Source organism: Rossellomorea sp. GQ25 (assembly GCF_059758515.1).
In genome coordinates this window covers 400,550-631,235 of sequence record NZ_JCAXEQ010000001.1, presented here as the reverse complement: position 1 = coordinate 631,235, position 230,686 = coordinate 400,550, and the positions used below count along the sequence as shown (strand labels likewise).

At 37.8% G+C, this 230,686-nt stretch carries 235 protein-coding genes, 18 pseudogenes and 1 riboswitch (2 of these 254 cut by a window edge); of the genes and pseudogenes, 98 read left to right on the top strand and 155 right to left on the bottom strand.

The features are described from left to right. A protein-coding gene (locus tag AC6CIB_RS03465; RefSeq protein ID WP_498278028.1) for a TolB family protein crosses the window boundary here: on the bottom strand, positions 1 to 23 show its 5' end (the start). Its footprint begins 910 nt before the window's first position; only the first 23 of its 933 coding nucleotides appear in the window; the start codon lies at positions 21 to 23; its stop codon lies off the left edge, out of view. Between the two features lie 338 nt (positions 24 to 361). On the opposite strand from AC6CIB_RS03465, the gene AC6CIB_RS03460 reads away from it, so the two are divergent. The 4 genes from AC6CIB_RS03460 (at position 362) to AC6CIB_RS03445 (ending at position 2,329) form a co-directional block, all read left to right on the top strand. Further along, positions 362 to 565 (top strand): hypothetical protein, encoded by a 204-nt coding sequence (locus AC6CIB_RS03460; protein ID WP_498278026.1) that lies wholly within the window; start codon positions 362 to 364, stop codon positions 563 to 565. 18 nt (positions 566 to 583) lie between these two features. Beyond that, complete coding sequence (locus AC6CIB_RS03455; RefSeq protein ID WP_498278024.1) at positions 584 to 742, top strand: tRNA U-34 5-methylaminomethyl-2-thiouridine biosynthesis protein; 159 nt, start codon at positions 584 to 586, stop codon at positions 740 to 742. 145 nt (positions 743 to 887) lie between these two features. Then, the gene (locus AC6CIB_RS03450; protein WP_498278023.1) at positions 888 to 1,622 is read left to right on the top strand and encodes an HAD family hydrolase; all 735 of its coding nucleotides are present in this window, start codon (positions 888 to 890) and stop codon (positions 1,620 to 1,622) included. Next, entirely contained in the window at positions 1,619 to 2,329 is a 711-nt protein-coding gene (locus tag AC6CIB_RS03445; protein WP_498278022.1) for a nucleotidyltransferase domain-containing protein, read from the top strand. The genes AC6CIB_RS03450 and AC6CIB_RS03445 overlap by 4 nt, the downstream gene beginning before the upstream one ends. Positions 2,330 to 2,377: 48 nt before the next feature. Here AC6CIB_RS03445 and AC6CIB_RS03440 read toward each other — a convergent pair whose 3' ends face one another. Then, the gene (locus tag AC6CIB_RS03440; protein WP_498278020.1) at positions 2,378 to 2,764 is read right to left on the bottom strand and encodes a sporulation protein; all 387 of its coding nucleotides are present in this window, start codon (positions 2,762 to 2,764) and stop codon (positions 2,378 to 2,380) included. A 390-nt stretch (positions 2,765 to 3,154) separates the two neighbouring features. On the opposite strand from AC6CIB_RS03440, the gene AC6CIB_RS03435 reads away from it, so the two are divergent. From AC6CIB_RS03435 to AC6CIB_RS03400, 8 genes are all read left to right on the top strand, one after another. Then, the gene (locus AC6CIB_RS03435) at positions 3,155 to 5,278 is read left to right on the top strand and encodes a peptidoglycan D,D-transpeptidase FtsI family protein (protein WP_498278642.1); all 2,124 of its coding nucleotides are present in this window, start codon (positions 3,155 to 3,157) and stop codon (positions 5,276 to 5,278) included. Between the two features lie 201 nt (positions 5,279 to 5,479). After that, complete coding sequence (locus tag AC6CIB_RS03430) at positions 5,480 to 5,644, top strand: hypothetical protein (protein WP_498278019.1); 165 nt, start codon at positions 5,480 to 5,482, stop codon at positions 5,642 to 5,644. A gap of 250 nt (positions 5,645 to 5,894) precedes the next feature. Next, positions 5,895 to 6,377, top strand: coding sequence for a YjdJ family protein (locus AC6CIB_RS03425; protein ID WP_498278017.1), 483 nt, complete (start codon positions 5,895 to 5,897; stop codon positions 6,375 to 6,377). A 170-nt stretch (positions 6,378 to 6,547) separates the two neighbouring features. Further along, on the top strand, positions 6,548 to 6,958 hold the full coding sequence (locus tag AC6CIB_RS03420; RefSeq protein WP_498278016.1) for a MerR family transcriptional regulator: 411 nt from the start codon (positions 6,548 to 6,550) through the stop codon (positions 6,956 to 6,958). 42 nt (positions 6,959 to 7,000) lie between these two features. After that, positions 7,001 to 8,272, top strand: coding sequence for a hemolysin family protein (locus AC6CIB_RS03415; protein ID WP_498278014.1), 1,272 nt, complete (start codon positions 7,001 to 7,003; stop codon positions 8,270 to 8,272). A gap of 71 nt (positions 8,273 to 8,343) precedes the next feature. Next, a complete protein-coding gene (locus AC6CIB_RS03410; RefSeq protein WP_498278013.1) occupies positions 8,344 to 9,168 on the top strand; it encodes an EcsC family protein in 825 nt (274 codons plus the stop codon). Between the two features lie 138 nt (positions 9,169 to 9,306). Further along, positions 9,307 to 10,230, top strand: coding sequence for a hypothetical protein (locus AC6CIB_RS03405; RefSeq protein ID WP_498278012.1), 924 nt, complete (start codon positions 9,307 to 9,309; stop codon positions 10,228 to 10,230). After that, a complete protein-coding gene (locus tag AC6CIB_RS03400; RefSeq protein WP_498278011.1) occupies positions 10,227 to 10,940 on the top strand; it encodes a hypothetical protein in 714 nt (237 codons plus the stop codon). Before AC6CIB_RS03405 ends, AC6CIB_RS03400 begins: the two co-directional genes overlap by 4 nt. A 36-nt stretch (positions 10,941 to 10,976) precedes the next feature. Here AC6CIB_RS03400 and AC6CIB_RS03395 read toward each other — a convergent pair whose 3' ends face one another. After that, complete coding sequence (locus AC6CIB_RS03395; RefSeq protein WP_498278010.1) at positions 10,977 to 11,369, bottom strand: SET domain-containing protein; 393 nt, start codon at positions 11,367 to 11,369, stop codon at positions 10,977 to 10,979. Positions 11,370 to 11,461: 92 nt separating this feature from the next. Continuing rightward, a complete protein-coding gene (locus tag AC6CIB_RS03390; protein WP_498278009.1) occupies positions 11,462 to 12,775 on the bottom strand; it encodes a D-alanyl-D-alanine carboxypeptidase family protein in 1,314 nt (437 codons plus the stop codon). A gap of 262 nt (positions 12,776 to 13,037) precedes the next feature. On the opposite strand from AC6CIB_RS03390, the gene AC6CIB_RS03385 reads away from it, so the two are divergent. After that, positions 13,038 to 14,051 (top strand): S66 family peptidase, encoded by a 1,014-nt coding sequence (locus AC6CIB_RS03385; protein ID WP_498278008.1) that lies wholly within the window; start codon positions 13,038 to 13,040, stop codon positions 14,049 to 14,051. A 39-nt stretch (positions 14,052 to 14,090) separates the two neighbouring features. On the opposite strand, the gene AC6CIB_RS03380 is transcribed toward AC6CIB_RS03385, so the two are convergent. Further along, positions 14,091 to 14,483 carry a hypothetical protein gene (locus AC6CIB_RS03380; protein WP_498278006.1) on the bottom strand — a complete coding sequence of 131 codons (393 nt, stop codon included), beginning with the start codon at positions 14,481 to 14,483 and terminating at the stop codon, positions 14,091 to 14,093. A 189-nt stretch (positions 14,484 to 14,672) separates the two neighbouring features. On the opposite strand from AC6CIB_RS03380, the gene AC6CIB_RS03375 reads away from it, so the two are divergent. From AC6CIB_RS03375 to AC6CIB_RS03360, 4 genes are all read left to right on the top strand, one after another. Beyond that, positions 14,673 to 15,155, top strand: coding sequence for a P-loop NTPase family protein (locus AC6CIB_RS03375; protein WP_498278005.1), 483 nt, complete (start codon positions 14,673 to 14,675; stop codon positions 15,153 to 15,155). 13 nt (positions 15,156 to 15,168) lie between these two features. Further along, on the top strand, positions 15,169 to 15,708 hold the full coding sequence (locus tag AC6CIB_RS03370; RefSeq protein WP_498278004.1) for a GNAT family N-acetyltransferase: 540 nt from the start codon (positions 15,169 to 15,171) through the stop codon (positions 15,706 to 15,708). Between the two features lie 14 nt (positions 15,709 to 15,722). Next, positions 15,723 to 16,727, top strand: a complete 1,005-nt coding sequence (locus tag AC6CIB_RS03365) for a serine hydrolase domain-containing protein (protein ID WP_498278640.1) — start codon at positions 15,723 to 15,725, stop codon at positions 16,725 to 16,727. 92 nt (positions 16,728 to 16,819) lie between these two features. After that, positions 16,820 to 17,320: a CBO0543 family protein gene (locus AC6CIB_RS03360; protein WP_498278003.1), complete on the top strand. Its 501-nt coding sequence runs from the start codon at positions 16,820 to 16,822 to the stop codon at positions 17,318 to 17,320. A 53-nt stretch (positions 17,321 to 17,373) separates the two neighbouring features. Here the strand turns inward: AC6CIB_RS03360 and AC6CIB_RS03355 are convergent, their stop codons facing one another. After that, positions 17,374 to 17,877 (bottom strand): GNAT family N-acetyltransferase, encoded by a 504-nt coding sequence (locus tag AC6CIB_RS03355; RefSeq protein ID WP_498278001.1) that lies wholly within the window; start codon positions 17,875 to 17,877, stop codon positions 17,374 to 17,376. Positions 17,878 to 17,989: 112 nt separating this feature from the next. Between AC6CIB_RS03355 and AC6CIB_RS03350 the strand changes: the two genes are divergently transcribed. Together AC6CIB_RS03350 and AC6CIB_RS03345 are read left to right on the top strand one after the other, a co-directional pair. After that, positions 17,990 to 18,421 carry an HIT family protein gene (locus AC6CIB_RS03350; protein WP_498278000.1) on the top strand — a complete coding sequence of 144 codons (432 nt, stop codon included), beginning with the start codon at positions 17,990 to 17,992 and terminating at the stop codon, positions 18,419 to 18,421. 11 nt (positions 18,422 to 18,432) lie between these two features. Beyond that, positions 18,433 to 19,674, top strand: coding sequence for an aminopeptidase (locus AC6CIB_RS03345; protein ID WP_498277999.1), 1,242 nt, complete (start codon positions 18,433 to 18,435; stop codon positions 19,672 to 19,674). A 373-nt stretch (positions 19,675 to 20,047) separates the two neighbouring features. On the opposite strand, the gene AC6CIB_RS03340 is transcribed toward AC6CIB_RS03345, so the two are convergent. Next, positions 20,048 to 20,272 (bottom strand): hypothetical protein, encoded by a 225-nt coding sequence (locus AC6CIB_RS03340; RefSeq protein WP_498277998.1) that lies wholly within the window; start codon positions 20,270 to 20,272, stop codon positions 20,048 to 20,050. A gap of 465 nt (positions 20,273 to 20,737) precedes the next feature. Between AC6CIB_RS03340 and AC6CIB_RS03335 the strand changes: the two genes are divergently transcribed. The 8 genes from AC6CIB_RS03335 (at position 20,738) to AC6CIB_RS03300 (ending at position 28,545) form a co-directional block, all read left to right on the top strand. Next, on the top strand, positions 20,738 to 21,298 hold the full coding sequence (locus AC6CIB_RS03335) for a glycerol-3-phosphate responsive antiterminator (RefSeq protein ID WP_498277997.1): 561 nt from the start codon (positions 20,738 to 20,740) through the stop codon (positions 21,296 to 21,298). 164 nt (positions 21,299 to 21,462) lie between these two features. Next, positions 21,463 to 22,293 carry an MIP/aquaporin family protein gene (locus tag AC6CIB_RS03330; protein ID WP_498277996.1) on the top strand — a complete coding sequence of 277 codons (831 nt, stop codon included), beginning with the start codon at positions 21,463 to 21,465 and terminating at the stop codon, positions 22,291 to 22,293. 19 nt (positions 22,294 to 22,312) lie between these two features. Then, positions 22,313 to 23,803: a glycerol kinase GlpK gene (gene glpK, locus AC6CIB_RS03325; RefSeq protein ID WP_498277995.1), complete on the top strand. Its 1,491-nt coding sequence runs from the start codon at positions 22,313 to 22,315 to the stop codon at positions 23,801 to 23,803. 174 nt (positions 23,804 to 23,977) lie between these two features. After that, entirely contained in the window at positions 23,978 to 25,642 is a 1,665-nt protein-coding gene (locus AC6CIB_RS03320; protein WP_498277994.1) for a glycerol-3-phosphate dehydrogenase/oxidase, read from the top strand. 157 nt (positions 25,643 to 25,799) lie between these two features. Further along, a complete protein-coding gene (locus AC6CIB_RS03315) occupies positions 25,800 to 26,309 on the top strand; it encodes a hypothetical protein (protein WP_498277993.1) in 510 nt (169 codons plus the stop codon). Positions 26,310 to 26,596: 287 nt separating this feature from the next. Further along, the gene (locus AC6CIB_RS03310) at positions 26,597 to 27,466 is read left to right on the top strand and encodes an SDR family oxidoreductase (protein ID WP_498277991.1); all 870 of its coding nucleotides are present in this window, start codon (positions 26,597 to 26,599) and stop codon (positions 27,464 to 27,466) included. A 152-nt stretch (positions 27,467 to 27,618) separates the two neighbouring features. Further along, entirely contained in the window at positions 27,619 to 28,038 is a 420-nt protein-coding gene (locus tag AC6CIB_RS03305; RefSeq protein ID WP_498277990.1) for an NUDIX domain-containing protein, read from the top strand. Between the two features lie 63 nt (positions 28,039 to 28,101). After that, positions 28,102 to 28,545, top strand: a complete 444-nt coding sequence (locus AC6CIB_RS03300; protein ID WP_498277989.1) for a DUF4064 domain-containing protein — start codon at positions 28,102 to 28,104, stop codon at positions 28,543 to 28,545. 239 nt (positions 28,546 to 28,784) lie between these two features. Here the strand turns inward: AC6CIB_RS03300 and AC6CIB_RS03295 are convergent, their stop codons facing one another. Further along, positions 28,785 to 28,880, bottom strand: a complete 96-nt coding sequence (locus AC6CIB_RS03295; protein ID WP_253275457.1) for a putative holin-like toxin — start codon at positions 28,878 to 28,880, stop codon at positions 28,785 to 28,787. 327 nt (positions 28,881 to 29,207) lie between these two features. Between AC6CIB_RS03295 and AC6CIB_RS03290 the strand changes: the two genes are divergently transcribed. The 8 genes and pseudogenes from AC6CIB_RS03290 to AC6CIB_RS03255 form a co-directional block, all read left to right on the top strand. After that, positions 29,208 to 30,305: a M24 family metallopeptidase gene (locus AC6CIB_RS03290; protein WP_498277987.1), complete on the top strand. Its 1,098-nt coding sequence runs from the start codon at positions 29,208 to 29,210 to the stop codon at positions 30,303 to 30,305. 109 nt (positions 30,306 to 30,414) lie between these two features. Next, positions 30,415 to 30,852 carry a DUF6376 family protein gene (locus AC6CIB_RS03285; RefSeq protein WP_498277986.1) on the top strand — a complete coding sequence of 146 codons (438 nt, stop codon included), beginning with the start codon at positions 30,415 to 30,417 and terminating at the stop codon, positions 30,850 to 30,852. 261 nt (positions 30,853 to 31,113) lie between these two features. Beyond that, positions 31,114 to 33,276 carry a DNA topoisomerase III gene (locus AC6CIB_RS03280; protein ID WP_498277984.1) on the top strand — a complete coding sequence of 721 codons (2,163 nt, stop codon included), beginning with the start codon at positions 31,114 to 31,116 and terminating at the stop codon, positions 33,274 to 33,276. 150 nt (positions 33,277 to 33,426) lie between these two features. Then, positions 33,427 to 34,080, top strand: a complete 654-nt coding sequence (locus AC6CIB_RS03275; RefSeq protein ID WP_498277982.1) for a type 1 glutamine amidotransferase domain-containing protein — start codon at positions 33,427 to 33,429, stop codon at positions 34,078 to 34,080. A 173-nt stretch (positions 34,081 to 34,253) separates the two neighbouring features. Then, on the top strand, positions 34,254 to 34,634 hold the full coding sequence (locus AC6CIB_RS03270) for a CidA/LrgA family protein (protein ID WP_498277981.1): 381 nt from the start codon (positions 34,254 to 34,256) through the stop codon (positions 34,632 to 34,634). Beyond that, entirely contained in the window at positions 34,618 to 35,304 is a 687-nt protein-coding gene (locus AC6CIB_RS03265; RefSeq protein WP_498277980.1) for an LrgB family protein, read from the top strand. Before AC6CIB_RS03270 ends, AC6CIB_RS03265 begins: the two co-directional genes overlap by 17 nt. A 129-nt stretch (positions 35,305 to 35,433) precedes the next feature. Then, entirely contained in the window at positions 35,434 to 36,177 is a 744-nt protein-coding gene (gene map, locus AC6CIB_RS03260; RefSeq protein WP_498277978.1) for a type I methionyl aminopeptidase, read from the top strand. Positions 36,178 to 36,427: 250 nt separating this feature from the next. After that, a pseudogene (locus AC6CIB_RS03255) lies at positions 36,428 to 36,748 on the top strand (methyl-accepting chemotaxis protein); the annotation flags it as partial. A 141-nt stretch (positions 36,749 to 36,889) separates the two neighbouring features. On the opposite strand, the gene AC6CIB_RS03250 reads toward AC6CIB_RS03255, so the two are convergent. Next, positions 36,890 to 37,045 (bottom strand): DUF8096 family protein, encoded by a 156-nt coding sequence (locus tag AC6CIB_RS03250; protein WP_172655591.1) that lies wholly within the window; start codon positions 37,043 to 37,045, stop codon positions 36,890 to 36,892. Positions 37,046 to 37,471: 426 nt separating this feature from the next. Here AC6CIB_RS03250 and AC6CIB_RS03245 point away from each other — a divergent pair, with 426 nt between their 5' ends. Beyond that, positions 37,472 to 38,302: a 3D domain-containing protein gene (locus AC6CIB_RS03245; protein WP_498277977.1), complete on the top strand. Its 831-nt coding sequence runs from the start codon at positions 37,472 to 37,474 to the stop codon at positions 38,300 to 38,302. Positions 38,303 to 38,644: 342 nt separating this feature from the next. Then, positions 38,645 to 39,211, top strand: a complete 567-nt coding sequence (locus AC6CIB_RS03240; RefSeq protein ID WP_498277976.1) for a 3D domain-containing protein — start codon at positions 38,645 to 38,647, stop codon at positions 39,209 to 39,211. A gap of 45 nt (positions 39,212 to 39,256) precedes the next feature. Here the strand turns inward: AC6CIB_RS03240 and AC6CIB_RS03235 are convergent, their stop codons facing one another. Further along, on the bottom strand, positions 39,257 to 39,388 hold the full coding sequence (locus tag AC6CIB_RS03235; protein ID WP_498277974.1) for a hypothetical protein: 132 nt from the start codon (positions 39,386 to 39,388) through the stop codon (positions 39,257 to 39,259). Between the two features lie 570 nt (positions 39,389 to 39,958). On the opposite strand from AC6CIB_RS03235, the gene AC6CIB_RS03230 reads away from it, so the two are divergent. From AC6CIB_RS03230 to AC6CIB_RS03215, 4 genes are all read left to right on the top strand, one after another. Beyond that, on the top strand, positions 39,959 to 41,488 hold the full coding sequence (locus AC6CIB_RS03230) for a glycine betaine uptake BCCT transporter (RefSeq protein ID WP_498277973.1): 1,530 nt from the start codon (positions 39,959 to 39,961) through the stop codon (positions 41,486 to 41,488). 232 nt (positions 41,489 to 41,720) lie between these two features. After that, on the top strand, positions 41,721 to 41,843 hold the full coding sequence (locus AC6CIB_RS03225) for a YjcZ family sporulation protein (protein WP_498278638.1): 123 nt from the start codon (positions 41,721 to 41,723) through the stop codon (positions 41,841 to 41,843). Positions 41,844 to 42,021: 178 nt separating this feature from the next. After that, a complete protein-coding gene (locus AC6CIB_RS03220; protein ID WP_498277972.1) occupies positions 42,022 to 42,663 on the top strand; it encodes a lytic transglycosylase domain-containing protein in 642 nt (213 codons plus the stop codon). 205 nt (positions 42,664 to 42,868) lie between these two features. After that, positions 42,869 to 45,097, top strand: coding sequence for an AAA domain-containing protein (locus AC6CIB_RS03215; RefSeq protein ID WP_498277971.1), 2,229 nt, complete (start codon positions 42,869 to 42,871; stop codon positions 45,095 to 45,097). A gap of 165 nt (positions 45,098 to 45,262) precedes the next feature. Here AC6CIB_RS03215 and AC6CIB_RS03210 read toward each other — a convergent pair whose 3' ends face one another. Next, complete coding sequence (locus AC6CIB_RS03210; protein ID WP_498277970.1) at positions 45,263 to 45,655, bottom strand: Hsp20/alpha crystallin family protein; 393 nt, start codon at positions 45,653 to 45,655, stop codon at positions 45,263 to 45,265. A gap of 323 nt (positions 45,656 to 45,978) precedes the next feature. On the opposite strand from AC6CIB_RS03210, the pseudogene selA reads away from it, so the two are divergent. Beyond that, positions 45,979 to 46,811 (top strand): annotated as a pseudogene (gene selA / locus AC6CIB_RS03205) (L-seryl-tRNA(Sec) selenium transferase). 400 nt (positions 46,812 to 47,211) lie between these two features. On the opposite strand, the gene AC6CIB_RS03200 reads toward selA, so the two are convergent. Beyond that, the gene (locus AC6CIB_RS03200; RefSeq protein ID WP_113967854.1) at positions 47,212 to 47,349 is read right to left on the bottom strand and encodes a small acid-soluble spore protein P; all 138 of its coding nucleotides are present in this window, start codon (positions 47,347 to 47,349) and stop codon (positions 47,212 to 47,214) included. A gap of 117 nt (positions 47,350 to 47,466) precedes the next feature. Between AC6CIB_RS03200 and AC6CIB_RS03195 the strand changes: the two genes are divergently transcribed. Further along, positions 47,467 to 47,727, top strand: a complete 261-nt coding sequence (locus AC6CIB_RS03195; RefSeq protein ID WP_498277969.1) for a hypothetical protein — start codon at positions 47,467 to 47,469, stop codon at positions 47,725 to 47,727. Positions 47,728 to 47,896: 169 nt separating this feature from the next. On the opposite strand, the gene sspO is transcribed toward AC6CIB_RS03195, so the two are convergent. After that, complete coding sequence (gene sspO / locus AC6CIB_RS03190) at positions 47,897 to 48,046, bottom strand: small acid-soluble spore protein SspO (protein WP_113967856.1); 150 nt, start codon at positions 48,044 to 48,046, stop codon at positions 47,897 to 47,899. A gap of 326 nt (positions 48,047 to 48,372) precedes the next feature. Between sspO and acnA the strand changes: the two genes are divergently transcribed. From acnA to AC6CIB_RS03155, 7 genes are all read left to right on the top strand, one after another. Further along, positions 48,373 to 51,084 carry an aconitate hydratase AcnA gene (gene acnA, locus AC6CIB_RS03185; protein ID WP_498277968.1) on the top strand — a complete coding sequence of 904 codons (2,712 nt, stop codon included), beginning with the start codon at positions 48,373 to 48,375 and terminating at the stop codon, positions 51,082 to 51,084. 151 nt (positions 51,085 to 51,235) lie between these two features. Further along, positions 51,236 to 51,823, top strand: a complete 588-nt coding sequence (locus tag AC6CIB_RS03180) for a peroxiredoxin family protein (protein WP_498277966.1) — start codon at positions 51,236 to 51,238, stop codon at positions 51,821 to 51,823. 208 nt (positions 51,824 to 52,031) lie between these two features. After that, positions 52,032 to 52,178: an FbpB family small basic protein gene (locus tag AC6CIB_RS03175; protein ID WP_082892732.1), complete on the top strand. Its 147-nt coding sequence runs from the start codon at positions 52,032 to 52,034 to the stop codon at positions 52,176 to 52,178. A 106-nt stretch (positions 52,179 to 52,284) separates the two neighbouring features. Continuing rightward, positions 52,285 to 52,428, top strand: a complete 144-nt coding sequence (locus tag AC6CIB_RS03170; protein WP_498277965.1) for an acid-soluble spore protein N — start codon at positions 52,285 to 52,287, stop codon at positions 52,426 to 52,428. Between the two features lie 80 nt (positions 52,429 to 52,508). Then, on the top strand, positions 52,509 to 52,736 hold the full coding sequence (tlp, locus tag AC6CIB_RS03165) for a small acid-soluble spore protein Tlp (RefSeq protein WP_498277963.1): 228 nt from the start codon (positions 52,509 to 52,511) through the stop codon (positions 52,734 to 52,736). Between the two features lie 171 nt (positions 52,737 to 52,907). Continuing rightward, positions 52,908 to 53,324, top strand: coding sequence for an acyl-CoA thioesterase (locus AC6CIB_RS03160; RefSeq protein WP_498277962.1), 417 nt, complete (start codon positions 52,908 to 52,910; stop codon positions 53,322 to 53,324). Between the two features lie 67 nt (positions 53,325 to 53,391). Continuing rightward, positions 53,392 to 53,700, top strand: a complete 309-nt coding sequence (locus AC6CIB_RS03155) for a hypothetical protein (RefSeq protein WP_498277961.1) — start codon at positions 53,392 to 53,394, stop codon at positions 53,698 to 53,700. A 36-nt stretch (positions 53,701 to 53,736) separates the two neighbouring features. Here the strand turns inward: AC6CIB_RS03155 and AC6CIB_RS03150 are convergent, their stop codons facing one another. Then, on the bottom strand, positions 53,737 to 54,027 hold the full coding sequence (locus tag AC6CIB_RS03150; protein WP_498277959.1) for a HesB/YadR/YfhF family protein: 291 nt from the start codon (positions 54,025 to 54,027) through the stop codon (positions 53,737 to 53,739). Between the two features lie 128 nt (positions 54,028 to 54,155). On the opposite strand from AC6CIB_RS03150, the gene AC6CIB_RS03145 reads away from it, so the two are divergent. Beyond that, positions 54,156 to 54,416, top strand: coding sequence for a hypothetical protein (locus AC6CIB_RS03145; protein WP_498277958.1), 261 nt, complete (start codon positions 54,156 to 54,158; stop codon positions 54,414 to 54,416). 102 nt (positions 54,417 to 54,518) lie between these two features. On the opposite strand, the gene AC6CIB_RS03140 is transcribed toward AC6CIB_RS03145, so the two are convergent. Together AC6CIB_RS03140 and plsY are read right to left on the bottom strand one after the other, a co-directional pair. Then, the gene (locus AC6CIB_RS03140; protein ID WP_498277957.1) at positions 54,519 to 55,685 is read right to left on the bottom strand and encodes a CapA family protein; all 1,167 of its coding nucleotides are present in this window, start codon (positions 55,683 to 55,685) and stop codon (positions 54,519 to 54,521) included. 281 nt (positions 55,686 to 55,966) lie between these two features. Continuing rightward, the gene (gene plsY, locus AC6CIB_RS03135) at positions 55,967 to 56,548 is read right to left on the bottom strand and encodes a glycerol-3-phosphate 1-O-acyltransferase PlsY (RefSeq protein WP_482632556.1); all 582 of its coding nucleotides are present in this window, start codon (positions 56,546 to 56,548) and stop codon (positions 55,967 to 55,969) included. Between the two features lie 199 nt (positions 56,549 to 56,747). Between plsY and AC6CIB_RS03130 the strand changes: the two genes are divergently transcribed. From AC6CIB_RS03130 to AC6CIB_RS03085, 10 genes are all read left to right on the top strand, one after another. Beyond that, entirely contained in the window at positions 56,748 to 58,046 is a 1,299-nt protein-coding gene (locus tag AC6CIB_RS03130) for a purine/pyrimidine permease (RefSeq protein WP_498277956.1), read from the top strand. A gap of 175 nt (positions 58,047 to 58,221) precedes the next feature. Next, entirely contained in the window at positions 58,222 to 59,199 is a 978-nt protein-coding gene (locus AC6CIB_RS03125; protein ID WP_498277954.1) for an ABC transporter ATP-binding protein, read from the top strand. Beyond that, on the top strand, positions 59,196 to 59,852 hold the full coding sequence (locus tag AC6CIB_RS03120; protein WP_498277953.1) for an ABC transporter permease: 657 nt from the start codon (positions 59,196 to 59,198) through the stop codon (positions 59,850 to 59,852). Before AC6CIB_RS03125 ends, AC6CIB_RS03120 begins: the two co-directional genes overlap by 4 nt. A gap of 23 nt (positions 59,853 to 59,875) precedes the next feature. After that, positions 59,876 to 60,775, top strand: coding sequence for an ABC transporter substrate-binding protein (locus AC6CIB_RS03115; protein ID WP_498277952.1), 900 nt, complete (start codon positions 59,876 to 59,878; stop codon positions 60,773 to 60,775). 184 nt (positions 60,776 to 60,959) lie between these two features. Next, positions 60,960 to 61,367 (top strand): CoA-binding protein, encoded by a 408-nt coding sequence (locus AC6CIB_RS03110; RefSeq protein WP_498277950.1) that lies wholly within the window; start codon positions 60,960 to 60,962, stop codon positions 61,365 to 61,367. Between the two features lie 298 nt (positions 61,368 to 61,665). Beyond that, complete coding sequence (gene parE / locus AC6CIB_RS03105) at positions 61,666 to 63,636, top strand: DNA topoisomerase IV subunit B (protein WP_498277949.1); 1,971 nt, start codon at positions 61,666 to 61,668, stop codon at positions 63,634 to 63,636. 3 nt (positions 63,637 to 63,639) lie between these two features. Continuing rightward, a complete protein-coding gene (gene parC, locus AC6CIB_RS03100; RefSeq protein ID WP_498277948.1) occupies positions 63,640 to 66,078 on the top strand; it encodes a DNA topoisomerase IV subunit A in 2,439 nt (812 codons plus the stop codon). A gap of 256 nt (positions 66,079 to 66,334) precedes the next feature. Continuing rightward, positions 66,335 to 67,762 (top strand): alanine/glycine:cation symporter family protein, encoded by a 1,428-nt coding sequence (locus tag AC6CIB_RS03095; RefSeq protein ID WP_498277947.1) that lies wholly within the window; start codon positions 66,335 to 66,337, stop codon positions 67,760 to 67,762. Positions 67,763 to 67,909: 147 nt separating this feature from the next. Further along, the gene (locus AC6CIB_RS03090) at positions 67,910 to 68,677 is read left to right on the top strand and encodes a YybI family spore inner coat protein (RefSeq protein ID WP_498277945.1); all 768 of its coding nucleotides are present in this window, start codon (positions 67,910 to 67,912) and stop codon (positions 68,675 to 68,677) included. Between the two features lie 65 nt (positions 68,678 to 68,742). Beyond that, the gene (locus tag AC6CIB_RS03085) at positions 68,743 to 69,201 is read left to right on the top strand and encodes a staygreen family protein (protein WP_498277944.1); all 459 of its coding nucleotides are present in this window, start codon (positions 68,743 to 68,745) and stop codon (positions 69,199 to 69,201) included. A 1,145-nt stretch (positions 69,202 to 70,346) separates the two neighbouring features. Here AC6CIB_RS03085 and AC6CIB_RS03080 read toward each other — a convergent pair. Continuing rightward, positions 70,347 to 70,631, bottom strand: coding sequence for a hypothetical protein (locus tag AC6CIB_RS03080; RefSeq protein WP_205167851.1), 285 nt, complete (start codon positions 70,629 to 70,631; stop codon positions 70,347 to 70,349). Positions 70,632 to 70,898: 267 nt separating this feature from the next. Continuing rightward, positions 70,899 to 71,108, bottom strand: a complete 210-nt coding sequence (locus tag AC6CIB_RS03075; RefSeq protein ID WP_498277942.1) for a hypothetical protein — start codon at positions 71,106 to 71,108, stop codon at positions 70,899 to 70,901. 887 nt (positions 71,109 to 71,995) lie between these two features. Between AC6CIB_RS03075 and AC6CIB_RS03070 the strand changes: the two genes are divergently transcribed. After that, positions 71,996 to 72,505, top strand: coding sequence for a DinB family protein (locus AC6CIB_RS03070; RefSeq protein ID WP_498277940.1), 510 nt, complete (start codon positions 71,996 to 71,998; stop codon positions 72,503 to 72,505). Positions 72,506 to 72,635: 130 nt separating this feature from the next. Here AC6CIB_RS03070 and AC6CIB_RS03065 read toward each other — a convergent pair whose 3' ends face one another. The 24 genes and pseudogenes from AC6CIB_RS03065 to AC6CIB_RS02950 form a co-directional block, all read right to left on the bottom strand. Further along, entirely contained in the window at positions 72,636 to 73,136 is a 501-nt protein-coding gene (locus tag AC6CIB_RS03065) for a GNAT family N-acetyltransferase (RefSeq protein WP_498277939.1), read from the bottom strand. A 190-nt stretch (positions 73,137 to 73,326) separates the two neighbouring features. Then, positions 73,327 to 74,526: a DUF2812 domain-containing protein gene (locus AC6CIB_RS03060; protein ID WP_498277937.1), complete on the bottom strand. Its 1,200-nt coding sequence runs from the start codon at positions 74,524 to 74,526 to the stop codon at positions 73,327 to 73,329. After that, positions 74,519 to 74,839, bottom strand: coding sequence for a PadR family transcriptional regulator (locus tag AC6CIB_RS03055; protein ID WP_498277936.1), 321 nt, complete (start codon positions 74,837 to 74,839; stop codon positions 74,519 to 74,521). Before AC6CIB_RS03055 ends, AC6CIB_RS03060 begins: the two co-directional genes overlap by 8 nt. Positions 74,840 to 75,029: 190 nt before the next feature. Beyond that, positions 75,030 to 76,022 carry a zinc-dependent alcohol dehydrogenase family protein gene (locus AC6CIB_RS03050; RefSeq protein ID WP_498278636.1) on the bottom strand — a complete coding sequence of 331 codons (993 nt, stop codon included), beginning with the start codon at positions 76,020 to 76,022 and terminating at the stop codon, positions 75,030 to 75,032. A gap of 442 nt (positions 76,023 to 76,464) precedes the next feature. Further along, entirely contained in the window at positions 76,465 to 76,653 is a 189-nt protein-coding gene (locus AC6CIB_RS03045; RefSeq protein WP_498277934.1) for a hypothetical protein, read from the bottom strand. 11 nt (positions 76,654 to 76,664) lie between these two features. Further along, positions 76,665 to 76,820: an NUDIX domain-containing protein gene (locus tag AC6CIB_RS03040; RefSeq protein ID WP_498277933.1), complete on the bottom strand. Its 156-nt coding sequence runs from the start codon at positions 76,818 to 76,820 to the stop codon at positions 76,665 to 76,667. A gap of 280 nt (positions 76,821 to 77,100) precedes the next feature. Continuing rightward, positions 77,101 to 77,982, bottom strand: coding sequence for a PhzF family phenazine biosynthesis protein (locus AC6CIB_RS03035; RefSeq protein ID WP_498277932.1), 882 nt, complete (start codon positions 77,980 to 77,982; stop codon positions 77,101 to 77,103). 115 nt (positions 77,983 to 78,097) lie between these two features. Next, the gene (locus AC6CIB_RS03030) at positions 78,098 to 78,754 is read right to left on the bottom strand and encodes a hypothetical protein (RefSeq protein WP_498277931.1); all 657 of its coding nucleotides are present in this window, start codon (positions 78,752 to 78,754) and stop codon (positions 78,098 to 78,100) included. A 168-nt stretch (positions 78,755 to 78,922) separates the two neighbouring features. After that, a pseudogene (locus AC6CIB_RS03025) lies at positions 78,923 to 79,566 on the bottom strand (tyrosine-type recombinase/integrase); the annotation flags it as partial. A gap of 187 nt (positions 79,567 to 79,753) precedes the next feature. Further along, positions 79,754 to 80,422: a DNA alkylation repair protein gene (locus AC6CIB_RS03020; RefSeq protein WP_498277930.1), complete on the bottom strand. Its 669-nt coding sequence runs from the start codon at positions 80,420 to 80,422 to the stop codon at positions 79,754 to 79,756. A gap of 39 nt (positions 80,423 to 80,461) precedes the next feature. Further along, positions 80,462 to 81,299 (bottom strand): annotated as a pseudogene (locus AC6CIB_RS03015) (tyrosine-type recombinase/integrase). Positions 81,300 to 81,578: 279 nt separating this feature from the next. Beyond that, positions 81,579 to 81,998: a GNAT family N-acetyltransferase gene (locus tag AC6CIB_RS03010; protein ID WP_498278634.1), complete on the bottom strand. Its 420-nt coding sequence runs from the start codon at positions 81,996 to 81,998 to the stop codon at positions 81,579 to 81,581. A gap of 502 nt (positions 81,999 to 82,500) precedes the next feature. Further along, positions 82,501 to 82,659 (bottom strand): hypothetical protein, encoded by a 159-nt coding sequence (locus AC6CIB_RS03005; protein WP_498277929.1) that lies wholly within the window; start codon positions 82,657 to 82,659, stop codon positions 82,501 to 82,503. A gap of 563 nt (positions 82,660 to 83,222) precedes the next feature. Then, positions 83,223 to 83,606 (bottom strand): hypothetical protein, encoded by a 384-nt coding sequence (locus AC6CIB_RS03000; protein WP_498277927.1) that lies wholly within the window; start codon positions 83,604 to 83,606, stop codon positions 83,223 to 83,225. Positions 83,607 to 83,769: 163 nt separating this feature from the next. Further along, entirely contained in the window at positions 83,770 to 84,141 is a 372-nt protein-coding gene (locus AC6CIB_RS02995; protein ID WP_498277925.1) for a VOC family protein, read from the bottom strand. Between the two features lie 178 nt (positions 84,142 to 84,319). Continuing rightward, entirely contained in the window at positions 84,320 to 84,715 is a 396-nt protein-coding gene (locus tag AC6CIB_RS02990) for a GNAT family N-acetyltransferase (RefSeq protein ID WP_498277923.1), read from the bottom strand. 416 nt (positions 84,716 to 85,131) lie between these two features. Beyond that, entirely contained in the window at positions 85,132 to 85,401 is a 270-nt protein-coding gene (locus tag AC6CIB_RS02985; protein WP_498277922.1) for a hypothetical protein, read from the bottom strand. A gap of 319 nt (positions 85,402 to 85,720) precedes the next feature. Then, a complete protein-coding gene (locus AC6CIB_RS02980; RefSeq protein WP_498277921.1) occupies positions 85,721 to 87,088 on the bottom strand; it encodes an NAD(P)/FAD-dependent oxidoreductase in 1,368 nt (455 codons plus the stop codon). A gap of 222 nt (positions 87,089 to 87,310) precedes the next feature. Next, positions 87,311 to 88,225 (bottom strand): UDP-N-acetylmuramoyl-tripeptide--D-alanyl-D-alanine ligase, encoded by a 915-nt coding sequence (locus AC6CIB_RS02975; RefSeq protein ID WP_498278632.1) that lies wholly within the window; start codon positions 88,223 to 88,225, stop codon positions 87,311 to 87,313. Then, on the bottom strand, positions 88,182 to 88,292 hold the full coding sequence (locus AC6CIB_RS02970) for a hypothetical protein (RefSeq protein WP_498277920.1): 111 nt from the start codon (positions 88,290 to 88,292) through the stop codon (positions 88,182 to 88,184). Before AC6CIB_RS02970 ends, AC6CIB_RS02975 begins: the two co-directional genes overlap by 44 nt. Before the next feature lie 801 nt (positions 88,293 to 89,093). Then, positions 89,094 to 90,302, bottom strand: coding sequence for a cytochrome P450 (locus tag AC6CIB_RS02965; RefSeq protein ID WP_498277919.1), 1,209 nt, complete (start codon positions 90,300 to 90,302; stop codon positions 89,094 to 89,096). 143 nt (positions 90,303 to 90,445) lie between these two features. Beyond that, positions 90,446 to 91,615 (bottom strand): 8-amino-7-oxononanoate synthase, encoded by a 1,170-nt coding sequence (gene bioF / locus AC6CIB_RS02960; protein ID WP_498278630.1) that lies wholly within the window; start codon positions 91,613 to 91,615, stop codon positions 90,446 to 90,448. A 32-nt stretch (positions 91,616 to 91,647) separates the two neighbouring features. Then, complete coding sequence (bioW, locus tag AC6CIB_RS02955; RefSeq protein ID WP_498277918.1) at positions 91,648 to 92,412, bottom strand: 6-carboxyhexanoate--CoA ligase; 765 nt, start codon at positions 92,410 to 92,412, stop codon at positions 91,648 to 91,650. Between the two features lie 348 nt (positions 92,413 to 92,760). After that, positions 92,761 to 93,117, bottom strand: coding sequence for a hypothetical protein (locus AC6CIB_RS02950; RefSeq protein ID WP_498277916.1), 357 nt, complete (start codon positions 93,115 to 93,117; stop codon positions 92,761 to 92,763). Between the two features lie 368 nt (positions 93,118 to 93,485). Here AC6CIB_RS02950 and AC6CIB_RS02945 point away from each other — a divergent pair, with 368 nt between their 5' ends. Then, complete coding sequence (locus tag AC6CIB_RS02945; RefSeq protein ID WP_498277915.1) at positions 93,486 to 94,556, top strand: hypothetical protein; 1,071 nt, start codon at positions 93,486 to 93,488, stop codon at positions 94,554 to 94,556. A gap of 182 nt (positions 94,557 to 94,738) precedes the next feature. On the opposite strand, the gene AC6CIB_RS02940 is transcribed toward AC6CIB_RS02945, so the two are convergent. Continuing rightward, positions 94,739 to 95,296 carry a DEAD/DEAH box helicase family protein gene (locus AC6CIB_RS02940; protein ID WP_498277914.1) on the bottom strand — a complete coding sequence of 186 codons (558 nt, stop codon included), beginning with the start codon at positions 95,294 to 95,296 and terminating at the stop codon, positions 94,739 to 94,741. A gap of 345 nt (positions 95,297 to 95,641) precedes the next feature. After that, positions 95,642 to 96,091 carry a DUF1569 domain-containing protein gene (locus AC6CIB_RS02935; protein ID WP_498277913.1) on the bottom strand — a complete coding sequence of 150 codons (450 nt, stop codon included), beginning with the start codon at positions 96,089 to 96,091 and terminating at the stop codon, positions 95,642 to 95,644. A 478-nt stretch (positions 96,092 to 96,569) separates the two neighbouring features. Here AC6CIB_RS02935 and AC6CIB_RS02930 point away from each other — a divergent pair, with 478 nt between their 5' ends. Next, a complete protein-coding gene (locus tag AC6CIB_RS02930) occupies positions 96,570 to 96,740 on the top strand; it encodes a site-specific integrase (RefSeq protein ID WP_498277912.1) in 171 nt (56 codons plus the stop codon). Continuing rightward, entirely contained in the window at positions 96,727 to 97,500 is a 774-nt protein-coding gene (locus AC6CIB_RS02925) for a tyrosine-type recombinase/integrase (RefSeq protein WP_498277911.1), read from the top strand. The genes AC6CIB_RS02930 and AC6CIB_RS02925 overlap by 14 nt, the downstream gene beginning before the upstream one ends. Positions 97,501 to 97,634: 134 nt before the next feature. Here the strand turns inward: AC6CIB_RS02925 and AC6CIB_RS02920 are convergent, their stop codons facing one another. After that, positions 97,635 to 97,781, bottom strand: a complete 147-nt coding sequence (locus tag AC6CIB_RS02920) for a hypothetical protein (RefSeq protein WP_498277909.1) — start codon at positions 97,779 to 97,781, stop codon at positions 97,635 to 97,637. Between the two features lie 244 nt (positions 97,782 to 98,025). Between AC6CIB_RS02920 and AC6CIB_RS02915 the strand changes: the two genes are divergently transcribed. The 8 genes from AC6CIB_RS02915 (at position 98,026) to AC6CIB_RS02880 (ending at position 103,561) form a co-directional block, all read left to right on the top strand. Next, positions 98,026 to 98,532: a Na+/H+ antiporter subunit E gene (locus AC6CIB_RS02915; protein WP_498277908.1), complete on the top strand. Its 507-nt coding sequence runs from the start codon at positions 98,026 to 98,028 to the stop codon at positions 98,530 to 98,532. A gap of 75 nt (positions 98,533 to 98,607) precedes the next feature. Beyond that, positions 98,608 to 98,871 (top strand): MrpF/PhaF family protein, encoded by a 264-nt coding sequence (locus AC6CIB_RS02910; protein ID WP_498277907.1) that lies wholly within the window; start codon positions 98,608 to 98,610, stop codon positions 98,869 to 98,871. Further along, positions 98,864 to 99,199: a monovalent cation/H(+) antiporter subunit G gene (gene mnhG, locus AC6CIB_RS02905; RefSeq protein WP_498277905.1), complete on the top strand. Its 336-nt coding sequence runs from the start codon at positions 98,864 to 98,866 to the stop codon at positions 99,197 to 99,199. The genes AC6CIB_RS02910 and mnhG overlap by 8 nt, the downstream gene beginning before the upstream one ends. Before the next feature lie 14 nt (positions 99,200 to 99,213). Further along, positions 99,214 to 99,447, top strand: a complete 234-nt coding sequence (locus AC6CIB_RS02900; protein WP_498277904.1) for a Na(+)/H(+) antiporter subunit B — start codon at positions 99,214 to 99,216, stop codon at positions 99,445 to 99,447. A gap of 4 nt (positions 99,448 to 99,451) precedes the next feature. Further along, positions 99,452 to 100,174: a hydrogen gas-evolving membrane-bound hydrogenase subunit E gene (mbhE, locus tag AC6CIB_RS02895; RefSeq protein ID WP_498277903.1), complete on the top strand. Its 723-nt coding sequence runs from the start codon at positions 99,452 to 99,454 to the stop codon at positions 100,172 to 100,174. A gap of 2 nt (positions 100,175 to 100,176) precedes the next feature. Continuing rightward, complete coding sequence (locus tag AC6CIB_RS02890) at positions 100,177 to 100,512, top strand: sodium:proton antiporter (protein ID WP_226037511.1); 336 nt, start codon at positions 100,177 to 100,179, stop codon at positions 100,510 to 100,512. A gap of 23 nt (positions 100,513 to 100,535) precedes the next feature. Beyond that, positions 100,536 to 102,002 (top strand): complex I subunit 5 family protein, encoded by a 1,467-nt coding sequence (locus AC6CIB_RS02885; RefSeq protein WP_498277901.1) that lies wholly within the window; start codon positions 100,536 to 100,538, stop codon positions 102,000 to 102,002. Between the two features lie 2 nt (positions 102,003 to 102,004). Then, positions 102,005 to 103,561 (top strand): proton-conducting transporter transmembrane domain-containing protein, encoded by a 1,557-nt coding sequence (locus AC6CIB_RS02880; protein WP_498277900.1) that lies wholly within the window; start codon positions 102,005 to 102,007, stop codon positions 103,559 to 103,561. A gap of 667 nt (positions 103,562 to 104,228) precedes the next feature. On the opposite strand, the gene AC6CIB_RS02875 is transcribed toward AC6CIB_RS02880, so the two are convergent. Next, a complete protein-coding gene (locus AC6CIB_RS02875) occupies positions 104,229 to 105,323 on the bottom strand; it encodes a serine hydrolase domain-containing protein (protein WP_498277899.1) in 1,095 nt (364 codons plus the stop codon). A gap of 494 nt (positions 105,324 to 105,817) precedes the next feature. Between AC6CIB_RS02875 and AC6CIB_RS02870 the strand changes: the two genes are divergently transcribed. After that, complete coding sequence (locus tag AC6CIB_RS02870) at positions 105,818 to 108,850, top strand: efflux RND transporter permease subunit (RefSeq protein WP_498277898.1); 3,033 nt, start codon at positions 105,818 to 105,820, stop codon at positions 108,848 to 108,850. A gap of 121 nt (positions 108,851 to 108,971) precedes the next feature. On the opposite strand, the gene AC6CIB_RS02865 is transcribed toward AC6CIB_RS02870, so the two are convergent. From AC6CIB_RS02865 to AC6CIB_RS02840, 6 genes are all read right to left on the bottom strand, one after another. Continuing rightward, the gene (locus AC6CIB_RS02865) at positions 108,972 to 110,912 is read right to left on the bottom strand and encodes a S9 family peptidase (protein WP_498277896.1); all 1,941 of its coding nucleotides are present in this window, start codon (positions 110,910 to 110,912) and stop codon (positions 108,972 to 108,974) included. Positions 110,913 to 111,273: 361 nt separating this feature from the next. Then, a complete protein-coding gene (locus AC6CIB_RS02860; protein ID WP_498277894.1) occupies positions 111,274 to 111,459 on the bottom strand; it encodes a hypothetical protein in 186 nt (61 codons plus the stop codon). A 217-nt stretch (positions 111,460 to 111,676) separates the two neighbouring features. Beyond that, positions 111,677 to 112,966, bottom strand: coding sequence for an FtsX-like permease family protein (locus AC6CIB_RS02855; RefSeq protein ID WP_498277892.1), 1,290 nt, complete (start codon positions 112,964 to 112,966; stop codon positions 111,677 to 111,679). A gap of 70 nt (positions 112,967 to 113,036) precedes the next feature. Further along, a complete protein-coding gene (locus AC6CIB_RS02850) occupies positions 113,037 to 113,774 on the bottom strand; it encodes an ABC transporter permease (protein ID WP_498277891.1) in 738 nt (245 codons plus the stop codon). Between the two features lie 32 nt (positions 113,775 to 113,806). Continuing rightward, positions 113,807 to 114,538 carry an ABC transporter permease gene (locus AC6CIB_RS02845; RefSeq protein ID WP_498277889.1) on the bottom strand — a complete coding sequence of 244 codons (732 nt, stop codon included), beginning with the start codon at positions 114,536 to 114,538 and terminating at the stop codon, positions 113,807 to 113,809. Then, positions 114,539 to 115,462 carry an ABC transporter ATP-binding protein gene (locus tag AC6CIB_RS02840; protein ID WP_498277888.1) on the bottom strand — a complete coding sequence of 308 codons (924 nt, stop codon included), beginning with the start codon at positions 115,460 to 115,462 and terminating at the stop codon, positions 114,539 to 114,541. It abuts the gene before it with no gap. A 294-nt stretch (positions 115,463 to 115,756) separates the two neighbouring features. Here AC6CIB_RS02840 and AC6CIB_RS02835 point away from each other — a divergent pair, with 294 nt between their 5' ends. The 3 genes from AC6CIB_RS02835 (at position 115,757) to AC6CIB_RS02825 (ending at position 118,295) form a co-directional block, all read left to right on the top strand. After that, positions 115,757 to 116,458: a response regulator gene (locus tag AC6CIB_RS02835; RefSeq protein ID WP_498277887.1), complete on the top strand. Its 702-nt coding sequence runs from the start codon at positions 115,757 to 115,759 to the stop codon at positions 116,456 to 116,458. After that, on the top strand, positions 116,455 to 117,438 hold the full coding sequence (locus AC6CIB_RS02830; RefSeq protein WP_498277885.1) for a sensor histidine kinase: 984 nt from the start codon (positions 116,455 to 116,457) through the stop codon (positions 117,436 to 117,438). Before AC6CIB_RS02835 ends, AC6CIB_RS02830 begins: the two co-directional genes overlap by 4 nt. Positions 117,439 to 117,527: 89 nt before the next feature. Further along, complete coding sequence (locus tag AC6CIB_RS02825; RefSeq protein WP_498277883.1) at positions 117,528 to 118,295, top strand: ABC transporter ATP-binding protein; 768 nt, start codon at positions 117,528 to 117,530, stop codon at positions 118,293 to 118,295. Between the two features lie 1,178 nt (positions 118,296 to 119,473). Here the strand turns inward: AC6CIB_RS02825 and AC6CIB_RS02820 are convergent. From AC6CIB_RS02820 to vanR, 3 genes and pseudogenes are all read right to left on the bottom strand, one after another. Then, positions 119,474 to 120,278, bottom strand: a pseudogene (locus AC6CIB_RS02820) (M15 family metallopeptidase). A 109-nt stretch (positions 120,279 to 120,387) separates the two neighbouring features. Beyond that, a complete protein-coding gene (locus tag AC6CIB_RS02815) occupies positions 120,388 to 121,491 on the bottom strand; it encodes a sensor histidine kinase (RefSeq protein ID WP_498277882.1) in 1,104 nt (367 codons plus the stop codon). Then, positions 121,484 to 122,179, bottom strand: a complete 696-nt coding sequence (vanR, locus tag AC6CIB_RS02810) for a vancomycin resistance response regulator transcription factor, VanR-F/VanR-M family (RefSeq protein WP_498277880.1) — start codon at positions 122,177 to 122,179, stop codon at positions 121,484 to 121,486. Before vanR ends, AC6CIB_RS02815 begins: the two co-directional genes overlap by 8 nt. Before the next feature lie 216 nt (positions 122,180 to 122,395). On the opposite strand from vanR, the pseudogene AC6CIB_RS02805 reads away from it, so the two are divergent. Then, positions 122,396 to 122,623 (top strand): annotated as a pseudogene (locus AC6CIB_RS02805) (IS110 family transposase); the annotation flags it as partial. Between the two features lie 72 nt (positions 122,624 to 122,695). On the opposite strand, the gene AC6CIB_RS02800 reads toward AC6CIB_RS02805, so the two are convergent. Together AC6CIB_RS02800 and vanY are read right to left on the bottom strand one after the other, a co-directional pair. Then, the gene (locus AC6CIB_RS02800; RefSeq protein ID WP_498278628.1) at positions 122,696 to 123,103 is read right to left on the bottom strand and encodes a VanZ family protein; all 408 of its coding nucleotides are present in this window, start codon (positions 123,101 to 123,103) and stop codon (positions 122,696 to 122,698) included. Positions 123,104 to 123,310: 207 nt separating this feature from the next. Further along, positions 123,311 to 124,186, bottom strand: a complete 876-nt coding sequence (gene vanY / locus AC6CIB_RS02795; RefSeq protein WP_498277879.1) for a VanY-A/VanY-F/VanY-M family D-Ala-D-Ala carboxypeptidase — start codon at positions 124,184 to 124,186, stop codon at positions 123,311 to 123,313. Positions 124,187 to 124,394: 208 nt separating this feature from the next. On the opposite strand from vanY, the gene AC6CIB_RS02790 reads away from it, so the two are divergent. The 3 genes from AC6CIB_RS02790 to AC6CIB_RS02780 all read left to right on the top strand — a co-directional run bounded on the left by AC6CIB_RS02790 (position 124,395) and on the right by AC6CIB_RS02780 (position 126,770). Next, positions 124,395 to 125,093 carry a YetF domain-containing protein gene (locus AC6CIB_RS02790; RefSeq protein WP_498277877.1) on the top strand — a complete coding sequence of 233 codons (699 nt, stop codon included), beginning with the start codon at positions 124,395 to 124,397 and terminating at the stop codon, positions 125,091 to 125,093. Positions 125,094 to 125,330: 237 nt separating this feature from the next. Further along, on the top strand, positions 125,331 to 126,200 hold the full coding sequence (locus AC6CIB_RS02785; RefSeq protein WP_498277876.1) for an RNA polymerase sigma-70 factor: 870 nt from the start codon (positions 125,331 to 125,333) through the stop codon (positions 126,198 to 126,200). Positions 126,201 to 126,308: 108 nt separating this feature from the next. Beyond that, positions 126,309 to 126,770 carry a carboxymuconolactone decarboxylase family protein gene (locus AC6CIB_RS02780; RefSeq protein ID WP_498277874.1) on the top strand — a complete coding sequence of 154 codons (462 nt, stop codon included), beginning with the start codon at positions 126,309 to 126,311 and terminating at the stop codon, positions 126,768 to 126,770. A gap of 513 nt (positions 126,771 to 127,283) precedes the next feature. Here the strand turns inward: AC6CIB_RS02780 and AC6CIB_RS02775 are convergent. Together AC6CIB_RS02775 and AC6CIB_RS02770 are read right to left on the bottom strand one after the other, a co-directional pair. Beyond that, a complete protein-coding gene (locus AC6CIB_RS02775; RefSeq protein ID WP_498277873.1) occupies positions 127,284 to 127,604 on the bottom strand; it encodes a hypothetical protein in 321 nt (106 codons plus the stop codon). 309 nt (positions 127,605 to 127,913) lie between these two features. After that, on the bottom strand, positions 127,914 to 129,377 hold the full coding sequence (locus tag AC6CIB_RS02770) for an MDR family MFS transporter (protein WP_498277872.1): 1,464 nt from the start codon (positions 129,375 to 129,377) through the stop codon (positions 127,914 to 127,916). Positions 129,378 to 129,501: 124 nt separating this feature from the next. Here AC6CIB_RS02770 and AC6CIB_RS02765 point away from each other — a divergent pair, with 124 nt between their 5' ends. Next, the gene (locus AC6CIB_RS02765) at positions 129,502 to 130,368 is read left to right on the top strand and encodes a TetR/AcrR family transcriptional regulator (protein ID WP_498277871.1); all 867 of its coding nucleotides are present in this window, start codon (positions 129,502 to 129,504) and stop codon (positions 130,366 to 130,368) included. A gap of 197 nt (positions 130,369 to 130,565) precedes the next feature. Here the strand turns inward: AC6CIB_RS02765 and AC6CIB_RS02760 are convergent, their stop codons facing one another. Next, a complete protein-coding gene (locus AC6CIB_RS02760; protein ID WP_498277870.1) occupies positions 130,566 to 131,402 on the bottom strand; it encodes an HAD-IIB family hydrolase in 837 nt (278 codons plus the stop codon). Positions 131,403 to 131,747: 345 nt separating this feature from the next. Here AC6CIB_RS02760 and AC6CIB_RS02755 point away from each other — a divergent pair, with 345 nt between their 5' ends. Continuing rightward, entirely contained in the window at positions 131,748 to 132,200 is a 453-nt protein-coding gene (locus tag AC6CIB_RS02755) for a hypothetical protein (protein WP_498277869.1), read from the top strand. A 567-nt stretch (positions 132,201 to 132,767) separates the two neighbouring features. Here the strand turns inward: AC6CIB_RS02755 and AC6CIB_RS02750 are convergent. After that, a complete protein-coding gene (locus AC6CIB_RS02750) occupies positions 132,768 to 133,466 on the bottom strand; it encodes a DUF4386 domain-containing protein (protein WP_498277868.1) in 699 nt (232 codons plus the stop codon). Positions 133,467 to 134,999: 1,533 nt separating this feature from the next. On the opposite strand from AC6CIB_RS02750, the gene AC6CIB_RS02745 reads away from it, so the two are divergent. Further along, entirely contained in the window at positions 135,000 to 136,022 is a 1,023-nt protein-coding gene (locus AC6CIB_RS02745) for a DUF3231 family protein (RefSeq protein WP_498277867.1), read from the top strand. A 347-nt stretch (positions 136,023 to 136,369) separates the two neighbouring features. Here AC6CIB_RS02745 and AC6CIB_RS02740 read toward each other — a convergent pair whose 3' ends face one another. From AC6CIB_RS02740 to AC6CIB_RS02730, 3 genes are all read right to left on the bottom strand, one after another. Continuing rightward, positions 136,370 to 136,672, bottom strand: a complete 303-nt coding sequence (locus AC6CIB_RS02740; protein ID WP_498277866.1) for a serine hydrolase domain-containing protein — start codon at positions 136,670 to 136,672, stop codon at positions 136,370 to 136,372. A gap of 197 nt (positions 136,673 to 136,869) precedes the next feature. Further along, complete coding sequence (gene fosM, locus AC6CIB_RS02735) at positions 136,870 to 137,292, bottom strand: FosM family fosfomycin resistance protein (RefSeq protein WP_498277865.1); 423 nt, start codon at positions 137,290 to 137,292, stop codon at positions 136,870 to 136,872. Positions 137,293 to 137,654: 362 nt separating this feature from the next. Continuing rightward, on the bottom strand, positions 137,655 to 139,301 hold the full coding sequence (locus AC6CIB_RS02730) for a putative polysaccharide biosynthesis protein (protein ID WP_498277864.1): 1,647 nt from the start codon (positions 139,299 to 139,301) through the stop codon (positions 137,655 to 137,657). A gap of 139 nt (positions 139,302 to 139,440) precedes the next feature. Here AC6CIB_RS02730 and AC6CIB_RS02725 point away from each other — a divergent pair, with 139 nt between their 5' ends. Then, a complete protein-coding gene (locus tag AC6CIB_RS02725) occupies positions 139,441 to 139,692 on the top strand; it encodes a hypothetical protein (protein WP_498277862.1) in 252 nt (83 codons plus the stop codon). A gap of 311 nt (positions 139,693 to 140,003) precedes the next feature. Here the strand turns inward: AC6CIB_RS02725 and AC6CIB_RS02720 are convergent, their stop codons facing one another. The 6 genes from AC6CIB_RS02720 to AC6CIB_RS02695 form a co-directional block, all read right to left on the bottom strand. Beyond that, a complete protein-coding gene (locus tag AC6CIB_RS02720) occupies positions 140,004 to 140,300 on the bottom strand; it encodes a hypothetical protein (protein WP_498277860.1) in 297 nt (98 codons plus the stop codon). A 415-nt stretch (positions 140,301 to 140,715) separates the two neighbouring features. Beyond that, positions 140,716 to 141,282 (bottom strand): DUF2812 domain-containing protein, encoded by a 567-nt coding sequence (locus AC6CIB_RS02715; protein ID WP_498277858.1) that lies wholly within the window; start codon positions 141,280 to 141,282, stop codon positions 140,716 to 140,718. Continuing rightward, a complete protein-coding gene (locus AC6CIB_RS02710; protein WP_498277856.1) occupies positions 141,269 to 141,586 on the bottom strand; it encodes a PadR family transcriptional regulator in 318 nt (105 codons plus the stop codon). Before AC6CIB_RS02710 ends, AC6CIB_RS02715 begins: the two co-directional genes overlap by 14 nt. A gap of 314 nt (positions 141,587 to 141,900) precedes the next feature. After that, positions 141,901 to 142,116 carry a hypothetical protein gene (locus AC6CIB_RS02705; protein ID WP_498277854.1) on the bottom strand — a complete coding sequence of 72 codons (216 nt, stop codon included), beginning with the start codon at positions 142,114 to 142,116 and terminating at the stop codon, positions 141,901 to 141,903. 81 nt (positions 142,117 to 142,197) lie between these two features. After that, the gene (locus AC6CIB_RS02700; protein ID WP_498277852.1) at positions 142,198 to 142,377 is read right to left on the bottom strand and encodes a hypothetical protein; all 180 of its coding nucleotides are present in this window, start codon (positions 142,375 to 142,377) and stop codon (positions 142,198 to 142,200) included. A 338-nt stretch (positions 142,378 to 142,715) separates the two neighbouring features. Continuing rightward, positions 142,716 to 143,123, bottom strand: coding sequence for an Lrp/AsnC family transcriptional regulator (locus AC6CIB_RS02695; protein ID WP_498277850.1), 408 nt, complete (start codon positions 143,121 to 143,123; stop codon positions 142,716 to 142,718). Between the two features lie 132 nt (positions 143,124 to 143,255). Between AC6CIB_RS02695 and AC6CIB_RS02690 the strand changes: the two genes are divergently transcribed. After that, the gene (locus AC6CIB_RS02690) at positions 143,256 to 144,020 is read left to right on the top strand and encodes an MBL fold metallo-hydrolase (RefSeq protein WP_498277848.1); all 765 of its coding nucleotides are present in this window, start codon (positions 143,256 to 143,258) and stop codon (positions 144,018 to 144,020) included. Positions 144,021 to 144,192: 172 nt separating this feature from the next. After that, a complete protein-coding gene (locus tag AC6CIB_RS02685) occupies positions 144,193 to 145,494 on the top strand; it encodes an MFS transporter (RefSeq protein WP_498277846.1) in 1,302 nt (433 codons plus the stop codon). Between the two features lie 851 nt (positions 145,495 to 146,345). Here AC6CIB_RS02685 and AC6CIB_RS02680 read toward each other — a convergent pair. After that, a pseudogene (locus tag AC6CIB_RS02680) lies at positions 146,346 to 146,962 on the bottom strand (NUDIX hydrolase). Positions 146,963 to 147,663: 701 nt separating this feature from the next. On the opposite strand from AC6CIB_RS02680, the gene AC6CIB_RS02675 reads away from it, so the two are divergent. Together AC6CIB_RS02675 and AC6CIB_RS02670 are read left to right on the top strand one after the other, a co-directional pair. Then, positions 147,664 to 147,882, top strand: a complete 219-nt coding sequence (locus AC6CIB_RS02675; RefSeq protein WP_498277844.1) for a hypothetical protein — start codon at positions 147,664 to 147,666, stop codon at positions 147,880 to 147,882. 16 nt (positions 147,883 to 147,898) lie between these two features. Then, the gene (locus AC6CIB_RS02670) at positions 147,899 to 148,348 is read left to right on the top strand and encodes a hypothetical protein (protein ID WP_498277842.1); all 450 of its coding nucleotides are present in this window, start codon (positions 147,899 to 147,901) and stop codon (positions 148,346 to 148,348) included. A gap of 393 nt (positions 148,349 to 148,741) precedes the next feature. On the opposite strand, the pseudogene AC6CIB_RS02665 reads toward AC6CIB_RS02670, so the two are convergent. The 6 genes and pseudogenes from AC6CIB_RS02665 to AC6CIB_RS02640 all read right to left on the bottom strand — a co-directional run. After that, positions 148,742 to 149,506 (bottom strand): annotated as a pseudogene (locus tag AC6CIB_RS02665) (reverse transcriptase domain-containing protein); the annotation flags it as partial. 299 nt (positions 149,507 to 149,805) lie between these two features. Beyond that, positions 149,806 to 150,846, bottom strand: coding sequence for an ABC transporter permease (locus AC6CIB_RS02660; protein WP_498277840.1), 1,041 nt, complete (start codon positions 150,844 to 150,846; stop codon positions 149,806 to 149,808). Next, complete coding sequence (locus tag AC6CIB_RS02655; protein ID WP_498277838.1) at positions 150,847 to 151,716, bottom strand: ABC transporter permease subunit; 870 nt, start codon at positions 151,714 to 151,716, stop codon at positions 150,847 to 150,849. It lies immediately after the preceding gene. Next, a complete protein-coding gene (locus AC6CIB_RS02650) occupies positions 151,703 to 152,356 on the bottom strand; it encodes an ATP-binding cassette domain-containing protein (RefSeq protein ID WP_498278626.1) in 654 nt (217 codons plus the stop codon). Before AC6CIB_RS02650 ends, AC6CIB_RS02655 begins: the two co-directional genes overlap by 14 nt. A gap of 244 nt (positions 152,357 to 152,600) precedes the next feature. Then, on the bottom strand, positions 152,601 to 152,942 hold the full coding sequence (locus tag AC6CIB_RS02645; RefSeq protein WP_498278624.1) for a GNAT family N-acetyltransferase: 342 nt from the start codon (positions 152,940 to 152,942) through the stop codon (positions 152,601 to 152,603). A 136-nt stretch (positions 152,943 to 153,078) separates the two neighbouring features. After that, positions 153,079 to 153,270, bottom strand: coding sequence for a hypothetical protein (locus AC6CIB_RS02640; RefSeq protein ID WP_498277836.1), 192 nt, complete (start codon positions 153,268 to 153,270; stop codon positions 153,079 to 153,081). 181 nt (positions 153,271 to 153,451) lie between these two features. On the opposite strand from AC6CIB_RS02640, the gene AC6CIB_RS02635 reads away from it, so the two are divergent. Further along, positions 153,452 to 153,721: a hypothetical protein gene (locus tag AC6CIB_RS02635; RefSeq protein WP_498277834.1), complete on the top strand. Its 270-nt coding sequence runs from the start codon at positions 153,452 to 153,454 to the stop codon at positions 153,719 to 153,721. A gap of 311 nt (positions 153,722 to 154,032) precedes the next feature. On the opposite strand, the gene AC6CIB_RS02630 is transcribed toward AC6CIB_RS02635, so the two are convergent. From AC6CIB_RS02630 to AC6CIB_RS02605, 6 genes and pseudogenes are all read right to left on the bottom strand, one after another. Next, on the bottom strand, positions 154,033 to 154,299 hold the full coding sequence (locus AC6CIB_RS02630; RefSeq protein WP_498277833.1) for a hypothetical protein: 267 nt from the start codon (positions 154,297 to 154,299) through the stop codon (positions 154,033 to 154,035). Positions 154,300 to 154,454: 155 nt separating this feature from the next. Continuing rightward, positions 154,455 to 154,826 (bottom strand): SDR family NAD(P)-dependent oxidoreductase, encoded by a 372-nt coding sequence (locus tag AC6CIB_RS02625; protein WP_498277831.1) that lies wholly within the window; start codon positions 154,824 to 154,826, stop codon positions 154,455 to 154,457. Positions 154,827 to 155,317: 491 nt separating this feature from the next. Further along, the gene (locus AC6CIB_RS02620; RefSeq protein WP_498277829.1) at positions 155,318 to 156,922 is read right to left on the bottom strand and encodes an amidohydrolase; all 1,605 of its coding nucleotides are present in this window, start codon (positions 156,920 to 156,922) and stop codon (positions 155,318 to 155,320) included. A 273-nt stretch (positions 156,923 to 157,195) separates the two neighbouring features. Next, positions 157,196 to 157,351: a hypothetical protein gene (locus AC6CIB_RS02615; protein WP_498277827.1), complete on the bottom strand. Its 156-nt coding sequence runs from the start codon at positions 157,349 to 157,351 to the stop codon at positions 157,196 to 157,198. Positions 157,352 to 157,495: 144 nt separating this feature from the next. Next, on the bottom strand, positions 157,496 to 157,987 hold the full coding sequence (locus tag AC6CIB_RS02610) for an HIT family protein (protein WP_498277825.1): 492 nt from the start codon (positions 157,985 to 157,987) through the stop codon (positions 157,496 to 157,498). Between the two features lie 201 nt (positions 157,988 to 158,188). Beyond that, a pseudogene (locus tag AC6CIB_RS02605) lies at positions 158,189 to 158,293 on the bottom strand (aminoglycoside phosphotransferase); the annotation flags it as partial. A 1,464-nt stretch (positions 158,294 to 159,757) separates the two neighbouring features. On the opposite strand from AC6CIB_RS02605, the gene AC6CIB_RS02600 reads away from it, so the two are divergent. Next, positions 159,758 to 160,603 (top strand): SDR family oxidoreductase, encoded by an 846-nt coding sequence (locus tag AC6CIB_RS02600; RefSeq protein WP_498277823.1) that lies wholly within the window; start codon positions 159,758 to 159,760, stop codon positions 160,601 to 160,603. A gap of 1,068 nt (positions 160,604 to 161,671) precedes the next feature. Here the strand turns inward: AC6CIB_RS02600 and AC6CIB_RS02595 are convergent. Next, a pseudogene (locus AC6CIB_RS02595) lies at positions 161,672 to 161,818 on the bottom strand (GNAT family N-acetyltransferase); the annotation flags it as partial. Here AC6CIB_RS02595 and AC6CIB_RS02590 point away from each other — a divergent pair. Continuing rightward, positions 161,779 to 162,039 carry a SurA N-terminal domain-containing protein gene (locus tag AC6CIB_RS02590; protein WP_498277821.1) on the top strand — a complete coding sequence of 87 codons (261 nt, stop codon included), beginning with the start codon at positions 161,779 to 161,781 and terminating at the stop codon, positions 162,037 to 162,039. The pseudogene AC6CIB_RS02595 and the gene AC6CIB_RS02590 overlap by 40 nt on opposite strands. Before the next feature lie 621 nt (positions 162,040 to 162,660). On the opposite strand, the gene AC6CIB_RS02585 is transcribed toward AC6CIB_RS02590, so the two are convergent. The 28 genes and pseudogenes from AC6CIB_RS02585 to AC6CIB_RS02450 all read right to left on the bottom strand — a co-directional run bounded on the left by AC6CIB_RS02585 (position 162,661) and on the right by AC6CIB_RS02450 (position 185,413). Continuing rightward, the gene (locus AC6CIB_RS02585; protein ID WP_498277819.1) at positions 162,661 to 162,882 is read right to left on the bottom strand and encodes a hypothetical protein; all 222 of its coding nucleotides are present in this window, start codon (positions 162,880 to 162,882) and stop codon (positions 162,661 to 162,663) included. Between the two features lie 149 nt (positions 162,883 to 163,031). Next, a complete protein-coding gene (locus tag AC6CIB_RS02580) occupies positions 163,032 to 163,493 on the bottom strand; it encodes a GreA/GreB family elongation factor (protein WP_498277817.1) in 462 nt (153 codons plus the stop codon). A 33-nt stretch (positions 163,494 to 163,526) separates the two neighbouring features. Beyond that, positions 163,527 to 163,763: pseudogene (locus AC6CIB_RS02575) on the bottom strand (MFS transporter); the annotation flags it as partial. Positions 163,764 to 163,908: 145 nt separating this feature from the next. Next, the gene (locus tag AC6CIB_RS02570; protein WP_498277815.1) at positions 163,909 to 165,114 is read right to left on the bottom strand and encodes an MFS transporter; all 1,206 of its coding nucleotides are present in this window, start codon (positions 165,112 to 165,114) and stop codon (positions 163,909 to 163,911) included. 149 nt (positions 165,115 to 165,263) lie between these two features. Further along, complete coding sequence (locus tag AC6CIB_RS02565; RefSeq protein WP_498277813.1) at positions 165,264 to 165,779, bottom strand: OsmC family protein; 516 nt, start codon at positions 165,777 to 165,779, stop codon at positions 165,264 to 165,266. An 87-nt stretch (positions 165,780 to 165,866) separates the two neighbouring features. Further along, positions 165,867 to 166,595 (bottom strand): DsbA family oxidoreductase, encoded by a 729-nt coding sequence (locus AC6CIB_RS02560; RefSeq protein ID WP_498277811.1) that lies wholly within the window; start codon positions 166,593 to 166,595, stop codon positions 165,867 to 165,869. Positions 166,596 to 166,616: 21 nt separating this feature from the next. Beyond that, entirely contained in the window at positions 166,617 to 167,276 is a 660-nt protein-coding gene (locus AC6CIB_RS02555) for a carboxymuconolactone decarboxylase family protein (protein WP_498277810.1), read from the bottom strand. A gap of 143 nt (positions 167,277 to 167,419) precedes the next feature. After that, a complete protein-coding gene (locus AC6CIB_RS02550; protein ID WP_498277809.1) occupies positions 167,420 to 167,650 on the bottom strand; it encodes a DUF2553 family protein in 231 nt (76 codons plus the stop codon). 57 nt (positions 167,651 to 167,707) lie between these two features. Then, the gene (gcvH, locus tag AC6CIB_RS02545) at positions 167,708 to 168,058 is read right to left on the bottom strand and encodes a glycine cleavage system protein GcvH (RefSeq protein WP_498277807.1); all 351 of its coding nucleotides are present in this window, start codon (positions 168,056 to 168,058) and stop codon (positions 167,708 to 167,710) included. 493 nt (positions 168,059 to 168,551) lie between these two features. Beyond that, entirely contained in the window at positions 168,552 to 168,869 is a 318-nt protein-coding gene (locus AC6CIB_RS02540) for a thioredoxin family protein (protein ID WP_498277805.1), read from the bottom strand. Positions 168,870 to 169,018: 149 nt separating this feature from the next. Next, positions 169,019 to 169,153 (bottom strand): hypothetical protein, encoded by a 135-nt coding sequence (locus AC6CIB_RS02535; protein WP_498278622.1) that lies wholly within the window; start codon positions 169,151 to 169,153, stop codon positions 169,019 to 169,021. A gap of 430 nt (positions 169,154 to 169,583) precedes the next feature. After that, complete coding sequence (locus AC6CIB_RS02530) at positions 169,584 to 170,159, bottom strand: TetR/AcrR family transcriptional regulator (RefSeq protein ID WP_498277803.1); 576 nt, start codon at positions 170,157 to 170,159, stop codon at positions 169,584 to 169,586. 513 nt (positions 170,160 to 170,672) lie between these two features. Next, positions 170,673 to 171,107 carry an OsmC family protein gene (locus AC6CIB_RS02525; RefSeq protein ID WP_498277801.1) on the bottom strand — a complete coding sequence of 145 codons (435 nt, stop codon included), beginning with the start codon at positions 171,105 to 171,107 and terminating at the stop codon, positions 170,673 to 170,675. Positions 171,108 to 171,336: 229 nt separating this feature from the next. After that, a complete protein-coding gene (gene trxB / locus AC6CIB_RS02520) occupies positions 171,337 to 172,269 on the bottom strand; it encodes a thioredoxin-disulfide reductase (protein ID WP_498277800.1) in 933 nt (310 codons plus the stop codon). Between the two features lie 58 nt (positions 172,270 to 172,327). Continuing rightward, entirely contained in the window at positions 172,328 to 172,648 is a 321-nt protein-coding gene (locus AC6CIB_RS02515; RefSeq protein ID WP_498277799.1) for a thioredoxin family protein, read from the bottom strand. A gap of 87 nt (positions 172,649 to 172,735) precedes the next feature. Then, positions 172,736 to 173,058 (bottom strand): annotated as a pseudogene (gene trxA, locus AC6CIB_RS02510) (thioredoxin). 773 nt (positions 173,059 to 173,831) lie between these two features. Then, positions 173,832 to 174,503: an ArsR/SmtB family transcription factor gene (locus AC6CIB_RS02505; RefSeq protein ID WP_498277797.1), complete on the bottom strand. Its 672-nt coding sequence runs from the start codon at positions 174,501 to 174,503 to the stop codon at positions 173,832 to 173,834. 306 nt (positions 174,504 to 174,809) lie between these two features. Continuing rightward, positions 174,810 to 175,071 (bottom strand): annotated as a pseudogene (gene ytxJ / locus AC6CIB_RS02500) (bacillithiol system redox-active protein YtxJ). Positions 175,072 to 175,513: 442 nt separating this feature from the next. After that, positions 175,514 to 175,852 (bottom strand): thioredoxin family protein, encoded by a 339-nt coding sequence (locus AC6CIB_RS02495; protein ID WP_498277796.1) that lies wholly within the window; start codon positions 175,850 to 175,852, stop codon positions 175,514 to 175,516. A gap of 141 nt (positions 175,853 to 175,993) precedes the next feature. After that, positions 175,994 to 176,252, bottom strand: a pseudogene (locus AC6CIB_RS02490) (metal-sensing transcriptional repressor). 495 nt (positions 176,253 to 176,747) lie between these two features. Continuing rightward, positions 176,748 to 177,518, bottom strand: coding sequence for an SDR family NAD(P)-dependent oxidoreductase (locus AC6CIB_RS02485; protein WP_498277795.1), 771 nt, complete (start codon positions 177,516 to 177,518; stop codon positions 176,748 to 176,750). 804 nt (positions 177,519 to 178,322) lie between these two features. After that, positions 178,323 to 179,387: an NADH:flavin oxidoreductase gene (locus tag AC6CIB_RS02480; protein WP_498277794.1), complete on the bottom strand. Its 1,065-nt coding sequence runs from the start codon at positions 179,385 to 179,387 to the stop codon at positions 178,323 to 178,325. 761 nt (positions 179,388 to 180,148) lie between these two features. After that, positions 180,149 to 180,367: a hypothetical protein gene (locus AC6CIB_RS02475; RefSeq protein ID WP_498277793.1), complete on the bottom strand. Its 219-nt coding sequence runs from the start codon at positions 180,365 to 180,367 to the stop codon at positions 180,149 to 180,151. Positions 180,368 to 180,980: 613 nt separating this feature from the next. Beyond that, positions 180,981 to 181,136, bottom strand: coding sequence for a hypothetical protein (locus tag AC6CIB_RS02470; protein WP_498277792.1), 156 nt, complete (start codon positions 181,134 to 181,136; stop codon positions 180,981 to 180,983). A 154-nt stretch (positions 181,137 to 181,290) separates the two neighbouring features. Beyond that, a complete protein-coding gene (locus AC6CIB_RS02465; RefSeq protein ID WP_498277790.1) occupies positions 181,291 to 181,737 on the bottom strand; it encodes a YhfM domain-containing protein in 447 nt (148 codons plus the stop codon). Between the two features lie 483 nt (positions 181,738 to 182,220). Next, positions 182,221 to 183,507 carry an IS110 family RNA-guided transposase gene (locus AC6CIB_RS02460; protein ID WP_498277789.1) on the bottom strand — a complete coding sequence of 429 codons (1,287 nt, stop codon included), beginning with the start codon at positions 183,505 to 183,507 and terminating at the stop codon, positions 182,221 to 182,223. A 399-nt stretch (positions 183,508 to 183,906) separates the two neighbouring features. Further along, positions 183,907 to 184,468 (bottom strand): annotated as a pseudogene (locus AC6CIB_RS02455) (GNAT family N-acetyltransferase). A 252-nt stretch (positions 184,469 to 184,720) separates the two neighbouring features. Further along, positions 184,721 to 185,413, bottom strand: a pseudogene (locus AC6CIB_RS02450) (aspartate/glutamate racemase family protein). A gap of 446 nt (positions 185,414 to 185,859) precedes the next feature. Here AC6CIB_RS02450 and AC6CIB_RS02445 point away from each other — a divergent pair. Continuing rightward, a complete protein-coding gene (locus AC6CIB_RS02445) occupies positions 185,860 to 186,327 on the top strand; it encodes a DUF3291 domain-containing protein (protein WP_498277788.1) in 468 nt (155 codons plus the stop codon). Between the two features lie 452 nt (positions 186,328 to 186,779). Beyond that, a pseudogene (locus AC6CIB_RS02440) lies at positions 186,780 to 187,665 on the top strand (IS110 family RNA-guided transposase); the annotation flags it as partial. A gap of 77 nt (positions 187,666 to 187,742) precedes the next feature. On the opposite strand, the gene AC6CIB_RS02435 reads toward AC6CIB_RS02440, so the two are convergent. The 6 genes from AC6CIB_RS02435 to AC6CIB_RS02410 form a co-directional block, all read right to left on the bottom strand. Continuing rightward, positions 187,743 to 188,081 (bottom strand): hypothetical protein, encoded by a 339-nt coding sequence (locus AC6CIB_RS02435; protein ID WP_498277787.1) that lies wholly within the window; start codon positions 188,079 to 188,081, stop codon positions 187,743 to 187,745. A 136-nt stretch (positions 188,082 to 188,217) separates the two neighbouring features. Continuing rightward, on the bottom strand, positions 188,218 to 188,682 hold the full coding sequence (locus tag AC6CIB_RS02430; protein WP_498278620.1) for a GNAT family N-acetyltransferase: 465 nt from the start codon (positions 188,680 to 188,682) through the stop codon (positions 188,218 to 188,220). Between the two features lie 205 nt (positions 188,683 to 188,887). Next, a complete protein-coding gene (locus AC6CIB_RS02425; RefSeq protein ID WP_498277786.1) occupies positions 188,888 to 189,298 on the bottom strand; it encodes a hypothetical protein in 411 nt (136 codons plus the stop codon). A gap of 438 nt (positions 189,299 to 189,736) precedes the next feature. Beyond that, positions 189,737 to 190,405, bottom strand: coding sequence for a DNA alkylation repair protein (locus tag AC6CIB_RS02420; RefSeq protein WP_498277785.1), 669 nt, complete (start codon positions 190,403 to 190,405; stop codon positions 189,737 to 189,739). A 305-nt stretch (positions 190,406 to 190,710) separates the two neighbouring features. Continuing rightward, the gene (locus AC6CIB_RS02415; RefSeq protein ID WP_498277784.1) at positions 190,711 to 190,995 is read right to left on the bottom strand and encodes a hypothetical protein; all 285 of its coding nucleotides are present in this window, start codon (positions 190,993 to 190,995) and stop codon (positions 190,711 to 190,713) included. A gap of 1,307 nt (positions 190,996 to 192,302) precedes the next feature. Beyond that, entirely contained in the window at positions 192,303 to 192,959 is a 657-nt protein-coding gene (locus tag AC6CIB_RS02410) for a hypothetical protein (protein ID WP_498277782.1), read from the bottom strand. Between the two features lie 416 nt (positions 192,960 to 193,375). Between AC6CIB_RS02410 and AC6CIB_RS02405 the strand changes: the two genes are divergently transcribed. Beyond that, positions 193,376 to 193,747 carry a DUF5367 family protein gene (locus tag AC6CIB_RS02405; RefSeq protein ID WP_498277781.1) on the top strand — a complete coding sequence of 124 codons (372 nt, stop codon included), beginning with the start codon at positions 193,376 to 193,378 and terminating at the stop codon, positions 193,745 to 193,747. A gap of 403 nt (positions 193,748 to 194,150) precedes the next feature. Here the strand turns inward: AC6CIB_RS02405 and AC6CIB_RS02400 are convergent, their stop codons facing one another. Then, on the bottom strand, positions 194,151 to 194,561 hold the full coding sequence (locus AC6CIB_RS02400; RefSeq protein ID WP_498277779.1) for an Lrp/AsnC family transcriptional regulator: 411 nt from the start codon (positions 194,559 to 194,561) through the stop codon (positions 194,151 to 194,153). 131 nt (positions 194,562 to 194,692) lie between these two features. Here AC6CIB_RS02400 and AC6CIB_RS02395 point away from each other — a divergent pair, with 131 nt between their 5' ends. Continuing rightward, entirely contained in the window at positions 194,693 to 195,451 is a 759-nt protein-coding gene (locus AC6CIB_RS02395) for an MBL fold metallo-hydrolase (protein ID WP_498277778.1), read from the top strand. On the opposite strand, the pseudogene AC6CIB_RS02390 reads toward AC6CIB_RS02395, so the two are convergent. Continuing rightward, positions 195,446 to 195,691: pseudogene (locus tag AC6CIB_RS02390) on the bottom strand (GNAT family N-acetyltransferase); the annotation flags it as partial. The gene AC6CIB_RS02395 and the pseudogene AC6CIB_RS02390 overlap by 6 nt on opposite strands. Before the next feature lie 461 nt (positions 195,692 to 196,152). Between AC6CIB_RS02390 and AC6CIB_RS02385 the strand changes: the two are divergent. Further along, the gene (locus AC6CIB_RS02385; protein ID WP_498277777.1) at positions 196,153 to 198,318 is read left to right on the top strand and encodes a YhgE/Pip family protein; all 2,166 of its coding nucleotides are present in this window, start codon (positions 196,153 to 196,155) and stop codon (positions 198,316 to 198,318) included. Positions 198,319 to 198,536: 218 nt separating this feature from the next. Here AC6CIB_RS02385 and AC6CIB_RS02380 read toward each other — a convergent pair whose 3' ends face one another. The 15 genes from AC6CIB_RS02380 to AC6CIB_RS02310 form a co-directional block, all read right to left on the bottom strand. Continuing rightward, on the bottom strand, positions 198,537 to 199,931 hold the full coding sequence (locus AC6CIB_RS02380; RefSeq protein WP_498277776.1) for an MATE family efflux transporter: 1,395 nt from the start codon (positions 199,929 to 199,931) through the stop codon (positions 198,537 to 198,539). Positions 199,932 to 200,114: 183 nt separating this feature from the next. Next, a complete protein-coding gene (locus AC6CIB_RS02375) occupies positions 200,115 to 200,876 on the bottom strand; it encodes an ABC transporter ATP-binding protein (RefSeq protein WP_498277775.1) in 762 nt (253 codons plus the stop codon). Then, positions 200,873 to 201,673, bottom strand: a complete 801-nt coding sequence (locus AC6CIB_RS02370; RefSeq protein ID WP_498277773.1) for an ABC transporter ATP-binding protein — start codon at positions 201,671 to 201,673, stop codon at positions 200,873 to 200,875. Before AC6CIB_RS02370 ends, AC6CIB_RS02375 begins: the two co-directional genes overlap by 4 nt. Further along, a complete protein-coding gene (gene nikC, locus AC6CIB_RS02365; RefSeq protein ID WP_498277771.1) occupies positions 201,673 to 202,518 on the bottom strand; it encodes a nickel transporter permease in 846 nt (281 codons plus the stop codon). Before nikC ends, AC6CIB_RS02370 begins: the two co-directional genes overlap by 1 nt. After that, complete coding sequence (nikB, locus tag AC6CIB_RS02360) at positions 202,518 to 203,462, bottom strand: nickel ABC transporter permease (protein ID WP_498277770.1); 945 nt, start codon at positions 203,460 to 203,462, stop codon at positions 202,518 to 202,520. Before nikB ends, nikC begins: the two co-directional genes overlap by 1 nt. Then, on the bottom strand, positions 203,463 to 205,022 hold the full coding sequence (gene nikA / locus AC6CIB_RS02355; RefSeq protein ID WP_498277768.1) for a nickel ABC transporter substrate-binding protein: 1,560 nt from the start codon (positions 205,020 to 205,022) through the stop codon (positions 203,463 to 203,465). It lies immediately after the preceding gene. Positions 205,023 to 205,386: 364 nt separating this feature from the next. Further along, positions 205,387 to 206,499, bottom strand: coding sequence for an o-succinylbenzoate synthase (gene menC / locus AC6CIB_RS02350; RefSeq protein ID WP_498277766.1), 1,113 nt, complete (start codon positions 206,497 to 206,499; stop codon positions 205,387 to 205,389). Further along, positions 206,474 to 207,310, bottom strand: coding sequence for a GNAT family N-acetyltransferase (locus AC6CIB_RS02345; RefSeq protein WP_498277765.1), 837 nt, complete (start codon positions 207,308 to 207,310; stop codon positions 206,474 to 206,476). Before AC6CIB_RS02345 ends, menC begins: the two co-directional genes overlap by 26 nt. 16 nt (positions 207,311 to 207,326) lie before the next feature. Beyond that, positions 207,327 to 208,445, bottom strand: coding sequence for an amidohydrolase (locus AC6CIB_RS02340; RefSeq protein ID WP_498277763.1), 1,119 nt, complete (start codon positions 208,443 to 208,445; stop codon positions 207,327 to 207,329). 17 nt (positions 208,446 to 208,462) lie between these two features. Continuing rightward, positions 208,463 to 209,842 carry a YjiH family protein gene (locus tag AC6CIB_RS02335; RefSeq protein ID WP_498277761.1) on the bottom strand — a complete coding sequence of 460 codons (1,380 nt, stop codon included), beginning with the start codon at positions 209,840 to 209,842 and terminating at the stop codon, positions 208,463 to 208,465. A 15-nt stretch (positions 209,843 to 209,857) separates the two neighbouring features. Then, positions 209,858 to 210,715 carry a MurR/RpiR family transcriptional regulator gene (locus AC6CIB_RS02330; RefSeq protein ID WP_498277760.1) on the bottom strand — a complete coding sequence of 286 codons (858 nt, stop codon included), beginning with the start codon at positions 210,713 to 210,715 and terminating at the stop codon, positions 209,858 to 209,860. Between the two features lie 242 nt (positions 210,716 to 210,957). Beyond that, complete coding sequence (locus AC6CIB_RS02325; protein ID WP_498278618.1) at positions 210,958 to 211,347, bottom strand: cell wall hydrolase; 390 nt, start codon at positions 211,345 to 211,347, stop codon at positions 210,958 to 210,960. Between the two features lie 169 nt (positions 211,348 to 211,516). Then, positions 211,517 to 213,079: a fatty acid--CoA ligase gene (locus tag AC6CIB_RS02320; protein ID WP_498277758.1), complete on the bottom strand. Its 1,563-nt coding sequence runs from the start codon at positions 213,077 to 213,079 to the stop codon at positions 211,517 to 211,519. A 176-nt stretch (positions 213,080 to 213,255) separates the two neighbouring features. After that, the gene (locus AC6CIB_RS02315) at positions 213,256 to 214,560 is read right to left on the bottom strand and encodes a nucleobase:cation symporter-2 family protein (RefSeq protein ID WP_498277757.1); all 1,305 of its coding nucleotides are present in this window, start codon (positions 214,558 to 214,560) and stop codon (positions 213,256 to 213,258) included. Continuing rightward, entirely contained in the window at positions 214,560 to 215,147 is a 588-nt protein-coding gene (locus AC6CIB_RS02310; protein ID WP_498277755.1) for a xanthine phosphoribosyltransferase, read from the bottom strand. Before AC6CIB_RS02310 ends, AC6CIB_RS02315 begins: the two co-directional genes overlap by 1 nt. Before the next feature lie 122 nt (positions 215,148 to 215,269). Then, positions 215,270 to 215,371, bottom strand: a riboswitch (purine riboswitch). A gap of 238 nt (positions 215,372 to 215,609) precedes the next feature. Here AC6CIB_RS02310 and AC6CIB_RS02305 point away from each other — a divergent pair. Then, positions 215,610 to 215,807 (top strand): hypothetical protein, encoded by a 198-nt coding sequence (locus AC6CIB_RS02305; RefSeq protein WP_498277754.1) that lies wholly within the window; start codon positions 215,610 to 215,612, stop codon positions 215,805 to 215,807. Between the two features lie 18 nt (positions 215,808 to 215,825). On the opposite strand, the gene AC6CIB_RS02300 is transcribed toward AC6CIB_RS02305, so the two are convergent. The 20 genes from AC6CIB_RS02300 to AC6CIB_RS02205 form a co-directional block, all read right to left on the bottom strand. Next, positions 215,826 to 216,668, bottom strand: coding sequence for an N-acetylmuramoyl-L-alanine amidase family protein (locus AC6CIB_RS02300; protein ID WP_498277752.1), 843 nt, complete (start codon positions 216,666 to 216,668; stop codon positions 215,826 to 215,828). Next, positions 216,668 to 216,859, bottom strand: a complete 192-nt coding sequence (locus AC6CIB_RS02295; protein WP_498277751.1) for a hypothetical protein — start codon at positions 216,857 to 216,859, stop codon at positions 216,668 to 216,670. The genes AC6CIB_RS02300 and AC6CIB_RS02295 overlap by 1 nt, the downstream gene beginning before the upstream one ends. A 17-nt stretch (positions 216,860 to 216,876) precedes the next feature. Continuing rightward, positions 216,877 to 217,161, bottom strand: a complete 285-nt coding sequence (locus AC6CIB_RS02290) for a hemolysin XhlA family protein (protein ID WP_498277749.1) — start codon at positions 217,159 to 217,161, stop codon at positions 216,877 to 216,879. 5 nt (positions 217,162 to 217,166) lie between these two features. Beyond that, complete coding sequence (locus tag AC6CIB_RS02285; RefSeq protein WP_498277748.1) at positions 217,167 to 217,349, bottom strand: hypothetical protein; 183 nt, start codon at positions 217,347 to 217,349, stop codon at positions 217,167 to 217,169. A gap of 5 nt (positions 217,350 to 217,354) precedes the next feature. Next, positions 217,355 to 219,208, bottom strand: a complete 1,854-nt coding sequence (locus AC6CIB_RS02280; protein ID WP_498277747.1) for a phage tail protein — start codon at positions 219,206 to 219,208, stop codon at positions 217,355 to 217,357. Positions 219,209 to 219,306: 98 nt separating this feature from the next. Then, entirely contained in the window at positions 219,307 to 220,941 is a 1,635-nt protein-coding gene (locus tag AC6CIB_RS02275) for a hypothetical protein (protein WP_498277746.1), read from the bottom strand. Positions 220,942 to 220,976: 35 nt separating this feature from the next. Further along, complete coding sequence (locus AC6CIB_RS02270; protein WP_498277745.1) at positions 220,977 to 221,816, bottom strand: phage tail family protein; 840 nt, start codon at positions 221,814 to 221,816, stop codon at positions 220,977 to 220,979. Next, entirely contained in the window at positions 221,816 to 224,602 is a 2,787-nt protein-coding gene (locus AC6CIB_RS02265; RefSeq protein ID WP_498277744.1) for a phage tail tape measure protein, read from the bottom strand. Before AC6CIB_RS02265 ends, AC6CIB_RS02270 begins: the two co-directional genes overlap by 1 nt. A 21-nt stretch (positions 224,603 to 224,623) precedes the next feature. Continuing rightward, positions 224,624 to 224,896, bottom strand: a complete 273-nt coding sequence (locus AC6CIB_RS02260) for a hypothetical protein (RefSeq protein WP_498277743.1) — start codon at positions 224,894 to 224,896, stop codon at positions 224,624 to 224,626. A 44-nt stretch (positions 224,897 to 224,940) separates the two neighbouring features. After that, positions 224,941 to 225,327: a hypothetical protein gene (locus tag AC6CIB_RS02255; protein ID WP_498277742.1), complete on the bottom strand. Its 387-nt coding sequence runs from the start codon at positions 225,325 to 225,327 to the stop codon at positions 224,941 to 224,943. A 62-nt stretch (positions 225,328 to 225,389) separates the two neighbouring features. Further along, on the bottom strand, positions 225,390 to 225,923 hold the full coding sequence (locus AC6CIB_RS02250; RefSeq protein WP_498277741.1) for a hypothetical protein: 534 nt from the start codon (positions 225,921 to 225,923) through the stop codon (positions 225,390 to 225,392). A gap of 44 nt (positions 225,924 to 225,967) precedes the next feature. Beyond that, complete coding sequence (locus tag AC6CIB_RS02245) at positions 225,968 to 226,297, bottom strand: minor capsid protein (protein WP_498278616.1); 330 nt, start codon at positions 226,295 to 226,297, stop codon at positions 225,968 to 225,970. A gap of 40 nt (positions 226,298 to 226,337) precedes the next feature. Next, a complete protein-coding gene (locus AC6CIB_RS02240) occupies positions 226,338 to 226,763 on the bottom strand; it encodes a hypothetical protein (protein ID WP_498277740.1) in 426 nt (141 codons plus the stop codon). Continuing rightward, on the bottom strand, positions 226,760 to 227,095 hold the full coding sequence (locus AC6CIB_RS02235) for a hypothetical protein (RefSeq protein WP_498277739.1): 336 nt from the start codon (positions 227,093 to 227,095) through the stop codon (positions 226,760 to 226,762). The genes AC6CIB_RS02240 and AC6CIB_RS02235 overlap by 4 nt, the downstream gene beginning before the upstream one ends. After that, positions 227,095 to 227,484 carry a hypothetical protein gene (locus AC6CIB_RS02230; RefSeq protein WP_498277738.1) on the bottom strand — a complete coding sequence of 130 codons (390 nt, stop codon included), beginning with the start codon at positions 227,482 to 227,484 and terminating at the stop codon, positions 227,095 to 227,097. Before AC6CIB_RS02230 ends, AC6CIB_RS02235 begins: the two co-directional genes overlap by 1 nt. 17 nt (positions 227,485 to 227,501) lie before the next feature. Next, positions 227,502 to 227,684: a hypothetical protein gene (locus AC6CIB_RS02225; RefSeq protein WP_498277737.1), complete on the bottom strand. Its 183-nt coding sequence runs from the start codon at positions 227,682 to 227,684 to the stop codon at positions 227,502 to 227,504. Positions 227,685 to 227,742: 58 nt separating this feature from the next. Then, the gene (locus tag AC6CIB_RS02220; RefSeq protein ID WP_498277736.1) at positions 227,743 to 228,639 is read right to left on the bottom strand and encodes a major capsid protein; all 897 of its coding nucleotides are present in this window, start codon (positions 228,637 to 228,639) and stop codon (positions 227,743 to 227,745) included. 64 nt (positions 228,640 to 228,703) lie between these two features. Next, positions 228,704 to 229,282, bottom strand: coding sequence for a hypothetical protein (locus AC6CIB_RS02215; protein WP_498277735.1), 579 nt, complete (start codon positions 229,280 to 229,282; stop codon positions 228,704 to 228,706). 75 nt (positions 229,283 to 229,357) lie between these two features. Next, a complete protein-coding gene (locus AC6CIB_RS02210; protein WP_498277734.1) occupies positions 229,358 to 230,173 on the bottom strand; it encodes a phage minor capsid protein in 816 nt (271 codons plus the stop codon). Continuing rightward, a protein-coding gene (locus AC6CIB_RS02205) for a phage portal protein (RefSeq protein WP_498277733.1) crosses the window boundary here: on the bottom strand, positions 230,173 to 230,686 show its end. Its footprint extends 974 nt past the window's final position; the window shows 514 of its 1,488 coding nt (coding positions 975-1,488); the start codon falls outside the window, past its right edge; the stop codon is at positions 230,173 to 230,175. The genes AC6CIB_RS02210 and AC6CIB_RS02205 overlap by 1 nt, the downstream gene beginning before the upstream one ends.

Below are 230,686 nucleotides of genomic sequence, written 5' to 3'. Positions count from 1 at the left end.
ATGATTCGACGCACTGTAATCACACCGCCTGTTCCTTTTTTACCTTATCATGCACGAACAACCGGGTCTCTATGAACCTCCCCTGATCAAAGAAGAGGCACCCCTTTAAAAAATCATTTACATCTTACTACCATTTGGAATATTTGCTGGGAATGAGCCCTTTACTCTAATCGAAGACACAAATGACCTGAACATTACATTCGTCAATGAAACGGATTCAGAATAAACGGGCTATATCTAACTTATAATCATATACAGGACGATGTGGAGGGCCTATCTATTCCTCCTATCTCAACTTTGAAAATCACACATTTGAGCTAGTAGTAAAGGTAAAAAAATTAGTACTTAAGGAGATGACAAGATGAGCTGGTTAAATTGGAATGATTTATTAGCACCTTCCAACCCGTACGCTGCAGTGTTATTTGGAATAATCCTCACCCTCGTGGTTGCATGTAGTATCTGGTATGAAACCAAACAAAAACGAATATTGTTCATTGCCATCGTAACAGGTGGTTTGACAACCGTAATTGGAGTGGGACTGCTTACAATGATTGGATTCTATTAGAGAGGAAGGCGCATACATATGAAATCACTTTTTTTCGTAATTGTCGGTGCACTTTTAGGATGGGGGATCACCGGCTTTTTCACCAATGGATTTGAAACGGATTACCTATTCATTCTTGTTATCGGTATTGTAATTGGTTACAGCGCATCGGGCGCAGAAAGGAAAAAGAAGAATTAACAGAATCCGTTTAAGGGAAGTGAATATTTCGTCAGGGGATGGAACGGAATGGGATTGATTATTTATGGATTAGGAATTGTATTCTTGTTTACTTATGATGTATGGATTTCCTCTTAACAAAACTTAAAAAAGGGAGTTTACTAATATGAAGCATCTAACTCTCGAACACTATGATTTACTATTATTTGATTTGAATGATACTTTGTTCGGTCACTCGGAAGCTTATGAAAGAGGAGTAGGGGACACACTTCAGCAATTTCCTGAACTGCAGGAAATGGATCCAAATGTATTTTATAAAACTTTTTTGAAGCATAATCATCTACTATGGGCCAGGTTTTCTTCCAAGGATTTGAATTTCCTTGAATTCTCGATGAAAAGACTAGAGAACACCCTTAAGGAATTCAACATTTTTGTAGAGGAGGTTGTGTCCCTCGCCATCGTAAAAGCCTTCCAATGCTCTTACCTCAATCGCATCCATCCTCTTCATGAATTGAATGAATTTTTAATGGAATTAAGCAGCAGTGTTGGAGTCGGGATTGTTACGAACGGTACCGTAAATAACGCTTACGAAAAGGTTCATCGACTTGGACTATCCACTATCTTTCCAGAAAGCTCTGTCATAATCTCAGAGAAGGTCGGCTTCTCGAAACCTGATACAAAAATTTTCCAACACACCCTGGATGTTTTTGAGAGTAGTCCGGATCGCACACTTTTTATTGGAGAAAATTATTTCACCGATATAGTAGGGGCGAAATCTTTAGGCATAGATACAGTATGGACCAACAAATTTGGTTATGAAAGTCCCCAAGAACGGCCGGATTATACGTTAAAGTGTCTTTTAGATTTGAAAGAATTAATAATGATAGGGGGATATAAATGAAAAGACTGCCTGCAATGGAAGCAGCCAAGAAATTTGTATTAGAAACCTTTCCAACATGTCAAGCAGCACTTCTCTCAGGCAGCGTTGTTAGGGGAGAGGAAACCAGTACATCCGATTTAGATATTGTCATCATTGACGGAACCCTTTCTTCAGAATACCGGGAATCTATTCACTCATATGGATGGCCGATTGAAGCCTTCGTCCACAATAGTGAAACCATTCGGGACTATTTCCAAAAAGACTGCCAAAGAGCCCGACCTTCATTGCCAAGAATGGTCTCAGAAGGAATCCCTATCGTCGATCACCCCATCATTCCCCACCTCAAAGAAGAAGCAAATAAACTTTTGAGGGACGGACCTCCAAAATGGAATAGTCATACGATTGATATGAAGAGATATTTTATTACTGATGCATTGGATGATTTTATTGGATCAAAGGAAAGAGGAGAAAGCATCTTTATCGCGGGCTCCATAGGGGAATCTCTTCATGAGTTTGCACTCAGAACCCAAGGTCATTGGATTGGTGCCTCGAAATGGATTATACGTGCATTGAAGGAATATGATGAAAGCTTTGCAGAAGAATTTGTGGAAGCTTTCGACCAGTTTTATCAAAAAGGGAACAAACAACCCATTGTAAGGTTGGTAGACTCTGTAATGGAACCACACGGAGGAAGATTATTCGAAGGATTTTCTTTAGGAAAGAAATAAAATATTAGAAGCCCTTCAAAGAGAGAAGGGCTTCATTTCAAGCTTTCATTATACTAATATCTGAAACTCATCATGATCGACACTGTTTACGCCATCGTCAAAGACCAGTCGAGTGACAAACTTATAAGAAACATTGTCACTACTCGGTGGGAATGAATCGGAAAGTCTGCACGAAAAGTGAATGGTGCGTTGTTCGTTTGCTTTCATCGTAGATGAGCTTAATATGGTATTGTGATGAAGAACAGATGAGCGGTCACTATTCTGATCGTACTGTAAAAGGTCGGTCTCGATCCTTTTCAATTTCTGCTCCACTCGTCCGCCTGTGAGTTCATATTCCCCTTTGATCACGTCTCCCGGGCGAAACTCTTTCTGATTCAATACCAAATCAATCTTCGTTGCACCAATACCGAACCTGCACATCAGTTTACTAAACATAACAGCATTCAACCTCTCATTCATCTAGTTACCAATTCTACGCAATAAGGAGAGCTTTGGTTTCATTATTCTGCGCCTTTTCTACGACTATATTCTAAAAGAAAAGCATCCTCTTTGTCTACAACCCTTCTTCGACATATTTCGCGAACTTTTATAAGTATTCTGGTATTTTCCAATGTTCGAACCCCACACATTTTTCTCCAGATAATGTATCATACCCCAGACGAGTATACTATTTGGAATTTGTTCCATAAAGAGGTAGAAATATAGTCTGAATTTCTATAAAATAGGACTAGAACATTATCATATATTGGTAAAATACTAGCTTATGAAGGGGTCATTCAATTGAAGGAAAAGAAGAAAAAGAAAAAAACCCATGTGCCTTTGAGAATGAATTTACTGTTTATTTCGGTCTTTTTTCTATTTTCACTTCTGATTCTTCGTCTTGGGATTGTACAAATCGTGCAGGGGAACCATTATGAAGCGGAAGTGGCGAGAACGGAAAATGTGAAATCACATAATGGAACACCTCCAAGAGGGAAAGTCTATGATCGATATCGAAATGTTATCGTGGACAACGTACCTTTAAACGCAATCACCTACACCAGAACGCAAACGACGAAGCCCGAGGATATGCTGAAAGTAGCAGGACAATTGGCTGAGTTAATCGAAATGAAAACAGACAAAATAACAGATCGAGATCGAAAAGATTTCTGGTTATTGAGTCATCCTGAAAAAGCAGAGAAACTGGTGTCAGAGGATGAATTGAAGAAACTCGAAGATGATGAAGATCTTACAAAAGATGATGTGAACAAAAAGGTTTATGAAATGCAGCTCGAAAGGATCACCGAAAAGAACATCGAATCTTTTAATAAACAAGAAGAGGAAGTCTTGGCGATTTTCCGCGAATTTAACACAGGTTACGCCCTTACTCCTCAAATCATCAAAAACAATGATGTTTCCTTGGAAGAAATGGCCAGAGTCAGTGAACGCCTGTCAGAATTGCCTGGTGTGAACGTTACCACGGACTGGGAGAGAAAGTATGTGAATGACAGTACGTTAAGAACGATTCTAGGCAGAGTTTCTTCATCCCAACAGGGGCTGCCTAGTGAACTTGTCAATGAATACAAAGCTCAAGGATATGCACTGAACGACCGTGTGGGAACTAGTTATTTCGAATCACAGTATGAAAACGTCCTAAAAGGTCAAAAGGAAGAAATCGAATACATTACGAAAAATGGAAGCGTCCTCGATACACAACTCGTCAGCAAAGGTCACAGTGGGAAGGATGTCGTATTGACCATCGACCTTCAGCTTCAAAAAGAAATTGAAAAGATCGTCGAAGAAGAGTTGAGCAAACAGGCATCCCAATATTGGGAATCTCCATTCCTGGATCGTGCTTTTGTTGTCATGATGGATCCACATACAGGTGAAATCCTTTCCATGGTCGGAAAGAAATATGGGAAGAATGCAGATGGAAAGACGGAGATGCAGGATTATGCTTTAGGAACATTCACTTCTGAATATGGAGTGGGGTCTGCCGTTAAGGGGGCTACTGTGTTGACGGGGTATATGACTGGAGTCTTGAATGTAGGGGATGCACTTTATGATGAGCCAATACGGGTAAAGGGTTCTCCAGTTAAAAGATCATGGTTTAATTACTCCAAGTACTTCACTGATATTCAAGCACTTGAGATTTCATCCAATGGTTATATGTTTAAAACTGCAATTAAAATCGCTGATGCAACATACCGACCTAATCAACCAATGGATATCGATATAAATGCATTCGATACTATGAGACATTACTATAGTCAGTTTGGTCTTGGTGTAAAAACGGGAATCGATCTCCCTGGAGAAGTTGAGGGATTAAAGGGAACAGAGAAAATCCCTGGAAAACTTATGGATTTGGCCATCGGTCAATATGATTTATACACACCGATGCAGCTGGTCCAATATGCTTCAACAATTGCCAATGGAGGCTATAGGATGCAACCTCATATCATGAAGCAAATTCGCGAACCCAGCCAGGAAAGAGGAAAAGTAGGCCCTCTTTTATATGAAAACCAATCTAAAGTTTTAAACAGGATTGATGCAACTGAAAGAGAAATAGAGCAGGTCCAAAGAGGATTTTATCAAGTCACACATGGAAGTAACGGGACTGCCAATAACTTTAGAAGCGCACCTTATGATGCAGCAGCAAAATCAGGAACCGCAGAAGCTTTCTATTATAGCCCGGAAGAAAAAAGACAATATGAAACATTCAACACCACCCTAATCGGCTATGCCCCATATAACAACCCGGAAGTAGCCTTTTCAGTCGTGTTACCTTATTCACACCAGAACAAAGATCCATACGTAAACAAAACCATCGCCAAACGTGCCATGGACAAATACTTCGAGCTGAAGAAGCAATACGAAAAGGACGGATATTTCGACTCCTCCACTGAAGAAGAAGTCCGGAATGCTGACCAACTTGAAGAAACAGAAGAACAAGAATCAGAAGAGGAATAATCATAAACGCAATCCTTTGTACCGAAGGGTTGCGTTTATGATTTAAGATCTCTTGTACTTACTTTTGATTATTAAGCTAAGTCGGTTGGAGTGAACCGCCTAGTATTTTTCTCGATTCCCAAATTTGAGTAAAGATGAAACTATCCATTTTTCAAACGCACATATATATAAAGACAACCTCATTTAATGGGAGTGAAGCGTATGTTATGGTGGATCATCGGTATTGCCGTGGGATTCGGAGTACTAAATGGGCTTGTAAGAAGAAAGTTTTCAAAGAATTCCTTTGAAGCAGGAAATCAAAACCAAAGACAGATCCAGGAAGAAGAACGTGTAAAAGCCGGTAGCTGGTTCACAGGTGGCCAGTAAGAAGAAAATGTCAGGGGTGGAGCCTCCTGGCGTTTTTTTTTGAAAACAACTACTCAGCTAATCGAAGGAAAAGACAATTTTCTGTTTCTCACTATGGTAAAATAAGTTAAATGGTTACCAAAATTCATAAGAGAGGGACGGACCTCTATTTAACATGAGATTCAAGGTCGGGACACATTGAATACAGGATTCCTCAGTTGAATTTAGAAAAAATTTGAGGTCCGTCCCTCTAGAAAGAAAGGAGTAAATCATGTCAATTAAGTATTGGTCTCAAATAGGTGTTTGTTTGTTGGTTTTTGGGTTCACGGCATTGTTTTCCTGGTATGAAGGGAGTGCGCTTTTGGATAATCCCTGGGAATGGAAGTATTCAACTCCGTTCAGTGGGATGATTCACGGAAGCGACTTAACGCAGGAGCGGATAGTGAATCTTGATTTCTTTGTGTACGCTGCCAAGTTTTCCCCACTGTTCCCAAGCATGATGATTATGAGTGCCAGTTATCTTTTGGTTCTCCTTGGATACAGGTTACTTAAACATCGTGGTTTTCCATTATTTTTAACTCTGTTTGGAATGGTGTATCTATTGATGAGTGCTTTTATCGCATCATCTCCCACAACTGGTGGGAACATTCTTTTTTGGCTATTTGTCTTAATAGGACTCTTATTGATCATTCTCGCCTTTCTTTTTAACTTTTCTCCATCTCTACGAATGAAGGGGCAATCCAACCAAGCATGATAAAAGGGGAGAGAAAATAATGAAATGTGTGATAAAGATCAGTAAGTATAGATAGATGAAAATTCAATAATAATTCACTCTTTATACCATTTTACATAAAACCATAACGTTTAACTGTACGGTTTACCTTAAATAAAGTATACTACTCTAGAGGTGATGTCCTTGGGAAGTTGTATCGAATAGGAGAACTATCGAAGCAAAGTCAAGTGTCCAAAAGGACGATTGATTATTATACAAAAATAGGATTACTAGTTTGCGATCGATCACATAATAATTATCGTTATTATCACGAAGAGGCGTTAGCTGACTTAAAGATGATCGAACAGTGTCAGCAGATGAACATGACGTTACATGATATTAAAGATCGATTAACGGTTATGAAATCCGTGGACGTAGATCCTTTTATTTTAGAGAAACAAGTCGATCATATTCGAAATGAAATGGATCATTTGCATAACGAATTACATGAGGTTTTACAAGCTATGGAAACGCTCGGGGATGACGAACGCAAACAAATGATAAAGCAAGTATCCCCACAGGCTTTGGCCTTATTCCAAACATTAATGGTTTTTTCTGGTTAATCCAGCATAATAGATAAACAACTACAGGAGAGTGACTTTTTTTTGGACGATATACCACTGAATTCATTAGTATTATTAGGAGCATTAATTCTTTTATCTGCCTTCTTTTCATCGGCGGAAACGGCTTACTCAAGCGTGAATAAGATCAGACTTAAGAACTTTGTAAGTGAAGGAAGAAGAGGGAGCATTAAAGCCCATTATATCGCTGAGAACTTTGATAAAGCACTGTCCACGATATTAGTTGGAAACAACATCGTGAACATCGCCGCAGCCAGTATTTCAGCAAAGCTTGCGACAGATATTTTCGGAGGAAACACAGGGCTTATCATCAGTACTTTTGTCATGACATTATTAATTCTGATTTTCGGGGAAATCCTGCCTAAATCATTGGCAAAAGAAAATGCTGAAACCTATTCCTTGACCATATCAGGCGTTCTCTTTTTCTTAATTAAAGTTCTTACACCGATCAACTTCTTTTTTATCAAATTAAAAGAGTTGGTATCGAAGTTCTTCTCGAAAAATCACGAGATGCCGTCTGTCACAGAGGAAGAATTAAAAGTGATGCTTGATATTAGTGAAGAAGAAGGAGTCATTGATAAAGAAGAAAGAGAATTGATTCACCGCTCCATGGACTTTGATGATATCCTTGCAACCGAGGTCCTGACACCCCGGATCGATGTCAAGGCTGTTGAGGTGAACCAACCGATTGAAGAAATTAAGGAAATGTTCTTTGAAGAGCGATTTTCACGTATTCCGGTTTACGAGGATTATATTGATAATGTAATCGGAATTCTTTCAGAGAAAGAGTTCTTTACTCATTTGATCAAATTCGGTGAAGTAAACATCCGGGAATTGATTCGTGAACCAATGTTTATATTTGAATCTGTCAAAATCTCTACTCTTCTTACTAAGCTTCAAAAGAACAATGTGCATATGGCCATTGTAGTGGATGAGTTTGGTGGAACAACCGGAATCATCACCCTTGAAGATATCTTGGAAGAAATTGTAGGGGAAATCTGGGATGAACAAGATGAAAAAACACATTCCATGAGAAAAATCAGCGATAAAGAATATACCTTCGATTCGCAATATCAATTGGATGAATTTACAGAGTTACTAGATGTACCAGAGCCCGAAAGTTCTTATCATACACTTGGCGGATGGGTCGTTGAAAGCTTTGAAGATCTTCCATCAGAAGGTGACAGCTTCGACTATGAAAACTTAAAAGTGAGCGTAGAAGAAGTGGATAATCGTCGTGTACGTACGATTAAAGTTGAAATACTCGAAGAAAATACCGAAGATATTGTTCAGTAAGTATGAAATAACAGGCTCTTCATTGCCTGTTATTTTTTTGGTTTATTATTGATTGAGGAGGCTGCTGTTATATGCACGATTCAGAAACAAGGGAAGCTCTTTTACGGGAACTTGAAGTTGTAAATAAATGGGCAGATGATCAAAAAGGGTTATGGTTTTGGGAGAAGCTCGGCCGTATTCCCTTTATGATTCTAGACCGGATCACTCCTCAAATGGTGCATAACAAGATTGGACAAGCACTGGATGAAATAGGGAGCTATATACAAAAGGGTGGAAGCTACCTTACAAGTGAGAGAGAAGTCGTTAAGCGATTTACTAAGAGAACAGACAATCCTCATTTAACTGTAGAGGAAATCGCAAAGCTGCCCCTTTCAGATATGGATGAAGTAAGTGAAGGGATAGTGGGTATGAGAAAGAAGGTTGCGATGACCCAGGGGGCGACTACCGGAATCGGTGGCTTCCTGACTCTAAGTATTGATATACCGTTCATCCTCGGCATATCACTTAAGACTCTTCAGGAAATCGCAATAAGTTACGGGTACGACCCAAATGATCAGCAGGAGCGTATTTTCATTATAAAATGTCTACAGTTCGTTTCTTCAGATATTGTCGGGAAGCAAGCGATCCTTCAAGAACTATCGGACTTCAACAAAAAGGATATGGAGAAAAGAGAACAAACCCTTTCCCAGCTTCAAGGTTGGAGAGAAGTGATGATCAGCTTCCGTGACAACTTTGGCTGGAAAAAACTATTCCAAATGATTCCCATCGCAGGAATCCTGTTCGGCTCCTTCATCAATAAATCCATGATCTCAGACATAGGAGAAACCGGCCGTATGCTCTATCGTAAAAGACGAATCCTGGAGAAGCTGGAAGAGGGACGGACCTCTGAAATTTAAATGTTCTGGGGAAAAGGCTATATATCAATCTTTTTTAATGATGAATGCAGATCAGAGGTCCGTCCCTCTGATCTTTTTTTGAATGTCATTCTATTGGAAATTTATGCTAAGATAAAAGAAAAACTTGGGGATGCTTATATGGTGATGAATATAAATGGTTATACGATAGATGAAGAGACTTTGAGAAATTGGGGGAAAAGGCTGTTTCCTGTCGTGGAGTGGTTTTATTTTGCTGATGATTATGATTCGCTTCCTATGGAGTCAATGGATTCACTTGATTATTCCCAGGTGCCTATAGACCTCCGAACCTCTTATGCTACTTGGGGAATTAGTAAAAAGGCTCGATTCTATTCCAAAATGCCTCCTGAATTATTTTTATCTTTGGAAAAAGAAACACAAGGTGAAATTGTGAGACAGCAATGGGAACTTGGAAGAGGACTCCTTTTCACCAAAGAAGATCTATGTGAATTACTTCAAGTCTCTACACTGGACATACCCGCTACAACATTAGATACAGGAGAAGACATCATCCTTTTACATCGGATCTTCTGGGGTTCTCTTTCAGAAAAATCACAATTTACGTTTCTATTAAACTACGGAGCCCTATGGGTAGATGAACAATCCATCTGGAAAGGGTTGTCTGCAGAAAGGAAACAACACATATCCAATCAGGCTCCCTATCTTCAATCATTGATCGATACCTTTTCATTCAAGAATGGTCCCAACTGTTTAGCTGCAGTCGCTACGGCTGTCACAAAAAACCAAGCTTATAAGGATCAATGGATGCAGGGAGAAGAGTTTCTTTCGATCCTTGAACGAACCGAGTATACTCCAGTTGATACACCTGACTATAGGCAAGGTGATGTATTCGTTTGGTTCAATCAACACAAACAACCCATTCATGCAGCCTATGTACTGACAGGAAACTATATCTTTAATAAGCACGGACAAACAATGTTTAATCCGTGGCAAATTTTAAAGATAGGAGATGTATTAGCATCATGGAGGCAAGCTGACAGCAGCCTCGTTATCTTTAGACGTTTATATAGGAGGTTCCAATGAAAAATAATAAGTGGTTATTTTATCTTGTCTTGCTTTTCCTTGTGATCCTCAGTTTTTATTTCTACCAGAAGTTGACTGACCGGACCTATGAAGGAATGACGATCATTCCTGAAGAACATGATGACATCCCTTTATATAAAGGCTTGGAACCGACAATGAGTGAATATAAGATGAAAGGCGATCACTGGGTGGATATTTATGATTTTTATCTTGATGAGCTTCCAAAATTGGGGTGGGAGGTAAGTGAATTAGGTTCAGCACTTGATGATCAGGATGCTGAAAATGATTGGGGCGGCTTTTATTCTACTTGGAGAAAAGAAGGATTTGATGGACAGTTATCTATCTCATCCCATTTTAATCAAGTGGAGGACTATACAGAAGTCACGTTTGACACCCATCCTATTTATCATTCATCTGTTTGGATAGAGGAGATTCCCAAAAACGCTTGCGTTTATGTTGATTCTGGTAATGAACCGTGCCAAAAGATTAATGATAAAGAAATCATTCAGTCCTTAGTTGATTTTATTAATGATGGCATTGATTGGGATGACCAATCAACCGAATCGCGGTCCAATCAAAAAATCTATAAGTTTGATGATGTAAAAGTTGAAGTCCTTTACGAAGAAGACAAAGAAATCTATTTGAAATCAGATAAAGGGACAAAGCTAATGAAACAAGAACCTGAATTCCTGAAAATCATTGGTCAGTAAAACAAAAGGGACCTCCAATTGGAAGCCCTTTTCATGTTATACCTCTTCGTTCTTATCCTTATTAAACCAAAGCGGTTCATCATTATCCACTTCGCCATTATAATTAATCAGCAATTCTTCGCCAGCTTGAATGTCTTTGTAGGCATAAAAGTCGAAGGTATGGTTATCAAAATTTATTTCGTAAATTGTATTAGGTGTATACGAATGATTAAACAACATTCCATAACCTAATAGAAGTGCTGTATGATTGATTCCGTATTCAAATACATAATCCGCGAGGAATGTTTTCTCGATATGTTCATGTTCCTCATTGGGGTAGGGGATGACTGGTGCTTCATGAACCAGCTCTCCTTTGGCTATATCTCTTTTTGCAAAAACGCCGCGATTAAGATCACCGTCACTTAGAGATGAAATTTTCACTTCGATCATTATGCCACCTTCTTTCTAAATCCTTTAACTTAGTAAGCTTGACACGAACTGGATAGAAAAGCAACATCAAATCTTTATTGTAGCCAGCTCAATTAAAACAAATTCCCAAAAAACCCTTGAATGCTTCGTGCACTTCGTACTAGCCAACTAGCCTTCTCTACAGACTCTGCCGCATAAATATCTACTTTATAGGAAGGTTGTTTTTTATCAAAAATATACTCGTTCTTTTCCGGGGTTTTGATCATTATTTCTCCAATTTTTTCACCCTTTTCAATTGGAGCTTGCAGAGTCCCATCGTCGTTAAGCTTATTTTCATCTAATTTGACTGAAGCTTTCACTTTATCTTTCTCTTCTTTTGTTACTCGAATAGATAGAGGCTTGTCTATCTTGATAGCAACCGATTGTTCTTTACCGTCTGGAACGTCTAACGTGTGTTCCTTTCTCTTATCAATATCATTCAAATTATATTTAACCGTCTCAAACTCATCAAACCCATAATCAAGAAGTTCTGTCGTTTGAATAAAACGTTCTGCACTACTGGGCTGACCATAATCATCTTTGGCATCTAAAATGACTGAAATATATCGGACTCCATCCCGCTCTGCTGTCCCGGTAAAAGTGGAACCGGCGAAGGGAGTGGTACCTGTCTTTAATCCATCTGCACCTTTGTAATAATATGATTTCTCTTTTAAAAGGCCATTTGTGTTTTTCATGACCAGTTCTTCATCTGTACCCGGTCTGAAAACTTTGGAAGAGAGACCCGATGTCTCTAATACTTCCGGAAAATCATGAATGAGGTAATATGCTAAAGTAGCCATATCTTCAGCTGAGACCATGTTTTCATCATTCACGTCGGTTCCTTTTGGAAACATGCCGAGCATGTCATAGTTACTTAGACCGGAAGAATTAACAAATTGATAATTTTCAAAGCCAAGTTCCTTCGCCTTTGCATTCATCTGTTTTACAAATTCCCCCTCGGAACCTGCTACCACTTCCGAAAGAGCAATCGCTGCACCATTACCTGATTTGATCACCATGGCGTCATACAGTTCTCTTACCGAATACTCTTTCTCCGCTCGTAATGGGACATTACTCAGTCCGGGAGCGTTCGCTAACTGATAGACTTTGTCGCTTACTTTATACGTTTGATCCCATTTAATCTTTCCTTCTTCAATGGCTTCTAACACAAGGTATTCTGTCATCATTTTCGTCATACTTGCGATTCCGAGGAGCTGATCTTCATGTTCCTTATACACAATCTTTCCTGTATCTGCTTCCACTAAAATCGCAGCATCTGCATTTATATCTAATTTTGTTTTCCCATGCGCCGTTTGCTGAAAAGGCGTCATAGCCATAAAGGATATCATCAAAACCGACAGGCTCTGCTTCATAACATTCTTCTTCAAACCAATACCTCCAAAACCTAGTTTTACACAACCAAATTATTTTACCACACAAACCACATAAGCGCCCCCAAACCCCAAAACCTTTTCAAATCGTTCATATTATTGTCAAAATGAGGGACGGACCTTACTATTTTGAGAATCCTTATTTTATTGGGGGATGTGATAGGGTGAGGTCCGTCCCTTTTTTCACAACTGGAAAATAATCCTTGCTCCAAACCTTCCAATCTGGTAAAATCATCTAAACCGTTTGGAGGGAAAGACTATGATTACCTACCCACTACTAAAAAAAGACTCAACCATAGGTGTAACCGCTCCTTCATCAGGAGTTCCTCAAGAACTGCATGATATGTTCAAGCAATCCATCATTAAGATGGAGAGTAAAGGATACCCCGTAAAATGCGGAGAAACTGTATGGACGCAGTATAAAGCAAAGTCTTCTTCTGCCCAAAAGAGAGCCACAGAATTGAACCAAATGTTGCAGGACGAAAAAATCTCCCTTATCATCCCACCATGGGGCGGCCAACTACTCATAGAAATCCTGGAACTCATTGACTATGAAAATATCAAAGCGAAATGGCTGCTGGGTTATTCCGACACGAGTGTGCTATTACTGGCACTAACATTAAAAACCGGAATCGCCACTGCGCATGGAACCAATCTCGTTGATTTAAGGGGGGAGTACTCCGATCCAACGACGGAACAATGGGAAACCGTTCTCTCAACGATAGAAGGATCGTCTGTTACTCAGTATTCATCCCAACACTATCAAAAAGAATGGAATCACGACCAGCCTTCTCCAACAGTCTTTCACTTAACTGAGCCAACTATTTGGAGAACTGCAGGAAGTCAAGATGTAAAGGTCAATGGCCGTCTACTCGGTGGCTGCATAGATGTAATCAGGCACTTAATCGGAACGCCATATGGAAATATAGCAGATTTTAGAGAGAAGCATATAAAGAATGAACCCATCCTCTGGTATTTTGAAAACTGTGAATTAACGACAGCAGATCTCCGTCGTTCACTTGTACAGATGAAATTTGCTGGATGGTTCGACCATTCTTCTGGAATTCTTTTTGGCAGAAGTGCTGCCAACACGCCTGTTGGTAATTATACGATTGAAGATGTCTATCAAGAGCTATCAGACGAGCTACAGATTCCAATCGTGTATGATATTGACTGTGGGCATCAGCCTCCTCAAATTACTTTTATTAATGGCGCAAATGGAGAGGTAGAAGTCTCAGGTGGAAAAGGAAAAGTCATTCAAACATTCAAATAATCAATAAAAAAACGTCCCATTCCAGGACGTTTTTTCTGCCTACTTCTTCAAAACATTATATCGCTTTTCATTCATCATCCACATGATGTATCCCCATAGCCATCCACCCGCTACACAACATACGATCAAAAGGGGAAGATAGTTTCTGATCACTACATACAGAATCACTGAAAATACCAATCCAGTAATCAGCGCCCCATATACAACCGAAAAGAACCATCTCCCTTTTTCTCTAATCGTTTCCCACCGTCTCCAGTATTCACCATCCGGCTCCCTGCTGTTGATAAAGAAAACACAGGCATTCATAAAAAAGATAAGACTGATGCCCAAATACATGTAGGATTCCGGATCTAACCAAAACACTAGAAAATTAATCACAGAAGTGAAGGAGAACATGATATATATAAGTTTATTTTGTTTTATTTTTTCCATTTCAGCGCCCCCAATCTTCTGTATTATATCAAACACCTTTCAATAACGACCAACAAATCCCAATATAATAAAGGAAATTCCCTACAGCTTCTAGAAGACTAATGAGGACCTGAATTATGGTAAAGGAGTTATTGTAATGATCGCCATTGTCTTGAAAATTCTAGAAAATGACATTTCCGGATCAAGTTCATGGTAACGCCTAAAAGAATTCACATCATAGGCTCAGTCGCAAGCGGGAAATCCACACTCGCACGCCAGCTTTCAAGCGAAAGAGGGATACCCTATTGTGAACTCGATAACGTGATGTGGAGAAGACACCCCGATGGAGATATAAGAAATACGGAAGCCCAACGAAGAGATATACTTACATCCATACTAAATCGGGAATCACGGATCATCGAAGGCGTGCATTATCAGGAATGGATGTACAAATGTCTTGAAGAGGCAGAGCTTATCATCTTTCTTGAAACTCCAAAATGGAAGCGGAACTACCGGATACTAAAACGCTACATAGAAGAGAAATATGGATTCAAAAAAGGGAACTACAAGCAAACTTTAACGATGCTAAGAAAAATGTATGGATGGAATCGCCACTACGAAGAGAAAGAAAAGCCAATCGTCATGCGAATTCTCGAACCATATCAAGGTAAAGTTAACATTCAAAAAGGATAAAGGAGCAACCAACATGTTTACCTATAAACTAAACGAAGAAATAGAATTAAGACTTCTCGATATACAAGATGCTGAACGAATCCATGAACTGACTGATCAGTCCAGATCCTATCTACGTGAGTGGCTACCATGGGTGGATTACTCAAAATCGGTTGATGATTCAAAGGAATTTATTAAGGGCACACGCTTAGGCTTCGCAAATAATAAGAGCTTAACTACTGGCATCATGTATCAAAATGAAATAGTAGGAGTAGCAGGATTCAACGAACTTGATTGGTCAAATAAAGTGGCCATCATCGGCTATTGGTTAGGTGAAGGCTACCAAGGAAAAGGGATTATGACCACAGTTGCAAAGGGACTAACGAAATACGCATTTGAATACTATAAAATGAATAAAGTCGAAATAACCGCTGCAGAATTCAACCACCGCAGCCGAGCAATCCCCGAGCGTCTTGGTTTCAAGGAAGAAGGGAAGCTGAGGCAAAGAGAACGGATTAACGATCATTTCGTGGATCATATTGTATATGGGATGCTTGCAGACGAGTGGAAGTAGACTTGAAAAAGACCATGCCAGGACCACTAAAGGAATTGATTTCCTGGGTTGAAGACATTAAACATAATAACGGGAGTTCTGCTGGGGCCCTTTATATCATGAAAGATGACCAAGTCGTGTTGGAGCATTATAGTGGCAAGCACACCCACCATATAAACGCTTCACCAACCACTGAAAAGTCTCAATTTAATGTAGCTTCTGCCAGAAAAAGTTATTTAGGACTCGCTGTTGCTTATGCTTTGCACGATAAATTTATCTCGAGCCTTGATGATCCGATCACTCAGTATTTTCCTGAGTTTGATAAAGATCTGTACAAAGGTACAACGATCCGTCATCTTGTAACTCATTCCCACGGACTCGATTCCGACGAAAATGGATACATCTTTCGGGAATTCAAGCCCGGTAGCAGCTGGGCATACCGTAACGCGGGTGTGGACATTATAACCGAATTAATTCACCGACTGTATGGAAAAGGGTTCCCGAAGCTTTTAAATGAGAGGGTTTTTACTCCTTTGGGGTTTAGTGAAACGGGATGGAGAACGGAACCGGATGAAAATCTTGTGCCCGTCATCGACCACATTGATAAACCGGCGCTACCTGGACTGGGGACAGCTTCAGATGGAACGGAGAAGAATTTATTTGTATCTCCTAGGGAATTTGCTCTCTGGGGGCAGCTACATGTTCAGAAAGGCATGATGAATGGAAGACAAATCGTTCCCTCTAAAGTGATTGAAACTGCCATCTCCATTCAAAATGATTCGTATTCTGATTCCGCATTACCTGGTAACGGTCTGTTTTGGTACGTTCAAGACGTTCCACGGGATAAAAGTGAATTGGGGGAGAGGGTACCTTCGGGATCTTATCAAATAATAGGTGTCACTGGTCCAACGCTTCTCGTCATGCCTGCCTTTAACGTGGTGGTGGCAAAAATGTATAACAAGCGATACAACTATGGGGGAGACCAATACCTTTATTATTTACGGGAGTTCAGTAACAAAGTGGTAGATCTATTTTCCTGAAGAATGGTGCACCTCAATAGACCGAGGAATGAATTACCAAATATTTGGAAACACTAATGTCTATATTATGAGTCGGGCTATGGGGGGATCCCATGTTTCATGTTGTAGTCATTGTAGTCATTATTCTCAGTTCCTTGAAATGGGGTTCTTGGTATAGATGGAGAGAATTTCTTCCCACTATCTATTATTTTAGTTTTTTCAATATGTTTTATCAGTATATCAGCTACACCATGAAGGCAGTTTGGGAATTAGATGGATTCTTCCTCAATATGTTTGTGACGGATACTCTTTACACGATGATCGCTTATCCTTGCCTTGTGGTTCTATTTTTAAGCCACTACCCAGAAGAAATCAGAATGAAAATCTTCTATTATTTTAAGTACATAGGTGTTGCCACACTGATTGAATGGGCAGCGTGGAGAATGGATGCCATTGAATATTTTGAAGGCTGGAACCTTTGGTGGACCCTACTGTTTTATTTTATTATGTTTCCCATGCTGCGCCTTCACTTCAAAAACCCGGTTCGGGCATTGCTGGTTTCAGTCTTTGTCATTGCGTTTTTACTTATTAGCTTTGATTATCATGTACTATAAAAAACGGTGAATCCACATCTTGGGACTCACCGTTTTGCAATATGAAAAGGGTATTATAAGAACAAAACCATCAATTCTTCATCGAAATATTCATCGTTATATTTCAATGCCCGCTTTTCTGTCCCGTATGGCTTGAATCCACAAGAGTGATAGAGGCCCTTCGCTGTTTCATTGGTTGTGACAACTGTAATCATGACTTGTTCAATACCATCCTCCTCTTTTGCTTGAGTGATGGCAGCTAATAGCAGCCCTCTTGCGAACCCTTTCCCTCGATGGGCAGGGGAAACATACATGGCAAAAATAGAAGCTTTATGCTTCATTTTTAAAGCTCCTTCACGTACAAGGGTCACCGATCCGACTAATTTCCCTTCAGCAAAGCAACCAAACGTGTAGCTGCCCTTTTGTAAAAGTCTCTCTGCTGTCATTTGAATTGGATTGATACGGGCAATCGCTTCTTCATAGCTGCTTCCGAAGCTTGAAGGACTTTGCTTCAACATTTCCAAACGAAGCTGCCAATAAGCTTCGGCATGCTTTTCATTGAGTAATTGAATTTCCACTATTTTCCGACCTTCTTTCCATTACATGATATGATGGGAGGAGCCTTTATTTTAGCTATTCAATTAATTTTCGACATTAATGGGGGAAATCCTTTAAATTGGAGGTATATGAATGGAAAATTGTCTCGGCTGCCGCCTTGCAAATGAAAAAGAGAGAGTATATATCATATACGAAAATGAACACGTGGCCTGCTTTTTGGACCATGTCCCGCACCACCCTGGACATACCCTGATTCTCCCAAAACGACACAAAGTGGAAGTAACGGAATTCAATGAAGAAGAAGGACTCTCTATAATGAAGGCTTCACAACTAGTTGCACAAGCCATTCAGGCACTATATGACCCCAACGGTATGACCATCTGTCAGAATGGAGGCATCTACAACGAGTTAACTCATTATCATATGCATGTTATTCCGCGGAATGAGGAACCGGAACGATTCGGAGATTTATTCTATGGTGAGGCCGTTGTTGAAACGCACAGTGAATCCCTGGAAGAGACCCAGAAAAAAATGAAAACCTACATAAGTAGACTACTAGAATAGGAGTAAACAATATGACGATCTATAAAGGTTTCGATGAAAAGTTAAAACAATACGCAGAACTCGCCATTAAAGTGGGAGTAAATGTACAGCATGATCAGCCCCTGTGGATTTCTGCACCACTCGGAACTGAAAAATTCGTACGCATTGTTGTAAAAGAAGCATATCTTGCTGGTGCAAGAAACGTGCATGTTCAATGGTATGACGAAGAAATCATGAGAACACATTATGAACTGGCCCCGGATGACACTTTCTACGAATTCCCAAGCTGGCTGGCTGCTGCGCATGAATGGGTTGTGGACAATAAAGGAGCCTTTCTTCAAATAGAAGCTAATGATCCGGACCTGTTGAAAGGAATCGATCCAGACCGAATCCTTAATTTTGAAAAAGCAAGTGGAGATGCCCTGGACCGTTTCTATGAAGCAATTGAAAAGGACCAGATCAGCTGGTCTATCGTAGCCATCCCTTCACAAAGATGGGCAGACAAGGTGTTTCCTGACTTACCAGAGAAAGAAAGAATCCCAAGCCTTTGGGACCGTATCTTCACATCTGTTCGTATCAATCATGAAGATCCAGTCCTCGCTTGGCAAACACATATCGAAACCCTAACCAACAAAGCAAGTGAACTCAATCACTTAAAGCTCAAATCCTTGCATTATCAATCGGAAGGGACGGACCTTACCGTTGAACTCCATGAAGATCACATATGGCTGACAGGGGCAAGCAGAACACCACAAGGAACCCATTTCATTGCCAATATGCCGACAGAAGAAGTTTATACTGTCCCTGTAAAAACCGGAGTCAATGGTACGGTTTCAAGTACCAAGCCACTTGCTTACAATGGTAACGTGATTGACGATTTCACCCTTACTTTTGAAGAGGGGGAAATTAAGAAAGTCACAGCAAGAGAAGGGGAGGAAATCCTGAAAAAATTGATCCTGACAGACGAAGGAGCAGCCTATCTTGGAGAGGTGGCCCTTGTCCCGCATCAGTCACCGATCTCTGATTCTGGTGTACTATTCTTTAACACCTTATTTGATGAAAATGCATCCAATCATTTAGCGATCGGTTCCTCTTACCCAACTTGTATAAAGGATGGAGACATTTTATCCGATGAAGAACGGGAAGAAAAAGGACTCAATGAAAGTGTGGTTCATGAAGATTTTATGATTGGTTCAGAAGTTATGAATATAGATGGAGTGTGCCGTGATGGAAGAAAGATCGCTATTTTCCGTAATGGGAACTGGGCAATCTGATTTAATAATTTCAGTCTTGGTCAGTTAAACTCCTGATTATATGGGGGGGTCATGTAAAAAATGAGTCATATTCCGGACGTCACCTGTGGTCAGCTCAATATCTAACTGGTATGAAGGATAATTCAAGATGAGTTAACTGAGAACCAGCTCGTTTTATTAGAAAATCCCGCTTTTTATCCATTTTACCCTGCCGAAATCTAGAATAATCCTACTATAAAAGGAGAGATTCCATGATTTATGAAATGACTGTACATGTCCGTGTAACTGATATGCAAAAAGGGCAAAAATGGTATGAAACCCTATTAAATCGCACTCCAGATTTCATCCCCCACGATGGGTTTGCAGAGTGGGAGCTCATTCCTGGCTGTTGGCTCTAGGTAGCAGAAGGTACTCCTTCCGTTAATTTCGGACCCATCTGACTGGGGGTTGAAGTAATAGAGAACGGGACAGGCTGAAATCCCTTCTCGCCACCAAACACTTTGACATCCATGAAAGAGAAGAAGTCCCTGTGAAGTGGGCAACCTTTCAGGATCCATAGGGTAATGGAATCGGCTTGTTCCAGTATCACAGTCAATCTGAAATGCACAATCGTATCCAATCCATCTTAGGAAAAGAGAGACAAGGTTATGCCGACTTCACTGGAAGAGCGATAAGAAGAAGGACCCTTTATGTCAGTGATGGGTTCTTCTTTTGCATCATACTTAATCCACAATGTTCATCTCAAGCTCATGTTTTTTACATATACTTGAGGAAGCAAGACTTTTTTTAGGTCGAACTCCTCAGGATCCAAGTCTTTTTCAACTTTATTCGGAAGATCCGGGTTCGCCAAGGTACTGGTTCCCAAGATAATGAATTCAGCTTGCTCCTGTTGCAAAAGACCTTTGCCTTAGAGAATCCGCAAGCTGATCGTTCAAAATCACCGGTAGATGACTGAACGTAGTACCTCGAAATGTAATATTGTGGTAAAATCATTGGAACTCTCATGAAAACATACAGTTATTTATGATATAATTTCTCCTTGTGAAAAAGGTCCATTAAAAAATAGTAAGGGAGGGAAAAGAAGGTGAGTTTTGAAGGTCAAAAGATATTGCCTGCCATCCGGTCCATGAAGGACTTTGATAAAATGCTCGAAACCTCTTTTCAGTATGGTGTGTTTCTCGATCACCATGTTGGAATGCTGAAGAGTGTCTTTGATTATGCACGAAAAGAAAATCGAAAAATGTTTCTGCATTTAGACTTAATCCACGGACTATCCAGTGATGAATACGCGACAGAATATGTTTGTCAGGAAATTAAGCCTTATGGCATCATTTCAACAAAAGGGAATGTGATTAAGAAAGCAAGGCAAAAAGGTATTTTTTCCACTCAAAGGATGTTTGTGATCGATTCAAGTGCTATGAATCGCAGCATTGAACTTATACATAAAACAGATCCTGACTTCATTGAAGTCCTTCCTGGAGTCATCCCTAAAATCATTACGGAAATAAGAGAAAAAACGGGGAAACCTATTTTTGCAGGAGGACTTATCGATACCGTTGAAGAGGTGGAAGCCGCTCTTGAGGCTGGTGCTACGGCCATCACTACGTCAGATCGTGTGCTATGGAAGCATTTTGACCAGAAATAAAATCCGAAAAATGTATTGACAACGCTTTCATAGTGGAGTAACATAATCCACAAGTTAATACGTTGTGAAAGAGATGAAGAGACTCACGTGAACTGCCTATTTCCAGGGGGCATTCCGTGAGTCTTTTTATTTTATTAAAAAATTTATGAAATGAGGGAAAAAGCATGACTGCATTTTTAGGAGAAGTGGTTGGAACAGCCTTACTCATCATTTTTGGTGCAGGGGTTTGTGCCAATGTAAACCTTAAGGAATCATTTGCTTATAACGCTGGTTGGATTGTGATCACATTTGGTTGGGGTCTAGGTGTTGCCATGAGTGTATACGCCGTTGGACAGTTTAGTGGAGCCCATTTAAACCCTGCTGTTACACTTGGCCTGGCGTTTAATGGAGACTTCCCGTGGAGTGAGGTTCCTCAGTATATCATCGCTCAAATGATCGGAGCGATGTTAGGGGCAACGATCACCTATTTACACTTTCTACCCCACTGGCATGCAACGAAAGATCCCGGGGTGAAATTGGGGGTATTTGCTACAGGACCTGCCATCCCTCACTATTTTTCAAATTTATTAAGTGAAATCATTGGAACTTTTGTCTTAGTAGTAGGATTATTATCTATAGGAGCGAATACATTTACAGATGGACTGAATCCATTTATCGTTGGTTTCTTAATCATTGCTATCGGAATATCTCTCGGTGGAACAACAGGTTATGCCATCAATCCTGCCCGTGATTTAGGACCGCGCATTGCTCACTTCCTGCTGCCGATTCCAGGAAAAGGGCCATCCAACTGGGGGTATTCCTGGGTTCCTGTAGTTGGACCTGTTTTGGGAGGCTCATTTGGAGGCGTATTTTATAAAGCGATATTCATTGGACAAGTCACAACAAGCTTTTGGGTAGTCCTACTTGTTACATCGGCAGTACTTGGGCTTGCTTATGCCAGTGACAGAAAGATCAGCTTAGCTCAAAAAGTGAATCAGCTATCAACCGATAATTAATTTTTGGAGGGAGAACCAAATGGAGAAATACATTTTATCATTAGATCAGGGAACGACAAGTTCAAGAGCGATACTATTCAATAAAAAAGGAGAAATCGCCCACACTGCACAAAAAGAATTTACTCAGCATTTTCCAAAGCCGGGTTGGGTTGAACATAGTGCGAACGAAATTTGGGGATCGATTTTAGCTGTAATTGCAAGCGTTTTATCTGAATCCAGTATCAAACCTGATCAGATTGAAGGGATTGGGATTACCAATCAACGTGAAACAACAGTGGTTTGGGATAAAGAAACCGGCGATCCAGTTTACAACGCCATCGTGTGGCAGTCACGTCAAACAGCCGGGGTATGTGAAGAACTAAAATCACAAGGACATAACGATAAGTTTCGTGACAAAACCGGATTATTGATCGATGCCTATTTCTCTGGTACCAAGGTTAAATGGATTCTTGACAATGTAGAAGGGGTGAGAGAAAAAGCGGAGAATGGTAAGCTCTTATTCGGGACGATCGACACATGGCTGATCTGGAAAATGTCTGGTGGAAAAGCCCACGTAACGGATTATTCCAATGCCTCCCGTACTCTCATGTATAACATATATGACTTAAAATGGGATCAGGAGCTACTTGACATATTAGGCGTTCCTGAGAGCATGCTTCCAGAGGTCCGTCCCTCATCGGAAATTTATGCGAAAACGGTACCTTACCATTTCTTCGGGAAAGAGATTCCGATTGCTGGTGCAGCAGGGGATCAGCAGGCGGCATTGTTTGGACAGGCTTGTTATGAAGAGGGTATGGCAAAGAACACGTATGGAACAGGTTGCTTTATGCTGATGAATACAGGTGAAAAAGCCGTAAAGTCTAATAATGGTTTACTGACAACCTTGGCATGGGGAATCGATGGAAAAGTGGAATATGCTTTGGAAGGAAGTATTTTCGTAGCTGGTTCTGCCATTCAGTGGCTTCGAGATGGCCTTCGTATGCTTAAGGACGCGAAGGACAGTCAGGCGTATGCAGAAAAGGTAGACACTACAGACGGCGTTTATGTTGTTCCTGCCTTTGTAGGATTAGGAACTCCTTATTGGGACAGTGATGTTCGCGGAGCAGTGTTCGGTTTAACAAGAGGAACTTCTAAGGAGCATTTTGTAAGAGCCACCCTGGAATCCCTTGCTTACCAAACAAAAGATGTGCTGACAGCGATGGAAGCCGACTCAGGAATCTCCCTTAAGAAACTGAGAGTCGATGGCGGTGCGGTTAAAAATGACTTTTTAATGCAATTTCAAAGCGATATTTTATCTGTTCCTGTTGAGAGACCGGTTGTAAATGAAACAACGGCATTAGGTGCCGCTTATTTAGCAGGTTTAGCCGTAGGATTCTGGGATAACCGGGATGAAATATCGAAGCAGTGGAATAAAGACAAGCAGTTTGAACCCCAAATGCCTGTTGAAACTCAAGGAGAACTATATAACGGGTGGAAAAAAGCTGTTAAAGCAGCTATGGCTTTTAAATAAAAGAAACATATGTTATACTGATAACAAGTTAATAAATTCGGCTAGAGACCACGAGAGACCAAACCTGCATTATGGAACCATTCACCATAATGTTCGTTTTGGGCTCTTTTTTTATGGATAAACAAGAAGAGCGAGAGTTTAAACTATTTATAGATAACTTAGGAGGATCCAACTATGACATTTTCAAGTACTGCAAGAAGCGAAGTAAAACAAACATTAGTCTCCAACCACTTTGACATGATTGTGATTGGAGGGGGAATTACCGGAGCAGGGATTGCCCTTGATGCTTCGAAACGTGGAATGAAAGTGGCATTAGTCGAGATGCAGGATTTCGCGGCCGGGACTTCCAGTCGTTCTACAAAGCTCGTTCATGGCGGCTTACGTTACTTGAAGCAATTCGAAGTGAAAATGGTCGCGGAAGTAGGAAAAGAACGTGAAATCGTTTATGAGAATGGACCTCATGTTACGACTCCTGAATGGATGCTGCTTCCCCTTCATAAAGGGGGCACATTCGGTAAATTCAGCACGTCGATTGGATTAAAGGTGTATGACTATCTTGCTGGAGTAAAGAGAAGTGAACGACGCTCCATGCTTTCAGTTTCTGAAACATTGAAGAAGGAACCTCTGGTGAAAAAAGATGGCCTTAAAGGCGGCGGTTACTACGTTGAATATCGGACTGATGATGCCCGTTTAACGATAGAAGTCATGAAAGAAGCAGTTGCACATGGTGCCACTGTCATAAACTATATGAAATCCCAACGATTCCTCTATGATAATAAGAAAGTAGTCGGAATTGAAGCTGAGGACTTAGTGACGGGGGATACGGTTGAAATCCGCGGTTCAAAATTTGTCAATGCAGCCGGTCCATGGGTCGATGATGTTCGAGGAAAAGATTACAGTACGAATAACAAACAGCTTCGGTTAACGAAGGGAGTTCATCTTGTCATTGATCAAAGCAAATTTCCTCTCCAGCAGGCGGTTTATTTTGATACTCCTGATAAAAGAATGGTATTTGCTATTCCCAGGGACGGCAAGGCCTATGTCGGGACTACAGACACATTTTTTGATCAGGAAAAATCATCCCCTCATATGACTTCTGAAGACAGGGACTACATTTTGAACGCCATTCATTTTATGTTTCCCGATGTATCTGTAGGAAAAGAGGACGTGGAATCGAGCTGGGCTGGTGTTCGTCCATTAATTTTTGAAAAAGGGAAGGACCCTTCTGAAATTTCCCGTAAAGATGAAATTTGGGAAGCAGAAAGTGGACTCATCACCATTGCCGGCGGAAAGCTTACTGGTTACCGTAAAATGGGGGAAACAGTGGTTGATCTTGTATCAAAACGATTAAAAGAAGAGAACAAGAAGAAGTTCCCCGCTTCTTCCACGAAGCAGATGCCGATCTCTGGAGGTCATGTAGGCGGATCAAAAAACTTCCAAGCGTATGTTGATCAAAAAGCAAATGAGGCACATCAATTTGGATTAACAGAAGAAGAGGGAAGGAAGCTTGCAGGTATGTACGGATCAAACGTGGATCAGCTCTATAAGCTTGCTCATGCTTATAGTGGAACAAGTGATGAAAGGTCCGTCCCTCCTTATTTATATGCGCAACTGATTTATGCGATTCAGGAGGAGATGGCCGCGACGCCGGTTGATTTCTTTATTAGACGGACTGGTGCTTTATTCTTCGATCGTGAGTGGGTGGAGAAATGGAAGGAATCTGTGATAGAGATAATGGCGAAGCTTATGAAATGGAATCGAGAGCAGGAACAGAAATATAGAGCGGAGTTAAATATAGAGCTTAAGAGTGCAGTATTGCCAGTGGATTTGCAGTCGTAAGCAGGAAAGCGGCAGAATGAACTTCTGCCGTTTTCTTTGTTTACACTGGGAATTCCTGTAGGGCTCATGGTAAAATTGGGATAAAGATGTCAACTTGGGGGGGATGCTGGTTGGAAGAAAAAAGAATACTAGGTGAAGGTTCCTCCTATCACTGTCAGTGTCTTCTCTAATTGCCTTTGCCGTCACACTGTATATTGAAAAAGGAGACTCTATCACAAGAAAAGGTGCATTCAGGCAGCACTTTGAACAGCTAGAATATAAGGACACTTATCATAATATAAAAGTTGTTTCAGAAAAAGAAGCCGGGGAGCAACACCTCCTTCTCTTTACCTATATGAATAAGGATGGAGAAAAGCAAATCGGACTGGCCCTTTATAGAAAAATGAATGTCCTTCCCCTTTATGAGCTATACCACTTTAATGATTCTCCTCAATTATCTGTCGGAACAGAATTTCTCCATACTAATCGGTTTATCGTTTACGGTAACCGCGACGATATTGGTGCGGACTACTTTACATACCGGGAAAATATCCAGTTTAAACGAATAAGACTTGAAGAGAATGATTATTTCATTCACATAGAACCTTACGCGGGTATGCTCCATGTTCCTCAAGTGAACTTTTATTCTATTGATGGAAAAATAGTGGGTTCGACGCAGGCAAAATAATTATCCATAAATATGCTTACAATTATATAAATATATGAATAGTTGATGAAATTGACCATAGATGACTATTCATTTCCCGAGAGAACTGTTCACTCCCTCTAAGAGAAGTTGAAGCAGAAATAAGGTTGCTGTAGATTAAGTATAGAAATTGACACGACTTCCTCGTTAAAAAGGGTGGCTTCAATGGGATGAAGCCACCCTTTTTTTGCATTTTTTGATAAAAAACTCAGTGGATAAAAGCCATTATTGCTATACTGATAGAAAGAAAAAATGGGGAGGAAGATGGAATGAATCATAAAATAGCCGTGGTGACAGGTGCTAATAGCGGGTTTGGTTTTCTCTCAACGCTGGAGCTGGCACAACTTGGATATAAAGTAATCGCCTCCATGAGAGACCCCCATAAAGGAAGGGCATTGCTTCAACGGGCTGAAGAACTAAAGGTGGGGGATTTAGTGAAGATTCATCCATTGGATGTAACGTCGGAAGTATCCATCAAGGAATTCTCTACCTCTCTTAATGATTTGGGCAGGGTGCACATCCTCCTGAATAATGCAGGGTTTGCCGGTGCAGGATTTGCAGAAGAAGTTACAATCGATGAGTTTCGTGAACAATTTGAAACGAATGTTTTTGGTGTCATGAGAATGACTCAAATTGTTCTCCCTTATATGAGAAAGCAAAGAGAAGGGAAAATCATCAATATGAGTAGCATCAGCGGCAGATTCGGCTTTCCTGGACTCAGTCCTTATGTATCTTCCAAGCATGCATTAGAGGGATACACCGAAAGTCTGAGATTGGAGCTTAAGCCCTTTGGCATATCCGTACACCTTATCGAACCCGGTTCTTATCAAACGAATATCTGGACATCAGGAAAGAAAGTCACTCCACTTTCGATGCAAAAAAACTCTCCTTACTTTTGCTACATGGAAGCCATCAACTCTGAAATTCAAGCAGGTGCAGATACACTTGGAGATCCAAGGGAGGTTGCCTTAATCGTACGTAAAATAGCACTTAACAAGAAAAATACTTTTAGAATTCCCATAGGCAAAGGAGTGCGATTAACCCTATTACTCAAAACCATCCTCCCATGGAGCATAATGGAAAACATCATCCTAAAGAAACTAGAAATGAAAAAGACCAAAGAGGGACGTACCTTATAGCAAGCCTGAATAATGTCTGAATATAAAGAATTTTATTATGTAGAAGGAGAATATTGTCAAAAGGGAGAATAGCTAAAGGAGACATTTCCATAAACTCATTCATTAAATAATTGAATGAGTTTGACTGCTTCCACACGAAATGAGGTGATTGATTGAATGAATGGATTGGTGCATCTGCTCTTTGCATGCATGAAGCTCGTTTATTGATGGTATTACAAGGGAAAGAAGAAGAAGAGAAACATTGGTCGGTTCCTTCAGGGGGGATGGAGTCGGGCGAATCCCTTCAGGAATGCTGTAAACGTGAAGTTTGGGAAGAAACAGGCTATGATATTGAAGTAGGAAAACATTTGTATACAAAGTGGGGGAATGAAGGAAGTATTTCTATAAGTAGTCATTACTATGAAGTCCGGCTCCTGGGAGGAGAGGCAACCATACAGGACCCTGATCAATTAATACATAAAATCAAATGGATTTCACTTCAAGAGTTAAAGAACCTGCCCCTGGGATTTCCAGAAGATCTTTCCATCCTGGAAGCCTATATGAGTAAGAAGCTAAACACACTATCCATTTAGGGGAATAGTATCGTTTTAGCACAATATATTTATAAAGTATTTATCTATAAAGGAGAGAGTAGAATGGTGAAACGAACAGGAGAAGTAGTGATGGGAGTAATCGGAATTATTTTATCCGCATTATTTTCCATAATCGGAATCGTACTTAATATGGGGATGAGTAATCCTGAGGTCATGTCCCAACTCGAAGAAGGTATGGAGAGTGATCCAAATATACAAAATGCGGACATGACTGCAGGAGATATAAGCTCCATTATTAACGCTGCTGAATCAACTGGATCTTACCTTGTTATATTAGGAATCATTGCGTCCATACTGGGGATTATTGCTGTACTAACCATTGTAAAAAATAAAAAACCGGTATTGTCCGGAATCATGTTTATCATCGCTGCCCTAGTCATCGGACTTGGCACGATAGGATTTGGTTTCGTACCAGGCCTTCTGTTCCTGATCGCAGGAATCATGGCACTTGTTCGCAAGCCTAAGAAAACAGACCCTGTGTATTAAAAAAGCATTTAGAGGATTTCTTCTCTAAGCTATATTTTTTCGTAAAGTTTTGCTTGTACTCGTCTTGCTTTCCGACTGGATTTATACTATCTTAAAAGGAGAGCATAATGATAAAACAAGAGACACTGGCGGCAACCAATGTCTCTTGCTACACAGCAAACTGCAAGGAAAGCAGTGGCCCAATAGAGAAAGGAACATAACTCTACCCTTCAAAGTTTAGGCGCTTCATGAGGGTGGGGTTATTTCTTTTTGTCATTTGAAATAACTACGGCAATGATGGAGACAATTAAAGAGCCAAAGGTAATCATTAGCGTTAACGCCTCATACGTTGTCACTATAAGCACCACCTCCTTCTATAAGGAAGTGGCCACTCCCACCCTACATTCACTGTATACTCCAAATTATATCACAAACACCCCTCATCCTTTATAGGAAAGAGGTAGGAAAAGCTCACCCCTGCCAAAAAAACACCAGCCATGAATGTAACTTTTACCACTTACCCTTACAAACCCCATAATGAACAAAAGAATTCCCCTACTTTTCAATTGTACACAAATCCTGATCAAACGGGATTATTTCAATCTTTCTCAAAAGTATGTTAGCATAGATATGCTCATATTAATCGATTACATAACATCACGAAATTCGAGGAGGAACTCACGATGAAACAACGTATAGAAATGCTGAAAAATTGGTTAAAAGAAGAAAATATCGATGCCGCATTTATCAATTCAACTGAAAATGTATTTTACCTAACGAATTTCCACACGGATCCACATGAGCGATTGATGGGACTGTTTGTATTTCCAGATGCCGAACCATTTGTGGTCGTACCTGGGATGGAAGCACGTCAAGTGAAGGATGCCGGCTGGAGTAACGAAGTGATCGGCTACTCTGATCACGAAAATCCATGGGAGTTCATTCAACAAGCCATTCAAAGACGAGGAGTTGATGGTCACAAGGTGGCTTTCGAAAATGAAGTGGTATCGTATGGCCGCAGTCAGGCATTTTTAAACATCTTCAACTCACCGAATATAGTGAATGTTGAAGACAAATTAAATGAGATGCGTGTAGTGAAGGATGAGGGGGAAATCGCCATCATGCGTCGTGCAGCAGAAATGGCAGACTTCGGAGTTGAAGTAGGTGTTAGTGCACTCCAAGAAGGCATTACGGAGATGGAAGTTCTTGCGAAGATCGAGTATGAGTTAAAGAAAAAAGGCATTCGTGAAATGTCTTTCTCTACGATGGTGCTCTTTGGTGAAAAAGCTGGAGATCCACACGGAAACCCCGGTGACCGGAAGCTAAAGGCAGGAGATTTTGTCTTGTTTGATCTAGGTGTTGTCCTTGAAGGATATACTTCTGACATCACCCGTACATTCGCTTATAAATCGGTTTCAGACAAGCAAAAAGAAATCTACACTACGGTTTTAAAAGCAGAACTGGCTTCTCTGGAAGCAAGTAAGCCCGGAAACCGTATTGGTGATCTGGATCAAATCGCACGGGATATCATTACAGAAGCAGGGTATGGAGACTATTTCCCACACCGGATTGGTCACGGCCTTGGGATCAACGTACATGAATTCCCATCAATGAGCCATTTAAATAATGGGATATTAAAAGAAGGAATGACCTACACCATTGAGCCTGGAATCTATGTTCCGGAAATAGGCGGTGTTAGAATTGAAGATGATGTACTTATTACAAAGGATGGTTACGAAACCTTGACCAAATTCCCTAAAGAACTGCAAATTATTGAATAAGACACAGAGAAGGCTGACGAATGGTGTTAGCCTTCTTTTTATGAAATGAAACCATTACGAAGTTCATTCGTATGTATAATGAGAGAAAGCTAGGAAAGGATGAAATTCAGTGAAAAAATTAATCATATTAATCAGCTTTTTTATGCTGGCAGGCTGTGGAATCCTCGAGGAAGCAAACAACAGTTTGACCTATGTTGAGGAAATGACCGATTACCTAAATGAAGCAGAACAATTTGCAAACGATTTTCCTGGATTAGTGGAAAATGCTGCGGCAGATCCATCCACCATACCGGCTCTTGAAACAAGATTAAAAGACATGAAAACAGAAATACAAGAAATCAATGATCTGACCCCGCCTCAACTGGCAGAAAACATCCACCAAAAAGTGGAAGGATATAATGAACAAGCGCTGGAAGGGATTGATCGTGCCTTAGTCGAAATCAATAAGGGAGAAGTCCAAATTTCAGAGTTACAAAACCTTGAGATCGTAAACACCTTCAATCAGCTACAAGAGATTAAAGGTAATTTAGAAAATTTAGGACAATAAGGTAATGGTGTTACAGATTTGACTTCTTATCTGTAACACCATTACGCTATAACATTACCTACCCCACGATCACTCTTGTTACAGTCACGTCCCCCCTTGGTACCGCAAAAAAAATCAACCCTATTCTAACAAGTAGATTTAGATTAAACTAGTTTCAAATATGACCGATAAAAAACAAGTATGATTTCTCCACATACATAGAACAAGAGTTCTAAAAAAATGCTATAATGAAGGAATCATAAAGATGGACAGGAGAATGTTATGAAAGTTGTTATTGCCGAAAAACCCGATCAAGGAGCAACCCTCGCTAAACCTTTTCCTCATCGAAAACGCCAAGGATACATTGAAATACAATCTAATGATGTGTTCCCTAAAGGGGCATATATCACCTGGGCTGTAGGTCATCTCTTTCAGCTTCAAGCCCCGGAAAAATATGAAAGCAGATGGAAGAAATGGACGTTGGAAGACCTTCCCATCATTCCTCAACGATTTCAATATGAGCTTCAACGGGCAAAAGCGAAACAATTCGCAGTCATCAAAGAACTTCTAAAGAAAAGTGAAGTCACAGAAATCATCCATGCAGGGGATGCGGGACGGGAAGGTGAGTTAATCATCCGGAATATTATTTCAATGTCCCGCGTGCAGAAGCCCATGAAAAGATTATGGATATCATCGCTGACAGAGAAAGCCATCATTCAAGGGTTCACCAGTTTAAGAGAAGAAACGGAAATGCGCAGCCTCTATTATGAAGCCTACTCCCGTGCTTGTGCGGACTGGCTTGTGGGAATGAATGCATCAAGAGCGTATAGCATTCTACTTAAGCAGCAAGGCATGTCGGATGTTTTTTCTGCAGGAAGGGTACAAACGCCGACTCTTGCTTTGATTGTGAAAAGAGATGAAGAAATAGAGCAATTTAAAAGCGAACCCTTCTGGGAAGTGAAAGCAGCCTTTCAAATGGGGGACCACACGTACGAAGGGATTTGGCAAAAGGATGGAGAGTCTCGAATTCAAACACAGGAGCTGGCAGAGAAGATTGCTTCGTTCTGCCAAGGGAAGCCTGCAAGCGTTCTAGAGATGAAAATAGAAAGAAAAGAATTTGCTCCTCCATTACTTTTCAATCTATCAGCTCTTCAGGCAACGATTAACAAAATGTATAAATTTTCACCTAAAAAAACACTGGATGTCCTGCAAAAGCTATATCAGAAGGGCATTGTATCTTACCCAAGGTCAGATTCACAATATGTAACGAAAGGGGAAGCTGAAACCTTCCCGGAAATATTGTCTAAGCTTCAGGAATACAGCCCTTACAATAGCTGGATCCCCACTCCTTATGAGAGCCTGCTGAATAACAAGCGTTTTGTAAATGAAGCGAAGGTTTCTGATCACTACGCGATTATTCCAACTGAACAAGTAACCGATCCTCAATCGTTATCAGGTGACGAAAGGAAAATATATGATGTTGTGGTTAAACGCTTTATCGCTGCACACCACGATAAAGCTGTGATCCATTACTCTACCATCACTACCGTCGTGGACGAACGGGCCGAATTCATTTCTAAAGGAAAGCAAATTCTTCAAGAAGGATGGAGACAGGTTCTGATGCAGAATGAAAAGGATGACGAACCGCTCCTGCCACCTGTTAAGGAAAGCGACAAAGGTACTGTCAAGAGTGTCTATACGAAAGAAGGAAAAACCCAGCCACCTAAGCGTTACACAGAAGGTCAACTGATTACCTTAATGAAAACAGCAGGTAAATACATAGATAATGATGAGCTCGAGAAAGTGTTAAAGCAAACAGAAGGTCTGGGTACCGAGGCAACACGCGCTGGAATCATAACCATGCTTAAAGATCGGAACTACATTGATATCCAAAAGAACATTGTCTATCCAACCGATAAAGCAAAAGTTTTGATTCGGGCAATTGGTGAAAATGTGTTGGCGTCAGCTGAAATGACGGCAAAATGGGAGCAGCGACTACAGGAAATAGGAAAAGGGCAAGCCTCCGCACCCGAGTTTATGGAGCAAGTGAAGAAATTAAGCGATAAACTTGTTCAAAACGCTCTTCAAGAGGCAAACAGATGGAATTTCGAAGATCTTGATACTGCTTCCATCCAACGGTCCAAAGGGAGTAAAGGTAAAAGAACAACGAAAATCAGCGTCGGCACATGTTTGAAATGTGGCGGGAAAGTGGTTGACAAAGGAAAGTTCTACGGATGCTCCAATTATCAAAAAACAAAATGCAGCTTCACCATTTCTAAGACCATTCTCTCGAAGCGTATAACACAAGCAATCGTGAAAAAAGTGCTCGCGGATGGAAAATCCGAACGCATCGACGGTTTCAAAAAAGGAGAGAAGGAGTTTTCAGCTTACCTTAGTTGGGATCCTGTTCAAAAGAAAATTCAATTCCAATTCGATATACACTAACCCATCGAAACGACTCTCATTAAGGGAGTCGTTTTTTTCTGCTTAAAACCTTGTAAAAGAAAAATAATTATCATACGGAAGTTTAATTTCATGAGAAGAGGATAAAACAAAAGGGTAGGAAATCAGCTATATAAAAATGGAGGGTACACATTGAAAAAGATATTAATGGTCTTAACGAATGAAAGCAAAATTGATGATGAACACGAAACAGGTCTTTGGTTATCTGAGTTCGCTGAACCATATGAAGAATTTAAGAATCAGGGATTCGGTGTAGATGTGGCTAGCTTAAAAGGGGGCCGAATTCCTTTAGATCCTAACAGCCTTGATGATGAACAGGTGGAAAAGTGGAAGGGTGTCACCAAAGAATTGGATCAAACGATGGTCCTTTCGCAATTGAACGTTAATGAATATTCAGGGATTTTCTTACCGGGCGGACACGGAACGATGTTTGATCTCCCTGACAGTCCGGAACTTCAACAAGCACTGGCTCACTTTGCTGACAACAACAAAGCCATTGGATCTGTATGCCACGGTCCTGCAGGATTCGTTGGAACGAAACTGTCAAATGGAAAATGGCTGGTTGAAGGAAAAAGCATGACAGGATTCACCAACGAAGAAGAACAGCAAACGGGCCTCGATTCATTAATGCCTTTCTTATTAGAAACAAAATTAAGAGAGCAAGGAGCTCAATTTGAAAAATCTGAAGCATGGAGTGACCATGTCATCACCGATGGGAAATTCGTGACTGGGCAGAATCCACAATCCAGTCAGTCAACCGCAGAAGCGTTCGTTAAATTAATATAAAAACGAAAGGATTATTGAAAGGGATCTTCTTTAAGAAGCCAATCCCTTCTATTCTTTCTAAAAGAGCATGGGGTAAGAACACCTCATGCTCTTTTTTTGAGTTCAACACTACTCTCAATCGACCTGCCATTTGTGATAAACTCGTGAGAAGAATATAAAGCGAGGAGAAAATTATGCAGGTTGTTCGGACCATCATTCAAATTGCCATTCTATGCTTATTTTATGAAATTGGAAAGTGGTGTACAGACTTCTTTCATTTACCCATTCCCGGAAGCGTTATCGGGATGCTATTTTTGTTTCTACTATTATTAACGGGTGTAGTGAAAGAAAGATTATTAGTGGACGGTACAGGATTCTTTCTAAGACATTTTTCCTTCTTCTTTCTTCCCTTGTCTGTTAGCGCGATGGTTCTGGGGCCATATTTTCTAGATTTCGGCTGGAAACTTATTGTCATTCTGGTTATTAGCGGGATAACCGGATTTGTAGCAACTTCCTTATCAGCAGAGAGTTTAATAAGATGGAAGGAGAAACGAAACCATGATCCATCTCATTAGTTCACTGATGGCATTAGGCATTACAGTATTGTATTTTATCTTTGGCGTAAAGATTCACCGACTTTGGCCAACCCCCGTAACGATACCTATATTTATTAGTACGATTGCTGTCATTGTCACATTATTGATCATCGATATTCCTTATGAACAGTATGCAGACTTTACTTCTTTCATAACGTATTTACTTGGACCTGCTACTGTTGCCCTTGCGTATCCCCTTTATCAGCACCGAAAGTTATTAGTACAGCATGTACAGCCTATACTTTTCGGTATCCTGTTCGGAAGTGGAATGTCTATGCTTATTACTTATTTCTTCAGTATGTGGTTGGGGATCCCATCTGAATGGAACCGCTCCTTGCTTATTAAAACCATTACAACCCCCGTAGCAGTTGATATAGGGAAGGTGATTGAGGCGAATATAGAAGTCATTCCCACGGTCGTCATTGTGACGGGTATGTTCGGAGCTATGATCATACCGTCTATTTTAAAGTGGTTGCATGTAAAGCACCCCATCGCAAAAGGACTTCCATTCGGAGTGATTTCCCATGGAGTAGGTACGGCACAGGCTATTAAAGAGGGCGAAAGGGAAGGGGCAGTAAGTGGTGCCGCCATGGCATTAACCGCCACGATCATGTCCTTCGTCATCCCTATTCTTTTTCTTTTAATTTGATATAGTAATTGAAGGGAGCGAATCCCATAATAATTAACCACCATACTAGACAACAGCTTTCCCTTTAAAAACAGAGTGTGTTTCGGTATAGTAAGGGAAGGTAAAATTTCAAAAGAGAAGGAAGATAATATGATTGTCAAAACTGATGAAGAATTAAAAGCGTTAAAAGAAATCGGTCGCATTGTGGCTATGATCCGTGATGAATTACGCTCTCAGACAAAGTCTGGAATAACGACTAAAGAGCTTGACGATATTGCTGGAAGCCTGTTTGAAGAAAACGGAGCCATTTCAGGCCCTAAAGGAGAATATGATTTTCCTGGTTTCACATGTATTAGTGTGAATGAAGAAGTGGCTCACGGGATACCCGGTGACCGTGTTATAAAGGAGGGAGACCTTGTCAATATTGACGTATCCGGTTCAAAAGATGGCTACTATGCCGATACAGGAATCTCATTTGTTGTTGGGGAGGGAGACCCAAAGCTTACAGATTTATGTGAAGCGGCATTAAAATCATTCCAAGCAGGACTCCAGAAAGCAAGAGCAGGATCTAAACAAAACGGTATCGGCAAAGCGGTTAATAATGAAGCGCGAAAAAATGGTTATACGGTGATTATGAACTTAACCGGCCACGGTGTAGGAAGGTCTCTTCATGAGAAACCCGATCACATCTTAAATTATTTCGATCCATGGGATAATGCACTGTTAAAAGAAGGAATGGTCATCGCATTTGAACCATTCATCTCTACCAAAGCACAAAACGTAATCGAAAAAGGCGACGGCTGGACCTACATCACACCCGACAACAGCTTCGTTGCCCAAATCGAACACACCATCATCATAACCAAAGACGAACCAATTATTTTAACACAATAAAGCAGTGAGGGACGGACCTTGATTCCTAGGAGTAGCTCCTAGGATCAAAGGTCCGTCCCTCTTTTTGTATATGTTTTGTACAACTACAGTTGAATACGATACATATGAGGAAATGAGAGGGGGATTAGTGGAAACTGGATTTTTGTGCATTGTTCACTTATAGAACCAACAGGACCATGCTTCATTGAATTATGTAAATTTTACAAGCAAAATGATTGTCATAGAAAAAAAGTTGGGGTTTCCATGTGGAAGAGTAGCTGAGCAGACAAATCTTCTTGCCCTAAATGCCCCAATTGAAGCAGCACGAGCCGGTAATGAAGGCAGGGAATTTGCAGTCGTTGCGTCTGAGGTGCGAAAGCTTGCCGAAGACTCAAAGGAACTGAGCCACTCCATTCATCAGCTCGTGAATGAAAGCAACAAGCAAATCGGAGTTGTCTCAAACCGGGTTCGTAACATGACTGACTTAACGGAGAACTCCCGCAAAGAAATAGGGAATGTACAGAACGGCATTATGACCGTTCGAATTTTAAATGGGAAACTATATGGGTATGTTCAAACGAAATCAATCTGAATAAATCATATTGTGGAAGCCATCAAGCAAATTAATCATACAACAGATGAATTGGTTCAATTTGCTTCTACGATCATTCAAAAAATGAATAAATAGAAAAAAGGGAAACCGATTTTCGATACCGGTTTCCCATTTTTTCTATTAAACGATTTTCGTTTTACCACACTCTTGACACTTTCGATAAAACTTTCCATCTAATACACGTGATTTAAAAATATTGTTCCCACACTCGCAACGACCACTGTGTTCGTCGGGATCATCTTTATAAAGTACGATATTTTCTTCCTGATTTTCCAATCCTTGTCATCCTCCAGTTCAATCATTACTTCTTATAGTATAGTGGGAATCTTCTAGCTTGTTAAGATTAAACTTGCTTCTTTTTCAAGACTAAATCTTGTTTAATTAAAAAATATAAGGAGCATTTACTAATTATTCACCTACCCAAAAGACAACATGACCTCTAAATTCAGCCTCAAAATAGAATAGAACTCTTTAACTGTTTTATCCATAAATACCCTTTACAACTATTATTTTCATCTAAAATTACCATAGTATCCCTCTACATGATAGTTTATACAGGAAATCGCTTTCTATTACAGTCGTGAAATATTCTTGACGCACGATATTAAAGTTCCTGTTATTGAATTGAGATTTTACTATGTTAGTATTTTCCCTGTTAGCAAAAATAAATAAACCGCTAGCTACATAAGGAGGAATTTTTCTATGAAACTTAAAAAATCGATTATTTCTGTGGCTGCATTTACTACACTTGCAGTGTCTGGTGGAGCTAGCGCTTCAGCACAAGACATCGAAGTTAAAAAAGGTGACACTTTATGGGGAATTGCCCAGGAATACGGTACATCCGTTGATAAACTCATGAAATGGAACAATTTAAATTCACACTTAATCTATCCTGACCAAGAACTCACGGTATCATCCAAAGAGTACTATACAGTTAAAAAAGGTGACACACTTTGGGGAATTTCTTCACAATATGGAGTTTCCGTCGACAGTTTAATAGGCTGGAACGCTCTTGAAAGTGACCTGATTGTGCCTGGACAAGAATTAGTCCTCAATTTAGAAGATAAAAAAGCACCTTCAGCTACTGCAAATACTTCTGAGCAAGCAGCAACTCCTGCTCAAGAAGAAGAAACAGCAGAAGTAGCTCCAGAAGCTGAAGCGCCTGCAGCTGAACCAGCTGCGGCACAACCTGCTGAAGAAGAAACGGCAGCACAACCCGCTGAAGAAGAGGAAGCTGTAAAAGAAATCACAGTAGAAGCTACCGCTTACACAGCAAATTGTGAAGGGTGCTCAGGTACGACAGCAACAGGTGTAAATTTATTAGATAATCCTGATGCAAAAGTAATTGCAGTAGATCCGGATGTAATTCCACTGGGATCAAAAGTATATGTTGAAGGATACGGCTATGCCACTGCTGAAGATACAGGTGGGGCGATTAAAGGAAATCGAATCGACGTATTCATCCCATCAAAAGACCAAGCAGTTGATTGGGGCCGAAAATCAGTTAACGTAAAAATTCTTGAAAGTAAATAATAGATCGGAACCACTGAGAATTCATTCTCAGTGGTTTTTTTCTTTAATACATTTTAATAGCTTATCTCTTAAACACAAGATGCAAATAAGAATAAATATCTTAATAGTCTCTTCATTACCAATTTACTATCAATTCATCTCCGCTTTTCAACTAACATTTCCCTTCAAATGAAAGAGTTAGAAACACTTCCAGCTGAATCGACAGAAAACAATAAATATTACACGCTTGTCATCTAATTGTTATCGGTTTATAAACACTTTGTTATGTATCTGAGGTAAGTCTATGTTACTATTTCAACTGTTGGTTTCATAGACCAAACACAAAAGGAGGAATTTCACAAGATGAAAAAAGTATTATTTTCCATTTTTTCCTTCACAGTTTTTCTAACAATCGGACTTACTTCTGCGTCTGCAAATTCAGACGATACTGCAATGAATGATTATCATAATATAGAAAAAGGCGATATTCTTTGGGAGATTGCAAATCGATATCATGTTTCGATAGATGAGGTTGGCACACGCCAACAACTTTTAGAAGATGGTTACACTGTGAATAACGTACAAGAAGAACAAGCTGTTAAATCCGCTGATACGGAAACTTCCGAAGACAACGTTGTAAGAGAGGTTAACGTAACCGCTACTGCGTATACAGCTTATTGTGAGGGCTGTATCGGCATTACCAAGACGGGGGTGGACTTAATCGAGAACCCTGATGCCAGAGTCATTGCCGTCGATCCAAGTGTCATTCCACTGGGATCTAAGGTGTATGTAGAAGGATACGGTTTTGCCCGTGCCGAAGATACAGGTGGAGCCATTAAAGGAAAACGCATCGACATTTATATGGAAAAAGAAAAAGATGCCCTTAAATATGGTGTACAAGATGTCAAAGTGAAAATTATTAAAGAGTAACAACTAGTCAGGACGCCGACTTAGGCGTCCTTCTTGTATCAAAAATTATTTCCCTTGAACATCAGAACCTTCTTTAGCAGAAGGAGCAACGGATTTCATCTCAATTTTCTCACCCATTTGTTGTTGAGCTAATTTTTCAGCTGTTTCATGTTGCGATTTGTTTTGTTTATTTTTCATGACTCAACCTCCTTCCATACATTCTTTTATTAATATTCACCGATACATGAAAATTACTACAAGAACTTCATCAAGAATTCCCAGTTAAAACTTCAAGTGAATTTAGAGGAGACCTTTAATTATATCTATCAAAATGCCTTTTCTTCTTATATAAAATATAAACATATTTGCCTTACCGGATTTATAAAGCGTATTCATTTCCAGTTTCTCAAGCCGGAAGATTCCTATTTGGACGTTCATGTCAAAAAAAGAATTGGAATGAAAACGTAAAAATGACAAACAATATAAAAAATATAATGGTTTTTACTTGCAAAGTTAAACTTTTTTCTGATAGGGTAACAAATGTTGGTTTTAAGAGAGTGTCGGGAGGGAATAGGTAAAAAGTATTTATTCCTTTACAATCCTCAGAATGCACATTTTCCCATCTGCATTAACTAAGACTCTTTTAAATATGGAGAATTATGTTGCTGGTGTACATACTAAGAGAATCGCATGGAATCCCAGCTGTCAGTGTCTGCATAAATAAAAAAGAGCACAATAAAAGAAAACGAAATTGGAAAGGAGAATTTTATGAAGAGGATATCAAATGTTTTCTGGATTACCATTGCATTAGTTGCAGCTTCTGTTGCCTATGGTGTCATCGCGCCAAAGTCATTCGAAAATGTAACAGCTGATATGCAATCCTTTATTACCTCAACATTCGGTTGGTATTATCTTATTTTAGTCACAGTGATTGTTATTTTCTGCGTGTTCTTGATCTTTAGTCCAATAGGAACGATAAGATTAGGAAAGCCAGACGAGAAACCTGAATACACGAAAGGAACATGGTTCGCCATGTTGTTTAGTGCAGGGATGGGAATCGGTTTAGTATTCTGGGGGGCAGCCGAGCCGCTGTCACACTATTTGACACCACCACTTGCTGAAGGTGGAACGGATCAGGCGATCAAAGAATCATTGCGCTATACATTCTTCCACTGGGGAATACATGCGTGGGCGATCTATGCGATTGTCGCTTTAGCACTTGCTTATTATAAATTCCGTAAAGATGAGCCCGGCTTAATCTCAGCTACATTGAAACCGATCTTTGGAGATAAAGTAAACGGTCCACTGGGAACGATCATTGATGTACTTGCTGTATTCGCAACTGTTGTCGGTGTTGCAACAACACTTGGATTCGGTGCAGCCCAAATTAACGGAGGACTTTCATATCTACTGGGAGTTCCAAATAATTTCACCGTTCAGTTCATTATCATTGCGGTTGTAACCGTCTTATTTATGATATCTGCATGGTCTGGATTAAGTAAGGGAATTAAATATCTATCTAATACGAATATGGTACTGGCAATTGGACTATTCGTGTTGATGTTCTTTATCGGACCTACATTACTCATCCTGAATATGTTCACTGATACAATCGGTGCTTATATTCAAAACATTGCTGCCATGAGTTTCCGGATTGCGCCATTAAATGAAGAGCATCGTGGGTGGATCAATGGCTGGACGATTTTCTATTGGGCATGGTGGATTTCCTGGTCTCCATTTGTCGGAATCTTCATCGCACGAGTATCACGAGGCAGAACCATTCGTGAATTCTTAATCGGTGTACTACTGCTGCCTGCTTTAGTCAGTTTCATTTGGTTCGCTACTTTTGGTACATCTGCCATTGAAGTTCAACAAGCAGGAACAGATATATCAGGTCTAAATACAGAAGAGGTGTTATTTGCTGTATTTAACGGTTTTGAATGGTCAACGATCCTTTCCGTCATTGCCATCACATTAATCGGAACCTTCTTTATTACGTCTGCCGACTCAGCTACATTCGTTCTGGGAATGCAAACAACCTATGGATCATTAACTCCACCTAACTATGTGAAGTTAACTTGGGGACTTGCTCAGTCTACTGTTGCATTAATCCTGCTCTATAGTGGAGGATTACAGGCATTACAAAATGCATTAATTGTCGCAGCGTTGCCATTCTCGGTCATTATGGCCCTGATGATGGTGTCTCTGTATAAATCACTGAATCAAGAGAAAAAAGAGCTTGGATTATACATCAAACCTAAGCCAAGAAAAACAAAAGAACCTAAAGAGCATATGTAAGAATCTTTGTGCGCCTGGAATTTTCCAGGCGCTTTTTTTACATATCGAGCACTTCCTATCTAGACATTTTACTCATTTTCCGCTTCTCCATGATAAGCAAAACCCACTGTTTATAGGCAATCTGCTCCAGGTGCATTTCATAGTCAAAAAATGAAATGCTGATTTTAATTAACCTACAATTTGTCCACTACATACATTAATATCGTAGTAAGATAACTGGAGGTGACTGATGATGTATGGATATGGATACCCTGGATATGGATATGGCGGCGGTGGTGGCTACGCTGGTGGCTTTGCGTTAATCGTAGTTTTATTCATCCTATTAATTATCGTTGGAGCAGCTTTTGTTTGTTAAAAATAAATGAATAATGGTTAGATGACCTCAACCAAAGTCAATGATTTCTCTACCAACATTCGGTGAAGAAAGAATCGACTACAGGGGTCATCTTTTTTTATACATAATGATTGTCACAGAGTGGTTCTCGTATTAAAATACAAGAGGAATCAATATTTTTGTAAAGGATCGAGCCTCGATGACTAAAAAATTTGCCCCAAAAAAGCGTCCAAGTAAGAAAAAACGATCCTCACCATTTACGATCGTCCTTATACCCATCATCGTCTTAGCTATTTATTATGCCGTAAATAATGGAGAATCCACTTATAACCTGTCCTCAGTTGGTATAGAAGAGGTACCCCCCGAATATATTCCCATTTATAAAGCAGCTGAAGAGGAATACGGGGTACCATGGTATTTACTGGCTGCCCATCACCGAGTCGAAACAAAATTTTCCACCATGAAGACTCTTGTGTCTCCCGTGGGAGCTGAGGGACACATGCAATTCATGCCATGTACATTTGTCGGCTGGTCACACCCGAGTTGCTCAGGCTTAGGGAAGGGGAATATCCCACAAAACCAAAAAACAGACCCTGACGTCATTGAAAAGTATGGAGGATATGGGGTAGATGCAAACGGAGATGGAATAGCCGATCCATTTCAAATTGAGGATGCAGTGTTTAGTGCTGCAAACTATTTGGAACGAAATGGAGCAGCTGATGGAAAAATCAAAGAAGCCGTATTTGCCTACAATCATAGCGACAAATATGTAGAAGATGTCTTGTACTATGTAGACCGATTTGTAGAAAAGGAAGAAGAGGAGTCAGGCAAGGCTATGTGATTTCTTAATAGTTTGGAGAAGAGCCGGAATTTTATATCGGTTCTTTTTTATTTTTTTGAACAGGTTAGCAAAAGGGGGCTCATACTCCCATAAGCAACTCTACTCCCACAAAGAATCTCCCAATAACCCAATAATCATATACACTCACATGATAAATTGTTATGATAAGGTTCGTGAATTTTTTCGTATGGCAAAGGTGATTCAGATGAAAATAACAGAAATGATAGAAGAGTGGCAAATCGCTCTGGATATGGAAATTCTCCAACTAAAAAAACGGGAGACATCTGGAGTTTTGATAGAAGAAGGCAGATGTATCCGAAAAGAAGAAAATGCCTATATATATTGGTTCATCCTTAGTTACCCTGCGTCGTTACCAGAAGGAGGAGGTGTAGTATATAAGAGAAAGCAGTCAAGAATCACAGGGGTGGTGATTAGTTCAGAGGATCGGGAGTGCATGATTGAGTTCGATCAGTTCATTGGAGACACCATTTCTTATGGTCAAATATTGCATGAACCGTGGGAAATATTAGAGAAGTTAATAGAAAGATTAGACGAAGCAAAAGAGCTCCATGGAAAAACACAGCGTATTCAGCATGCGATGAATCCAATGAAAGAAACAAGGCATCCGAAGACTACGTTTAAAAATCCTTTACACGAAGCATATGTGCGCAGTAAGTATAATCCTGTTACGTATCTATGGGGACCACCTGGAACAGGAAAAACCTATACGCTTGCCAGAGTAGCTGCTTATCATTATTCAGAAGGAAAAAAAGTATTGCTTCTTTCCCATAGTAATGCTGCAGTTGATGTCTTAATAGAAGAGATGCATCACTTTCTCAGCAGCCACGATCGGTGGAAAGCAGGGGAAGTCATCCGCTATGGTACCAACCGGAAAGCGTATAATGAAAATGTTACAGATTTAAGCGTGCTTCAATTATTAGAACAACTTGACCCTACTCTTGCAGAGGAAAAAGGAAAGGTCGAGACCTACCGAAGAAGGCTAAAAAATAAACTGGCTAAAACGTATTCAAGTTATGATTCAGAACGGTTGTCTCAACTAGAGGTTCATTATCAAAAAATCAAAGAAAAGTTTAAACGAAGAGAAGGTGAACTAGTCACTGACGCAAAGGTCATCGGTACGACTCTCTCTAAAGCTGCGATTGATTGTATTCTTTATGAAGAAGAATTTGACCTTGTTATTGTGGATGAGGCGAGTATGGCCTATATACCTCAGGTAGCATTTGCTGCATCTCTTGGAAAAAAAATCATTATTTGCGGGGATTTCAAACAGCTCCCGCCTATTTCTACGTCCTTTCACCCAATGGTAACCAAGTGGCTGAAGGAAGACATCTTTCATTCGGCTCAGGTTGCACATGCAGTTGATAAGGGTAAGGACCACCCCCAGTTATTATTACTTCCAGAACAGCGGCGAATGCATCCAAGCATTTCGGCATTTACCAATCACTATATCTACCAATCGAAGGTAGGCGATCACCATTCAGTAGGATTGATGAGAGCGGGGATTACGAATAAAATGCCTTTCCCTTCTCATGGAGCGGTGTTATTTTCACTCAAAGAAGGGACGGAATGGGCAGAAACGCAAAAAGGCTCACGTTGGAATGTCCTATCAAGCTTAGTGACGATCCACCTTACTCTGGAAGCGATCGAGGATGGTATTCAATCTATCGGGATTGTGACCCCCTACCGTGTGCAAGCGAAATGGTATAACCTTTTACTGGACGAATTGGTAAAGACCACACATCCTCAAACGAATTTATATGCCGCTACGGTTCATGGCTTTCAAGGTTCGGAAAATGACATGATCCTATTTGATCTCGTGGATGGAGTTTCCCATGGGAAACCGGGGGCACTACTTACACGGAAAGGAAGCGATAGGCTACTGAATGTAGCGATTACACGAGCGAGGGGGAAGTTCGTTCTTATTGGAAACGATCAATTTATTCAGGAGAAGACCCATTCTTCCCAACCTGTTCATCAATTCATACGTCATCTTCAACAAGAAGGGCATAAGGAAACAAGTTCATCACTCACCTCTTACTCGACTAAGAAAATGAAGTGGATCGATGTGAGTGATCAGAATAGACTGGTGAAAGATCTTAAGGCAGCTAAGCAAAAAATCGTTGTGAACGTGGGACTTATAACAGATATTCCTCAAGAGATATTGGGTATATTACACACCGTATCCACCAGTGAGAAAAACGTCATAATTCAATGTAAAGACGGCAGCGCTTCGCAACCGGGAATCAGCATCAAAATGAAAAAAGCAACAACGGAAATTCCATTCATCGCGTTAGATGAAAAAGTCATCTGGTTCAATTCTTTTTCAAAAGAAAGAAACCGATTCCCTTACCATGTTAGGATTTTTTCAAAGAGAATCACTGGCCAATTCTTCAAAATGACTGTAGAAAAATAAGCGGTGTTCCTTTTGAAAGTTAGTAGCTTGAAATCTACTTCTCTCAAAAGGAGTTACCGCTGAATCCCTATAAACATGGTTAAAGGTCTGAGTTTTCACTTCAGAAAACATGGTTAAAGGTCTGAGTTTTCACTTCAGACCTTTTCATCTATTTAGAGAGGGTGATTACTCATTAGATAACCCCTGGACTCGGATGACGAAGGAAGTGGGGATGGGACATTCTTTTTTAGGGACATTGATTTCGATGGTATGATGCTCGATTGAATAAGTGATTGCCCGTTGCTTTAAACAAAAGGGAAAACGAATGGTTCGATTTCTCACCTTTATTTCGTCCTTCATCTGTATAGATACTACCAATTGAGTGTCATTTTTCTTAATGATTAATTCCTCTGGATGAATATTTTCTGTTTCAATTTCTACAATGAACGCTTCTGTTGTATCCAGAAAGTCGACTCTAAATTCTTGTTCATCCAATTGAACCGTAGCAGGATCCAATAGCCAATCCTTCATATTCTTCTCCCAGTTCTCTAAATAGAAATCCTCCCTTTCCTTGCTCATTTACACCTGACCCCCAACTTATTCTTTTACACATTGTATTCTTTCTAATTTAAATGGTGAGGGTGTTATAATCAGTATAAAGAATAAAGGAGGGTCATAATGAAACAACTCGTCAGACACATCCCACCCATCCACCAACTACACAAGCCAATCAATTCTATACTCTCCTCAACAAGCATCACCTCACAAAAGAAAGAGGGACGGATCTATTAAAAAAGGTGGTTACACGCTGTCGGAGATCCCTGCTCAATGAACAATGGCAAGGACCTCACCCATTATCAGACGACTTTGTTAACGAAGTGTTTGCACAAGCAGACACCTTGATGCAAGAATCGTATTCCCTTTCTCTTCGCAAGGTCATTAATGCAACCGGAACCATCCTGCATACGAATTTAGGACGTGCCCGATTGGGACAGGAAGCCATTGAACATGTCAAAAAGACAGCAGGTTACTACAGTAATTTAGAATACGATATTGAAGGGGGAAACAGAGGTTCGAGGCATACCCACGCTGAAAAATTCATCTGTGAGTTAACTGGAGCGGAAGCAGCCATGGTTGTGAACAACAATGCAGCGGCTGTTTACCTTATTCTCACGGCCCTTGCAAAACATAAAGAGGTGATTGTTTCCAGAGAGGAGCTCGTGGAAATCGGAGGATCATTTCGGGTTTCTTCCATCATGGAAGAAAGCGGTGCTCTGCTCTCTGGTGTTTGAACAACAAACAATACACACTTAAGGGATTATGAAGAAACACTACGGGAAGAAACAGCCATGATCATGAAGGTCCATCAAAGTAATTTTGTGATAAAAGGATTTACATCATCCGTTTCCACCATGAGCTAGTTCAGTTATCCCATCGACATCACCAAATACTATATTATGAAGATTTAGGGAGTGGGGCTCTTTACGACTTCGCACAACTAGGTATCGGAAATGAACCTTTAGTAAGGACAGTCATTGAAAAAGGGGGCGACCTCGTTTCTTTTAGTGGAGATAAATTATTATGGCCCCAGGCCGGTATCATTGCAGGAAAGAAACAATGGATTGATCAGCTTAAAAAGCATCAGCTAGCCCGGGTACTGCGTGTAGACAAGATGACATTGACAGCTTTAGAGATGACACTTATGCATTACATAAAAGGGGGAGGAGCAGGATAAAAATCCGACCATTGCATCCATTACCCAGAAAAAAAGAAGAGATTTTCCAACAATCTACACATTTCGTAGAAGAGGGAAATCCCCTGAAACCGGATTACATGTTTGAAATAATTAAAGGAAAAAGCCAGTTGGTGGAGGAACGATGCCGGACGTCGAATTAGATACTTATCTTGTTTCAGTTACTCATGACGTACTGTCTGCCCAGGAACTTCATGATAAACTCAGAAAGGAAACCCTTCCATCATAACAAGAATTCAAGAAGGGACCGTTCTCTTTGATTTACGGACTGTCTCCTCCCTTGAGCAAATGGACATTATCCATGAGTTAAAAAATCTGCATTAAACGATAAAAGGGAGTGAGGATTGTGTTCTAACCATTCCTGCACTCCCTTATTTTTTGCTTACATATCGTGATGGCTATGTTGTTTTTGTCGAGTGTGATTACGATTCTTCACCTTATGTGATCCACTTAAAGGCTCCGGTTGTCCAGACTGCTTCGGAGCATTTTTACGCATATCTTTGCTATCATTTTTGTTCATAAAGCATCCCTCCTGTTCTTAGAATGCTTTGTTGGAAAACAGTTTATTCATGGGTATAATTTTCAGCCGATTTGACCATACTAAAAAAGCTAATTTCAGAATAAGGAGAGATCATCCATGCCTTACCATAAAAACAAACAACAAGCGTACCAAGCTGCAGAGCAAAGTGTTACTGAAATACAGAATACAATTAATGAACTAGTTTTAGATGGAGCCAGTTACGGTTCACAACTGGCTCACTTGAAGAATGAAGTGAACGAAGCGTATCAACAAATTGAAAATGCACTTGAAGTGGCATCTGAGACACAAAGAGCACAGCTCCAACAATTCAAATCAGACCTTTCTTCGATCGTCAGTGAAGTAAATGGGCATTCGTAAGAAATAAGAAGGAATAAAACCCGTTCTGCTAAACACTCGCAGAGCGGGTTTTATTTCTGAACAAACAGGGTAGGGGAAAAGAGATGAAGATATTTACATAAATGAAGGTGATTAAACCAAACCGAGTATATGTTCATAAGTTTCGTCTGTTCAATCACCGATCATTTAATTACTGATTGGTTTTGCGTTTTTTATTAAACTGACGTTGAGCTTCAGTTAATGGTTCATTTGAATATTCTTCATTGTAACCGGCACCTTTTCCTTGTGCCTTCGCTGCATTCATCCCGTTAATTACATGGTTTGCTTTACGTTTAGCCATTGTAGAACACCTCCATATGGATAGAATGCCACCATCATCAATCCTTTATAAGAGGGAAAGGCTAGCAGATTTATTTTTTTACGATAATAATTTCATGCAACTGACACGTTTTTACATGGGGAAAAATGTTGTTATACCAATATTTTTCTAGAAACCTAAAGGAGTTTATTATTTTAGATAAGAAAAACTTATCAAAAACAATAACTTTATTGTTATTTACTTATGTAATCGCTTGTATTAAGATGTAAATGTGAGAAAAGTTCGTTAGTTTTTAGAACGAAAACTTTTCGACTTATTGTGTGATGTAGTTTAGAGGGGGAATCGAAATGGCAAAGAACGATGTATTTAATGCACGATCTTCTTTCGAACTAGAAGGAAAACGTTATCATTACTATCGTTTAAAAGCGCTTGAAGAAGCAGGAGTAACAAAAATTAACCGCTTACCTTACAGTGTAAAGGTATTGTTGGAGTCTGTACTTCGTCAGTTTGACGGACGTGTGATCAACAAAGACCACGTTGAAAATTTAGCAAACTGGGGCTCAACTGAAGTCAAAGATGCGGAAGTTCCATTCAAACCTTCCCGTGTCATCCTTCAAGATTTTACTGGAGTACCCGCAGTAGTTGACTTAGCATCTTTACGTAAAGCAATGGCTGATATTGGTGGAGATCCACAAAAGATCAATCCTGAAATTCCAGTTGATCTTGTAATTGATCATTCAGTACAAGTAGATAAATATGGTACAGTTGGGGCTTTACAAGCGAATATGGATCTTGAATTCGAACGGAACGCTGAGCGTTATCAGTTCCTTAGCTGGGCTCAAAAAGCATTTGAAAACTATCGTGCTGTACCACCAGCAACGGGTATCGTACACCAAGTTAACTTAGAGTATTTAGCGAATGTCGTTCACGCTGTTGAAACAACAGATGGCGATTTTGAAACATATCCAGATACACTAGTTGGTACTGACTCTCATACCACTATGATCAACGGTATCGGCGTATTAGGTTGGGGTGTAGGTGGAATCGAAGCTGAAGCAGGGATGCTTGGTCAACCTTCATACTTCCCAATCCCAGAAGTTATCGGGGTAAAACTGACAGGTGAACTTCCTAATGGAGCAACAGCTACTGACTTAGCTCTTAAAGTTACACAAGTATTACGTCAAAAAGGTGTAGTAGGGAAATTTGTTGAGTACTTTGGAACAGGGGTAGCAACATTACCACTTGCCGACCGTGCAACAATTGCCAATATGGCTCCCGAATATGGTGCTACTTGTGGTTTCTTCCCAGTTGATTCAGAGTCTTTAGACTACCTTCGTTTAACTGGTCGTGACGAAGACCATATCAAAATGGTAGAGGAATATCTAAAGAAAAATGATATGTTCTTCACACCTGAGAAGGAAGAACCAACCTATACAGATGTAGTAGAAATTGACCTTTCTGCAGTGGAACCTAACCTTTCTGGACCTAAACGGCCACAGGATTTAATTCCGCTTACTGATATGAAAGAATCTTTCAATAAGTCAATTACAGCTAAAGAAGGCGTTCAAGGCTTTGGTTTAGATGCGTCTGAAATTAATAAAACGGCAAAGTATACAACGGAAGATGGTAAAGATGTAGTTATGCCTACCGGAGCGATTGGTATCGCTGCCATTACATCTTGTACAAATACATCTAACCCATATGTTATGCTAGGTGCTGGTTTAGTAGCGAAAAAAGCAGTAGAGCTTGGAATGAACGTTCCTGATTACGTAAAAACTTCTCTAGCGCCAGGATCAAAAGTTGTAACTGGTTACCTTAGAGATTCAGGCTTACTATCTTACCTTGAAGATATCGGCTTTAACCTTGTAGGGTATGGTTGTACGACTTGTATCGGTAACTCTGGTCCATTACGTCCGGAAATTGAGAAGGCTGTATCAGATGCTGACTTACTCTTAACATCTGTACTTTCAGGAAATCGTAATTTCGAAGGTCGTATTCATCCATTAGTGAAAGCAAACTATCTTGCTTCACCACCACTAGTTGTTGCTTATGCATTAGCTGGTACAGTAGACATTGATCTTCAAAAAGATTCTCTAGGTAAAGATAAAGATGGAAATGATGTATTCTTCAGAGACATCTGGCCTTCTCAAGATGAAGTCAAAGATGCTGTGAAATCTACTGTTACTCCAGAGTTATTCCGTAGAGAATACGAGCATGTTTTCTCTGAAAACGAGCGCTGGAACCAAATCAAAACAAGTAATGAGCCACTTTATAGCTTTGATGATCAATCAACATATATCCAAAATCCATCTTTCTTCACTGGATTAGCAACTACTCCAGAAGATATCCAAGGATTAAATGGACTGCGTGTTGTTGGTAAATTTGGGGACTCTGTAACAACTGACCACATTTCTCCTGCAGGTGCTATCGGTAAGGATACGCCAGCTGGTAAATACCTACGTGCTAACAATGTTGAGCCACGTGATTTCAATTCATACGGTTCTCGTCGTGGTAACCATGAAGTGATGATGCGTGGAACGTTTGCGAATATTCGTATTCGTAACCAAATCGCTCCAGGAACAGAAGGTGGATTCACAACTTACTGGCCTGAAAACAAAGTAATGCCGATGTACGATGCTTGTATGAAATATCAAGAAAATGGTACTGGATTAGTTGTAATAGCTGGAAAAGATTACGGTATGGGATCTTCTCGTGACTGGGCAGCTAAAGGTACAAACCTTCTTGGTATCAAAACGGTCATTGCAGAAAGCTATGAGCGTATTCACCGTTCAAACCTTGTAATGATGGGAGTGCTTCCACTTCAATTCAAAAAAGGTGACAGCGCAGAATCTCTAGGCTTAACAGGTAGAGAAACGATTTCTGTCAATGTTACAAACGATGTTAAACCTCGTGATATCTTAATGGTTACTGCTGTAGCTGAAGATGGTACAAAAACAGAGTTCGAAGTACTAGCTCGATTTGATTCAGATGTAGAAGTAGACTACTACCGCCACGGTGGAATTCTACAAATGGTTCTACGTAATAAATTAAAAGCATAATGCATGCTAAAAGCCTCGGGTCTTCCCGAGGCTTTTTTTACTTCCCTTTAACAACCGTTAAGCTAAAGGTCACTTGAAATTCCATGACTAAATTGAGACAAGCTAACATAAGATGAAAGTAATATCATTCCTGTGAGAGGAGCACACTCCTTTGAAATCTATTTTTGGCATTTTGCTTGTAGCTTTATTAGTCTTCACGTTCTATATGGAGAATAAGTCAGAGCCCACTTCGTTTTCTGAAAGCACGTTCGGGCAAGCTGAGGAGTATGATCAATTAATCGATATAGAAGAAGGAGAGGTTTCGGAAAATACTCCTGTAGAGAACTATCCTGGACCGAATGTTGGGGACAAGGTCATCGACTTTAAATTGGATACTTTATCCGGAAAATCCGTCACTTTATCTGAATTGAAGGGAAAGAAAGTGGTTCTCAATTTCTGGGCTACTTGGTGTCCACCGTGTAAAGAAGAAATGCCGATCATGCAGGAGTTCTATACGAAATACGGTAAGGACGTTGAAATATTGGCAATCAATATCGATCCCCAATACAACGTAAAAGAATACCAAAAAGCAATGGGACTCACATTCCCTATCCTTTTAGACAAAGACGACAAAATCAACAACGCATACGACATCCTAACGGTCCCAACCACCTATATCATCAACGAACAAGGAATCATCACCCACAAACAAATCGGCGCCATCACCAGCCTTGAATCCTTCACCGCGCTAATCAAGTGAGGGACGGACCTTCAACCGTATTAATACACTGATAACTTATCGCTGACGAGGGACGCACCTCTACAATTCAGAGCTTTCGATATTCAATCGTCCATATCCGATAAGCCTTCCAGAAAAACAACTCTACTATTGTGACCTTTGTTTAAAATATCTGACATTTGGATATACTACTTATAACAAACCACAATGGAGAGTGAGGGGGATTGGATTGCGCAGACCAAGAAAAAAATCATTTGCAGATCTTGTGAAAGAAAACAAAAAGCAGCTTCTTCTAGATCAGGATGCCATTGATGCCATTGAAGAACGAATCGATGCCAGACTGGAAATAAAGCGCCCAATGGGCAAAGCCGAGTAAGGAATTACGAGGCTTATTTTTTTTGCTTCAGGTATTAATACTGCCAATTATTACGCCTTTTTTTCCGTCTCTTTTTGGTAAACATACTAGTAAGGAGGGGAAGTTTATGAGTAATCCTAAAGGTAGTCGAAAGCACTTTGTACCTAACCATCTTGGTACACAACCAAGATCTGCAGGCGGCAACAAAGGTAAACAAATGCAAGATAAATCAGGTAAGCATGCGCAAGTCATCCAAACAAAGGGTGAATAACTCTTACCCATGTGACAAAAAATGAAAAGGGACCGGCCTTAAGGTCCGTCCCTCAACACAAATAGCAGGAGGAATGCAGGATGGCATGGGATAAACCGAATCCGGATGATCGTAGTGATAATGTAGAGAAGCTTCAAGGCATGGTTCAGCATACGATTGAGAATATGGAGAAGGCTGAGGAGTCGATGGCTTTCACAGACAGTGAAGAGCAGCTTCAGTCTATTAAAGAAAAGAATGAACGTCGCCGAGAAAGTCTTCAAGCTTTCCGAAACGAAATTAAAGACGAAGCTCATCAAACAGAACAATAAAAGGAATCATCTGCAACCCGAACTGAGAAGGCTCTTAAGAGAACTTGGCTGTTCGGGTTCTTTCATCAATAAAAGGTTAGCAGCCTTCACTCCTAAGCCTAATTGTTCAATGCCTTCTCCATCTATGTTAAAATGAGGAAGGATACTGATTAGATGAAGAGGGTGTAGAGGATGCATATTGCTGAAAAAACCATTGAGGTACGATACGCAGAAACCGATCAAATGGGTGTTGTGTATCATGCGAATTATCTTGTATGGATGGAATTAGGAAGAACGCAGCTTATTGAAGATCTCGGCTTTAAGTACGCTGATATTGAAAAAAAAGGGATTCTATCTCCAGTGATTGATCTGAATGTCAGCTATAAATCACCGGTTCGTTACGGGGAAAAAGCGTTTATAAAAACGTGGGTTGAAGAATATGATGGGCTCCGCATTACATATGCTTATGAAATTTATAATGGGCAAAACCAGCTGGCCATCACGGGACATTCGAAACATGTTTGCGTCAAGCAAGAAAACTTCCGTCCGATTTCGATTCGAAAGATGTTCCCACATTGGCACGAAGCATACGAGAAGGTCAAGAAGTAATGTCTACATAATTGAAAGACCCTCTTGAAAACTACTTTACGGAAGCATGATAGAAAGGAAAATCTCCATGGCATTCGGGTTAACCAAACATGAATTACATGCATGGAAGCAGCGGGTGAAGCGTGGGGAAATTGCATTTCTCACTCATTATTGGCTTGATGCCCGATTTCCCCATGCACGATCTGTCACGAAAGTGGGCTGTTGTGATCTGGATACATTAACACAGTGGGGAGATAAGTACGGGTTGAAAAAAGAATGGATTCATGAAAGGGAAGACGGTTTTCCCCATTTCGATCTACTAGGAGATATTCAATATAACATTCTTCTAAAAGAGGGACTCCACGACCATATCTCACGTTTTATAAACCGAAAATAAAATGGCTGGCGAATGCCAGCCGCTTTCCATGCTACCTTACTTTTTGTACTCATATGAAGGTTCTTGAAGCTTATCGTCAAACTCGACGTACAAATCATGACCATCAAAAAACCATAAATCTCTTTCTTCAATAAAAAATTCCCGGTTCTCGATTTCAATTCGTTCGCCGAGATCAACCGGTTCGTCTTTGTTCACTCCTAATGAAAAACTATCATGCAGAGGACTGGAACCTCCATAGCGTACATAAAAACGAACTTGTTCGCCTTCTTCTACAAGCATTTCGTTCTTAAACCACGTAAGAGCTTCTTTTGAAATATGTATCTTCATTGATGAGACTCCTTTCTCTACAGGTATTCCTCCAGAGTGTTTCATGTTTCTTTACAAAGAAGGTTTCATTTCATATTATATACATAGAAAAGAAGAACATCTACTAATACGCATAAAGGATGAGATGGATGAATACACAAGCATTATTATACTACATAGGTGCATTTATATTTACCGGATTAAGTGTATTGACGTTCCTGCAATTACACGATGCGAAATATCAGATAGAAGCCGGCACCTTTATTATCATTGCTGCCCTCATTTATTATGGGATGGTCACTCTATTCTTTAAGGGAAGCCGCAAAACTTTCTTGATGGCCAATGCCTTATTGGCTGTATTAGCCCTTGGAGGCATATTCTTTAATTCATTGCTATTTGGTGGCCATTAAAAAAACGAGCTTTCCGTTGTGGAAGCTCGTTTTTTTATGGCTTACAAAATTCAGGTTAATAGATAGGCAGATGGCTTTAGGAATGTCACCTTCCGCTTTTTATTATTCAGGCAGGCCATTCACCATATGTGAAACCATTTCTTCTTCTGAATAAGCAATCAACCCATTCTTCTTAGCAAACCCAAGAGGGTAGATTCGGTAGTTATTGTAATGATTTTCCGAAACAAAGGTCGGCTGAAATTCAATGGAAGGGTACGTAATCTTGGAATTTCCTGGTTTCATCGTTTTTTCTACTTGAACCGTAACCATTCCTCCAATATCTTTGAAATCATCTTTCTGTCCTGAAAGAAAATTCCCTAATGAATAGATGACTACGGCATCACGGCCATCACTCGTTTTGTATGTTTGGATTGGCTGCAGGACGTGTGGGTGATGCCCAAAAATGATATCAACACCATTTTCTGTTAACACATTTGCCAGTCTTTCCTGTTCCTCAGTAGGGAAGCGTTGATACTCATTCCCCCAATGCAAACTCAATACGACTAAATCAATGTTCATACTTTTAACTTTCTTGACTTCTTGTATCATGTTTTGCTCGTCAATTAGATTGACTAAGTAGTCTTTCCCCTTTGGAACAGGGATTCCATTTGTTCCATATGTGTATGAAAGCAGGGCAAACTTGATACCATTTACATTGAAAGTACGAATTCGTTCCTTGTCTTCCTGACTTTTAAATGCACCCACATATGGCATGGATATCTTCTCATAATAGTCGATTGCACTTAGAAGACCTTTTTCACCTTGATCCAATGAATGATTATTGGCAGTCGTGACAGCATCCACCCCCACGTCCTGTAAGGATTTCACAATTTCTTTCGGACTATTGAAGAGCGGGTAACTGGAAACGCCCAGTTCCACACCAGCCGGGGTTGATTCCTGATTGGCTATCAGAAAATCAGGGGCAGCCAGCATGTCCTTGATCGGTGAGAACATAGGGGTGAAGTTATACCCATTTTCATCTTTTGCATCATTATATACTGTATCGTGGAGAAGAATATCCCCGATGGCGGCAAGTGTTGCATTGGACTTTATCGATTTCCCCGAAGCTCTAACTTCTTTCGTCGTATGGAGCAAAGAGTAGAGGTTCTCATTCTGATCTCCTTCAGCAGAGGTGTTCCAGTCTGCGTATTGCTTATTTACAAGAAACCCGATCCCTAAGAGTAAAGGAACACAAAGGAATACTCCTGTCATTAATCGCTTTTTATTCATATTCATCATCCTTTATATATACACTACCTCTATTTTACAAAATAATAAGGGAAAGCGGGACATATTTATGAAAATATTGAGGTGAATTATCGTTTTTTTGTGAATTTTGAACTATTTTGTATCATCATGATCCTATTTGCCTTTTTATATCCATCATCTTTCTCAAACGAATGAAAGGCTATACCTTTTTGATTTATCTAAAACCAAAAAAAAAGCCACCTCTACAGCCAGAAACTCTCCAATAGAATAAGGGAGAGCCTGTCGCTTAGGTCGCTTTTTTACTACAGCCACTTGATTTTAGGTTCCGTTTTATTTTTGATTCGGACAATATTCGCACGATGTCTGTAAACAACGAAAATGGTCAGGATACCTACGACAATAATAAGTGGAATATCTCCTGTGAAGATCGAGTACGTAAAGGCGAGCACCGCTGCTATCATAGAAGAGAGTGATACATACTTGGTTGCATACAAGCAAATAAAAAAGACTGCCAGTAAAATTAAAAATAAGATGTAATTATAGCCTAGAAGAACACCTGCAGAGGTAGCTACTGCTTTTCCTCCTTTAAAGTTTGCAAATACGGGATACATATGACCAATCACAGCAAATACGCCAGCCAATAACATATGTACATCACTTTCAAATAGCAATGGTAAGAGAGTTGCTACCGTTCCTTTTAAGATATCCATTATGGTGACAATCATCCCGGCCTTCACACCCAAGGTTCTGAACGTATTGGTTCCGCCAAGGTTACCACTTCCATGCTCGCGGATGTCTTTTCCGTAGAACGTCTTCCCAATCAGTAATCCTGAAGGGATGGAGCCTAATAAATAAGCTAATACAAGTATAAGGGCAAAAATCATCATCACTGCTCCTTTTAAAATAACTAATCCGTTCTTATTTTAACATGTTTTCCATAGGATGGGGAGAAAATAAGCGAAAAAATTAGTACCTGTTCATAAAAGTAGATAATATCTTTTATTCCTCATAAATCTGATTCACATGGAGAGAAGTATGTTAAAATGGACACACTTTACATAGTTGAAATGAAGGTGTACACATATGCAATTAGTTTTTTCAGCGCTTCAATGGGTGGCCTTTATGGTCGCAGGCTCAATCGCCGCTCCAATTGCCATAGCTGACCTGTTTCAATTGTCTCCAGCAGATACGGCAGGGTTTATTCAGCGGACCATCTTTGTGTTAGGAGCCGCCAGTCTTATTCAAGCAGTAGTTGGTCATAAACTTCCCATTAATGAAGGACCCGCCGGACTGTGGTGGGGGGTTTTCGCCATCTATGCAGGTTTTTCAGGAACCCTGTACAGCAGTCATGAAGAAGTGCTGACCGTTTTACAAGGGGGGATGATTGTTAGTGGTGTGATTTTCTTTATTTTGTCTGCTACAGGACTACTAAAGAAGTTATCAACTTTATTTACACCAACGATTACATTTATTTACTTAATGCTATTGATTCTCCAATTAAGCGGATCTTTTATCAAAGGAATGTTCGGGATACAGTATGAAGGACAATCTATACAGCCGTTTGTCTTATTAGGAAGTATCATAACCATCCTTTTGGCATTATACTTTTCAGGTCATAAACGAAAGTGGATTCAACAATACTCCATTATTCTTGCCCTCCTCTCGGGCTGGCTAGTCTTCATACTCATGGGATTGGGTAAAAGCGCGACTGTTTCTGACAGCTGGTTTTCATTACCGGATGTGTTAGTCTTTGGAGCACCTGTATTTGATACGGGTGTCATTGTGACATCCATTTTCATTACATTCTTGTTAACGACCAATATGATTGCTTCCATTCGAGTGATGGAAGAGGTTATGAAGGCAAAGGGACAGCCCACATATGAAAGATTTACGAAGAGCGGCTTTGCTTCGGGATTAAATCAGTTGTTCGGTGGAGTATTCTCAGCCATTGGATCTGTACCCATTTCCGGGTCTGCCGGGTTTGTTGCCGCTACAGCGATGTACTCCATTATTCCCTTTATCCTTGGAAGTGCGATCATTATGATCATCAGTCTGATCCCAAAAGTGATGAATCTATTCGCAAGTCTTCCAGCTCCAGTTGGCTATGCCGTTACCACGGTCATCTTCATCAAAATGGTCGGGCTTGCTCTCGGAGAGTACAGAAAAGAAGAGAACGTCGAAAGAATCCATTTTGTCGCCGGCATCTCTCTCATTGTAGGGGTAGGAGCCATGTTTGTGCCCCCATCCGCTTTTAAAGACATGCCTGTAGTGGTTGCCTCCATATTGAACAATGGATTGATACTTGGAACCATCACAGGAATCATCGTAGAACAATATATTCTGTTAAAAAACAAACAACACCCTGAAACCAGTAAACTATAGTTTGCTGGTTTTTTATTGTCTTGTACAGGCAAGAGTCTCTTGTATGAGGAATCCACATTATTCATAAACTAAGGCCACAAAGGCAATTTCTTGGACAACATGTTTACCTTTTGTATAATGAGGGTATCCCTTCTATGTTTAGAAAAATTTCTCAGTCCATAAAGCAGGTGTAAAAATGATTGAATTTAAGAATGTCACGAAAGTCTACGAAGATGGTACAGAAGCCATAAAGGGTATCAACCTGACGATTCCAAAAGGAAAGCTTGTTGCCTTAATCGGGCCAAGCGGATGTGGGAAAACGACCACGATGAAAATGATCAATAAGCTAATTCCACCCTCCAGTGGAACGATTCTGATTAATGGTAAAGATACTTCAGAAACCGATGAAGTGGAGCTCAGGCGTAATATCGGCTATGTCATACAGCGTATAGGATTGCTTCCACACATGACAATTGAAGAGAACATCAGCCTGATTCCACGTTTGAAAGGATGGAAGAAGGAACAATATGAAGGCCGTGTAGATGAGCTTCTAAATCTTGTCGGGCTTGATCCTAAAGTGTATCGTAAACGATACCCACTTGAGCTTAGCGGAGGACAACAACAACGGGTGGGCGTCATTCGTGCCCTGGCAGCTGAACCGCCTATCATTCTGATGGATGAACCCTTCAGTGCCCTTGACCCGATCAGCCGGGAGCAGCTTCAGGATGAATTGAAAAACATACAAAATACGATACATAAAACGATTGTGTTTGTCACACATGATATTGATGAAGCATTAAAAATCGCTGATGAGATTGCGGTAATGCGTGATGGAAAAATTGAACAAATCGCTACACCATCAGAGCTCCTGTCCCAACCAGCAAATGAATTCGTTCGGGCATTTATCGGGGAGGACCGCCTGAACGCTCCACAAACTCAGATGCAAGTAATCGATATGATGGAAGACAACTCAAATTACATGCTCTATGTAGAAGCGGAATATACTTTAATACCTTATGACGCAACGGTCCAGGAAGCGGCAAGAGTACTTCTTGAGAATGGAAAACCCTATCTCATGGTGACTAAAGGCGGCAAAATGATAGGAAGCGTCACAGCCAGCGGGATTCTTCGTGCAGTAGCCTCAGAAGGAAAAAAGGAGGCACGGTCGGTATGAATGCATTTTCACTTGTGTTTATCAACACCATTTCAAATCGCTCGGATGCCATCTTAAACGGACTATTTGAACATCTGTACTTATCATTTGTATCGATTTTCATAGCGATAGCCATCTCTTTACCGCTGGGTATATACATATCACGAAAAAAGCAAACAGCTGAATTTTTCATCGGAATTACAGCCATTTTCCAAACCATCCCCAGCTTAGCTCTATTTGGTTTTCTCATCCCTCTATTAGGGACTGGTAGTGTCACAGCGATTATTGCCCTGACCGTGTATGCACTTTTACCGATTTTAAGGAACACGTACACGGGGATCATCGGGGTTGATGAGGGAGTCATAGAAGCGGGCAGAGGGATGGGGATGACTAACTCACAGCTTCTGTTTAAAGTGGAGCTTCCTCTCGCCCTGCCGTTCATTATGGCGGGTATCAGAACCGCTACTGTCTTAACGGTGGGAGTCGCGACGCTTGCAACCTTTGTAGGAGCGGGTGGACTAGGTGACCTCATTTATCGGGGACTATCCACTTGGAATAATTCTTTAGTTCTTGCAGGGGCCATTCCTGCTGCCTTACTTGCACTTTCTTTCGACTTTTTATTAAAACTTCTTGAAAGAATGACAACACCTAAAGGTTTAAAAGCACGGAAATAAACCACATTCAAAGGAGAGTAAGAATGAAAAAGAAATTAAAACCATTTATTTTATTAATAGTCCTATCCTTCACCATCGCAGGTTGCGGAAATGGAGGGGGGAAAGACACTATTACAGTTTCAGGTAAGATGTGGACTGAGCAGTTTATTTTAACGCAAATGATGGCTGAACTTCTCAAAGAGAAAACAGACCTGGATGTTAAAGTGGAAGAAGGACTAGGAGAAGTATCGATTTTGACACCTGCTCTTGAAAAAGGCGATATCGACGTATATATCGAGTACACAGGAACCGGACTCGAAGCGGTGCTAAAAAAGCAAGCGAAGGAAGGGGCTTCAGCTGAAGAAATTCTATCTCAAGTCCGTAAAGGATACGAGGAAAAGTTCAATGTGACATGGTTAAAGCCACTGGGATTCGAAAACACGTATACCCTTGCTTATACTCAAGATCAGGACTTTGATGCCAAAACATTCTCTGACCTTGTTCCCCTATCGAAAGATTTAAGCTTTGGAGCGCCGCATCAATTCTATGAGCGTGAAGGTGATGGGTACGATGCATTTGCCGAAGCATACGGTTACAAATTCAAAGCGAAAGAAAGCTTTGACCCGAACATTATGTATGAAGCAGTGAAGAACGGAGATGTAGATATTATTCCGGCCTTTACAACTGATGGAAGAATACAACGTTACAATCTGAAAACGACTACGGATGACAAAGGATTCTTCCCACCATATGATGCTGCTCCTATCATCCGACAAGAAGTTCTGAAAGAGCATCCTGAAGTAAAAGAAGTCCTGAATGAATTAGCTGGACAAATCTCTGAGGAAGAGATGAGTGAGATGAATGCCAAGGTGGACATGGATAAACAAGATCCTAAAGATGTAGCGCGTGAATTTCTGCTATCCAAGGGATTAATTGAAGAGTAAAATGTTAAGAAGTGTCAGAAGGGATAGAGGAATAACAACACGTTCTTTTGACATCTCATTCTGTTTAGATATATTTATAAAATTTTGAAAAATTAAAGGGAAATATGGTATAAAAGAAGAATAGGACTTTAGGAACAGCTAAAGAATGAATGGATAAGGAACGATGAAGGAGTTGTAATCATCTATGGAAAACCCATCCCGAAAAGAAATTGGAAACATCCTTAAACAATCAAAACGCATTGCCGTGATTGGATTAAGTGACAATCCTGCACGAACATCTTATATGGTCTCAAAAGCGATGCAGGATCAAGGTTATGAGATTATTCCTGTAAATCCAACTATTGACGCTGCATTGGGCGTTAAAGCGGTATCTTCTCTGAAGGAGATTGAAGGACCGATTGACATCGTCAATGTATTTCGCCGCTCAGAATTTTTGCCACAGATCGCGCAAGAATTTAATGAAATTGATTCTAACGTGTTTTGGGCGCAACAAGGTGTAATGAATGAAGAGGCTTATCGCTTTTTGAAAGAACGTGGGTATACAGTCATTATGGATCGCTGTATTAAGGTTGAACATGCTTTAACCAAATAATTCTCACTCGTAACAAGCGGCTCTTACCGCTTGTTTTTTTTCGGATGGACTTTTCTTCTTTCACTACTAAAAAATCCGGTCCATACAAAAAGAAAACAGTCCGATATCAGAGTTGTTCTAGGAAATTACATTTGCGAAAATCAAATAAAACGCTACAATATAGCATAGTGGTTTACCTCAGTAATGATCAAAATAGGTAAACGAACAAACGTTCTTGTGTTATAGTTAACATATACATAACCAATACTACCGTACAAGTACTATTTACGGTTAGAGAAGTTTTGAAAGGGGAATGTTCGTGGCCAACCAGAATAAGACCATGGATTACAATGATGATGCCATTCAAGTATTAGAAGGTTTAGAAGCCGTTCGTAAGAGACCTGGAATGTATATAGGCTCTACAGATTCAAGAGGATTGCATCATTTAGTATACGAAATTGTCGATAACTCGGTGGATGAAGCATTAGCAGGCTTCGGAAATGAGATTATTGTTACGATACATAAGGATAATAGCATCTCTGTCCAGGATAAAGGACGAGGGATGCCTACTGGAATGCATAAGCTTGGCAAGCCCACTCCTGAAGTCATCTTGACTGTGCTGCATGCAGGAGGGAAATTCGGACAAGGCGGGTACAAGACCAGTGGCGGATTGCATGGTGTAGGTGCCTCAGTCGTAAACGCCCTATCTGAATGGCTTGTTGTGACGATTGAAAGAGATGGAACGAAGTATGAACAGCGTTTCATAAAAGGTGGAAAACCGGAAACCACCCTTGAGAAAATCGGAAAAACGAAAAAAGCCGGAACTTGTATCCATTTCAAACCTGATCCGGAGATTTTCAGTAATACCACCTATAATTATGAAACGCTATGTGAGCGTCTAAGGGAATCTGCATTCCTTCTTAAAGGATTAAAAATTGAAATCATTGATAAGCGTCATGATCAGAAGGAAATCTTTCACTTTGAGAGCGGGATCCAAGCCTTTGTTCAATACTTAAACGAAGAAAAAGATGTGCTTCATAACGTAGCTTTCTTCGAAGGAGAAAATCATACCATCGAAGTGGAGTTTGCCTTTCAATTTAATGACGGGTTCTCTGAAAACATTCTGTCATTCGTGAACAATGTTCGTACAAAAGACGGAGGTACCCACGAAGCCGGAGCAAAGACAGCCATGACTCGTGTCTTTAATGAGTACGCCCGTAAAGTTGGGATTCTAAAAGATCGGGACAAAAATCTTGAAGGGACCGACATTCGTGAAGGGCTCGCAAGCATCGTATCTGTGCGTATACCGGAACATCTCCTTCAATTTGAGGGGCAGACGAAAGGAAAGCTTGGTACGAGTGAAGCACGTTCAGCTGTAGATGCAGTTGTTTCGGAACACCTTCTATATTTCTTAGAAGAAAATCCCGATACAAGTTCCCTTCTTATTAAGAAATCCATTAAAGCCGCCCAAGCCCGGGAAGCGGCACGTAAGGCAAGGGAAGATGCGCGTAACGGAAAGAAACGAAAGCGATCTGAAACCGTTCTATCTGGTAAATTAACACCTGCTCAATCGAGAAATCCTCAGCGCAACGAGCTCTATCTGGTGGAGGGTGATTCTGCGGGAGGTTCAGCGAAACAAGGTCGTGACCGTAAATTCCAAGCGATTCTTCCACTTCGAGGGAAAGTCATCAATACGGAAAAAGCCAAGCTTCAGGATATCTTCAAAAACGAAGAAATCAATACAATCATACATGCGATCGGTGGGGGAGTCGGTCCGGAATTCAACGTCGACGACATCAATTATGACAAAATTGTCATCATGACCGATGCCGATACAGATGGAGCCCATATCCAGGTTCTGTTGTTAACCTTCTTCTATCGCTACATGAAACCATTATTAGAAGCAGGGAAAGTTTATATTGCCCTTCCTCCTCTCTATAAAGTAAGTAAAGGTGCAGGAAAGAAACAGAAGCTTGAATACGCATGGACGGATGAAGAGCTTCAAGGAGCCATTTCTAAAGTTGGGAAAGGCTATATGATCCAGCGCTATAAAGGTCTTGGAGAAATGAACGCCGATCAGCTGTGGGAAACGACGATGGATCCTGCAACCCGGGCACTGATCCGTGTCCGTATCGATGATGCTGCCCGAGCAGAACGTCGAGTGACGACTCTTATGGGAGATAAAGTAGAGCCGCGCCGTAAATGGATTGAAAGCAATGTAGCCTTTGGGCTGGAAGAAGACGGAAGCATTCTGGAAAATGAAAACATTACGGTCGCAGAGGAGGGGTAATACATGACAACTGTAGAAAGATATCAAGACTTACCTCTGGAAGAGGTGCTTGGCGACCGATTTGGACGTTATAGTAAATACATCATCCAAGAGCGTGCATTACCTGATGCACGTGACGGGTTAAAGCCTGTACAAAGACGTATTCTTTACGCCATGTACGTGGATGGTAACACCCAGGAAAAAGGGTTCCGTAAATCAGCAAAAACCGTTGGTAATGTTATCGGTAATTATCATCCCCATGGTGACACATCTGTCTATGATGCTATGGTGCGTATGAGTCAAACGTGGAAAGTGCGAAAATATTTAGTCGAAATGCACGGAAATAACGGAAGCATCGACGGAGATCCGCCTGCTGCCATGCGTTATACAGAGGCTCGGTTATCTGCAATCTCCATGGAGCTCTTGCGTGATATCGATAAAAAAACCGTGGACTTTGTTCCAAACTTTGATGATACATCAAGTGAACCGACAGTTCTGCCGTCACGTTTCCCTAACTTATTAGTCAACGGATCCACTGGTATTTCAGCAGGATATGCAACTGACATTCCACCCCATCATCTTGATGAAGTCATTGATGCAGCAATCATGAGGATGGAAAAGCCTCAAAGCACGGTGGATGATTTAATGACGGTCTTAAAAGGACCTGATTTTCCAACCGGTGGCATCATTCAAGGGGTAGACGGCATCAAAAAAGCCTACGAAACCGGAAAAGGAAAAGTGGTTGTTCGTGGAAAAGCTGATATTGAAAACATTCGTGGAAGCAAGCAGCAGATCGTCATAACGGAAATTCCTTATGAAGTAAACAAAGCGAATCTCGTCAAGAAAATGGATGAATTCCGTGTAGATCGCAAAGTGGAAGGAATTGCTGAAGTTCGTGATGAAACAGACCGCGATGGAATGCGCATTGTCATTGAGTTAAAGAAAGATGCAGATGCTACAGGCGTCCTAAACTATCTCTACAAGAATAGTGACCTTCAAATCGCCTATAACTTTAATATGGTAGCGATTCATAACCGACGTCCCAAACTTATGGGGCTGCGAGATTTATTGGATGCTTATATTCAACATCAAAAAGAAGTAGTGACAAATCGTACCAAACATGATTTAAATAAAGCGAAGGATCGCCAGCATATTGTCGAAGGCTTAATGAAAGCTTTGTCAATCTTAGATCAAGTGATTGCAACAATTCGCGCTTCCAAAGACAAACGTGATGCGAAGGATAATTTAATCCAGCAATTTCAATTTACTGAAGCACAGTCAGAAGCAATCGTCAGCCTACAGCTATACCGCTTAACGAATACAGACATTACCGCACTACAGGCAGAAGCAGAGGAATTAGCGAAAACGATTGCTGAGTTAACTGCTATTCTGGATAGTGAAAGCAAGCTTTACAGTGTAATTAAAAAAGAATTAAAAGGCATCAAAAAGCAGTTCTCTGATGCTCGCCGCACTAAAATTGAGGATGAGATTGAAGAAATTAAAATCAACCTGGAAGTAATGATTGCCAGTGAGGATGTCATGGTTACCGTTACCCGTGATGGTTACATGAAACGAACAAGTCTACGTTCCTATTCTGCTTCAAACGGGCAGGATCTCGCCATGAAAGAAACAGACAGGCTCCTTGGTCAGTATGAGATGAATACGACGGATGTACTTTTAGTGTTTACAAACAAAGGAAATTACATCTATTGCCCTGTACATGAACTCCCGGATATTCGCTGGAAAGACCTTGGTCAGCACGTGGGGAACATCGTGCCGATTGATCGCGATGAACAGGTTCTAAATGCGATACCGATTAGAGAATTTGATCCAGCCCATTATGTATTATTTGTAACGAAGAATGGAATGATCAAGAGATCCGAACTTCCCCAGTACAAAGCACAGCGCTACTCCCGTCCTCTTGTAGGGATCAATTTAAAAGGAGACGATAAGCTGGTCGATGTACACTTAACCGATGGTTCCTATGACATTTTCATCGCTACACACTTAAGCTATGGTCTTTGGTTTTCCGAGGAAGATGTGAACATCGTCGGACCACGGGCGGCTGGTGTAAAAGGGATTAATCTTAAAGATGAAGATTATGTTGTGTCTGGTAAAATTATCAAAGACCCAGTGAAGGATTACATTTTCTTAGCAACCCAGCGAGGGGCAGTAAAGAAAATGAAATTATCCGAATTCGAAAAGACATCCCGTGCCAAACGTGGAGTCATCATGCTGCGGGAATTGAAATCAAACCCACATCGTGTGGTAAGAATAGAAGTGGCTAAAGATACAGATAAGGTAGGTCTGATCACAAAAAAGGGAAAAACAGAAGAAGTGCTCCTTTCAGATCTTAGACCAAATGACCGTTATTCAAATGGATCATTTGTGATTGATGAAGGGGTTAGCGGATCTGTTTGTGAAACGTGGGCAGAATCACTACTACCCGAAACAAAAGAATAACAACTCAGAGAAATGACCAGAAATATTTCTGGTCGTTTTTCATTTAAGGAAATCGAATATCATATGTATATTCATTCAAAATTGTTGTACAATACCCGTAAAAAATTGTACAACAATTAATATTATTTCAAAAATATGAATTTATCAGTTGAATAGGCATTTATTTTTTGATAGATTAAGAAAGTGTCTAAATGGGTAAACACACATAGATTCATACATTATTTGTCATAAATACAAACATCTAGGGGGAACAATTATGGAGTTATTCACAAGTATAGTAGGCACCTTGAATGATTTTATGTGGTCATACATACTGATTGTGGCGCTTATCGGTCTCGGTTTATACTTCTCATTACGAACAAAATTCGCACAATTCCGTTACTTAGGAGAAATGGGAAGATTATTAACAGATAAAACCACGATTTCAGCAGAAGGAAAACGAGGCATTTCTTCCTTCCAAGCTTTCACGATCAGTACCGCATCCCGTGTCGGTACAGGTAACCTGGCTGGGGTTGCAACAGCAATTGCCGGGGGTGGACCAGGGGCTGTATTCTGGATGTGGCTGATTGCCCTTCTAGGAGGAGCGACCAGCTTCGTGGAGAGTACACTTGCACAAATCTACAAAGTGAAAGATGGAAAAGACGGCTACCGTGGTGGTCCCGCTTACTATATGGAAAAGGGATTGAATGCCCGTTGGATGGGAATCCTGTTTGCCGTTATCATTACATTCTGTTTCGGCCTTGTGTTCAACTCGGTACAATCCAATACGATTTCTCTTGCAATGGAAGAAGCGTATTCATTTGATCGTTTGACTGTAGGAATCATTCTAGCGGTTCTGACCGCACTTGTTATTTTCGGTGGGGTAAAACGAATCGCCAGTGTAACTCAAATTGTCGTTCCGATCATGGCGGTTCTATATCTGATTCTGGCATTATTTATTCTAGTCACCAATATTACCATGCTGCCAAATATGTTTGTGATCATTTTTGAAAATGCATTTGGTATTCGTGAAGTAGCAAGTGGCGGAGTAGGGGCAGCCATCATGATGGGAATCAAACGTGGTTTATTCTCGAATGAAGCCGGTATGGGTAGTGCGCCGAACGCAGCGGCATCTGCGGGTGTCACTCACCCCGTAAAACAAGGACTTATTCAAACTCTTGGTGTGTTCACTGATACTCTGCTTATCTGTACTGCAACAGCCTTCATGATCATCCTGTCTGACCAATACACCACAGGAATCGATGGCATTCAGCTGACGCAGGCAGCCTTAAGTTTCCATGTAGGGGAATGGGCAGATATATTTGTCGCTGTCGCTATATTCTTATTCGCCTTCAGTTCGATTATCGGAAACTACTACTACGGGGAAACCAATATCGAGTTTATCAAATACAGCCCGATCACTCTATTCATCTACCGAATGGCCGTTCTTGGAATGGTGATTTTCGGAGCGGTTGTCAAACTGGATATTGTGTGGAGCCTGGCAGATTTATTTATGGGTCTAATGGCGATCATCAACTTAATCGCCATCACGCTATTAGCTAAAATCGCGATATCTGCACTAAAAGATTACCGGGAACAAAAAAGACAAGGTAAAGATCCTGTTTTCTACTCCAACTCTATTAAAGGGCTAAAAGGAATTGAGAGCTGGGAAGCGAAACCTGAAACCACAACAGAACAAAAATAATATGAAAGGACCAACCTTTATCAGGGGTTGGTCCTTTTTGACTGCTTTATGCTAAGAAAGATGAGAAAAGAAACGAGAATCTTCACATAGATTTCCCTACTTTGGTGAAAATAAAAGTGAATAATTTTCTATCGAGGAGAGAGAATCATGAGAAAAGAATTACTATTTGCTTTCGGCGCTTTCTTTGTTATGTCCCTCCATGCCATTGCAGGAAACTTTTCCAGTGAACCTTTGGATAAGCAGCCTGTGAATGAAATGACTGTTAATGTGTATAAAAAAGATGTAACCGGCGATGGTAAAAAGGATACGATTACGCTTAAGGCGGTTCCATTTTCTCCTGATGCCCTGTTTCTGAAACAAATTTGGGCGGATATAAAAACGTCTGAAAGTAGTGAGATTCGAATTGATTATGAAGGTGGCTATGAGCCGAAAATCCAATTCGTTGATTTAAATCATGATGGAATAAAGGATATGCTGTACTCATCAGCTACAGGGGGAAGTGGTGGACTCTATAATGTAGCGCTCCATACGTTAGCAGATAATAAACTGGTCGATATTGGATTACCTGAGCCCTTAACGATTCAAGCTCAGTTTGAAGATGACTACCAAGCTTCAATTTCATTTGTAGATACGAATCAATCCTACACAGTCGATTTACGTGACAGAAAAGAAGACTATGATCGATTGGGGATATACATGGACGGAACCTTAAATGAACCTATGGAATTAATGGTTTTACCTTATGCATTTTTTGAGCCGACGAAAATCATTGCGAAACCTGGTAAGGGATTAAAAGGTTATCAGCAAATAAGCGGTGCCTATAAGGCAGATGGCATCGGAACGGCCACGTCTTATTGGTATTATGAAAAGGATAAATGGAACCTGATTAAGATAAAGTGGAAAACAAATAAGTAGCGGAACCGTTTCTAGGCTTTTATCATACTCTGTTGTAAGCCCATTTTTGTAAAGGAGGCTTACACATGAGTGAATTCAAGCCTGAAAAGCTAGCTGTCACGTATTTACCACCAGCTTCAATCTTCAATCCAATTGATAACCGAAAATACACATTAACTCATTCTGATGCGACGGGTGAACTATTTTTGAGCGTTGGTTGTCACTTTGATTTGGAGAAGATCAATCCATCCATGAGGGACGAAGTGTTAGGAGAATGGAGAAGAGACCTTGGTCAATACACTCTTGCAGGAACCGTGTATGTGAGTGGGGGAGAATATGATCAACAGCTTTCTAACGTACGGTTTATGATTTTCAAAAGGGAGCTGCCATTGGCATTAGCAGCAATGGTGAACGGTGATAAAGGATTCTACACGTACTATCCATGGCTCCTGGATGCACCCATCATCATCTGCTTTGAATCTGTATTCCCGGAATTTCAGCAAACGCTTTATTTCGGGACACCAAGACAATATTTATTGAAATAGTGCTCAAGCATAAAGAGGTCCGATCTGATCTCTTTATGCCTTTTCTTTGTGTAGCTTCACTGTAGTCATTTATAAAGAAGAGAGGCAGAGATATTACAAGTGATGTATGGTTAGATCGGGTTCACAAAGTTGGGTTGAATAATTTAGTAAAGTAGAAAAAAAATCGTAGACAAAAAAACTTACCAGAATAATATTATGTAAACTAATAAGCAAGTATGAACGCAGCAGCTAACAAATGGAATGATATGATACATATAAAAATTAAAGAACTAAAACAGAGTAAAATCAACTAAATAAATTATCAGATAATAAGGATGGGAAATTCGTAAAAATCTACAAATCACATTTGATATCTGGATACCAAAATTAAGATGGATGACCAGACGAATAAATCATGAGCAAATTAAATTTCAGGAACTTGATTAATAAATCAAAATAAATGAATAGTATTAACCAAATTTAAGTGTTGATGTATATGATCTCATTTTTTTCTTTCGTCTCATTGTTAACAGTATACTTTTGATACGAGACTGAAATCAGTTATTTTATTTATGTGCCGATAATAAATATTATGTAAACTATAAACAAACCTTGAGTAAACGATAACTTTTACCTCTACTTCTCATGACGAGCGACACAAAAATACTAACAAATGTGACACAAATGTAAGGAATCTTCCTCTATTGTTTAATTTTAGATTTCTATTCGAAAGATTAAATTAATTGATTATAATAATGAAAATTTCTTTTATCATTTTATCCTTAGCTAGCTGTGATACAAATCTAGAGATAAAATGACGCAAAAATACTGATTATACTTGTAGTTGCTCTTCAATAACATATACTTTTTGTCTCTCGTCATCACATGACATGAACAACTTAGATGTGACTCACACAACTTACCTGTGACTAAATTAAAGAAGTAAATTAAAATGGCTAGGAGCAAATTGATTGCTTCAATTAAAGCCCCCTATAATGGAATATGCTCGTTACTTTTAAGTACCATATTTAGCCCCTCAGCAGGTTATCAGGCTTTTCCTGATTTATGGAAATTCCATTTTGTTCCTTATTGGCTTATTCAACTAACGCTACCCGTTAGTTATACATAAAGACTACACATTATATAAATGATGTGACAATAAGTAATTATTTCTTACCTTTTAGTTCTAAAAGTATAGGTGCTATATTTAGTAAGATAGAAACAATTGTCAAAAACCATAATGCCCTTTCCATACCAGGTACTACATCCCCTAAAGCTGACCAATCTTCTACTTTTACCCACCGAGATACAAGACTATATTCTGAACAAAGTGTTAATGCTGTAAATGATAGTCCTATCGCCATAGCAAGCTTATAATCCTTTCCTGCTTTATACATATAAAGATTTATAAAAGTTGCTACTATTGCAATAACCCCAAATATTATAAACATTACTAACCTCCATATTTTTTTATTTTTGTCGTGTAATAATACTAATGTGCATCATCTCAATTTTTTGCATTACTTTTTTATTAGACATTAATACGTCAAATCTTACTTTATAGTAAATGCTCTTCCTTTTGTGATTTCTTATTGAACAAACCTGCCCAATAATTGAGGGCAATAGCTGGATCAATTAGCTGATCTTCAGTTATTGCCCCCGTTTGTGGAAGATACTATATATTCCCAAGCCAAGGTAAATAAGAATACCAATTGCCATTATGATATCTCCCTAAACCATCCAACCCATTCCAGTCCAACCTCTGATAAAGACAAGATAATAAAGGCGATGTATCCGATAAGTATTACGACGAAGGGAGTGATTAACATTTTTTTATATTTTGTAAACAAAAAGTGAACAAAAAACAAAATCACAATTACACCCAAGACTTCAACAGATGTTACCGCTTTCCAAAAGTATTCCCCCATACAGAAATCTCCCCCTAAATATTGACCTTTACATATGACGATTACCAAGTAATTTAAGTTTCGTTTGTCGAAATAATTCGATTAACCTGCCCTTAACTTAATACCAATTATTTCAATATCAAGCAGCTTACTCAAGATAAATTTGAAAAATAAAAAGAAGCTCATCCTGCTCCGGATAAGCCCCGTTAGTTGAATACACAAAAAACTAACCAACATATTGGAGAATCAGCTGGTAAATTGCTACGCAAAGCCCTAAAATACAGGCTTTCATTTTGGAAGGGTGTTTTCTTTTACTAAAAAGTAAGTAAAAGAAAACAACTATAAATCCTAAAGGAACCCATAGCTCGAGGGTACCTTCTTTTGTATCTCGAAAAAAAATTGGACCTACGTGTGTGCTAATCAAAAAGTAAATAAAAACTGCATAACGACGTGTTTCTAATTGCTTACTCCACCTTACTAAAAAGTAAATAATTATTATTGAAATATTGCAATGATAGTTATGTGGAAAGGTGGTGTGAGAACAATAGAAAAGTCACTAAGATTGAAGTCCACCCTTTATAGCCCCCCTTTTATTATATGAAGTCATATCTTCCCCAATAAACATATCTGTCCGATAATTGAAGATGGATAATATCCAGAGATCATTAGGTGATCTTCAGTTAATGCCCCCTTTAGTTGAAGAAGGGGTAGAGTCAGGAAAATGCGCATTTACAACGATAAGCATTTTGATGGCTTATGAAACATAATATAGTACAGAGATAATAAAGTTGTTTAATTTGCAATTATTTTGCGGTAATGAAATTAAATATCAAATAAAGGAGATATCTTCTTGACAGTCGAATATTAGCCTAGAACCATAATTAACTATTCCGATGAGGAGGATTCTTGTGCGTCCACGACCATTATCTATTGAAAATCCAGAGTATGATAGGTATGTTAGTCTTGTGCCAGATGGAGATATTGAAGAAATACTTAGTAAGCAACGAACTAAGACCATTACCCTCTTGAGCAGCATATCAGAGGAGTCAGCAAGGAAGGCGTACGCACCAGGGAAATGGACTTTAAAAGAAGTGATTGGGCATATGGCCGACGTGGAACGTGTGATGTCGTATCGAATGCTTGCCATTGCACGAAATGAAAGTGCACCACTCCCAGCAATGGATCAGGATCAATACGTTTCTGCGGCAAACTTCAACAAATTATCCTGGGAGCAGCTACTAGCTGGTTTAGACACGGTACGCTCCAACACGTTAAGTCTTATTTCAACCATTGATGATGCAGCGTGGGAACGTAATGGAACTGTAATGAACAGCCCAGTTTCGATAGGTACCTTTGCATATGGCATTGTCGGGCACGAGTTACACCATATGAAAGTGATTAGTGATAAATACTTATAAGTCTTTTTCTATTAATGAAAAAACCTAATTTCTCATTTAATTCTGAGAAATTAGGTTTTTTAATATTGAAACTTCCTTAACGTTGTAAATCCGCATTTTCCTGACGCTACCCCAAGAAGAGTAAAAAATTTTAGATTGAATAAATATGGACGTTCTGACCTCTTAATTCAATTTTCTTTTCTAAACTCATTCCTAATTTGACCGCAACTTTTCTTGAAGCCATATTTTCTGGATGAATTAGGGAAATAAATCTTCCTTTGCCTAAATTTTTACGTCCATACTCTCTTAGTGCTTTTGCAGCTTCTGTGGCATACCCTTTACCCCAATGTTCACGAGAAATCCAATACCGTATTTCAAGTTCATCAACTCCATTAATTGTCTGTGGAACTAGACCAGCGTGCCCTATCGTTTGATTATTTTCCTTATCTTCTAAGACCATTAACTCCATGTCTGCACCGGTGTTATAAGTATCGTAAATCCATTCAAGAAAGGCTTTAGTTTCCTCTCTGTCTCTTGTCTGACCTTCACCAATATACCTAACCATTTCTGGGTCTGATAATAAAGAAAATAGATAATCAAAATCACCATCATTATATTTACGAAAATTTAGTCTTTGTGATTTAATTTGCATTTTAATCCCCCCATTTCAAATTGAATCATAATTATATTATCATTCTAATTCAACATTACTGCCCCTTTAACGGAATAAAGAAAATAGCTGGAGATCATTCGCGATCTTCATCTATTGCCCCTTTTATAGAATAAGAGTACTATTAATTCATCGAAAAACCTGTTAAATAATAACAAATCAAATTCAAGCATTATTCCGAAATTAAACTAATCTTCTCTACTAAGTTTTCTATTACTGAATTTATATCTGCATAGCCATAATACCTAACATGCATGACCGCTTTTCCTTTGAAAGCAAACACTTCTTTCTTTTCCTTCTCCTCATGAACAATCAAAAGATCCAAGTCTGGATGTTTTGTTTCAACAAAATCTTCTCTACTATCTTCATATCTATATCTTTCTATTAAATCAGAAATCAGATTATCCGCCAGAGCTGGTATATTTAGCTGATAAACCTGTGTATGAATAGCCGGTGTATATTCACCATTTTCGTCCTCCCACATTTCCCCTGGAACCACACCCTGTTCATCTGCTTCATATTGCACGGGTGCCAATGGACTCCAATCATACGAATACCGGTTGCCCCAATCCACATTGTCCCTCACATAGGAAGGTTCCCCTCGAACCAATGCTGGATTATCTTCTACAGCAGATAACCTGACAATCGGTAAGTCAAGATTTGCTTCGGGCAATGTTTTCGTATCCATCTTTACAAGCTGAACGAATGGAATGATAGCGCTCAATCCAACTACTACCGTAAAAAGAAAGGCGATTGTGGAATGTAATCGGTAGTACTTCTTCCACGGAGCATGATGATCAATCGGTTTCCCGTCGATAAGATTTCTTCGCAAAGCACGAATAGAATTGTATGCTTTTAGAGAATTATAGGCCGAATACCCGATGAAGATGGCTAAAATTGATTGTTGAATAGTCCCGCCTTCCACCATAATTAAGGTAGGTGTCCCATCAAGAAACCAAATAGCAGATAACATACCGAAATTTAAAATCATTGCGACAACTACTATACTAGCATTCAAAGCTAATTTCTTATCCAGTTCTTTTAATGTATAAGATTGTTCGGCGGGGTCCGTATGAAGCTCTGGTGCATTGAGCTCTTCAGGTGATGAGAATACATGAAAAAAATTATAGCTTGTCACATAATCCCAACCACTTTCCGCATACATCTGAATTTGTTCTGGCGTAATTTTTTTCTTGATGGATACATCTACTCTGTACCTCATTTTCTTCGGTTCATCTTTAACAAACTTGGCAAAATGTATCCCCATCTTTTTTAGATGCAATCCCTGATCCGCCATGTCTGCAAACCAACTTTCATGCTCTCCAATTCTCCAATAATCACTTGGCCGAAGTTTGTGTACTGTTTTATTCATTCTCATCACCTTCCACCAAAATCTTACTGTCATTAATCAAGGCTTTCAACCGCCCATACTCTATACGCAGAGCTTGTTCCCCTTCTGGTGTTATTTGATAGGTCTTCCTTCTGCCATCATCTTCTGCTAGTGATATAAGACCGTCTTTTTGCATACGTGAGAGTACTCCGTACAGTGTCCCTGGCCCCATTTTTAATCTCTCATTTGATACTTTTGCAATTGCATGCATAAGTTGATACCCATGGTTAGGACGCATTAACGCTAATAGTACATAATACATCGCTTCGGTCATCGGTCCCCCATTATATGCCATGTCTACTTCCCTTCTTTCGTTCATAGAGATATTATGTTACGCGATATATCGTATAACATAATAATATATCATGAAATACCTAGTGTACATATAAAATGAAGTTATTTTCCTTCTTGCAACAAAAGAAGACCACCTAAATAGTGATCTTCTAATTCAACTCTTGCCCCCTTTAGATTGAAGAAGAATTAACTCAATAGCTTGTTAAAAATACCTTCCCTCTGGTTATTTTAGAAGATTCAACAACACCAATAGCCTTTTTTACATCCGACAAGTCATACTTAGAATCTACCATCATCAAGCATAATTTTTGCTCGTCTATTAGTCTTATCAAATGATTAAAGGTTTCTTGCCATTTATTTATCGAGACATTTTTATTCCAATTCCGTAAATGAAATATATTAGCATTCACTTTTGCTTTATTTACAATATCTGCCCAGTTTACTTGTATCCCTGATAAAAGACCGATGGTTAAAAAGTTCCCATTAGGGTGGACACAAAAAGCCAAGTCATTTCCAGATGAGCCTCCAACTGAATCAATAGCAGCATCTGCACCCATTCCATTTGTTAATTCAATGACTGTTTCATAAAGCGAATTTTTAGAAGTATCTATCACATAAGAAGCACCTAGATGGAGTAAATCTTCTGTATATTTATTATTCCTAGTCACTGCAATCAATCGAAAACCTAAAACCTTCGATAATTGAGCAAAAATATGCCCAATAGAAGAACCGCACGCATTAACTAATAAAACATCATTCGGTCTTAATTTTAAAACTTCCGTACAAGTCACCAAAGCTGTAATAGGATTGATATACATCTGTGATGCCGTAAAATCATCAATAGAATCAGGTATAGAAACTATAAATTCTGCTGACGTCTTAACAAATTCTTGCCAAGTTCCTTCCCCACGTAAAGGTAAAACACGTTTACTAATAAGATTAGGGGAAACTAAAGAACCAACATCTTCTACAATTCCAACTCCTTCATAACCAGGGATATTTGGTAATGAAATCCGATGAGAATATGCCCCTCTAATCGGTATTAAGTCAGAAGGATTGATAGGACGTGCTAACATTCGAACAAGGACTTCATTATCTTTTGGTGGTTCAATGTTTTTATATTCAACTTTTAAAACGTCTTTAGGACTACCGAATCCATAGAATTTAATAGATTTTGCATCCAACACTATTAGTCTCCTTAATATAAATCATATTTATTTAATTATGTCATCTTCAACTAAACTGCCCATTAATTGAATAAGGGTAATAGCCCGAGATCAATTGGCTGATCTACGGTTATTGCCCCCTCTAACTTAATAAAAATTATTACATTTTTCCTTCTTTTATCCATGACCAAATTCTATAACTACCGAAAATGCATATTAAGAAAAGTATAATCATTGCAACTACCCATATACCTAATCGATTTATTTCTCGTAAACCTTCTACATTTAATGTTATAAAAGTTGAAGATCCTACAAACATCAGGTAACAGAATACATTAGGAATAATCCATACAATTCTTAATTTAGTGTTCTTCAAAATAATAACCCCTTTATTTAAGAAACCTGCCCTTTACTTAATACCAATTATTTCAAAACCAATCAACTTACTCAAGGAAAACTTTTAATAAAAAGGGAGCTTACCCTTTTCTTGATAAAATAGTTTAAAACTAACACGTAAACTAGAACTCTCTTCTGTTCCTAACCCTAAGAAATCTACAGATGTATTAATTATCACTGCAATAGCAAACAAATAAAGGTATACCTTATTCTTCATTTCTTTTTTCTCGGTCTCTTGCTTAAATTCATACATTTTTATAACCTCTATTTTTGAGGATATTGATAATATAAATCCGTTCCGGAAAGTACATCGATAAACTCAAAAACCTTTGCTGACAATCCTGTCTCTTCGTATAATTCTCGTTTGGCATTTTCCTCTAAGGATTCTCCTAGCTCAATCGCTCCCCCAGTTAATCCCAATTTTAAGTATCAGAACGATGTTAAAGTAATATTTCCTGCTTTTTATTAAATTCGGCAATCGTTGATCTACTATAATAATAGGTTTAGTTCCTATAGATTTCCTTAATTATTGTACATAATTTTCCATATCCTTCGACTCCTACGAGAAAATACTACCATGTAATGAACAGGATCGCGCCCGATCGTTGAAGATAGTTATTAAAAGTAAAGGACCCAATAGTTTAAGTACTACTTTTCACAATCAGAAGCGTACTCGCTAAATGGAAAAGGAAGATTAATATTATAGAAGCCATTCGCCCTGAGCAATTTTTTCGACTTTTCCTCCTACAAATACGGTGATTTCGCCGTTTTCATCACTTGCCTTTAAAAACAATAAAGATCGTCTATTAATTTCATACCCTTGTTCTACACGAAGATTAATTTTACTTTTATCAAAATATCGATATTTTACTAAGTAAGAAGCTAAACATCCATTAGAACTTCCAGTAGCTGCATCTTCTGGAATACCAAAATAATCTGCAAAGTCTCGAACATTCAAATGATTATCGACATTATATGTTTCAGGAGAAAAGACCATAATCGCTTTTGCGTCAGTATGCTCAATTAACTCATAGTATTTTTCTTTATTCATTCTAACTTTTTTATTTGCTTCTAAGGATTTTAAAGGGACAATAATTACGGGAAGTCCTGTTGAAACCTCCTGGATAGGAAATCTATTATCTATGTACTCCTTATCTAAATTTAAAACAGCAGAAACCTTATTTGCATCTAAAATACGACCAAATGTGGGTCTATTTTGTTCCATCCAAAAAATTCTTTCTGGTTTATCGAACGATACGGGAATCTGTCCAGCCTTAAAATTTAAAATAAGTTTTTCCATTGGTTCCCCTATTATTTCATTTTGAATGATATATGCAGTTCCTAAAGTCGGGTGTCCAGCAAAAGGTATCTCTTCATTAGGTGTAAAAATACGAACATCATAGCCATTATTTTTTTTTGTGTCTGATAAAATAAAAGTAGTCTCTGAATAATTAATCTCCTTAGCTATTTGTTGCATTTTAATATCTGAAAGGTTTTCACCATTCTTAAAAACAGCAAGTTGATTTCCTGTATATTTTCCTTGTGAAAAAACATCCAAAATTGAATAATTAATTTTCTCCATTATTTTTCTCCCCACCTATGTTTGTAATATTTTTATAAAACATACCATTTTAGTTAGGTTAAAAATATATCACTTTTATTCAACAATCCTGCCCCGATAACTGAAGAATGTACAGTTATTCATAAATATAAATGGCGATAACTCGATTATCATTTTCATTAACCATAAGAATTATTTGCTTTGCAAAGGTACTAAGTGATTGTAAAGTCACTGACTCTTTCAAGGAATCATCTAGGAACCAGCCTGAAGGCATCAAGGAAAGTAATCCATTACTTGCAAAGAATGAACACCTAAGAAATTCACTAATTTCTTCCGTTCCATCAAGTGCCTTTTGTTTAATCTCTTCCTTATTCACTAAATAATACTTTAACTTTCTAGGGTATGGTGAAATATTAAATTCCATGTTTCTATATAAATCTGGCACAATTGGGTGAATACCAGATGAAAGTAAGTTAGTTAACATTTTTCGAGATTCTGCTTTCAAAAATCTCACATTTATTTCAATCAATTTCTCATCAATGAATATCTGCTTTACTTCTGAGTAATGAGGCACTATCTCACTATGTATTATTTTTAAAGCATGACTATTTGGCGCAGGAAATGACGATAGGAAATCTTGATTGAAAATAATGTTTACTGAAGCGAATATCTGAAATATGTAGCTCATTTTATATAATGAAGTATTCGATTGAAAACTTTGTATTCGTAACTCACCCGGGTCTTCCTTATAAGGATAGATCGGCTCTTCAATTTCTTTAAGCCATTCATACACAGCAACTCACCTCTAAATTCATATGTATTTGAAACTAATCGATTGCCCAATTCTCTCAATACCAATTATTTCAAATTCATACAACTTGAGCAACACCCTTGTTAAATTAAATGGCCCGATACAAGAATAAAGAGCCTCAGACCCAACAAGGGTTGAAGCTCTTTACTTTTAAAAATATTTGCAATAGAAATCCTGGCGCAACTTTCCACTAAGTTGAGCATATATCTTTGTAGTCTCACTTTTCTCATGACCCAAAAGGTAAACTCTGTATCACTTCAAGGGGAGCTCCATTGTTAATCATATGCGTCGCGTAGCTGTGCTAATTGAAGTGGATGTAGACTCTTCTTAATTCCAGCTCCAGAAGATACGCTTAATGATGTATCTTATTAGTTCGATACTCATTCTTCTTTTTGGTCTTCTTTCCGTAATGAACAAACAAGGGTCCTGGTCATCACGTTCATCGAGATATCTCTTTAACCACAACGAGCAACGAGTATTAGTACACCTCCCGTTCTTTATCTCCTTTTCCATGAACAATGACGGAACTTGCGGCGAAATTGATATCATCATGATTAAGTTTAACAATTTCGCCAATACGACAACCCGTTGAGTAGAAAAATTCAAACAACGCATACTCCATGGCACTTTGACAGGACTAACGGAGATGTTCAATTTCAAGTTCGGTTAGGATCTTTGGAATTCGCTTCCCTAGCTTCGGTTCTTTCAACTTAGCTACAGGATTCTTCTTTGCATTCATCATTTGCCCATTTGAATATTGATCTAATGCACCGAACTCTATGAACCAAGCTAGAGTATGATACAGTTCACCGTAACGCCTTTAAAGGTAAAATTAGCGAATTTCAAAATTTCTCATAATAAATTTTTGAAATTTCCCTCCAAGCAAGAAGGATCTGGAAGCTTACTTTCAGATCTTGTCCATATTGAGGCTTTGAATTCCTTTATTTTCACATCAAACCCTTATGAATTTTTCAGTGGTAACTAATTATTAATTCGTTTGTTAACTTCAATCGTAATGAACTCCGGCAAATAATTGGGAGTACATCCTTTTGATACCATTTCATCTTTGTAAAGACCCGTTTTCTCACCAAGTTTAATACAACGTGCTCGATACTTTTCATCATAAACGCCTATCCAGCCTGCGGTGAAATTCATAGCCCATTGAACTTCCGGTTCTTCCTGCCTAATATTAGCTTCAATTGCAGATAGTAAGTCTGCGGTGTTATCAGGCGGTGTTTGTCCAGTCCATCTCAATCGCCCTTGAAAATACCAGAAAGCTCGCCTTTGAAGAGCAGAAGGACTATTTTCCCATAACTCCATCAATGCAATGTTCTTCTTGTCTTTGGTGAGCTGATTAGCCATTAACCAATCCATTAAGTTATTTCGCTCATCAAATGTGTGAGTCTGCATATCCTTATCAAGCTTATTTAGTACATCTTGTGAAAGAAGTTTTTTGTCCATAATTAAGATTGCCAATAGTCTGGGCAAAAACTCTCCGGTTGACCAAAGTTCCATAGCTAGTTCGTGATCTTTTTTAATGTCCTTCGCGATTTTTCGTAAGTCGCCTAGCTTAGTTTTACTATTGATCTGAGGTAGAATGTTTTCTGCTTTTGATGAGCGTTTTATTTCTGTGCTTTTATTTTTATTCATTTGACACAACTCCTTATTAAAGCACTGTTTCATAATATGTCATTTGCAATAGAAGTCCTGGCGCAGCTTCCCACTAAGTTGAGTATAGATCTTTGTCGTCTCACTTTTCTCATGTCCTAAAAGGCTTTGGATCACTTCTAAAGGGGCACCGTTATTAATTAGATGAGTGGCATAACTATGTCTTAATTGATGAGGGTGAATACTCTTCTTTATACCGGCTCGTTTAGAAACCCGTTTTATAATGTATCGAATCATATCAATACTCATTCGGTGTTTGGGTTTTCTCTCAGTTATGAATAGGCAATCCTCTTGATCGTCCCGGTCATCCAAGTACCGTTTCAACCAAAGGGAACAGCGAGTGTTAAAATACACTTCCCTCTCTTTGTCACCTTTCCCATGAACACTAACAGAGTTCGCTGAGAAGTTTATGTCTTCCCGGTTAAGTTTTACAATTTCCCCTATCCGGCAACCTGTCGAATAAAAAAATTCAAACAAGGCATTCTCCAAGGAATTCTCGCAAGCTTCCCTTAAGTGTTCGATTTCAAGATCCGTAAGGAACTTAGGGATTCTTTTTCCTAGCTTCGGTTCCTTTAACTTAGCAGCGGGATTGTACGGAAGATGTCCCTCATCATGTATCCACTTAAAAAGGGATCTGATGCATCGGACTAGGATGCCCCAAGCTCGCCGGTTTTAAATGGTCTCCTGAATTGATCAGATAACTCTTCAATTCGTCAGTTGTGAAGTACTTTATGCTGATATCACCAAAGTGTTATAAAAGAAGAGTGTATTGAAAAAAATAAGCTTTCAAAGTTAACGGAGAATACCCTTCAATCTTCTTATCTAACTGATACTTTTCCCAGGCTTCGGACAGTCTCATCACGTTACCATCAAATAACCCCTTTTCTTTTCAATATTAAACAATACTGCTCGTTAGCTTAAGTACATTTCTTCACAATCTCAAACAATAATAACATATATATCCAGTATTGTTGGAAAGTCTTACTCCATTAAATGCCCCGTTAACGGAACAAAGAAAAAGCTGGAGATCAGCTGCCCGATCTTCAGCTATAGCCCCCTTTAGCGCCCTATTGCGGAAGACTCAGAAAAACTCTATCTAATGAATTGTTATTTTACAAATCCAATATGTTTCCTTAGTTCATTCAGAAATCACTTTAAACATTCCTGTCATATTAGGTGAGTAATTTTTGAAATCATATTTTTCGTAAAACTCACCTTTTCCTTTTGAAGCAAACAAACCTACAAATGCCTTATCTGGTGCATTTTCATCAAGATATCTCATTAAGGTCTTCATAATTTCTTTACCAATACCTTTTCCTTGATAATCGGGGTGTACCACTATGTCTTGAATATAGAAATAAATAGCACCGTCCCCTACAATTCTTCCCATTCCTATGATGCTATGATTATCTTTAACAATAACGGAAAATACAGAATTCCGTATTGAAGTTTCTGCAGCATCAAAATTCATAAAATCTTCCCACCCAACACTTGAACATAAATGTATGTATTCATCTAATGTTGGTGGTGTATTTGTTAAAACTTCATAGTTTTTGATCATATTTTCACCTCTTATAAATATTGAACGTTACTCCATAAAACTGCTCCTTTAACTTAATACCAATTGTTTCAAAATACAGCAATTTACTCAAGAAAAACTTTAAACTAAAATAAAGCTCATCCTGTTCTGGATAAGCCCCCTTTAATGGAATAACTATCTCCCTTATAAGGACGAGGCGACCTGGCTTTGACGTTTTAAAATATCGATCAGAAAACTCGGTGAAACGTTGCGGCTAGTTTCGAAAGAAATTCAGGTGGTGGTACACCACGGTCAATGAAGAACAACTCACTTGTAATAAGAATTAAAAACGCAATCAAGACAGAAATCCAAAAAAACGCTGTCCATATCTTGCTATCTTCATCACTTTTCACATTTTTATGCTTCTTCTTTCTGTATAAGCCTTGCACAAATCTTAGTTTTTGATTTCCATCTAGTTTTTTGGTGTGCACAGTTTCAGTCCTTTCATAAGACGATTAACTCAAAAACATCCCCTTAGTTATTAATCTTGAGCTGATACTGGCACATCGTCTGTTAATCCGTCTTTAATAACCTCTAGGATGACTTCTCCATTAAAGATAAAGAAGGTTAATACCAAAATAGATAACAAAATAATAAAACCAAAGATTATTGAAGGTATTACTCCTTTTTTCTTTTCCATTGCTTCAATTCCCCTTATCTTAAGTTTATTAATTAGACGGAACCCAATTACTTGAAGTTTCAAATTATTCCATTAACCTGCCACGATTGTTGAATAAGACAATCGCCGGAGCTCCTTAAACTGATCTTCAGTTATTGCCCCCATTAGCAGAAGAAACAATATAATCTTTACAGAAGTTCATCATCGAATAGTTCATTAAATTACTTTCCAAACTACAGTTGCTCACATGGTATAATTGACCAGTAGAGAGAGGGTTCAATGTGGAAAAATCATTAAACCAAGACATGGCATTTTCATTTTTTTCAATTATTCCCATCATGACAATCCTGTTTTACGTGGGTCTTGTTTCATTTATAGTTTGGTTTCTAATTAAATTTCTCAAAACCCAAAAGGAACGAAACAATATACTAAAAACTATTTCTGAGAAACTTGATAGCCTAAATTAGGCGGAGAAAGCCGTCTCTTTTGATGGCACACTTTGAGTCAAAAGTGACCTTTTACTATAGTTTTTTTATTCAACAAACCTGTCCAATAATTGAAGGTGGCAGATGCACCCAACCATATTAATTTAAAGGTATCGTTTCCTCAAATATTTCTCCATTTTCACCTTTCCACTCTACTCGTAAAGTAACCTTCTCGGCAAAGGCTGCAATTTCATCCTCTGAACTAAGAAGTGTTCCTCCCCCTTTAGGGATTTTGATGTTTTTGCCTCTTGACATACCAGAACCTTTACCGTTGGGATGGGAGATATAATAATTGACTTCTTTTGGAACTGAATTAGGTTTGTATTGTAAATTCCCACCTATATGGTACATATCTCGGTCAGCTGCAAACACCACTTCTAGATTGGCTTTCCAAGAGGAAGATTCTCCACGTAGGATATGATTTTCATCCCTTTCCCTGCCATAACAACCTGTCATAATAAATATAAATAGTATGAATAGCATTACTAATAATTTTCTGATGTTACCACTCCTTTAAGTTAAAACTTAGATGTAAATCTTCCATTAACCTGCCCGTAAACGGAGCAAAGAAAAAGCCGGAGATCAGCTGCCCGATCTTCGGCTATCGCCCCCGTTAATGAAATAAGGTAATTTATTTATTATAATCTTACCAGTGTACTTGAAGTTTATTACCATTTGGGTCATAAAAGTGGAAAAAGGCGTGACCATTATCTTCTTTTATATCCTCGACCTTAACTTGATTATCAATTAAGTGTTGATGAAATTTAGATAATTCTGGACTTGTAAAGCCAATGCCAAATTCTTGTTCATTATCAATTGTAAAATGTGCAAATGTTTCATCTTCGGTAGGAACTAAGATAAGTAAGAAAGGTCCTTCATTCACTTTTAAAATTGCAAGTTCCTCAGTATTGTTTAGTAACTGAAGCCCTAATACATCTCTATACCATTTTGCAGACAGTTCTAAATCTTTTACAGGAATTCTAATATAATGTACTTGTTCAATAAATGATTTACTCATAGCTTTCTCTCCTTTATTTAATCCGGTATATCAAATAGTTCCCTTTCTATATACCTTTTTCCTTCCGATTATTGAATTAACCTGCCCCAATAATTGAAGATGGGCAATAGCCGGAGATCATCGGTTGATCTTCAGTTATTGCCCCCGTTTGTTGAAGAAGGAATATTTGTAGCATCTGTTATTTTCTATGCATAACAAATTGTGATTTACTGTACTTTAAATTGTTTTTTTCATAGAAAGGTATTAAATGTTGCTCACAAAACAAACTGATTACATCAATATGTGATAGGTCATCTAACAATTTTGATACCAGTTTTATACCTATACGTTCCCTTTGATATGAACTATGTATAACAACTTCTTCAACATACGCTCTAAACTTTCCATCTGTAACAGCCCTTGCAAAACCAATTAGAGTATCGTTTTTCCACGCTCCCACTGACTGTACTTTGTTTAACATCTCTTCTATATCTTGCTCTACCCTTTCTTCCCACCAACCTACATCATTATATAGCCTCATAACATCAATTGCTTTGATTGTTTTTTCTTTAAAACTCAAAATCTCGGTGTTCAAGTTTTGCTCCTCCAAACGGCTTTTACTTAATTTTATTACAAATACACCCTATGTGTTCTTCTTCCACAAACCTGCCCCAATAACAGAACAAGTACATAATCACCTATTTTCTTAGTAGTTCCTGGTGAATCTCGTTTAAAAGATAAAGTACTCTCACAAGACATTCCAGAATAATTCCAAAAGCAAGAACAAAACCAATTCCATCCAATGGAATTAAAAAATATCCTAGTAAGCTTGCTGTAATGATTATAAACAATAAAAACAAAAATATTACCTCCAACAACACCACAAATTTTATTAAATTTAATACTTCCCTTTATGAAATAAAGGATAGCTGGAGATTAGCTGCCTAATTTTCAGCTACCCCCCGTTTATTTAAGTACATTTCTTCACAAAGTTGTCCTACTCTTCCTTCATTACGATATAGTTACTATGAGAAGAGCTAATGAGGCAAACGCCACAGCATACATAGTGTCCATAAGAGCACCCCAATCCTCGACCGTTACCTGATGATAGATATAAAGAACCTTGAAACATATCGAAATACCACAAGCACTAAGACTAGTAATGGAAATAGCAATCCAACTCTTATTTTTCTGTTTATTACCTCGCGTTAGATTAACAATAGGAAGTATCCAAGCAATTAGTCCAAGTACGAGACTTCCAAGATTATGTAAATCAAACATATTCTTAACCCCCTCTTTGTTTCTTGTTCAGTAATCCTGCCCTATTTTTTAATACCAATTATTTCAAAATCAGACATTCATCTCAATCTTTTTTGCGTAAAAAAAACGCTTACCTTACTACAGATAAGCGCCCTTCGTGAAGAAGTTTCTAGTAATTAAGATTAAATTACTATATGAGTCTGATCATTAATTTCTACCTTACTTCATCCTAAGTGGTAACCAACCATAGTATTCTATGTTGAGGTCTAAGTATTTTTTCAAGTGAGTCGTTCCGCGTTTATTAGGGCATGAATTCCCCTAGGTAATCCAATATCGTAGCTTATCTTTCATAGGATGTTGGCTTCTTAGCATTTATTTGATTCTTAATCTTTTTCTTCCGGTTGGCAAATATAGCAAACCCTACTTTAGGGTGGAAAAGGTGGAAGGGGGGCCGAATTAAATTCATTACTCTTACTAATCTGAGATAAACTTCCGGATCAAAAGCCGAAAGCTGAAATACTTTTTTGCTATACCACTGTTTAAACGGCTGCATAAGGGGTCTGTTCCCATTAATATCGGGGTGGCGAAATGCCTCTGTAATTGCCATCTCCCATGGTGTTGCAATCAACTTAGAAATTTTCTTGTGAAATGTTTTGGTAAACCCTTTATCGGAATAAGCAAAATATTTAAAATAACTCTGTAACTCTAAGGCTTCCATAGCAGCAACAGATATCCCTTGCCCAAATACCGGATCAAAGCGGCAGTGAGCATCCCCAACAACCAGGAAACCTTCGGGGACATCTGCAAGGTCAAAACGTCGACGAACCTGATAAGGAATCTTATATATTTTTATCTCTGAAACTGGCTCCACTTGTTCTAGAAAATGAAGAACGTCAGTGACGGGTAACCTTTTTGCATAAGCAAAAAATTCCTCATTTGTTTTTGGCGCACGTTCATTGGCGTAACCACTAAAGGTAACAGAGAAGCGATTATCTTCAATCGTTTGAATAAATGCACCGTAAGGGTTTTCAGGAAAACTAGGAGAAATCAGAAGATTACACCAGTCTGGACGGTCTCGATTTTTCAGACGAAAGAGTCTTGTGGCATAAAAAAGTTGAATCCACACCTTTTCTTCCCTAACCTTAATACTGTATGATTTTAGCCACTCTATACTCTTTGAACCAAACCCGCTAGCATCAACAACCATATCTGCAAGAAGGGCTTCTTCTCTTCTTGTCTTCAGAGAACGTACCTGTACTCCAGATATTTTATTACGTTGATGATCTAATATTAGTTGCTCGGCCATTGTTTCGTACCTGGTTGTAATATTGGAAACTTGATCAATATGGTGTTGTAATTGCCACTCTAACATAGGGCGGCTTTGTTGAAGCATAACTAATTCTCCTGGAAACCGTTGTTTCCAGAACCCAAAATGATGCCACTTCAAATCTCTTGTAAAATTATTTACAATACTCCCGTCTTCTTTTAATTGATCAAGAAGGTTTGGAAAGATTTTCTCAATTGCTTCTTCTCCTCCTTTTAATAAGACATGAGGATGATAGCTTTGTGGCACTCTCTTCCTAGGAGCTTTTTCTTTCCATCTTTGACCAGCTTCCACAATGATTACTTGTCGAAAGGTATGTGACAGGGCTTTAGCAACTAGTTTCCCAGCAATGCTTCCTCCGATAACTATTACTTTTTCCATCACGATTCTTCCTCCAATCTCCTATAAGTATCCGATGTCTCTCTAAAAACCCTTCCTCGGCAAACCTTCATTTTAGAGCAAATAAAAACAATCAATTTTGTAAAAAAGATTGATCAAAAGAAATCCACTTTTATTGATTAACTGGTGATTCTTTTTACTCCTGAAAACTGTCCTTTAACTTAATAACAATTATTTCAAATCCCCCAAATTTTAACAAGAAGTTATTCAATTATCTGGCCCTTTAACTAGTATCACATCGTTTTCACCTAAAATATCCCTGACTTGTTTAATTAATGATTGTTTATCCTCGAATGCCTTAGCCTTTCCCGATCCAAGTTTTTTTTGAACTTCTACTGCAATATATTTTGCTAAATCACCATAAGTAAACAAATAATTAAATTTACTTTCGGCAATTTTCAGCCCGATTTCTTTATGATAATCGACTTCTTTTTCACCTAGTTCCAACATATCCCCTAGTATTAATATTTTTCTGTTATACCCTGAAAGATCATCAAATGTTTCAACAGCTGCTTGGACGGAAGTAGGACTGGCATTCCAAGCATCATTAATGATTGTAAATCCTTCATCGGATTTGATTTCTTCCATTCGCATACCTGTTAGTTGAAGCTTCTTTAATCCATTTAATATTTCTTTGTTACTAAGACCTAATTCCTTTGAAACTGAAATTGCTGCTAATGCATTATTTACATTATACTTTCCAATCAAATTTATTGAATAAACGAGGTCATCATCAGAGTTTATTGTAAAATCAATTCTCCCTGAATTCGATTGAACATTTGTCTGATAAATATCATTTTTATTTGTTACGCAAAATGTAGAGTACCTTATTTCTTTGTTCTCGTTATCCTTTAGATTTTTCACTAAGAGTTCTTCATCACCATAGAAAACAAGAAGTCCATTTTTTTTAATTCCAAATTTTATTTCTAGTTTGGCATTCGCTATCTCTTCCCTAGAACCCAGTGTAGCAATATGAGAAGTACCTACCATAGTTATAACCCCAACATCAAGCTGAGCAATCTTTGACAATACTTCTATCTCACCTCTGTTACTCATCCCCAGCTCTAAGACTACTACTTCAGCATCTTCCGAAACTGATAATAACGTTAGAGGTAAAACCATATTCACTATTTAAGTTCCCTTTTGTTTTATGAACTTTAAATTTGGTAGTGAGGATGGAATGGATCATATCTTTCGTAGTTGTTTTTCCATTGCTACCTGTAACACCAATTACTTTAACTGAAAGTTGTTCACGATAACCTCCAGCTAAACTCTGTAGAGCAATCTTAGTGTCATTTACAAAGATAACAGGAATGTCAATAGGTGGATTGGGACGACCTTTTTCCTATAAACAAGCAGATTCTCCTTTTTTATTGCATCTCCAATAAAAGTATGACCCTCTTTTATTCGTACAATTGGGATAAATAATTTTCCCTTGGTACAGGTTCTGGAGTCGATCGAAACACCGTTAATTAAAACATCCTCAAAATTTGACTTTAATTCAATCCCAGAAACCAATCTTTTTATATCATTTAATGTTCTTTTTATCACGGTTTCTACCCCTTTTCACCTTCAGATTACTATCTCATTTGCCCGTCTTCTAGAATTCTGTCCTTTAACTTAATACCAATTATTTCAAATTCACACCTTTAACTCAATGATTAATTTCACAAAAAAGAAGCTTACCTTGTTCCAGGTAAGCGCCCGATTCTTGAATATTATGCATTTATAATAATTACTAACATTCTAAAAGATGAAGTGATCAATTAACCCTTTTAATCCTCAATTTCTTTTCAAAACATCTCCTAAAAAAGGAACCGAGTTTTTTTGCTTCAATTAAAAATAAAGCAGGGAAACCTTTCTTAAGGCTTCCCGCTTATCAAACCGTACGCGTCCTAATTAAGACATTCGGCTCACCCATATGTTTATTGGTAGGACCTAGTAATTTTAAATAAGCCTGACACTGTCCCCTATGCTTCCAACCCAACTCTTACTCAAAAATAATTAGCAGTTCTGCTAGTGATCTAAAACCAATAAGTTTTCGCCATTGTAAGTCAGGGGCAGCAATTGAAAGGTTAGGTAATCGTTGCAGCAGTGTTTGAATCGCAATTTGTGCTTCTATACGCGCCAATGAGGAACCTAAACAAAAATGAATGCCATGTCCAAATGCAAGATGGGGATTTGGATTCCTAGTGATATCGATCTTATTAGCATCAATGAATTTTTTCGCATCTCGATTGGCAGCACCCAGAAGGACATAAACATGCTCACCTTTTTTAATGGCAGTTCCATTTATTTCAATGTCTTCCGATGCAATCCTGGCTGTCATCTGTGTTGGGCTCTCATAGCGTAAAAACTCCTCAACTGCCGTTTCAATAAGAGTTGGTTTCTCCATTAACTTTATTAGTTGCTCAGGGTGGTTCAGTAGGATAAGGATCGAATTGCTAATGAGATTTACCGTTGTCTCATGTCCAGCAATCACAAGTAAAATACATGTTGCCAGCAATTCCTCGTCAGTTAATTTGTCACCCTCCTGCTCCTCCTTAATTAACATGCTGATGAGATCATCTTGAGGGTTATCTTTCCGCTTATTGATCAGATCTCTAAAATAGTCTAGTAATTTTATGGTTGTTTCGTTAGCGTTTGCTAACGCCTGTCTCGATCGAGTAAGATCAATTGTTTGGATTAAGGTTATAGACCATTCTCTAAATTGAAATCGATCTTCTGCTGGCACCCCTAATATTTTGGCTATAATGAGGCTTGCTAACGGAAATGCAAAATCTGAAACAACATCCATTCTTTTCTTATTCTGCACCAGATTAAGTAAGTCATTTGCAACTTCTTTTATATAAGGTCGATAAGCTTCCATAACTCTCGTTGTAAATACTCTACTAACGAGCATACGTAATCGCATATGGTCAGGTTGATTTTTAAAAAGCATCATATCGTTCTGCAGATTTTTAAGGTGCTCATATTTTTTGGATGTTTGAGGCAAAGGGATTCGGTTTTTAAATCTGGTATCTTTAAGAATCGCTATCGCCTCTTCATATCCGGTTACATACCATCCAGGATATTTTAATAGATTCCCCCAATATATAGGATTATCGGAACGCAATCTATCATAAAAGGGATAAGGGTTTCTTATAAACTCAGGAGAAGTAAGTGAAAATGGTATCGTTGGATCTAAATTGTTTGTCATGTCTGCCTCCAAATACAATCACGTTATTTTTGGCTATTTTCTAAGAGATTAGTTTAATTCTTTTCTTTTAATGCTTCTGCAAGTCTATAGGATATAATCGTTTTTCCAACTCCTGTATCTGTTCTGTTACAAAAAAACCTTCATTAAATCATATTCAACTCTTTTCCGATTAAATGAAATGACTCTAACATGTAATCTATTTCTTTTGAACGATGGTCTGCTGTAACTGTTAACCGAATACGGCTTTCCCCTTTTGCTACTGTTGGTGGACGAATAGCTGGAGCGTATATTCCTCTTTCCTGCAGTTTATCAGCAAAAATTACAGCCTTTCTGGCATCTCCAATGATCACAGGAATAATTGGTGTATAGTCACCCTTCACGGTATAACCCATTTCTTCTAAACTAGCTTTTATCTTTTTTACATTTGAAAGCAGTTGTTGTCGCTTTTCTTTACAATGCTCAATTAACTCCAAGGCTGCATACGAAGCGGCACAGCTGGATGGCGGGATCGCTGTTTGAAAGATAAAAGTTCTTGCATGGTTAAGCAGAAAGTTTATTAGCACTTGCGAACCAGCGACAAAACCGCCTTCCGTGCCAATAGCTTTGCTTAAGGTACCGATTACCACATCGGGAAAAACCCCGTAATATTCACTTGTCCCCCTGCCGTTTTCTCCGATAACACCTGTTGCGTGTGCATCATCAACAATAACGAAAGCATGATGTCTTTTAGCAAGTGCCATAATCTTATCAAGAGGTGCAATCGTGCCATCCATACTAAAAACTCCATCTGTTACAATAAAACGTCGCTGATAAGATTCTGTTTCGTACAGCTTTTTTTCAAGATCAGCCATATCGACATGGTTATAAATGACCGTGTCAGCTTTTGATAATCGGCACCCATCAATAATACTCGCATGATTTAATTGATCACTTAAAAGTACGTCCGCCTTTTCAGGTAATGATGACAGTACACCGACATTAGCTAAATAGCCGTTTGAAAATAGAAGGGCCGCTTCCGTTTGCTTAAAGCTTGCGATTCGCTCTTCAAGTTTTTCATGCCACTCAGAATTGCCAGTAGTTAATCTTGAGCCGCTGCTTCCAACACCAAAATCATTAAGTATTTTTTCCGCTGCGCAGATCAATTGTTTGTCATTTGCTAAACCTAAATAATTATTTGATGAAAAGACGATTTGTTTCTGCCCATTAATAGACATTTCCGGTTGAGGAGCAGTATTCATTGTTCGCAGCTTCCGATACAAACTAGCCGCTTTTGTCCTATCTAATCGCTTATCTAACCATTCATCAAAGTTCAACATTTGTTACCTCATCTAATTCTTGTGTCATCCTATTCCTCCCATTGAATGAAAACAGGCTGTTTTTCTAGATAGTGTATGTATGAATCCAGAGCTTCTAAGCAATCAACAAAGAAGATTCGACAGCCTCGTTCATCCCCAAATTCTTTGAGCTTTGTGATACGTTGATAGCCAAGCTTTTTACTTGCTACATAGCCTGTTATATAATCAGGGTCATCTGACCAACATAATTCTGCAATTGTAGCTGGATGATTACTTGCCTTTCCCGCTAGTACAAGTGCCTCCTTTACTTTTGGACTTCGTGGCACTTCGAAGTGGTCAGCCCATTTTTCAAAATTAGCGTCCAACCAGTCCATTCTAGAAACACGCACGCCTTTTTCGTTTCTATCATCAATTCGCTCGCCTAAATGAATATCAAACAATATAGCCCCTCTCATTCCTGAATTTTCAGTGATTAATTTATACGCTTTTTCGATGCTTTTTCTCGGTATCCCCAATTGCTGCAATAGTTTCCTAGCTAATGCTTGCCCTATTTCTGCTGATTCCACTTCATTTGTCTCGATTTTCAAGGGATGAACTAGTTTTATAGGCTCGTTAATACATTCAAACTGAATCTGCATAAAATCCGGTCTTCCTCTTGAATGAGTTAATCCCTTTTTCAATAAAGAATTCACAGCATAATTTATATCGCTAAAGGTGGAAAGCAGTTCTCCGCCAGATATGTGGTTTCCACCTTGTTCATGAGAGCCATCCTTAGCAGCTCTCATTCTAACGCTGTAATACTTTCCCCCTTGCATCCTTTTATCCTCCTGTATCGTCTTATAAATGTTAACCTATCAAAACATTTAGTTAACATAAATATTAAGATTCTTAATCCAATCTGTCAATATTGTTAATAAAATTAGGTGAAACCCCTAATGGCTTTGATTTTTCTCGTTGTTTGAAATTAGCTCAATAAGCCTTCCTCTATTAAATGGCCCGATACAGGAAAAGGACGTGTTCTTCAATAAACGCGCCCGATTGTTTAAGATCGATATTTAAGGAAAGCACCCCGTTAATTAAAAATTAAATATAAAATATTATCTTATGCTTTTAATATTATATATTTATAAGTAATCAGGAAGGTGATATTTCTACATCTCTAATTAGAATGCGTACTTATAGAGACCAAAATATAATGGTCCGAGTAAAAGTACAAATAATACAGCAATAATAATGTATTTGACTAGAGTTGAAACATCCTTGAACTCCTCCCCATAGTCAGCTAGAAAGAAACTGTAGATTAGGTCCCAAAATAAAGCCCCAAAAAACACGATCTTCCATAAAGAAGTATTAATTATTTGAATATTTGTTACGTAACCGAAAAGACCAATCCAAGTGATAATCGAGATTACAAAATCTAATTTTGCTGGAATAGTCTTATATTTACCTTTAATCAGATATCCAATAACAACAGCACCAAGTATCCCTAAATAAATTGTCCATAACATATTAAGAAACATAATCCATTTCCTCTTTCCTCTGTTTCACCCGAATCATTAAATCAAGGTCAATCCCAATTTGTTTACAAAATTATAATCCTTTTGATTAATTTTGAATATAGGGGTTCATTTCCTCTACAAAATTTGTATAAGACTGATCTTGAAAAAGCACAACTCATTGTGAAATGCGCCCATTTGAGGAAGATCAAAGGCTGTTAAAGCATGCTTGCATATGGCATTAGTTAAAGAAGGAATGTAATAAAATGCTTACTGAATAGAAGTTATCAGGTTTTGATATAATAAATGAATCATATTTAAAATGGTTTTAGTAATTAATCATGGGATTAGTTCATTAGAAGTAATCATTACTTTAAGTAAGGAATGAAAAAATGAGTTACGACATTAGCATATGGTCTGTAAATAAAACTACTTTTGAAAATGAAATCTTTAACCAAGAAAATATTAAACGGCAGAATGAGGGAATCATATTTGAAGGTCCAAATTTTCAGATTATGATTGGTAACTCTCTAGAAGTAATGGAAGAAGATATACCAGAAGAAGTAGTTAGCAAACTTCCAGGCATTAAGTATTTTACAGAAATTATTTTAGAACCATTAGGTGCACCAAAACGAGCGTTTCAGATACTTAAGAAAATTTCTAAAATCCTTGCTCAATCATCACATGGAATTATTTTTGATGAACGAGGAACAATTTCTTCCCCAACTGGCGTGAAAAGGCTAGAAACCATCAAAGTAAAAGACGATCCGGATTGTCTCCAAATGACATGGTGGTTCATGAAAGACCACAATTTTATAAAAGATGGCTTTAAAGCATTTTTAGAATTTATTGAATCAACATTGCCTGAAGCATTACCTAGAAGATATGGAATTTATGAGCCGCCACAATTTATATTGGCCGAAAAAGGAAAAGAACATTTTATTCAGTTTGTATCCGAGCATATACATGAAGTCATTGTTTGGTATCCCAGCAAACCATTTACTTATATTTCGATTCAAATCCCACCTAAAATAGGTGCCACACGTGAAGGTTTTAGGGCTTCATATATCACTGTGGAGTTTTTGGAGGAAGTGATGAACCAGCCTGGATGGCCTACGGAATTAAAGCGATTTTGGTTAAAAGCTTCAGACCAATTACAACCGTTTTATGGTGAAATGAGAAAGGCAAAGTTTTCTATAGGTGATACTTGGTGGAGAGGCTTTCCAAAAAAATTGGGGAATGCTGCAGTTATAGGAAAGCCTTATATTGATTTATGGCCGGAATTTACTAAAGAAGCCAAACAAACTGATAGTGGTCTTTTTTATATTGAAAACATAAAACAGGATTATCAGGATCTCCATTCAATTATTGCAGATGTGCCAGAGGATCTTGTAAAACTGAAGACTAAGAAGAAACACTCAAGAAATTGGCCTTTTGGACCATTCTTAAAATATAGTAAATAACTTTAGTTTTACAAGACACAAAATTTAATCCTTCCTGAACAAACCTGCTCTTAGCATAAGTAATTTTTCTAATAAGTATTAAGTATTCGTGGAATCGTTATTCAAACAATTTGGCCCTTTAAAGCAAAAAAGCGCAATATCTACTACTACAGGAAAGCGCCCTATTCTGGAATAAGCGTAATTTATAATTCAAATCGTTCCTTAATCATTTTGGCTACCACTTCAGCTTCCAAATTTTCATTATTAATTCTCATATAATTTTCCTTATCGATTTCTCCTCTTTCAGAGTTCAATCTAAGGCTATCCATGGTGCTTAATAAATTTTGTTCAGACTGTTCAATATTTCTTTTTGTTGGCTTTTGTTCAAGTCTATATGGTGTTCTATTCCGTTTTAGTCTTTCTTCGGTCCCAGCTTCCAACTCAACAAAATATATTTCAGCCCCTTTAGAGCTGAAGATGCTGCACATTTTTTCAACATTTCCCCAGTCCTCTTTTTGGTTGAAAGCCCATACAAAAGTAAAAATCATTCCATACTTATCACTTGATGCAAAGGAATTAAAAATTTCTTCACGAAATAAGCTGGATAATTTCCACATTTCAGGACTAAATCCGAAAAATGGCTCAAGTAAATCAATTGTCATATGATTATGAAATAGCTTTAAATCAGTAATTTTTGCTAGCTCATTTCCAACTGTCATTTTACCAACTGCTTGTGGTCCAAATATTAATACAAACTTCATAATCTATCCTCCTACTATTTCCGAAATTTTTCTCGGCAAATACTATTTTAAAGGATTATTCCATAATCCTTCCCTTAAGCTTAATAACAATTAGTTCAAATTTCCATATTTTTCACAATACTTCACTCCAGAAAATGGCCCGATACAGGAAAAGGACGCGTTCTTCAATAAACGCGCCTAGATCATTATGTAAGATAAAGGATCCACAGATGATAAAGAAAAGGATCCTTTAGTTGAAGAAAGAATTTTCTTTTTAACAATAAGGTAATTATTTATTTCTAAGCCGTTAAGGCATTTCGTTACTTTTCTCTTTGGTCAACTTTTATTTATATTTCTAAAAACTAACTAAACTCCAAACTGTTTTAAATGATGGTCAAGGTGCTTATATATTCCTTTTCCCCATTGCTCGGAAGTAAGTTTACCGAAAAAAGGATGTGGATGAGTCGTATACTTCTCTGGACCATTATTTTGGAAAGTTATAATTTTTTGTTTCAGTTTTTCCTTCTCTGTTTCAAATTCTTTTTCATCTACAATCAAAATGGTCGGAATTGTGGACATATTTTGGGCTAATGGCTTGTCGTTATAAAAAATTGGTTTCACAAAGTTTCCTATTAATATTCCTAACCAACCTCTTGCTGGAAAAGAGTGTCCCATTGCAATGTCTTGAAAGGATGAGCAATGTGCTAGCATTTGGGCAACATCCATTTTACCCCATTGAGGTTTTGAATTTGGACTTAATTTGTCAATACGGTCTAAAATTTCCTCTGAATGCAATTGATTAAAAATATTTTTCATTTGTGCATCTCCCTTTACCAATCTACCTCTACATCACCACAAAATCCATTTATTCTGTTCTGCTTCTTTAGATAGCAATTTCTCCAAAATCTCAAAACAATAATAACATAATAATCCAATTTCGTTCGAAAATCTTATTTCATTAAATGGCCCTTTAATGAAATAAGGGTTAGTTATGGCTTTTTTCAATGTTGTTAATACTTTTGTGCCATTTTACAAGGTTGTAATCAATTTTGTGTTAAAAAAAATGACACAAAAGTCCAGATTGGTTACTATAAAAGATAGTAATACCAACAGGTTTTGTGTCAGGACTTTTGTGTCGCTTGTCATTCTCATAATAAACATTATCAGGAACTAACTTCCTGATAATAACCTGGACCGTCAGGATAACCTCCTGTACCGGCCAGATAACTCCTAGGGTCGGGATATAAGGGTTAGGAGCGTCCTTATAACTTTATTCTAAGGAGGTTGTTACACGATGCAATACCCGCAAGCTATGGATGAATTTTTATTGTATTTAGAAGTCGAACAAAATTACTCACCTAAAACCATTCGTTCCTATGAGTATGGTTTAACCGTGTTTGGTCAGTTTCTAGAAAAACACAAGCGTTCTACACATTTGTGTGAAAGAACGATTGATCTCTCATGACTTTACAGCTGGGATTGAAGCACCAAAATCCGATTCTAAGCTTCCGGTTTACATGAATTTAGAAGAAGTCAGACAACTGTTTGCTTATGTAGAACGAGATATTCATCCTCTTGCTCTTCGTAATCAAGTTATGATCAAACTATTGGCTACAACAGGCATGAGACGACAAGAAATCGTGGATTTAAACAGCTCGATTTCTATAATGAAACCATCAGGGATCTATGGGAAAGGAAAGAAAGAACGCCTCCTCCCCCTTCACTCCATGATGGTTCCGTTATTAAAAGAGTACAAAGCATCTTTAGAACCGTATCAAGTACACTCTGAAGAAGCGATTTTCATAACTAAAAACAGGAAGAAACTCAATCCACGTGGATTGCATGTCATTTTTAAACGTGTATTAAAAGAAGCAAGTCTTCCCCCTCACCTTTTTTCGCTGCATCATTTACGCCATACGTTTGCGACGTTATTATTGCAACAAGGGAACATTCAAACGAAAGATGAGCATGGGAATCCATCTTCTATATCTAAAGAAAAAGTGGATCTGAGGACCCTACAGGAACTCCTTGGGCATGAGTCACTTGCCACCACTCAGGTGTATACACATATGATTTTGAATCCAAAAAGAAAGCGATTGATTCTTTCCGTTTTGAATGCACGTCGGTCACAATACATCTTCTTCATCCAGGTGAATACGACCGTCATGATCCACGTAAGGAGTCAGGTGAAAGATCAAGTGTATAGCTGTTTTGGAAATTTTTAAGTTCTTCAGAGCACAATCGCTGATTAAATCTATATCTAATTTGGCTCTAGCTGAAATTCATCATTATCCTCCAAACATTATTAGTTGTAAGATTATTACCTATGGAAACAAAGAAAACAATTACTTCCCCTAATTCAAATAGAATCACTATTAAAAGTTTTGTCTTTCCAATTTGTAAATCCATTACTTAAAGAATACTTATCAAATAAATCTGGTATATAATCCTTTAGTATTAAGTTAAAATATTCACTTCTTCCACCACCCTCTGTACTCTCTTGCAATAAACAACTCCTTTACTATATAGAATAACGTATTCCTTCTCTTTGTGGCCGAATATTCAACATGCCTACAGTTGTAGATACCCAAAAAACGAAAATACCGGATTGGATTTCTCCTTATCCTTAGAATTTAATATTTTAAGAATAATAACTCATCCTATGGTAATAATAAGAACTACTAAATTTGTTTTCCATTGATTACAACTGTGGTAGCCAATTTCACTAAATTTAAAGTGAGGTACATAATTTGAAGAAAAAATTATTAACATTTATTATAACTTTGGCATTATGGTTTGTTTTTGCAGGCCGCGTTAATATCGAGGTATTTTTGTTGGGTACTATAATTTGTTCTATTATATCGCTTATGTTAGCAGATAACGTCCATAGATCAGTACAAATGAAATATGGGACGAAAGAATTTTTTTTAAAAATATATTACATATTTTTGGTGATCAGTGCTTTTATCTATGATGTATTTTTATCTGCAGTCAAAGTATCCAGACATGCATTTGAAATTAAACCATCATTTTCTCCCCGAATCGTTAGCATAAAAACATCTCTTAAAAATTCAAACAGTATTGCAATTTTAGCCAATTTTATTACATTCACTCAAGGGTCTCTGGCTATGGATTTCGATCATATAAATAAACATTATGTTATTCACTGGATCGATGTTCACAGTGACGATGAAGAAGAAAGAAAGAAAGCACGTATTCGTAAGCATCATAATTTGATTGCGAAAATAGTTGATTAATTCAGCTTTTTGAACATCCTCTTTTAAGTACCTGATTATTTTATGTTTTTTTATTCAATGTGGAGTGTGATAGTAGTGCTCTATTTAATACTTGCAATTGTTTTATCTGCTTTTTTAACTTTTTATAGAGTCATTAAAGGTCCCAGTCTGCCTGATAGACTAGTTGCTATGAATTGTATAGGTGTCATGTTTTTACTAGTTTTAGTTTTATTAAGTTATTATTTTGAAAGAAAAATTTTTATTGATGTGGCTTTAGTTTATGGGGTTTTCTTATTTATCAATGTTTTAATTATGGCTAAATATTTAAGAAAACCATGGAAAGGTGGAGTTGGTGATTGATTTCATTCATAGTGTAAGACAATTATTTGTTTTTGTATTTTTTATAACAGGTATTTATTTTTTGTTAAGTACTGTTGTGGGATTGATTCGTTTTCCTAATTTGTATACCCGATTACATGCTGGATCTAAATGCCTGATGGCCGGAGGTATTTCAGTTTTCATGGGATGTATCGTACTCGAAGGCATTAGTTTTGTTTCTTTAAAACTAATTGTCATCATGATTTTTTTATTCATCACGAATCCGATAGCAATTCATGTCATCGCCAGTTCTGATAATAATTATAATCTTATACCCAAAACATTTACAAAAAAAGATTTCGATAAGTGATTGGAGGTAAAGTCGTGATAGATATCATATTTTATCTGTTATTACTATTTTTAATAATTACCGCATTTTTTATGGTATTTACTAAAGATCTATCAAATTCCGTAATTACTCTCCCCCTATTCGGTGCAATTCTAGTAATTATTTTTATCATACTCCAAGCTCCGGGTGTTGCTCTCGCTGGAGCAATAATGACTACTGGCTTAACGACTGCTTTTTTTGTAATTACAATAAATAAAACGGAGTATTGACGAAATGAGTAGACTAAATGAAAGGTTTAAAAAGCTTTATAAAATAGGCCTTGTTATAACGTTCGCTATTTTCTTATTATTCTTATTTTATGAAATACATAATCTTGATAGCGATCGTAAAAGATATTTATCTGAACACTATATTTCTGAAGGGGTACAGGAAACCGGGGCGACAAATTTAGTTGCATCTGTCCTATATGATTACCGAGCTTTTGATACTTTGGGTGAAGCAACGGTGATTTTAACTGCTGCTACTATTTTAGCTTTTCTGGTTCCTATAAGTAAAGCAGCAATGCTTGGTACAACATTTAAAAGTATTGTTAATCATACGGTAAAATTGATTATCCCATTTTTAGCCGTTTTAGGAGCGTACTTAATATTATTTGGTCATCTTAGTCCAGGCGGTGGTTTTGTTGGAGGAGTTGTTCTGTCTATCATTCCCATTCTGCTGACAATAACCTATAGTGTTGAATTCTCTGAATATATATTCAAACCCGCCCCAAAAAAGTTAGTTGAAGATATAGGAGCTATAGGTATTGTTTTACTGGGATTACTAGGCGTATTCACTGGAAGCAATTTTCTTGCCAGCGGACAAGCCCATTTCGGAACGGGAAATGCCGGAGAAGTGTTTAGTGCCGGGTTAATACCTTACATCAATTTAATGATTGGGTTAAAAGTAGGGACTGGTCTGGCCATCATTTTTAATAGTTTGATTAAGGAGAAATAATAGTGGAAATACCATATGTTGTCGTAATCATTTTGTTCTGTCTAGGAATGTATACGATCATTACCAAAAAAAATTTAATAAAAATTGTTATTGGATTTACTATTGTAGAATCTTCTTTGATTTTGTTATTAATGCTCGTAGGTTATAAACCGGATGGAACTGCTCCTATTTTAGACAAAGGATATGAAATAGTAGTCGATCCTATCCCTCAGGCACTGGCCCTAACTACCATCGTTATCGGGGGAAGTGTTACAGCTGTCATGCTGGCGGTGGTGATTAAGATACATAAAAGATATAGAACGTTAAACATTGATGAGATTCGAAAATTGAGAGGATAATTTTTATTTTTGGGAGGTTAATAATGGAAGCGGCTGTCTGGGTTATCATTTTACCTTTATTAACCGCATTTTTTCTTGGTATTTCAAAGTTATATTTTAAAAAGATTTTTTTCCCTCTGGTAACCGGTAGTGCGATCATTTATCTTTATTTATTAATTTTAGTTATTACTAATAGTTATCCCCCAAAAGTTTACAGTATTGGTGATTGGGGGCTTTTGGGAATAATTTTAATGGTGGATCCTTTTTCCGCCATGTTTTTGTTAATGATAGCGATATTATTTTTACCTTTTATTATTTTTTCCATGAAATATAATAAATTTATTAAACATGACTATTTTATTTTTGCATATTTAATGGTAGCCGGTATTTCAGGAATGGTTCTTACTGCTGATTTATTCAATCTTTATGTATTTCTGGAAGTGAGTTCTCTGAGTTCTTGCGCTCTGTCATTGCAAAAAAAGACTGATAGAGGAATAGAAGGTACTTTTAAGTATTTGATAATGTCTACGTTGGGGAGCTTTTTTATTTTACTGGCTACAATTTTAACTTATTATTTAACTGGAACTCTAAATATGGCTGAAATTCCCCTAGCATTTGAAGATATCCCCTTTAAGATTAAAAGTACAATTATGGCCTTTTTTGTTTTTGGCTATGCAATAAAGATCGGGTTAATTCCTCTGCATGCTTGGCTACCTGATGCTTATGAAGATTCCCCAATCCCTTACAATGTTTTATCTTCGGGTTTGGTGATGAAATCTGCTGTATATGCATTAATAAGAGTATTATATATAATGTTTGGCATTGATTTTCTGGATGAAAGTGGAATGTTAAATATTGTAGTTTTCTGGGGAGTCATTACTTTTATTATTGCTCATTGTTTAGCCTATCAGCAATCAAATTTAAACCGGCTGCTTGCATATTCCAGTATTGCCCAAATAGCGTATATCATGATCGGATTATTTGTGGGAACTGAAGCAGGCTTAATTGCTGGAAGTTTTCATATTATAAATCATGCCATAATGAAAGGGACCTTATTTTTAGTTGTAGGAATTTTTAATTATAGTTTAACCGCTGTTGAAATAGAAGATATTAAAGGGCTAGGTTATAAATTCCCCATACTCTCATTTATTTTTATGGTTGCTTCCCTTGCTATAGTGGGCCTGCCTCCCTTCAATGGATTTATGAGTAAATGGCTTATTGTTGAAGCAGCTCTAGAAGCTGGCTTTGTTTATGCTGCCTTTTTTATTCTGGTGGGAACGTTTTTATCTTTAACGTATTATTTAAAAGTAATTGTTAAATTATATACAAAAAACGAAGAAGAACTATTAATAGCAGAACCAGGTCTATCTTTAAAATTACCGACTATCTTTCTAGGTAGTTTATGTATTGTATTTGGTATAGTACCTTCATTACCTTTAAGTCTAATTAATAAAATTCCGAAATTTTTACTGGATAATGGGGAATACATAAGAATATTACTAGGGGGTTGAAGATGATTACTCCAGGTTTCTTATATATAACAGGTGCTTTACTATTACTTTTGCCCATTAAGAATAAAATAAAATTCATCATATCTTTCCTTATTACTGCAGGAGCCCTTATTGTTACTTTTTATTTAATACCTGGTTATAGTTTACAAGTGGATTTTCTCCACTATACTCTAGTTCCTTTTAAAGTAGATAGTATCAGTAAATTAACAGGATTAATTTTTGCTGTCGCTGGCCTAGCTGCTGTAATTTATTCCATTAATATATGTTCCCGAATTATTTTAAGTTTAATATTTGTGTTTATTGGTAGTGCCCTGACCGTGGTTTTTTCCGGTGATCTGTTTACTCTGTATATTTTTTGGGAATTAATGACAATCAGTTCATCTTTTATTATTATAATGGCAAGTGATTTAACTAAAAAAACGGGGTATTATTATTTTCTAATGCAGGTGGCAGGAGGTTTAAGTTTATTATGGGGGATATTTTTACAGTATTCGGCTACAGGTAATTTATCTCTGAATGCTATAGATGCTGGAATCCCTTTTTTTATGCTTGCGGTAGCAATTAAGCTGGCCTTTGTGGGTTTCCATACTTGGCTACCATTGGCTTACAGCAGGGCTCCTTTTTATGTTACAGTAGTTTTGTCAATATATACGACAAAAGTGGGCGTATATGTAATGTGCCGACTACTGTCCGGGATAAATATTTTGGCTTATGCCGGTCTTATTTCGGCTTTGTTTGGAATTGTAATGGCATTAAGGCAAAACCAGGTCCGTAAATTTTTGAGCTATTCCATAATAATCCAAGTTGGTTTTATGATTATTGGTATTAGTATTGGTACTGCTGCTGGAATAGCCGGAGCTATGTTTCACCTGGTTAATCACATATTATATAAAACTGTATTATTTATGGCAGTGGGAGTTGTCATTTATACCACAGGAAAGGATAATTTTGAAAATTTAGGGATCATGGGCAGAAAACTTCCCGTAACTTCTATAGCAACATTGGTAGCTTTTATGGGGATAGCTGGAGTTCCTTTTTTTAATGGATATATGAGTAAAACCATTATTAAAGAAGCTATACAGGAACCATTATTAACCTGGGGTTTGAACCTGATGAGTTTTGGGACTTCTCTGATATTTTTAAAATTTATATATTATGCATTTTTCAAAAATAGTAATGTTAACTTAGATAAAAAACCAGCCATCAGCATGCAGTTAGGATTGGGATTTTTAACTGTTATTATGATATTGATTGGTCTTAATCCTTTTTTGTTAGAAAATTTAACTAATATTGATGTAGATATTAATTATTTCGATATAAAACATATGTTAAGTGGAATTCAGCCCTTTCTCTGGTCAATTCCTATATTTATTTTATTAAAGAAATATTTAGTGAAGAACTATGAGAGACTTCTATATTATGATATTTATCGTAAAACGGCTAAAATATTTGTAACTACAGGCTATGAGTTAAGTAACTATCATGACGGAAAATTAAACAAATATTTGTTATGGGCAACTACCACTTTAATAATTCTGTTGTTATTGTTAATGTTTTAATATCCATCTACTGTTATGGTGAATATAGATTTGATGAACATTATTCAACGGTGAATTATACCAATTGACCTATTCCTGATTTGATGGACACGTAGAAAAGTTGATATACGATCGGGATTTACAATGTAGGCAAAATTACCTATAATCCTTCAAATTCATTAACCCACATCCTTCCTTTTTTTGTTTTAATATTGGTATTATACCAACATGATAAATAAGTTTAAAAATTAATCATAAAAGGAAAAGGAAGTTAAAATGTAAACACCTTTTAAGTTCTTATAAAGTTAATTATCTGAACTATATTGTGCCCCCATTTCTCTTGCTATTGTTTTGTATCCTATAATACCCTCTAATCCTTTACTATTTTATCTATAAGAGGGGTTATTGGCTTATAAGATGACCAGCTAAAGATATTCAAATCCCCAAAGACAATTCGTAGTAAGAAGTCTAAGCAAAGTGATTTGTTTGATCTTTTTTGTTTTTTTAACTACTCTTTGTAGGCTAGTTTAGGTACATTTTTTCGCAAAGCCCTCTAAAGAAGATCTTTGCTGCGCAGTATTTAGTCAAAAGTGACCTATCACTAGAGTTTTTATTATTCAACAAACCTGCCCCGATTGTTGAATAAGCTAGTAACCGCAGTAACCTGAGATCAATGGCTGTTCTTCAGTTATTGCTGTAATTTAATTTCCTTTACAACCAAGTTCCCAAACGTTTGTATATCCTGTATGTGATCAAGATTTTTATTCTCATATGTGTATAAACTGTTATACATCCTTACAGCAACAGCATTAAATTGAGGAATGACAAGACAAGCACAACCTGAAGCCCCAAGGATTTGATAGCTCCCTTCAGGTAATTCTGTACCTAATTCATTATAGTCACAGGAAACTTTATTATCTTTTAACCACCAATAGAAACCAAACTTAGGCAGTTTAGGATCAATCTCTTCTGGACTTTGAATTGTAGTAGAAAGCTCAAATACTCCTTTCGGTAAGAACTGTTTTCCATCCATTAATCCTTTATTCAAATGCAAGCTTCCCCATAAAGCCAACTCTCTACTATTAACATATAAATTTCTTTCATCACCAAAATTTGACCCAATCCTTATAGAAGGATATCTATCTGGAGAATGTATGTCACATACTAAAGTGCTTTTACCCTCGGTCGCCCACTCGGTACTTTTCCAACCCAAAGGTTTAAAGACCTGCTCAGAAAGTATTTGATTAACTGTTTTTCCGGTAGCTTGCTTGACGATTTTAACTAATAAGTCAGGACGTTTCCCTTCAATGTTGGTTCCTAAATCAAATACCCTTTGAACCTGTTCATTCTTAATCTTTAAACCAGTACATCTGGTTATCAGATGTCTAACCGTCGTCTCACCTAAAACTTCTTTATCCAATTCTTTAAAATAGTCACTGATCTTATTATCAAGATTTAAGTATCCCTCAAACACAGCTATTGCAGCTGCTAAACCTACGTATGTAACCCTAATTGAATATACGTTAAATTGTGAGGAATGATCTATATTCCTAGCTCCCGTTTCAAAATGATGGGTACCAGAATACCACTCGTGTACTATCTCGTTGTCCTTCCCTTGTTTAACATACCTTATAACTTTTGCAGATTCATCCCTAACTCGCTTTCTTCCTATTTCACTAAGAAGCCAGTTATTCTCTTTAGTATTATTATCTTCTGCAGGACACAAGGTAAAGTTAATCCATTCAGGCATATATGTTTTTAGAGTTAAATGTAACCCTCTCATATGGTATGAAGTCGTAACTACTAAGATTCGCCGTATGTTAAGACAAATTGGGGACGGTTCTTATCCTACTTTTCACGGTGGATCCAGCTGTCCAGTGAAGTTTTTTGATGATGCTTTTCATTTTTTTCTTGTAAAAGGAGCAAAGTAGAATGGGAACTGTCCCCATTCTACTTTGCTTTTTATAGTTTTTGTAAAATCTAACAATCTAATATTCCCATTTCTTACCATTCGTACTATAATACTATATTGTTACAGAATATTTTTACACTCGGTAAATAGAGCAGGCGGGATCTTAAATAAATTTTACAAATTTTTAAGAATACCAGGGCCTGCTCCTCAGTAGAATGAATTTTGTGGCAAACAGTTAGTAAAGGAGGAGGAACTAAGCCTCAAGACCTAGGTGAATATTAGCCTGGAGGAGGCTGTGAATCAGTCAGTAATCCAGTATCTTTAAAAAGAAGGAAAAACACTAAATCAGTATTAGGGGGAAACACATGCAAGCTTTAATAAACTGGGGTTTTCGCAATAAAGCAGCCATGAGTCTTTTGGTAATCATCACTTTGATTATCGGCATCATTAGCTATTTCCGTTTGCCTATGGAATTCTTGCCTGAAGCCGACAATCCACAAGTTACAGTCGTCACCCTGGGACAGGGGTATGACGCCGGCTCCATGACAGCAAACATCACAGAGCCCGTAGAGCAGGCGGTCACATCCATTTCAGGAAAAACATCGATCCTATCCACTACAGGTGAGGGATATTCTCAGGTTTCCATCAACTTTGATTCCAAAACCGACATGAAAGAAGCCAAGAATAAAGTCGAGGATGCAATCAAAGGAATTCAACTTCCTGAAGGAGTCGGAGAACCGCAAATTTCTCAGTTGAATACCTCTATGATTCCGATCGGTCAGGTGTCCGTGACATTTGATGACGGATTGACGAAAAAGAACCTTGATCTCGCCAACGATGAGTTCAAACCGTTGTTTGAGAAGCAATCCGGCCTGTCTCAAGTAAGCATCGACGGAGAAAACAGCGGCCGTGTCCAAATCAACCTTGATCACGACAAGCTGGAAAAGTTACATATCCCGGTCAACTCGGTGATGGGAGTGCTCCAAGGGCAGGATGTTTCCGCCTCTGCCGGAAGCACCACGATTGATGGCCAGAAGAGTACCATCAACGTCACAGACAACCTGACTTCCGTGGACGCCCTGAAGAACTTGCCCGTTCAGATGCAAGTTCCAAATGCTCCTGTCGTCAAACTGAAAGACATCGCAACCGTTGAAAAAGTGAAAGCTGAAAACACCATCACACGGGTAAACGGGAAAGAAGCCCTGGCAATCATCCTGTTCAAAGAAAGTGATGCCAGTGCCGTTACTGCAGGGGAAGAAGTGAAAGATACGGTAGATAAAATCAACAGTGACTATGAAGGTGTCGAAGCAACAGCACTGTTCACAACTGGGGATATGGTGAAGAACTCGGTAAACACCATGGTTCGAGAAGTAGCCCTGGGTGCATTGTTCGCAACACTCGTTATTCTTTTGTTCCTAAGAAAATTCAAGCCGACGCTCGTTACCGTCGTCTCCATTCCATTATCACTCTGTATCACGCTTTTCCTTCTCTGGTTATCCGGAGTCACGTTGAACATCCTTACTCTGGGAGGGGTCGCGGTGGCGGTCGGGCGTCTGGTCGATGACAGCATTGTCGTGGTCGAAAATATTTTCCGGCGCAGCCAGAATGAGAAGATTACCAAACAGAATGTTCTGCAAGCTACCATGGAGGTTTCCCGTGCCATCACGTCTTCCACTCTCATTACAGTGGCCGTATTCTTACCGATGGGACTCGTCAATGGCTCATTAAAGGCATTCCTGCTTCCTTTCGGATTGACGGTTACTTACTCGCTGCTTGCTTCCTTGCTTGTAGCATTGACCGTAGTGCCATTGTTAAGCCGCGGCATGTTAAAAAATACAACCTTGCCGACCCATCACACGCCTCACCGCTACGTGAACGTGTTACGTTGGTCACTAAATCATAAAATCGTTCCCATCCTTCTGGCCATTCTTGTGTTTGGAGGATCGATCGCCCTTTATATTACACTGCCGAAAGCAGCTACAAATGCGAATGATGCCTCATTTGTCTCTGTCACGATGGAATTCCCGAGTGATACGCCTCAAGACAACATGAAGCAGCGTATGACAGACTTTGAGGACAGAATTTCAGATTTTGAAGGGTACGACTATTTGATTACCCAGTACGGCTCAAGTGAAGAAAATGCTCAATACGGAGCAGTGAGTGATCCAAACACTGTTTTCTATACCGTAATCATGAAGGAAGATGCCGATGCTGAATCCTTCATCGAAAAGGTGAATGAAACGAAAAAAGATGAAAAGGATGTGACCATCACTGCGTCACCATCGTCCATCTTTGGAGGATCATCAAATTCCAGTATTACCTATGACGTCGTCGGAAATGACACTAATGAACTTCTGACTACTTCCAAAACGCTTATGGATAAGATCAAAGATGTGGATGGAGTGAAGAAAGTCTCAAGCAATCAGGAGAAAACATCACCTGTCTTCAAAGTGTACGTTAATACAGAGAAAGCGAATGCACAGCAAACAGCTATGCAAATCCGCTCCTTACTGAACCCGCAACCGATCGGGGCAGTCAACCTGGATGATGAAACCACACCCGTATTTCTGGACGCTGGCGTCAACCCTGAATCGAAGTCGGATTTGAACAACTTGACGATTGCAACAAGTTCAGGCATACAACCACTTTCCGACGTGGCTTCCATCACGGAAGAAGAGAAACCAAGTACCGTCCTGCATAAAGATGGTGACTTATATGTCCGGATCACAGCAGAGGTGGAACCTGAAGAACTATCGGTCATTTCGAAAAATATCGATACCGAGATCAAGGATATCAAACTTCCGAAAGGCGTTTCCCTGGCTACCGGCGGCGCCGCTGCCCAACAAGCGGATGACTTTAAAGACCTTGGGATGACCATGCTTGCTTCTATCCTGATTGTCTACCTGATTATGGTCCTGACCTTTAAGACGTTGAAAGGTCCACTGGCCATTTTGATTACGCTGCCGCTCGCCTCAATCGGTGCCGTCCTCGGACTGCTCATTGCCCGGGTACCTGCAGACGCAACGGCTCTCATTGGAGCGTTGATGCTGATCGGTATCGTCATTACGAACGCAATTGTATTAATTGATCGCGTCAAGCAGAACGAGGAAACGATGATCATTCGTGACGCGATTCTGGAAGCATGCGGAACTCGACTTCGTCCTGTGGTCATGACAGCGATTGCTACCATTTGCGCAATGCTTCCCCTTCTATTCGGTCACACAGAAGATGGAAGTCTTGTATCTAAATCGCTTGCTGTTGTGGTCATCGGCGGTCTTGCCGGAGCCACCGTGCTGACGCTCGTCGTAGTCCCAGTGTTCTACGAATTGCTTTACTTCAGGAAATCGAAGCGCCAACGGACACAACAATTGGAAAGTGAAGAAAAAATAGCTCAGTAGTAATATACATTAGGATTCAGGCCGCCGAATTTTTTCTGCGGCCTGGTTTATTAACATTTTTTTCTTGTAAAATGAGAAAAATAGAGTGGGAACCGTCCCCACCCTACTCTCCACTTATCAATCACACCCCCCTAAAATCCCCCATACTTTCCCCAAGAATATAATGTGAAAACCACATCAAATTCTGCTTCATGATCGCCACATTCATTCCTGGCTGGTCAGGACTATAGGCCATTCCTTTAAATAGTACTAATTCTGTCTCAACTTCCATATCCCTTAATCCTTTATATAGCTCATATGCATTTGTAATTGGAACTCTTTCATCCTTTTCACCATGTTGGATAAAAGTGGGCGTACAGGCTGATTTAATATAGGTCATGGGTGATGTTTTACTATAGATCTCTGGATCATTCCATGGATCATTTCCTAAATGCATCCTGACAAAGTAAGGGATATCTGTATTGACATAATGGTTACGCCAATTCGTAATCCCACCTCCGACTGAAACAGCCTTGAATCGATCACTATAGGTAGAACAGAAGGCAGAAATATATCCCCCTTGGCTCCATCCCATCACCCCTACCCGGTCCTTATCGGCAATCCCCTTGTCGACTAGTGTATCCACCCCGGATATAACATCATAGTAGTCACCGATTCCCAGGTTTCTATAGTTCGCTTTTAAAAATTCATTGCCGTAACCGGAACTGCCCCTGTAGTTTGGTTCTAACACGATAAAACCCTTTTCTATAAACTGCTCAACAGGATATTTATCATTGAAACAGCCTGAATGGATTGGGAAAGATGCCCACGCCGGACCGCCATGGATGAGTACCAGTAAGGGATATTTTTTATTTGCGTCAAACTCTGCCGGGGTTGATAAAACTCCCTCTATTTCAAGACCATTACTACTTTTCCATGAGATGATTTCCCTGTTACTTTTTAGCTTTCCTTTGAAAAAGCTATTTTCATTCGTTATCTTTTTATCCTCTAAATAGACTTCAAAGGTTTCATTTGTTATAGCCTTAGTATAGGATAGATGATTTCCATCCCTTGTTATGGATGCATCCAGTATAAAGCCATCTGCTTTTCCGCTTGGCATTTCCACCGTGCCATTCTCAGATAACAACCCGATATGATAATTCGTTTTATTCTGCCATCTCATTAAAATCCCTTTAGCTGTCCACCGTAATGGAAGTACCGTACTATCAAAATCTGTTAAAGGTTGAATTCGCTCTCCAGTATGAAGATCGTATATCTCCAGTGTACTGTCCTGTATATGGGTTTTATAGTACTCCTTCTCCCTTATGCTTGCTGAGTAACATAGTTTGCTGCCATCGGGAGAAATGCACACGCTCCCTCCCAACAACTTATCGATATTCATCTTTTGCAGCTCGCTAGCTTCAATATCCAGTATGTATAGATCTCCATCCGGAAAATCTCCCATATTCGGGCTTGGTGCAGCCATCAAAACAACCTTTTTCCCATCAGTTGAAATATCAAACTCATGGATATGAAAATCCTTACCGTCAGTTAGTGGTTGCGCCACGCTATTTTTACTAGAATCTTTTATTTCAATGTAATATAAACAATGATTCCGGTATTCCTTGGCTACATGCTGGAAACCTCCATATATCTCCTTGCGTTTCTTGATTTCCTTGGATTCTTTTGACTGCGCAACATAATAAAAACCCTTGCCAGCAGGATCCCACTTGAATGTACTTACTCCTTCTTTCTCATCCGTCATTTGAACCCTGCCATCACCATCTAATGACTCAACAAAGATCTGACTCTTCATCTCATCCCCGTCACCAACTGAACGAAGGTATGCAATATGTTTAGAGTCTGGAGACCATAATGGGGACGTTCCCTCTAGTAATGCGTAACATTCCCCCTTATTTTTTTCATAGATCCATATGTGATTCCTATATGTATTGCCTTTCCAGTCAGCTTTATATTTGACGAATGCTACGTATTTGCCATCGTCGCTTATGTTTTGGCCTGATATGGTTGGTAATGAGATAAGGTCTTCTATACTTGGATATGTTTTTTCAGTCATTTTCATTAATAACCCTCCTCGTAACAATAATCAAACTCTCTATATTATTTTTAGTTAGCTCTCCTTCAGTAATTATCTATTAATTTCCAATTTTCAGCAACTCCGTCTTCCATTAAATAGCCCTTTAACAGAATATCGAATTCTCCTCTTTCCACTACATAGCAGATAATTCGCAGCTTATTATTTCCAGGCTATTTATAATCAGGAAGAGAAAAAATTCTCCATCAATGAACCAAAAAGACACCCTTTTAGGAGGACAAAATCAATATAGGTTAACAAAAGAATCGTTTTCCTTCCCCCGTCGTTTTGAAAGGAACATGTTCTTGAAAATCTTGATAATACGTCTTTCCGCTTTCAGAAATCCCCATCAGCCTTTGACTTTTTGATAGTGTTGTTTTATTTCTTCTACCTGGAGAGTTGCAATTTCCCTAGCGACTTGCTCCATTTCTTCTCTCATATGCCCGACCAGTTGTGTCTCTTCCTTAGGAAACGGCCGTATGGCATAAGGACTCACGGGAGATTCTAAGTAATTAAATATTCCTTCTAACGCCAACTTTCCTTCACTTTTTTTAAAAATGAATAAAGCAATATCGCGACCTGCTGATCATACGCTTTTTCATTTCCTGCTCAATTCACATAATGAATTTTTTTCTCTTCCAATCGTTTAAACCAACTGTCTACGGTATTCTAATTTTATCAATATTCTTGTAGAGTTTATTTTTTAAATCGCTAGATTAAAGTTTTCCAAAGTTCCTATTCTATAATTTCACTTATAACATGCTTTTAATTTTTGTGAGATATTGAAATCTTATTATAATGAAATAGATTATTTGTAAGACTATAAACATGCCTATGACCGACATGGATTCTTTCATAAGTGAATAACTAAACATATTTTGCATGGCAATAAGGGATATGAAGCTATGAATGGTGGCAACGAATAACGGAATAAAAAATAGGACTCCTAATTTAGTCGTAATGATAGTTGATAACTCTTTTTCCGTTATCCCAAATTTTGCAATCATTTCATACTCGCGTTTGTCCTCCTTCATATCGGTATAAAGTCGAAAATACAATAGACTTGCGGAAGATATGAAAAATACTGCGCCTATAAAAAAGCCAATAAACAAGACAATATCAATACCTTGCTGAGTAATTTTCGTTGATTCAAGGAGCATTGTTCGAATACCAACAATGGTTCCGATCGCTGAAAAGGTTATGGTAAGGACAACCGTTACCATAAATAAAATTTGAGCGTTATCGCGTAAACGATAAATTAGGTTCGATACAATGATAATATTCACCTTGTGTCGAAAGATTTTCTTTTGTTTTCTTATGCGGTGAAGAATATAGACACTAAGCTGGGTGTAAAAGAAGTAGGTTCCAAGTATGACGATTATGGTTACTGGTATCATGGCGAAAAAAACCATAGCTTCCTGAACGAGCAACGCGATAGCATAGCCTCCTCCTAGAAGAAAAACAGATAAAATGGATAAAGCAGGAGATGCTTTGGGTGCACGTTTCGGTTTAGAGTTTCCTGTGAAGAGATCAATTAATTGACTACCCCGGACAAAAGAAGTCGTAAAGAATGAAATGATTAAAAACAGCACACCAAAAGAAATGGAAGTTAGGAGAATGGCTTCCCAGGGCCAATAAAAAGGGAGCTCATTTGACATTCCTAAGGCATATTCGCTAATTAAAAGCAGTAGTTTTGCAAACAGTAGTCCAATACATATCCCTGAAATTATGGCTGCAGATCCCATGAGCATATTTTCCAAAAAAATCAGGTTACGCAATTGTTTATCCGACATTCCATTGATTGCAAAAACTCCAAATTCTTTTTTCCGGGATTTCAAAAATGAACTCATAGAATAAAGCACAAAGAGAAAAGAAAACACATAAATAATCGCTTCTGCGAAATGCATACCTACAGAGACATATCCGCCAATTATCTCTGTGGTGAAAGCTGGATGGAATGCAAAAAGAGCATAAATAAAGAAAACAGAAACAGAGAATACACTGCTAAGAAAGTAGGATAAATAAACTTGTTTGTTTCTCACAACGTTAATGAATGCTAATCTTGGAAAAGTCATAATAGCCTCCTTACTGGTGAGCTAATGTTAGGTATAGTTATGCTTCATGTTTTCGAAAGAACCTATATCCTATTACCATAATGCAGCTAAAGGCTGCTAAGGATATGGTCAGTGAATAGGGTATAGTAAGATTCCTCATCGCTTCTGAATTTGGGATTAAAGTCAGTGAGGGGAGTGACCAGAAATAATACTTTCCATAGGCGCTGTTTGTAATAACAACACTCGTAATCGATGCAGCTAAACTTATCCCAATGGGCATTCCAATATTAGGGAATCTTATACTTAGAATCATCTGTAAAGCAAGGATGGGTAGACATGTTATCCAACAAATGAGGACATTAACGGCCGTCGTACCGTAGGGGATATTCCCAACACCCACAATAATCGCAGCTCCTATAGTTCCAATATAAAGAATGACCATGGATAGACCGACGAGTCCTATATGAATAATTGTTTTAGTGATATATATGGATTTCAAATTCACTGGCATGGTAAATAAGTATTTCCAATTATTTTCTGAATGTTCAATTCTGGCAAGCCAAACGGCCATCACCGCGATCGATAACGGAAGAAGTAAGAGACCGTAAAATGTTACGATTTGCCCTAGTAGTTTTTCCCAAGGAACCGCATTTCCTTGTAGGAAGACATCTTGATAACGGACGAAGTTATAAGCCCCAAACGTCACCATTAATAGTGGTGCTACACACATTAATAGCCAAACATAAGAGCGCTTTAACTTCATCATCTCCATCATTAATACTCTACCAAACGTCATGCTCTATTCACCTTCGTTTCTGTTTCATTTATTTAAATATCTCGGTGGGCAAATTCACGATACCCTATGATTAAACATAAGAGACCAACCACCACGGACTGCCCCATATACCAGGTAATATTAATTCCTTCATTTAAGCGGATAGGAAGTACCAAATAAGGATATACCCAAGGTAGCCATCGTGTCAGGGCTGATTGTAATAGAAATATGGCTGCTACCGTTCCACAGATGGATACGGCTAAAGGAATACCGGGATTATCGAATTTAATACTAAGCCAAAATTGAATGGTTAGCACAGCAAAAGCGCCAATCAATGCAGCACTAAGTGTTTGTATTAGTTGACTATACGGTATATCGCCAGGTAATTGGAGTATCGATGCACTACCTACAATACCAATGCCAAGCATAATGGAGCTTACCAGTAAGAAAAAGATGACCAACGTGATTTTCGCAAAATACACATCCCTTCGTTTGATGGGAAGAGCTAAGAGATATTTCCAATTATTTTCTGAATTTTCGCTCATGATAAGCATACTAGATAACACGGCTGCTAGGATTGGAAGTATAAGAACGGCCCAGATCACTACGTGTTGTTCAATGAAAATCGTCCAAGGTATATCTCCTTCTTTCACTACACTAGTATAGCGAATTTTAAAATTTGCATATTGTAATAGCAAAATTAAGGTTGGAGCTAAAATGACTGGAAAAACTATTCGATTGTTGCGAAGCTTTGCCCATTCAGCTGAAAGAACCTTATGAAACATCTAGATGGCCCCCTCTTTTCCTGTTAAATCCAAGAAAATTTCCTCTAGAGATTTGACGCTCTCTACCAAATGGGAGACTTCAAATCCATTGCTAACAAGTTTTCTGTTTATTGCTGAAACCGAGTCAGTTGGTTGATCGACCAGTAGCATATCTTCTATAATCCTTGCTTGAACATCTAGCTGGCGTAGTAGATCTTTTGCACCCATCAAATTATTGACTTTGATTTCAACTCGAGGTTTTTGATCTCTCTTCAACTCTTCCATTGTGCCATGAAACTTTAATTTTCCGGATTGAATGATGCCTACGTGGGAAGCGATCATTTCGATTTCGGCAAGGTTGTGACTAGAAATTAACACCGTTATACCAAATTCTTCGGGCATTCTTTTAATCAACTGCCGAATTTCATGGATGCCACTTGGATCAAGCCCGTTTGTAGGTTCATCTAATATTAATAGCTCTGGAGAACCAAGCAGAGCGAGTGCTATTCCTAGTCTTTGCTTCATTCCTAGAGAATACTGCTTCACTGGTTGGTGGGAAACTTCAGATAACCGAACAATTCCCAGCACCTCTTCGATTCGGGCGTTCGAAGATCCTAATATTTTACTAGAGAGTTTTAAATTTTCGAATCCAGTTAAGTTTCGATAATAAGAAGGAGCTTCGACGAGAGCCCCTACTCTTCCAAGAATATCAATTCGATTTTTATGAAATGTTTGGCCAAATAGCCTCACTTCACCTTCTGTTGGTTTCATTAGTCCGAGGAGCATACGGATTGAAGTGGTCTTCCCTGCACCATTTGGACCAAGAAAACCAAAAATTTGACCGCGTTTAATTTCTAAATTCACATGGTCAACTGAATACTGATCCCCAAATTTTTTTGTTAAATTTTTTGTAACAACTAATGTTTCTCCAGCATCCTTATTCATCATTATCCCTGCCTTTATGTACTGTCAAAGACTCCAATTATCTTTTTTTTTCGATGAAAGGCGTCTCTGAGCAAATTGTCTATAGTTGTACTATATGGGTAATGCGATTTGACTACCATTGTTTAACCTTTCATTACCTTACGATGTTGTAAGATAATGTAGATAGATCTTGTTTAAAGGTTTAACCATATTTATAAACCATGGAAATATATGCTAAAATTAACTGTATCATATAAGGGGCACCTATTAAATCAAGTTATTGGTACGGGGAAATTCATTGGAGGAGTGAAATCTATGTTTCGTGTGTTCATTGTAGAGGATGATGAGAAGTTGGTCTCTCTCCTACAAGACTATATTCAGAAATATGAATTTGAAACAAGCGTTGTACAAAGATTTGGAAGCGTGGTTGAAGAGTTTAAAGCTTTCTCTCCACATCTTGTTTTATTGGATATTAATTTACCAAAATTCGATGGTTATTACTGGTGCAAACAAATACGTCAGTTCTCTACTTGTCCCATTTTATTTATTTCTGCTCGTGACGAAAAGATGGAACAGGTGATGGCTATGGAAAACGGTGGAGATGATTTTATTACAAAACCCTTTGATTACGAGATTGTACTTGCAAAAATAAGAAGTCAGTTAAGGCGATCTTATGGTGATTATGCAACGAACCAACTCAGTAGAACGATAAACTTTGAGGGAGTTTCCCTTGATGTGGATCGCATGGTTATAAGTTTCGGTGTCTATATGGTCGAGCTAAGTCATACAGAGACAAGAATGCTAAGTGAATTTTTAAGCAAGCCTGAAGCAGTTATTAGTCGTGACAGATTGCTTGAAAAAATTTGGGATGAGGAAGCATTTGTAGATGATAATACGCTTAACGTTAATATTAACCGTGTGCGAAAAAAGCTTCAAAATCTCCACATTAAAAATGCCATTCTGACCGTGAGGGGCAAAGGATATCGTCTCATTCCTAATTGGAGGAAAGGAGAATGAAGCTATTTTTCCGTGATCATGTTTCTTTTTGCTGTTTATATGTCGGACAATTATTGCTCATATTGATGATTTTTTGGCTTGATGGCTATCGACATGGACCTACAGCTTTGTATGCATCGAGTTTAAGCCTCATACTCTTTGGTTGTTACTTAGTCGTTCGCTACATACGAAATCAAACATTTTACAAACGCCTTTCAACACCTTTAACATCAATGAATGATATGAGTATGGAACGTCAATCTTCTCCACTACCTAGCTATCTAGATCAGTTTCACGATGAACTACGCCAATACTATCTAAAAGAAATGGAAAGTTATAAATTAAAATTTGACCATCACATACAATTTCTAAATCAATGGGTGCATCAAATGAAAACGCCTCTCTCCGTGATGCACCTCATGGCACAAGAGCGAGATGATGAATTTTCTTCGTCTCTTAACGATGAGATTGAGAGGATGAAAAACGGATTGGATATCGTTTTATATACTTCGCGACTGGATTCTTTTGAGAATGACTTTTATGTGGAATCTCTTAGTCTCTATTCTTTGGTTCGAAAAACAACTTCTGTACAGAAACGATTATTCATAAGGAATCATATCTATCCGGAAATTATGATCGATTCAAAACTTTACATCCATTCAGATGAAAAATGGATATCTTTTGTTTTTACACAACTCATCACTAATGCCATTAAATACACGGTGGGTGCTGGGCAGAAAATCCAATTTGAGGCCAAACAATTGAAAGATGAAATTGTTGTTTCGGTACGTGATTATGGAGTTGGGATACCTAAAAGTGATTTACCACGTGTTTTTGATCCTTACTTTACTGGTGAAAATGGACGGTCGTTTCAAGAATCTACAGGAATGGGACTTTTTCTTGTTAAACAAATTATTGATGAATTAGGACATCGTATCGAAATAGAATCTAGTCTCAATCAAGGCACAATCGTTCAAATTTATTTTAAACGAGTAAATTAAATTACAAGTTTGTAAGTGAATTGTAAGGATAATCAATTCATCCACCGTTGTGTTAGCGTTACACTATGCTTACTTAGGAGGGGAGCTTTATGCAAATTGTAGATGTAAAAGGATTGAGTAAAATTTATAGAGGAAGGGTTTCTCATTGCGCTCTGGATCGCATCAATTTTTCAATCGATAAAGGAGAATTTGTTGGAATTATGGGTCCCTCAGGTAGTGGGAAGACGACTTTACTTAATTTATTAGCAACAATTGATATGCCATCTCATGGTACAGTTTCGATAAACGGGAGTAATCCACATGCTATGACTCATAATGATAAAGCAATTTTTCGAAGGAATGAGCTTGGATTTGTATTTCAGCAATTTAACCTTCTTGACACCCTGACGGTGGAAGAAAATATTGTCTTGCCTTTGGTTTTAAACGGGGTGAAATCTCAAGAAATGGACAAAGAAATTGCGCGTATTTCTCAACAACTAGGTATAGAATCTCTATTAAATAAAAGAACCTATGAAATTTCAGGCGGACAAATGCAACGAACTGCTATTGCTCGAGCGATTATTCATAAACCTTCCTTAATTTTAGCTGATGAACCTACTGGAAATCTTGATTCAAGATCCTCCAAAGCTGTAATGGACACTCTTACTAATATTAACCGGAGTGAAAAGACAACCACTCTTATGGTAACGCATGATCCAGTCGTAGCAAGCTATTGTAAACGAGTCATTTTCATCAAGGATGGTAAGCTTTATAACGAAATATATAAAGGAGATCGCCGTCCCGTTTTTTTTCAAAAAATTATTGATGTTCTTGGTCATCTGGGTGGTGATAGCTATAATTTGATGGTACCTAATTGATAATCATAAGTGAGGGGGTTACAAGTTAGATGGTTATATGTCAAAAGGGATTCAAGCAATCCTATTGTTACAAATATTATGGTTTTTAATGTTTTTGACTAATATTCTAGGATTTGTAGGGTCTTACAATGAATACTTGCAGGATTTCATTTGGTTAACTATACCAATTTTAGGTTTAATTATGGGTATTATAAGTTTGTCTAAACACGTTTTGAAATCTCTATCTATAATTAATATTGGTTGTGGATCAATCATATTCTTATCTTGGATCGCTATTTCAGGTATCGATAAGAAGTAATCATGAACAGACATGTTAGTTGAATGAAATTCAAGTTTTATAAAGGTAATTTCCAGTCTTCATTCGTTCGAAAATATTTATGGAAATCGAACGTATGAAGATTGTAACTACTGTTATGCGATTGGAGTTGTTTCGTTTATGGTAACTCTTAAAATGACTAACTCACATAAATAGGCACTTTCCTTATTAGAGAAAAGTGCCCGATTATACATCAAGAAAATGGCGTGTTTCAAATTAACAATTGTTGTTACTTCGATATTCCCTCGGGTAGCTTTAGCATAAGGACAAAATTTATGAGCTTCTGCGACGATTTCCTCTGCCACGCTAGTTTCTAGGAAATCTAATTGAGATGTCCAAAGTAATTGCTAGCACATAACCGTCATTGCATCTTTGCCGAGTGTGACATGGGAAGTAATTGTTGTATCTTCAGCTTTAATCTTCTTTTGTCTAAGTACTGCACCAATTGCACCTTCAAAGCATGCGCAAATCCTGTAGGGAACAATTGCTACGGATTTGTTACAGCTCCGTTACTTCCTTAGGATATCTCATATCCACAATAAGATTTTCATCGTTGGAAACAGCTTTGCCTTCTCTCCCGGATTCATTTCTTCCTTACCGTCAGACTTCACCTTTCACACGCTTGAAGAGAGTGCTTTCTTCCGAAAAAATGTTAACGGTACAAACTTACGAAACAGTTGACTACCTTCTTTTAATGACTGCCATCGTACATCGAGAAATACAAATAAGGTTACCTTCTTAATCTGTAACTTTGATTTCCCAAAAGATTTTTAGTAAAGCATCCTTTTGGTAAGTGGTTGAACATATAAACGTTTAGTTTCCAAAATTTCAAGCATAGATAATCACCTTCCCATTAATTGTATCAATTATAAACGGATCCAATTACACCATCCTCATAGTTCCCGGAAATGTCATAATCACAATCCTTTGTCACCTTCACTACGGCTGCTTGAGAGATTGGATAATAAGAAACCGTATACGCTTTCCCGTTTATCGTGGCAGAAATGTTTTTTCTCCTTTTAAATAGTCCAAATATTCTTCCAAGGCAAGATTTTGTAGCGGATATGCCACGGCTCATATTGAATGCCTGTAATTTCGGTATTATCTTGTGGATTGCGTAAAATAGAGCCGTGTTTCCATGCATTTTCCTCTATCCATTTTCCTTCCAGTGCTTTATCCATAGTCATTTGTGCAGATCCTACATCCAACGATAAACCTAAATTGTGTTCACTATAACCTGGTGGCAACGCATAAGCGGCACCTAATTCTTCGGAAAGTGCACTTTGTTTCTCAAAATTACGAAAGCCACTACTAATCAAAAAATGACGAACTCCATCTTTTTGAGTACCAGTCTTGAAAACTCCATTTCAACACTTCCTGACAAAAGGAGATCCTTATTCAGCAAACTGTATCCCTGAGTCAATTCTTTATGCAAAAATAAGTTAACAACATCGGATTTTATACTATCACGGGCGAACCGGAATCTTTTTATTGACCAAGAGCAAATTTCCTTGATAGATTTGCTCACTTGTAATCTCTAAATTTTGACTTATTTCAGTTAGGCTATCTTGATCATAGCTTTGAATATCAACTTTATCCTCTGTTAATTTGCTGACCGCAATACATAAGCAGCATACTATAATAAATATTAATCCCCACTTTTTCATTTTTATTTCCTCCTTCAAGCTTATAGATTAAGAATATTAAAAAGTTTTCAAATAAAAAGTGGGGCAAATTTTAAATTTCTCTTAAATATTCTTTAGGGACTATAGCTGATCATTTAGCTACACTATCAAGGGGCAAGCGCACTTCAAATACCGTTCGAATTAAGCTACTATTGGCTGTGATACTCCCGTTATGCTGTTCTACGATATTCTTTGCGATGAAAAGGCCAAGGCCAGTTCCTCCTTCTTGCATTTGCCGTGCTTTGTCTCCAGTATAAAAAATATCAAATAGATGCGGGAGGTCGGTCGGTGTTATACTATCCCCATAATTCACTACTTGTACCACTGCTTCATTTGCATCAATGTATCCGTTAATATCAACATATTCCCCATCATATCCGTAGCGATTTGCATTTGTAAGTAGATTTTCAAACACACGTGCCAATTGCTCGCCATCGCCTACAATAGGTAAAGTGGCTGGTAAATCTGTTCGGACTAGCAAATTATTTTTTTCAAATACCGGATACAGTTCTTCTTTTAGCTGCAAAAGGAGGTCATTTAAATTAAGTTTCATTTTTTTTATTGGGAGCATTCCATAATTCATTCTCGTTATTTCAAATAATTCATCAATAAGTTTTTCTAAACGTTGAGATTTGGTAAATGCAATTGTCAAAAAGTGTTGTACCTGCTCTTTTGTCAATTTCTCATCCTTTAGAATTAAATCTAAATAGCCGATAACAGAAGTGAGGGGTGTACGTAGATCATGAGCCAAGTTTACTACGAGCTGATCCTTGCTGCTTTCAGTGAAATCACCTCTTTCAACAGCTTCTTTCAACTTTTCACTTGCCAAATTTATATCCTGTGCGATATCTCTAAACTCATCATGGGCGGGAATTTCAACCCGATGGTGAAAATCACCTTGGGCTAATTTATGGATCCCCTTGGAAATTTCATTGAAATAGGTGGAATAGGGTTTAGTGAGTAATAAGAAGAACAATACAGAAAGTGGAATAAATAAGAGCAAAAAGAAATTAATATCTCCAATAGTGCTTACAAATAAGCGAACACGTGCCAATGGGTCTTCATAGTGGACATATGTGCGATAGTAAAATTGAAGACCAATAAATATTAAAAATGTAATGATACCGGAAAACATCATGCTTAAACCGAATAAAACAATCATTCTAGCACGAAAACTGTGTGCAAATTTAGCCATTGAATGCATAACCTACTCCCCAAACGGTTTTTATCCATTTGTTCTTCCTTTTATCTTCTTCCAGTTTTTTTCTTAATGTACGTATATGGACCATTACTGTGTTACCACCTTCAAAATAAGCTTCCCCCCATACGTGTTGAAAAATATTTTCCACACTATACACTTTCTTCGGATGGCTTGCCAGCAAATATAAGATATCAAACTCTTTTGGTGTCAGTTCGATGTTCTCACCAAATACCATTACTGTCCGTTGATCAGGGGATATTACTAATCCGCCATACTCCAAAATAGATTTATGATTCATTTTTGGCTGATTCAACTTCAGCGAACGCCGCAATTGGGCATTTACACGAGCGACCAATTCAATGGGAGTGAATGGTTTCGTCACATAATCATCTGCCCCGATTACTAACCCTTGCACTTTATCGAAATCGGAAGTTTTTGCACTTAAAAAGATAATGGGCATATTATACTGTTCTCTAATGTGTTGAGTCACTTCATACCCATCCATTTTTGGCATCATAATATCCAATATAATTAAGTCAATATGCTGAGTCTGAATCGCTCGAATTGCTTCTTGTCCATCTGTTACTTTAATAACCTGGTACCCTTCCTTTTCTAAATGAATGGCTACTAAATCGGCAATCTCCTCCTCATCATCTGCAATTAAAATTGATATTGGTTTCATCTTTTCCACTCCTATTGAAGTACAATCTGATTATTCTAATACCTATCGAAGCAAATTTTTCTGGCGCTATATCAGCAGGATTATACCCAGTATTTCATTTCTTTGTTAAAATTTAATGCTTATTTCATTTTTTAGTATTCACACTTCTTTTAAGAATATGGAAAAACGATGATAATGGATGAATTCTCCCTAATCAATTTCTTTATATAAGCTACTCTGAAAGGCGAGCTATATATGGCTGTAAGGTGCGGTATTCGTGATACCAGAAAGCAAATGACTACAGATGAGATCATTGCAAGAAACAAGAAACTACGAGAGTTCTATAACAAAAAACGCGATAAAGGTAAACCCTTTAGAGTTACCGTAATTGCTTGTGTGAATAAGCTCTTATACTGGCTCTATGCCTTATTAAAAAGCAAAACAACCTTCCAAGATATAGCTTAACTACTACATCTAACTATCAAATGAAAAACCTTCCAAACAGTGTACTCGGAAGGTTATTTGTAATGGACAGTTTTAGTATAGCATGGATAAATAAAATTCCTTATTAAAAATGTTGACAAACTTAAAATATGATGAATAACTCTTTATAGGCTTAGCGACAGGGTTCTGCTCTAGACCGCACAGTAGTAATCGCTTGAAAGCACCGTATCCAAGTAAGCCTCCAGAGATGTTTAGTATAAGATCATCCACATCAAAACTTCCGATAGAAAAAACGATCTGTAAGCATTCCAGACCTAAGCTTAAGGATAAAACTAATGTATCTTTCAATGATATCCCTTTGTTTTTAGACAACAATAGAATAAATGCCCCAAATGGAATGAATATTACAATATTACCAACCAAATTGATTAAATGATGGATAGACGGTATCTGAATATAAACAGATATGGTTTTAAACAGAATAAAATTTCCTGATTGCAACTGATTCAAGATAAAACCGGGGTCTCACAGATTCCTCTGAAGTCGAGACATGAGAAAAGTAACATGAATCGAGTCAAACTTAAACAGAATGATTTTGAATAAAGCATTCAGATACAAGGTAAATAGTACCGGTACCATAATGCCTTTCATTAAATTTCGTTTGTTTCATTCCCCACCCTCACCTTCCCTGAGTTTCATGCGTGCTTATCAGGGAAACACTGTCATAATCACACCATCGATATTGTTACCTGAAATCTCATAACGAATATTAGCAGGCACATGAATGGTCGGATTTTTAGTAACAGGATAATAAGAAATCTCATATTTTTCCCCATTTACACTAGCAGAAATGGTTTTTTCTTCTTTTAGGTATTCCATATATTCTTCTAAAACGAAATTCTTTTCTTTCATAATCGCGCTATGAGGGAAACCAACATAGCGGATGTGCCACGGTTCATATTGAATTCCTGTTATGTCCGTTTTATCCTCTGGATAGCGTAAAATGAAACCGTATTTCCAAGCGTTTTCTTCTATCCACTTTCCTTCTGGTGCATCAGCCATCTTCATTTGAGTAGATCCTACATCAAGCGATAAACCTAGATTGTGTTCGCTATAGCCAGGTGGCAAGGCATAGGCAGAACCCATATCTTGATAAAGTACACTTTGTTCATCAAAGTCTCGAAAGCCGCTTGTGATGGCGAAATATTGAAGTCCATCTTTTTCTGCAGCAGCAACCATATCTGAGAATTTATGTGCAACATCCTTTGACAAATAAATTTCACTGTCTAACAACACATAACCTTGTGCTAATTTATAGTTTGCAGATAAATTGACAATATCCGATCTAATACTCTCTTGGTGAACAGGATATTCACTGTTGACCAAAAGCAGATCTCCCTGATAGATTTGGTCTTCTGTAATTTTAATTTTTTGGTTATTTATAGAAATTCTTCCACCCTCTGCTATATCATTTTTAGATTGATCATCGTTTTGTATTTTTACTTTTGGTTCAGAAAATGGTTCCATATTTACGAAAGTTAACCCTAGGAACAATAATAATAATAAAAAGCCCCACTTCTTCATTTATCAGTTTCCTCCTTAATCTTATTTGCTTATAAGTGTAGGGAAAACTATTTAAAAAAATAGTGGGGTAAATTTTAAATTTTTCTTAAATCCTTTACTCGGATTTTAAACCTTATCTTTTTTTCAACTATTTGTGATACAACAAGAGCATGAATAACTTTGAATTTAATGGGTACCCTTATTTTAAATCTAAAATAAGGAGTAGCTTATGCCACTTACAGATTTATTATTAAGACTTGTCCTAGCTTTCGGAACCTTGTTAGCTCTAACCCGAATTATGGGTAGAAAAGAAATTTCCCAAATGACTTTTTTTAACTTTGTTTCTGGTATCGCAATTGGTACTATCGGTGCTTCTCTAGCTATTGATCCTTCACTCAGTGTTCGCAATGGATTAATTGCACTTATTGGCTGGACCCTAATAACAATTCTTCTAGGTTACATAGATATAAATTCAAAAAAGGTTCGTGAATTAATCGAGGAACAGCCAAGAATCCTTATTAAAAAGGGTCAAATTATGGAAGACGAGTTACGAAAAGTCCGTTTAGATATTGACGCACTAAATGCATTATTAAGACAAAAAAATGTATTTGCTGTGTCAGATGTAGACTATGCGATTTTCGAAACAGATGGAAATTTATCTGTCATGAAAAAGGAACCCAGCCAACCACTTTCAAAATCAGATTTTGGAATACAAAACCCTGCACTAAATACTTATCCTATTTCTACTGAGGTCATCAATGATGGTAGGATTATCATGTCAAATTTAGAAAAATTAAACCTTAATACCGAATGGCTAGAGCAACAAATACGATTATCAGGAATTAATTCAATTTCAGATGTTTTTTATGCCGAAGTACAAAAAGACGGAAAGCTATATATTGACGGTAAAAATGATATGTTGAATTAAAGAGGGGTGTTTTCCCCTCTTTATTGCACAGTTTGAGTCAAAAGTGACCTATCACTAGAGTTTTTATTATTCAACAATCCTGCCCAATTATTGAATAACCAAAGAACTTCTGTTAACTAGTATTTTGTTCAATAATGAACTTTTCTTGTGACGCTTAGAACCTAATTCTATACATGGTCCTCAATCTACGAATCGTATATACTAGAAGAAAAATGTAATAGAAAATAGGTGAAGCAAGTGAATGAGTTGGATAGATTATATAAGATATATCAACCGTTTCTTTTTTCCATTGCGTACCGTATGCTTGGATCAGTTACCGACGCAGAAGATATCGTTCATGATTTATTCTTGCAGCTTAAGCTTGACACCAATCAAATTGAGGACTTGAAGGCATATCTTGCGAAAGTGACGACGAATCGCTGTCTAAACTTTTTAAAATCAGCCCGTAAGAGAAGAGAAATTTACACAGGTCCCTGGTTGCCTGAACCTCGGGTACACCAAACAGAGCAACCTTTAGATAAGATTGTAACAGACGAAACAGTTTCTTATGCCTTTCTCGTTTTGCTGGATCAACTGTCACCTGTTGAAAGAGCAGTGTTCGTTCTTAGAGAAGCATTCGCTTATGACTATGGGGATATTGCCGGGATGCTGGAAAAAACTGAAGTGAATTGCAGAAAAATCTACAGCCGTGCTAAGCGGAAATTAAAGAATGATATGCCTGTCCATCCGGAGAATACTGAACATGTTGATCTCCTGGCAAAAACATTCATAAAAGCATCGACGACCGGAAATTTTGAGGAATTTATTGATATTCTTACAGAAGATGTTGTACTTGTTACCGATGGCGGAGGAAAGGTGATTGCTGCATTAAATCCAATTGTAAACAAACAGCGCGTATCTGCCTTTCTTAAAGGAATTTCCGCTAAAGGAAGTTTCATAGGAGAACTTCTTCCGGTGATGGTCAATGGTCAGAAAGGAATCTTGCATGTAAAAGAGGGGCACCCTATCAAAGTCATCTGCTTTGAATTAGATTCAAAACAAAAAAATATCCGGAGAATCTTTATTGTTTCAAATCCGGATAAATTAAATCATATTCCTGTTCCTTAATAAGGATAGACTGAGAGCTCAATGTGGCTCTCTATTTTTATGTCACAAATCACTCCTCTGTTTTGTCTTATTAGTGAACCCCTAAAACATTTAATGGAGGAGATAGACATGGAGCAACGTGTTAACTACATGCGGACAAACCAAGAAGTTGTCAAATTAATGTTTCAATTGGAGGAGTACAAGAAAACTACGGGAATTGATAACAAATTAATCCAATTGATTAAAATTCGTGCTTCTCAAATCAATGGCTGTGCGTTCTGCTTGGATATGCACACAAAGGATGCCCGGGCAAATGGCGAAACCGAACAAAGAATTTACTGTTTGAATGCTTGGCGTGAGTCACCATTCTATCTTGAGGCGGAAAGGGCAGCGCTAGAATTAACGGAAGCAGTCACAACCATTTCGGCAAACGGTGTACCAGATAATCTGTATGAGCGGGTCCGCCTTCATTTTGATGAAAAACAATATATCGATCTAGTTACCATAATTATCACGATCAACAGCTGGAACCGATTGGCCATTTCATCCAAAAACATACCTGGACACTACAAGCCTGCAACAGAAAAGTAATTTTGCCCACATAAAATCCCTTGTATTCAGAATAGATACGAGGGATTTTTTACTTAGCTTTTATTCCACAAGATGGCCCGTTTATGGAATAAAGACCTTCTCTAAACAGTAATATGGTTTCCCCTCAAAAACTACTTCTTTAAACTTAGAAAAACCTAATTTAGTCCAATGCCTTATACCTTTATCATTCTCTTTATGAACTGCCAATCGTTTCCCTTACCTTCTCGTTTAATTAAATTTTCTAAATAGTGACACCATACAGAGTATTTTCCAGTCTCAGAAAAAAATTTCAAAAACAGGTTGGGAAAATTAAGGACTTTTACCCTATGAAAAATCGAGTTTAAACACTCCATTGTAGGAAAATTTTCCTCATTCGTCTTTAATTTACGAATTCTTTTCTATAATTTACATTTATTTCCCATAAGACAGAAATGAGAATATGGAGGGTTTATTTTAGCATGGCTTTTTTACTATTGTGTTTTCATACAAAAAAGAGCCGCCTAAGCAACTCCCTTATTGAAGTAAAGTCCCCATTAGCTCAACAAGATTTTTGTTCTCCCGTCTACATTGTATAAGGCTTTCTATTTCAGAAATACCTTTTTGTATTGTAACTTTATTGATTTTAACACCGTATTTGGGAGTATCAGTCAACGTGATAAGGATTTTATCCAAGGGAACATTGCTATGATGCCCATCGTAGTTTAAAGCACTTGCATAAACTTTATGTCTACGCGTATCACCATCTATTCTTTCGATTTTATCTATTTTTGACACAAGATAAAATCTGAATAAGAGATAAGAATAGTATCTTGTATATAAAGTTTCTTCTAGCATTCGTCTTTGGGAACTCCATACCATCCTACCAAGAGGAATCCAGCAAACACAATGATTAATTTTTTCACAAATTATTACCACCTCTGGATGTAAGTATTATAAGCATTTTCCCATCATATTAAAATTAAATACTTAATACAGCTACAAAAGAGTTAGTTATCCATATAAAAAAGTACATCGTTTAACATCCTCATTGTTGAGCTAAACTGCCCCTCTCATTTCTAAAATTCATTAATATGTAGCCCACCTCAAAAGATAGCCTCCCTCTTTGATTTGGAGCTGATCATTTTCATGCAAAAATATTACTTTTCAATCGTTCTCGTCATCTCTATTACTTATTGTAAAAGGCTGTTTTATAAAAAAGCACAAAATGAATGCAATAATAATGAGAATAAAAGCAATCATGAAACCATTATTAAGCCCATTTACAGTTGCTTCCAGTAATATATTTTCTTCTTTCTTCACTGTTTGATCGCCAGTATATTTAGCTATGGTAGTCGACATTACCCCCACCATAATTGCCGCACCAAGTGAAGCAAATATTTGCCGTACCGTATTGTTAGCCGCAGAACCGTGGCTTATAAACTTCTTTGGTAGTGCATTTATCCCCGCGGTAGCGAGTGGCATCATTACTAGCCCCATACCAGCCATTCTTAAGGAATAGAAACAAATTATCCACCCAATAGAGGTCTCCTGAGTTAGATACATAAATGGAAGTGACCCTAAAGAAAGAATGAGCAGTCCTATTATGGATAGTCTTCTAATACCATGCTTATCAAAAATTTTTCCGGCAATGGGAGAAATGATCCCTAACACCAGTGCACCTGGCAGAAGTATTAAACCTGAACGAAGTGCTGAGTACCCATGTATCGTTTGTGTATAAATGGGTAGGAGAATTTCCAATCCAATCATAGTCATAAAAATAATGGAGACAATGACCGTGGTCAAAGTGAATGTTCTATCCTTAAAGACACTTAGCTCCAATATTGGCTCTGTTAATTTGAACTGACGGCAGGCAAACACAATCAGTACTACTAATCCAATTCCACATGTTATCAGGACGGTATTATTTCCCCATCCTATATTTCCTGCAACACCAATTCCGTATAGTAGTGAAACTAAACCTATACTACTTAACAAGATCGAAAGAATATCCATTTTCGGTTTTGTTAAATGAACGACATTTTTCATGTAAAAGAAAGCAAGAACTATATCAATCAGAACAATTGGGAGGATTAAGTAAAATAGATAATGCCAATCATACATGTCAACAATCCAACCAGATAAAGTGGGAGCGATTGCAGGCGAAAATGCTATTACAATCCCAACTAATCCCATTGCCTCTCCTCGACGATCGGCTGGAAATATTAAAAAAATTAACGTTTGCATTAATGGAATCATTAATCCCGTTCCAATGGCCTGTATAATACGACCAATAAGCAGCGTTGGAAAGGTTGTACTAAAAGCACAAACCAATGTTCCCAAAGCAAAACTTCCGATCGCCATAAAAAATAAAGACCTATTAGCGATTTGATTCATTAAAAATGCTGAAATAGGAATCATTACCCCACTTATTAACATAAACGCAGTGATCAGCCACTGAGCATTATTAGCAGTGATACCTAAGTCTTGCATAATTCTCGGGAGAGCTGTAACTAACAGGGTCTGATTAATAATGGTTATAAAAGTACCCACCATTAAAACGATTACAACCCCGCCTCTCTTAAAGGGTTTTCCCTCTATATCTACTGGTAAAGTGAGAGCTTTTCCCATAGAAAACCCACACTCCTTTCAATTATATTAACTAATGTATATTTTTTTATACTCGAGTATATTTTTTAGTATACAATATAGTATAATGAAACTGTCAACAATAATTTTTAGGAGAAGAAGATGAATGACTAAAAGAGAACAAATAATTGAGGTAGCAAAATTGCTTTTTCGAACGATAGGTTATCATGATACTTCTGTACAAGATATCCTAGATCAATCAGGGGTTTCAAAAGGTACCTTTTATAATCACTTTCCTTCTAAATCTCAATTGATTCAGTGCATCATTCAAGAGGTCGATGCAAAAGTCAAAGAACAACAAAGCCAGTTACTGTTAGAGGGTGAGCCCCATAGCAAGCAAACTTTTTATTCTCAACTTCGAGTAAAACACTCCGTATACAGTACTGAGAGGATTGCGGAACTTTACAATATCTCGATGGCAGAAAATGATGAGGTGTTAAGGAAGTATATGGCCGATAGCCATTATAAGGAATTAAACTGGTTAGCTAAACGGTTGATTGAGGTTTATGGTAGTGGCATCGAAGCCAGTGCAATGGATTTATCCACTCACTTCATTGGGGGATTAGGCTATCAATTTAGGTATTCTAATCAAATGAACCTCGATACGAATAGTTCTGATATATTAGATTACAACATTCTTCGATTAGAAAAAAACATAGAAATAACAAAACAATCTAAGCATATTCTCTTTCCATTTAGCATACAGAGTTCAGTTGAAACCCAGGAGACGGTTGTCATGAATATCAAGAATCTACTAGACGAAGTAAAGAATGATATTGACTCTCAGGATGAAAAAGAACTAATTGACTTTATCTTGGAAGAATGTCAAAACTCTCGTATAAGATGGAGTCTTTGTGAAGGAGCAGTTCGCCAATTAAAAATTCTATCCTCCTCTCCATCTAAAAAGAAACAGAAATTCAGGGAAGTATTTAATATCGTCTATAAACAAGCGAGAAAATATAATAACGGATGAAGTATTCCTTCACAAGAACCATCTAAGTCCTTGTCAATTTTTTTATGTTTATAAATTCCCAAAACCAAATGAAAAGCCGACACTATAAAATATAGAGTCGGCTTTTCATATACATAATCATTGATTATCGGCACTGAAAAAGGATCTTCGTTCTTTTTGCTGCTTGTTGAATTAAAGCACCGATTGCAGAAGATCCTCTACACAACTAGCTCCTTAATGGTGTTGAGTATCCCATTTGAATAAGAACCTATAGTTAAACGCTCGTGTCCATTTTTCGCCTCACTTGTAGCATTCTCAAGTAAATAACCGAACTTTACAGCTTGTAACATTTTTAAATCATTACCGCTATCACCGAATGCAATTCCATTTTGTCGGTCTACCCCAAATTTTGTTAATATATATTTTACAATTTCATCTTTTCCAGTTCCTAAAGGTATAAAATCAATATCATACGCATTTTCTGGGTCTCCAGCCAAAGGATTGCATTTATTGATGTTTATTCCAATTTTAAAATCACTAGCTACTCTTCTAATATAATTAAGGTTTGATTGATCTTTCTCAGCATGCTTGCAAAAATAGTAATAGTTGCTTTTATATTTTGATACACCCATCTGAGATTGGCTATCTAAATCAATATTTTTAGAAGACAATAAATCAATTATCTCTTTTATTTTATCGGGAAAGTAATTGCCATTATCAAACCTTTTTAGCCATTCTTGGTCAATTTTACCTTGTTTTAGCTTGTTGAAATAACGAATTTCTGTCCCTAAATCACTTGCGATAAAATGAGGAAGATATCGAAATCCCCCTCTCTGCATTTTTTCAAGAACAGCTTCAATACTACTGCCCGTTACTAAACCAAAAAGCAAACCAGAAACCTTACTTTTTTCTACAATAGTCTCTTCTAATGCTTGGATTTGACTTTTTCGTTCAGGGGTCAATTGGTGAGGAAAGTACGTTTCATCAAAATCACTAAATACAATGTATTTAGGATTTGTTACTTCCGGTAAAGTTCTAAACAGTTTATAGTTCATAGAGTAACCTCCATAAATTTAAGTTACAAATTCCTCTATATACTTTAACATATATTTCTAATTTTGTTGTTAAGTATAATTCCACAAAATGGCCCGTTAGTAAGATTCTTAAAGGGGGTAGATACCAATTGAAGTCAACACAAGCGATGTTAACGGCATTGAAAAAAGATCTTCTTTTGAAGATTCTTTATGCCTTGTTGAATTAAAACTCCCGTTAGTTAAGATTAGGGGCGTGTTAGTAAAAGTTCTTATGGTACAATTTTACATATAAATATTTGTTATAGAGGGGAATGGGAAAAATGAGAAGGTTTATAGTTTTAGGGATTTTATTGTTAATTCTTTTAGTTGGTTGCTCAAGCTAAAACAACTTTAACTACAGATGAAGAAGTTACAAACCTTGTAAATAATTATTTAGAGGCTTTGGAAACAAAGGATATATCAGGAATGGTAAAATACGCTGATGATATTAGGTTTCCAGTTAAAGATGAGCAAAAAGAGCAATATTTAAGTATTGATGAAGATATTACTGATACTAAAATAGTAGAGCTTAAAAAAGTAAGTGAAACTGAGTTTGAGACAACTGTTGAACTTAGTCAAAATGGAAATTCAGCTAAATTTACTTTCCCTGTTGAAAAACAAAAAAACGGTTGGAAAGTTATTGTTGGACAAGATTCATCTCAAGTTGAAACGATAAAAGAAACAGATATAGAGCTTGCAAAGAAACAGAGAGAAAAAGTTTTAGAGGATATGAGGAAACATCCTGAGTTAGTTGAATTTGCAACACCTGTTGAATTCTAAATTCTTAATGAACCTGTATATGGGGTACAGCCAACATTTCGGAAATTTTGTACGCTAAGGATCCGACTTTTTTAGATTGTCTTGTTCCACTAAAGCACCTATAGTTGAAGAAGACATAACATATTTACCGCATAATGGGTAAATCTCTCATAATGACACTTTTCCAATGTTTTTAGTCGTTAAAAGCCAGACTATAAATTCTGCATTTTGTTCTTGTAGATGCCAACCTGACTTAAAATAGTATTCATTGAATTTTGATTCGATCGGACATAACGCAAGGATTGGTAAGTCATTTATAGTTTTTAACATCTTTTTTAACAACCCTTGACCACGATAAACCTCATTTATAGCGAATTGATATAAGAATAGCCCTTCACATAGAGAAAAAGCACAATTCATGCTTCGGAATTGCGCCTGATTGCTTTTCAACCAAAGTTCAGAATAACCAATTATTAAAGGAAAAGCACCTATAACACAAACTTATCTTGGAAAATACTTGCTGTTTTGTCCTTGAAAACTTTATGATTTATTCATTTCAGCTATAGTTGCTTTTCTAGAGCCTTCGTATTAATTTGATACCGTATCCTGTACCGTTGGGTTGAATCCTTTAACGATTAGCCATATAGCCAAAACCAATTGTTGAATGGCTATTGGAAAGTTCAACATCATGTAGGTTTCATCCAAACCGATGAAGCGAATCATAAATAATAAGCTTGCCAATATGGACAATGTAGATCCAATAAGACCCCAAGCTGACAACCAACGTGGAACTAGTTTTGTTTGGTAAAATATGCAGTTAAACAAAAGCATAGCCAAAACAAATGACAGTGTCGTTGCCACATGGTTCACCAAATCACGTCCTGACTGTAACAATCCACCTAAAGTCTGAAAATACGATACATCCGGAGTTCCTACTTTTGCAAATTCGTGGCTTAATACCAATAGCAACAGCAGAATGATGACACCGATAATAATGAACACACCCGCAATAATGCCGAAAGCAATAGATCCAAGAGCAAACCCTTTATTATGCATACTTAAAATCGGATACATCAAAACTGGAATACCAACATATGCAACAACCATTAACAACTGGAAAAACGCTCCTGTTAGTACCTGGTTTTCATATGTAAGAGCCTTAACAATGTAGTCTGCTCCATCTATTACAGGAACAACACTAAATATACCTGCAACGATACCAGCTATTAATAATACTCCAGTAATTACTGCAGACCTTCTACCTGAATTTGTATACTTCCTCAACATATCCCCCCCTTAATACTTACCTTATATAAAACAGTAAAAGGTGTAAGATAAAGCAGAAACTTAAGATCATCCTTAATATTTCATTTGATTTTATTTAAGAATGATTATGCATTATGTTTCGGTCTTATTCCAAAATCCTGTCCTTTACACAAATAAGGCGCGTTCTTAAATATACGCGCCTTATAATGGAATAACTAAAATATGATTTCAATCATAAAATCACTTATTTCCTCTTTCACTTAAGCACCAGTTAGTTTAAGTAAAATCCTTCAAAAACTATATATTTATTTAGCATATAATTATAATTTTCCTTTGTTCTTACCAATTTCAACATTTCAAAAAGCATAGGCCAATCTATTATGATGATAAATATACAAATTACAAAGTATTTGTTGATTTTTTAGCAGATAATAACGATGCACCTGATAATCTGTTCGAATTATTGAGTTTAGAAGAAGAAATTATAAGCACATTAAAATATAATTTATTACCCGAAATGATTACATTTGATGATAGTGTAGGACTTTCATTAGATTGGGATGTGAAAGTATAGAACAAGTAAAAAAAATCGAAGATACATAAAGGATCCGGCATAAATTTAGTGATATCTAATTTCATCTGTTTCTTTTTACTATTTATGAAATTTGGTGATGTGGTTTGGGTGTTTCTAGTTTCCTGGAGTATTGGATATGAGTTATGGTTAGAGTGAACCCAAAATAATTTTGGGGGTAGTATCGGTGATTGGGAAAGCTACACAATATCTTCTTTTCACCTCAAAACCCAGGGAAAAACATTTGGTTCTTACATATATTCATTTCGATTAGGGTGAAGCCTTTTTCGTTTTTGAACATGGTGTTACTCCTTGGGTTTTGGGTATTAGTTACTGGTGTGACTGTGGTGCACGACGATTTTGCATTTAATTGGCTGTTATCTTAAGGAATTGCAGGTATTGGCTTTTTCAGATGTTTTTCTAAAACCCCTGCATCATCTGAAATAACGGCATCATAATGGAGTAATAGATCACCATGATGAATAGACCTACAAAAGTAAAAATCATGGGCTGAATATATTTAAGCAATGCATTGGTTTTCTCCTCTAATTCTTGAAAGCATATTTCTCTATAAAGTCGCAGTTACGCTAATATGATAAACCCAACACAAACCTTCCTAAATATTACTGCGTATTCTCTCGGTTTCTGTATTCCATTTATAATAATGGGATTGTTAATAGGGAAAGTAAGAATGTTTTTGAAGTATCCCTCCCTTCTCTTGAAAATTAGTGGATATGTAATGATTATAATTGGTTGATGCTATATATCGATAAGATGTTTATTTTGCTATATGGGGAACAAATATTCAATATTATCTTAAAGAACTATTTAGTTAATAAAAGAATACGACAAGCATTTCAGTATTCATTCTGAAATATAAAATATCTGTCTAAAAACAGAATTTAATGTAAACCTCCTTCTAATAATATTCTCCGTTTATGTAAAGAATATATCTACTTAACCATTCCCAACGGAGGATTAACATGTCAACAGACAAAATCAAATTAACTTCGGCTGAAATTGCCACCCTTTGGTCTGCTTATATGAACGACACCATGGCTCACTGCATCTTAGAATATTTTTTTGTCCATGCAAAGGATAGAGAAATACGTCCGCTTGTTGGATATGCAAGAACCCTTACAAAAACACATATTGAGAAAATCACTCATATTTTTAACGATGAAGGATTGGTCATACCTAATGGATTTAATATTGAAAAGGATGTTAATTTAAATGCACCTAGGCTATATACGGATGAATTTATGTTAACTTTTTTAGACCTTATGTCGAAATCAGGGTTAATTGCCTATGGTGGATTTATTTCAATGAGTTCTCGAAAAGACATTAGAACTTATTTTATTGAAAGATTACATGAGACTACAAAATTGTTTGACGCATGCACCGATGCTGCTCTTCTTAAAGGGCTATATATTAAAGCACCTTATATTGAATATCCAATTAGAAATGATTTTGTCGACAATAAATCCTATTTTTATGGTTTTTCCTTCTTTAATAAGGAACGCTCTTTAAATGCTATTGAAATTTCATATTTATTTATGAACATTAACACCAATGTACTTGGAACAAAGATCGCATTAAGTTTTGCTCAAACCTCGCCTCGTGAGGATGTTCAAAAATGGATGTTGCGAGGAAGCGATATTTCAAAAAAGCATATTGAGATATTTTCAAAAAAACTATTGGATAATAATATACAATCTCCTATGTCTTCAGATGTATCCATTACAAACGAGACTACTCCACCTTTTTCAGATAAATTAGCATTATTTCTTATGACTTTTTTAAGCGCATCTGGAGTGGGTAATTATTCAACTGCAGCAGCTGCAAGTCAGAGAAGTGATTTAGTTTTTAATTATGAAAGACTCTCATTGGAAATAGGACAATATGCAAAAGATGGTGCAAATATAATGATTAAGAATAAATGGTTAGAAGAACCACCAGGTACAATAGATAAAGAAAAGTTGTCTAAATCCAAAGATCCTGAGTAAGGTAAATGCCTCGACGAAAAATAAATCCTCTCTTTTGATTCAAAGAGGTAGGACTATTTGGGGTTAAAGGAGTTGTCAATCCTTAGGTGTTTTAGCATAAAACGAGTCGATTCAAATAATCTTTTAGAAATAAAAAGCCCATCTCTTTTGAGAGGGCTATCTGTTCACCAATGTAGTATTTAAAGGGATTACCTTTATACTTGGTTTAACCCCCTTTAGATTTTCTTAACGGGGTCCGTTTAAGAAGGGAAAACCTTAAATCACACCCAAATTCATGAATAATATCTGCGACTGATTTATTTGTTGTTCGTTTTACAATTTGAGTTAGTGCATCGATCCCAATTTGTTTATAAGACCAGTTTGAGCCCGGAGTAAACTCTCGGACGGGTTCTATTCTCCTCTTGTTTTAATCCATGAGTATGGGTAATCAAATGTCTTATAGTCGTATCTTTCCAGGTGATCTCTTCGAGTTCAGGCAAATAGGATACAACCAGATCATCAATACTGTTTATGTGCCCATAAAACAATGCATAAGAAACAGCAAAGCCGATATAACTTTTCCTCACTGAAGCTAAATGGAATTGAGTATCCTCCTGAACTCTTCTAGCCTCATGAGCAGCCGACTGTTTCCCGATGTATTGTTCTAACACGACTGAATCATTATGAATGATAAGAGTGGATGCTCCTGAACAGATTACATGATTAAAAGTACCGATAACGTGTTCTAAGATGGGTAAGAAAGATGGATTAATTTTGTTACTAAGAATCCAAGATCGTATACTTCCCTTCAATTTTAATTATATTAGGTAATGTAGCAGTCGCCCCCTTTGTTGAATAAGATATCCTATTAATCGAAAAACTTCATATGTGTTTTCTCTTGTTTATAGTAATTCAATCTGTCTTGTAATGTACCTGTATGAAATTCAAATTTATGCCCATCCGGGTCCGTAAAATAGATGGACTTTTTATCTCTTTCATCTCTCGGACGACCTGACAAGATATTTACATTTAATTTCTTTAGTTTGTCGTACAATTTATCAAAATCTTCTCCTTCAATTAAAAAAGCAATATGTGTGTAGGATTGGTGTATTTCATTACGGGGGATGTCTTTCTCTACATTAAGAGCAAACCACATTCCATTTACATCGAAGTAAGCCGTTTTTCTACCCTTTACTAATAATTTTGCATCAAATACATTTTTAAAAAACTCAATTGAAATTTCTAAATTAGAAACTGAAAATAAAAAATGATTAAACCCTTTTATCGACATTTTTTCACCTCAATAAAATATTGCCCTTTACTACATAATAAAAGAAAAAGTAACCTGCCCATTTAAAGAATGCAATAACAAGAGGTTAATCAGCTGATCTTTCATTATTGCCCCCTTTAATTGAAGATTGATATGATATTGCATAATTTGCCTAATAGTTCTCAAGTTCTGTTCCTAAATCTCCTTTTTCATACTACCTTAGCACATATAATCAATTTTACTTTTCCTACTTTATTCAACAATCCTCCCTCAATAAACTAATCACAGGCTCACGAAATGCTACCTCATTAATTGTATATAGAATAGCCAGATTTCCTCGTATGTTGCTACTCTTGTCTCATTCTTTATATAAAAAATAGCAACTAATGACTGTTTGACTTTGTATTTATTGGCAAAAGGTCTTTTACTATGGTTAGTCGCAAACCAATACCTAAATACATAACTAATCCTGTGAAAATTGATATTGTAGAAGTAAGAAGAGAACTGAAATATAAACTTAATGTTTCAGGCAACCAACTCTCAGATAGAAATTTAACAGCCCAAACAGTCAAGGACATTACTAGTACCAACAAGAAAATTGCTTTTAATGTCTTTAGTAGAGGCCATACCTTATAGCGGATCGCTTTCTTAATAATCATTACGTTATATAAAATGGATACAGTGAAACCAACGTATGTAGCTAAGATTGGCCCGGCTTCATCTAAATATGGTACGAAGAGATAATTCAAAACTACCTTAAAAAAGACTCCCAACAAGATCCCTTTAATCAATGTCTTTTGCTTGTTAATCCCTTGCATAATAGCAGCAGTTACAATATACAACGCAAAAACAATTGCGGCTAAAGAGTACCATTGTAGAATGCCGCCACCTAGCTCAGGACTGTTCTCTATCCCGAACACGACAATATAGATTGGTTCTCCAAGAATGCATAAACCCATAGCAGCCGGCAGTGTGAAGAACATTAGAACTTGGATGGTGTGATTAATCTTATTTTTAACTTCTATCATTCCTTCGCTTATATAAGCTGAGGTTATGCCCGGTATTAATGACATACCAAATGCTGTTGCCAGGGACACAGGAACCATTACAAGGATTTGAGCCAGTCCTATAACTGAATTTATGGTTTCTGCTTCATTTAAGTTGTAGCCAATAGACTGAAATAATTCATTTATGGTAAAGGTATCGATATTCTGGTAAATCGGTATTGCTAAACCGGTTACAACAAAGGGGATGGCATAGCCAATCAGTTCTTTAAACATAGAAATAACATTCAAGTCTTCATTATTCGGACTTTTTTCTCTTTGTTTCTTTATTAATTTTCTTCGTTTATAGAAAACAAAGAGTAATACGCTAAGTCCTGCTATTCCACCAATAAATGCGGCAAAGGTAGCGATTCCGACTGCATTTTTAAGAGAACTGTTGAGTATGTGAATGGCTACATATGCACCTGCCAAGATAAAGACAATTCTAACAACCTGCTCTATTACTGTACTTAAAGCTGAAGGCCCCATAGATTGACTTCCTTGGAAATATCCCCTGAAAATACTCATAGGCGGGATAATTAGCAAAGCAAAACTAACAAGACGAATCACAAACTGGACATCTTCTAGAGAATTACCAGTTGGATCACTTGGATCAATTATGACTCCTGCTAATAATGGAGCCATTAAATACAAAGTTGCGAAGGAAATAATCCCACTTATGACCATTAAATACATTCCATATCTTAATAGAGTCAATCCAACCTTATAGTTTCCTAATTCATTGTATTTCGAAACAAATTTAGATACCGCAAGTGGAAGACCTATCGTTGAAATACTTAACAGAATTGTATATGGGCCATAAGCATACTTATATAAGACGTATCCCTGAGTTCCTACGAGAGCAGTGAAAGGAATTATATAAATGAAGCCTAAAATTTTTGATACTAGGGTTGCTGCCGTTAAAAAGAAAGTTCCCCTTATAAATTTACTCTCCACTGAAACACCCCAACTAATTAATCTATTCATTCTATTTTAAATATAAGGCTATTTTCGTAAAGTTTGTGGTTTTTAGATATGAAAAAAATAACTGATAATTGACAATTTTCCTCTTCGGTGTAAAATTACACTAATAGGAAATTGCATTATTTAAGGGAGGGTAAACCAAATGGAAAAACTTATTTACATCATTCAACTTGTTATAAGTTCATTAGGTTTTTTATTATTTTCATTCTTTAGTGGAATTGTGGGAAGCTACGCAATTGAATACAAGAAAGACCCCTCAATATTTGACAAAACTATTTATGCCTTTAATTCGTCTTCCTATCCCTATTATGCTTGTGTATTTTTACTTTGGTTTTTAATTGTAATAGTTGTTCTGGTTATTCAGCGAAAAAGAAAAATCACTCTTACAAAATAGTCGTCAATTGACGGCTTTTTCCCTTTATTAAATACTTCTTAAACATTGACTGTTGTATAATTGAAAGCAACAATCTATGCGAAAACAGCCAAATATAAAAATCTCATCATTCTATATTAACATATATCTCCATTTTCGATCAGGAGAGCTATAAAATATAAAAAAGACTCTTCCTTTAAGAAGTCGTCAATACTGAAGAAATCAGTTCTTTATTTTAGGGTACTGTTATGTTTAACTTCCAATTGTAAAAAAGGCCATGAGACCATTAGCTGATTTCAGTTATCACCCCCTTTAATTGAAGAACTTAAACTCTAATCTATTACTGTAAACTCGATGTATGGCATTTCGTCCTCGTTTGCCTTTTCCCTTGACCGGTACAACTCTAAAACTTCTTTTTCATACTCGTTTTCCGCACTGAAATTTTCTTTATAATACTCACCTATATAAATAGCACGATACTTATTACCCTCTTTGTCTATAACGTCTACCAATCCTGAAGAAAAGTGGTCATTCAACCCAGAAAAACTATCCGCAACAAATACCCTGGCTGCTTGTTCACCGACATCCTCAATCTCCACTTCAGTGTAACGAATTTTTTTATTGTCCACCTCTTCTCTGCTTATAAGAGTGAAATCTGGAACAGCCTCACTTTGTGTAACTCCTAACTCATCAAAAATGGGAGAGTCAGTATTACCGAAAGAACATCCAACGAGACTAAGAGCAACAATTATTATAAAAAAACAATACTTGATAAAAACGCCCCCCTTTAGAATTAGACGAAGCCTAAATATTAAGGTTCCAATATTTCGTTAAACTGCTCTTTAACTTAATACCAATTATTTCAAAATCAAGCAGTTTACTCAAGAAAAACTTCAAACAAAAAGGAAGCTCATCCTGTTCTGGATAAGCCTCCTTTACTTTAAGTACAGCACTTTACAATCTTTATAAAGCGCCCAATTGTGGTAGTTGTATTGTTCTCAATTTCTTCTTTGAATAAAAAAGTTTATACTTAAACTCTTCCCACTATTTTTCTTTTAATATTGAATACTTTCGATAAGCTTTATAGTAACTTCCACCCCAAAAAACAACCATAAGTGCGGGAAACAACTTCAAAAGGACAAATGGAGTTTCAAATAAAAATGCTTTCCAAAATAATGCATCTTTCATACTCCAAAGACCTTCATGGTATAACCCCAAATCCCTGTAGAACATAAAAGAATATGCCAAACACATCATACCCAACCAAAATGAATAGCCCATTAACCTTTTATAATAATTACCCTTTGATTGGCGATCAGAGAAGATTTCATTTTGATCATCATTTTCTTTTTGCCAATATCGTATTCCACTAAGCCAGGACCCCTTTATATAGTTCCAACCGAAATCCTCATATATCCCTTTGTATTCCACGAACTTTTTCTTAGGTAAATAATCTTGATAATCAAGGCGCATAACATATCTCTTTACAGTTTTTTCGAAAGTGTATTTTCCTAATCCACTAATATTTGTACAGCGATAGCCTTTCTGTAATTGCTCGTTCAGCCATTGCTCTTCTTTTTCAATATTAAAGAAAACTTTAAACTTCTTCATTTGATTCACTTCCTTCATACAAGGATAAAATATGCAATAGCCTTTCTTGTTCCATTTTCAAAGTGGCGCTTCCTTCTGTAGTTATCATATAAATTTTTCTCCGACCTGAATTTCCAACAGGTTCAATCCAACCATGTTTATTCAAGTTTTCAATCGCACCGTATAATGTACCAGCCGCTAAAATAACGGTACCATTACTTATTTTTTCTATCTCCTGCATTACGGCATAGCCGTGGAGTGGCTCACGTAGAGCTAATAAAATATAATGCATGGTTTCAGACAACGGCAATAATTTATGTTTCATACTTTCACCCTCTGTTCAGTTCAACTATATAGTACAACTTAATAATAAGTTATTACAGTTCAACTGAATAGTCAACAGCATTTTTAAAATTCATCGAAGGAACTTAAAGTAAACTTTTATAATTAGGCAAAAATTCAATCTAAAAAGCCGATTTCCTTTACATTGGGAAATCGACTTTTTGTGTAATCTTATTCAATTTAATTTGCCCGATTGTTGAATACAAGTTAAACACCAATCTTAAACTAGACTGCCCTATAACGGAATACTGTGAATAGAACAACCAATCCAGGAATAGCTAAATGTATAAATCGTTTTTACTTAAACGATTCCGCCATATTGATTAACTGTTCTTTACTAACCTCAATTGGAGTCAATTTATAGCTAAATGCTATTTCATAAAAAAGTTCTCCTTGTTGCCATAAAATGATTCTTTTACCAGAGTGTTCTGGAATATACTTACCATTTAAATCACTTCCTATTTTAATAATCTCTTTCTTTATTTCTTCTGGGTACTCAATCTCATCTTTCAATATTTTAACTGTTAAGAACTCTTTGTCCACGTTGAATAGGGTAAATTCAACTTTCTGATTATTATAACCAAAATCGTAAAGCTACATTTCCTCAAAAGGTACTTTAGTTGGAAATTTTGCATTAAATGGTGCCCTTTCCATTTTTTTAGCTACTTCTGAATAGTTATAATCATATATCTTTCCTCTTGAAACTGACCAGCCAACCAAAATTACTGTTATTGCCCCTAATAAAAGTGTAAATATAATTACTTTTTTTTTCACTTTCACCTCACCTTTCCATTTTTGATAAACCAATTAAAATTTTGTCTGAATAAGAATAGATTAAATGTGGTCTCGTTAACAAATGCTCCCTCTGAGGTTTGACGATGGGGATAAGTATAATGTTTCGAAATTCTAAGTTTAGTTCTGTTAAACTGCCCGTTAGTGGAACAACAAAAACCATTACTCTTGTTTAAGTAATGCACCCGTTACTTTAAGTAATCCTTCACAAACTAACTTGTGAATAAGAAAAAAAGGTGCCCCAGTTACCTTCGTTGTACTATTCAAGCCCCCTATAGTTTAAATGTGACTATTCACAAATATCCATTTTTATTCATGCTTTATTTACTTATTACGATCGATAATTTATAGTTTGCATACTTGTTTAACTCTAATAAAAATTGATTTATCGCTTCATTACTTGGAAACCTGCACTCCAAAAGATAACAGCTATCTCCACTGATTTTATAATTATTGATGACATACCCCTCTTTTGTTTGGATAAATGAGAGATAAGGTTGATGATGTGTACCTTCTATATAGATATTGATAAAGGCATACGTAAAGCACCCTAATTTCGCTTGATTTACTTTAATGCTATAACCCTCAATAACCCCATTGTCCTCTAATTTCTCCACTCTAGCTGCGGCTGCTGGTCCTGTTAAGTGAACTCTCTCCCCTAATTCTTTCATCGTAATCCGGCTATTGCTACATAACTCCTCTATAATTCGCTTATCTGTTTGATCCAACTGAACGTCAACTCCTTTCAAAAATAAAGTCAAACGCCTAAAACACTTTATTTTATCTGTGTATTTGAATGCTGCTCATATTATACACTTAACACTGTTAGGGAACACATGAAAAGAAAGGGAGTTGTAAAGATGAAGATTACACAAATTCGAAATGCAACGATAGTTGTAGAATATGCAAATAAAAAGTATTTAATTGATCCTATGTTAGCAGAGAAAGGTACGTACCCATCTTTCCCTGGTACGATTAGGCAAGATCAAAACAATCCTTCAGTGAGTTTACCAACCTCTGTTGACGATATTATTAGTGAAGTTGATGCAGTCATTGTGACTCACTTACATTTAGACCATTTTGACGAGACAGCGCAAAGACTATTACCAAAAGATATTAAAATGTTCGTTCAAAATGAAGAAGATTCAAAGGAAGTCCAAAATACCGGGTTCCAAAATGTAGAGGTATTAACAAAGGACACTGTCTTTGGAGGCATCCAATTAGTTAAAACAAGAGGCGAGCATGGAAGAGGAGAAGAACTATTAAAGCGTATGGGGGAAGTATGTGGCGTTGTCTTTAAACATCCAAGTGAAAAAACATTGTACGTAGCTGGTGATACAGTCTGGTATGAAGGTGTACAGGAAGAATTGGATATCCATAAACCAGATATTATTGTTGTCAATGGCGGAGATAATCAATTGATAGAATATGGTTCTCTCATTATGGGAAAAGAAGACATCTATGAAGTACACAAGGCGGCTCCTAATGCTAAGGTTATTTCTGTTCATATGGAAGCTGTTAACCATTGGACACTATCTAGAGAAGAATTAAAAAACTTTAGTAATGAAAAAAGATTCTCAAGTAATATTTTAGTACCAGAAGATGGTGAATCCTACAAACTTTAATATGAACACCGACAAATAGTGTCACGTTCCTATTTAAAAATAAGAAATAGAAGAAGCTCATAATTATCGAAAATTTAATTATGAGCTTCTTCTAATGACGATATGAAATGTTCCAAGGATGACAAACCAAACATGAAAAGCTACAAGGATATTTCGTTAGGAGGTAGAGTTCATGACAATGTCAGCAAAAGATACAAATGCCTCAACACACCAGCCTATATGGTTGCAAGAATATATTGATTCACCAGAAAGACAAAAACACCTTTATAAAAAAACATTAAGAGTTTTGATTATTTCACAAATCTTTGGTGGAGCAGGACTTGGAGCCGGTATAACAGTAGGAGCGCTTCTTGCACAAGACATGCTAGGGACTGAAAATGCGGCAGGAATCCCAACTGCTCTATTTACTTTAGGTTCTGCAGGAGCTGCCCTACTTATAGGCCGGTCTTCACAACGTTTTGGCCGTAGAGCAGGACTTGCAGGTGGTTTCCTTGCAGGTGGGATAGGTGCTATTGGTGTTATAATTGCAGCTTTAACCAACAGCATCCCACTTTTATTTATTTCTCTTTTTATTTATGGAGCTGGTACGGCGTCTAATCTACAAGCGCGATATGCAGGGACAGACCTTGCAACAGATAAACAAAGGGCAACTGCTGCAAGCATGGCCATGGTTTCCACTACCTTGGGTGCTGTTGTTGGTCCTAACTTGGTCAATAGAATGGGAGAATTTGCGGATTCAATTGGTGTTCCAACCTTGGCTGGCCCCTTTATCTTGTCAGCAGCTGCTTTTATTATTGCCGGATTATTTATCTTAATTTTACTTCGTCCAGACCCTTTGGTTGTGTCTACAGCTATTGCGAATGCTAAGAAAAAAGACGATACCGTACAGACAGGGACAAATTTAAAGAATGCTACCATAAACAAAAAGGGTGTTGTTGTAGGGGCTGTAATCATGATTTTGACTCAATTTGTCATGGTAGCCATTATGACAATGACACCAATTCATATGGGACATCATGGTCATGGTTTGGGAGAAGTAGGATTAGTTATAGGTTTCCATATAGCAGCTATGTACCTTCCTTCACCATTGACAGGTATACTGGTAGATAAGCTTGGCCGTATTACTATTGCTGTTGCTTCTGGTGCTACCCTCCTAACCTCTGGATTGGTGGCAGCTTTTGCACCGGTAGGTTCAATTACCCTGGCGTTAGTACTACTAGGTTTAGGCTGGAACTTTGGTTTAATAAGTGGGACTGCTCTCATTATAGATTCAACACACCCATCTGTACGTGCAAAAACACAAGGATCAGTCGATGTACTATTTGCACTGTCAGGAGCAGCTGGTGGGGGGGTATCAGGAATGGTAGTCGCTCATTCTAGTTTTACAGCATTATCACTTTCTGGAGCCATTCTGTCACTAGTGCTTATCCCTGTAGTTGTTTGGTCTCGGAAAAGTCCAAGCAAAGAGCTATGATAGAAAAGTTTTTATTAATACTTTATTTCTGGAATAGTTAGATTAATGTAGATATATCCCTATATAGTAAATTACAATTAAAATTTAATTAACAAGGCAGCTTTCATCAAGAAATTGAAAGCTCCTTTATTCATATAGGAAGGTAACTTATATAGAACAAAACATCTTATAGATAGAAAAAATCTTTATATTAATTTATAAGGGTTTACAGAATGTTAGTTTACTTTAACCTAACTCAAGTTACGTAAAGTATTATGCCTAACTTTAATGTCTTGTTACGTAACAGAAAAACTACTGTATGTGAGCAGTAGTTTTTCTATTTTTAAGCTTTATACACGTTAACATAATCACTCCTATTAGAACCTGACCAAAACAAAACCCCTTGGCTTCCAAGAGGTTTCACATCGTCCATTTTTATTGTTTATACAGAATTTTATACATCCTTGATGAATCAACGTTTTCGGCTTATAAAGAAGCCTAGGAGCTGTATAATAAAATGAGGTTTTATGGAATCTCTTTTTGAACTAACCTGCCCGTTACTTTAAGTACAAAACTTCACAATATCTTCTAAGCTCTAACATACATTATCCAATTTTCTTTAAAGTGTTATTCAATTAAATGGCCCTTTAATTGAATAGAAGTATATTTTCTTTCACTAACATCCTTAGCTTTCCCACAGCTATAATGTCATTATTGTTGTTGTTAATGGGAATTTTCTAGGTAACGTGTGATACAATGAAAAACGCCAAGGTTCCTTCCATATCGAGAGTCCTTTGTGTTTTTCATTTATGAATTAGTAGCGTTAAAATATGCCCCCGATTTCATATAACATTTCTTGATGGTCACGAACATTAATCGTATACAGTTTCTTTGTGAGGATCTCTCAAGAATTCAAACAGCAGATTGATTTGAGTTTCTGTGTTTCTTCCAATTGATAGCTCTGGCAAATTCTCTTTTTCAAAAAAATCGATTCCTTTTGTTTCTATTCCCCTTCTTGCCTTTCCACCTCTCACCTTACATTGAATAAATACTTTATAGTAATGGTACGGTTGCGGGGGATGGGGATGCTTGTTCATATCTAAAAAAGCGAGTAATTTTACAGGGGTTACATCATATCCAGATTTTTCTCTTATTTCTTTTACGATGTTTTCACTTGGAGACAGACCTACATCACAAAATCCACCTGGCAGAGACCATTTATCATCAATTTTCTCTCTTACCATTAGAATTTTGTTTTCCTTAAACACGACACCGCGTACATCTATTTTGGGTGTCTGATAACCTGATTCGTTCGTAAATAATTCCCTTAATTTTATCATTTCTAAATCCGTGTATTCCTGCATGATCTCCGCACTTATGGTTCTAATTCTTCATATCTCTCAATATCGTAAACATCCCTTGAAAAGGTCAGAACTGATTGAGATATAGCTTGAATCCTTTTTGACCATTCTAACCATTTATAACTCATAGCTCTTGCACCACCTTAACCATTTAGTATCTTAACAATTCTTTCTCTGAAATTTGACCAAGTAACCATCTTTAGAGCTCCTCCCTTCACTTCGTAAACAGTAGAAGACCTCGACCACACAACGTACATTGTGATCGAGGTCTTCTACTACTGGTTTCAGTCAGAGCCATTAAATATCATCGACTGTTTTCCTGTGTTGCAAATAATTTATGATACTAATAACTAGTATTGCAATAGTGCCCAGGGTTATTCCAACTTTCATGTAGAAATTATCAAAAAATATGATACATATTAACGTTGTTACTACTAATAAAGAATTGATTATATACATTTTGGTTACCTGGGGAACGGTGAGCTTTTTTGTTAAAACATTTAATAAATAAAAGAAAGAAAAGCTTATTAAAACAATAGGTATGAACAATTTATATGTTTCAATAATTACGCTGATAAAATAACTAAAAAGTAAACTAAGCAAGATTATTGTACTTATCTGATCTTTTTTCATTTTATCCTACTCCTTATATATTTTTATGCTTTTTTACAAAAACCGGAATGATTAAACCATATTTATAATCATAACATTGGGTTAAATAATATTATGGTAATAAATTGTAAATTAAGTGATTATACAAAATAATGTTAATGTACGGTAATAATTGTATTGGATTTTATTCCCTTTACATAAAATAAGGAGGAATATTATGATTAAAAGTACGATGGTTAAATTTAGAATATTAGGGTTATCTTTATTGCTAATTTTTTCGTTTGTTTCTCCTCCAATTGCTCAAGCTAATGAAATACGCTCTGTAGTTGATGGTAAAGGGTATGAGGAAGGGCACTATGATATTAATGAACATCAGCTTGATTTAGCTTTAGAAATTGCAAAATCTGATTTAGAAGAAACGGACAGTTGTAAATGAAAAAGGTCTTTTGTCAATGAAATATGATTCACATACGGACGCAAATCTTAGCGAAGAAGCTTTTAATAGATTTAGTCAATTGGTGGTTATAGCTAATGGTTACATTCAAAATGACCAAGCTGTCGGAGAAGGCACTATTAATGATGTATTAATCAGTTATAATGATATTGAGAATAATAGATTAAAAGAAGAAGCAAGAAATAATGACTTAATTACTCCTAAACTTTATATTATTAGTAGTATAGTAGTCATGAATAATAGTGAGACAAATAAAGCAATTAAAGTTATAGCTTTTGGTGGTGCTGTAGCAGCATTTGCAGCAGTATTCCTTATAACTATCCCAGCAGCAGCAATTATTGCTGCTGCTGCTGGTGTAATTGGTTCAGGGCTATCCCTATGTAACTGGAATGATAAAGGTGTAATCTTAAGAAAGGTTTCTTTGAGTTGGACCTGTGTTCCGCAGTGATAATTAGAATATTTTTTAGTCTTTTCTTAAAGAGATAGTCGACATAACATCTGATGCGGGAAGTGGATCGAAACCAAAACCCCTGAATTTCTACTGAAAATCTACTATTAATCTTTTATTTGTTCTGAGAAAACTTATGTGTGACTCAAACAACTTACCTGTGACTTCATTAAAAAGTATATGAAAAGGTTAAGAGCAATTTTTTAAGTGCTCTTGGCCTTTTTTGTTTGCTCCTTATTATAGTGATAGGTAAACTTTTGACGTTATCTCTAGCTTTTCCCCCACTTCACACCGTACAGGCGGGTTTCCCAGCATACGGCGTTCCAACTAATCCAATTCATTCTATATTTTTTATGTATAAGCAAGATGAGATGTGAAATTAGATTGCTTCGTTGTTTGTTTCAAGGCATTGTATCTGCCGTTGTGTGATTGATAGAGTTTCTTTGTCTTAAGATTTTCCCATTGGTTACTGACCCACCAATCTAACTCGTTTAAAACAATGTTAGATAAAAGGGGCGATAAGACACCACCTTGTGGTGTGCCTTTCTTGGGAAATCCTTCTCCGATAATCTGAGCTTTTAATAGCCTTGAAATAATCGAAAGTAATGCTTTGTCCCGAATACCTAAAGACCAGATTTGTTTTAGCAATTTGGCATGGTTCACATTATCGAAGAAACCTTTTATATCAACATCTACACAGTGATATAGGCATCCTCGATTAATGAGCGTTTCGAACCTAGATTTGGCATGATGAGTATTGCGATTTGGTCTAAAACCATAACTATGTTTGTAAAACCTTGCCTCACAAATTGGCTCAAGCACTTGGAGGATACATTGTTGGAAAAGCCTATCCCAAATAGTCGGAATTCCTAAAGTGCGTGTCTTACCATTTGCCTTAGGGATGAATACCCTCCGGACCGGTTGGGGCTTATAGTATTTAAACATTTGTTGTATCGTAGATACAACTTCAGAGACAGATAACTTCTTGATATCTTCAATAGTTAACCCATCAAATCCCGCAGTTTTACTTAAAGTATTCCGCTTAATATTTCGGTAAGCTAGTCGGATATTTTCATCCGATCGCATCAAATCAAGTAATCCATAAAAATTTTGACCATTAGTACTTTGAGCATATAAAGAATCAAAATGAAGTTGCATGTCGTAATACTCGTTATGCCTCAGTTTCTTTCGTTTTAACAAGTCGGTGGCTCCTTTGGAGCTGAACCTCTAAGTGGTTTCTTTCTCTTTTCTACACCTACTGTGCTTAAACTATCTTCAATAATATTCCCAACAATCGGAGCAGCTACTTGCCCAAAAAACTTTATAGTTTCTCTTAGATTTTCATCGGCTAGATAAACAACAATTTCAGGATCATCAACAGATGTAAATCCTAAAAATGAGCAATGATGTTATTCTCCATGTATTTTACGTCTTAAACTTTCTATAAAAAACATATTCTACTTATCAGACAAAGAATTAAATTCAAAATCCTTTTCAGAAACACTCTTTTTTTCTTTAAAGAGTTTCCCTTTTTTATTAGTTAAGTTCTTAGAAACCTTATCGAATCTTGCTGGTTCTTTTTTGTAAGATTTCTCGTAAGCTTCTTCTAAACTATTTAAAATCATATTTATACTTACTATTGTTAGTGCAAAAAAAGTAATTGGTACAAGAACAATAAATGGGTGGACATACAAAGATTCAAAATAGTCACCAATCAAGCCAGACCATTCGAAGGATAATGTTTTTGGAGGATCATTGACTGGTGTATAATCGATGACTACACCACCAAAAAACATCTTTAAAAGTCCTAAATGTGCCAAAATGATTAATATCTGATTAAGTTGCTGTGTAAAAAGAATTATGAGCCTTTGGGTTAAATGCTTCATCACATGATTAACAATGATTCGAAAAGTACCAGCCCCTAATGTTCTTGAAGCACTTACAAATTCTGCTTCTAGAATTTTTTGTGTTTCTTTACTTATATACAAAATTACACTTGGCAATGGAAGAAAAACTAATAGTAGCATTTCAAAAGAAGCTCTTATATAAAACGGCTCTGCAAATCCATCAATCGGCATTGTAAAAACATTAATGAGTATAAAATAAGATACTAAAGTAATAGGAATTACCGAAAAAGTGTCAAGAAAATTTTCAAAGATTCTAAGGGCTTTTGAAAAATAACTACTAAATAGGGTTCCAATTATACACCCTAAAATTATTTGTAATAGCACTATACAAACTGAGATTCCAATTGTATATTTTGCCCCTTCTATAATGACATGAAGTAAATCATAACCATCTGAATCCGTTCCCAAAGGAAACTTTAAAGAAGGTTTAAAGGGGGCTGTATCAACAATTTGACCATTTTCGTAGATAGCATCAACTTCTCTAATGTTTCCTTCATTAAATATGGTATTTATAAAGCTCGCTATTAGCAAAACACTTATAAATGTAAACCCAATTAAAAAACGTTTATCCTTTATTAGCTTTTTTAGCAACTAAGCCTCCCCCTTTTTTATAACATCCGGAACTAAAATTTCATAAACCTGAAACAGTATAAATATTGGATAGTACAACAATAGGATCGCTATAAAGAACACTTCTGGAGAGGGATATCGCAATATAAACGACATGATCCCTGGAATGTTAAACAGGTATTCGACTATCAATAAATTTGTTAAGAAAAATAAAATAATCATTTTCGAATAGTGAAATAGTGAATAAATGGTATTACGAAATATATGTACAAAGATAACTCTTCGAAAAGACAGACCTTTAGCCCTCGCCAGATCCGCATAGCTTTTATTTAGTTCTTCTAACATTTGATTTATTAATAATTTCGTAATAATCATAGTTGGGGTTATGCTTAACGATAGTATGGGGAGTAAGATTGCTTTATTTTCACCATAGGAAGCAAAATTCAAAAACATAATATCCGTTTTCTGATATACCCATATAATGATTATTTGTAAACCAACAATATAAAATATATCAGGTACTGCCTGTACATAGGTAAAAACATCTTGAAATAGTTTAATGTGCTTTTTCTTTAAATTCACAATAAAAAAGGCAACAAAAAGAGATGCAGCCATTGATAAGATTAATGAACCCGCGACAAGCATTAACGAATCCGATAATGGGCGTAAAATCGAAGGAAATAATGGTCTAAATGTTTGATTACCTGTGCTATATTCTAAATTTTGTAGTGAAACTATATTTCCTAAAAGTTCTCCAACTTTATTAAAATACTTTAAAAAATCAAGTTTAAAGTTATCAAATAAATACGGAATACCGCTTATAAGTAAAATAGCGAAAAAGGACGAAATGATCTTCCATACAAATGAAATAATGTTGTTAACGATTTGCATGTTCTAACTCCTCCTTTTCTAATTTATCATTTTTACGTCCTTTATTCCGAAATTCTTTTTTGGTTACTAATTCTATAATAGTACCGTCTTTTATTTCTACTATGGATTCAGCAAAGTCTATTATATTCGGATTATGACTAATTAATATGATAGTACCGCCTTGCACTTTTACTCTATTTATTATATTAGCCATAACATACTCCTCAGTACTTTTATCTAATGCAGAGGTTGCTTCATCTAAGATAAGTAACTTTGGTTTTTGAAGTAATGCTCTCGCTATAGCAATTCTTTGTTTTTGCCCACCTGAAAACAAATTTCCACTTTCACTCATTATCGTGTCATACCCATTTGGTAATGTTAAAATTTCCTCATGGATACAAACCTCTTTACATATTGAAATGATGTCAGAAAAATTTATTGTTTTACTCCCAAATGTTAGATTCTCTATAATACTCTTAGAAAAGAAAAAGGATTCCTGAGATACTACAGATTTAACTAGAGATGAAGCTTTTTTTGAGTAAGTTATGTAACCTTTTGTGGGTTTAATAAGTCCACTTATAATATTAATTAAAGTACTTTTTCCGGTACCACTTTTTCCTACTATCCCGAGTATTGTATTATTTGGTATTTGTAAATTAATATCTCTTAATGTATTTTTTTCCTTTGTATCATATTTATAGTGAACCCCTTTTAAATCAATTAAGTATCCATTTTCAATATCCTCAATAATAATTTCCCTAGATTTAAACCTGGAACTTTTATCTGAAAATTAAGCACCTTTAAGTATTACCTATTAAATTAACCTGCCCCTTTAGTTTAAGATCAACAATTCCTTGTTCAACATAAGCCCCCGTTTGTTGAACAAGGAATATTTGTAGCATCTATTATTTTCTATGCATAACAAATTGGGATTTACTGTATTTTAAATTGTTTTTTTCATAGAAAGGTATTAAATGTTGCTCACAAAACAAACTGATTACATCAATATGTGATAGGTCATCTAACAATTTTGATACCAGTTTTATACCTATACCTTCCTTTTGATATGAACTATGTATAACAACATCTTCAACATACGCTCTAAACTTTCCATCTGAAACAGCCCTTGCAAAACCAATTAGAGTATCATTTTTCCACGCTCCCACTGACTGCACTTTGTTTAACATCTCTTCTATATCTTGCTCTACCCTTTCTTCCCACCAACCTACATCATTATATAGCCTCATAACATCAATTGCTTTGATTGTTTTTTCTTTAAAACTCAAAATCTCGGTGTTCAAGTTTTGCTCCTCCAACCGGCTTTTACTTAGTTTTATAACAAATACACCCGTTTATTTAAGTACATTTCTTCACATGGTTGTCCTACTCTTCATTCATTACGGGAATGCTGCCCTTTAACTTAATACCAATTATTTCAAAATCGAACAACTTACTCAAGAAAAATTTTAAACAAAAAAGAAGCTCATCCTGTTCCGGATAAGCCCCCTTTACTTGAACCAAGGGAGTAGGTGCAAGTTGACAACTTTTAAACAGCTTCAATAACAATACTTTCATAAAGTTCTCCGTCTATATATACGGGGGCTTTCCATCCCCCTCCTGATGGGAACTTTAAAGTACAATTTTTCACATTCTAATTTAAAAGAAAAACATTCATCTTAAGAAATAACAAAGGTGAACTCATATGTATTTTTATCAAATTAATTGCCAAAATATGAAGAAACTGGAGGTGAAGAAAGTGAAAAGGTTTTTAATTTTAATTTTCGGTTTCTCTATGTTTGTTGCTTTATCAATTCCTACTTCGGCTAGACAGTTTGAATATCCTGCAAACAATGAAAGTTCGTTTGTTAATGAAAATGAGTTCTATCAACAAATGAAAAAGAACACTTATAAGGAGTATAAAGATGCTACTTATAGTGTTAGACAAAAAATTTCTTATAAAGAAACACCTGATGCGTTAATGACTTTTGAGAAGAAAACAGGAAGATATTTTGGTCAACCTAAATAAGAACTTGCAACTTCTATACATCCTGAACGTCAAGTGTATTTCCTCGCTTCTTTTGTACAAACCAAAGATAAAGAGTATTGGAAGCATACTATTATAGATGCGGAAACCCAAAGACCACTTGAAGGTGGAAACTCTTATCATAGTTATAAAAATCCTTATAGATAAATTCTTATAGTCACCAATAATATATTGGTGACTTAAATATTGTCTCTTATGGTTATTCATTCTTCTGTTAAACTGAACTTTACTTGAACACAGAGTGGCTGCTTGTTCAGCAAACGCAACCGTTGGTGCAAAAGCATAAATTGAAGCTACCCTTCAAATGGTTGAGGTTGAGTTCCATCGACATCGGTAAAGCCATATTTTCTCGCTAGTTCAGCCACCATTATTGTGTCGCCAGAGAACTTAGATACGGTTTTGTCTGTTGCCAATGCCACAACCGCACGACCTACATACGCTGTTGTTTCCGTAGCTCCATCCTCTGGTCCAAAACCTGAATCTCTAACTCTTTCTGTCCTCATCCAACCTGGGCAAACAGCAACGGCTGAAACGTTGAAGGCCATTAATTCCTTTGCCATTCCCAGGCTAAATCATAATATAAATCACCTGAAATCTGATCCTTGATAAAAAATCTGATATTTACAATTAAACCTTTTTGTTGTTGCTTCATCAGAGGTACAGCGTATCGAGTAGTCAGTAAATAAGCTTGTGGTCCAGCAACCATCATAGCATCCTAATGCTCTTGTGGTCGTTCCCAAAAATGTCGTCCATCTCCTGATGGTAGAGAACTTTCGGAACCACCAAATACACTATTGACTAAAATATCAATCCGACCATGTTCCCTTTCAATTTGCTCAAAGAGGTTTCTCACGTCATTGTCGCGTGTATGGTCACATCGTATGGCGATGCCTTTACCTCCCCGTGAAGTGACACCATCGGCAGTTTCCTCAATGGTTTCTGATCGATTATCGGTTGTAGCTCCCTTTACACTCCGACCTGTCACATACACCGTCGCTCCTGCACTGCCTAGTTCGAAGGCAATCCCTCTACCCGCTCCACGGGATGCACCTGTGACAACAGCAATCTTCCCTTGTAATGGTTTCAAATTCCTCTAACTCCCTTACCTAACTCAATTTTAAATACAGAAAAAGATTTATACATCTTTGTTCAACTTCAACTAACCTGCCCGGTTAACGGAACAAAGAAAATACCGGAGATCAGCTGCCCGATCTTCAGCTATCGCCCCCTTTAATGGAAGGTCCCTTTTTTAGCTCTTGCTTAAAGGAGTATCGTGGATTAAGGTCGGGTATCTCTCGAAGTAAACACAATAATAATAATTAACTAAATATGTTTAAGTAGCGTTTTTCTTTTTCAACTAGTTACATACACACAACTTGCAGAATTATTGCCCACTCAATCTATATGGGCAATAATCCTGCTGCTATTACTCTTAACTTAAATAATACTTGTACTTTTTGTTTTAGGATAGGTTATAGGATTACGTTCAATTTCCCCTTATCTTGCTCATTTGAGTTAGAGCAGCAATTTTATTCCAACATATGTGATGTGTTTATAAATTCAAAATAATAAATAATGTTAATCGTTCTTATATACTCTCTCCCCTTTTGACCAACATTCAATTACCTTAATATCCTTAATGCTCATTTTTTGTACCTCCTTTGGATGGTTTGAAAGCAGTACAAAATCAGCATAAAAATCTTCCTCCAATTTTCCTTTCTTGCTCTCCTGAAATTCCAGCAAAGCCGGCATTTCCGTATAGGCATTGTACACTGTGTCTATACCTATTTGTTCATCCGGCAGCCACCCTCCCTCAGGTTTCCCTTTCATATCTGTTCGGTTCACCGCTGCAAACATTTCCACCATCGGAGAGAGCGGGCCAATTGGACAATCGGAACTGCAGGTAAAGGGAATTCCTCTCTTGAATACTGCAAACCATGGATTACAATACTTTTCTCGCTCTTTTCCAACCCATTTTGCGGTAGAGTCGTACTCACTCATCATGAAACCAGGCTGTATTTCTAAATATGGTCTTACCCGTTCTAGTCTATTGAGCAAATCAGGAGCAAGAATTTGAGCATGAATAATGCGGTGGCGCATTTTTTCTGCTCCTACCATTTCAATGGCGTTCAAAGCTTCCTCAACCGCTCTATCCCCGATGGAATGCATAGCTACCTGCAGGTTGTGATTATCGGCAAGTGAAACAATCTCTTTCAATTCCAACGGAGAATAGTTTAGATTACCCTTTGTTTTAGGTCTATCATTATAGGATTCCCTTAGCGCAGCAGTGTGAAGCCTTTGAGTCCCATCCAGAAAGATTTTTATGGATCCAACCTTTACACGATCAGTTCCTTCTCCAGTTTGCATACCCTTTTCCTTTATGAAACGCTTTAGATCCTTTATACCAAAGATATAATGATGCAAATGAACATCAATTGGCAATTCTCCTTCCCTTTCCAATTCAATATAGGATTCCCAAAGAGTTTCATATGAACCTACATAATTAAGATCATCAGTGTGTACCGAAGTAATTCCATTTTGAAGTAATTTGGGAATTGCTTCTCTCAATGCCCTTTTTACTTCGTCATTCTTTTTTTGCCGGAAGTGAAATTTTATGTAATGAACAACGGTGTCCTTAAACCTCCCTGTCAAATTACCCTTTTCATCTTTTTCTATATATTCTTCGGGGAATTGACTTAACTCGTCCTTCTCTCTAATAATCTTCAAAGCTTCTTCATTTACTACGCATTCGTGACCATCATCATGTAAAAAGAAGACAGGTCGGTTGTAGTCTAACTCCTCCAAATCCCTAGCATCAAGTAAGTGATCGATATCGTCAAATTGATCATCCATCATACCTCTTCCAACAACCCATTCATGTTCTTTCATTTGTTTATGATTATAATTATCAAAAACGGTTTGTTTCATCTCTTCCCAAGAAGTTACATCCCTAAGATCCAATTCCATTTTCATTAATCCAAATCTTAGAAGGTGCATATGTGAATCATTGAAAGAGGGAGCCAATGTCAGTTCTTTCCCATCAAAGATTTCTCCCTCAGTGCTGTTGAATGAACCTTTATTGAGTTCTTGAATTTTGTCTTCCTCAATAATTAGGTGATAAATATCATCACTTCTCTCAGTTTTATAAGGCCTGAATAATTTTACATTATCTATAACTTTCATAAAGATTCCTCCCACTTTAGATTTCTATAAAATATTGGAAATCCAAAACATTAATTACATTGAATATTGAAGAACTTGTTTGTTCGGTTCTGCTCGCTCTTTTATGTATGACTTTATTTTGGGTATACCCAAAAGGAATGTTCAAAAACATATAGGAAGTTTTCAAATACGGCCTTTTCCAATAGGAGGTGGAGTATACAATTTTATTTTCACAGAAAAAAGCGCTAATCCTTCTTAGATTAGCGCCCCCTATAATGGAATAAGCCTATAAAGTTAAAATATCAGATTACGAAGGTGCAAAATACCGTATAATAAAGCCCCACTAATTAAAACTAGCAGTGCAACCATAACAAAACCATAGATAAAGCCTTTCCCCATTGCAAATAAATCTAAAAATATGTTCTTTATCCCATCAAGCATCGTCTTCATAGAACCCCCTCAAACATAACAATTATTTCTCTGGCTATCTTAATTAACTTATACGAAAACCCTCTTGGAAAGTTTCTGTTCTGGATAAGCATCTGTTTCTTGAGTAAGAAAGCTGTCCTATAAGTAACTTTCTAACAAATATTATCATTTAATCATGATATTCGTTTCAAACCATGTTCTAAGCTTTTCAGCATACACTAATCGTTCAGAGGGTTTGCTCAAACTCCCATGTGTTAGATAAAGATTATCATTACAATATCTTGGATAAACGTGTAGGTGATAATGCCATACATCCTGACAACCACCAGGTTCATTATGTTGTCTTGTTGAGATACCATCACAACCGTAACCCTCCTTGAGTGCTATGGATACTTGTTGTGACAATTTATGTATTTTAGTTGCTATCTCTATAGGTAAATCAAAAATATTTTCATAGTGTTTATTCGGTATGATAATCACATGACCTTTATTATTAGGCCACCATAATGTTGCGATTAAAGCAGTTACGTCACCGTCACTATAAATAATATCTTGCTGCTTAGTTTGAACTATTCTATTTTTTTCGTCCTCTTCACCTTTAACAACCAAACAAAAAGGACAAACATAATCTGATGGCATATGGCTATAATGGGTCAAAGAAATTCTCCTCCCGACATTTTCCTATTATCCTAATATTACCATAAATTAGGATTACTTTTTTATTAAACTAAACTGCCCCTTTAATTGAATAAAGAAAAAGCTGAAAACCAACTCCGGTTCTTCAGCTATTCCCAAATAATATTCCTTAATCAGTTTTTTCTTTAACTTAAGCATCCATTAGTTCAACATAACCTTGCATCAAATCCACTCATTTCCATGTTCTCGAATGAATTTTAGCTCCTTTTGGTAATGGTCATAATGGCCATCATCAATCATTTTTTGAAAAGCCTTATCGCCTTCTTTGGTGCCATGAAAACAGGGAGTGATTACTATTATATCCAAAGGAGGGCTTTTCTCCGCACAAGGTTCGGGTCGTATTTTTTGAGAAACCCTCTCAAAAAATCTCCACCCTTTCCCCCTTGTCCCACGAAATTCGGCAGGTGAAGGCATGGCGCCAAGCCGAACATTCCTAAAAACGATCATTCAAAGTATTTGGGCCTGCTCTGACAATTGTACCTGCCGAAACACCAGACCTTCCGCCTTATCTATATCATTTTCCATCTATTTCAACGATTGAGGGGGCTAGCCCCTCTTGGCCTTCGCCAATTCACCCCATCCTTACCTCCACCTAAAACAATGTGATTATACCAAAAGATAATTGAAATTTATTGTTTTTGCGTCAAGTGTAAATCAACGAAGTACTAGCTGGATAAGGGAAAATAACAATATGATCTCACAAACAAATTCCCCTCTACAATTTGCAAGAAAGTTATTTTAAAGGATTGGAAAATTAACTATATTTGAAAAAATGTTTTTTTATAAATTATACAAAACAAATTATATAGGTGTGTTCACTCTGAGAATTAAGTCGAGTCAAAAGCCAAAATCCTTATCTGAACAAGTAACAATATCTCCGCTTCTCTACGCTACGTCTGCCATAGTAACTTTTTTAACAACAATATTAATATTGTTGTTAAAAATAACATATATGTTATTTTCAACACTGAATTATGTTTATATATTAATTTATAAATTGCTTTTATGATCGTTCTTAGGGACACATGGCAATTAGGTACCAAAAAACCCCTCTATAATTTGTATAAAAGGGGTATTAAGAATCTAAGAAAATCAAGTATTTTAGGAGAGAATAGGTATTTAAAACATTGAAAACAAAATGGACTAAATAAAGTGGAGATTAATAGAGGCGAGATAGTATGTCAAAAACATTAGTAATTCTCTTGAAAGGAGGAACCAATAGAGGATACACTAATAATAAAACCACGAGGAAACAGAGCGGAAATTCTTATTTCTTGAATACCAATAAACGTAATGTGTTTACTATCATAACCAAGATAATGACAGTCAAGCTTCATTGATTAGTAAGATCGTATTTATAACTGGAATTAAGGTCTGTTAACTCCAAGAGGCTTTATTCAAATCTTCCATATTAAAATCATTCTCATTAAATATGAAAACATCATATTCAAAGTCAACATTAAAATTAACATATGTGTTGTTGTTTATGTTGTTTATCTTAAAATATAAATATTGAATTTAGGAACTGTTACTTAGACATCTTCTCCTCTTTAAACACATAGGGAACAGGAAAGCCTTCATCTATAGATATTGCAGTCAATTATTTCAAGGTGCTGCCGACCCTAAGCAACGATTAGAAATTCCAGAATAAGTTAAATGAATTTTCCACCTACAAAGCCACTATAAAATTCCGGACAAATTTAAAAGCTATAACTAAAAGGAGGGACTGTAATGAAGATTTTAGTCACAGGATTTACGGGAAAGGTTGGATTTGAGGTTGCTAACTTTATAAAGAAGACTGATTTGCCCATGCTATGTGCGGTGCGAAACGTTGAAAAAGCCCAAGCTAAGTACGGTGATGCATATGAATACGTAAGACTTGATTTTTCAGATCCTAGTACGTTTGAAGTGGCACTTGAAAATATTGATCGAATTTTTTTAATGTATCCACCTGGGGAAAATCTGCATTTTGATATCTTTCTAGAAAAGGCAAAGGATAAAGGGATAAAACACTTGACCTATTTATCATTAAAAGATGTACAGTTCATGCCATTTATTCACCATTACAAAATAGAGAAGCTAATAAAAAGCTATAACATCCCTTATACTTTCGTACGCGCTGGATATTTTATGCAGAATTTAAATGATTTTCTTTGTAGGGAAATTAAAGAAAGACAGCGTATCTTTGTTCCGGCAGGTAAAGGAAAAACAAGCTTTGTGGACACTAGAGACCTTGCTGAAATCTCAGCTTTATCGTTGATCGAGGAAGTAAAGCATAAAAACCAAATCTATGTCATTACAGGAAGTGAAGCCCTTGACTTTTATGAGGTTGCCAGAATAATGACGGAAGTACTAGGAGTGAAAATTGAATACACAAATCCTACAGTAAAAGAATTCAGGGAATATATGGGTGAAATGGGTGAAGATGATGGTTTTGTAAAGGTTGTCGTTGGTGTTCATATGCCAACAAAGCTCGGACTTGCAAAAGGAATTAAGCATGATTATGAAAAAGTAACAGGCAAAAAACCCACAAATATTAGGAAATATATTGAGGATTTCAAGGAGAACTGGGTCTAGGGACATCTACGGGATAATAGTAAGTACAACAGGAAAGACGGCTTTTAACGGAGAAGGGAATAAGGAAAAGCTGAAGATCAGTTTTCCAACCTCAAGCAATCACTCCTTTAATAAAAAACTTAATGTTTTCACTATTTACTATCTATGTAAAAAGAATAGCTCCTTTTATGCCCAATAGTCATTCTTTCCATAACATCAGTTCCGAGTTCCTGCAATCCAGATGACCGATCGGAGATTGCTCAACATCCCGAACGCGACATTGGCTTGCAGGGGTCGGTTTTACGCCATATGTACAAAAAACACAGGTAATCTACCATATGCCCCCCTAAATAAGTACTAATTATTTTACCATTTAAAGTTAAGAGTAGTACCATCATTTTGAATGTACGTTTCGTACGGTGCATTTATTAATCGTACTATAAACATAAAAAAATAGCTTACCAATTTCTTATGTAAGCTACTACAAATAATGAATACTCGATTTACATAAGGGTGTGAACGCTAAACTAAAGTTAACACTTTTTGCTCATTAAAAATCAACACATTATATCACCTTCACTAGACCTTCGGTATACTACTATTATTGGAGCATCTAGGGAAGGCCAACGAAGTGGAGAAGTGGATTGCATATTCAAAGGTACATGGACTAAGACAAAAAGGGCAACCTAATGACCCGTACCAATCGTAATGCCCTGAATAACTGATCATGATTGCCAGTAGTTCTAATGAATATTTCTTCACGTACGACCATTTATTTTTGCTAACGAAGAAACGAGCGATATATCAATCAAAAATATCCCCAAACAAACCAGGATAAAATCCTATCTTGATCAAACTTTATAACTAACGAATAGATGATTAAACTCACTAATACAATTTCATATGCAAAAGATACAATTGTCTTATTTATACTTTGCCCCACAACAGAGGAAGAAATGAATAACCGTCTACTTTACTATGTTTCACAATACTACTTTTAGTTGAAGAAGAAAAAAAGAGCTACAGCCCACCGCAGCAACTTACAATGATCTTCAACTAAAGCCCCCGATTGTTGAATACTGTTTAATTTCAAACAAATAATGCCATTATTATTAAATCTTGATATCCGTTTTCTAGTTTTACACCTTTTCCTTTCCGTCCTTCTTCAATAAAGCCCATATTCTTATATAATTTAATTGCACCCGTGTTATCTTGCATTACTTCCAGACAAACCTGTAACGGAAAATAAAATTGAGAGAAGAATACAATCTTTAGAGAGTCTCAACTCTAAGCAATCATTAGATAAAGAAAACATAAGAGCTAATGCGATAGAACAATTAATCGATGACTACATATTAATGTATGAAGCTAAAACCCAAGGCTTTTCTGAATCGGATGAAGAAGTTCAAGAGGTTATAGAATTTAATATAGAGATGGCAAATGAAGCACTTTCTTGAAAAACCTCAAATTTATGAAGAACCCATTCCTTATAAGCCTCCTATGGGGGCAATTATCTGGGTCAACCTTTCCAGATGAAATCTAACTGCCTTGTTCCGTTATCTACCTTGTTCTTCAGTTATTGACCCCGTTAGCGAAACAAGCTAATTAATTTTTAATACCTTGTTTTTGTGCATAATCGTTAATTTCTTTTATTAGGTTTTTTCTATATATAGATGTACTATATGGAATATCTCTTTGGCTTTCACCATGAAATGTATATTCAGGAAAGATAATAAAGTTGTCTTGGTCTATTTTTTTTATAATAAACTCGTTACCTTCAAACTCGCCATTTCTTATATGAACGTTTGAGATAAAGTTCATTATTTCATCATATAAATCTTGATACATTATTTCTGATTGTAAAAACCTTTTTTATCATGTTATCCATATAACTCACTCCCTTATTGCACTCTCGCCCTCTTTTTCCCATAGGTCAACATTTACATATTATTCCATTAACCTGCCCAAGAATTGAAGAAGGACAAATTATTGCCCCCGTTAATTCCATAAGAAATTACTTCTCTTAGCTGCGGATCTAGATTTCCCCTAATAATGGAAGTCAATGTCTTCAAAATAATTTATTCTGTTTCAAATTCAATGTCTAAATCTGGTCTTTTAAGTTTAAATTTAATTTTTTTATGTTTTAGGATATAAAGACCCCCTAAGACCCCTCCTATACCTAATGCTTTTTCAGGGTGTTTCCTTATCGCATCCCCAAACGCTTTACCTACTTCAGCAACAGCTACCCCTACTTCTTTCACCTTTTCAACATTAGGAATAACTTTGTTTCTTTCTGACATGTCTATAGCACCCCTTCTTAATAATTTTGATATATCTAATATACCATTTTAAAGAGTTTTATTAGTGAATAATTACAATTATATACAGAAACAGAAGTTATATCCAGTCACATGCAGGCTGTTGACTCTTTAGGTTTCACCCTCTATAATCACTGTATTTCAGTGATTAATAAATGCATCATTCCAGAAGGGGTCATGACCATTACATTATCATTTAATTTGTGACCAATTAGACTTTTGCCGATTGGAGATTCATCGGATATATAGTTTTCAGATAGATATGATTCTGCGGGACTCACAATTTTAAGATGCATTTCATATTTTTCTGTCACTTCTTTAACAGTAACAATGGATCCAACCCCAACTTCCCTTATATTTGTATTTTTAATTATTTTTGCTTGCTTTATAATGTATTCCAAATCATTTATATTCTTTTTAAGTGTAGCCAATTCATCCACTGAAATTTGATACTCAGGATCTTCGTTAAAATCACAAAAATTTCTGCTCTCTTGAACTTTTTTACTAACTTCTTTCCATCTTTTTTCCTTTAAATAAAGTAATTCTTTCTTCAACGCATTATAACCAGCTTCCGTAAGTAACTTCTTGTCCATCAATCATTCACCCTCCTTTACCGAACCTACTTTTCTCGGTTTTGTTGCTTCTGTTACATTTTGCATAAAGAAAGCACCTAATGCGATAATCAGTAACGGTATTGAAATCCGGAAAATCCATTGCCATTAAAGTTTTTAAGATTATCCTGATACTGTTAGTCCTGTAGCTGGTTTGACCTTAATTACAATCTCCTTAATTCCTATGGAACTTCCGCGCTTATGCAGTGGAATAATAACAAGAATGGTGTTAAAAATAGGTGGTGAAAGTAAAAGCTGTTCCTATTTAACTAAAGGATTGCTTTAATTAAAGAACAAAGATTAAACAGGTAAAAAAAGAAAAGAGAACCCGTCACGTTCTCTTTAAAACGAAAAAAACATGCCATTACTGTGTTAAAAAACAAAATGATTACATCGTTTAATGTTTATAACGGATAAGTGAAATCATTGCCAAAACTCCTAGAACAGGACCAATCGCAAGGATTGAGAATGCCCATTTCCACCCTACGATATCTTCAAAGACCGGAATCAAATAAATAGAAAAGACCGTAATAAGAAAACCTATAGCCATTTGAAATGTCAAGGCAGTTCCTACACATTCTGATTTTGCTAAATCTGCAACCATTGCTGAAAATTGTGCCGAATCTGCAACAACTGATATCCCCCAAATGATTGCTACAATAACGGTAATCCATATAGAAAGACCAAAGGTAAGTCCGATACATATAGAAGATACGGCACTAACAATCATGGCAATCATAGAAAGTCGTGCTTTTCCAATTTTATCAGCATATAATCCACCTATTATCGAACCTATAGCCCCCGAAATTCCAATTGTTAAAAATGCGAACAGTGTACTGGCCACTTGTAAAGCTGTCCCCTCTAAGGATGCTTTAAAGCTGGCTGTTAAGAAATATGGAAGCCATGTCCACATAGCATACAATTCCCACATATGACCGAAATAGCCATAGTTAGCTAACATTACAGGTCGATCTTTTAAGATATATTTAAGTGTATTCACCGACACAGTAGCTGCTTCTTTTTTAGACGCCGGAGCATCCGGAAGAACCCACTGCATAATACCAGCTGCGACTAATGCTAATAAAGAGCTGACAAGCATTAATATCTTCCAGCTGACATTCGGAATAAATAAATTAAAAAGATGTGGCAATGAAGAACCTAATGTCAGAGCTGCAATTAGAATTCCAATACCAAATCCTCGTCTATCTTGAAACCAAGTAGAGAGTAGTTTCACGGCAGTAGGATAAACACCTGCCATAGTAATTCCCGTTAGAAAACGTAAACTTAATCCCACTACCATTCCAGAGCTTAAAGTAAATAAAATATTAATGACAGCTCCGAATATACTGGCAATAACAATTATTTTTCTTGGGTTATAACGGTCTGCCAAACCTAGAAAAGCAAAACAAATTGCTCCAACTATGAACCCAATCTGTACGGATGTGGTCATCCATGATCCTTCTGTTGCACTCATTCCCCATTGACGTTCTAATTGGGGAAGAACAGCTGAAGCGCTAAACCATAAGCTGAGGGTAAATAGTTCAGCCAATGCAATCCAAAATAGAGCCTTCCATCTGTTAATACTTGTGTTAACTTCAGACATGATGGTTCTTTCCTCCTCTCGCCTTTCCAATTCTATCTGCAACGTATAAGAACGTAGACATTACGCATGGAATATGTCGCGTAATATCTACGTTCTTTCTAAAGATAGTTATGCAAGGTAAAGTAAGATCGGCACTGTCATGAAACTATTTAATTATTACGATTAAAAGTTGAATTCACTTGAACATTTCTTTGCAGTGAATTTTTTACAGGAGAAAGTTCCATTGCTTTAGAAACTAATTGTTCAAGTTGTTTATCGTCTGCGTCACTATCCACTGTGAATTGAACATCAACTTCGTTAAAACCTGGATTTCCTTCTTTTAAGCCCAAAAATACATTTAAGTCTAATTGTCCTGAAGCATTAACTTCTAGGGAATTCACCTTAATACCCATTAAACTAGCTGTTGCAATAAATCCGATTGATACACAACCACCTAATGCACTTAATAAAAGTTCAACTGGGTTTGGACCCTTATTAGATCCTGATAACCAATCTGGCTCATCAATCAGGACGGGTTTGTGATCACCTACAAGTGCTTCAGCGTAAAATCCACTATTCCATTTTACCGAAGAAGACCATCCTGCCATTCCTTCCTCAGGATTTTTTTTATAATTTTCTACTAAGTTTTCAATAACTTTTGTATCGACTCCATTAATTTTTGTCATTTTTATATCTCCTTCATTTTGTATTTTTTTAAGAATTATCTCTTTCCACTTTCGTTATCTAATAAAAGCTTTTACAAAGGCCTTTTATTATGATTTTTTAGGGGGAATGACACAGCTGCCATCAGTACATACCCCTCCATCAGGAGTATCTGCCGATAGAGTTTCTAATTTCGGTGCCGGTTTGTCTTCTTCCCAAACTTTATCTAGCACTTCAGCAAATGCTTGCGCTGGCTGTGCTCCTGAGACAGCATATTTTTGATTGATAATAAAGTACGGAACGCCCTTAATACCATATCTCTTAGCTTCATATTGATCATCTCTTACGTTTTGTGCGTATAGTTTCTTATCATTTAATACTTTCAATGCTTCGTCTCTATTTAAACCAGAAGCTTCTGCAATATCAGCTAGTGTGTCTAGATCTCCTACATCTTTAGACTCCGTAAAGTGTGCAGATAGTAACTTTTCATTAACAATGGCTTCTTTACCTTGAGTTTTGGCCCATTTTGCTAGGCGGTGAGCATTAAATGTATTCGTTGGTTTCATTTCATCGAAGTTAAAAGTTAAGCCCACATTTTTCGCTTGTTGAGTTAATTGAGTAATAAACTGTCTTGCTTGCTCACTGCCTCCAAATTTGAAAGATAAATTTTCAACATATTTTGTCCCATCATATAGTGATGCATTTGGATCAAGTTCAAAACTTTTGAATTCAATGTCTACTTGATCTTTATAAGGGAATTTAGCTAACGCATTCTCTAAATTTTGTTTTCCAATATAACAGAACGGACATGCAATATCAGACCAGATTTCAATTTTCATACTTTCACTCCTATATAAGACTTATTCATCATATGCAACTAATGCATTAACTCCATGAGAAAGAGCAGATCCGGCTTTCAATGCTGTTGCTACCATAATTGATTCAGCGACTTCTTCCCTCGTTGCTTTTGCTTTTTTGGCTGCTTTAGTGTGGATATCAATACAATAAGGGCATCCTGTTGTATGGGCCACTGCTATAGCAATCAACTCTTTTTCCTTCACACTAAGTAATCCCGCCTTCATCGCTTGTTGGTCAAATGTCACAAACGCTTTAAAGACATCTCCATCTAACTGAGAAAACTCTTTTAGTCGGTTGATATAAGAAGCTCGATATAATTCATCATCAGCTGTTCCATCATAAGCGTTTAAAGCATTGACCCCATGAGCAAGAGCTGATCCGGCTTTCAGGGCTGTTGCTACCATAATTGATTCAGCCATTTCCTCTTTGGAAGCTCTATGTTTTTTAACTTGTTTAACATGAAAATCAATACAATGGGGGCATCCAGTCGTATGAGCAACAGCAACTGCAATTAATTCCTTTAATTTAGCTGTTAGCTTTCCTTCTGATAGCGCTTTTCTGTCAAAAACTACAAATGATTTAAAGATTTCAGGTGAAAGTGTACTAAATTCACCTAAACGGTTAAAATGTGATTTTTTGTATAAACTATCGTTTTGATTCATAATTCTTCCCTCTAATTCCTTTGAATTTTACATTCGACTGTACCTACCATTCGGTACAGTTAAATTAAATGTAATGGTAAATTATTAATTATTACATAATTAGATAAATATTAATCGTTCTTTAGTGTCCTCTATATTTAGGTTTAGCACCAACCTAAATCGCAGCTTTCTACATAACTGTCTACCTTAGAAGGGTTTTCAGCTTTCTTGCAAACCCTACCTCCCTTTATTACATAATTTGAGAATAATATCAGCTCTTCCTTATTCTTTAAAGGGAGCTTTGCCACGACTTCATCTTTATGCAATAAAAGAAGATGATTTTCTTTTAGTTTAACATTTAAAAACTTTGTAACATCTCTTTTATGATTTGCCATGTTCATTATTTTCCTTTCAGTTTTCTTCTTGTACATATTCTTCGTATTCTTTAGCACTCACAAGGTTTTGGATATCATATCATCTACATTATCCATTTGAACTTCTAATATCCACCCTTGATCATAAGGGGTTTCATTTACATATTCAGGACTATCCTCTAATTCTGTGTTTACTTTTAGAATTTGACCATTAAATGGTGCGATGAGTTCGGATGTAGTTTTAATGGACTCCACATCACCAAAGCTATTCTCTATCGTTAATGAATTACCTTCCTCTGGAAGGTCTAAGAAAACAATTTCACCAAGCGTTGTTTGAGCGTAATCTGTAATACGTAAACGTATTCGATTATCTTCAACTTTTACCCAAATATGGTCTTTGGAATAATACAGTTCTGTTGGTGTAGTCATTGTAACCCTCCTCATAACCACAACTCAATATCTGTACCTACCAGTTGGTACAGCTTTATAATAGCATGCTTTTTTTTTATATGCAACCCTTTATTTTCAAGATAGTAAGCGGATATTTCATTTTTATTTACAAAGCACTATGGATGTAGAGCTTCACATTGCTATCACTTAACAAGTTATCTGCCTTATTTAAAATGATGGTACAACAGGAGTAGCATTGTTCAAAATTATTCTTCCTATTTGCTATTTACAAAATTGGTTTCTTTACTTTTAACAGCATTACCCTGCTATACATTTGGAACAAACAAACATTTGTACCCCCATCTTTCTAAATAGTGGCAATAATAAATTAAGTGTCAGAGAAGTGTTGAACTATTTCTGCAAACCATCAATAACATTTCTATTTAAAAACATTTTGCAGATTTTTCATTAAGACAGCCCCTCCCTCCCAATCATATCTATCATTATTTAAACAATTTTTTCAAAGCAACGATTAAGCGGACAAGCTGTTAAGGAACGCTTCGATTTCTTCTTGTGTTTTCCGATCTTTACTGACAAACCGCCCTGCTTCTTCTCCGCTGTGATAAGCGATAAAGCTTGGAATACCAAATACATTCAATTCGATGCACAAATCAATAAAGTCATCCCGGTCTACATAAATAAACTGATATTCCGGATAATTTGCTTCAATGCCCGGCAAAATCGGCTCGATCGTCCGGCAGTCTGGGCACCAGTCCGCTGAAAACATAAAGACAACGCGCTCTTCTTTTTTTAACTTCTCAAATTGATCCATTGATTGTAATTTTTCCATCATGATTCCCTCCAGTTTTTTTCATGCATAATCTTCGTATTCTTTAACACTCATAAGATTTTGGATATCATCTATATTATCCATTGAAATTCCAATATCCATCCTTGATCATAAGGGGATTCTTTTACATATTCAGGACTATCCTCTAATTATGTGTTTACTTTTAGAATTTGACTATTAAATGGTGCGATGAGTTCGGATGTAGTTTTAATGGACTCCACATCACCAAAGCTATTCTCTATCGTTAATGAATTACCTTCCTCTGGAAGGTCTAAGAAAACAATTTCACCAAGCGTTGTTTGAGCGTAATCTGTAATACCTAAACGTATTCGATTATCTTCAACTTTTTACCCAGATATGGTCTTTGGAATAATATAGTTCTGTTGGTGTCGTGGTAACCCTCTTCCTATCCATACCTAAATTTCTGTACCTATCAGTTGGTACAACTTTATAACAGCTTTTATATGCAACCCCTTTTTCTTCAAGATAGTAAGACCGATATTTACCATTTTTACTGATTGATACAAAATCGAAGTAGCACTCATTGGTGATATCACAACCACAAGTTATAACCCTATTTAAAATAGAGTAGCTTAAGATAAAAAATAATAGCTGCTTACAACAGATTATTCTTTATCTTCTTACTGGCTACCTCCAAATTACCTGTTTGTACCTACCTTCTGGTACAGTTTAGAACAAAGTATTCACTTACTATTAAGATAAAATATATTGTTGACGAATCACTTCCACTACATTTAAAAACCATTTCATATCCTGCTGGATCTTCATCAGTAAGATTCCACCCTCAAGCATAGCAATGATAGTCTGAGCATGTTTTTCGGTATCAATGGTGTCATTAAATAAATTTTTTTCTACCATTTCATCTAACACGTTTTGAATTCCATCTATCCAACGTTCAAAAAAATGTTGAATCTTTAATCGAAATTGTTCATCGTGCTCGCTCATCTCAATTGCGAGGTTTCCAAAAGGACATCCAGTTTTTGAATCCATTTCTGAATGATAACTGACAGTCCAGTCCAGCATATTGTTTAATTTTGACACAGGATCGTCACTTGACTTAAGAATATCTAAAATCAGTTTTTGATCCCATTCTTGAATAAAATCTTCTACAACTGCCAGTCCAAGATCATGTTTAGAAGAAAAATAATGATAAAATTGTCCTTTACCAATTTTAGCAGCGCTTAGGATATCACTAACAGATGCAGCTTGATATCCTTTAGAATGAATAACTTCTCTTGCTATAGTTAGAATTTCTTGGTGCTTAGACATATTATAATCACACCCTTATTAGTGAATTTACCTATTTTCTACATATTCGATAGAACAAAACGAAAAATTATTTCCATTAGTTTAAATATTTCTACTCACAGTTATAAAATGTCAGTGAAAATAGTTCTATTGAGTTTATTCTCTTTTTGTATGAATGTAAGTAGAAACAAATGAATTCTACCATAGTCTATTTATAATTGCTACTTTATAATCCTTCTGGCTGACAACATATAGTTCCTAACCCATTGAACGCATTCATTTGTTAACTAATGTTATAATTTGGTTAAAAATTCACTGGCGTGTAACTTCTACTGATCATATACATGTTATAAATTTCCTCTATTCTTTAATTCAAAAAAACGCGCTGCTCTTAAAGATTCATTTCCTTTGGAGATCTGTCTAACAAATTCCTTAATTGAGGGGATTTTCACATGACAAACCCCTCAATCAGGTCTTGATATATAGATAAAGCTAAATTCTATCTAAAGGGTAGCTTAATGCTACCCTTTAGATTCATGTTGTAGAGATTTTCCCTTGAACTTCGATCTTTACGCCAGCTTTTTTTAATAAGTTTCCTACAACACACCCTCTATCAGCTGCCACAAATAATCGTTCTGCTGATTGAACTTGTTTATCTGTTGCATTCTCTGATAAAACTATATGAGGGTGGTGGATAATTTTAAATTCATCATCAAATATCGATGCTTCAGAATCCACACTGATTTCTAATACAGGGAGCCCTCTTGATTCAATCATAGATACAAGTACAGATGTATAACAAGTTGTTACAGAAGCTACAAGAACTTCTTTTGGGAATGCTCCATTTCCACTACCACCTAATACTGTTGGTATAGCAACCTTAGCATCAAGAAATCCTGTTTTAAGCACTCCGTTACCTTTTACTCCATTATGCCAAACAACGTTTGCCTTCGTCTGCATATTAGCCATGTTTAAACACTCCTTCAAATAATTATTTTCACTTTATATTAGCTATAAGATTTCAAGATCTGGTTATGAAAAGCAGTTAGCGTAACAGATTGTACCTACCGTTTGGTACAAACCATACATTAGCATACTTGATTACAATCGTTAACTAAACCGAAACAACATTATTTGCTACAAACCCATACTATACACAACTTTAATAACTCACTTTTTATAGCACAAAGGGTAATTGTCAACTCTCAAGGTTTTCAATAAAGTGTTGTACGCTTTGAGCTGCTATTGATCCATCACCCGTAGCTGTTACAATTTGGCGTAGGGTCTTATCACGGATATCTCCAGCGGCATAAATACCAGGAATCTTTGTAGCCATTGCTTCGTCCGTCACTACATAACCTTCTTCATTGGTTATACCTAGGTTTTTGAATGCACCATTTAACGGAAGTGTACCCACGTAAATAAATACACCATCTGCCGGGAATTGAGATTGTTCACCTGTTTTTGTATCTTTTAACGTTACTGTATTCACTTTTCCTTTTTCTTCATTTATACTTGTAACTTCTTTATTCCAAATGAATTCAATCTTTTCATTGCTAAATGCTCTTTCTTGGAGTATTTTTTGTGCACGCAATTGATCTCGACGATGGATAATAGTGACTTTTGAAGCGAAACGTGTAAGATACACAGCTTCTTCAACAGCTGAGTCTCCTCCACCTACAACAACAAGTTCACGTCCTTTGAAGAATGCTCCATCACATACTGCACAATAAGAAACTCCTAGACCACCAAGCTCATTCTCCCCTGGAACTCCAAGCTTTTTATGGTCTGCCCCAGAAGCGATAATAACAGTTTTGGCATAGAACTCTTTGTTTGTAGTTACTACTTTTTTTAGACGACCTTCACCTACAATTTCTTTTATATCTCCGTATTCATATACAGCACCAAACTTTTTGGCGTGCTCAAACATTTTATTAGAGAGATCTGGACCTAAAATATGATCAAAGCCAGGATAATTTTCTACATCCTGTGTATTTGCCATTTGTCCACCAGGTATTCCACGTTCAATAAGCAATGTGTTCAGATTAGCACGTGAAGTATAAACGGCTGCCGTCATACCAGCAGGACCTGCCCCAACAATTATAACATCATACGTCTCTTGGTTTTTCACATTAATCTCCTCCTCTATTATCATCTGCTTTTCCTCTCATATACGTTTGGTATACGCATTACTTTGCTTTAATACGTAGTACCTCTTCTTTTAATTTTTTTAAGCTGCCTCCAAAAAAAGGTTGTTCAAATTGATTATTAAAGTAGAAACGAGAATTAGGAATTCCCATTACGTTAAAACCTTTAGCAAGCTTTGGATATTTATCAATATCGACTTTTACAATCTGTACGCTATCTCCTAATTCCTCGTCTAATTCCTTTAGAATCTCTCCAAAACGTATACAAGGACCACACCAAGTGGCTGAGAAATTTAATAATACTACTTTATCTGTGTTTAAATACTTCTCTAGCTTATTACTCGCTACATGAATAATAGCCATTTTATTCCTCCTCTACAACATATAAAAAATTTCATAATGTCTACAAAACTCCTCAATAAGTGTTGCTGAGTTTCCATAATCGCTGCTTTAATTACCATTCAGTTCTAATATTTTATCTTTTAATACATGCTTTTGGGTTATACCTACCATTTTATCTACCACCTTGCCATCTTTAAACAGAAGCAATGCCGGAATACTCATTATGCCGAATTGCATAGCTAATTCAGGCTCATTTTGTCCACGTTAACTTTGGCAATTGTTGCTTGCCCTTTCATTTCATCGCTTAATTCTTCTACAATTGGAAGTTGAATTTTACAAGGTCCGCACCAAGGAGCCCAGAAATCAACCAATGTCACGCCAGATTGAATGTGGTTTTGAAATGTTTCATTTGGCAGTGTTATTGCTCCCATAGAAATAACCTCCTCTATTTTTTCACTTAAGTTAATGAGATATAATCAATTTACTATTAAAAACTATTCAATTGATTAATTGAATTATATAATTGAAAACACTTTTCGTCAACCCCCATAAAAGTTGATTTTTACTAGAAGAAAAATATCAATATTGACGTGATATAACTATCCAACCAAAAAACAACAAAGGCTGTTTTATATGCTGTTAGTTGCTATAGAATGAAGAAAAGAACCATTCAGAGTGTAGACAAACCCCTATTTTCAAAAAGCATCTGTAGAAAAAGGGATTTTGTTTCTTTTATAACTGCAAATAAAGTGGTTTTCTTCGAAAAAAACACATATAAAAAACGGCTGTCGACTTTGTCGACAGCCTGGGTAGCTGTAAACTACCCTTTATATCCTACCGCTCTTGCATATAGGAGTATATAGGAGTTTTAATATAACTTTCTAAAATTTATTATTAAAAATATATTGCAGTAAGAAAGGTTGCACATTTTATGAATCACATCGATGAAAGAACATATTATAAAATTGGTCTTTTCGAATAGAACAATAAGGAAAGTATTGTCTACTCACTTTTTCCATTCTTACTGACATTATAATGTAATAGTTTTGTCGCTATAAAAATAACACTTTGGTTAAATAATATATCGGGTCTCGCCATTACTTAAGATGTGAATTCAATTTGCACTTTGGTCATATAAAATTTAAAAATACAAATTGAAAGCATACAGAAGTTCATGACCTATAGTGATAAATAGAAATAGATATTAATGTTTTAGTTCCAAATATTTCTGCCATTCATAAATACTTTCTTCCATTCGGTAAGCTATGAACCCTTCATTTTTTATTTTTTGCGCCGCTATAGCTGAAAAAGCACAAACCTTTCCTCTACAATAAACTACAATTTCTTTATCTCTCGGTAATTCCTGGAGATATGAATCCAACTTTTCCATAGGGACAGAGACCGCGCCTTCTATATGCTCAGCTTCATATTCCTCTTTCGGGCGCAAATCTATGAGAACAATATTTCTTCCCTTTAACTTTTGGTACACTTCATCCATCGTAAGCGTGTATAAACCTTCCATGTGACCTAAGAAATCATCTTTAATTCGACCTATATCTGAAAGTTGATTTTCACCAATGCGCCATAAGGAGTATAAAAAATCAGTAATAGATGGATCAGCTAATGAATAAACAGCATATGTTCCTTTTTTAGTAAACTTAACTAATCTTGAGTCATTGAGAACTTGAAGATGACGAGAAACATTTGCCACATTCATTCCTGTATCCTGCGTCAACTTTTCAACTGTTTTTGGACCATGAGAAAGCAAATTTAATATCTCAAGTCGTTTGTCACTAGATAAACATTTCCCAATTCTTGCTAGTTGTTTGTACAATTCATTCTTATAATCTTTTGCAGAAGAAAGGAGCTCTTCCATACTAATCATCCTTTTTATTATTCAATTAATTACATTGTTGATGATACTATAGTTAAATTAAGAATAACAAGATAATGATTTCATTAGCTCATACTCAATCTGCAAGAGAAACATGTGTGAATTAAAGGGATAATTATAAAGGCAGAGGCTGTTTCTCTTTTGCAGGTTAGCAATTACTTCCAACAATTTAACTAACAATATCATCATTTACAATGCATAGATCCATTGATGTAACTGTTTCTAAATTATTTATGGTTAGATACAAGATTAATTATTAAATGAAGAAAACTAATATCTACTTTTCAATTAGTTCAATAATGCTGTCATATGTTCAGTCGTAACTGACCAATGTGATGCTGTCCAATATTTAGATTTATCCTTCACAAAAATAACTTTTGGAGACCCATGCTTGACGCTCAAATTCTCCGCAATTATTTGAAACCGCGCGTGACTCGATTACTTTAACAATATTGTAGTCTACATTATTATTTGGTAAGCCTTCTAAATAATGCTCGTATTCTTTAATTTCATCAGAGCTCACGGTACAGGTCGTACCATGCTTTAAAATGACCTGTCCACTTCATTTCATTCTCCCCCCTTAAATTAAGTTAAATTAATTGAACATTCAATTGATTTATTGAATTATAGTATTCATTGATCTTATAAGTCAAATAAAATAACCACTTTGTCACTAACTGAAGAATGTATACTTTTAAAGAGAAATTTACCTTCCTAATTAGAAACATTTAAGTTGATTAAGCGACTACATAATATCTAACCTACCTGTACCAACCGATAGGTACAGCTAGGTAATCATACAAATTAATTCGTTCTGCTACTCGGCCATTTACTGATAAGATAAGTTATATTGTTGACGAATTATATCAACTACATTCAGAAACAATTTCATATACTTTGGCTCTTCAATAATAAAATTCACCTTTTAGCATAGCAATTATAGTTTGAGCTGATTTTCAGTATCTTTTTCTAGTAAAGTAACCACGTTATTTCTATTGCTGATTATACATGTCATAAATTTTCTCTATTCGTTTCTCTAATTCATCAAAGTGAACAAACCGAGCCTCTCTTAATACTTCTTTTCCATCTATAAATAAAAGTAGTGCAGGTACAGTAAAAATAGAGAATTTAGCTGCTATTTCCTCTACCTCATAGGCGTTTATATGTCCTAGGTGGATAAGTGGAAACTTGTCGAGTAATTCTCTTAGCCTTGGTAAAACAGCATGACATACACCACAATCTTCTCTTGACACGTATAAAAAACTTAATTCATGGTTTTTCAAGAAATCTTCTATCATATTCATCGAAGTTAATTCTTCTAATTTTTTCATTTTCTTGCTCCTTTATTGATTGTTTAGACATCTACTGCATGATTTACTTTTACTATTTTAATTCTAACGTAATACTTATACCTGTAATGGTATAATAATAATCAATTAGTTACCCCTAATATTCTTAAGGATAGGTGTTTTTTATCTGCTCTTAACTAATAAATCAATGGCTTTTTTACTAAATTCTCTGTTTTTCCATCCTGCTTAACACTTTCTCTAACACATTGTTCAAGCTTAGTGCTAACCATTACACCTATTTCTCGATTTAAAGCACTGTAGGCAGCTGACAATTGAGTTACAATCTCTCTATAATTTTCCCCTTGCTCCATCATGTTTAATACACCTTTCACTTGTCCTGCAATTCTTTTAAACGATTTTTAACATGTCGATTATACTCCATGATCCAACATCCTTTTCTTTTGGTTAAAAGTACATGGATATTTTGTTAATTCAAAACTATTAATCGTAAACCCTTTTTTTATCAAAAAACGTAGTCCTAAGTTCAATTCTAATTTATCTTCAGCTATAACATGTATTTTACCCTGGGGGATTTCCATATAAAAGCGCTTTAAGTATGCAAAAGGAATATTCAATGTATAGACATCGGAATTTGAGATTTCATTGTAATTCCGTATATCTATTACAATGATTGTAGGATCCTTTAATTTATTTTTTTCAACACAATGAATTCCTTTTACTGGACAATTTCGCTTATATGACTTAAATAATACAAGAATTAATAATGAAGTGACCAAATAAATAATTTAAAAAACCTCCCCTGTAATATGGATTGATTCAACTTATTCTCCTCCTTAGAAAAAATGTGTGTAATCTATTTCCTATTTTTGATTATAAAAAAGGAACAAACATTTTTATGATTGCTCCTTTTCTATTTTTATCTTAATCGAGCTGTAACTCCTCCATCAAGTGGCATAATAATGCCTGTAATCCATGATGATGAATCATCCGCAAGGAATAAAATTGCATTTGCTACATCCTCTGGAGTACCATTGCGTCCAATGGGGTGAAACTCATTAAAAGTTGGTAATATTTCTGCCACTTCTTCTTCTGACATAAAAGTATTGTAAATTGGTGTTTCAACAACTGCAGGTGCTACTGCATTTACTCGAATGTGATCACCAGCGAATTCTACGGCTAAATTTCTTGTTAAAGCATGTCTTCCTGCCATTGCAGCTGAATAAGCTGCCGAAGGAGTTGACTCCACTGCTTGTATTGCCCACATTGAACCAGTATTTACAATTGCTCCTCCTCCACGTTTTTTCATTTCTGGAATAACTGCTTGAGAAGGATAGAATGTTCCTTTAACGATTGTATCTAAATAGGATTGCAAATCTTCCTTTGTATGGTCAAGGAATGGTGTTGGATTAAATTTCCCTGTATTATTAACTAATATATCTACACCACCAAACACTTCTACTGCTTTTTTAACCAAATTCTCAGAAGTTTCCTTTTTACTGATGTCACCGACTACATATAAAACTCTTTTGCCAGTTGAATCAAATTCTATAGCAGTTTCCTTTAACACATTTTCTCTACGTCCATTAATAATTACATTTGCTCCTTCTTCAAAAAATCTTTTTGCAGTTGCTTTCCCTATCCCAGTACCTCCACCAGTTACGATTACAGTTTTATTTTCAAATCTCATTATCATCATCTCCATTTTTTATTTAGTTCAGTTGTTCCACCAATCACAAATTGGAAATTCCTTCACCTATAAGCATATTATTTGTGGTTCAAATTAAACAATTCAATTGAATAATTGAATTGTAGCATCGGAACTCCGTCTCGTCAATTAAGATTTCTTCACTTAATAGAATCTATCTAGTGCTGCTACAGTTTTTGATGGACTTTTATTCTTTTTGAGACTTCTTGATCTTGCTGTTTATTCTGCTCAGTAAAAAAATCAAGATACATTAATGGTTTTCAACATAAGTGATTATGGCGAATGTATATACCTTTTAATGACAAGCACTAGTTTATCTTTTTATTGGTCTGATTTCTAAAATATTGTGGTTTTCAATTCTGCCACTTTAGTTGAACAAGGAACAATGTGTTAGGCAGTCTTGTCTAAACTTCGCAGACTGTTTACTCTCAAATGTAGAATCTCCTGCGACTAGGCCTACCTCTAGCATATAAAAAAAGAGCACATACTCCATAACCATCTAATCATCACCTACCCCGGTATATTTTCTGTTTAATTTATGAAAGTAAACAAGCAAGCTTATTGAGGTTTCTACATAGTATCTAAAGGATAGCTACTTCAGCGTTAATCATTATTTATTTCTATTGTGTTACCGCGTTAATACAAGTCATATGTACGTAAAGCAGGTACTAAATTAAAATAAAGTTTGATAAATGTTATGGGATTCATTATTTGAAAGTAACTAAAAAGAACCCATTTTGAAATAAATCAATCAAAATGGGTTCTTTATTATTTTTTAAGCTCCGTTTAGTATAATGTTTCGATTGCCTCACGCGTAAACGGAATTAATTCTTCTGTTCGTCCATCTCTAATCTTGTTTACCCAGTCAGGGTCAGCCAATAATGCGCGACCCACTGCTATCAAATCGAATTCTTCACGTTCTAATCTCTCCATTAAATCGCCCATCTTGTTAGCTTTGCCATTAGCCTGTTCCCCGGTAGCAAAGAAATCCACGAAATCAGCGCCATCAAGACCGACAGATCCAACTGTTATTGTTGGTTTTCCTGTCAGTTTTTTTATCCATCCTGAGAGATTCAGTTCAGATCCTTCAAACGCAGGTTCCCAAAAGCGACGAATAGAGGCATGAAAAATGTCAACGCCAGCATCAACTAATGGCGTTAAGAAATGTTTTAGTTGTTCTGGAGTTTCTACTAATTTTGCTGTATAGAAATCATATTTCCACTGTGAGATTCGCAATACGATTGGAAATTCTGGTCCAACAGCACGTCGGCAAGCTGAGATGACCTCACTAGCAAAGCGCGTGCGCTTGACCATGTCACCACCGTATTCATCGGTACGCGTGTTTGTTTTTTCCCAGAAGAACTGATCGATTAAAAATCCATGTGCTGCCATAATCTCGATACCGTCAAAACCAACTTTTTTAGCATTGGCTGCTGCCTGTGCGAAAGCTTCAACCAATTCCGAAATTTCTTGTTTTGAGTAATCATTACCGTTGCCTCGTGCACCCATGTGCCATATTTGAGAGAAAATTTTCCCACCGGCATCGTGTACTCCATCAACTACTTTTGTCCAACCGTTTAGCGCCTCTTCTCCGTATAAGTGTGGTACGTCCTCCTGCCATGCTGGCACCTCGGATGCAACATCCGGATGGTTGATAAACGTACCCTCTGTCACAATAAGTCCAACACCATTTTCAGCTCTTCGACCATAATACGCAGCGACATCCTCCCCTGGTACTCCATTTGGAGAAGAGTTTCGCGTCATAGGTGCCATCAAAATACGATTAGATAGTTTCAGATTTCCCATTTTAAATGGTTTGAAAAGAGCTTCAACTGATTGATAATTATTCATAAAAACCTCCAAGTTTTATCACTTAATGTGTTTTTTTATAATGTAGACGTACGTGGAATTATATCAAGTAATGAAATCAACCTAACTATTCTCAACAGTACATCTTGAAAAAGAACAAATGAACCCACCATCAGGAGTATCCACCGATAGAGTTTCTAATTTGCATGCTGAATTTTGTACCTACCGTTCGGTACAAAGTATAATAGCATGCTTTTTTTTTTTGGCAACCCTGTATCTATAAAATTAAAAGAGTAATATTACCATTTCCACTCATAAAGCACCATGGATATATGATTCATTGTTACTACCAACCACAAAGTTATCTACCTTATTTAAAATAAGAGTACAACAGAGTAGCTTATGATATTTGACCTCATTATAAAAATGAAAATCCCCCCTAACCTTCATTATTATGCTTGAACTTAAATGTCTTCCTGAAAGACCTCTTCTTCTACAAAAAGGGTTGAACTTGGCTTTCTCCCTTTGCAGTATCCTGGCCAATGACGGGATCCATGCTTTATCACATCTCCTTCTTCATTCATTTGCCGAATGACCCTTCTGTCCTGTAGTATCATAGCTTCGCTTATTATACGGGGTCAGCGTCCCAACAAGCCTCAAACATGTTTCTACAAGCAGGGGATGGACAATATAATGGACGGGATCAAGTCCCAATGGCTCTTGCGTTCTACCCCGGCTACAACCTTTTAGTATGGGTAAATATTCTATTATTGCCCCCTGTAACGGAACAAGACATTAAGATTTTATCTAGAAAGGTTGACCCATATAATTGCCCCCATAGGATGCTTATAAGGAATAGGCTCTTCATAAATGCGAGGTTTTTCAAGAACCCATGCATAAGTCTTTTTATAAGGTAATGCTTGGGAATTCTCAATTTGAACACGATGAAATTCGTTACTTACTTGGTAATCCTTTAAGGTCAACTCTTTACTATCATTTAAATTTACTTCACCATAAACCATTCCTGAACCACTCTTTATCAGAGCGATAGTTCCTCGTATTTTTGTATTGGAACCCCTGATTTATCAAGTTTTCTTGCCTTCCAATATTAGTTCAATCCAAGGGGATTTTACTATTAGTCCTTTCATTCTACATCTCCTTTTGAAAGTTTAGAACTTCAAATCCTTATTCAAAATGCTCTTATTCCACAAACCTGCACAATAATTTAAGATGGACAATAGCTTGGGATCAATTAATTTATCTTCAGCTATTGCCCCTTTAGTTGAAAATAATAACTAAGCATGTTGAAAGCCATACATCGCTAAAAACACTAAAAATAATGAGGCTATTAATAAGTAAATAGTATCCAACTTGCAGACCATAAAATATTGCAAAAGCATCTCGAATAATTAATAGTGCTAATATTCCACCGATTGACGCAAATAAAGCTGCTAGAAGTAGTATTTTAAAGGCAGCAGAATATAGACTTTTCTTTTTCTTATATGAAATAAATCCAAAAATATTTGAAATTACAATAAAAAACCCATAAGCATTATTAAAAACTTCTCATTTAATTCTCCCCTGTGCACCTAATTTTTCAAGTTCTTCGATTAACACAATTACCGAAAATTTTTATTAATCTTGAACTGATATTGGCACATCGTCTATTAATCCGTCTTTAATAACCTCAAGGATGAATTCTCCATTAAAGATAAAGAAGGTTAATACCAAAATAGACAACAAAATAATAAAACCGAAGATTATTGAAGGTATTATCCCTTTTTTTTCCATTGCTAATTCCCCTTATCTTAAGTTTATTAATTAGACGGAAACCAATTACTTGAACTTTCAAATTATTCCATTAACCTTCCCATTAATTGAACAAGGACAATAACCGGTTCAATTAGCTGTTCTTCGGTTATTGCCCCCTTTAACTGAAGAAGGCTTAACTTTCTTCTACATTAATCTCTGATAACTTTTCTCCTGTTAATATTTCAAATAAAACGGCGGAACCTTCCTCATTTAATTGAAAATATTTACTTTCAGCATCTATTATGAGTTCCACTTTATCTTTATTTGGACTTATCCAAAGTTCATATAACACGGCTTTTGCTTCTATTTCAGGATTTTTAAATTGAAATACAAATCTGTAATCAGCAGGACGTGCCATATTTACTTTTGCAGTTTCCCAATCAACATTATCTAATATTTTCTTAACCTCTTGAACTTGTTCGTTGTTAGTAATCTCTTTGTAGTCTTCATATTTATTTTTATCACCAATACGCTTTTGCACTTCAATTTTTTGTTCTTCGTTTTCTATTCCGTTCACACAACCAGTAACTATAAATAAAAACATTGCGAGCAGAACTAAAAATAACTTTTTAATTTTCATTTCCCCCTTCCTTACTCACTTAGACGAGTATTTATTATAATAGTTCCAAAAAACCCCTTGTTCCACTATCCTCCCTCTATAAAGAAAGAGATACTCTTGTTTTCTCGCTTATTCTCAATATTTCTATGAGATTTATTTACGTAAGACATTTGAAGTATGGATAGATGTTGAAAGTAAGGGTAATTTTGGGCATATAAAGAAAAAGAAAGCTAACCTCCCCAGCACTTCAATCCAAAAAGTGGTTAACTAGTAAAAGTATGGTCGCACTGGTGGATCTCCACATTTCTCATGGAGGTCAACCCTCCCAATTCTCACAGAGTCTATGCTCAAAAATTCCTTCGTCCAACCTTTCCATGAGGTGGATGTCAGTCATGCTGCCCTACAGGGTCTATGCCCGTACTTTAATGGTTCTACTGACTAATCCGTGCTTCAAATGTCTATGTCAAAATCTCTAGAAAAAACTGTATAATCTACGATAATAACTTAAGCTGCATTCTGTATTGGTGCTAAATGAGGTATGTCCCTCAACATTCGTTCTTCACTAAACTCACATTGCTTCGTGCCAATCGCAAATAAGATACGAATCAGCTTGTTACATATGGCAATCATGGACTGCATCTTCTTCAAAGGATTACTCTCTCGAGTTGTATAGTAGTGATGTAGAGCCTTAAAAGCTGCATTCTTGGCGACTAACGGCATAGCTACTCTGAAGAGGAGAGCTCTGAGTGCTTTCCTGCCTCGTTTCGTGATTTTCGTTAGTCCTTTATGTTTCTCTGAGGTGTTTTCCTTCAAGCTTAGTCCGGCCAATTTAATGATTTGGCGAGGGTGAGAGTAGTTCCTTAGGTCTCCTACTTCTGCATAGAACCCTGCCACTGTCTCCTTGCCAATTCCAGTAATGGCTAACATTTGTGGAACTCCAGGAATATGTTCGAGAAGCTCTTCAATATCAGAATCTAACTCTTCGAACCTTTCAATTATCAACCCATACTTTTCTAGTAAGGTGCGGAGCTCTAATTTAGCCATTTTTGAGCCTTCACGAATGCCAATAGAGTCTTTGGCAGCTCGTTTAAGTTCATGAATTTTACGGAGTCCAACCGCACGTTTTACTGCCTTTCTGAGGTGAGTCAGAATCTCTTGATCCGAGATATGTTCCAACTCATTTGGTAATACATTCAACTTTAATAATTGTAGTGCTGCTTTCCCCTCCCAATCCTTAAAAACGGTGAGGAATTCAGGGAAATAGCGATCTAACCAGTTGTGAATTTGCCCTTGAAGCACCTGTAGATCAACAGACAAAAGGTCGCGTATTTTTCTGGCCACACGAAGTTCTGCATACACTCCTTGCGGAATATTTGGTTCAGCGTATCTTCCATCTTTGACTAACTGTGCAATAACTTTGGCATCTTTCACATCGTTTTTGGTTGGTGAGTTATCATCCAATTCCTTGGACTTCTTTACATGCATGGGATTCACCACGACAAACTTAATCCCTTTCTCTTTTAGGAAATGAGCGAGATTTAGCCAGTAATGTCCTGTAGGTTCCATGCCAATAATCACCTTGTCCATTTCATTTTCGTCCATTAGCTGCTTGATCCAACCTATTAAAAGCTCGAAGTGAGCTTGTGTATTTTCAACGTGACAAGGTGTGCCAAACTCCAATCCTCTGAAGTCTTGAGCACGTGCGACATGCTTGAATTTCGCAATGTCTACTCCTATAATTAGGGTTTGAGAAGTAATTTGAGCAATTTTTTGATTTTGGTTATAATTCATCTTGTAGGCCTCCTGGTATATATGATTTTGTCCGTTTTGCTGGCCAGCTCAGGACACTCATATCATACCAAGAGGTTATTTTTTTGTTCAAACCCCATTTATCTTCATAACAGGAATGCTGCCCTTTACTGGAACCAAAGGGCGGCTGCTTGTTCAGCAAACGCCCCCTTTAGTTTAAGTGAAATAATTCACATACTCTTCTAATATCCACCCTCTACATATACAGGAGTGCTTCCCTTTAAATGAATAAGTATTATATAAAACTACCTGTCTTAATTATTAATCCAGCATTACCTTAAGTGTCTTATAGAATTTGAGTTTTCTTGATCATATACATAATCAGAAACAAAACCCAATAATTTCTTCATTTGTTTTAAGTGGAATCCTCTTTCACAAAGCTTACTTTATTTTTGAATAAATACAAGTGTCAGTTAGCTTGCTACCATCTGAGGATAAATCATCATTTTAAGGTTCCTTCTAATTCAAATCCTAGTTTTACTGGAATCGAACGACTTTTATAGTTTGTTGATTCACATCTTATTTCAATCCTTCTAAATTTGAGTTGCTGAAAGCCAAGGTTAGTTAACTCACTTACTGCTTCTGTCATATATCCATTGCCACTAAATTGCGAGTTAATCCAGTATCCAATTTCACCTTTAGAAATCTTCCAATTAATTCTGTGAAGGCTAGCAGTTCCAATAAAATCATTAGTACCTTTATGAAAGATAAGATAGCGAAAGCTTTCTCTTTTCAAAAAATCTATATAGGCGTTTCTCAGGAGAATTTCTGTTTCTTCAACAGTAGGAATTTCCTGGAATAAAACCAACCATTGTTTTAACTCATTAATTGAATCCTTAATAGCTTGGTTTACTACATTCCCTTCACCAGCTTGTTGTGGTGCTCGGAGAATTAATCTGTCTGTTTCTATTTGTAACGGAACATCTATTAAAATAGGATTCATATAATTCCCCTCTCTAAAACTTTAAATTAAGAACTAATGAAACTCATATATTAAAGGATTCATTGAAATTGCTATTAATGTAATTCAACAAAAAAGCACATTAATCCTCCGGACCAAAGTACTCTAAATTTGTTATTAAATTTAACTGCCCAATAATTGAAGATGGGCAATAGCCGGAGATCAATTAGCTGATCTTCAGTTATTGCCCCCGTTTGTGTAATATCAATAAATGTGAAAGAGTTGCAGAAATCGCTACTTCTTTATGGACATATTTGTTGCTTCAAGAGCATGAATATAAGTTGTGTCAAACAGAGGAACATCGGAGTCCTTCTGTTTTATCAATAATCCAATTTCTGTACAGCCTAATACAATACCTTTAGCTCCTGTTTCGATTAAACCTTGGATAACTTTTTTATAATAATCTCTAGATTTTTGTTGAACCTTACCTAAACATAACTCTTCATAAATAACCTTATTTACAATCTCTCTTTCATTATCATTTGGTATCATAACCTTTTTACCATTAGACTCTAAACGTAATTTGTAAAAGTCTTGCTCCATTGTATACCTTGTGCCGAGTATCCCTACTGAACTAATTCCTTGCTCTTTAATTTGATGAGCTGTTGCATCTGCAATATGCAAAATAGATATATTTATTTTTTCCTGTATATCACCAATAACCCTGTGCATGGTATTGGTGCATATGACGATAAAGTCTGCGCCAGCTTTTTCAAGGGAATGTGCAACGTCACCCAATGTTTAACCAGCCTTTTTCCAGTCACCCGCTGACTGATAACGCTCAATTTCTTCAAAGTCAACGCTGTATAAAAGGCATTTTGCAGAATGTACCCCCCCTAATCTTCTTTTCACTTCTTCGTTAATAATCCGATAATACTCAACAGATGATTCCCAACTCATTCCACCAATAAGACCAATAACCTTCATGTTAAAACCCCCGCCATAGCCTCTATTTTTTATTCTAATTCAAATCAACGTCCTATAGAACAAAAATACATCTTCTAAAACATTCAATAAACTGACTGATAATCCCTACGCAGTATTCAATAATATGGTTAAAATGCAAAAATGAACGCTTACCCTTGTTACTTAATAAAATACGGTCTCAATACTAGAATCACTTTGATAACAACCGAACCTGGTAATATTAAAAGACTGTGTCCTCAAATTTTCTAAGTTCTTTATAATAATCCATTTTTGCACCTCATTTTTTAATCTAGTGTTTAAAAAGAGGATTTTTCTACTAAATAAAGGTTCAACAAAAAAGTGCATCTGATTCTCTCACCATAATTAAAAGTTATATAGTTCAACTAGGAATACGTCCAGTCATTCTAGAATATATGTAGGTAAAAAGTATAAATGGAGGGATTAATTTGGCTTTTGTTGCGATTTATACGGTTGGTAGGTTAAAACATCCAAATGAACATCCTGCCTCTCGTGAGTTTTTTGAAGTGGGAGATGAAGTAATTCGACAGGCTGCTAAAACTGGGCATCTAATAAAAGAATTTTCACCTAATAGAGTACTTTTCCCTGAGAAAGCGATCAAAGGAGAGGGTTCCCCTATTCTCACACTAACAGTATGGAAAAGCCTTCAATCTTTATATCGTTTTACCTATTCAGGTCAACATATGCAAGCTTTAAGGGACAGGAACAAGTGGTTTGGATCTCTTCAAGAGAGACAACCTAATTATGTGGTGTGGTGGACTGAGAAGGTAACGGATGTTTCTTGGAAGGAGGCTTTCAAGAGATACGACTTTTATATTCACCATGGACCAGATCCTTTTGCATTTGACTTAAAGCACGTATTTGATGAATTTGGGGAGAGGATCTTACTTAAATAGCTCGGGTCATTTCTCCTGCTCTGTATAAGAAGCAGAGTATCTCCTTATTGAACAAACCTGCCATTTCGTTTAAGTGGATTTCTTCACGATCTCACATGAATATCCAGTTTTGTTTAAGAGTCTTATTCCATTAAATGGCCCGATTGTTGAAGAGCGATCTTTGATATCCATGCTTTGATTCTCCAATAAAAAGCCCTGTCTCATAATCATCACCAAGCAACATCTCAAAAATAGCTACTAATACTAGGAAGACTATTCTGTTCCTATCCATTTTTATAAAATATTTACAGAACCTTAGTATCAAAGAATCAATATCTTAATAATACTTTATTAAGATATTATTAGTGGGGATAGCATGAGTGGCTATCATGGTATTTGGCGTAGGTGGAGCCAATACTAGTGAATAATTTTACATATCCGTTATAATTCATTAATAGGAGTAATTTATTTAACTCTTAAACCTGCGAAATCTCACCAGGCAGCATGAGAATATTACGGGAATATATGTTCAAACAAAGCTGCAGTTTCAAGCTGTACTGGATCAAATCTTTCCTGAATACAGAGGCGTATTTGGTGACTTATACTCGGTTGTGTCTTTGCTTGTTTTAAAAGAATTCTCAGCATCAGAAGACATTTTAGCTGTTAGCGAAGAAATGTTGGCCGATAAAATCAAGGAATTCTGTAACAGTCGGTCTAAGAGATGGGCAGAAGAAAAAGCTCAAGATCTTAAGAAAGTTGCAGAACGAAACCCATTCAAGAAGACACTCTATCAGAGTCATTTACTGAGTCTTGGTATGTATATCAATATGCTTCTTCAATACAAAGAGCATCTATCCAGATTGGAGTCAGAGATAGACGCTCTCGCAAAAGAAGTTGAAGAATATAAGATTATCCAATCTATCCCTGGTATCGGAGAAAAAGTCGCGGCAACGATTATTTCTGAATTTGGTGAGATAGACCGGTTTAATCACCCGAAAAAACTTGTAGTATTCGCTGGGATTGATCCAGAAGTGTTTGAATCAGGTAAGTTCAAAAGCTACTCTTGTTCGAATTACAAAACGTGGTTCAAGTAGATTAAGGCACGCCTTATATATGGCTGTTCGCTCTGGTATTCGTGACTGTCGTAAACAAAAAACAACAGATGAGATCATCCCTAGAAACAAGAGATTAAGAGCGTTTTACGATAAGAAGCGTGAGGAAGGCAAACTCTATAAAGTAGCCGTTATTGCTTGCGTAAATAAGCTCTTACATTGGATTTATGCTATATTAAAAAACAGAACCACTTTCCAAGATATAGCCATATGTCAGTGGAAGGTTATTTGGCATGCGTATTTTTAGTATAACATGAGTTATTTTAAGTTTTTATTGAAAAATGTTGACAAACTATTAGCTGGTTTAATTGAAGAAGCAACCTTTTACTCTTTCTTCTCATAACCCTTGCCAATAACTGTTTCTTTATCTTTATTAATATAAACAACCAGTCTACCGTTCGAGGCGTCTTCAGTATTGTTAAAAGTCACTGTATATATTGTTTTACCAGTGAATTTATCACCTAACTGTTTACCAAGTTGTTCACTTACAGTCACTTTATCAACAACAGAATCCTTAGGTGAAACAGGAATTTTATCTTCCTCTTCCCTCGTTAAACTATTAAATGCAATCATCTCTATCGGCAATTGTTCATTTTTGAATAAATTACACCCGGTTAAAATCCCAAGAAGACATATCATAGCTAGAGATAGACAAATTTTCATTCTATGTAAATGCTCCTTTCAAAACTAACTATTGAGTTATTCCATTAACCTGCCCCAATAATTGAAGATGGGAAATATCCCGAGATCAATCAACTGATCTTCAGTTATCGCCCCCTATAACGGAACAAGGAGAGCACTATAATTTTATTTCCATCTGCCTAATTTTTGTTTTTAAATTCATTGATTCATAAAATTTTATGGCGTTTTCGTTAAACTCATACACGCCTAATTCTAATGAGTCTGCTTCTATGTTCTTTGCGAACTCCAATATTTTTCCAAAGAATATTTTCCCCAATCCTTTTCCTCTGTACTTAATATCGACTCCAAAATCGTTCATATAGACAACTTTCTTTGGAATAATAATCGGTATATCCTTGGTGTTTTTTATAGTAACGATTGTATAAGCAATAGGTTGGTCTTCCTCTAATAAGAATACCTTTGTGTTTTCTCCATCAATCAAGTTGTTGAAATACTCCTTGTCTAACGTAGTATCAGCCATCTTATAATGGTCTGGTCTTTCCTTTGTATGAATTTCGTGAACCTGTTTTTGTAATTGATGAACCACTTCATAATCTTTTTTTGTCGCTTCTCTAAAGTGCATAACCAATTTTCTTCCCTCTTCCCCCTTGATGTTTGTTGTTTCAATCTAGTGATTGTTCACAAAATCGACTCTTAAAGTAAACTGCCCAATAATTGAAGACGAACAGTCAAACGGAGATCAATTAGCAGATCTCCGTTTGACTGCCCTGATTGCGGAATAGCCCCCTATATTGCACAAGCACTAAAGAGTTATAAAAATATGAAAATCAGCGAACAGAAAATACATACATTGACTCTCCTAAAGGAGCACCTTTATCGCTGTTCCAAAAGAGATGAATCCGATATATGTGTTCACCTTTTTTAGGTGGAGTTAGGTTTACCCAATTAGTATCAAATTGGAAATGTTCACCCGTAGTTTCATTTATAAGATTTATTGTGGACGGTTTAGGTTCCATTTCTTTAAATGAAATGGAAATTGGATTATCGTTCTCTATTTCAAATGGTTCTTTTGGTTGGATTGAATAAGGATCTTTATTATCAACACCACAATTATTCCAACAAACTGTCTCTGCAACGTGGGGAATTTCGATATTTGATTGTTTATTAACATTAAACGAAGTTACACTAGGAATAGGAGCTTCTTTTCCTGGAAGTTCATTTGAACAAGCACCTAACAAGAGTAAAAGGATACACCAGATACCAACCCAATACTTTTTTATAATTATTGTTCTCCTCTCAAATGAATCATGGTACCCAATCTACAAAATATAGTCTGAACTTTTTTGTTCAACTAAGGTGCGTTAGTTAAACAAGCGCCACCATTAGTTGAAGAAGGACAATCACTATTTATGTGGAAATCGTCCTTTTTTATTTCCAGCTGAACAGTATATTTGTACTGTTCAGCTGGAAAGTTGTTCTTCTTAAAGATAAGCGCCCTACAGACCAAAAAGTGATAGTGGGTTAATCCTTTACATCTTCCTTGCATATTTCACTAACTAGCTGCCATAACGCGTTGTTTTCTTTATTTTTCGGTCCAAGCCTATTACAATTTTCATATTGAGGCATTGAATTCCTTTATTTTTTACATTAAACCCTAATAAATTTTTCAGAGGTAACTAATTATTATGTCGTTTGTTAACTTCAATTGTAATGAACTCCGGCAAATAGCTGGGAGTACATCCTTTTGCTACTATTTCATCTTTGTAAAGACCCGTTTTCTCACCAAGTTTAATACAACGTGCACGATTCTTCTCATCATAAACGCCTATCCAGCCTGCGGTGAAATTCATAGCCCATTGAACTTCCGGTTCTTCCTGCGTAATATTAGCTTCTAATGCAGATAGCAAGTATGCGGTGTTATCAGGCGGTGTTTGGCCAGTCCATCTCAATCGCCCTTGATAATACCAGAAAGCTCGCCTTTGAAGAGCAGAAGGACTATTTTCCCATGACTCCATCAATGTAATTTTCTTCTTGTCTTTGGTGAGCTGATTAGCCATTAACCAATCCATTAAGTTATTTCGCTCATCAAAAGTGTGAGTCTGCATATCCTTATCAAGCTTATTTAGCACATCTTGTGAAAGAAGTTTTTTGTCCATAATTAAGATTGCTAATAGTCTGGGCAAAAACTCTTCGGTTGTCCAAAGTTCCATTGCTAGTTCGTGATCTTTTTTAATGTCCTTCGCGATTTTTCGTAAGTCGCCTAGCTTAGTTTTACTATTGATCTGAGGTAGAATGTTTTCTGCTTTTGATGAGCGTTTTATATCTGTACCTTTATTTTCATTCATTTTATACAACTCCTTTATTAAAGAACTCTTTCATAATATGTCTTTGACGGGATATATCAAGAACTTAATTTCGTTATAAGTCTTATTGCAGTGGTGTGCCTCCAAAGTTAATATTGTAGTATATATCGTATTAAAGCTTTCTCCACCTATAATAGAAGAGCAACCATCTTTAATATAATAATAACATTTACTTCCTTTTAATTGGATACGAAAAGAGCATTCCTTTTTAAAGAAACGCACCCGTTAGTTATACATAAGACTTACACAATAATTGCATATTATATAAATGATGTGACAATAAGTCATTATTTCTTACCTTTTCGTTCTAAAAGTATAGGTGCTACATTTAGTAAGATAGAAACAATTGTCAAAAACCATAATGCCCTTTCCATACCAGGTACTACATCCATTAAAGCTACCCAATCTTCCACTTCTACCCACACCGATACAAGACTGTATTCTGCACAAAGTGTTAATGCTGTAAATGATAATCCCATAGCCATAGCAAGCTTATAATCCTTTCCTGCTTTATACATATAAAGATTTATAAAAGTTACTACTATTGCAATAACCCCTAATATTACCCACATAACTATACCTCCATATATTTTTATTTAACCACCATATTCTAAAACAAAGTATAAGTTCACCTAATTAATCTCTTATTACTTTAACCTCCCCCGTTAATCCAATAATTTCAACAAAAAAAGCGTTAATCCTTCTTAGATCAACGCACACTTAAATCAAAAGAAATATCCTCTCTAATTTATCTTAATTAGCGTACTTACAAAATTTATAAGAGATCATAATTCATCAACCAAAATATAAAATAAATTAAGCCAGGAGAGACAATTATTATAGCTAGCCCTAACTTTCTTAGCGTTCGAAAATATTGAACGATATAGCCAGAAACCCATAGAAAAAGCAGCAATTCAAGCAATAATATTTCTAAGTCATAAGGAGATTACCAAATCCTAAAGAAACGATAAGCATTAGAAATAAAATATTGATTATTACGGGAAATAATACCCTAAATACGAACAAAAAAATATCTAGATCCTGAACCAATTTACGAATCAATTCCCATGCCCCCTCTTGTATTGGAAATAAATAAGGTGATGTTTCTCCATTTCATTTTATATATCCCTTATTAACAGACGAGCACCAACTGACAAGAGTTTCATTGTTCTGTTACCTGCCCGTTTATGGAATATAAATAGAGCTGAAGACCAGCTGCCTGATCTTCAGCTCTTGCCCCGTTTATGGAAGATGTAAGTGAGTATTACCTGAGTGGACTCACAATTTCAACCATTTCATTCGGATGTTCCATCTTCGTTATTTTTCACCATCGACAAGCGTTTGCCCCATGGAAAGTAGTTGTAAGAGAGAGTAATCTCTCCTGCAACTTCTCGTTCAGCACCTGTCCACTAAGCCCCAAATAGTTCAGGTGAGTCGTTTTTTCTCCGGCTGTCCCTGGATTTTCTATTCGGCTTGTCGTACGATCCATTGGATCAAAGGCAAATTCTACAGTCGTGTATTCGGATGTCGTCCCCTCTATTAAATTCTTATGAGAAGCGACCCAATCGGATCCATCATAAAAGCTGCGTCAAAGTTCCGTCAATCGCGATGGCATTGACCGTATGCTGTAGACCATATGGGGCATAATGGTGCTAAACAGAAGTCCCGTTCAAATTCACGGAAACAAAACGGTTTTTCTGATAGTTGAACGTGCAGGTTTTGCCATCTTTCGTGGCCTGGACCACATTCCCGTTTAGATCGAGCTGATACATTCCTACTGTTGCTATATCAATAGCGTTAGTTTAAGGTTTATGTTTTTTTTGACACTAGTACTTTACAGTCGCAACAAACTTTCGCGAAAGAAGAAAAATATTTAATTCTAAACCAAATCTGGATTAGTTAAATCATTATTTCTAATGACTACATCCGCATTCAATTGAGGTGAATGTTGCGATAAATAGAGTTTCGAAGCTGCAAGATACCTTTTAATGAACAACTTCTCGGCTTCTTCATAACTTCCAAAAGCTCGTACTTCCCGTTTAGCACCTCTTTTTCTTGCTAATTCAAAGTCAGTATTAACAAATATTTTAAAATCATAAAAGTTACATAAATTCTGCTTGAATAAAAAAGTCCCATCTACAATTAAAATCATATCCTTAGAAGCCACTTTTATTTCTGGGTTTACATACTCATCTTTTGCTAAATCTAATGAGATGGTTTGATAATGAAGGTTTCCGTTCGGTCCTAGGGGAATTAAAAGCCTTTGCTTAAAGGACTCGTAATCATGGGCATCCTCGTAATAGCCAATAGCTGATTCCTTCCCCTTTCTGTACCGAATGTCTCTTGGATTATGAAAATTATCTATACTTGTTCTGATAACCTTCTTTTTTCTGCATAAAAGTTCCTCAGCAAGTTCATTAGCAAGTGTTGATTTTCCTGCTGCTGTTATTCCACTAACTCCCACACGAACGGGATGTTTTTTTCTTAAACTCAATATTCTATTCGCTAAATCAGAAATAAGTTTGCTCCTTAACATATAAGCCCCTCCCCAAGTTAGCCTTTTGTATTTCGTATATCTATAAATATGAAAGCCTCCATGTTAATTGTATAACTTAAAGCTTTAAATTACTTCTAATAATTCTTACAATTAATTCACAAACAGGCCCTCTTGTGGATTAAGTATTGCAACCTCTTCTTCGAGATCTTTTCTTGAATAGCAGAAGGATGGTCACCTTTACTTAATACTGCAGACGCACACCTTAGTTGAAATATTGTTTGTAGGAACCCTTACCTCCCAAGAAATTTGGGAAGTTGCACACAAATATTGAACTGTGCAATAACAAAATTATTCCCTAGCTAACCTAACCTTTACATAAAATTTACCAATAATACGAGGAGATTAATAATCTATGTCGAATAATTTAAATTAAATCCAATTTAGAGGTGAATTTTATGATAAATGTAGTCTGGGGCTTTTTATTATGGATTTCAGCGACATTGCTTTTCCGTTTTTTCGGACAAATGTTTCTAATACCTGGGAATGTGCTTTTATTGCTTATTACCTTTATTCTGTCAATACCTTTGATTACTCTAGCTACGTATCCTTATTATTATTTGAGGAAGATACCTGAATCGAAACGTCTAATGTCATCAGTCCAAATTGCTCTCCCAGGAATGATTTTGGATATATTTAGTGTTATTTATTTTAATAAAGTGTTTTTAAACTTACATATTGATTCATTACCTTTTTTCGCTGCTTGGTTACTGTGGGCGTATAGCTTAATATTAATTTCAGGTTTTTCAATAAAGATTAAATCTAACTAATGCTATATATCCTATGAATCTTTACTTCGCATTTTGAGTCAAAAATGACAAATATCTATGGAAAATGAGTTTACCTTGTTTCAGATAAGCCCCCGTTTGTTTAGTAAAGAAAGAGCGGAAGTTAACAAAACTTCCGCTTGATTCATATAACGTTAATTATCTGAAGACTTATATTAAGCCTTTCTAGCCAAGAATTACGTTGTATGTTGAACAAGTTTTCTTGCCATCGCAATAGAATGCTCAGTTGTAAGCACTCCAGTCGATTCATATATAATAACGGCTGGGGTATTTTTTGCGTTAATTGTATTAGTTTCGCATCCTCTAAACGAAAAACATAATTCACCAATGTAACGGGTTCACGCCTACCAGTCCATTTTAGTTTTGTCCATCTTGACGAATAGCCCTACTTATTAATCACAATCGATAATTTATAACTCACATAATTGCTCATGTCTGTCAAAAATTCATCTAATATTTGATTGGATGGAAATTTGCATTCGAGAAGATAACAGCTTTCTCCACTGACTTTGTAATTGTTTATGACATATTGGTCCTTCTTTTTTATGAAAGATAAATAAGGCTGATGATTTGTGCTTTTCGTAAAAATATGTATGATTGCGTGAACAGAGTACCCCATTTTAACTTGATTAACCGTAATGGTATACCCTTCAATAACTCCACTTTCTTCTAATTTCGCTACTCTGGCTGAAGTAGCCGGTCCAGTCAAATGTACCTTCTCGCCCAACTCTTTCATTGTAATCCTACTGTTCCTCGATAGTTCATTAAGTATATGCAAATCTGTTTTATCTAACATTTTATTTAACTCCTTTCATTAATAAAGTAAAATCGCCAAAAGAGTTTATTTATTCTATGTATCCATCAATAGGTTATAGTTTAGAATATACATTGTTCAAAAAAAATTTTAAAGAAAAAGGAGTTTTCCACTTGAATATAAATCTAATTCGAAATGCCACTATTGTCATTGAATATGCAGGAAAAAAGTTTCTAATCGATCCAATGTTAGCCGATAAGGGAGCATACCCACCATTTCCAAACTCACCAAGACAAGATCAAAATAACCCTTTAGTTAGCCTACCTACATCTATTGAAGATATTATTAACGTAGATGCTGTTATTGTCACTCATCTACACTATGATCATTGGGATGAAGCGGCAAAAGAAGCGTTACCAAAAGATATTAAAATATTTTCCCAAAATGAAGAAGATGCCACACAAATTCAAAGTGCTGGTTTCCAAAACGTAGAGGTTTTACTAGAGGATACGGTCTTTGAAGGTATCCAACTAATTAAAACATTAGGAGAGCATGGAAGAGGCGAGATGGTGAAACTTGCTGGTTTAGTATGTGGCATTGTTTTCAAACACCAAAAGGAGAAAACATTATATGTTGCCGGAGATACGGTGTGGTATGAAGCTGTTAAGGAAGTCATTCACACTCACAAGCCAGAAATTATTGTAGTAAATGCTGGTGATAACCAATTCTTCGAAGGCGGGTCTCTTGTCATGGGTAAAGATGATGTGTATGAAGTATATAAAGTAGCACCTAATTCTAAAACTATTGCTGTCCACATGGAAGCTGTAAATCACTGGGGATTATCTAGAGAAGAATTAAAAGGATTTATTAATGAAAAAGAAATTACGTCTAATGTGTTAGTTCCAGAGGACGGTGAGTCTTACTCATTTTAATTGACCTTCTTTATGAAAACCTATCTTTTCTAAAACTCGCATCGAACCTATATTGTTTAACATTACACCTGCTTCAACACGATGCAGGTGTAATTCATTAAACACAAATTCTACTGCTAAAGAGACTGCTTCCGTAGTATAACCTCTACCATTGTATTGTTTGTCCAATGAATAACCAATTAAACATCTCTGGAGTGTACCTCGAGATATTTGATATAAGGATACATCCCCAAATTGTTTAACTAAACTGCACTTTAACTTAATACCAATTATTTCAAAATACCAGCTTTAACTCAATAATTAATTTCAAAAAAAGGCAACTTATCTTATTACAGATAAGCCCCCTTTTCTGGAAAACTCGAAATCAAGGTATTAAGTTTTAAAAAAGTTGTCATCGATATTTTTAAGACTATGTATAACTTCTACATCATCGTGTACCTCTCTATTCTTACGATTTATCCATATTCCTTTCATTCCAGCTAATTGACTTCCAATTGCGTCCGTCTCAAGGCGATCCCCAATGGCCCTTACATTGAACAATCCTTTTGTCACTTAACAGTTTCTAAATCCATCTTTTCACAATAAAATCATCCTTTAAATATTACCTAATGATTTTGGACAATGCTATACTTAAATCTTGAATAAATTAATGGTACTTTCACAAAATCAAAAATTAAAACTAGAAGATTAGGATGAATAATATGTGGAATATTTTCAAAAAGGATATTAAGAACATTTTTACCAATTGGGTTGCTGCTATATTAATTGGAGGCTTGACGTTATTACCTTCTTTATATGCCTGGTTTAACATTGAAGCGTCTTGGGACCCCTATAGTCAAACGGATCAGCTTCCAGTAGGGATTGTGAATGAAGATGCAGGGGCTACAGTTCGTGATAAGGAAATTCATATCGGGGATGAGATCGTCAAAGAACTGAAGAAGATTGATGATATGGATTGGCAGTTTGTTGAGCGTAAAGAAGCGATGGATAAGGTGGAATATGGCGAATATTTTGCCGTCATCGTAATTCCAGAAAATTTCTCTAAGAAGTTAGGAACCGTTATTAAAGATCACCCTGAAAAGGCGGAAGTTGAGTACTATGTGAACGAAAAAATCAATGCTATTGCGCCTAAAATCACAGAATCTGGTGCAGGCGGGATTGTCGATAAAATTACTAGTAACTTTATCTCAACGGTGAACGGTACTATTTTTGATAAGTTTAATGAATTAGGCCTAGAGATTGAAAAGGATCTTCCTGATATCAAGCGATTTGAAGAATATGTTTTTCAAATGGAAGAAAAGCTACCTGAGATTCATACCTTATTAAATGAATCTTTGTCAGATGCTGAAAATGCTAGAAGAATTATTGATAAGGCACAAGTACTTGTTCCCGATGCAAAACGTGTAACTAACGATGGATTGCAAACGATAGATGAATCTAGCGAGTTTTTGAAGAAGGCTGAGAATCGACTAAATGCAATTGCCCCTCAAGTTCAAAAGGATCTAGAGCAAGTACAGAGTATGACGACAAAAATGAACGATTTTATCAGTACTGTGCAATCTTCTGATATTAAGTTGAACCAAGGAAAGCAAATTAGTGATCAGATCAATGAGCAGATAACTAGTTCAGTTAAGAATATAGCAGTAGTAGAGGCGTCACTAAAGCAACTTCAAGAGCAGAACAATAATAATGATCAAGGTACAAACCAGAATCAAGAACAAATCAATCAGGCTCTTAAACAATTAGCTTTTTTGAAGAAGGAACTACAGACAATCCAAGAAAGCGGCCAAAAGATCAATACATTTCTTTCTGACAAACAACAAGAAGTGGATGGTTTGATCGCTCAACTCCAGGAAAGATCAGCTACAACTGCAAATGAAATTGATGCATTTGTTAAAGAATATAATGAAAACATCGAGCCAACTGTCAGACAGGAAGTTGCCAATGCCAAGAAAACGTTGAATGATGCCAGGGGCATCTTAATTGAAATCCAATCTACAATGCCAGAAGTAGAAAAAATCCTCGCAAATACAGAGGGAAACTTGGGTGAAGGGGAAGAAACTCTTAAGCATATAGTAGGTGAATTTCCATATATCAACGATAAGGTAAAACAATTAGCCGATCGGATTCGAGAAATCCAAGGGGAAACAGACATTAATGAAATCATTGAGTTACTGCAAAATGATCCAGAAGCAGAGAAGGGATTCTTTGAGGAACCTGTTCAACTCTATAAAAACAGCCTTTTTCCAATCGCAAACTATGGAACAGGCATGACTCCCTTTTATACCGTGCTTGCGATATGGGTAGGTGCCCTTCTGTTAATTTCCCTGTTAGCTACAGGTGTCCATAATTCAGATGAATTTACCGAAAAACAAATCTATTTTGGCAAACTTTTCACTTTTATAAGCATCGGGTTTGTTCAAACACTTGTGGTGACATCAGGTGATATTCTCATTTTGGGTGTGGATATAGCAGAATCAGTGTGGTTTATCTTATTTGGATTGGTGTGCAGTTTAGTATTTATCCTAGTGGTCTATACATTCGTTTCGGTATTTGGGGATATTGGTAAAGCAATGGCTATTGTGTTACTTGTGCTGCAAATTGCTGGTGCAGGCGGAACGTATCCTGTAGCATTACTCCCTGAATTCTTTCAAACCATTCACCCGTTCTTACCATTCTCATATGCGATTGATTTGATGAGAGAAGCCGTTGGAGGCATTGTTTGGGAGAGAGTTTATAGAGATCTCATGTCTCTAATGCTATTTGGGTTCATTGCTTTGTTAATTGGAACCTTCCTTAAAGGTCCGTTAAGTAAGAAGACAAAAGCCTTGAGGAAGAAATCGAAAGAGTCCGGGTTATTTCATTAAGGCCTAGGTAAAGGTGCCTTGTAGAGAAATCTCTACAGGGCTTTTTTAAATTTTTCAAAACGCTAGAAAAGGGGGAAGAATCTTTATTTCTTCTTCCCTTATCCCCTTTCCTTTAACATCTTCAAATTATTGTATCTAATTCTTCTATCTTCCAAGGTATGAAGGTGGTTGTAGGAAAATCTAAGGTATTTATGCCTCTAATTTTGATATAAAACCTCTTATCTATCAATTTTAAGTAACTTATTTATGTGAGACAGAGGCCCTATTCCTTCTTCACTAAAGCTCAACCGCCCCAGTTTAGGGACGAACAACGATAAGAAGAAAGACCTGGCTAAACTAAACAGTATAAAACTCAGCCAGATCCCTGTGTTTCCCAAGACAGGCACCGACAACCAAATTACCGGAAGGAACACAAGTAATGCCAGAAGGATGGAATCCCTCACTGGTCCAGCTTGAGTGGCACCCGAGAATATCCCTTCTAACTGCAGTCCCCAAAATCCGGCGATAGGAAAGATGACCAGCCATAGTAACTGCTCATGGGCTACATTCTGAACATCTGCAATTGTGGTAAAGAGCGCAACCACCTCTTGTCCCCAAAATAAAATAATAAAAGAAAGAAAAGCGGCAGAGGCAAAACCCCACATGGCCGACAAGTAATAAGCACGGGTATATAGAAGGCGATTCTTGCTTCCTATCGATCTTCCTACAAGAATGCTGGAGGCATTTGCGAATCCTCCGAATAAGTAGGCCATCATATAATGAATTTGGAGAAGAATGGCGTTGGCAGCGAGAATAACTTCTCCCATGCTTGCTCCTTTTGAAGTAAAAATGATTGTCATCGCCAACAGGCAGACTGTCCGTAGGAATAGGTCCCGATTCACCTTGAACATTCTTTTAATCGGTTCAAGTTCTGATAGCATCCTTAATCGAACCTGTGAAAGGTGAGGTTGGATTGCCCGAAATATAATAATTGCGCCAAACAAAACCGCCGTCACTTCAGAGATAAGTGTGGCGAATGCCACTCCGATGACTCCCATCCCAAATCCGAGGACAAAGAGAAAGTCCAGGAAGATATTCAGCACATTCATGAGAACCTGGGTGGCCAGGGCCAGCCGGACTTTCCCCATACCAATGAGCCAGCCTATCATCACATAGCTTAATAGGATGAAAGGGGCACCCCAGATTCTAATAGAAAAATAAGAAGCAGCAATTTCAGATACAGCTGCACTTCCTCCCATGAGCTGTAACGCGATTTGAAGGATGGGTGCCTGCAGAAAGAGGAAGATTAAACCGAACAGAATGGCAATCATCATGGGTCTGAAGAAAGTCAGGAGAACCTCTGTTTGATTCTGGAGTCCTTCCGCCTGAGAGGTAAAACCGCTGGTACTGACTCTCAGGAAACCCAGCAGCCAATAAATGGTATTGAAGATGACCGCTCCAATTGCCACTCCCCCTATGGAAACCGGATCGGGCATACGGCCGACAACCGCAGTGTCTACTGCTCCCAATAAAGGTGTCGAGATGCCAGAAATAACAAGCGGGATGGCTAAATGCAAATATTCACTATGGCTGCAGGCATTTTTGATTTCTAACTTAGGGAGTACTGGTTTCATATAATTCTCCTTATATCCTCCTCTTTTTGCCAGGAAGTTTTCATACTTTGATAGGGATGAAGTGGGTGTGGGGCTCTTCTGGAAAACCGCATAATACCCTCTAAATTTGTAAAAGAGTTAACTTAATAATTTCCCTACACATACTTTCTCTATTTATTTACTAAATAAAACAAGCAATCAATATTAAAAAATAGACACGAGCTCTTTTGTGTAGGAATGACGTTCTAGACTAAATAAATGCTTTTCATTAAATTGATCAACAATTTCTCCTGATTTCATAACCATAATTCGTTGACTCATTTGGCTTACTGCCGCAAGATCATGGGAGATGAACAAATAAGAGAGATTTAATGTATTTCGAAGATCATTAAGCAAGGTAAGTACAGCCTTTTGTGAAATTACATCAAGACTAGCGGTTGGCTCATCTAAGACTATGAGTTCTGGTTCAATGGATATTGCACGGGCAATCGTTACGCGCTGTCGCTGTCCTCCACTTAATTCATGCGGATATCGATAAGCCAATTCTGAGGGCAACTCAACTGCATCAAGAAGCTGATGAATAAACTGCTCCTTAGAGCCATCGGAAAAATGGTTAAGACTCAGAGAATGGTGATATTGTTCATAAGGGTCGATCAACGAATCTTTTATTTTCAGCTTTGGGTTTAAAGCCGCGGAGGGATTTTGAAACACCATTTGTATTTTTTTTCGATAAGGATGCAAACGACGTTCATTCAGATTTTCAATAGCTTCACCATTAAAATGAATTGAGCCTCTGTCGATTTTTTCAACACGTAACAAGCACCTGGCTAGTGTACTTTTACCACAGCCACTTTCCCCAACAAGACCAAGACAGTCACCCTTATTCAAATGAAATGAGACGTTGTTCACTGCTGATTTTCCAGATTTAAATGTCTTTGTTACCTCTTTCACCTCAAGCAGACTCATACAGGCTCCACCTCCTGTAATCCTGATGGCAGCCCCTTGCCTAAAATTGGCGCTGCTGAGATTAGCTCCTTAGTATATGGATGTTCAGGATGGTCAAGTATACGATGCTTATTCCCTTTTTCAACGATTTTCCCATCCTTCATGATCGCCAGTCTGTCGGCATACCGCCTAACATGCCGCCAATCATGGGTGATAAATAAAATCGTGCAACCTGTTTCTCTTTGCTTTGCTTCCAATAACTCTAGAATTCTATGACCTGAAACACTATCAAGTGCTGTTGTAATTTCATCAGCTATGATTAAATCTGGTGATATTAGAAGTGCTATTGCAATAGACACCCTTTGCAGCTGTCCCCCACTTAATTGAAATGGATAACGTTTATAAAATGTACTGTCTAGACCAACTGAATTTAATGCATCGATTGAATTTTGAATTCTCTTTTTTTTATCATCAATGCCATGCGTTTTTTGATATTCTTCCAGATGCTGTCCAATTGTACGAAAAGGAGTAAATGAACCTTGATAATCCTGAAAAATATAAGCTATTTTCCGCCCGCGAATTTGTCTGATTTCCTTACGTGTGAAAGCATTTAAATCCTCACCTTTGAAGAGTATCTTTCCTGAAACCATTAAATTCAGGGGAAGCATTTGTCCAATTGACTGTGAAAGCAAGCTCTTCCCGCTTCCACTTTGTCCAACAAGGGCAAACCATTCTCCTTCATTAATTGATAGGGATACATGATCAACAATATTCTGTTCTTTGCTCGTTATTGAAAGTTGTTCTATCGATAATATCACTACCGCACCTCTTTCTTCACATCAAAAGTATCTCGTAAATAATCTCCACACATATTGGTTAGCAGCACAACCAAAACAATGGCTGAACCAGGGTAAATCATTAATTCAGGTCTAGATTGGAAATAAGCACGTGAATCATTTAACATCGCCCCCCATTCAGGAGTTGGAGGCTGTACACCAAGCCCAATATATGAGAAGGCAGATAGGAGTAAAATAATCTTTCCTAAATCAAGACTGGCGAGGACAAGTACATGGCCGACTATATGGGGAAACAAATGCTTTCTCATAATTTCCCTTGATGAAAGTCCATTAATTCTAGCTATTAGAATGTAGTCCTTCTGAGACTCTGATAATACTGTGCTTCTTACTAAACGTGCATAACTGACCCATTTGATAAATACAATCGCAAGGACCAGGTTACCAATCCCCGGGCCTAGAAGACCACTCAGTACAATTGCGACAATCGTATCTGGAAATGACAAAAAACCATCCGCAACACGCATAAAAATCTTATCGACTAGTCCACGTTTATAACCGGAAACAAGACCTAAAGGGATACCAATGATAAGAGCAGCAACCAGTGCCAGCAAACTATAACCAATTGTTTGTTGTCCACCCAGCAGTAATCTGGTCAACACATCCCGTCCTAGTTGATCTGTACCAAGAGGATGCTGGAGACTCATTCCTTGGAGGCGTACATCGAGATTCGTCAAGTAGGGATCATACCTTAAATACAAAAAGGTATAAATGGTAACGCCGAAAACAATCATAGTGGCCAAAAGTACCACTATGCCTTTCCAACTGTATTTTTTAAATTTCGGTAACATTAACGACGTTGCTTTCATCAGTTGGTCTCCCTTTCTTTTAGCTTCAATTCAGGATTTAAATAGCGATACGACAAATCCACACATGTATTTACGATAAAAACTATAATGGCCATAATTAATATAAAGCCTTGAATAATAGGATAATCTCGTTGACGAATGGCATCGATAACCAGTTTTCCGATTCCTGGATATGCAAATAATACCTCAATGACGACTACCCCGCCGATCAGGCTCCCTAAACTAACCCCAAATACTGTGATTACGGGCGGAAGACTATGCCGAAAAGCGTGCAGCATAAAAATGCGTCTTTCTGACAACCCGCGAGCTCTCGCTGAATGAACAAATTCCTGACTTAAGGAATCCAGCAAACTTGAACGAAGTAAACGGACATATACGCTTGAAATAGCCAAACCAAGCGTTACTGATGGTAAAACCATAGAAGCAAACCCGTCTCGTCCCATTGTTGGGAACCAGCTAAATCGTACGCCCAATAGGTCAATTAAGATTAACCCCAGCCAAAAGCTGGGTACAGCAGCTCCGAGAATAGATAATGTACGGCTTACTTGATCAACCCAGCTGTTACGATAAAGAGCAGATAGCGAGCCTAAAGGTATCGACACAAACAACATGACAAGCAGTGAACCAAAGGTTAATTCCATTGTGGCAGGAAGGCTACTAAGAAGCATATCGGTTACAGGTTGACCAGTTACATAGGATGTTCCTAGATCCAACTGTATAAATTTCATCAACCAGAGCCCATATTGAACAAGAAAGGGCTTATTAAAGCCCATGTCTTCCCTCAATTTTTCGACTTGCTCCTGGCTAACCGATAACTCATCAACATTTAAAATTGTTAATACAGGATCTCCAGGGGCCAGTCGTACAAACAAAAAACTAATAAATGTAAGAAACAACATAAAAAGCAGTACTTCAAAAAATTTCCCAGCAATAATTCGGAGCATTTACTTCACATCCAGCTTATTTGTAATCATGTAATATTCACTACGTGTTGTAACCCAATTTGTTACTTTATTTCCGTTATAGGCAACAATAGTAGAAGGGTGTAACACAAAAGAGTTAATCACATTTTCATGAACATAATCAGCTGCCTGCTCCGCAAGCACAGCTCTTTCTTCTTGGCTTACTGTCTGGTTTAGCTCATCAATAATTTCCGTTAATTCCGGCACATGGGCACCACTAAAGTTAAGAGCACCAGTTGGATGATACGTAGCATTTAAATAATAGCCTGCATCCCCGCGGGGAGCAGTTAAATTACTATATGTAGCCAAGTCCCAATCACGATTTGATGCCATATATTCTTCTGGAATATCGATTTGACGGATTTCCACATCAATTCCAATTTTTTTTGCATCGGATTGAAACACTTGCGCAATTAAAGGCAAATCTGCTCTTGCACTATAAGTTAAGAGAGTAAATGAAAGCTGCTTGCCATCTTTCTGCATTTTCCCATCCTTAAACGTGTAGCCTGCATTCTTCAAATACTTAACAGCTGTTTTTCTTCCTGTGTCACGTTGTTCATAAGTTGGAGCAAATGGCAGTGATGGCAAGAATGGGCCAACAGCAGGCTCTGCATACCCTAAAAGGATGGTGTCAACAATCTTTTGGCGGTCAATCAGCTCATCAACAGCACGGCGGACATTTACGTCCTGTAAGCTTTTGCGCTCCATATTCATCGTTATTTGATGTACCCGAAACGTCTCTGTTGCTTCCACCTTCATCCCCTCTTGTGTCCTTAACGAGTCTAAACTTTCAACTTCGGGACGGTAAACAATATCCACTTGTCCAGACTTCAGAGCAAGTGATCGGGCGTTTGCATCCTCATTAAACGAGAATGTTACAGAATCAAGGTTTGAATGTCCATCCCAATATTGATCATACCGCTCAAGTTCAAGCTTACTTCCAGGCTCAAATGATTTTAAAGTGAAAGGTCCTGTACCTATTGGATGATTAACAATATCATTTTCTGTTACATCAATAATTGATACATTTGGGTTTACGAGTTCAGATATAAATTCCGGGAAGGGCTGCTTAGTAGTGATATGCAATGTATATCCATCTGCTTCAATTGAATCAATTTTCAATGCATTTTTAATAGCAATACTTTCTTGAATGGCACGTTCAAGAGATGCCTTTACTGCATCAGCATTCATCTCTTTTCCATTGTGAAATGTAATTCCTTCACGCAGATGTATTGTCCAATTAATTCCGTCCTCCCCATTCCATTCCTTTGCAAGCCAAGGGGCAATTGTTAAGTTTTCTTCGTCTAATCTTACTAACGTTTCTGTTATCCCTGCCCTTAATGGTACATAACTTGAATCAATATGTGGATCAAGAGAACTTGTAGAGAAATTATAAAGAAAATTGATATGCTTATGTCCTTCGTTTATATCTCTCTTCTCACCCTCTGTACAGGCAGTTAACAAGCTAGCGGTAGTAAATAAGACAATCATTTTTAAAAAAATTCTACTGTAATGACGTTTTTCACTCCTAATTAAGTTCATCAGAATACCCCTTTTCCATAATCGTAATCATTTCGATTATGAATTATATAGGAATCATTACGATTTGACAAGATACTTTTATATATTTGTTCAAATACATATTTAAGCCATCAGAAAGACTATTTTGGTAAAAGTAATGGGTAGATGGGGTTGAAGGGTGAATTGAAGAAACAGGAGGCTAAGAGCATGGGCTCACCATGCTCTATTTTTGTTTAAGTAGATCATCAGACATTTTTCTGCATTCGCTATTCATTATCTTTGTTTTTCTCGATATTACGGGTATTTTCATACCAACATGCTTGATTACACCATAAAGAACAAACGTTCGCACTCCCTCAAAACCGGCTTTCATAATCGACTGAACTTATGAAAGATGAAAAACTTTACTATACATGGTCAACGCTTCTATCTGATCCAAATCCGGTTCATATCCAATGCCAGGTGCTTCAGGTATATATATATATCCATCCTTCATTTCCACCTCAGGTTGAATGATATCCCGCTTCCAATAATGAGAAGATGGTGCCGTATCGCCAGGCAAAGTGAAATTCCCTAATGACGTGATGGCGATGTTGTGAGCTCTTCCTATCCCTGCTTCAAGCATCCCCCCACACCACATAGGTACATTATGCTCCACACATAAATCATGGATTTTCTTTGATTCCGTGAGCCCACCGACTCGTCCAATTTTCAAATTAATGATTTTACAGCTTCCGAGTTCAATTGCTTTTCTCGCATCCTCAAAACTGTGAATACTCTCATCTAAACAGATAGGCGTTTTAAGTTGAGACTGCAGCTTTGCATGATCAATGATATCATCATGATCCATTGGCTGTTCAATCATCATTAAATCGAATTCATCCAGAGCTTTGAGGATCTGAATGTCATTTAGAGAATAAGCGCAGTTTGCATCGGCCATGAGTGGAACCTTCGGAAATTCCTGTCGAATCGACCTGATGATTTCGGTATCCCATCCTGGTTGAATTTTCACCTTAATCCGCTTATATCCTTCTTTCAAATAATCTTCAATTTGTTTTAACATAAGTGTCTCGGATTGCTGAATACCTACACTTACTCCTACTTCGATTCTATCTTTCGTCCCACCTAGTGCTTTTGCTAATGGGAGGTTGCTTTCCTTTGCATATAGGTCCCAAACAGCACCTTCGATGGCCGCTTTCGCATTATAATTGCCTCTGATTTTCTTAAATCTGCCGGACACCTCATCAGGATGTTGGACCGCTTCCCTCTGAAGAAGTGGAATCAAGTGGTCACTCATCATATGCCAATTGGTTTCCACCGTTTCTTCGTTATAAATCGGCTGGGTAATCGCAACCGACTCTCCCCATCCTGAGAACCCTGAAGCTGATTTCACTTCAACGAGAATAATCGTTTTATCCGTTTCCGTCCCTACACTCGTCGTAAAAGGATACAGTAAATCCATCTTGATCTGTCTAAGAATGATTCGTTTGATTTCCATAATGATGATCACCTTTCTCCATGAGGTATAGGTATTGCCCGTGGTGTTCTTTATCTTTGACGAGGTCTGTCACGATCCAGCCATGATTTATGTAATGAGAAAAGACGTCTCTTGTTTTTTTCCGCCAATCTATTGCAAGTGAAAGGTCTGTCCTTTTGATCGCCTGGAAATGGCCCGGAACTGAAACGGAAATGTGATTATGGGTGAGGGTTAAATCTACCTTATCTACAAGCCAACCATGTTCACATTCTTTTAAATCAATAGCAGAATGAAGGTTATACCCTGTCACACTATTACTCTTCGGTTGACTTATCCACCACTCTACAAAAAACCGGTCCGTCTCTATTCCTGCATTCAATTGATCGGCCATTTCTCCATATATATTGTGGATATATGTACGCACAACAGCTCCAAGTTTATGTAAGTTCAGGTTACCGTTCACTGTTTCCAACGGATCATACGTCCAGGTGATGACATCATATCCCATCTCGCCAGCCGTATTTTTTTGTGCACGTTTCAGCATTTCTCCAATCCCAAATCTCCTGAAATCGGGATGGATCCCTAAACTATGGGATACAAGATACACCTTTTTCCCATCAAAACCGGGAAAACTATATTGAAAGCCGATAAGCTTCTCCTGATAATACGCTCCAAGAATGAACCCGCCGTTCTTCACCACAGCTACACTCTGATTAACCGGTACAGAATCTTCAAAACTCCACACAAGTGACTCTAATCTTCTGACATCCTCTAAATCCTCTACAGAGTGTAGCATCCGGATCTTCAATGATGATTGTACCTTATGTTTCACGATCTCTACCTCCTCTTTACCAGTCTTGCCGATCTGCTATTAATAACATCTGTATTAATATCTTTGTTCCATAAACTAGAGATTCTTGATTAAACCGCATGGAAGGATGATGCAATCCTGGTGAGAGACCACATCCAAGCCCAATCATAGTGGAAGATACTCCAGGATGATTGATGGAATAAAAATGAAAGTCTTCTGCTCCAGGAGAGATACATTCTGATGTCACATTCTCCTCTCCAAGAACCGAACGAATTGCGTCACGAGCTAGCTCGATTGCCCGGGGATCCTTTACAGCCGCTGGTAGATATTCTTCCACTTGATAAGTGATGTCGGTTTTCGTCTCCTGTTGTATTCCTGAAATCACCTGTTCTGATTCTTCCAATAATGCTGCCATGGTGTCATTCGATTCAGCTCTTAAATCGAAGGTGAAATGCGCATTTTCCGGTATGGAGTTGGATGATTCGCCTCCGTGTAGCTCCGTGACCTTAATGGAATAATGATTGTTGACATTCATTCTGATTTGCTTGACCGCTTGAATCAATAAAGACGCTGCCTCCAGGGGATTGTTCCCATGTTCCGGTCTTGCTGCATGTGCAGGTATTCCTTTAATGGTTCCCTTTAGCGTTGCAGCAGAACTATGAACGATGACGGGAGCGGCCATTTCATAAGGAACCTCCATTTCAGGTCGAAGATGAATACCACCAAGAAACTTTACATCATCAAGAACATTCTCTTCTATCATTTTCAGTGCCCCCGCTGCCTTTTCTTCAGCAGGTTGAAAGATGAAGCGAACCGTATGCTTCAGGGGCTTCTTCGCTAGAGCAAGGGCTGTATACAATACCATCGTACTATGGCCATCATGACCACATGAGTGATTCGGTTTAACCACTCCATCCACTTCTTGTAGTAATGCATCCATATCGGCACGAAGAGCAATTACCTCTGATTGCTTACCCTTTAATTCTGCAATGAATCCGTAATGCCCTTCGTACGTTCTAATTGTAAAGCCTGCCTTTGAAAGTTTTGTTTTTAAATAGCTGGATGTCTTTTCCTCCATCCAGCTCGGTTCAGCCAGTCGATGCAGCTCCTGATAGGTTTTTTGAATTTCATCATGATGATCATCTACAAAGTTCATTATGTTTCTTCCTCCTATCAAAAAATCATATGTGCAATCACTACGACGATGGGTAGAGTAATGCATGTCCGGATTAAAAAGATCAAGATCAAATCTACGATACTGACAGGCAGCTTCGAACCAAGAAGCAATCCGCCCATTTCAGACATATAGATTAATTGTGTAACAGATACACATGCAATGACAAACCGGGTAAGTTCACTTTCAATTCCACTACCGATGACAGCAGGAAGGAACATATCGGCAAACCCGACGACCATGGTCTGGGCCGCTTCACTTGCTTCAGGAACTTGCATGAGGGTCAGGATAGGTTCGAAAGGTTTCCCAAGATAGGTGAAGAAAGGCGTATACTCTGCTATCACTAATGCGACTGTCCCTATCGCCATAACGATTGGTAAGACCCCAAGCCACATATCCATTACGTTCTGAATGCCTTCTTTCACGACAGACACAGGTCCATTATTTTTTTTAGCCTTCGTTACAGCTTGATGAAACCCCCATTTAACAACGGAGAAATCGGATGGAATCCCTGTTTCGTTCTTTAAATCCGTTCTTTCATAACCCGTATTCGGTTTTCTTGATAATGGCGGTATACGTGGCATGATTAATGCCGCTACAAGCCCGGCAAAAATAATCGTTGCGTAATAGTGAAGGAAATATTGCTCTAAATTCAAATAAGAAATGACTACGATCGTAAACGTAATCGAGACCACCGAAAAGGTAGTGGCAATCACAGCCGCTTCACGTTTGGTGTAATACCCTCCTTCATATTGCTTGGTCGTCAGAAGAACTCCTATTGTGCCGTCTCCCACCCACGATGCCAGACAGTCAAGTGAAGAACGGCCAGGTAATGTGAAAACAGGTCTCATCACTTTCAACAATAAGGCACCAAAGAACTCTAATAATCCAAAATTAAGAAGGAGCGGAAGCAGTAGACCTGCCAGTAGAAAAGTAGAAAATAGAATAGGAATCAGATCATAGATTAAGAGTCCACCTGTGCTTTCTGAGAAAACCATAACGGGTCCTAATTGATAAATCGTCATCACAGCAAACACCGTGCCAAGGACACGTGCTGAAAGCCAAAACGGACTAATGATTAAAAGAGTGCTCAAATAACGACTCTTTGTAATAAAAGCTGGTTTGATTATTGTTGCTATGAGTGACCCTATGACAGAGAGCGCAATAATCAGCACAGTCATTCCAGGGATCACTTCACCTAGATACACATTAATTTGTCCGGCTAAATAAGCGACAGGAATCGTGATGCCATCCCCTGTTGTAATCGGTACAATAAATAAAAGGATTCCAATTAATGATGGAATCAGGAATTTCCATATATCACTTGTGGTAAATGCTTTCTCTTCTATCTTTTCATTCGTTTGTGATAACCCGTTCATAAACTCTCCACCCCTCTATTCGATAAATAACCCCTGATTTGTATATAATTGCTCTAGCTTTCTTTGGCGAATACTTATGTTGTCTTGATCTCGATGTTGAATACCTATTAGTATGATTTCAACTAAACTAACGACAGATGCAATCGAATGATGTCCTGAATTCATCCCTTCTTCGGTTGTGAGTGTAAGGTCAGAAAGCTGCCCGAGGGGTGATAATTGTCTATTGGTGATCGCGATGACATAAGAACCTTGTTTTTTTGCCTTCTCCACAAGCTCAATGGATTCAGTACGGAACCTGGGAAACGAAAACATAACCACAGTAGAACGTTGATCCAAATCACATATATCTTCAGGGGAAAATCCTGTTGGACTAGAGAGGAATACGTTTGCCCTGTATTGTTTTAACGTATAATACATCCAATAAGCCGCTCCATAAGAACTTCCAAAGCCACCGATATAAACTCGCTCTGATTGTATTAAGCGATCAATGGTTTTCCATATTTCTTTCACGTTTAATTGATTCATTAGCTGCTCTAGTACGGATTTTTCTTTCTCAATGACCCTACTGAATACACTCTTCTCATCACCTACTGTTGAGGATGAAGGAAATGATTCATTTTCATTAACCTGCTTCTTCTCTAACCAATCCCTCCGCACCACTTCCTGCATTTCAGAATATCCTTTAAAGCCTAATGCATATCCTAATCGAATCACAGTTGTTTCACTTACACCAACTTTCCTCCCCATCTGAAAAGCCGTGAGTATCGCTGCTTCACCTTGATGCTGAAGAATCAACTCAGCCACTTTTTTTTGCCCGGCAGATAAGGAAGAATAGTTTTCTTTAATGATTCGTGCAATTGATCTTTGAACCATGACTACTCCTTTCTGTTCACCGAAGTAAATCCTTCGTTTTTTATAGTATATTGCATTATATACTTCATATTCAATGAGAAATTTTATAATTCTGATATTTAAGAATAAATGTACTTTAATTTAAATTCCCCATCACCCATTTTTCAACAAGGGGACTTGAACAGAGCAAAAAAACAAAAAACACTTGAAAAATTCAAATGGTTTTTGTCCGATAATTTCAAAACAATATAAATCTATCCTTCCTAGCCTTGCAAACCGGATTGAAAAACAGTTGGACAATCAGTACGGGTGGGCTGATAAAAGCAATGACTTTTAAATCGGCCAGAGTTTGCTTGATTATACCATTTGCTTGGGCAATTACCCGATGGCTTGAAAAACCACATGCTAAAACTTGCAGGATGTATTCGTCGACCATTTATTACTTTTCTAGCCATGTCGAGTTCGTTACTTCTTGCCCTTTGATAAAAGTATCCTTTTTGAATTGCTTCAAATCCTCCAGGGTTTTGGTAAACCATTTGTTTAATGCTTCTGATATTCTTAAAATCCAAACAATCACCTAATACCCGATTTACACCTACATTCCCGACCATCATCATCCCTTGATTTCCTTCACCCTCAGCTTCTGCTCTCATTAATCTGGCAAGAAGTTTCACTTCTTCTTCGTTGTGTTTTATTAATGGCACTATCTCACCCTCCCTCATATCCTCATATCAATATATGGATGGTCGGACTGTCCTATACTTAGTGCCCAATCGACATCATCAGAAAATATAAAGAAGGTCCCATTAAAGGACCTTCACTTTATCTTATATTTTCATTCCGAACAATATTTTCTCTAAGTAAAAACTTTTGAATCTTACCACTTGCATTCCGGGGAAGTTCTTCTACGAATATATATTCACGCGGCCTCTTATAATCGGCCAACAGATCCCCATTTTTCAAAAAGAGATCGAGATCTTGCGAAGACAATGAAGGATTTTGGGAAACAACAACGGCAATCACCTGTTCTCCCCATTTTTCATGAGGCTGACCTAGGACGGCTACATCTACAATATCTTCGTATGCGTGGAGTGCATCCTCGACCTCACGGGGATACACATTTTCTCCCCCCGATATCACCATATCATCCACCCGATCAGCGACGTATAGATACCCCTCCTCATCTATATAACCCAGATCACTGGAATGGTACCAGCCTTTATATAATGCGTTTTCCGTCGCTTCCTTGCGATTGAAATATTCAAGCATTGTACAGGAACCGCGAACAATGATTTCCCCGACTTCACCAGGCTTGCAAAGATCATCCGGTTCAGAAGGACCATTTTCATTCGGTTTGACTACCCGTATTTCATGATTATAGGCAGCCCTTCCTGCCGAGCCTGTCTTAGTTAGCTGTTCATCTTGGAGAAGGAAGGTAACCGCCGGACCCATCTCAGTCTGACCATAGGCTTGTATCAAGTCAATCTTCATTTTCTCATGGAGAGCTCTCACAAGAACTGGCGCCATTGGTGCTGCCCCATAGAGACCGATACGTAAAGAAGAAGTATCATAATCATCTACCCCATGTTGCAGAAGCATTTTCCACATCGTTGGCGCAGCGAAAAAGGAGGTGACCTTTTCCCGTTCAATCACTTCTAATACGGTTTGTGGTTGAAACTGATGAACGATAATATTCTTCGCTCCCGCTTGAACACGTGGAAGGAAACAACAATGAAGCTCGGCACAATGAAACATAGGGGCTGTAACAAGTCCGATGTCATTTGGTGTCAATCCCATAACAGACGTACAAATCAAGCTTTGCTCAGCCATATCCCTATGCCTGTGCAGCACACCCTTTGGTCTCCCAGTAGTCCCGCTCGTGTACATAATTGCATATGCGTCAGTTTCTTCTACCGAGATGTCTATTAAGTCAGTTGAACAAGGATTCACAATCTCTTTATAGTTTTGAGCAAAGGTAGGGTCATCGTCTCCAACATACCAAAAAAGGGTCTGTGGAAAGTCTTGTGAAATCTGCTCAATCGGAAGGGTGAGGGCTTCTTCAAATATCACGACCTTTGGTTCGGCATCTTCTAAAATGTAGTTTATTTCTTGAGCCTTTAACCGAAAATTAATTGGGTTAATTACCGCACCAATCTTTCCACACGCAAAGTACACTGTTGCTAACTCCAGCGTATTAAATAGATATGTCGAAACCCGATCTCCCTTCTTTACACCTGCCTTAAGCAACGCATTGGCAGCACGATGAACTTCACCCTGCCACTGGGCAAAAGTTAACCGAGTACCTGTTTTCTCTTCTACAATCGCCTCCTTGTTTCGAAATTTCACTACCGTTTGATCAAAAATAGATCCTGTCGTTGCGTACATATTTCTCCCCCTTTTAATTAAGGTACATCCCATTACTGCAACATTCCCTAATCAATTATGTTCGAGATAGTTGTACGTTTACCCTTCTTTAATATCTGATAATTCAGAAATATATTTCATTAAGAAAAACGTCACCTTCCAATAGTGTAAAGGTGACGTTCTTTCTACTACAATGATTACGAAGCTTTCTGCTCATTCAACACAACATTGAGCTTGCGTTTAGTAAACACGTTAAAAAACATATTCAGTCCAATGGCTGTTATACTTCCAGCAACAATCCCGTTATCCGTCAAGATTCGAATGCTGGATGGCAATTGAGCAAATAATTCAGGAACAGCGGTTACTCCTAATCCCATTCCAACTGAACACGCGATAATCAATAGATTTTCTTGAGATGCAAAATTTACATGGCTAAGCATCTTAATCCCATAAGCTACGACCATCCCGAACATGGCCACCATCGCACCGCCCAATACTGAAGAAGGGATCACTGTCGTTAAAGCACCAATCTTAGGTACCAATCCAAGAATCACGAGAAATGCTCCTGTTGCATAAATCACACTGTTGCGCTTCACTCCTGAAAGCTGTACCAAGCCTACGTTTTGTGAATAAGCGGTGTAAGGAAATGCATTGAATAAACCACCTAGTACGATTGCCAGCCCTTCAGCACGATAGCCCCTTGATAAATCCTCTTCTGAAACCTCTTTATCGCTGATATCTGCAAGAGCAAAATAAACACCTGTTGATTCCACTAAACTCACCATTGCTACTAGTATCATGGTTAGAATGGCTGTTATTTCAAACGTCGGCATTCCAAAGTAGAAAGGTTTTGCCATATGAAACCAGGAGGCATCCCCAACCGCACTAAAATCTACTTTGCCTAAAACAAATGCTACGGCTGTTCCTGCCATCAATCCCAGTAAAATGGAGACAGAGCGAACAAAACCTGTAAAGAATTTATAGAGGATTAAAATAAAGAACAACGTTCCAAAAGCAAGAGACAAATTTTCTAATGAACCGAAATCAGCACTACCTTGTCCCCCTGCCATATTGTTCATGGCTACTGGTATCAAGGTAATCCCTATGATCGTTACTACAGAGCCAGTCACTACAGGAGGGAAGAAACGAACCAGCTTCCCAAAGTACTTACTGATTACAACTACGAATAAACCTGAAACCAGAATTGAACCGTAGATCGCTGAAATGCCATATTGCCCACCAATCGCGATCATTGGTCCTACTGCCGTAAACGTACATCCGAGTACGACCGGAAGTCCTATCCCAAAGAAACGATTCTTCCATACTTGCAATAAGGTGGCGATCCCACACATGAAGATATCAATGGATACCAGATAAGTGAGCTGTTCTCCCGTTAATCCTAATGCTCCTCCTACGATCAGTGGAACGATGACCGCTCCCGCATACATAGCAAGAACGTGTTGAATCCCGAGTGACGCTAGTTTTATAGGCTGATTTTTCATTATACCCGCGCCTCCTCTTGCTTAAATGTCACTTTCCCGTTTTCAAGGGATTGGATTTCTGCTAATGATTCAACTCTGTATCCTGTTTCACGTACGAGCTTCCCTCCGTCTTGAAATGACTTTTCTATGACTATCCCGATTCCAGCAACATGGGCGCCAGCTTGCTTAACTAAATTGATTAATCCCAAAGCCGCTTGTCCATTTGCTAAGAAATCGTCCACCAATAGCACACGGTCATCTTCTCTTATATATTTACTAGAAATTGAGATTGTGTTTTCTTCCTGCTTCGTGTAGGAGTATACCGTTGATGTAAGAACCCCTTCTGAAAGAGTTAACGATTTACGCTTACGTGCAAATACAAGTGGAACATTCAATTGAAGAGCAGCCATCACGCCAGGAGCAATTCCGGACGACTCAATGGTTAACACCTTCGTAATTCCCAGATCTTTAAAACGACGTGCAAATTCTTTCCCGATCTCCATCATCAATTCTGGGTCTACTTGATGATTCAGGAATGAATCTACCTTTAATACAGTATCTGAAAGGACGACACCTTCATCTTCAATTTTGTATTTTAATAAATTCATAATCAAAACGCTCCTTTAATGTAATAGAACCTGGAAGTCTACAAAAAAACCCAAAGGCTATTGTGCACTGGCTAGAGTGAGACAATGACCTTTGGGTTAGGCAAAGAGCGTCCGTATTGACGGACAATCCATTGCTCACTCATAGTCGAATCATTTACGGTAATCCGGTAGAAACTCGCGAGCCATATCCTCGCTATTATATGAGTGTGCTTTTATTCGGTTGATATTTCGGATTATATCGGATATTTTCGAATTTGTAAAGACGTATTTCCTAACGATTAGGGTACGTCTTTTCTTTTTCGTTCGTGTTTGATATATTCACGCCAATGCATATCGGTAAGCTGTCGGCAAAAATGTCGGTAGGATTTAAGTGACCGACAAAATTTAACGAAGAAATGTCGGCAATGTCGGCAGGATATTTTTTATTGTCGGCGAATTATTATATTCGGAGGAGGTGGAAAAATGAGGAAGATGGCGATATTAATGATTCCGGGAGACGGAGCCGATCCTGACGTTAGTGTGACGGTTAAACAAGACGGTGCCAGCGAATACGTGGCCGAGTCTAACTTCGATGTTGTTATTCGCGATAAGGATCCGATTGTTGCAGCATTTACCGCATATGTATACTCGAAAGAAAAATGGCCCAACGGTAGCGACTGACCACCGAAGGGCTTTTCTTTACATGAATTCCGATACTTTCTTCGCAGTCTCGTAGCGATCTTTACCGCTAAGCACCGTTATTTTATCGGCGACTAAGCCTTTATCATCTCCGCCAATTACAATTAATTCCTTCGCAACTTTTCCCGCGATAGCTCCGCGTGGATAAATCGGGCAGTCGATTCTAACGGCAAGACCTTCGGCTGCTGGGTAGTCGTTGAACGTGTTGATTACGATTGCTTTCGCTAACATATCATCATCCTCCTTCGGTTGCGGTTTCGGTGATGGCGCTTGAGGCTTCGCTTCTGGCTTACGTTTTAGTTTGTAGTATTCTGCGATTGAGCGTGCGTCTACTTCGCCACAAAGCTTGCGATATGCGTCCGATTTTAAATACGGCAGGTCTGTCGTTGAATCCATAAAGCCGTGCTCGATAAGGATTGCCGGCATTTTCGTTTCTCGAAGCATGTGAAAATTAGCGACCTTAACTCCGCGATCCCTCAACTTTGTAGCTGCGATTAAATTCCGCTGAACAATTTTAGCGATTTTATACGAGTGCCCGACCGTACCATAAACGAAAGTATCAATGCCTCCCCAACTCCCCATTCGCCCGGTATTAGCGTTAGCGTGAAGAGATACGAGTACGTCTGCGCCCCATCTGTTCGCCTTGTTTGTCCGGTCAGTTAACGAAACGTCACGACCATCCTCATGGGTGAACATGACCGCTACACCCTCGTACTTGTCAAGTTCTGCCTTCATATACTTAGCGACAACACTATTGAACCAATATTCGCGCATGCCGTCTGGTGAACGTTTCCCTGGCGTGTTCGGTCCGTGCCCTGCGTCTATTGCTACTTTAAGCGCCATTACTTATCGCCTTCTTTCGGTGTGTCTAGCGCCGTGGATTTACCGAAGTAGAATGAGATGACGCTGATAATGACCGTTTGAATGAAGTTAACCTCGAGCGTTCCCAACAATGACAACGCAATAAATAAAATCACGATTAACAACGCGGTTAGTTTCCGTACGTCAATCAGCGAATTAAGTCTTTCCTTCATATATTTCGCTTCCTTTCCTAACTAAAAATGGCGATACCTACCGTTACGAGAAATCCCGTAATAGTTAATATCGCACCCACCATAACGTTAAAGCGAAACTGATTATTCGCTTTCATTTCGTTTATATCCCGCGCATTTTCCTCTGCTAATGCCAACGCCTTATCCGCTTTATCATCCGCGTTTTGTGCCGTTGTTTTCACTTCCGAAAAATACCCTACTTGCGTCTTAATCACTCCGATGTCTACTTTTAATTCCGTCAGAATGTCGTAGATTTCCCGCGAGCTGTGTTGCGGTTCATTCATGGCGCCTACACCTCCTTCAATACAAGCGATTTATTTTCGACTTTGTATTCGGAAGGGTCTACTGCCTCGGCGACGAAGAAGAAGTATTCGTATTGGCGGTCCGGTATCACTTTTTCGCCAGCAACAAACGCCGTAATACTCCCGTCTTCTGCCGTATCGCAATACACTAAAAATCCGTTCTCATTCATCCGTATCACCCTTCCATATATGCCTGAAGTATCCTTGCGTAGGATTTAGCGCCTGCCACAGTACTCCGTAAGTCGAGGTAAAACGCCCGCCTTCCGCCTGTAGGTATGCCGAGGTCTATCGTAATAGTTTCCGGCTGACCGCCCGAGCTAGTTGAGTTAGATCCCCCGTAGCCTAGCAGTGCACCACTTTCCGCATCACGAACCCGTACGGCAGCAGTAGATGCCCCGTCGTCTGTTTTCGTAAATACGCCGAGCTTTAGGTAGCGTGACTGATGCTTGAGGTTGAAATACCCCCATGGCGCATAGGAGCTAGACGTGGACGTCATCCAAAAGCTCGATGGTTCGATAGGCGCTTCATAATAAGCCGGATAATGCATCTGTACCGTGTAGTCCGTTTGCAGGTATCCATCATTGATAAGCGTGTAGCCGTCCGGTCGAATTAGTTTGATAGCGCCCTTTGATATTTCGAGCATGCCTGACGTAAGTTTGATGTATTTGTTTGCGTCTGTTGCATCGATGGCGATTAATTGTGTCCCATCCCAATAAAATAAATCTTCATTTCCGATAATTTGAATATTGTTCGTCTTAATTTGGCCGGCAGTTAATAAATTCGTAACCACTCCGTCAGGGGTAATTGCGTTTGGAAAATCGATTCCTCCATTTGTTGTGACGCCAATTCCAGCCGACCTAATTGCGACAAACCGATTCGGGTCGTTCGGATCCCTCGCGACAATACCCATGCCTTCCGGATATTCGAGTTCGGTCAACGAGTTATTCAACGCCTCGGTCGCGCGCTGAACCGCTTCGTCATACACGTTGTATCGCAACTTACCGCTGTTCTCGTCGTAAATCTTATCGAGCAAGGTTTTCTGATACGACATGACCGACTTTGCGTAAGATTGCTTCGTAGTCGCAAGCGTTAACTTGGGCGCCTTATTTGAATCCGGATAGTCCTCGATTTCCATAACGCGAAGGTCGAGGTCGATGTTCAACGGCTCGTAAATCGTTGGTACAATGTCGCCTAGTTCCGGCTTCGGTTTCGTGTAGCCTGCGTCCTTCAGCACCGCAAAGTCGAGTTCGATCGTGACTTCCGGCGTGTCTTGTAGGACTCGTTGCAGATTCGCCAATAAGGTCGCCTCGTGCGTGATGGCTTCGTTTGAATAAGGCGGTGCGCTTCGAATACCGAACACACTGGCATTTGGCGATGTGTACTCAGCCGACACAACCGGATTCCCCTCCGAGTCCTTCTTACCTGTCCCGCGAATGTATGTCGACAGATTGGACGTGTTGAGCGACCGCTTGAACGACTTGATATTGTGATTGTAGCGAAACTGCAGGTCGATGAGCGAGCCGATTTTATTGCGGACAATGACGTCGTTTCCGCTTAGCGTGAATTCTGCGCCGAATCGTTCGAGCGCTCTATTGAATAACGCAATACAGTTGTCATCGCCGAAGTTTTCGAACTCGAGCGTGCCGTATGAATCGACGATTGAGAACGTCCAATCCGTGCCGGTAAATATATGCGATAGAATTTGATTGAGCGATTTAAAGCCGTTCGTTAGCGTGGTGTAGCGATACTCGTCGATAAGGTCAAAGAATACGTGCATGGCGAAAACTTGCTTGACTGGAGTGCCGTTGACTGCGCGTTCCTCGAGCGATTTGATTCGATACTGGTCGCCGGTTGACTGATCGGTTACGACCGCTTCCTCTTCGACTAGGTTGAACGCCTGAGCATTAACGCTGGTTTTCGGCAATAAAAAAGACAGCGAACGATTTCCATTCACTGCCGAGTTGCGCGTTAGTCCGGTATAGTTGGCGAGTAATTCTGATTCGCCTGATAGCGATGTGATTTCGAGCATTTAGTCGCCTCCTTTCCGAGGTTTGCGGAATTAAAAAAGGAGCCGCGATGGGCTCCCGTTGGTGTTGCTGATGTTACATAATGTAATCCTATGGTTCATTAAGTGATTGAGTCGTAGATAGGAACAAACCCTAGACTCACTCCATTTGCATCAAACACTTCCATCTTCTTTATTACCGTTCCTAAAGTTGTTGCTGCTACGCTATTACCAATACCTATTCCGTTAACAGCAAGTAATTTATAATCTGTCTTTAAACCTATTGATCCATATCGATACGCATTCACATCAACCGCCACACTACCACTACCAAAGTTGATTTTAGCATTTTGGTGATCTATTTCTACCCTTGGATTTGTATCTGTTTTTCTTTTGTACCTAGAATAGTTAGCTCCAATCCCTGCCGTGTATTCGGTTGCTGGGTCAGAACCTAAAGTGGAAAAAGCGTCCATTACCGCAAATGTATGAACGTTATTACTAAAGGTGTTTATTCCTACAATACTTGCTTTACTGGTTGTACTGTGTAATTTTAATTGCTCTCTGTTATAGACGTGATTCCACTTTGCGTTGGCATCCTCTGTAATTTGAATTTTATGTGCATCATAACCATAAAAAATAACATTTGAATGGGCAAAGTTAACAGAATCTATCGCTCTAAATGCAACTTTTGGTGCAGTAGCCTCATATCGTCCACTATAAAAATAATTAAATTTACCCCAACATTCAATGTGATATTCAGGTACATTTCCCTCTAGAGACGGCTTATAAAAATTGTTATTATTACAAGAAAACCCAGCCTCACTAATTAAAATTTGTCTCGATCCTACAACACTAGTTCCTTCATCTGAGTTATGAGAAAAACGACCTCCGTAAAAATTGTTTTCATTCACCCATGCACTTGAATCTCCGGGGATTAATTGCATATTCACTTTGTTGTTGTCGAGACGCTTCACAAAAATGTTGTTATAGCTTGTGCCTGTTCCGAAAGCTGTTACACGAACCCCGTAAGAAAAGTTATTTATTTTCCCTAAGAAAATTTCACTCTCATATATGTTGGTTAATTGTAAACCTACATCCGTACCGTCCCAAGTTTTTGTTTGCTTGATAATATCAGGTAAATGGACAGTCTTACCTCTAAATAAGGTTGCCCCTGTACTTTCTCTTACTTCAACCGCTATCGGCAAATTAGCCGTTACATTAAAGATTGCTCCGCTTGAAAAAACATGGCTATTAAAAGTTATTTTTCCGCTAATGTTATAACTAATTGGTGCAATTATAAGTCTACCATTTGCTCCAACCGCAACGATAGCCCTGTTAATTCTTGCGGTATCATCTGTTTCCGGCACTTGGATTTTATAACTTTCTACATAAACTGTGTTTGTCGATCTTTCTGCCAACTCCGCACTAAGACGGCTATCTACTTCATTAACTGGAGTCGCATCTATTTCCTGTATTTCACCCCAACCAACGTTATCAAAACGATAAACTTTTCCAGTGTCTCTCGTCATAGCAGTTTTGCCTTCTGTAGCGTCCGGATACGTTGTCGCCAAATCTGCGAAAGTATTAACAGGTGCCAACCATTCTATCCGCGCTTTGTCTACGACTTTATCAAACGCCTCGCCCGAAACATTCTCGACCGCATTGTCAAACGAGTCGCTTAAGTTTTTAAAGTTTTCATTTAAGTCATTCCGAAAAGTGCGATCAAACGGAACGCCTAACGGTTTATAATTCGCCAAAAAGATCGCGCTCCTTTCATTCTTGCGAATTTTTGTTACAAATAATAAAAGCGAAAGTCGAATTTAACCTCGAAACTCCCGCTCGTGCCCGTGAGTTGAAAATCGTTCCATCCAGGCGCCAACGTGATGAGTTTGCGATTCGTGTCGGCGAAGATGCTGACGACCAAGTTTTTCGTCGAGCGTGTTCCCATAATCGCCAACGTTTCAAGCGTGCTGGCCGTCGTCCCGGTATATTGCCACGTCTCGAGCGTTGTCAGATTTCGGATTTCCAAGTTCGTGCTTGCGCCCTTGTACGAAATCACTAACGGCATGTTGCGTGGATTAATCGTTTCATCTCCCGGATTGTAAATAGAAAATGTCGTGGTCGTGTGCGTGTACTGTAAGTCGCCCGCCTCAATCAACCCTTGCCCGACTTGCCAAACGCCGTCCTGCTCGAAGTCCGTCGACGTGAGCGACGTTCCGACCGATTCGGCGTAAGGAGAGTAGCTGATAAACTCAAGCGAAAACTCGCCGTAATAACCTAACTTTTCAGGCGTCCAGGATCCGTCAACTTCTACTAGCCACCGCTTACCGGGTTCTGCGTCTGCGATTAAGTAGAAGGGTTCCGGATTCATCAGAACGCGAAATAGTTCGTTCCTGAATAGCGCCAAGTCCTCGATGTCTACCGGAAAGAATGAACAGGCTGCGCTCAATCTTCGTGGCCCCCACGTCTTTCCTAATCGCACCAATCCGCTGGTGTTTTCGAGTTTTTCCGTTTCAATTTCGGGCGATGGCGAGGAAATCGAAAAGCTTCGCACAAGCACGCCGAAGTAAGCCGCCATGTCGTACTCTACGCCGGACTTCGTTACGATTTTAAAATTGTCGATAGTTTTCATTACGATTTCACCCCCGATGTCCGAAGCTCGTTGCCGAAGTCCTTCCGCATCCCGTCGTCAATAAACGGACGTACCGCCTCGCTGACAACATAGCCGTCAAGCTCTGAAACGACTCGAATTTCCTTGTTCATTAACGCAGCGACTAAACGGTCTAACTCAGCGTTTCCGCCGCCGCTGCCTGACGTATTCGAGGTAATGCCCGCGTCAATCATACGGAACAGGTTCGCTTGCTGAGACTCCGTTAACACCATTTCGTTGCGGAGTAATCGAACGTCGATTTCGTTGTGCTTCGGAGATTCTGCCAATTGCTTCGCATATCCGCCAACATGTAATTTCGGCAAAGTTCCGCCTTGATGTCGACTTGTATCTACGCCCAAAGACCTTGCAGCCCGGCTTGCTTGCGCGTAATTCCTTGCGCCTACCTCCTGGATGAAAATACGTTTGGTAATATCCGCGCCTAGTCGACTATTCAACGTGTCGGCAGTTCCGATGATTGAGTGGATTTTACTCCGCACGCCTTCGAGCTTACTGATTTTGGCGTCGATTTCAGCCTTGGCGTTTCGATATTCGGCCGTGTTACGGGTCGCCGAGTCTTTAATGCTATCCATTTCGGCTTTCTGCTTATATAGCGTTGTTAGCTCAGACTCGAGCGTTTTCATTTCTTCGCCGCGTTTTGAGTTAATACCGGCTTGTTTTAGTTCGATTTCGACCATTCTGTATTTAACCTCGTCTAGTTGGCCGATTTGCTCCTGAATCTTATCGAGTTCTTTCGACCGTTCAAGCACCACGTTGGCAGCTTCGGCACGCTGGTCTTTAATTTCCTGCAATTTCTTCTTCTCGAGTGCCAGGTTGAAAGTTAACTGCTGTGCCTCGCTATCATTTCCCGCCTTTTTTGCCGCGTTCAGTTCGTCTTCAATACCGCCAATAATTCGGAGCTGATTGCTTTCCTGAACATCGAGGTCAATCATCTTCTGCTTTTCCGTGTTAATTTCACCGGAGATCCGCTTCTCTTCAAGCAGCAGGCCCTTCATATTCGCTTCGAGTTTAGTACGTTTAGCCTCAAGTTCCAGGCGAATCATCTCGACCTGTTGAGCGTTGAATTCTTTCGCGGCACCCGTATTCTCAAGCAGAATGTTCCCTTGTTCCGTTAGAACTGTATTAGATTCTGGAACTGCTGCGACAATATCACCGTTTAATTGAACGAGGCGATCAAGTTCCTCGTTAGATAAACCGGATTTCTCGTATAAATTATCCTGCTCTCGGCCGAGTCGGGCGATTGTTTCTGGATCCGCAGTCTTCGTGATTTCCGAATTAATGTCTACGAATCGAGCGAGTTCATCGTTTGATAGCCTTGATTTCAACGTTAGCCTGTCGTATTCATTGATGTTACCTTCGAGGGCCATGCGATTCTTCTCCATCTCGTTAACACCATCGAGCGTCACCTTGTTAAATTCGTCTTGACCAACTTTCGCGGCCATCAGTACGCCTCCAAGTACGGATAATGAACCGATTGCAATTCCGACTGGTCCGCCGGCAATGAACATCGTCCTTAACGCAAGTGATAATTTTCCAAGCGTAGAAACCACCAATGCGATACTTGTGGCAGTTCCAGCGAATGCAAGGCCGGTCTTAATCGTCGAAGTGTCAACTTCCGTCAATGTGCGAACCATATCGGATCCTGCTTTTACGATTTCCGTAAAGATTGGCAGGAACTCTTTTCCGACTTTTATTCCGGCTTCCTCGGCTGCGGATTGAAATTCCTTAAATGCTCCGATCAGGTTATCGTTCATCGTTTTCGCTACCTTGGCAGCAGTCCCGGCACTGTTAGAAAGTTCCTTCGAGTAATCAGCGAGCTTTTGCTCACCGTCGGAAATCAAGCTGAGGAATCCGCTTGCTGCTTCCGTTCCAACTAACTGAGCGACTGTAGCTGTCTTCTGTGCCTGCGTCATATCCTTCATTTTCTCGCCGATATGTCCGACCAACTCAGGTAAAGACTTCATAGCTCCGTTTGCATCCGTTACTTTAATTCCGAGCTCTTCCATCGCGTCTTTAGTTTGACCGGTAGGATTCGCTAAGCTGAGTAAGGCAGCACGTAAGGAAACCCCGGCACTTTCGCCTTGGATTCCTGCGTTTGACATGCTGGCGATTCCTGCAGCCGTGTCCTCGAATGAAATTCCGAGCGATTTAGCAACAGGACCGACATACTTCATAGCGCCAGCAAGTTGCGGTAAGTTTGTGTTTGCCGTGTTCATCGTTTTAACCATAACGTCTACGGCTTTTTCGGTTTCTTGCGCACTGATACCGAAACCTGTCATGACGTTTGAAACCATATCGCTGGCACTTGCTAAATCAATCCCTCCGGCGGCAGCAGCGTTTAGGACTGCCGGTAGTGCTGAGATTTGATCCTCGACTTTAAATCCAGCCATCGCTAAATACGTCAACGCTTCCGCACTTTGGGATGCACTGAACTGAGTGCTGGCTCCATACTCACGCGCAGTTTTCTCTAATTCGGCTAGCTGAGTGTCCGTTGCTCCACTGATTGCCCCGAGTTTGCTCATTGACTGTTCGAATGTTGCTGCCACGGAAACCGACGTCCCGATAACCGCCGCAATTCCTGCCGCCATGCCCATACTCGCTTTTTGAATCGCACCTAATTCCTTACTGGCCCGACTGGCACGGCTTCCCATAGTGTCCATTTCACGCCTTGACTCTCGCATACGCCTCATAAAATCTTCATTAGAGATCTCGAGAGTAGCGCGAATGCGGCCTGCGTTTGCATCTGACATTTAACCGCCTCCTTTCCTCCGTTATTTAGTCATCGCTCGTAATTGATCGAATTTATCTCGACTGAATTTCGTCTCTTGCTTCATGCCAATACGATTTGTAAGGTCTGCGATTAGCGCCTTATACTCAGCGTCCTCCATACCCCGGTTATTGGTTCCGAGTGTCATACGAACGCTCTCCAGCTTTTCTACAGCTTCAACCTTACGTTTTGATTCGATCAGTTTAGCGAGATCAACCATGTAGTAACCGTTATCAATTTCTACCTGCGATTTGTCGAGTAACACTGCCGCATCCATCAAGAAATCATCAAGCGCGTATTTGTTTTCGCCCTCTTCCGTGCTTATTTGTTGTCGCTGAGCTTCGGGAGAAGGCTTTTCACGTTTTTTACTACGCTGTCAAGTCGGTTTCTCTTGACTGTTCGCGCCAGGTATTCGAAAATTTCATCAACGCCTACTTCAGCGTCAATGTACTCCTCATCAATCTCAGACAAAATGGCGACTACATGAATCAGTTCCTCCATCGCAATGTCGAGTCCGTTGATAACGTAAGCGTAAAAGTCGTCTTGTGGCGCAGTGATAACCTGCACGATAATGCCGGGCAATTTGTCGACCGTCTCAAATAGGTCGCGCCACTTGTTCGGCGTAAGTTTATTTATCTTCACACGCTTTTCACCAAGCATCATTTCGTGCTCGTTAAGCGCCGATAGTTTTCGAAATTGTTTCAACATGGGCGTTACACCTCCGTTTACTAAAATAAAAAGAGCGCCAGTTAAGGCGCCCGTATTAATCGTTATGCAGTTGCAGTTTCGTCACCCATGATAAATAGGTCGCCACCGTTTGCGATATCTGGGTACGCCACAAACGTGATGTTTTGGATACGTTCGTTGTCGCTGTTGTACGTTAGTTCTCCGTCAGAAATAGCACCTGCGAGTGGAATCGTAATCCAATCATTGGCACTTGCAGACGGATCAGTCGGCTTGATTACGAGTTTCTTAGCGTTCGCCAGCATGTCGTAACCTGCTTCCGATTTAACTACGAGTTTCTTCTTAGTCGGCGTTGTAGCATCCGTGATAAGTTCACTGTTCGGTGTTACTTTCGCCAGTTTGTCAAGGTCGTGCAGCGCAAACGGAACAACCGCCTGTGCAGTACGCCCTTTCATAATCGATTTAACAACGGTGTCGCCGTATTGATCGACCGTTACGTCTTGCTTAGACGTTGCATACGAAAAGACGATTCCACCCTTCGTAAAATCAAACGTCACCATTTCCGCAGCTTCACCATACTCGACGATCGCCGGTCCGATAGGTACATTAATTCCCGCCATTTAAATTCCTCCTTGTTTTATGCAAAATTAAAACGCCGCCAGCACTAAGGCCGAGCGACGCAATCAAAATTTATTGAGTATATTGGTCTGTTATTCTCATCTTCACCGATATGAATTGGTACGCTGTTATTCGAGCGAATCACCACTATCGAATCATCACCGATTCTAACTTCACGCAGGTTGGTTAGCGATTCATGAATGCGATAAGCCCTTGCTTCTGCCTCGGACGTCTTTGTACCGCGAACAAGGATTTGAAAAGACGGTTGTTTTTTGCCGGTCCATTGGTCGGTAGGAAATCCGCCTGTTAGACGAACAGCGACACAAGAATCGGCAGCAGTTGCTGGAAATCGATTCGGATAATAAACGTCAGGCACTCGGCCATTTATAAAACTTATCAACTCGAGTATTCGCACGTTAGTCCATCTCCTTTTTGATTTCTTCAGCAATCCAACCGAGATACTTTTCAGCCTCGCCCATCAAAGGACGTTCAAGGTATTTGTTGCCGACTGCATAGCCGTCTGTACCTGGCGATTGTGCCGATAGGGTGCCGAGGTTTTCCATAAATTCATGCGTCCACAGAGCATAGTTAAATCGACCGTTGCCGTCTTTGTTGATTGCGCTGAACGTTACCTCACCAATAATGTCGGCGTTGAGTTTCGCTGTCACTTTCGACTTGGCGCTTGCCCGTAAAATACCGGCCTCAATTGGCGCTATGTCAACAGCGATACGTTGTAAGTCGTCCATCGCATCCTGCGTTCCCCTCACAGCCGCAACATGCGCTCTTGCTTCCTTGACGTCAAGATGTCGAAAGAAATCGCTGGCATCAAATTCGAGGCTCATACGATCACCTCCGTAAGGATTGGCTTGCCGGAGATATTTCGCTTAACGTTTATCTCTTTCGGATTACGAGTAAGGGTTTCGCCTAACTCATTCGTAAAGCTAATTTCGTCATCGTAGCCAATCGATACAAGTTTATCGAGTAGGATTCGCGCTTCAGCGATAACAACTTCTCCATCCTGAGAAAGGCCGCCAGTCTTTGATCGTACCGCGATAGTGCCTTCGTCAACCCGGCACTTATGCTTTACTGGCGCTAACTCAATCGGCTCTCCCCACTCATCAAGACCTGCCGAAGAAGTAACGGTAATCGTCTGTTTCATTGGTACGATCGGCATTACCTCACCGACCTTCCAACACGTAATCCGCCTAACTTAATACCGCCGTTTGCCTCGCTGATTAAATCGAGTGCACTTTGCGGAATAAATGCCGTAAGTTTGCGAGACTGCGTATCCTTGAAGTTATACGATCCGACTCCGGTAATAGAGAACGAAGCGATTCCGTGATTGTTCAGGCGATTCGTGTCGTTATAAGCAACCGCCAGGACTGCCGCGAACTCATAGACCGAGGTGTCGGGTATGACATATTCGGCATATTGATTCGCGAGGGCCCTTTCGGCTACATTCAACAGTCGCTGCTTCTTTGCTTCTTCAGCTTCCTGCCAGTCTTCTATATCGATGATATTTTGTTCCACGTATAAATCAGCGTCAGTAATGTTAACTGCCATAACCGGTCACCTCCGTTTTATTTTTCGGAGGCTTTGGCTTTCTTCGGCTTGACCTCCGCCTTGACTTCCTCGTATCCATAGTCGTTTACGAGAATGTTTCGGATATTTTTATCTTCCGTTTCGCCTTGTCCATCGGTAAACACAACGCCTTCAGTTTCTCCGTTATAAAACTCACTCGGCGTTTTAATTCGATACTTCAAACTAAAACCTCCTTATAGAAAAAGGCGCCTACTAGAGACGCCGATTCTTTATTAGTTATTAAAGTACACCGCGAAGACGTGCTGCAGACTTGGAGTTCTGAACAACAAGACCAGCGTAAAATTCAATACGAGTACGGTATGCCGGTTTCTCTTGAAGTTCGCCAAGATCCTCAACGTCTACACCACCGTTAGTGATACCCGCGACTCCGTCAGCTTGGTCTACGCGTAGTGCGTAGATGGATCCCGCATTTGAAGCAGTACCTTGAGTTTCATCCGCACCAAGAATTTGAGCGCCAGTATTGTCTGCACCAATAGTTCTAATCGGAACACCGCCGTAAGTCATAACAGGGCGACCAAAGCTGTCTTCACCGGATTCAATGTAGTGATTGCTACCTTGAAGAATGCCTTTTAGCTTACGACGCATTTCCATGGACATTAGTAAAACGTTAGCTCCACCATCTACTGCATCGATCAATTCATCAAGCATAGATAGCTCTAGTGAGTTACCGTTAGTACCTGCGCTGATGTTCTCAGTGATCAGTTTGTTAAGTCCGTCAAAACCTTTTGGATTTGAAGCTACATCGCCATCGATAAATTGCTTTTCGAAGAAACGAGCAAGCGCCTTAACTTTAAGTTGCGTTTGAATCGCTCTTTGATCGTTAATGTTGCTGCGAGTCTTAGTGATAAAACGGTCGACGTCCACATCTCCACCAACGATAGAAAGGCTGGCGTTTTGGTTGTTAACTGTCCCAGAACCTTCTACATATGCTTCGTTAACTCCACGGAAGTCGATATTCGGAAGAGTACCTTCACGATTGTAAGCGTAAGAGTTACCAGCGACTTCAATAAACGGTAGGATTTCAAGAGCTACGGAGTTTTTCGCATATTCCTCGATAACCCCTCTTTTTAACATGTCTTGTGATAATTTTGCGGATTCTAATAGTGTTACTGCCATGAATAAAACACTCCTTTAGTTTTTGTTTAAAATAAAAAAGCCGCCTGCTTATACAGACCGCCTTCTACTTCTTTTTGTTAAATCCCATTGAAAGTAATTGCATTGAATTCATATTATTTAGGTCAATGGATTGTTTTGGACTTGGATTTGTTGCGTCGCCGACCGGTTTATCCGACTTTAAGTTGCCGAACATTCCTTTCGCTTCCGCCTTATCGATCCATGAAAGTTTTTGCTCAACCGACAGATGATCCGGAATTAAATCACGATAATCCTCCGGAACCGCTTCAAGCCTCGAACTGTATAAGCCTTCAATAACGCCTTCCAGCTCTTTAACTCGCGTATCAGCAGATTCGAATTGCGACTTAAATCCGTCAAGGTCCTTCGTCGTTTTTTCGTAAAGCTCCTGGTACTTACCTTGTTGCTCTTGTGACTTGACTTCCGCTTGCTCTTTTTCCGCCATAAGTGATTCGTAACCTGTTTTCGCTTCTTTATATTTAGCGTTAACCTCATCGAATCGACTTTTCGGAATCATAATCTCGTCAGCGCTTTTTTCTGTTTTTATCGTCTCAGCAGACGGGGTTTCAGCGCCTCCATCTTCGGCAAAATACTGTAGGTTTAACGGCAATAATTTTGGTTGTTTCATTTCTCTTCCTCCAATTTCGTTTTTATTTCGAGCAACGCCTCGATAAATTTGCGTCTTTTCATGACATCCGCCAGGTCAATAGCGTTCTGGATTTCTTATTGGTGATACAACATGACGGCAGCGTTGGTGGAAAATTTCTCGTTGCGGTAGGTTGCCGATGTAAGGATAACTACCGGGTGCGTCCGGCGTTAGCTTGATTATCCGACCTTCCCAATTCTTACAGGCGTCCTTCGCTCCGTGCCGGCTGATAATTCCGTAAAACGCTTCACGCGATACAGCTTCGTTTTGAGTAGATTCGCGATAGCTGTTCATCATTTTAGTTCTAGCGAGCATGTCAACGTAATCATCTGGCCGCCAACGTCTGCCTGCCGCGTCTACTATACCGGTGTTAGCAGCCTCGCCGAGTTTCTTCCGCAATTCCTGAAGCAAATCACGCTTGATTGATTTAACGCCGTTTACTCCTTGCGAAATATTACTCCGCAGCACCTCTGCCGCCACTTGCCGGACAGTTGTCCTGACTTTGCGACTAACGTTTTGAGTTACGGCCAATAAATCGGATTGAGTGTCTGCCACAACCGTCTCAACCAAGCTTTTGTTTAACCGGTTGAATGTCGCAATGTTCTTCGCTTCCTCCAACGTGTCAACAACTCCGAGGGCAAGTATCGCTTCTTCAATGCCTTCCTTAACGGCCACGGGCAGTTGCTTTTCCGCCCATGCCCCCGCCTTTCTATCAAGCTCGGAAAGTATTTCCGTAATGCTTTTCAGAACAGCGAGAGAATTGACGCGTCGGAAGTCCGATAAATCAATACGTTCTAACTCCTGAAGAATGTCAGCGATTGCTGCCTTGTAATAGCCGACGAGCACTTTGACTTCGCTATCATAATTCGGCATTAACTATCGCCCTCTCCCTCCGACTGCGGGTCGTTAAAGATTGAAACTGATACAAATTCCTCGTCTTTTTGCTCTTGGCGAATTCTTTCCAGTTCGATGCGAGCCTGCGCTTCTGTGTAGCCATGAATTCGCATGATTGCCGTTAATTGAGAAGTGACAGGCTTTCCGCCAGTTTGAGTGTTTGCGATAGTGGATTGCTCCATTTCATCGTCTGGCAGTCCGTCTTTAAATTTAATCTTAGGAACCGTAATTTCGTAGCCGAGTTTGTCCTTACCCAGCTTCGCATGCTCTAGCTGTTGAGCTAGTAGGATAACTTTCTTCAGTCCTTTATCGAAATATTGACGTTTCCGGTTAATCTTCGATAGCAAACTATTCATGCGCCACTTGATAGATAGTCCGGATGAGCCGCTTGTTCCGCTGTCCGTTTTACCTAGTGCGACCGGAGGGATTTCTGAAACAGTGAGCACCTGGTCCAAAAGCAATTCTAGTTCACGGAATGCTGCCTCCAACTGA

What these genes read in the sequence shown, in the direction of transcription:
- AC6CIB_RS03460 (WP_498278026.1), top strand. Translation starts at nt 362, where the DNA reads ATGAGCTGGTTAAATTGGAATGATTTATTAGCACCTTCCAACCCGTAC.
- AC6CIB_RS03455 (WP_498278024.1), top strand. Translation starts at nt 584, where the DNA reads ATGAAATCACTTTTTTTCGTAATTGTCGGTGCACTTTTAGGATGGGGG.
- AC6CIB_RS03450 (WP_498278023.1), top strand. Translation starts at nt 888, where the DNA reads ATGAAGCATCTAACTCTCGAACACTATGATTTACTATTATTTGATTTG.
- AC6CIB_RS03445 (WP_498278022.1), top strand. Translation starts at nt 1,619, where the DNA reads ATGAAAAGACTGCCTGCAATGGAAGCAGCCAAGAAATTTGTATTAGAA.
- AC6CIB_RS03440 (WP_498278020.1), bottom strand. Translation starts at nt 2,764, where the DNA reads ATGTTTAGTAAACTGATGTGCAGGTTCGGTATTGGTGCAACGAAGATT.
- AC6CIB_RS03435 (WP_498278642.1), top strand. Translation starts at nt 3,155, where the DNA reads ATGAATTTACTGTTTATTTCGGTCTTTTTTCTATTTTCACTTCTGATT.
- AC6CIB_RS03430 (WP_498278019.1), top strand. Translation starts at nt 5,480, where the DNA reads ATGTTATGGTGGATCATCGGTATTGCCGTGGGATTCGGAGTACTAAAT.
- AC6CIB_RS03425 (WP_498278017.1), top strand. Translation starts at nt 5,895, where the DNA reads ATGTCAATTAAGTATTGGTCTCAAATAGGTGTTTGTTTGTTGGTTTTT.
- AC6CIB_RS03410 (WP_498278013.1), top strand. Translation starts at nt 8,344, where the DNA reads ATGCACGATTCAGAAACAAGGGAAGCTCTTTTACGGGAACTTGAAGTT.
- AC6CIB_RS03405 (WP_498278012.1), top strand. Translation starts at nt 9,307, where the DNA reads ATGGTGATGAATATAAATGGTTATACGATAGATGAAGAGACTTTGAGA.
- AC6CIB_RS03400 (WP_498278011.1), top strand. Translation starts at nt 10,227, where the DNA reads ATGAAAAATAATAAGTGGTTATTTTATCTTGTCTTGCTTTTCCTTGTG.
- AC6CIB_RS03395 (WP_498278010.1), bottom strand. Translation starts at nt 11,369, where the DNA reads ATGATCGAAGTGAAAATTTCATCTCTAAGTGACGGTGATCTTAATCGC.
- AC6CIB_RS03385 (WP_498278008.1), top strand. Translation starts at nt 13,038, where the DNA reads ATGATTACCTACCCACTACTAAAAAAAGACTCAACCATAGGTGTAACC.
- AC6CIB_RS03380 (WP_498278006.1), bottom strand. Translation starts at nt 14,483, where the DNA reads ATGGAAAAAATAAAACAAAATAAACTTATATATATCATGTTCTCCTTC.
- AC6CIB_RS03375 (WP_498278005.1), top strand. Translation starts at nt 14,673, where the DNA reads ATGGTAACGCCTAAAAGAATTCACATCATAGGCTCAGTCGCAAGCGGG.
- AC6CIB_RS03370 (WP_498278004.1), top strand. Translation starts at nt 15,169, where the DNA reads ATGTTTACCTATAAACTAAACGAAGAAATAGAATTAAGACTTCTCGAT.
- AC6CIB_RS03365 (WP_498278640.1), top strand. Translation starts at nt 15,723, where the DNA reads ATGCCAGGACCACTAAAGGAATTGATTTCCTGGGTTGAAGACATTAAA.
- AC6CIB_RS03360 (WP_498278003.1), top strand. Translation starts at nt 16,820, where the DNA reads ATGTTTCATGTTGTAGTCATTGTAGTCATTATTCTCAGTTCCTTGAAA.
- AC6CIB_RS03350 (WP_498278000.1), top strand. Translation starts at nt 17,990, where the DNA reads ATGGAAAATTGTCTCGGCTGCCGCCTTGCAAATGAAAAAGAGAGAGTA.
- AC6CIB_RS03345 (WP_498277999.1), top strand. Translation starts at nt 18,433, where the DNA reads ATGACGATCTATAAAGGTTTCGATGAAAAGTTAAAACAATACGCAGAA.
- AC6CIB_RS03330 (WP_498277996.1), top strand. Translation starts at nt 21,463, where the DNA reads ATGACTGCATTTTTAGGAGAAGTGGTTGGAACAGCCTTACTCATCATT.
- glpK (WP_498277995.1), top strand. Translation starts at nt 22,313, where the DNA reads ATGGAGAAATACATTTTATCATTAGATCAGGGAACGACAAGTTCAAGA.
- AC6CIB_RS03320 (WP_498277994.1), top strand. Translation starts at nt 23,978, where the DNA reads ATGACATTTTCAAGTACTGCAAGAAGCGAAGTAAAACAAACATTAGTC.
- AC6CIB_RS03310 (WP_498277991.1), top strand. Translation starts at nt 26,597, where the DNA reads ATGAATCATAAAATAGCCGTGGTGACAGGTGCTAATAGCGGGTTTGGT.
- AC6CIB_RS03300 (WP_498277989.1), top strand. Translation starts at nt 28,102, where the DNA reads ATGGTGAAACGAACAGGAGAAGTAGTGATGGGAGTAATCGGAATTATT.
- AC6CIB_RS03290 (WP_498277987.1), top strand. Translation starts at nt 29,208, where the DNA reads ATGAAACAACGTATAGAAATGCTGAAAAATTGGTTAAAAGAAGAAAAT.
- AC6CIB_RS03280 (WP_498277984.1), top strand. Translation starts at nt 31,114, where the DNA reads ATGAAAGTTGTTATTGCCGAAAAACCCGATCAAGGAGCAACCCTCGCT.
- AC6CIB_RS03270 (WP_498277981.1), top strand. Translation starts at nt 34,254, where the DNA reads ATGCAGGTTGTTCGGACCATCATTCAAATTGCCATTCTATGCTTATTT.
- AC6CIB_RS03265 (WP_498277980.1), top strand. Translation starts at nt 34,618, where the DNA reads ATGATCCATCTCATTAGTTCACTGATGGCATTAGGCATTACAGTATTG.
- map (WP_498277978.1), top strand. Translation starts at nt 35,434, where the DNA reads ATGATTGTCAAAACTGATGAAGAATTAAAAGCGTTAAAAGAAATCGGT.
- AC6CIB_RS03245 (WP_498277977.1), top strand. Translation starts at nt 37,472, where the DNA reads ATGAAACTTAAAAAATCGATTATTTCTGTGGCTGCATTTACTACACTT.
- AC6CIB_RS03240 (WP_498277976.1), top strand. Translation starts at nt 38,645, where the DNA reads ATGAAAAAAGTATTATTTTCCATTTTTTCCTTCACAGTTTTTCTAACA.
- AC6CIB_RS03235 (WP_498277974.1), bottom strand. Translation starts at nt 39,388, where the DNA reads ATGAAAAATAAACAAAACAAATCGCAACATGAAACAGCTGAAAAATTA.
- AC6CIB_RS03230 (WP_498277973.1), top strand. Translation starts at nt 39,959, where the DNA reads ATGAAGAGGATATCAAATGTTTTCTGGATTACCATTGCATTAGTTGCA.
- AC6CIB_RS03225 (WP_498278638.1), top strand. Translation starts at nt 41,721, where the DNA reads ATGTATGGATATGGATACCCTGGATATGGATATGGCGGCGGTGGTGGC.
- AC6CIB_RS03220 (WP_498277972.1), top strand. Translation starts at nt 42,022, where the DNA reads ATGACTAAAAAATTTGCCCCAAAAAAGCGTCCAAGTAAGAAAAAACGA.
- AC6CIB_RS03215 (WP_498277971.1), top strand. Translation starts at nt 42,869, where the DNA reads ATGAAAATAACAGAAATGATAGAAGAGTGGCAAATCGCTCTGGATATG.
- AC6CIB_RS03210 (WP_498277970.1), bottom strand. Translation starts at nt 45,655, where the DNA reads ATGAGCAAGGAAAGGGAGGATTTCTATTTAGAGAACTGGGAGAAGAAT.
- AC6CIB_RS03200 (WP_113967854.1), bottom strand. Translation starts at nt 47,349, where the DNA reads ATGAACAAAAATGATAGCAAAGATATGCGTAAAAATGCTCCGAAGCAG.
- AC6CIB_RS03195 (WP_498277969.1), top strand. Translation starts at nt 47,467, where the DNA reads ATGCCTTACCATAAAAACAAACAACAAGCGTACCAAGCTGCAGAGCAA.
- sspO (WP_113967856.1), bottom strand. Translation starts at nt 48,046, where the DNA reads ATGGCTAAACGTAAAGCAAACCATGTAATTAACGGGATGAATGCAGCG.
- acnA (WP_498277968.1), top strand. Translation starts at nt 48,373, where the DNA reads ATGGCAAAGAACGATGTATTTAATGCACGATCTTCTTTCGAACTAGAA.
- AC6CIB_RS03170 (WP_498277965.1), top strand. Translation starts at nt 52,285, where the DNA reads ATGAGTAATCCTAAAGGTAGTCGAAAGCACTTTGTACCTAACCATCTT.
- tlp (WP_498277963.1), top strand. Translation starts at nt 52,509, where the DNA reads ATGGCATGGGATAAACCGAATCCGGATGATCGTAGTGATAATGTAGAG.
- AC6CIB_RS03160 (WP_498277962.1), top strand. Translation starts at nt 52,908, where the DNA reads ATGCATATTGCTGAAAAAACCATTGAGGTACGATACGCAGAAACCGAT.
- AC6CIB_RS03155 (WP_498277961.1), top strand. Translation starts at nt 53,392, where the DNA reads ATGGCATTCGGGTTAACCAAACATGAATTACATGCATGGAAGCAGCGG.
- AC6CIB_RS03150 (WP_498277959.1), bottom strand. Translation starts at nt 54,027, where the DNA reads ATGAAGATACATATTTCAAAAGAAGCTCTTACGTGGTTTAAGAACGAA.
- AC6CIB_RS03145 (WP_498277958.1), top strand. Translation starts at nt 54,156, where the DNA reads ATGAATACACAAGCATTATTATACTACATAGGTGCATTTATATTTACC.
- AC6CIB_RS03140 (WP_498277957.1), bottom strand. Translation starts at nt 55,685, where the DNA reads ATGAATAAAAAGCGATTAATGACAGGAGTATTCCTTTGTGTTCCTTTA.
- plsY (WP_482632556.1), bottom strand. Translation starts at nt 56,548, where the DNA reads ATGATTTTTGCCCTTATACTTGTATTAGCTTATTTATTAGGCTCCATC.
- AC6CIB_RS03130 (WP_498277956.1), top strand. Translation starts at nt 56,748, where the DNA reads ATGCAATTAGTTTTTTCAGCGCTTCAATGGGTGGCCTTTATGGTCGCA.
- AC6CIB_RS03125 (WP_498277954.1), top strand. Translation starts at nt 58,222, where the DNA reads ATGATTGAATTTAAGAATGTCACGAAAGTCTACGAAGATGGTACAGAA.
- AC6CIB_RS03120 (WP_498277953.1), top strand. Translation starts at nt 59,196, where the DNA reads ATGAATGCATTTTCACTTGTGTTTATCAACACCATTTCAAATCGCTCG.
- AC6CIB_RS03115 (WP_498277952.1), top strand. Translation starts at nt 59,876, where the DNA reads ATGAAAAAGAAATTAAAACCATTTATTTTATTAATAGTCCTATCCTTC.
- AC6CIB_RS03110 (WP_498277950.1), top strand. Translation starts at nt 60,960, where the DNA reads ATGGAAAACCCATCCCGAAAAGAAATTGGAAACATCCTTAAACAATCA.
- parC (WP_498277948.1), top strand. Translation starts at nt 63,640, where the DNA reads ATGACAACTGTAGAAAGATATCAAGACTTACCTCTGGAAGAGGTGCTT.
- AC6CIB_RS03095 (WP_498277947.1), top strand. Translation starts at nt 66,335, where the DNA reads ATGGAGTTATTCACAAGTATAGTAGGCACCTTGAATGATTTTATGTGG.
- AC6CIB_RS03090 (WP_498277945.1), top strand. Translation starts at nt 67,910, where the DNA reads ATGAGAAAAGAATTACTATTTGCTTTCGGCGCTTTCTTTGTTATGTCC.
- AC6CIB_RS03085 (WP_498277944.1), top strand. Translation starts at nt 68,743, where the DNA reads ATGAGTGAATTCAAGCCTGAAAAGCTAGCTGTCACGTATTTACCACCA.
- AC6CIB_RS03080 (WP_205167851.1), bottom strand. Translation starts at nt 70,631, where the DNA reads ATGTTTATAATATTTGGGGTTATTGCAATAGTAGCAACTTTTATAAAT.
- AC6CIB_RS03075 (WP_498277942.1), bottom strand. Translation starts at nt 71,108, where the DNA reads ATGGGGGAATACTTTTGGAAAGCGGTAACATCTGTTGAAGTCTTGGGT.
- AC6CIB_RS03065 (WP_498277939.1), bottom strand. Translation starts at nt 73,136, where the DNA reads ATGCAAATTAAATCACAAAGACTAAATTTTCGTAAATATAATGATGGT.
- AC6CIB_RS03060 (WP_498277937.1), bottom strand. Translation starts at nt 74,526, where the DNA reads ATGAATAAAACAGTACACAAACTTCGGCCAAGTGATTATTGGAGAATT.
- AC6CIB_RS03055 (WP_498277936.1), bottom strand. Translation starts at nt 74,839, where the DNA reads ATGGCATATAATGGGGGACCGATGACCGAAGCGATGTATTATGTACTA.
- AC6CIB_RS03045 (WP_498277934.1), bottom strand. Translation starts at nt 76,653, where the DNA reads ATGTATGAATTTAAGCAAGAGACCGAGAAAAAAGAAATGAAGAATAAG.
- AC6CIB_RS03035 (WP_498277932.1), bottom strand. Translation starts at nt 77,982, where the DNA reads ATGGAGAAAATTAATTATTCAATTTTGGATGTTTTTTCACAAGGAAAA.
- AC6CIB_RS03020 (WP_498277930.1), bottom strand. Translation starts at nt 80,422, where the DNA reads ATGAATAAAAATAAAAGCACAGAAATAAAACGCTCATCAAAAGCAGAA.
- AC6CIB_RS03005 (WP_498277929.1), bottom strand. Translation starts at nt 82,659, where the DNA reads ATGGAAAAGAAAAAAGGAGTAATACCTTCAATAATCTTTGGTTTTATT.
- AC6CIB_RS03000 (WP_498277927.1), bottom strand. Translation starts at nt 83,606, where the DNA reads ATGCTATTCATACTATTTATATTTATTATGACAGGTTGTTATGGCAGG.
- AC6CIB_RS02995 (WP_498277925.1), bottom strand. Translation starts at nt 84,141, where the DNA reads ATGAGTAAATCATTTATTGAACAAGTACATTATATTAGAATTCCTGTA.
- AC6CIB_RS02985 (WP_498277922.1), bottom strand. Translation starts at nt 85,401, where the DNA reads ATGTTTGATTTACATAATCTTGGAAGTCTCGTACTTGGACTAATTGCT.
- AC6CIB_RS02975 (WP_498278632.1), bottom strand. Translation starts at nt 88,225, where the DNA reads ATGGTTTTACCTCTAACGTTATTATCAGTTTCGGAAGATGCTGAAGTA.
- AC6CIB_RS02970 (WP_498277920.1), bottom strand. Translation starts at nt 88,292, where the DNA reads ATGATCCATTCCATCCTCACTACCAAATTTAAAGTTCATAAAACAAAA.
- AC6CIB_RS02965 (WP_498277919.1), bottom strand. Translation starts at nt 90,302, where the DNA reads ATGACAAACAATTTAGATCCAACGATACCATTTTCACTTACTTCTCCT.
- bioW (WP_498277918.1), bottom strand. Translation starts at nt 92,412, where the DNA reads ATGCAAGGGGGAAAGTATTACAGCGTTAGAATGAGAGCTGCTAAGGAT.
- AC6CIB_RS02950 (WP_498277916.1), bottom strand. Translation starts at nt 93,117, where the DNA reads ATGTTTCTTAATATGTTATGGACAATTTATTTAGGGATACTTGGTGCT.
- AC6CIB_RS02945 (WP_498277915.1), top strand. Translation starts at nt 93,486, where the DNA reads ATGAGTTACGACATTAGCATATGGTCTGTAAATAAAACTACTTTTGAA.
- AC6CIB_RS02940 (WP_498277914.1), bottom strand. Translation starts at nt 95,296, where the DNA reads ATGAAGTTTGTATTAATATTTGGACCACAAGCAGTTGGTAAAATGACA.
- AC6CIB_RS02935 (WP_498277913.1), bottom strand. Translation starts at nt 96,091, where the DNA reads ATGAAAAATATTTTTAATCAATTGCATTCAGAGGAAATTTTAGACCGT.
- AC6CIB_RS02930 (WP_498277912.1), top strand. Translation starts at nt 96,570, where the DNA reads ATGCAATACCCGCAAGCTATGGATGAATTTTTATTGTATTTAGAAGTC.
- mbhE (WP_498277903.1), top strand. Translation starts at nt 99,452, where the DNA reads ATGAGTAGACTAAATGAAAGGTTTAAAAAGCTTTATAAAATAGGCCTT.
- AC6CIB_RS02885 (WP_498277901.1), top strand. Translation starts at nt 100,536, where the DNA reads ATGGAAGCGGCTGTCTGGGTTATCATTTTACCTTTATTAACCGCATTT.
- AC6CIB_RS02880 (WP_498277900.1), top strand. Translation starts at nt 102,005, where the DNA reads ATGATTACTCCAGGTTTCTTATATATAACAGGTGCTTTACTATTACTT.
- AC6CIB_RS02875 (WP_498277899.1), bottom strand. Translation starts at nt 105,323, where the DNA reads ATGAGAGGGTTACATTTAACTCTAAAAACATATATGCCTGAATGGATT.
- AC6CIB_RS02870 (WP_498277898.1), top strand. Translation starts at nt 105,818, where the DNA reads ATGCAAGCTTTAATAAACTGGGGTTTTCGCAATAAAGCAGCCATGAGT.
- AC6CIB_RS02865 (WP_498277896.1), bottom strand. Translation starts at nt 110,912, where the DNA reads ATGAAAATGACTGAAAAAACATATCCAAGTATAGAAGACCTTATCTCA.
- AC6CIB_RS02850 (WP_498277891.1), bottom strand. Translation starts at nt 113,774, where the DNA reads ATGACGTTTGGTAGAGTATTAATGATGGAGATGATGAAGTTAAAGCGC.
- AC6CIB_RS02845 (WP_498277889.1), bottom strand. Translation starts at nt 114,538, where the DNA reads ATGTTTCATAAGGTTCTTTCAGCTGAATGGGCAAAGCTTCGCAACAAT.
- AC6CIB_RS02840 (WP_498277888.1), bottom strand. Translation starts at nt 115,462, where the DNA reads ATGAATAAGGATGCTGGAGAAACATTAGTTGTTACAAAAAATTTAACA.
- AC6CIB_RS02835 (WP_498277887.1), top strand. Translation starts at nt 115,757, where the DNA reads ATGTTTCGTGTGTTCATTGTAGAGGATGATGAGAAGTTGGTCTCTCTC.
- AC6CIB_RS02830 (WP_498277885.1), top strand. Translation starts at nt 116,455, where the DNA reads ATGAAGCTATTTTTCCGTGATCATGTTTCTTTTTGCTGTTTATATGTC.
- AC6CIB_RS02825 (WP_498277883.1), top strand. Translation starts at nt 117,528, where the DNA reads ATGCAAATTGTAGATGTAAAAGGATTGAGTAAAATTTATAGAGGAAGG.
- AC6CIB_RS02815 (WP_498277882.1), bottom strand. Translation starts at nt 121,491, where the DNA reads ATGGCTAAATTTGCACACAGTTTTCGTGCTAGAATGATTGTTTTATTC.
- vanR (WP_498277880.1), bottom strand. Translation starts at nt 122,179, where the DNA reads ATGAAACCAATATCAATTTTAATTGCAGATGATGAGGAGGAGATTGCC.
- vanY (WP_498277879.1), bottom strand. Translation starts at nt 124,186, where the DNA reads ATGAAGAAGTGGGGCTTTTTATTATTATTATTGTTCCTAGGGTTAACT.
- AC6CIB_RS02790 (WP_498277877.1), top strand. Translation starts at nt 124,395, where the DNA reads ATGCCACTTACAGATTTATTATTAAGACTTGTCCTAGCTTTCGGAACC.
- AC6CIB_RS02780 (WP_498277874.1), top strand. Translation starts at nt 126,309, where the DNA reads ATGGAGCAACGTGTTAACTACATGCGGACAAACCAAGAAGTTGTCAAA.
- AC6CIB_RS02775 (WP_498277873.1), bottom strand. Translation starts at nt 127,604, where the DNA reads ATGCTAGAAGAAACTTTATATACAAGATACTATTCTTATCTCTTATTC.
- AC6CIB_RS02770 (WP_498277872.1), bottom strand. Translation starts at nt 129,377, where the DNA reads ATGGGAAAAGCTCTCACTTTACCAGTAGATATAGAGGGAAAACCCTTT.
- AC6CIB_RS02765 (WP_498277871.1), top strand. Translation starts at nt 129,502, where the DNA reads ATGACTAAAAGAGAACAAATAATTGAGGTAGCAAAATTGCTTTTTCGA.
- AC6CIB_RS02760 (WP_498277870.1), bottom strand. Translation starts at nt 131,402, where the DNA reads ATGAACTATAAACTGTTTAGAACTTTACCGGAAGTAACAAATCCTAAA.
- AC6CIB_RS02750 (WP_498277868.1), bottom strand. Translation starts at nt 133,466, where the DNA reads ATGTTGAGGAAGTATACAAATTCAGGTAGAAGGTCTGCAGTAATTACT.
- AC6CIB_RS02745 (WP_498277867.1), top strand. Translation starts at nt 135,000, where the DNA reads ATGTCAACAGACAAAATCAAATTAACTTCGGCTGAAATTGCCACCCTT.
- fosM (WP_498277865.1), bottom strand. Translation starts at nt 137,292, where the DNA reads ATGTCGATAAAAGGGTTTAATCATTTTTTATTTTCAGTTTCTAATTTA.
- AC6CIB_RS02730 (WP_498277864.1), bottom strand. Translation starts at nt 139,301, where the DNA reads ATGAATAGATTAATTAGTTGGGGTGTTTCAGTGGAGAGTAAATTTATA.
- AC6CIB_RS02725 (WP_498277862.1), top strand. Translation starts at nt 139,441, where the DNA reads ATGGAAAAACTTATTTACATCATTCAACTTGTTATAAGTTCATTAGGT.
- AC6CIB_RS02715 (WP_498277858.1), bottom strand. Translation starts at nt 141,282, where the DNA reads ATGAAGAAGTTTAAAGTTTTCTTTAATATTGAAAAAGAAGAGCAATGG.
- AC6CIB_RS02710 (WP_498277856.1), bottom strand. Translation starts at nt 141,586, where the DNA reads ATGAAACATAAATTATTGCCGTTGTCTGAAACCATGCATTATATTTTA.
- AC6CIB_RS02690 (WP_498277848.1), top strand. Translation starts at nt 143,256, where the DNA reads ATGAAGATTACACAAATTCGAAATGCAACGATAGTTGTAGAATATGCA.
- AC6CIB_RS02685 (WP_498277846.1), top strand. Translation starts at nt 144,193, where the DNA reads ATGACAATGTCAGCAAAAGATACAAATGCCTCAACACACCAGCCTATA.
- AC6CIB_RS02675 (WP_498277844.1), top strand. Translation starts at nt 147,664, where the DNA reads ATGATTAAAAGTACGATGGTTAAATTTAGAATATTAGGGTTATCTTTA.
- AC6CIB_RS02670 (WP_498277842.1), top strand. Translation starts at nt 147,899, where the DNA reads ATGAAATATGATTCACATACGGACGCAAATCTTAGCGAAGAAGCTTTT.
- AC6CIB_RS02655 (WP_498277838.1), bottom strand. Translation starts at nt 151,716, where the DNA reads ATGCAAATCGTTAACAACATTATTTCATTTGTATGGAAGATCATTTCG.
- AC6CIB_RS02645 (WP_498278624.1), bottom strand. Translation starts at nt 152,942, where the DNA reads ATGAGGCTATATAATGATGTAGGTTGGTGGGAAGAAAGGGTAGAGCAA.
- AC6CIB_RS02640 (WP_498277836.1), bottom strand. Translation starts at nt 153,270, where the DNA reads ATGAAAGTATTGTTATTGAAGCTGTTTAAAAGTTGTCAACTTGCACCT.
- AC6CIB_RS02630 (WP_498277833.1), bottom strand. Translation starts at nt 154,299, where the DNA reads ATGGCAAAGGAATTAATGGCCTTCAACGTTTCAGCCGTTGCTGTTTGC.
- AC6CIB_RS02620 (WP_498277829.1), bottom strand. Translation starts at nt 156,922, where the DNA reads ATGAAAGTTATAGATAATGTAAAATTATTCAGGCCTTATAAAACTGAG.
- AC6CIB_RS02615 (WP_498277827.1), bottom strand. Translation starts at nt 157,351, where the DNA reads ATGAAGACGATGCTTGATGGGATAAAGAACATATTTTTAGATTTATTT.
- AC6CIB_RS02600 (WP_498277823.1), top strand. Translation starts at nt 159,758, where the DNA reads ATGAAGATTTTAGTCACAGGATTTACGGGAAAGGTTGGATTTGAGGTT.
- AC6CIB_RS02585 (WP_498277819.1), bottom strand. Translation starts at nt 162,882, where the DNA reads ATGTCAGAAAGAAACAAAGTTATTCCTAATGTTGAAAAGGTGAAAGAA.
- AC6CIB_RS02580 (WP_498277817.1), bottom strand. Translation starts at nt 163,493, where the DNA reads ATGGACAAGAAGTTACTTACGGAAGCTGGTTATAATGCGTTGAAGAAA.
- AC6CIB_RS02570 (WP_498277815.1), bottom strand. Translation starts at nt 165,114, where the DNA reads ATGTCTGAAGTTAACACAAGTATTAACAGATGGAAGGCTCTATTTTGG.
- AC6CIB_RS02565 (WP_498277813.1), bottom strand. Translation starts at nt 165,779, where the DNA reads ATGACAAAAATTAATGGAGTCGATACAAAAGTTATTGAAAACTTAGTA.
- AC6CIB_RS02560 (WP_498277811.1), bottom strand. Translation starts at nt 166,595, where the DNA reads ATGAAAATTGAAATCTGGTCTGATATTGCATGTCCGTTCTGTTATATT.
- AC6CIB_RS02555 (WP_498277810.1), bottom strand. Translation starts at nt 167,276, where the DNA reads ATGAATCAAAACGATAGTTTATACAAAAAATCACATTTTAACCGTTTA.
- AC6CIB_RS02550 (WP_498277809.1), bottom strand. Translation starts at nt 167,650, where the DNA reads ATGGCAAATCATAAAAGAGATGTTACAAAGTTTTTAAATGTTAAACTA.
- gcvH (WP_498277807.1), bottom strand. Translation starts at nt 168,058, where the DNA reads ATGACTACACCAACAGAACTGTATTATTCCAAAGACCATATTTGGGTA.
- AC6CIB_RS02540 (WP_498277805.1), bottom strand. Translation starts at nt 168,869, where the DNA reads ATGGAAAAATTACAATCAATGGATCAATTTGAGAAGTTAAAAAAAGAA.
- AC6CIB_RS02530 (WP_498277803.1), bottom strand. Translation starts at nt 170,159, where the DNA reads ATGTCTAAGCACCAAGAAATTCTAACTATAGCAAGAGAAGTTATTCAT.
- AC6CIB_RS02525 (WP_498277801.1), bottom strand. Translation starts at nt 171,107, where the DNA reads ATGGCTAATATGCAGACGAAGGCAAACGTTGTTTGGCATAATGGAGTA.
- AC6CIB_RS02515 (WP_498277799.1), bottom strand. Translation starts at nt 172,648, where the DNA reads ATGGCTATTATTCATGTAGCGAGTAATAAGCTAGAGAAGTATTTAAAC.
- AC6CIB_RS02505 (WP_498277797.1), bottom strand. Translation starts at nt 174,503, where the DNA reads ATGGAAGAGCTCCTTTCTTCTGCAAAAGATTATAAGAATGAATTGTAC.
- AC6CIB_RS02495 (WP_498277796.1), bottom strand. Translation starts at nt 175,852, where the DNA reads ATGAAAAAATTAGAAGAATTAACTTCGATGAATATGATAGAAGATTTC.
- AC6CIB_RS02485 (WP_498277795.1), bottom strand. Translation starts at nt 177,518, where the DNA reads ATGAGATTTGAAAATAAAACTGTAATCGTAACTGGTGGAGGTACTGGG.
- AC6CIB_RS02480 (WP_498277794.1), bottom strand. Translation starts at nt 179,387, where the DNA reads ATGAATAATTATCAATCAGTTGAAGCTCTTTTCAAACCATTTAAAATG.
- AC6CIB_RS02475 (WP_498277793.1), bottom strand. Translation starts at nt 180,367, where the DNA reads ATGGTTTATGGTGAAGTAAATTTAAATGATAGTAAAGAGTTGACCTTA.
- AC6CIB_RS02470 (WP_498277792.1), bottom strand. Translation starts at nt 181,136, where the DNA reads ATGGAAAAAAAAGGGATAATACCTTCAATAATCTTCGGTTTTATTATT.
- AC6CIB_RS02465 (WP_498277790.1), bottom strand. Translation starts at nt 181,737, where the DNA reads ATGAAAATTAAAAAGTTATTTTTAGTTCTGCTCGCAATGTTTTTATTT.
- AC6CIB_RS02460 (WP_498277789.1), bottom strand. Translation starts at nt 183,507, where the DNA reads ATGAATTATAACCAAAATCAAAAAATTGCTCAAATTACTTCTCAAACC.
- AC6CIB_RS02435 (WP_498277787.1), bottom strand. Translation starts at nt 188,081, where the DNA reads ATGAAAATTTGTCTATCTCTAGCTATGATATGTCTTCTTGGGATTTTA.
- AC6CIB_RS02430 (WP_498278620.1), bottom strand. Translation starts at nt 188,682, where the DNA reads ATGCACTTTAGAGAAGCGACAAAAAAAGATTATGAAGTGGTTCATCAA.
- AC6CIB_RS02420 (WP_498277785.1), bottom strand. Translation starts at nt 190,405, where the DNA reads ATGAATGAAAATAAAGGTACAGATATAAAACGCTCATCAAAAGCAGAA.
- AC6CIB_RS02415 (WP_498277784.1), bottom strand. Translation starts at nt 190,995, where the DNA reads ATGTGGGTAATATTAGGGGTTATTGCAATAGTAGTAACTTTTATAAAT.
- AC6CIB_RS02410 (WP_498277782.1), bottom strand. Translation starts at nt 192,959, where the DNA reads ATGTTAAGGAGCAAACTTATTTCTGATTTAGCGAATAGAATATTGAGT.
- AC6CIB_RS02405 (WP_498277781.1), top strand. Translation starts at nt 193,376, where the DNA reads ATGATAAATGTAGTCTGGGGCTTTTTATTATGGATTTCAGCGACATTG.
- AC6CIB_RS02400 (WP_498277779.1), bottom strand. Translation starts at nt 194,561, where the DNA reads ATGTTAGATAAAACAGATTTGCATATACTTAATGAACTATCGAGGAAC.
- AC6CIB_RS02385 (WP_498277777.1), top strand. Translation starts at nt 196,153, where the DNA reads ATGTGGAATATTTTCAAAAAGGATATTAAGAACATTTTTACCAATTGG.
- AC6CIB_RS02380 (WP_498277776.1), bottom strand. Translation starts at nt 199,931, where the DNA reads ATGAAACCAGTACTCCCTAAGTTAGAAATCAAAAATGCCTGCAGCCAT.
- AC6CIB_RS02375 (WP_498277775.1), bottom strand. Translation starts at nt 200,876, where the DNA reads ATGAGTCTGCTTGAGGTGAAAGAGGTAACAAAGACATTTAAATCTGGA.
- nikC (WP_498277771.1), bottom strand. Translation starts at nt 202,518, where the DNA reads ATGAAAGCAACGTCGTTAATGTTACCGAAATTTAAAAAATACAGTTGG.
- nikB (WP_498277770.1), bottom strand. Translation starts at nt 203,462, where the DNA reads ATGCTCCGAATTATTGCTGGGAAATTTTTTGAAGTACTGCTTTTTATG.
- nikA (WP_498277768.1), bottom strand. Translation starts at nt 205,022, where the DNA reads ATGAACTTAATTAGGAGTGAAAAACGTCATTACAGTAGAATTTTTTTA.
- menC (WP_498277766.1), bottom strand. Translation starts at nt 206,499, where the DNA reads ATGGAAATCAAACGAATCATTCTTAGACAGATCAAGATGGATTTACTG.
- AC6CIB_RS02340 (WP_498277763.1), bottom strand. Translation starts at nt 208,445, where the DNA reads ATGAACTTTGTAGATGATCATCATGATGAAATTCAAAAAACCTATCAG.
- AC6CIB_RS02335 (WP_498277761.1), bottom strand. Translation starts at nt 209,842, where the DNA reads ATGAACGGGTTATCACAAACGAATGAAAAGATAGAAGAGAAAGCATTT.
- AC6CIB_RS02330 (WP_498277760.1), bottom strand. Translation starts at nt 210,715, where the DNA reads ATGGTTCAAAGATCAATTGCACGAATCATTAAAGAAAACTATTCTTCC.
- AC6CIB_RS02325 (WP_498278618.1), bottom strand. Translation starts at nt 211,347, where the DNA reads ATGAGAGCAGAAGCTGAGGGTGAAGGAAATCAAGGGATGATGATGGTC.
- AC6CIB_RS02320 (WP_498277758.1), bottom strand. Translation starts at nt 213,079, where the DNA reads ATGTACGCAACGACAGGATCTATTTTTGATCAAACGGTAGTGAAATTT.
- AC6CIB_RS02315 (WP_498277757.1), bottom strand. Translation starts at nt 214,560, where the DNA reads ATGAAAAATCAGCCTATAAAACTAGCGTCACTCGGGATTCAACACGTT.
- AC6CIB_RS02310 (WP_498277755.1), bottom strand. Translation starts at nt 215,147, where the DNA reads ATGAATTTATTAAAATACAAAATTGAAGATGAAGGTGTCGTCCTTTCA.
- AC6CIB_RS02305 (WP_498277754.1), top strand. Translation starts at nt 215,610, where the DNA reads ATGAGGAAGATGGCGATATTAATGATTCCGGGAGACGGAGCCGATCCT.
- AC6CIB_RS02300 (WP_498277752.1), bottom strand. Translation starts at nt 216,668, where the DNA reads ATGGCGCTTAAAGTAGCAATAGACGCAGGGCACGGACCGAACACGCCA.
- AC6CIB_RS02295 (WP_498277751.1), bottom strand. Translation starts at nt 216,859, where the DNA reads ATGAAGGAAAGACTTAATTCGCTGATTGACGTACGGAAACTAACCGCG.
- AC6CIB_RS02290 (WP_498277749.1), bottom strand. Translation starts at nt 217,161, where the DNA reads ATGAATGAACCGCAACACAGCTCGCGGGAAATCTACGACATTCTGACG.
- AC6CIB_RS02285 (WP_498277748.1), bottom strand. Translation starts at nt 217,349, where the DNA reads ATGAATGAGAACGGATTTTTAGTGTATTGCGATACGGCAGAAGACGGG.
- AC6CIB_RS02280 (WP_498277747.1), bottom strand. Translation starts at nt 219,208, where the DNA reads ATGCTCGAAATCACATCGCTATCAGGCGAATCAGAATTACTCGCCAAC.
- AC6CIB_RS02270 (WP_498277745.1), bottom strand. Translation starts at nt 221,816, where the DNA reads ATGAAAACTATCGACAATTTTAAAATCGTAACGAAGTCCGGCGTAGAG.
- AC6CIB_RS02265 (WP_498277744.1), bottom strand. Translation starts at nt 224,602, where the DNA reads ATGTCAGATGCAAACGCAGGCCGCATTCGCGCTACTCTCGAGATCTCT.
- AC6CIB_RS02260 (WP_498277743.1), bottom strand. Translation starts at nt 224,896, where the DNA reads ATGGATGCGGCAGTGTTACTCGACAAATCGCAGGTAGAAATTGATAAC.
- AC6CIB_RS02255 (WP_498277742.1), bottom strand. Translation starts at nt 225,327, where the DNA reads ATGTTGAAACAATTTCGAAAACTATCGGCGCTTAACGAGCACGAAATG.
- AC6CIB_RS02250 (WP_498277741.1), bottom strand. Translation starts at nt 225,923, where the DNA reads ATGGCGGGAATTAATGTACCTATCGGACCGGCGATCGTCGAGTATGGT.
- AC6CIB_RS02240 (WP_498277740.1), bottom strand. Translation starts at nt 226,763, where the DNA reads ATGAGCCTCGAATTTGATGCCAGCGATTTCTTTCGACATCTTGACGTC.
- AC6CIB_RS02235 (WP_498277739.1), bottom strand. Translation starts at nt 227,095, where the DNA reads ATGCCGATCGTACCAATGAAACAGACGATTACCGTTACTTCTTCGGCA.
- AC6CIB_RS02230 (WP_498277738.1), bottom strand. Translation starts at nt 227,484, where the DNA reads ATGGCAGTTAACATTACTGACGCTGATTTATACGTGGAACAAAATATC.
- AC6CIB_RS02220 (WP_498277736.1), bottom strand. Translation starts at nt 228,639, where the DNA reads ATGGCAGTAACACTATTAGAATCCGCAAAATTATCACAAGACATGTTA.
- AC6CIB_RS02215 (WP_498277735.1), bottom strand. Translation starts at nt 229,282, where the DNA reads ATGAAACAACCAAAATTATTGCCGTTAAACCTACAGTATTTTGCCGAA.
- AC6CIB_RS02210 (WP_498277734.1), bottom strand. Translation starts at nt 230,173, where the DNA reads ATGCCGAATTATGATAGCGAAGTCAAAGTGCTCGTCGGCTATTACAAG.